This is a genomic window from Corynebacterium sp. MSK019 (genome assembly GCF_030232425.1).
Classification (GTDB): Bacteria; Actinomycetota; Actinomycetes; order Mycobacteriales; family Mycobacteriaceae; genus Corynebacterium; species Corynebacterium jeikeium_D.
Genome location: NZ_JASPJT010000002.1, coordinates 1 through 230,686 on the forward strand (window position 1 = coordinate 1; position 230,686 = coordinate 230,686).

General features: G+C 58.7%; 195 protein-coding genes and 6 tRNA genes. 147 read left to right on the plus strand and 54 right to left on the minus strand.

The window, feature by feature from the left end:
* From QP982_RS01255 to QP982_RS01270, 4 genes are all read right to left on the minus strand, one after another.
* The coding region (locus tag QP982_RS01255) for a helix-turn-helix domain-containing protein (protein ID WP_284870101.1) at positions 1–338 on the minus strand (338 nt) is incomplete at its 3' end.
* 262 nt (positions 339–600) lie between these two features.
* Positions 601–4,269, minus strand: coding sequence for a multifunctional oxoglutarate decarboxylase/oxoglutarate dehydrogenase thiamine pyrophosphate-binding subunit/dihydrolipoyllysine-residue succinyltransferase subunit (locus tag QP982_RS01260; RefSeq protein ID WP_070866720.1), 3,669 nt, complete (start codon positions 4,267–4,269; stop codon positions 601–603).
* Positions 4,270–4,372: 103 nt separating this feature from the next.
* Positions 4,373–8,227, minus strand: coding sequence for an ABC transporter ATP-binding protein (locus QP982_RS01265; protein WP_284870102.1), 3,855 nt, complete (start codon positions 8,225–8,227; stop codon positions 4,373–4,375).
* Positions 8,228–8,333: 106 nt separating this feature from the next.
* Positions 8,334–9,152 (minus strand): hypothetical protein, encoded by an 819-nt coding sequence (locus QP982_RS01270; RefSeq protein WP_224783718.1) that lies wholly within the window; start codon positions 9,150–9,152, stop codon positions 8,334–8,336.
* A 177-nt stretch (positions 9,153–9,329) separates the two neighbouring features.
* Here QP982_RS01270 and QP982_RS01275 point away from each other — a divergent pair, with 177 nt between their 5' ends.
* Both QP982_RS01275 and QP982_RS01280 read left to right on the plus strand, forming a co-directional pair.
* Positions 9,330–10,151: a (2Fe-2S)-binding protein gene (locus QP982_RS01275; RefSeq protein WP_222865052.1), complete on the plus strand. Its 822-nt coding sequence runs from the start codon at positions 9,330–9,332 to the stop codon at positions 10,149–10,151.
* Positions 10,152–10,349: 198 nt separating this feature from the next.
* Entirely contained in the window at positions 10,350–11,183 is an 834-nt protein-coding gene (locus QP982_RS01280) for a hypothetical protein (RefSeq protein WP_048732832.1), read from the plus strand.
* A 28-nt stretch (positions 11,184–11,211) separates the two neighbouring features.
* Here QP982_RS01280 and QP982_RS01285 read toward each other — a convergent pair whose 3' ends face one another.
* Positions 11,212–11,766 carry a hypothetical protein gene (locus tag QP982_RS01285; RefSeq protein ID WP_070429349.1) on the minus strand — a complete coding sequence of 185 codons (555 nt, stop codon included), beginning with the start codon at positions 11,764–11,766 and terminating at the stop codon, positions 11,212–11,214.
* 297 nt (positions 11,767–12,063) lie between these two features.
* On the opposite strand from QP982_RS01285, the gene QP982_RS01290 reads away from it, so the two are divergent.
* A complete protein-coding gene (locus tag QP982_RS01290; protein ID WP_187404011.1) occupies positions 12,064–13,125 on the plus strand; it encodes a chymotrypsin family serine protease in 1,062 nt (353 codons plus the stop codon).
* A 255-nt stretch (positions 13,126–13,380) separates the two neighbouring features.
* Positions 13,381–14,520: a trypsin-like serine protease gene (locus tag QP982_RS01295; RefSeq protein ID WP_242451381.1), complete on the plus strand. Its 1,140-nt coding sequence runs from the start codon at positions 13,381–13,383 to the stop codon at positions 14,518–14,520.
* Between the two features lie 97 nt (positions 14,521–14,617).
* Here QP982_RS01295 and QP982_RS01300 read toward each other — a convergent pair whose 3' ends face one another.
* Together QP982_RS01300 and QP982_RS01305 are read right to left on the minus strand one after the other, a co-directional pair.
* Complete coding sequence (locus QP982_RS01300) at positions 14,618–17,506, minus strand: DUF3427 domain-containing protein (RefSeq protein WP_284870103.1); 2,889 nt, start codon at positions 17,504–17,506, stop codon at positions 14,618–14,620.
* Between the two features lie 41 nt (positions 17,507–17,547).
* The gene (locus QP982_RS01305) at positions 17,548–17,940 is read right to left on the minus strand and encodes a (deoxy)nucleoside triphosphate pyrophosphohydrolase (protein WP_187400138.1); all 393 of its coding nucleotides are present in this window, start codon (positions 17,938–17,940) and stop codon (positions 17,548–17,550) included.
* 120 nt (positions 17,941–18,060) lie between these two features.
* Between QP982_RS01305 and QP982_RS01310 the strand changes: the two genes are divergently transcribed.
* Positions 18,061–19,443: an MFS transporter gene (locus QP982_RS01310; protein WP_049172006.1), complete on the plus strand. Its 1,383-nt coding sequence runs from the start codon at positions 18,061–18,063 to the stop codon at positions 19,441–19,443.
* Here QP982_RS01310 and QP982_RS01315 read toward each other — a convergent pair.
* The gene (locus tag QP982_RS01315) at positions 19,440–20,372 is read right to left on the minus strand and encodes a bile acid:sodium symporter family protein (RefSeq protein WP_070862429.1); all 933 of its coding nucleotides are present in this window, start codon (positions 20,370–20,372) and stop codon (positions 19,440–19,442) included. The two genes, QP982_RS01310 and QP982_RS01315, sit on opposite strands and share 4 nt — an antisense overlap.
* A 712-nt stretch (positions 20,373–21,084) precedes the next feature.
* On the opposite strand from QP982_RS01315, the gene QP982_RS01320 reads away from it, so the two are divergent.
* Positions 21,085–23,253, plus strand: a complete 2,169-nt coding sequence (locus QP982_RS01320; RefSeq protein WP_070546805.1) for a DEAD/DEAH box helicase — start codon at positions 21,085–21,087, stop codon at positions 23,251–23,253.
* Between the two features lie 171 nt (positions 23,254–23,424).
* Here the strand turns inward: QP982_RS01320 and QP982_RS01325 are convergent, their stop codons facing one another.
* The 3 genes from QP982_RS01325 to putP all read right to left on the minus strand — a co-directional run bounded on the left by QP982_RS01325 (position 23,425) and on the right by putP (position 26,296).
* The gene (locus QP982_RS01325) at positions 23,425–23,925 is read right to left on the minus strand and encodes a hypothetical protein (RefSeq protein ID WP_049172012.1); all 501 of its coding nucleotides are present in this window, start codon (positions 23,923–23,925) and stop codon (positions 23,425–23,427) included.
* Positions 23,926–24,033: 108 nt separating this feature from the next.
* On the minus strand, positions 24,034–24,675 hold the full coding sequence (locus QP982_RS01330; RefSeq protein ID WP_070429345.1) for an HNH endonuclease family protein: 642 nt from the start codon (positions 24,673–24,675) through the stop codon (positions 24,034–24,036).
* A gap of 97 nt (positions 24,676–24,772) precedes the next feature.
* A complete protein-coding gene (gene putP / locus QP982_RS01335) occupies positions 24,773–26,296 on the minus strand; it encodes a sodium/proline symporter PutP (protein WP_070429344.1) in 1,524 nt (507 codons plus the stop codon).
* Positions 26,297–26,874: 578 nt separating this feature from the next.
* On the opposite strand from putP, the gene QP982_RS01340 reads away from it, so the two are divergent.
* The 10 genes from QP982_RS01340 (at position 26,875) to QP982_RS01385 (ending at position 39,576) form a co-directional block, all read left to right on the plus strand.
* On the plus strand, positions 26,875–30,114 hold the full coding sequence (locus tag QP982_RS01340) for a DEAD/DEAH box helicase (protein ID WP_284870104.1): 3,240 nt from the start codon (positions 26,875–26,877) through the stop codon (positions 30,112–30,114).
* Complete coding sequence (locus QP982_RS01345; RefSeq protein WP_070429342.1) at positions 30,114–31,172, plus strand: hypothetical protein; 1,059 nt, start codon at positions 30,114–30,116, stop codon at positions 31,170–31,172. Before QP982_RS01340 ends, QP982_RS01345 begins: the two co-directional genes overlap by 1 nt.
* Positions 31,173–31,174: 2 nt before the next feature.
* Complete coding sequence (locus QP982_RS01350; RefSeq protein ID WP_070652904.1) at positions 31,175–32,350, plus strand: metallophosphoesterase family protein; 1,176 nt, start codon at positions 31,175–31,177, stop codon at positions 32,348–32,350.
* Between the two features lie 3 nt (positions 32,351–32,353).
* Positions 32,354–35,011, plus strand: a complete 2,658-nt coding sequence (locus tag QP982_RS01355; RefSeq protein ID WP_070605105.1) for an ATP-binding protein — start codon at positions 32,354–32,356, stop codon at positions 35,009–35,011.
* A 14-nt stretch (positions 35,012–35,025) separates the two neighbouring features.
* Complete coding sequence (locus QP982_RS01360; protein ID WP_070437900.1) at positions 35,026–35,517, plus strand: MarR family winged helix-turn-helix transcriptional regulator; 492 nt, start codon at positions 35,026–35,028, stop codon at positions 35,515–35,517.
* 70 nt (positions 35,518–35,587) lie between these two features.
* Positions 35,588–36,040 carry a MarR family winged helix-turn-helix transcriptional regulator gene (locus QP982_RS01365; protein ID WP_070437896.1) on the plus strand — a complete coding sequence of 151 codons (453 nt, stop codon included), beginning with the start codon at positions 35,588–35,590 and terminating at the stop codon, positions 36,038–36,040.
* A gap of 170 nt (positions 36,041–36,210) precedes the next feature.
* Positions 36,211–37,413 (plus strand): ABC transporter substrate-binding protein, encoded by a 1,203-nt coding sequence (locus QP982_RS01370; RefSeq protein ID WP_070429338.1) that lies wholly within the window; start codon positions 36,211–36,213, stop codon positions 37,411–37,413.
* A 30-nt stretch (positions 37,414–37,443) separates the two neighbouring features.
* On the plus strand, positions 37,444–38,619 hold the full coding sequence (locus QP982_RS01375; protein ID WP_049194113.1) for a FecCD family ABC transporter permease: 1,176 nt from the start codon (positions 37,444–37,446) through the stop codon (positions 38,617–38,619).
* Positions 38,619–39,410 (plus strand): ABC transporter ATP-binding protein, encoded by a 792-nt coding sequence (locus tag QP982_RS01380; protein WP_069358831.1) that lies wholly within the window; start codon positions 38,619–38,621, stop codon positions 39,408–39,410. Before QP982_RS01375 ends, QP982_RS01380 begins: the two co-directional genes overlap by 1 nt.
* 93 nt (positions 39,411–39,503) lie before the next feature.
* Positions 39,504–39,576: transfer RNA gene (locus QP982_RS01385), tRNA-Arg, on the plus strand.
* A gap of 195 nt (positions 39,577–39,771) precedes the next feature.
* On the opposite strand, the gene QP982_RS01390 is transcribed toward QP982_RS01385, so the two are convergent.
* Complete coding sequence (locus QP982_RS01390; RefSeq protein WP_049190085.1) at positions 39,772–40,794, minus strand: pirin family protein; 1,023 nt, start codon at positions 40,792–40,794, stop codon at positions 39,772–39,774.
* Positions 40,795–40,911: 117 nt separating this feature from the next.
* On the opposite strand from QP982_RS01390, the gene QP982_RS01395 reads away from it, so the two are divergent.
* The gene (locus tag QP982_RS01395; protein ID WP_284870105.1) at positions 40,912–41,316 is read left to right on the plus strand and encodes a hypothetical protein; all 405 of its coding nucleotides are present in this window, start codon (positions 40,912–40,914) and stop codon (positions 41,314–41,316) included.
* 16 nt (positions 41,317–41,332) lie between these two features.
* Here the strand turns inward: QP982_RS01395 and QP982_RS01400 are convergent, their stop codons facing one another.
* Genes QP982_RS01400 through QP982_RS01410 form a run of 3 tightly spaced genes read right to left on the minus strand, consistent with a single transcriptional unit; the run spans position 41,333 to position 44,387 of the window.
* Positions 41,333–42,049: a LutC/YkgG family protein gene (locus QP982_RS01400; RefSeq protein WP_016422443.1), complete on the minus strand. Its 717-nt coding sequence runs from the start codon at positions 42,047–42,049 to the stop codon at positions 41,333–41,335.
* 2 nt (positions 42,050–42,051) lie between these two features.
* Complete coding sequence (locus tag QP982_RS01405; RefSeq protein WP_284870106.1) at positions 42,052–43,599, minus strand: LutB/LldF family L-lactate oxidation iron-sulfur protein; 1,548 nt, start codon at positions 43,597–43,599, stop codon at positions 42,052–42,054.
* Positions 43,599–44,387 (minus strand): (Fe-S)-binding protein, encoded by a 789-nt coding sequence (locus QP982_RS01410; RefSeq protein ID WP_070595721.1) that lies wholly within the window; start codon positions 44,385–44,387, stop codon positions 43,599–43,601. Before QP982_RS01410 ends, QP982_RS01405 begins: the two co-directional genes overlap by 1 nt.
* Before the next feature lie 213 nt (positions 44,388–44,600).
* On the opposite strand from QP982_RS01410, the gene argS reads away from it, so the two are divergent.
* The 4 genes from argS to thrB all read left to right on the plus strand — a co-directional run bounded on the left by argS (position 44,601) and on the right by thrB (position 49,995).
* The gene (gene argS / locus QP982_RS01415) at positions 44,601–46,253 is read left to right on the plus strand and encodes an arginine--tRNA ligase (protein ID WP_284870107.1); all 1,653 of its coding nucleotides are present in this window, start codon (positions 44,601–44,603) and stop codon (positions 46,251–46,253) included.
* Between the two features lie 65 nt (positions 46,254–46,318).
* Positions 46,319–47,737 carry a diaminopimelate decarboxylase gene (gene lysA / locus QP982_RS01420; protein WP_069358827.1) on the plus strand — a complete coding sequence of 473 codons (1,419 nt, stop codon included), beginning with the start codon at positions 46,319–46,321 and terminating at the stop codon, positions 47,735–47,737.
* A complete protein-coding gene (locus QP982_RS01425) occupies positions 47,734–49,068 on the plus strand; it encodes a homoserine dehydrogenase (RefSeq protein WP_016422448.1) in 1,335 nt (444 codons plus the stop codon). The genes lysA and QP982_RS01425 overlap by 4 nt, the downstream gene beginning before the upstream one ends.
* The gene (gene thrB / locus QP982_RS01430) at positions 49,069–49,995 is read left to right on the plus strand and encodes a homoserine kinase (protein ID WP_005509404.1); all 927 of its coding nucleotides are present in this window, start codon (positions 49,069–49,071) and stop codon (positions 49,993–49,995) included.
* Between the two features lie 45 nt (positions 49,996–50,040).
* Here thrB and QP982_RS01435 read toward each other — a convergent pair whose 3' ends face one another.
* Entirely contained in the window at positions 50,041–51,759 is a 1,719-nt protein-coding gene (locus QP982_RS01435) for a long-chain fatty-acid--CoA ligase (protein ID WP_284870109.1), read from the minus strand.
* A 515-nt stretch (positions 51,760–52,274) separates the two neighbouring features.
* On the opposite strand from QP982_RS01435, the gene rho reads away from it, so the two are divergent.
* The 17 genes from rho (at position 52,275) to QP982_RS10675 (ending at position 68,161) form a co-directional block, all read left to right on the plus strand.
* Entirely contained in the window at positions 52,275–54,227 is a 1,953-nt protein-coding gene (rho, locus tag QP982_RS01440) for a transcription termination factor Rho (protein WP_069358826.1), read from the plus strand.
* A 66-nt stretch (positions 54,228–54,293) separates the two neighbouring features.
* Entirely contained in the window at positions 54,294–55,367 is a 1,074-nt protein-coding gene (gene prfA / locus QP982_RS01445; protein WP_005509382.1) for a peptide chain release factor 1, read from the plus strand.
* The gene (prmC, locus tag QP982_RS01450; protein WP_256881413.1) at positions 55,354–56,298 is read left to right on the plus strand and encodes a peptide chain release factor N(5)-glutamine methyltransferase; all 945 of its coding nucleotides are present in this window, start codon (positions 55,354–55,356) and stop codon (positions 56,296–56,298) included. The genes prfA and prmC overlap by 14 nt, the downstream gene beginning before the upstream one ends.
* Before the next feature lie 37 nt (positions 56,299–56,335).
* Entirely contained in the window at positions 56,336–56,992 is a 657-nt protein-coding gene (locus tag QP982_RS01455) for an L-threonylcarbamoyladenylate synthase (RefSeq protein ID WP_005509411.1), read from the plus strand.
* Positions 56,993–57,074: 82 nt separating this feature from the next.
* Positions 57,075–58,307 (plus strand): glycosyltransferase family 4 protein, encoded by a 1,233-nt coding sequence (locus tag QP982_RS01460; protein ID WP_284870166.1) that lies wholly within the window; start codon positions 57,075–57,077, stop codon positions 58,305–58,307.
* On the plus strand, positions 58,304–58,753 hold the full coding sequence (locus tag QP982_RS01465; protein ID WP_088611475.1) for a Cg1360 family ATP-synthase-associated protein: 450 nt from the start codon (positions 58,304–58,306) through the stop codon (positions 58,751–58,753). Before QP982_RS01460 ends, QP982_RS01465 begins: the two co-directional genes overlap by 4 nt.
* 390 nt (positions 58,754–59,143) lie before the next feature.
* On the plus strand, positions 59,144–59,938 hold the full coding sequence (atpB, locus tag QP982_RS01470) for a F0F1 ATP synthase subunit A (RefSeq protein ID WP_016422455.1): 795 nt from the start codon (positions 59,144–59,146) through the stop codon (positions 59,936–59,938).
* Between the two features lie 141 nt (positions 59,939–60,079).
* Positions 60,080–60,331, plus strand: coding sequence for an ATP synthase F0 subunit C (locus QP982_RS01475; protein WP_016422456.1), 252 nt, complete (start codon positions 60,080–60,082; stop codon positions 60,329–60,331).
* 32 nt (positions 60,332–60,363) lie between these two features.
* Positions 60,364–60,927: a F0F1 ATP synthase subunit B gene (locus tag QP982_RS01480; RefSeq protein ID WP_005509352.1), complete on the plus strand. Its 564-nt coding sequence runs from the start codon at positions 60,364–60,366 to the stop codon at positions 60,925–60,927.
* A gap of 5 nt (positions 60,928–60,932) precedes the next feature.
* Positions 60,933–61,751 carry a F0F1 ATP synthase subunit delta gene (locus QP982_RS01485; protein WP_016422457.1) on the plus strand — a complete coding sequence of 273 codons (819 nt, stop codon included), beginning with the start codon at positions 60,933–60,935 and terminating at the stop codon, positions 61,749–61,751.
* A gap of 54 nt (positions 61,752–61,805) precedes the next feature.
* Positions 61,806–63,449 (plus strand): F0F1 ATP synthase subunit alpha, encoded by a 1,644-nt coding sequence (atpA, locus tag QP982_RS01490; RefSeq protein ID WP_005509387.1) that lies wholly within the window; start codon positions 61,806–61,808, stop codon positions 63,447–63,449.
* A gap of 53 nt (positions 63,450–63,502) precedes the next feature.
* Entirely contained in the window at positions 63,503–64,483 is a 981-nt protein-coding gene (locus QP982_RS01495; RefSeq protein ID WP_005509705.1) for a F0F1 ATP synthase subunit gamma, read from the plus strand.
* A 2-nt stretch (positions 64,484–64,485) separates the two neighbouring features.
* Positions 64,486–65,925 (plus strand): F0F1 ATP synthase subunit beta, encoded by a 1,440-nt coding sequence (atpD, locus tag QP982_RS01500; protein ID WP_005509621.1) that lies wholly within the window; start codon positions 64,486–64,488, stop codon positions 65,923–65,925.
* A gap of 11 nt (positions 65,926–65,936) precedes the next feature.
* Positions 65,937–66,308, plus strand: coding sequence for a F0F1 ATP synthase subunit epsilon (locus tag QP982_RS01505; protein ID WP_049172054.1), 372 nt, complete (start codon positions 65,937–65,939; stop codon positions 66,306–66,308).
* 217 nt (positions 66,309–66,525) lie between these two features.
* Positions 66,526–67,029, plus strand: a complete 504-nt coding sequence (locus tag QP982_RS01510) for a DUF2550 domain-containing protein (protein ID WP_016422460.1) — start codon at positions 66,526–66,528, stop codon at positions 67,027–67,029.
* Between the two features lie 77 nt (positions 67,030–67,106).
* Positions 67,107–67,799: an endonuclease NucS gene (gene nucS / locus QP982_RS01515; RefSeq protein ID WP_005509457.1), complete on the plus strand. Its 693-nt coding sequence runs from the start codon at positions 67,107–67,109 to the stop codon at positions 67,797–67,799.
* A gap of 2 nt (positions 67,800–67,801) precedes the next feature.
* Positions 67,802–68,161 (plus strand): Rv1322 family protein, encoded by a 360-nt coding sequence (locus QP982_RS10675; protein WP_141744767.1) that lies wholly within the window; start codon positions 67,802–67,804, stop codon positions 68,159–68,161.
* Between the two features lie 2 nt (positions 68,162–68,163).
* Here QP982_RS10675 and mce read toward each other — a convergent pair whose 3' ends face one another.
* Complete coding sequence (mce, locus tag QP982_RS01525) at positions 68,164–68,616, minus strand: methylmalonyl-CoA epimerase (protein ID WP_005509354.1); 453 nt, start codon at positions 68,614–68,616, stop codon at positions 68,164–68,166.
* A 31-nt stretch (positions 68,617–68,647) separates the two neighbouring features.
* On the opposite strand from mce, the gene QP982_RS01530 reads away from it, so the two are divergent.
* Both QP982_RS01530 and QP982_RS01535 read left to right on the plus strand, forming a co-directional pair.
* On the plus strand, positions 68,648–68,953 hold the full coding sequence (locus tag QP982_RS01530) for a thiamine-binding protein (RefSeq protein ID WP_049172056.1): 306 nt from the start codon (positions 68,648–68,650) through the stop codon (positions 68,951–68,953).
* 84 nt (positions 68,954–69,037) lie between these two features.
* A complete protein-coding gene (locus tag QP982_RS01535; protein WP_284870111.1) occupies positions 69,038–70,087 on the plus strand; it encodes a co-chaperone YbbN in 1,050 nt (349 codons plus the stop codon).
* A 51-nt stretch (positions 70,088–70,138) separates the two neighbouring features.
* Here the strand turns inward: QP982_RS01535 and QP982_RS01540 are convergent, their stop codons facing one another.
* A complete protein-coding gene (locus QP982_RS01540) occupies positions 70,139–70,534 on the minus strand; it encodes a TIGR02611 family protein (protein WP_016422463.1) in 396 nt (131 codons plus the stop codon).
* Positions 70,535–70,867: 333 nt separating this feature from the next.
* Between QP982_RS01540 and QP982_RS01545 the strand changes: the two genes are divergently transcribed.
* Positions 70,868–72,040 carry a serine hydrolase gene (locus QP982_RS01545; protein WP_070549674.1) on the plus strand — a complete coding sequence of 391 codons (1,173 nt, stop codon included), beginning with the start codon at positions 70,868–70,870 and terminating at the stop codon, positions 72,038–72,040.
* A gap of 128 nt (positions 72,041–72,168) precedes the next feature.
* On the opposite strand, the gene glgB is transcribed toward QP982_RS01545, so the two are convergent.
* A complete protein-coding gene (gene glgB / locus QP982_RS01550; protein WP_151011041.1) occupies positions 72,169–74,364 on the minus strand; it encodes a 1,4-alpha-glucan branching protein GlgB in 2,196 nt (731 codons plus the stop codon).
* 180 nt (positions 74,365–74,544) lie between these two features.
* Positions 74,545–76,575 (minus strand): alpha-1,4-glucan--maltose-1-phosphate maltosyltransferase, encoded by a 2,031-nt coding sequence (locus QP982_RS01555; protein ID WP_049194095.1) that lies wholly within the window; start codon positions 76,573–76,575, stop codon positions 74,545–74,547.
* A 140-nt stretch (positions 76,576–76,715) separates the two neighbouring features.
* Between QP982_RS01555 and QP982_RS01560 the strand changes: the two genes are divergently transcribed.
* The 8 genes from QP982_RS01560 to QP982_RS01595 all read left to right on the plus strand — a co-directional run bounded on the left by QP982_RS01560 (position 76,716) and on the right by QP982_RS01595 (position 85,415).
* A complete protein-coding gene (locus tag QP982_RS01560; RefSeq protein ID WP_048735276.1) occupies positions 76,716–77,552 on the plus strand; it encodes an ABC transporter ATP-binding protein in 837 nt (278 codons plus the stop codon).
* 6 nt (positions 77,553–77,558) lie between these two features.
* Complete coding sequence (locus QP982_RS01565) at positions 77,559–78,398, plus strand: NUDIX hydrolase (protein ID WP_284870114.1); 840 nt, start codon at positions 77,559–77,561, stop codon at positions 78,396–78,398.
* Positions 78,399–78,452: 54 nt separating this feature from the next.
* Entirely contained in the window at positions 78,453–79,637 is a 1,185-nt protein-coding gene (locus QP982_RS01570; RefSeq protein ID WP_284870115.1) for a THUMP-like domain-containing protein, read from the plus strand.
* 337 nt (positions 79,638–79,974) lie between these two features.
* On the plus strand, positions 79,975–80,760 hold the full coding sequence (locus tag QP982_RS01575; RefSeq protein ID WP_048735284.1) for an electron transfer flavoprotein subunit beta/FixA family protein: 786 nt from the start codon (positions 79,975–79,977) through the stop codon (positions 80,758–80,760).
* A 54-nt stretch (positions 80,761–80,814) separates the two neighbouring features.
* Positions 80,815–81,759: an electron transfer flavoprotein subunit alpha/FixB family protein gene (locus QP982_RS01580; protein WP_016422471.1), complete on the plus strand. Its 945-nt coding sequence runs from the start codon at positions 80,815–80,817 to the stop codon at positions 81,757–81,759.
* 252 nt (positions 81,760–82,011) lie between these two features.
* On the plus strand, positions 82,012–83,163 hold the full coding sequence (locus tag QP982_RS01585; RefSeq protein ID WP_049194138.1) for a cysteine desulfurase family protein: 1,152 nt from the start codon (positions 82,012–82,014) through the stop codon (positions 83,161–83,163).
* Between the two features lie 63 nt (positions 83,164–83,226).
* Positions 83,227–84,366: a tRNA 2-thiouridine(34) synthase MnmA gene (gene mnmA / locus QP982_RS01590; protein ID WP_070437874.1), complete on the plus strand. Its 1,140-nt coding sequence runs from the start codon at positions 83,227–83,229 to the stop codon at positions 84,364–84,366.
* Positions 84,363–85,415 carry a uroporphyrinogen decarboxylase/cobalamine-independent methonine synthase family protein gene (locus tag QP982_RS01595; RefSeq protein ID WP_049194090.1) on the plus strand — a complete coding sequence of 351 codons (1,053 nt, stop codon included), beginning with the start codon at positions 84,363–84,365 and terminating at the stop codon, positions 85,413–85,415. The genes mnmA and QP982_RS01595 overlap by 4 nt, the downstream gene beginning before the upstream one ends.
* A gap of 5 nt (positions 85,416–85,420) precedes the next feature.
* Here QP982_RS01595 and QP982_RS01600 read toward each other — a convergent pair whose 3' ends face one another.
* Positions 85,421–86,581, minus strand: coding sequence for an ATP-binding protein (locus tag QP982_RS01600; RefSeq protein WP_049190099.1), 1,161 nt, complete (start codon positions 86,579–86,581; stop codon positions 85,421–85,423).
* Positions 86,582–86,720: 139 nt separating this feature from the next.
* A complete protein-coding gene (locus tag QP982_RS01605; protein WP_049194088.1) occupies positions 86,721–87,389 on the minus strand; it encodes a 3'-5' exonuclease in 669 nt (222 codons plus the stop codon).
* Positions 87,390–87,485: 96 nt separating this feature from the next.
* Between QP982_RS01605 and ligA the strand changes: the two genes are divergently transcribed.
* Entirely contained in the window at positions 87,486–89,606 is a 2,121-nt protein-coding gene (ligA, locus tag QP982_RS01610) for an NAD-dependent DNA ligase LigA (protein ID WP_141739569.1), read from the plus strand.
* A gap of 39 nt (positions 89,607–89,645) precedes the next feature.
* On the opposite strand, the gene QP982_RS01615 is transcribed toward ligA, so the two are convergent.
* On the minus strand, positions 89,646–92,012 hold the full coding sequence (locus QP982_RS01615) for a glycogen/starch/alpha-glucan phosphorylase (protein ID WP_049194086.1): 2,367 nt from the start codon (positions 92,010–92,012) through the stop codon (positions 89,646–89,648).
* A gap of 144 nt (positions 92,013–92,156) precedes the next feature.
* Complete coding sequence (locus QP982_RS01620; protein ID WP_048735304.1) at positions 92,157–92,822, minus strand: ACT domain-containing protein; 666 nt, start codon at positions 92,820–92,822, stop codon at positions 92,157–92,159.
* 227 nt (positions 92,823–93,049) lie between these two features.
* Between QP982_RS01620 and gatC the strand changes: the two genes are divergently transcribed.
* The 7 genes from gatC to QP982_RS01655 all read left to right on the plus strand — a co-directional run bounded on the left by gatC (position 93,050) and on the right by QP982_RS01655 (position 100,698).
* On the plus strand, positions 93,050–93,343 hold the full coding sequence (gene gatC / locus QP982_RS01625; RefSeq protein ID WP_049194084.1) for an Asp-tRNA(Asn)/Glu-tRNA(Gln) amidotransferase subunit GatC: 294 nt from the start codon (positions 93,050–93,052) through the stop codon (positions 93,341–93,343).
* Between the two features lie 15 nt (positions 93,344–93,358).
* Complete coding sequence (gene gatA, locus QP982_RS01630; protein WP_049181171.1) at positions 93,359–94,873, plus strand: Asp-tRNA(Asn)/Glu-tRNA(Gln) amidotransferase subunit GatA; 1,515 nt, start codon at positions 93,359–93,361, stop codon at positions 94,871–94,873.
* Positions 94,874–94,988: 115 nt separating this feature from the next.
* The gene (locus QP982_RS01635) at positions 94,989–96,056 is read left to right on the plus strand and encodes a FecCD family ABC transporter permease (protein ID WP_080985638.1); all 1,068 of its coding nucleotides are present in this window, start codon (positions 94,989–94,991) and stop codon (positions 96,054–96,056) included.
* Positions 96,057–96,857, plus strand: coding sequence for an ABC transporter ATP-binding protein (locus QP982_RS01640; protein WP_049194082.1), 801 nt, complete (start codon positions 96,057–96,059; stop codon positions 96,855–96,857).
* Positions 96,858–96,867: 10 nt separating this feature from the next.
* Positions 96,868–97,992: an ABC transporter substrate-binding protein gene (locus QP982_RS01645; RefSeq protein WP_049172092.1), complete on the plus strand. Its 1,125-nt coding sequence runs from the start codon at positions 96,868–96,870 to the stop codon at positions 97,990–97,992.
* A 53-nt stretch (positions 97,993–98,045) separates the two neighbouring features.
* Positions 98,046–99,077 (plus strand): ATP-dependent 6-phosphofructokinase, encoded by a 1,032-nt coding sequence (locus tag QP982_RS01650; protein ID WP_038628534.1) that lies wholly within the window; start codon positions 98,046–98,048, stop codon positions 99,075–99,077.
* Between the two features lie 157 nt (positions 99,078–99,234).
* A complete protein-coding gene (locus tag QP982_RS01655) occupies positions 99,235–100,698 on the plus strand; it encodes a membrane protein (protein ID WP_049172094.1) in 1,464 nt (487 codons plus the stop codon).
* 26 nt (positions 100,699–100,724) lie between these two features.
* On the opposite strand, the gene QP982_RS01660 is transcribed toward QP982_RS01655, so the two are convergent.
* The gene (locus QP982_RS01660; RefSeq protein ID WP_049194081.1) at positions 100,725–101,558 is read right to left on the minus strand and encodes a class I SAM-dependent methyltransferase; all 834 of its coding nucleotides are present in this window, start codon (positions 101,556–101,558) and stop codon (positions 100,725–100,727) included.
* 53 nt (positions 101,559–101,611) lie between these two features.
* Between QP982_RS01660 and gatB the strand changes: the two genes are divergently transcribed.
* The gene (gene gatB, locus QP982_RS01665) at positions 101,612–103,120 is read left to right on the plus strand and encodes an Asp-tRNA(Asn)/Glu-tRNA(Gln) amidotransferase subunit GatB (RefSeq protein ID WP_016422487.1); all 1,509 of its coding nucleotides are present in this window, start codon (positions 101,612–101,614) and stop codon (positions 103,118–103,120) included.
* Positions 103,121–103,132: 12 nt separating this feature from the next.
* Here gatB and QP982_RS01670 read toward each other — a convergent pair whose 3' ends face one another.
* Positions 103,133–104,209, minus strand: coding sequence for a glucose dehydrogenase (locus QP982_RS01670; protein ID WP_224783716.1), 1,077 nt, complete (start codon positions 104,207–104,209; stop codon positions 103,133–103,135).
* A 76-nt stretch (positions 104,210–104,285) separates the two neighbouring features.
* Here QP982_RS01670 and QP982_RS01675 point away from each other — a divergent pair, with 76 nt between their 5' ends.
* Together QP982_RS01675 and QP982_RS01680 are read left to right on the plus strand one after the other, a co-directional pair.
* On the plus strand, positions 104,286–105,659 hold the full coding sequence (locus QP982_RS01675) for a DoxX family membrane protein (RefSeq protein WP_284870116.1): 1,374 nt from the start codon (positions 104,286–104,288) through the stop codon (positions 105,657–105,659).
* 75 nt (positions 105,660–105,734) lie between these two features.
* Positions 105,735–106,619 (plus strand): hypothetical protein, encoded by an 885-nt coding sequence (locus QP982_RS01680; RefSeq protein WP_284870118.1) that lies wholly within the window; start codon positions 105,735–105,737, stop codon positions 106,617–106,619.
* A 15-nt stretch (positions 106,620–106,634) separates the two neighbouring features.
* On the opposite strand, the gene ilvD is transcribed toward QP982_RS01680, so the two are convergent.
* The 3 genes from ilvD to QP982_RS01695 form a co-directional block, all read right to left on the minus strand.
* Complete coding sequence (gene ilvD / locus QP982_RS01685) at positions 106,635–108,479, minus strand: dihydroxy-acid dehydratase (protein ID WP_069358811.1); 1,845 nt, start codon at positions 108,477–108,479, stop codon at positions 106,635–106,637.
* A gap of 134 nt (positions 108,480–108,613) precedes the next feature.
* Positions 108,614–109,132: a PH domain-containing protein gene (locus tag QP982_RS01690; protein ID WP_284870119.1), complete on the minus strand. Its 519-nt coding sequence runs from the start codon at positions 109,130–109,132 to the stop codon at positions 108,614–108,616.
* Between the two features lie 57 nt (positions 109,133–109,189).
* Positions 109,190–110,845, minus strand: a complete 1,656-nt coding sequence (locus tag QP982_RS01695) for a mechanosensitive ion channel family protein (protein WP_049194136.1) — start codon at positions 110,843–110,845, stop codon at positions 109,190–109,192.
* 360 nt (positions 110,846–111,205) lie between these two features.
* Between QP982_RS01695 and QP982_RS01700 the strand changes: the two genes are divergently transcribed.
* From QP982_RS01700 to serA, 5 genes are all read left to right on the plus strand, one after another.
* Positions 111,206–113,116: an acetolactate synthase large subunit gene (locus QP982_RS01700; RefSeq protein ID WP_069358810.1), complete on the plus strand. Its 1,911-nt coding sequence runs from the start codon at positions 111,206–111,208 to the stop codon at positions 113,114–113,116.
* 34 nt (positions 113,117–113,150) lie between these two features.
* Positions 113,151–113,654, plus strand: coding sequence for an acetolactate synthase small subunit (gene ilvN / locus QP982_RS01705; protein WP_048735338.1), 504 nt, complete (start codon positions 113,151–113,153; stop codon positions 113,652–113,654).
* 53 nt (positions 113,655–113,707) lie between these two features.
* The gene (ilvC, locus tag QP982_RS01710) at positions 113,708–114,724 is read left to right on the plus strand and encodes a ketol-acid reductoisomerase (RefSeq protein WP_049194075.1); all 1,017 of its coding nucleotides are present in this window, start codon (positions 113,708–113,710) and stop codon (positions 114,722–114,724) included.
* A gap of 281 nt (positions 114,725–115,005) precedes the next feature.
* Positions 115,006–116,730: a hypothetical protein gene (locus tag QP982_RS01715; RefSeq protein ID WP_049194074.1), complete on the plus strand. Its 1,725-nt coding sequence runs from the start codon at positions 115,006–115,008 to the stop codon at positions 116,728–116,730.
* Between the two features lie 238 nt (positions 116,731–116,968).
* Positions 116,969–118,564 (plus strand): phosphoglycerate dehydrogenase, encoded by a 1,596-nt coding sequence (gene serA / locus QP982_RS01720; RefSeq protein ID WP_049190146.1) that lies wholly within the window; start codon positions 116,969–116,971, stop codon positions 118,562–118,564.
* Between the two features lie 122 nt (positions 118,565–118,686).
* Here serA and scpC (QP982_RS01725) read toward each other — a convergent pair whose 3' ends face one another.
* A complete protein-coding gene (scpC, locus tag QP982_RS01725) occupies positions 118,687–120,189 on the minus strand; it encodes a succinyl-CoA:acetate CoA-transferase ScpC (RefSeq protein ID WP_070833681.1) in 1,503 nt (500 codons plus the stop codon).
* Positions 120,190–120,340: 151 nt separating this feature from the next.
* On the minus strand, positions 120,341–121,417 hold the full coding sequence (locus QP982_RS01730; RefSeq protein WP_284870121.1) for a GTP-binding protein: 1,077 nt from the start codon (positions 121,415–121,417) through the stop codon (positions 120,341–120,343).
* A gap of 289 nt (positions 121,418–121,706) precedes the next feature.
* Between QP982_RS01730 and scpC (QP982_RS01735) the strand changes: the two genes are divergently transcribed.
* From scpC (QP982_RS01735) to QP982_RS01745, 3 genes are all read left to right on the plus strand, one after another.
* Entirely contained in the window at positions 121,707–123,221 is a 1,515-nt protein-coding gene (scpC, locus tag QP982_RS01735) for a succinyl-CoA:acetate CoA-transferase ScpC (RefSeq protein WP_049172107.1), read from the plus strand.
* Positions 123,222–123,422: 201 nt separating this feature from the next.
* Positions 123,423–124,952 carry an HNH endonuclease signature motif containing protein gene (locus QP982_RS01740; RefSeq protein ID WP_284870122.1) on the plus strand — a complete coding sequence of 510 codons (1,530 nt, stop codon included), beginning with the start codon at positions 123,423–123,425 and terminating at the stop codon, positions 124,950–124,952.
* Positions 124,953–125,020: 68 nt separating this feature from the next.
* A complete protein-coding gene (locus tag QP982_RS01745; protein WP_101687711.1) occupies positions 125,021–126,037 on the plus strand; it encodes a 3-isopropylmalate dehydrogenase in 1,017 nt (338 codons plus the stop codon).
* A 28-nt stretch (positions 126,038–126,065) separates the two neighbouring features.
* Here the strand turns inward: QP982_RS01745 and QP982_RS01750 are convergent, their stop codons facing one another.
* Entirely contained in the window at positions 126,066–126,719 is a 654-nt protein-coding gene (locus QP982_RS01750; RefSeq protein ID WP_070652916.1) for a mycothiol transferase, read from the minus strand.
* A 61-nt stretch (positions 126,720–126,780) separates the two neighbouring features.
* Between QP982_RS01750 and QP982_RS01755 the strand changes: the two genes are divergently transcribed.
* The 3 genes from QP982_RS01755 to QP982_RS01765 all read left to right on the plus strand — a co-directional run bounded on the left by QP982_RS01755 (position 126,781) and on the right by QP982_RS01765 (position 130,104).
* Complete coding sequence (locus QP982_RS01755; RefSeq protein ID WP_049190131.1) at positions 126,781–128,655, plus strand: DUF294 nucleotidyltransferase-like domain-containing protein; 1,875 nt, start codon at positions 126,781–126,783, stop codon at positions 128,653–128,655.
* Positions 128,656–128,662: 7 nt separating this feature from the next.
* Positions 128,663–129,250: a 3'-5' exonuclease gene (locus QP982_RS01760; protein WP_048735364.1), complete on the plus strand. Its 588-nt coding sequence runs from the start codon at positions 128,663–128,665 to the stop codon at positions 129,248–129,250.
* Positions 129,251–129,315: 65 nt separating this feature from the next.
* A complete protein-coding gene (locus QP982_RS01765; RefSeq protein ID WP_049172137.1) occupies positions 129,316–130,104 on the plus strand; it encodes a fumarylacetoacetate hydrolase family protein in 789 nt (262 codons plus the stop codon).
* A 40-nt stretch (positions 130,105–130,144) separates the two neighbouring features.
* Here the strand turns inward: QP982_RS01765 and QP982_RS01770 are convergent, their stop codons facing one another.
* Together QP982_RS01770 and QP982_RS01775 are read right to left on the minus strand one after the other, a co-directional pair.
* A complete protein-coding gene (locus QP982_RS01770) occupies positions 130,145–131,377 on the minus strand; it encodes an isochorismate synthase (RefSeq protein WP_284870123.1) in 1,233 nt (410 codons plus the stop codon).
* A 56-nt stretch (positions 131,378–131,433) separates the two neighbouring features.
* Positions 131,434–132,156, minus strand: a complete 723-nt coding sequence (locus QP982_RS01775) for an SDR family oxidoreductase (protein ID WP_284870124.1) — start codon at positions 132,154–132,156, stop codon at positions 131,434–131,436.
* Between QP982_RS01775 and QP982_RS01780 the strand changes: the two genes are divergently transcribed.
* Both QP982_RS01780 and gltX read left to right on the plus strand, forming a co-directional pair.
* Complete coding sequence (locus tag QP982_RS01780; RefSeq protein WP_284870125.1) at positions 132,155–132,868, plus strand: TIM barrel protein; 714 nt, start codon at positions 132,155–132,157, stop codon at positions 132,866–132,868. The genes QP982_RS01775 and QP982_RS01780 overlap by 2 nt on opposite strands.
* A 56-nt stretch (positions 132,869–132,924) precedes the next feature.
* Complete coding sequence (gltX, locus tag QP982_RS01785) at positions 132,925–134,412, plus strand: glutamate--tRNA ligase (RefSeq protein ID WP_256887207.1); 1,488 nt, start codon at positions 132,925–132,927, stop codon at positions 134,410–134,412.
* Here the strand turns inward: gltX and QP982_RS01790 are convergent.
* The gene (locus QP982_RS01790) at positions 134,396–135,805 is read right to left on the minus strand and encodes a hypothetical protein (protein WP_241482129.1); all 1,410 of its coding nucleotides are present in this window, start codon (positions 135,803–135,805) and stop codon (positions 134,396–134,398) included. The two genes, gltX and QP982_RS01790, sit on opposite strands and share 17 nt — an antisense overlap.
* A gap of 272 nt (positions 135,806–136,077) precedes the next feature.
* Between QP982_RS01790 and QP982_RS01795 the strand changes: the two genes are divergently transcribed.
* The 9 genes from QP982_RS01795 (at position 136,078) to QP982_RS01835 (ending at position 140,388) form a co-directional block, all read left to right on the plus strand.
* Positions 136,078–136,149, plus strand: a tRNA-Gln gene (locus QP982_RS01795).
* Between the two features lie 49 nt (positions 136,150–136,198).
* Positions 136,199–136,271, plus strand: a tRNA-Glu gene (locus tag QP982_RS01800).
* A 30-nt stretch (positions 136,272–136,301) separates the two neighbouring features.
* Positions 136,302–136,373: transfer RNA gene (locus tag QP982_RS01805), tRNA-Gln, on the plus strand.
* A 39-nt stretch (positions 136,374–136,412) separates the two neighbouring features.
* A tRNA-Glu gene (locus tag QP982_RS01810) sits at positions 136,413–136,485 on the plus strand.
* 76 nt (positions 136,486–136,561) lie between these two features.
* Positions 136,562–137,341 (plus strand): tRNA threonylcarbamoyladenosine dehydratase, encoded by a 780-nt coding sequence (locus tag QP982_RS01815; protein WP_048735404.1) that lies wholly within the window; start codon positions 136,562–136,564, stop codon positions 137,339–137,341.
* Positions 137,338–138,123 carry a TatD family hydrolase gene (locus tag QP982_RS01820; RefSeq protein ID WP_284870126.1) on the plus strand — a complete coding sequence of 262 codons (786 nt, stop codon included), beginning with the start codon at positions 137,338–137,340 and terminating at the stop codon, positions 138,121–138,123. The genes QP982_RS01815 and QP982_RS01820 overlap by 4 nt, the downstream gene beginning before the upstream one ends.
* Positions 138,124–138,206: 83 nt before the next feature.
* Positions 138,207–138,279 (plus strand) — tRNA-Glu (locus tag QP982_RS01825).
* 110 nt (positions 138,280–138,389) lie between these two features.
* Positions 138,390–139,346 (plus strand): lactate/malate family dehydrogenase, encoded by a 957-nt coding sequence (locus QP982_RS01830; RefSeq protein ID WP_048735408.1) that lies wholly within the window; start codon positions 138,390–138,392, stop codon positions 139,344–139,346.
* Positions 139,347–139,416: 70 nt separating this feature from the next.
* Positions 139,417–140,388, plus strand: coding sequence for an acyltransferase family protein (locus QP982_RS01835; RefSeq protein WP_284870127.1), 972 nt, complete (start codon positions 139,417–139,419; stop codon positions 140,386–140,388).
* Between the two features lie 131 nt (positions 140,389–140,519).
* On the opposite strand, the gene QP982_RS01840 is transcribed toward QP982_RS01835, so the two are convergent.
* Both QP982_RS01840 and QP982_RS01845 read right to left on the minus strand, forming a co-directional pair.
* Positions 140,520–140,945, minus strand: coding sequence for a carboxymuconolactone decarboxylase family protein (locus tag QP982_RS01840; protein ID WP_070546713.1), 426 nt, complete (start codon positions 140,943–140,945; stop codon positions 140,520–140,522).
* Positions 140,929–141,831 carry a LysR family transcriptional regulator gene (locus QP982_RS01845; RefSeq protein ID WP_284870128.1) on the minus strand — a complete coding sequence of 301 codons (903 nt, stop codon included), beginning with the start codon at positions 141,829–141,831 and terminating at the stop codon, positions 140,929–140,931. Before QP982_RS01845 ends, QP982_RS01840 begins: the two co-directional genes overlap by 17 nt.
* Positions 141,832–141,900: 69 nt before the next feature.
* Between QP982_RS01845 and QP982_RS01850 the strand changes: the two genes are divergently transcribed.
* Positions 141,901–142,824 carry a TDT family transporter gene (locus QP982_RS01850; RefSeq protein ID WP_224433164.1) on the plus strand — a complete coding sequence of 308 codons (924 nt, stop codon included), beginning with the start codon at positions 141,901–141,903 and terminating at the stop codon, positions 142,822–142,824.
* Here the strand turns inward: QP982_RS01850 and QP982_RS01855 are convergent, their stop codons facing one another.
* Positions 142,825–144,015, minus strand: a complete 1,191-nt coding sequence (locus QP982_RS01855; RefSeq protein WP_049189543.1) for an MFS transporter — start codon at positions 144,013–144,015, stop codon at positions 142,825–142,827. It abuts the gene before it with no gap.
* Positions 144,015–144,740: an IclR family transcriptional regulator gene (locus QP982_RS01860; protein WP_049171587.1), complete on the minus strand. Its 726-nt coding sequence runs from the start codon at positions 144,738–144,740 to the stop codon at positions 144,015–144,017. The genes QP982_RS01855 and QP982_RS01860 overlap by 1 nt, the downstream gene beginning before the upstream one ends.
* Positions 144,741–144,805: 65 nt before the next feature.
* On the opposite strand from QP982_RS01860, the gene leuC reads away from it, so the two are divergent.
* Both leuC and leuD read left to right on the plus strand, forming a co-directional pair.
* A complete protein-coding gene (gene leuC / locus QP982_RS01865; RefSeq protein ID WP_049189542.1) occupies positions 144,806–146,233 on the plus strand; it encodes a 3-isopropylmalate dehydratase large subunit in 1,428 nt (475 codons plus the stop codon).
* Between the two features lie 62 nt (positions 146,234–146,295).
* Positions 146,296–146,886, plus strand: a complete 591-nt coding sequence (leuD, locus tag QP982_RS01870; RefSeq protein WP_049189541.1) for a 3-isopropylmalate dehydratase small subunit — start codon at positions 146,296–146,298, stop codon at positions 146,884–146,886.
* A gap of 17 nt (positions 146,887–146,903) precedes the next feature.
* Here the strand turns inward: leuD and QP982_RS01875 are convergent, their stop codons facing one another.
* Complete coding sequence (locus QP982_RS01875) at positions 146,904–147,884, minus strand: NUDIX hydrolase (RefSeq protein WP_172954645.1); 981 nt, start codon at positions 147,882–147,884, stop codon at positions 146,904–146,906.
* A 112-nt stretch (positions 147,885–147,996) separates the two neighbouring features.
* On the opposite strand from QP982_RS01875, the gene QP982_RS01880 reads away from it, so the two are divergent.
* Complete coding sequence (locus tag QP982_RS01880; protein ID WP_016422532.1) at positions 147,997–148,995, plus strand: NAD(P)H-dependent glycerol-3-phosphate dehydrogenase; 999 nt, start codon at positions 147,997–147,999, stop codon at positions 148,993–148,995.
* A 35-nt stretch (positions 148,996–149,030) separates the two neighbouring features.
* Complete coding sequence (locus QP982_RS01885; RefSeq protein WP_284870129.1) at positions 149,031–150,134, plus strand: D-alanine--D-alanine ligase family protein; 1,104 nt, start codon at positions 149,031–149,033, stop codon at positions 150,132–150,134.
* Positions 150,135–150,144: 10 nt separating this feature from the next.
* Here QP982_RS01885 and QP982_RS01890 read toward each other — a convergent pair whose 3' ends face one another.
* Entirely contained in the window at positions 150,145–151,125 is a 981-nt protein-coding gene (locus QP982_RS01890; RefSeq protein WP_284870130.1) for a DUF3515 domain-containing protein, read from the minus strand.
* Between the two features lie 111 nt (positions 151,126–151,236).
* Between QP982_RS01890 and QP982_RS01895 the strand changes: the two genes are divergently transcribed.
* From QP982_RS01895 to ftsY, 16 genes are all read left to right on the plus strand, one after another.
* Positions 151,237–152,193, plus strand: coding sequence for a thiamine-phosphate kinase (locus QP982_RS01895; RefSeq protein WP_049189538.1), 957 nt, complete (start codon positions 151,237–151,239; stop codon positions 152,191–152,193).
* A 37-nt stretch (positions 152,194–152,230) separates the two neighbouring features.
* Complete coding sequence (locus QP982_RS01900) at positions 152,231–152,896, plus strand: uracil-DNA glycosylase (protein ID WP_048735462.1); 666 nt, start codon at positions 152,231–152,233, stop codon at positions 152,894–152,896.
* A 6-nt stretch (positions 152,897–152,902) separates the two neighbouring features.
* Positions 152,903–154,429, plus strand: coding sequence for a DAK2 domain-containing protein (locus QP982_RS01905; RefSeq protein ID WP_049189537.1), 1,527 nt, complete (start codon positions 152,903–152,905; stop codon positions 154,427–154,429).
* A 4-nt stretch (positions 154,430–154,433) separates the two neighbouring features.
* Entirely contained in the window at positions 154,434–156,584 is a 2,151-nt protein-coding gene (locus QP982_RS01910) for an ATP-dependent DNA helicase RecG (RefSeq protein WP_070439655.1), read from the plus strand.
* Positions 156,585–156,608: 24 nt separating this feature from the next.
* The gene (locus QP982_RS01915) at positions 156,609–156,881 is read left to right on the plus strand and encodes an acyl-CoA carboxylase biotin carboxyl carrier protein subunit (protein ID WP_070439653.1); all 273 of its coding nucleotides are present in this window, start codon (positions 156,609–156,611) and stop codon (positions 156,879–156,881) included.
* Positions 156,882–157,448 carry a 16S rRNA (guanine(966)-N(2))-methyltransferase RsmD gene (rsmD, locus tag QP982_RS01920; protein ID WP_284870132.1) on the plus strand — a complete coding sequence of 189 codons (567 nt, stop codon included), beginning with the start codon at positions 156,882–156,884 and terminating at the stop codon, positions 157,446–157,448. It abuts the gene before it with no gap.
* A gap of 45 nt (positions 157,449–157,493) precedes the next feature.
* The gene (gene coaD, locus QP982_RS01925) at positions 157,494–157,967 is read left to right on the plus strand and encodes a pantetheine-phosphate adenylyltransferase (RefSeq protein ID WP_070546696.1); all 474 of its coding nucleotides are present in this window, start codon (positions 157,494–157,496) and stop codon (positions 157,965–157,967) included.
* Between the two features lie 10 nt (positions 157,968–157,977).
* Positions 157,978–158,739, plus strand: a complete 762-nt coding sequence (locus tag QP982_RS01930) for an SPFH domain-containing protein (RefSeq protein ID WP_049171555.1) — start codon at positions 157,978–157,980, stop codon at positions 158,737–158,739.
* Positions 158,740–158,768: 29 nt separating this feature from the next.
* Entirely contained in the window at positions 158,769–159,329 is a 561-nt protein-coding gene (locus QP982_RS01935; RefSeq protein ID WP_150960666.1) for a YceD family protein, read from the plus strand.
* A gap of 42 nt (positions 159,330–159,371) precedes the next feature.
* On the plus strand, positions 159,372–160,100 hold the full coding sequence (rnc, locus tag QP982_RS01940; protein ID WP_038628630.1) for a ribonuclease III: 729 nt from the start codon (positions 159,372–159,374) through the stop codon (positions 160,098–160,100).
* Positions 160,100–160,963 carry a bifunctional DNA-formamidopyrimidine glycosylase/DNA-(apurinic or apyrimidinic site) lyase gene (gene mutM, locus QP982_RS01945; RefSeq protein ID WP_070858197.1) on the plus strand — a complete coding sequence of 288 codons (864 nt, stop codon included), beginning with the start codon at positions 160,100–160,102 and terminating at the stop codon, positions 160,961–160,963. The genes rnc and mutM overlap by 1 nt, the downstream gene beginning before the upstream one ends.
* An 18-nt stretch (positions 160,964–160,981) precedes the next feature.
* Complete coding sequence (locus tag QP982_RS01950; RefSeq protein WP_070601596.1) at positions 160,982–162,442, plus strand: alanine/glycine:cation symporter family protein; 1,461 nt, start codon at positions 160,982–160,984, stop codon at positions 162,440–162,442.
* On the plus strand, positions 162,432–162,713 hold the full coding sequence (locus tag QP982_RS01955) for an acylphosphatase (protein WP_048735484.1): 282 nt from the start codon (positions 162,432–162,434) through the stop codon (positions 162,711–162,713). Before QP982_RS01950 ends, QP982_RS01955 begins: the two co-directional genes overlap by 11 nt.
* Before the next feature lie 261 nt (positions 162,714–162,974).
* Positions 162,975–164,291, plus strand: a complete 1,317-nt coding sequence (locus tag QP982_RS01960) for an ammonium transporter (protein ID WP_049171543.1) — start codon at positions 162,975–162,977, stop codon at positions 164,289–164,291.
* 88 nt (positions 164,292–164,379) lie between these two features.
* Complete coding sequence (gene smc, locus QP982_RS01965; RefSeq protein WP_284870134.1) at positions 164,380–167,874, plus strand: chromosome segregation protein SMC; 3,495 nt, start codon at positions 164,380–164,382, stop codon at positions 167,872–167,874.
* 47 nt (positions 167,875–167,921) lie between these two features.
* On the plus strand, positions 167,922–169,469 hold the full coding sequence (gene ftsY, locus QP982_RS01970) for a signal recognition particle-docking protein FtsY (protein WP_284870135.1): 1,548 nt from the start codon (positions 167,922–167,924) through the stop codon (positions 169,467–169,469).
* A gap of 167 nt (positions 169,470–169,636) precedes the next feature.
* On the opposite strand, the gene QP982_RS01975 is transcribed toward ftsY, so the two are convergent.
* Both QP982_RS01975 and QP982_RS01980 read right to left on the minus strand, forming a co-directional pair.
* Positions 169,637–170,386, minus strand: coding sequence for a hypothetical protein (locus QP982_RS01975; RefSeq protein ID WP_048735495.1), 750 nt, complete (start codon positions 170,384–170,386; stop codon positions 169,637–169,639).
* Positions 170,387–170,864: 478 nt separating this feature from the next.
* Complete coding sequence (locus QP982_RS01980; RefSeq protein WP_187400114.1) at positions 170,865–171,797, minus strand: hypothetical protein; 933 nt, start codon at positions 171,795–171,797, stop codon at positions 170,865–170,867.
* A 605-nt stretch (positions 171,798–172,402) separates the two neighbouring features.
* On the opposite strand from QP982_RS01980, the gene ffh reads away from it, so the two are divergent.
* Positions 172,403–174,016: a signal recognition particle protein gene (gene ffh / locus QP982_RS01985; protein WP_049189530.1), complete on the plus strand. Its 1,614-nt coding sequence runs from the start codon at positions 172,403–172,405 to the stop codon at positions 174,014–174,016.
* A gap of 16 nt (positions 174,017–174,032) precedes the next feature.
* On the opposite strand, the gene QP982_RS01990 is transcribed toward ffh, so the two are convergent.
* Positions 174,033–176,183 carry an acyltransferase family protein gene (locus QP982_RS01990; protein WP_049189529.1) on the minus strand — a complete coding sequence of 717 codons (2,151 nt, stop codon included), beginning with the start codon at positions 176,181–176,183 and terminating at the stop codon, positions 174,033–174,035.
* A 298-nt stretch (positions 176,184–176,481) separates the two neighbouring features.
* Between QP982_RS01990 and rpsP the strand changes: the two genes are divergently transcribed.
* The 4 genes from rpsP (at position 176,482) to QP982_RS02010 (ending at position 179,134) form a co-directional block, all read left to right on the plus strand.
* Entirely contained in the window at positions 176,482–176,964 is a 483-nt protein-coding gene (gene rpsP / locus QP982_RS01995; protein ID WP_284870136.1) for a 30S ribosomal protein S16, read from the plus strand.
* A gap of 144 nt (positions 176,965–177,108) precedes the next feature.
* Positions 177,109–177,603 (plus strand): ribosome maturation factor RimM, encoded by a 495-nt coding sequence (gene rimM, locus QP982_RS02000; RefSeq protein WP_284870167.1) that lies wholly within the window; start codon positions 177,109–177,111, stop codon positions 177,601–177,603.
* A complete protein-coding gene (gene trmD, locus QP982_RS02005) occupies positions 177,600–178,487 on the plus strand; it encodes a tRNA (guanosine(37)-N1)-methyltransferase TrmD (protein ID WP_049189528.1) in 888 nt (295 codons plus the stop codon). Before rimM ends, trmD begins: the two co-directional genes overlap by 4 nt.
* Positions 178,487–179,134: a phosphatase PAP2 family protein gene (locus QP982_RS02010; protein WP_284870138.1), complete on the plus strand. Its 648-nt coding sequence runs from the start codon at positions 178,487–178,489 to the stop codon at positions 179,132–179,134. Before trmD ends, QP982_RS02010 begins: the two co-directional genes overlap by 1 nt.
* Here QP982_RS02010 and QP982_RS02015 read toward each other — a convergent pair.
* Positions 179,094–179,588 carry a DUF1877 family protein gene (locus tag QP982_RS02015; RefSeq protein WP_049171521.1) on the minus strand — a complete coding sequence of 165 codons (495 nt, stop codon included), beginning with the start codon at positions 179,586–179,588 and terminating at the stop codon, positions 179,094–179,096. The two genes, QP982_RS02010 and QP982_RS02015, sit on opposite strands and share 41 nt — an antisense overlap.
* An 82-nt stretch (positions 179,589–179,670) precedes the next feature.
* Here QP982_RS02015 and QP982_RS02020 point away from each other — a divergent pair, with 82 nt between their 5' ends.
* Positions 179,671–181,986 carry a Tex family protein gene (locus QP982_RS02020; RefSeq protein WP_070429302.1) on the plus strand — a complete coding sequence of 772 codons (2,316 nt, stop codon included), beginning with the start codon at positions 179,671–179,673 and terminating at the stop codon, positions 181,984–181,986.
* Positions 181,987–182,024: 38 nt separating this feature from the next.
* Here the strand turns inward: QP982_RS02020 and QP982_RS02025 are convergent, their stop codons facing one another.
* Positions 182,025–183,008, minus strand: coding sequence for a DUF1648 domain-containing protein (locus QP982_RS02025; protein ID WP_048735516.1), 984 nt, complete (start codon positions 183,006–183,008; stop codon positions 182,025–182,027).
* A 340-nt stretch (positions 183,009–183,348) separates the two neighbouring features.
* Here QP982_RS02025 and QP982_RS02030 point away from each other — a divergent pair, with 340 nt between their 5' ends.
* The 9 genes from QP982_RS02030 (at position 183,349) to QP982_RS02070 (ending at position 191,611) form a co-directional block, all read left to right on the plus strand.
* On the plus strand, positions 183,349–184,758 hold the full coding sequence (locus QP982_RS02030) for an HNH endonuclease signature motif containing protein (protein ID WP_070603819.1): 1,410 nt from the start codon (positions 183,349–183,351) through the stop codon (positions 184,756–184,758).
* A gap of 139 nt (positions 184,759–184,897) precedes the next feature.
* Positions 184,898–185,239, plus strand: coding sequence for a 50S ribosomal protein L19 (gene rplS / locus QP982_RS02035; protein WP_005509575.1), 342 nt, complete (start codon positions 184,898–184,900; stop codon positions 185,237–185,239).
* A gap of 74 nt (positions 185,240–185,313) precedes the next feature.
* On the plus strand, positions 185,314–186,111 hold the full coding sequence (gene lepB, locus QP982_RS02040) for a signal peptidase I (protein WP_201844298.1): 798 nt from the start codon (positions 185,314–185,316) through the stop codon (positions 186,109–186,111).
* On the plus strand, positions 186,086–186,790 hold the full coding sequence (locus QP982_RS02045) for a ribonuclease HII (RefSeq protein WP_284870139.1): 705 nt from the start codon (positions 186,086–186,088) through the stop codon (positions 186,788–186,790). Before lepB ends, QP982_RS02045 begins: the two co-directional genes overlap by 26 nt.
* 54 nt (positions 186,791–186,844) lie before the next feature.
* Positions 186,845–187,147 (plus strand): DUF2469 domain-containing protein, encoded by a 303-nt coding sequence (locus QP982_RS02050; RefSeq protein WP_005509529.1) that lies wholly within the window; start codon positions 186,845–186,847, stop codon positions 187,145–187,147.
* A gap of 196 nt (positions 187,148–187,343) precedes the next feature.
* The gene (locus QP982_RS02055) at positions 187,344–187,766 is read left to right on the plus strand and encodes a YraN family protein (protein WP_284870140.1); all 423 of its coding nucleotides are present in this window, start codon (positions 187,344–187,346) and stop codon (positions 187,764–187,766) included.
* The gene (locus QP982_RS02060) at positions 187,767–189,299 is read left to right on the plus strand and encodes a YifB family Mg chelatase-like AAA ATPase (protein ID WP_049189672.1); all 1,533 of its coding nucleotides are present in this window, start codon (positions 187,767–187,769) and stop codon (positions 189,297–189,299) included.
* A gap of 29 nt (positions 189,300–189,328) precedes the next feature.
* On the plus strand, positions 189,329–190,465 hold the full coding sequence (gene dprA / locus QP982_RS02065) for a DNA-processing protein DprA (RefSeq protein WP_284870141.1): 1,137 nt from the start codon (positions 189,329–189,331) through the stop codon (positions 190,463–190,465).
* Between the two features lie 291 nt (positions 190,466–190,756).
* Positions 190,757–191,611 (plus strand): tyrosine recombinase XerC, encoded by an 855-nt coding sequence (locus QP982_RS02070; RefSeq protein ID WP_049170927.1) that lies wholly within the window; start codon positions 190,757–190,759, stop codon positions 191,609–191,611.
* A gap of 14 nt (positions 191,612–191,625) precedes the next feature.
* Here QP982_RS02070 and QP982_RS02075 read toward each other — a convergent pair whose 3' ends face one another.
* Positions 191,626–192,147, minus strand: coding sequence for a murein hydrolase activator EnvC family protein (locus QP982_RS02075; RefSeq protein WP_070429359.1), 522 nt, complete (start codon positions 192,145–192,147; stop codon positions 191,626–191,628).
* Between the two features lie 376 nt (positions 192,148–192,523).
* Between QP982_RS02075 and rpsB the strand changes: the two genes are divergently transcribed.
* The 5 genes from rpsB to QP982_RS02100 all read left to right on the plus strand — a co-directional run bounded on the left by rpsB (position 192,524) and on the right by QP982_RS02100 (position 196,722).
* Complete coding sequence (gene rpsB / locus QP982_RS02080) at positions 192,524–193,345, plus strand: 30S ribosomal protein S2 (RefSeq protein ID WP_038628671.1); 822 nt, start codon at positions 192,524–192,526, stop codon at positions 193,343–193,345.
* A 55-nt stretch (positions 193,346–193,400) separates the two neighbouring features.
* Positions 193,401–194,228, plus strand: coding sequence for a translation elongation factor Ts (gene tsf, locus QP982_RS02085; RefSeq protein WP_048735543.1), 828 nt, complete (start codon positions 193,401–193,403; stop codon positions 194,226–194,228).
* Between the two features lie 182 nt (positions 194,229–194,410).
* Positions 194,411–195,136, plus strand: a complete 726-nt coding sequence (gene pyrH, locus QP982_RS02090; RefSeq protein WP_005509726.1) for a UMP kinase — start codon at positions 194,411–194,413, stop codon at positions 195,134–195,136.
* A gap of 83 nt (positions 195,137–195,219) precedes the next feature.
* Entirely contained in the window at positions 195,220–195,777 is a 558-nt protein-coding gene (frr, locus tag QP982_RS02095) for a ribosome recycling factor (RefSeq protein WP_038628675.1), read from the plus strand.
* 39 nt (positions 195,778–195,816) lie between these two features.
* Positions 195,817–196,722 (plus strand): phosphatidate cytidylyltransferase, encoded by a 906-nt coding sequence (locus tag QP982_RS02100; protein ID WP_049170784.1) that lies wholly within the window; start codon positions 195,817–195,819, stop codon positions 196,720–196,722.
* A 21-nt stretch (positions 196,723–196,743) separates the two neighbouring features.
* Here the strand turns inward: QP982_RS02100 and QP982_RS02105 are convergent, their stop codons facing one another.
* Positions 196,744–197,172 carry a lipopolysaccharide assembly protein LapA domain-containing protein gene (locus QP982_RS02105; RefSeq protein ID WP_065421645.1) on the minus strand — a complete coding sequence of 143 codons (429 nt, stop codon included), beginning with the start codon at positions 197,170–197,172 and terminating at the stop codon, positions 196,744–196,746.
* Between the two features lie 117 nt (positions 197,173–197,289).
* On the opposite strand from QP982_RS02105, the gene rlmN reads away from it, so the two are divergent.
* Positions 197,290–198,387 carry a dual-specificity RNA methyltransferase RlmN gene (rlmN, locus tag QP982_RS02110; RefSeq protein WP_049189669.1) on the plus strand — a complete coding sequence of 366 codons (1,098 nt, stop codon included), beginning with the start codon at positions 197,290–197,292 and terminating at the stop codon, positions 198,385–198,387.
* Positions 198,388–198,504: 117 nt separating this feature from the next.
* Here rlmN and QP982_RS02115 read toward each other — a convergent pair whose 3' ends face one another.
* Complete coding sequence (locus QP982_RS02115; protein WP_016422566.1) at positions 198,505–198,906, minus strand: DUF2631 domain-containing protein; 402 nt, start codon at positions 198,904–198,906, stop codon at positions 198,505–198,507.
* 215 nt (positions 198,907–199,121) lie between these two features.
* Between QP982_RS02115 and QP982_RS02120 the strand changes: the two genes are divergently transcribed.
* The 4 genes from QP982_RS02120 (at position 199,122) to QP982_RS02135 (ending at position 204,708) form a co-directional block, all read left to right on the plus strand.
* Positions 199,122–200,354 (plus strand): M50 family metallopeptidase, encoded by a 1,233-nt coding sequence (locus tag QP982_RS02120; RefSeq protein ID WP_070767567.1) that lies wholly within the window; start codon positions 199,122–199,124, stop codon positions 200,352–200,354.
* 59 nt (positions 200,355–200,413) lie between these two features.
* The gene (locus tag QP982_RS02125) at positions 200,414–202,261 is read left to right on the plus strand and encodes a penicillin-binding transpeptidase domain-containing protein (RefSeq protein ID WP_070644015.1); all 1,848 of its coding nucleotides are present in this window, start codon (positions 200,414–200,416) and stop codon (positions 202,259–202,261) included.
* Between the two features lie 68 nt (positions 202,262–202,329).
* Positions 202,330–203,241 carry a type I methionyl aminopeptidase gene (map, locus tag QP982_RS02130; protein WP_049189666.1) on the plus strand — a complete coding sequence of 304 codons (912 nt, stop codon included), beginning with the start codon at positions 202,330–202,332 and terminating at the stop codon, positions 203,239–203,241.
* A gap of 3 nt (positions 203,242–203,244) precedes the next feature.
* Positions 203,245–204,708, plus strand: a complete 1,464-nt coding sequence (locus QP982_RS02135) for a cobyric acid synthase (RefSeq protein WP_069358763.1) — start codon at positions 203,245–203,247, stop codon at positions 204,706–204,708.
* On the opposite strand, the gene mtr is transcribed toward QP982_RS02135, so the two are convergent.
* Together mtr and QP982_RS02145 are read right to left on the minus strand one after the other, a co-directional pair.
* On the minus strand, positions 204,705–206,129 hold the full coding sequence (mtr, locus tag QP982_RS02140) for a mycothione reductase (RefSeq protein WP_126107997.1): 1,425 nt from the start codon (positions 206,127–206,129) through the stop codon (positions 204,705–204,707). The two genes, QP982_RS02135 and mtr, sit on opposite strands and share 4 nt — an antisense overlap.
* An 82-nt stretch (positions 206,130–206,211) precedes the next feature.
* Positions 206,212–207,252, minus strand: coding sequence for an alpha/beta hydrolase (locus QP982_RS02145; protein WP_016422572.1), 1,041 nt, complete (start codon positions 207,250–207,252; stop codon positions 206,212–206,214).
* Positions 207,253–207,415: 163 nt separating this feature from the next.
* On the opposite strand from QP982_RS02145, the gene mqo reads away from it, so the two are divergent.
* From mqo to QP982_RS02180, 7 genes are all read left to right on the plus strand, one after another.
* Positions 207,416–208,912 (plus strand): malate dehydrogenase (quinone), encoded by a 1,497-nt coding sequence (mqo, locus tag QP982_RS02150; protein WP_016422573.1) that lies wholly within the window; start codon positions 207,416–207,418, stop codon positions 208,910–208,912.
* Positions 208,913–209,005: 93 nt separating this feature from the next.
* On the plus strand, positions 209,006–210,163 hold the full coding sequence (locus QP982_RS02155; RefSeq protein WP_016422574.1) for a magnesium chelatase ATPase subunit I: 1,158 nt from the start codon (positions 209,006–209,008) through the stop codon (positions 210,161–210,163).
* A gap of 106 nt (positions 210,164–210,269) precedes the next feature.
* The gene (locus QP982_RS02160) at positions 210,270–210,947 is read left to right on the plus strand and encodes a vWA domain-containing protein (RefSeq protein ID WP_284870142.1); all 678 of its coding nucleotides are present in this window, start codon (positions 210,270–210,272) and stop codon (positions 210,945–210,947) included.
* Positions 210,928–211,548, plus strand: a complete 621-nt coding sequence (cobO, locus tag QP982_RS02165; protein ID WP_042389270.1) for a cob(I)yrinic acid a,c-diamide adenosyltransferase — start codon at positions 210,928–210,930, stop codon at positions 211,546–211,548. The genes QP982_RS02160 and cobO overlap by 20 nt, the downstream gene beginning before the upstream one ends.
* Positions 211,542–212,918, plus strand: a complete 1,377-nt coding sequence (locus QP982_RS02170) for a cobyrinic acid a,c-diamide synthase CobB (protein WP_284870143.1) — start codon at positions 211,542–211,544, stop codon at positions 212,916–212,918. Before cobO ends, QP982_RS02170 begins: the two co-directional genes overlap by 7 nt.
* Positions 212,919–212,928: 10 nt before the next feature.
* Positions 212,929–214,020 (plus strand): uroporphyrinogen-III C-methyltransferase, encoded by a 1,092-nt coding sequence (cobA, locus tag QP982_RS02175; RefSeq protein WP_049170808.1) that lies wholly within the window; start codon positions 212,929–212,931, stop codon positions 214,018–214,020.
* Entirely contained in the window at positions 214,013–214,294 is a 282-nt protein-coding gene (locus QP982_RS02180) for a hypothetical protein (protein WP_239271971.1), read from the plus strand. Before cobA ends, QP982_RS02180 begins: the two co-directional genes overlap by 8 nt.
* Here the strand turns inward: QP982_RS02180 and QP982_RS02185 are convergent.
* A complete protein-coding gene (locus QP982_RS02185; RefSeq protein ID WP_149420984.1) occupies positions 214,291–215,028 on the minus strand; it encodes a YaaA family protein in 738 nt (245 codons plus the stop codon). The genes QP982_RS02180 and QP982_RS02185 overlap by 4 nt on opposite strands.
* A gap of 60 nt (positions 215,029–215,088) precedes the next feature.
* On the opposite strand from QP982_RS02185, the gene QP982_RS02190 reads away from it, so the two are divergent.
* Entirely contained in the window at positions 215,089–216,861 is a 1,773-nt protein-coding gene (locus QP982_RS02190; RefSeq protein ID WP_284870144.1) for a proline--tRNA ligase, read from the plus strand.
* On the opposite strand, the gene QP982_RS02195 is transcribed toward QP982_RS02190, so the two are convergent.
* Positions 216,858–217,823 carry a DUF4439 domain-containing protein gene (locus QP982_RS02195; protein ID WP_284870145.1) on the minus strand — a complete coding sequence of 322 codons (966 nt, stop codon included), beginning with the start codon at positions 217,821–217,823 and terminating at the stop codon, positions 216,858–216,860. The genes QP982_RS02190 and QP982_RS02195 overlap by 4 nt on opposite strands.
* 101 nt (positions 217,824–217,924) lie before the next feature.
* Here QP982_RS02195 and rimP point away from each other — a divergent pair, with 101 nt between their 5' ends.
* The 9 genes from rimP to QP982_RS02240 all read left to right on the plus strand — a co-directional run bounded on the left by rimP (position 217,925) and on the right by QP982_RS02240 (position 227,793).
* Positions 217,925–218,497, plus strand: a complete 573-nt coding sequence (rimP, locus tag QP982_RS02200) for a ribosome maturation factor RimP (protein WP_284870146.1) — start codon at positions 217,925–217,927, stop codon at positions 218,495–218,497.
* Complete coding sequence (gene nusA, locus QP982_RS02205) at positions 218,494–219,480, plus strand: transcription termination factor NusA (RefSeq protein ID WP_069358754.1); 987 nt, start codon at positions 218,494–218,496, stop codon at positions 219,478–219,480. Before rimP ends, nusA begins: the two co-directional genes overlap by 4 nt.
* 171 nt (positions 219,481–219,651) lie before the next feature.
* Complete coding sequence (locus tag QP982_RS02210; RefSeq protein ID WP_016422585.1) at positions 219,652–220,044, plus strand: YlxR family protein; 393 nt, start codon at positions 219,652–219,654, stop codon at positions 220,042–220,044.
* Between the two features lie 129 nt (positions 220,045–220,173).
* Positions 220,174–223,074, plus strand: coding sequence for a translation initiation factor IF-2 (gene infB, locus QP982_RS02215; protein ID WP_069358753.1), 2,901 nt, complete (start codon positions 220,174–220,176; stop codon positions 223,072–223,074).
* A 20-nt stretch (positions 223,075–223,094) separates the two neighbouring features.
* On the plus strand, positions 223,095–223,823 hold the full coding sequence (locus QP982_RS02220; RefSeq protein WP_048733528.1) for a hypothetical protein: 729 nt from the start codon (positions 223,095–223,097) through the stop codon (positions 223,821–223,823).
* A 361-nt stretch (positions 223,824–224,184) separates the two neighbouring features.
* On the plus strand, positions 224,185–224,616 hold the full coding sequence (rbfA, locus tag QP982_RS02225) for a 30S ribosome-binding factor RbfA (RefSeq protein ID WP_016422588.1): 432 nt from the start codon (positions 224,185–224,187) through the stop codon (positions 224,614–224,616).
* Between the two features lie 42 nt (positions 224,617–224,658).
* Complete coding sequence (locus tag QP982_RS02230; protein ID WP_049170820.1) at positions 224,659–225,720, plus strand: DHH family phosphoesterase; 1,062 nt, start codon at positions 224,659–224,661, stop codon at positions 225,718–225,720.
* A gap of 4 nt (positions 225,721–225,724) precedes the next feature.
* Entirely contained in the window at positions 225,725–227,101 is a 1,377-nt protein-coding gene (locus QP982_RS02235; protein ID WP_284870147.1) for an MATE family efflux transporter, read from the plus strand.
* Positions 227,080–227,793, plus strand: a complete 714-nt coding sequence (locus QP982_RS02240) for a 4'-phosphopantetheinyl transferase family protein (RefSeq protein WP_284870148.1) — start codon at positions 227,080–227,082, stop codon at positions 227,791–227,793. Before QP982_RS02235 ends, QP982_RS02240 begins: the two co-directional genes overlap by 22 nt.
* A 16-nt stretch (positions 227,794–227,809) precedes the next feature.
* Here the strand turns inward: QP982_RS02240 and truB are convergent, their stop codons facing one another.
* Complete coding sequence (truB, locus tag QP982_RS02245; RefSeq protein WP_284870149.1) at positions 227,810–228,796, minus strand: tRNA pseudouridine(55) synthase TruB; 987 nt, start codon at positions 228,794–228,796, stop codon at positions 227,810–227,812.
* 64 nt (positions 228,797–228,860) lie between these two features.
* On the opposite strand from truB, the gene QP982_RS02250 reads away from it, so the two are divergent.
* On the plus strand, positions 228,861–229,856 hold the full coding sequence (locus QP982_RS02250) for a bifunctional riboflavin kinase/FAD synthetase (RefSeq protein WP_048733519.1): 996 nt from the start codon (positions 228,861–228,863) through the stop codon (positions 229,854–229,856).
* 141 nt (positions 229,857–229,997) lie between these two features.
* Entirely contained in the window at positions 229,998–230,267 is a 270-nt protein-coding gene (gene rpsO / locus QP982_RS02255; RefSeq protein ID WP_016422594.1) for a 30S ribosomal protein S15, read from the plus strand.
* Positions 230,268–230,686: the final 419 nt, after the last annotated feature.

Genomic DNA, 230,686 nt, shown 5'->3' on the forward strand with positions numbered 1-230,686 from the left:
CCAGGTGTTATCCGACTGCGGGTATTCATAGTGGTTAAACTAGCCCGCCGGTTATACACCGTGGTTGTGCACACCCCAGCCTGCGCGGCAATCTCGGCAACACTATATGAGCCGGCCATAAGCATCTCGTAGATCACGCGATGCTTATGCATCATCGAGACCTTCGGGTAGTGCGATTGGTGCTGGATCTCAATTCCGGCTTGTCGCGCCCACCGCCTGACAGTTGGTGAGGGTATCCCTAACTCACGTCCAACTGCGCTTGCTGATGCCCCGTTGGCGATGTGTTGAAGCGCAATCGGTTTGATGGCACTGTATTTCGTTCGGCGGGTTTGCTTCACTACTTCTCCTGGTCGAAAGTGGTGATGCATTCACCGCCTGAACCTACCGGGACATTTTTGTCATAAACGTAGTCAGTAACTCGCATTGAGGACTAAGTAGTAAATGGTGCCGACCCGGTGGCACGCCGACCGGACACGCTTTTTGACTATTCGCCCTTGATGCCTGGCAACGATCGCCCAAGCAACAAGAAAGGGGCTCCAACCGTTCGGTTGGAGCCCCTTAGCGTTTACACGCCAACTGGCGAAGACCAGTCAATGAGACCTACTTGAGAGCCTCTTCCAGCAGAGCCTTCTCCTCAATCTGGTGGACCTTAGCCACACCAGTTGCGGTGGAGGACTGTGCACGGCGGGAAACGCGGGTCAGCTTCGGCATATCCGGCAGAACCTCTGGGAGGTTCAGTGCCAGGAACGGCCACGGACCCTGGTTAGCCGGCTCATCCTGAACCCAGCGGACTTCCTCAAGATCCGGGTAGGACTCGAAGATGTCGCGGAGGCGGTTGTGCGGCAGCGGGTGCAGCATCTCCAGGCGAGCGATTGCAAGATCGTCGCGCTTGTCCTTCTTACGCTTCTTCTCCAGCTCCCAGTAGATCTTGCCGGAGCAGAGCAGCAGGGTCTTGATGCCGGACTTGTCCTTGGACTCGAAGTTCGGGTCATCGATGACCGAGCGGAACTTGTTCGGGTTGGTGAAGTCCTCGACAGCAGACGCTGCCATCTTGTTGCGCAGCATCGACTTCGGCGAGAACACAACCAGCGGACGGTGCAGGTCGGACAGGACGTGGCGACGCAGCAGGTGGAAGTAGTTAGCCGGCTCGGACGGCTGAGCAACGGTGTAGGAGCCCTCGGCTGCGAGCTGCAGGAAGCGCTCGATACGTGCCGAAGAGTGGTCCGGGCCCATGCCCTCGTAGCCGTGCGGTAGCAGCAGAATCAGCTTGGAGGTCTGACCCCACTTGGCCTCGCCGGAGGAAACGTACTGGTCAATGGTGGTCTGAGCGCCGTTGGCGAAGTCACCGAACTGTGCTTCCCAGAACACTGCTGCGTCCGGGTTACCCAGGGTGTAGCCGTACTCGAAGCCCATGCCTGCGTACTCGGTCAGAGCCGAGTTGTAAATCATGAAGCGACCACCGTTCTTGGACTTACCGTAGGCGTCGATCGGGTTGTATTCCGAACCGTCCTCGGAGTCAATCAGAACTGCGTGGCGAGAGGTAAAGGTACCGCGGCGGACATCCTCACCTGCGAAGCGGACGTCGATGCCAGCACCGGTGAAGGAGCCGATTGCCAGCAGCTCGGCCATACCCCAGTCGATGCCACCTTCCTGAGTCATCTCCGCGCGCTTCTTAGCGACCGGCGCAACACGCGGGTGAATCTTGAAGCCCTCAGGGAGGTTGACGTAAGACTGACCAATCTCGACGATTTCAGCCTTCTCGATGCCGGTCTTCAGACCATGCGGCAGCGGCTGAGAGCCTGCAATACCGGACTGTTCGCCCGGCTTTGCGTCCTGTGCTGCGCGGACCTCGTTGAAGACAGCTTCCATCTGGTCGTGGAAGTCTCGGCGAACTGCCTCGTACTCTTCCTCGGAAATGTCACCGCGACCAATCAGGTCCTCGGTGTACTGAGCGCGGACGCTTTCCTTTTCGTCGATGACCTTGTACATCAGCGGCTGAGTCATGGACGGGTCATCGGCCTCGTTGTGGCCGCGCTTGCGGTAGCAAACCAGGTCGATGAAGACGTCCTTGCCGTAGCGGTTACGGTACTCAACAGCCAGCTGGCCGACCCAGACGACAGCCTCCGGGTCGTCACCGTTGACGTGGAAGACCGGGCAGCCGTATGCCTTGGCGATGTCGGTTGCGTAGTAGGAGGAGCGACCGGAGTCCGGCGAAGTGGTGAAGCCGATCTGATTGTTCACCACGATGTGGACGGTACCGCCGACCTTGTAACCACGCAGGGACATGAGGTTCAGGGTCTCCTGGACAATGCCCAGGCCGGCGAAGGATGCGTCACCGTGCAGCAGCAGCGGCATGACGGAGTAGCCCTCTTCGCCCTTGTTGATCTTGTCCTGGCGTGCACGAGCAAGACCCTCAACGACCGGGTTGACGGCCTCGAGGTGGGACGGGTTCGCAGTCAGGGTGACGTCAATCTCGCCCTCGCCGAACATCTGGATGTGACGGCCAGTAGTACCCAGGTGGTACTTGACGTCACCAGAACCGCCGACCTGTGCCGGGTCGATGTTGCCTTCGAACTCGGTGAAGATCTGGCGCAGTGGCTTGCCGACGATGTTTGCGAGCACATTCAGTCGACCGCGGTGTGGCATACCGATGACGACCTCATCCAGGCCAGCACCAGCAGCGGTGTCAATGGCGGAGTCCATCAGCGGAATCAGCGACTCTGCGCCCTCAAGGGAGAAGCGCTTCTGGCCGACGTACTTGGTCTGCAGGAAGTTCTCGAATGCCTCAGCGGCGTTCAGCTTCTGCAGAATGTACTTCTGCTCAGCGTGGGACGGCTTTGGCTGGCCGCCCTCAATGCGCTCTTCCAGCCACTCGCGCTCTTCGCGGTCGAGGATGTGAGCGTACTCGGAACCGACCTTGAGGCAGTATGCGTTCTGCAGGCGCGAGAGAACTTCGCGCAGCGTCATCGTCTCCTTGCCGCCGAAACCACCGACGTTGAAGGTACGGTCCAGATCCCACAGGGTCAGACCGTGCTCCTCAATATCGAGGTCAGCGTGGTTCGGAGCGGAATCATTCGGCTGGTCAGAACGCAGCGGGTCGATATCAGCCAGCAAGTGACCGCGGGAGCGGTAGGCCTCAATCAGACGCATAACGCGGGTGTTCTTGTCGATACCCGTGTTCGGCAGATCCTGTGCCCAACGGATTGGGGTGTAGGGGACGCGCATGGTCTGGAAGATGTGGTCCCAGAACTTGTCGTCGACGAGCAGGTTGCTCATCGTGCGCAGGAACTCACCGGACTCTGCACCCTGGATAATGCGGTGATCGTAAGTAGAGGTGATGGTCACCAGCTTGCCGATGCCCATCTCTGCCAGACGGTCCGCGGAAGCACCGGCGAACTCAGCCGGGTAATCCATGGAGCCGACACCGATAATCGCGCCCTGCCCCTTGGTAAGGCGCGGGACGGAGTGGCGAGTACCGATACCGCCCGGGTTGGTCAGGGAAATGGTGACGCCCTGGAAGTCCTTACCGGTCAGCTTGCCGTGGCGAGCACGAACGACGATGTCCTCGTAGGCGTCGACGAACTGCTTGAAGGTCAGGGTTTCACACTCGCGGATAGCAGCAACTACGAGCGAACGAGAGCCGTCCTTAGCTGGCATATCAATGGCCAGGCCGAGGTTAATGTGCTCCGGGGTAACCAGAACTGGCTTGCCGTCAACCACCTTGTAGTTGTTGTTCATGTCCGGGTGGAGCATGACAGCCTTCACCATGGCGTAACCAATGATGTGGGTGAAGGAGATCTTGCCGCCGCGGGCGCGTGCCAGATGATTGTTAACCAGGGTGCGGTTTTCAAACATCAGACGTGCCGGCATATCGCGAACCGACGTAGCGGTCGGCATCTCCAGGGAGACATCCATGTTCTTAGCGATAGCCCGTGCGACGCCCTTCAGAGGCTCCTCGCCGGATTCAACAGCCGAAACCTTGGCTGCTGCATCCATTGGGGACTTCTTTGGCTTCGGGGAGGCCGGCTTGTTCGGGGTCTTAGTGGGTTCGACCCCCTTGGATTCACGACGTCCGGTTGCCTTAGCTTCCTCCTTCGTGGCTGCTGCTGGCTTTGCCATATTGGAAAGGTCCTCGCCCTTTTGGGACGGGGTGTGGGTTGCGAAGAATTCGCGCCATTCCTGACCCACAGATTGTGGATCCTTCTGGAATTGCTGGTACATCTCGTCGACCAGCCATTCGTTCTGGCCGAAGCTCATGTCGCTGCTCACGGCAGGTACTCGCCTCTTTTCGTCTTAGTTTTACTAACTCACGTTTATTCTAATTAGCGCAAGTGTCAAAGTGTCATTCAAGGATAACGAAAATTCTGAATTACTACACCGTCGCGCTCCCCATATGGTACTTGCTCCAAAGCTCTGCGTATTGGCCACCCGCCGCTAGGAGCTCGTCATGGGAGCCGTCCTCGACAATACGCCCGTGGTCAAGTACCAAAATCCGGTTGGCCCGAGCCGCTGTAGCCAGGCGGTGGGCCACAATAATTGCCGAGCGTTGACGCGACGCACGGTCAGTGGCTTCAAGGATTGCCGACTCTGTTGCAGGGTCGAGTGTCGCGGTGGCTTCGTCGAGAAGCAGCAGTTCAGGACGCATCATTTCGGCACGAGCGAGTGCGATGAGCTGACGCTGTCCGGAGGAGAGCCCTCGGCCATCTGGGCCGACGGGGTGGTGGAAGCCACCGGGCAGGCTGGCAATGGTGCTGAGGGCACCGACGTTTTTCGCGGCCTGCTGAATTTCAGCATGACTGCTGTCCGGTAGACCGTAGGAAATATTTGTTGCTACTGTCCCCGAAAACAGGTGTGATTCTTGGGGGACATAGCCGAGGGTGCGTCGCCAATCGTTAAGAGGGAAGTCGCGGATGTCAGTTTCGGAGGCTCGCACCACACCGTCAACTGGATCGTAGAACCGAGCAAACAACTTAATGATTGTTGATTTTCCGGCGCCCGTGGATCCGACAATTGCGACTGTTTCTCCGGCAGGAATCTGCAAATCGAGAGCATCGAGAACCTGCGGGCGTTCGTGCTCAGAGTCGGCGGCGGAGTAGGAGAAAGTTACCTTGTCTAAGCGCAGGTCGCCAGCAGCTGCGCGGGACGCGCCGTCAGTAGTGCCGTGATCTGGCATGGGGGCGGTCTGTAGGAGGTCATCAATGCGATTGAGGCCGACCTTCGCCTGCTGGTAGCCGTCGAAAACATGGGACAGCTGCTGAATCGGGCCAAAGAGCATTCCTAGGTACAGCGTGAAGGCGACGAGTACGCCGGGCGTCGTGGTTCCCGAAGCAACCTGTTGGGCACCGACAGCCAATACCGCGGCTGTTGCCAACTCAGAGACGAAGTTGATGCCGGGGAAGAATAGAGCCACGGCCAGCTGCGCTCGCTGACGGATTGCGCGGTACTTGTTGGATTCCTCGGCAAAGGAAGATTCGATATCGGCGACACGGTGGTACATCTGAATCTCGCGAAGCCCACCAATGGTCTCCTGAAAATCAGCGTTGACCAAGGAGAGCTGCTCGCGTGCAGCCTTGTATAAGCGCGAGGAGATTCGGCGGAATACCAGGGTGGCCACCACAATGATGGGAAGGGACGCCAACGCCACCGCGGCGAGTGACACCTGTGTGGCAAGCAACAGCGCCGTGACACCGAGCAGAGTAAACGCGGCGATAGCCCCTTCTGCCAGTCCCGTTTGCAGGAAAGAGGACAGCGCGTCGATGTCGGTTGTCATCCTCGTCATGATGGCACCCGAGCGATTGGCCTCGAAGTAGTTAATGCCAAGCGACTGCAGGTGACGGTAGCAGCGCACACGCAGGGCATAGAGCAGCCGCTCACCAGTGCGCGCAGTAATAACAGCATTTGTGGCTACGGCAAGCCAACTGATGAGGACCGTCGCCAAGCCACCTGCGGCGCAGGCCCACAGCACGGCCTCATTGTGCTCACTGATGCCGTGGTCAATGGCGTAGCGCACGAGCATGGGGAACGCCAGATCGGCAACGGCAATGAGGGCGAGCAGCGCGATGACACTTATAAATAGGCCGCGGACATAGGAGAGCAGCCGGCGTAGAGAAAAAAGCTCGGAGTTGTCGAGTGCCGCAGCGGGCACACGCGGTTTTTCGGTAGCGGGTGGGAGGTTTCGCACACGCTCGAGAAGCTCAGGCGTCGCAGGAGCATTGGCGAGAGCCGCCCCCATGCCACCACGACCGCCGCCGCGGCCACCGGGGCCACCGGGGCCACCGGGTCCACCTGGACCGCCTGGACCGCCTCCGGCTCGGCCGACCCCGCGGCTCATTTGAGAAGTGGCACCTCCGGGAAGCCGCGCAGCGGTGTCTGGCGTGGAGTTGTCGGAGGTTGGCGCGGTTTCGTCGGGCCAGAGTTCCTCGGGGCTGGGGTCCTCACTGCCAATGGGGTCGAGAACGAGGTTTTCGATTTCGGGGTAGGCGTTCTGGTCGATGTCCATCAGCTCGGTGAAGCGCGGATGAGAAGCAATCAGTTCGGCCTTGGTGCCAATGCCAGTGATGGCACCGTCTTCGAAAATGGCGATGTGGTCCGCCTGCTCGAGAGTGGAAGATCGATGCGCCACGATGACGATAGTCGTATCCGCCAGCTGTGAGGTCAGCGCGCTGAAGATTTCCAACTCTGTCGCGGCATCGATTGCTGAGGTCGCGTCATCGAGAACCAAAACCCGAGGACGGGCGAGGAATGCCCGTGCTAACGCGACGCGTTGAGCTTGTCCGCCGGAGAGATTATGCCCGCGCTCGCCGATGGCTGTGTCCCACCCCTGAGGCAGGTCGTCGACGAAGTTGACCTGCGCGGCTGTCGCTGCGGCGACAATCTCTTCCTGGGACGCCGCGGGATTGGCGAATGCGATGTTCTCACGCAACGTGCCCGCAAATAGATAAGGAGTGTCCGGAACGACAGTAATAGCGTCATATACGTCGCTGGAGAGAATGCGCGCGGTATCTGTGGATGTGCCGTGGCTGGGCGCATCGATAGTGATAGTTCCCGAATCCGGCAGATAGTGACGGCCGAGTAACTCCGTGGCGATAGTCTTTCCGGACCCCGGTGGGCCAATCAACGCTAAGGTCGCCCCTGGCGCGACGGAGAATGAGACATCGTCGATAAGCGTGCGTCCGCCACGGCTGTGGGTGACGTGGTTGAAGCTGATGCCAACGGGGCCGTCGGGGAGGGGGAGCGCGTCGGTGGGTTCGGGGTTGTCTGGTCGGGCGTCGATGACATCGGAAATGCGGTCGATGCTTGCCGACGTCAGCTGTATCGAGATGACCATGTTGGAGACCAGACGCGACAGGGCAGTCAGGCTGGTGAGATACGTGGCAAAAGCTACGAACGTGCCTAGGGTGATGTGTCCGTTAATCGCGAGCCAGCCACCGACCGCGATATTTCCGACGAGGGACAGTTGCGGCAACGACTGCAGCGCCGGTTGGAATCGAGCGCTGAGTTTTGCCGCTCGCAGGCGGAGGGAATAGAGCAGCGACGAGTTACGCTCCATCTTCGCAACTTCGTTGTCCCCCTGCGCAAACGCCTTGACAACGCGGATGCCGGAAACGGTTTCCTCGACTTGTCCGGCGATCTCGCCTGCTTGCTGTTGGGCAGCCCAGGTTGCAGCATGGAGTTTGTCACGCGAATTCACTGCAATGTAAATAATCGCTGGCACGACGGCGAGGCCGACCATTGTCAGGGGCAGCGAGAGGGCGAGCATGATGCCGATTGTGATGAACAGCTTGACGACGGATCCCAGCGTCAGCGGCAACATCGCCAGTAGTCCGGCCACTGCCTGGAGGTCGGAAATTGACCGCGATACAACCTGGCCTGTGTTGACTCGGTCTTGTGCTGGACCATCGAGGTTTTGTAGGGAGCGAAGGATCTTTAGTCGCAGGTCGTGCTGAACATCAATGGAGAGTTTGCCGGAGAAGAATCTGCGCCCCACCTGGGCGACGAAGCGTACTAACGCGATGGCCAGAAAGACAGAAATGACTGCCTGCAGGGGAGTTAGGGAAGGCAGTAGGCGCGCGGGGACACCGCCATCGGAAGAGCCCGTTGCCACATCAATGGCATCTCTAGTGAGAAGCGGAAGTACGGACTCCAGCCCGACAACGATTAGCGCTGCGGCTATGACGCCATAGAGCGGTAGTGGCCTGTGAAGAGACTGTTTCCACAAGAACTTCATGGGCGAGGTTCTGCGGGGTTTGCTCTGGGCCATGGTGGGTACCGCTCTTCCATTGAAAAACGTCGCTGAAGGGGAAATCGCTGAAGGGTAATCGGGGTAAGAGGAACTACTTATTCTTCTTTTTCTTCGGCCACTTCAGCGCCGAGGGAATAGAGAACCTCGATGACTTTGAGTCCTTCTTCGAGTCCTCCGAGGTGTTGGATTTAGCCGGTAGCTTTCGTTCAAAGTCCGACCAATCCTGGGGAAGCGGGCCCAGAGATGCGCGAGTGGAGCTGATAAGAATGCCACCGAGCTTGCGGTTGGCGGAGGCCCCAACCACGGCGCCAATTCCAAATGGCAAAATCTTACCGATGATGGCCAGGCGAGCGTTCTTCATCAAGCGCTTGCGTGCCTCGCGAATCAGCAGGCGGTTTGCTGCACCCAGCTGCGGAACGCCAAGCCGTGGCAGTAGAGAATTTACGGAAGTTTTGGTCTGCTTCCGCAGCGATTCCTCGCCAAGCAGAGAGGCCATAATAGCTGTCCCCTCAGAGCCGCTCATGGCCGCAAGAATCAGCGTGCGACGGCGTTGCGGATCGGTGATGTCAATATTGCGCAGGGTTGCTGAGGCCAGTGTGTACCAGGCTGATGCTTCCAGGAACAGCAGCGATTCACCGGTAACCGCAGCCAAGCCCGTAATCATGCCGACGCCGGGAAGAACCGCACTGCCGCCGGCGGCACCACCGGTGCCGGTGACCAGGTTGAGGTAGTGGGAATCAATACGTTCTTGTACCTGCGCCGGAGTTTCATCTTTTTTGCGCTTGTGCAGGGAACTGACGTACCCGGTGATGGCAGACGACTGCCAGCTCATGGTCTTATCCAGGGTTTGGATAAGAAGGGTTCCCAGTTTTCCGGCATCACGTTCGATCGCTTCGGGGGTTGAGTTCACCGCATCAGTTACTGTGCGAGTTGAATCCTTCTTCGTCTTTTGGAACAAAGTAGTAGACCTCCTAAACGGGTCCGTTGAGAGCCATATGCCCATATAAACACTACTGAGCTGTGGGGAAATTCCGTAGTCGGTGGAAAAATAGACAGGTGTACGGCGATTAACACAGTCGATAGAAGGATGAGACTGGTGAACGATGTCACGCGGGGTGCCGCATTGCCTCCCGAGTACTCCCAGCTTTTGGCGGACTTTCCTCGGTTTTCCGCAGATGTCACGCCTCACGACGGCGCTGCGGAGTGGCACCTTTCTACCGAAGCTGTAGCCGCCGGAATTGAGGCTGGGAGAAAGCTGTTTCCCATGCCCGAGGTTGAGGTGGATACCCGTTTCCAGGCCCAGTTGTGGTGGTGGTCCATGTGCGGAGCATTGGTAGGGCCATCGCTGGCATGCGTGTTGGTGTCCGATCGAGTTCCAGTGTGGCAGTGGTCTTCTTGGCTCACATTTCTTCGAGATGACTATTGGGTTGGGTTCCAAGCTCAACAGTTTGAAAGCATTTCCGCTGAGGATGCGGATGAGCTGAAGGATTCCGGCGAAGCACTGGCTCATTTCTTGGAGCCGTTGGCTCAGGTTGTTGGAGAAGTCGGGGAAATCAAGCCTGCCCCTCTTTGGGCCGTGGCTGCCGATGCCGTAGCTAACGCCGCAATATCCGCCGGTAATGAGCTGATGGAGCCCTGGCGTGGAGCGCTTATTGGCAAACATGTCGTTGAGGGAATACAGCGAGTACATCGGGTCCCTCTTCCTCGTTTCATGGATTCCTGCGGAGGCGAGGTGCGCCCCTGGGATGAAGCCGCTGCTGAATCGGGAGAAGAACCGGACTTCGATGTAGTTACTCACCTGGAGAGGGCTACTTGCTGCATGATTTATCACAGCCCAGATGCCGATCTGTGTGTCTCCTGTCCAAAACGTTCTCGTGAGGAACGCCATCAACTCTGGGCACGCTACTGAGCGCTCTGTTTTCGAGAATCGACAGCTGGCGGCCTGCTCCTCAACCGACCGTGTTGGCGGCTTTGCAGCAGCACGCACGCTGCCGGCGCGATCTTTCGCAGCAATTGCCGGGGGCATGAGCCACCCCATGATTGCGCGTTTGTCGCTACGATTGGCTGCGGGTAGAGGCCAATTATCTTTCAAGGGAGGATTCCACCCATGAGCTTTTTCGAGCAGATTGCTGCGGCACTGGACCGCGAGGGCATTGAAAGCCGTGTCAACGATGACACCCTCTTCGTTCCCATTACCTCTGACCTGGAGGTTCAGTTCGTCACCATTGATGAGGACATCCCGGCTGCCGAAGTTTACGTAGCCGCTGCCGATGTGGATGATGAGGACGACGAGTTCGAAGCTGTTCTGGTCTCCGCTGTATTCTCCGTCGAAGACGCCGTCGCGGCAGTCGCCCACCATGTAGCTACTGACCAGGTTGTTGGCCTGCTGCGCACTCTGCTCGATGGTGATGATGACCGCATTGCTGACCTGGAGTTTGAACAGGACCCCGAAGAGGCAACCTTGGTCACCTCCGAAGTTGGTACCTCCTCGTTGGTCCAGGTTTTGGTAACTGCCCACAACAACGAGCCCAGCGCACACGTCCGCTTCATCTCCCAGGACGCGAACTTGGACGACATTGTCGACCAGGCCATCGCAGAGTTCTGGGACTCGGACACCGAAACGGTTCTCACCGATGATGACCGTCGCAAGATGTTCGCTGACCTCTACTCTGACATCCAGACCTTGCGCAATGAGGTTCTGACGCTGGGCACCTTCAAGGACTTTGACAAGCTGATGGATGTCCTTGCGCTCGTGGTAGACCGCGCAGAGGAATGGGAAGATCAGCTGGCACCCGTCGATGACGGGTACGCGGAGTATATCTACTCTGATCACGTTGCCTCCTTGGACGGGGATGATGATGACGATGACGACGATGATGACCTCTATGACGATGGCGACTATGACGACGAGGACGACGAAGAAGGCGACGACAGCGAGTAGCCGTACTGTGGCAGCACTGTGACCAGTGCTAAGCCGCTGATGGGCGAGAAGAAAAGAGCTCGTTAGGACACGGCAGTGGCCGCGCGCCCCTGGTGCCAATCCAGCTATAACGGCGCCCGGGGAGTGCGAGGTCAGTGCCGTTTTCGTGTATCTTGCTGCAGTCCTGCGCACGATGGAGAGCCTCAGCCACAGCCCGAGTACGTCGGCGGTTTTCTTCCCGCGTCCGATTCGAACCGCCAATTCCGCGGAGGACTACCTCCGATGAGGATGCCACCTTGACGGAAACGGAGTACATGAACATGGGCTCATCCTTCAGGATGAAGTATTCCGCGTGCACGTCGGCAAGCTGAGAGACCAGTGCGCGAGGAAGCGCTATCCGCGACGCGCGGACGGTGACCACAGGCCCGTCGGGAAGCGAAAAGGTGTGATCTAGCGCGCCGGGCGAATGCCTACGGGCGATGGTGGGGTGGCAGAGGATTGTGCGGATGAGGTCGAGGTCTTCGAAACATTCTGCACGGTAGGTAGCGGATAGTGGGGGAAGAGCTAGGCGGCGATGAATGGGAAACTCGTCTGCTGTGTTCATGGCTCACAAGTTATCGAACACCCCGGACTCGCATTTTCGAACATATAGAACTAATGTTCGAGATATGTTTAGCATCAATTGGCTACCCAAGTGGGGGTAGTCAATTGGCTAGGTGCCTGGTGTTATTGCAGGGACATGTGGGGTTGTGGAAACGATTCGATAACGACTTTTGTAAAAGTCCAAGAGTCTGAGAAAACGCTATTTCTGGGGTGGGGTGGTGGATTAGTGTGGGGGATGGTCCTAAAGGAAAACTAAAAATTTGAAAGATTCGTCTCAATGAAGCACGCAAGAAGTCGAATGGCGGTATCGGCTTTCGCAGCACTTTTGTCCTTAGCAGCCCCGGTCGCGGCACATGCTGTCGTGGTTGGTCCGGGTGACCCGATTCGAACTCCCATGGAGGGAAGCCCGTGGGATGGGCACCGAAATGTCAACTCGCCGATGTGTTCGGCGGGTGTTCCGGGAGCGGTGACGGACCGCAATGGGGAAAAGCATCGGGTCATGTTGACCGCAGGGCACTGTGTGAATGATGCTCCGGATGTGGGTCTGCCAATCGTTACCGGTGAGGTGTATGTGCCAACCGCCGAAGGCGATAAGCGCATTGGTACGACAGGTGCTCACCGTTGGGAAGTGCCGCAGGAAGATGCCGGACTGGAGTCGTTGCCGGCGGCCTTTAATGGTGCAGACTATGGAGTAATCAACCTTGATCCAGACGTAGAAACTACCGGCGCAAGTTACTCCATCGATGAAAATGGTCAGAGCTACGGGGAGCCTGTAGCGATGACTGGCATTCAAGACAATGAAGATCTGCCGCGTGGCGAGGTCTCCTTCGATAATTTTGGCAAACCTATCTGTAAGGACGGCATGCGTACCGGACGTGCCTGTGGCTATCAGGTATTCCGGGCTCGAAACGGCATTTGGACGGTTGGTATCGGCGTTGACCACGGTGACTCGGGCGGAAATGCCTACGATCCGACCACAAATGAAGTTATTGGCGTGAATTCGATGACCTTCGGTCCGGTCTCGCGTGTGATGCCCGCGGATATTGCCATCCAGGAGGCCTACGGCATTCCCGACGGTCAAGTAAACGACCACTTCGAGGTATCGGATTCCACGGCTCAGCGCGACTCCACCTATCGCACCCTCAACGAGGATATGGCGGCGGATCAGGAGTACGCCCGGACGCAGAATTCGCAGGGTTCTCAGGAAGGTTCTGTACCGCAGTTAACTGATCTTGTGGACCAGTTGCCGCAGTCGCCGCAACTGCCTGAGCTGCCACAATCGCCCCAATTGCCACAATCGTCACAGCCGTTTGAGCTGCCTCAGTTGGCAGAAATTCAGCTTCCAAGCTTTGAGGGCTAGCACCAGTCTGAGAATCTGACAAAAATCACCCCCGAACCGTTAAGAGAGCCAGAATCATCCAAGGCGGATGGTTCTGGCTCTTGCATTGCTGTTGAACAAACTTTTTGATGCGTAATGCGCGTGCCGTGAAGGCGAATGAACGGTTCCTCGACTGAGAATTTCACCCTAGGTTCCATTTTTGGAGAGCTTTGTAAAGGTGTCCCTAATACACTGAGAGGGACAAGTTTTCTGTACAGAAATGGAGTAGCGCACACTATGGTCAGTTCGAAGAAGGTCGCCACACTTACGGCTGCACTGTCGGTAGCTGCAGGTGGCTTTGTGCCCGGAATCGCGGTAGCTGAGGCTGCACCGGCAAATTCGGATGTTGTCATCGGCCCGGGCTCGCCGTTGCGAATGCCGTTCCCGAGCAGCAAGAACATCGATGGACGTCATGTTCAGTCCCCGATGTGCTCTCTGGGAGTTCCTGGCACCGTTGTGGATCAGAATGGCGTTTCGCATCGTGTCATCATGACTGCCGGCCACTGTGTTGTGGCGAAGGATACTGAAACCGGCGAAGAGGTCACCGGCCAGTTCTTCATCCCAACCAAGGATGGCGACAAGCTGGTCAACAAGGACTACATGGGCACCGATGTCATGCCGGAAGAGGGTGACTTCGACGAAAACACCACTATGCCGGAGTTCTTCAACGACCTCTTCAATAGCGGTGACTACGGCATCATTGAGGTTCAGGACGACATCAAGACCACCTCTATGTCCCACTCTGTTGATGAGTTCGGCAACGTCCACGGCGAGCCGGTTCAGATCGTCGGTATCGAGGACAAGCGCACTCTCGAGCCGATGGAGATTTCCTTCGACAACCTCGGTGAGCCCGTGTGCACCGACGGTTCCCGTACCGGCCGTGGCTGCGGCTTCCAGGTCTTCCGAGTCCGCAATGGTGTCTGGGCTATCGCTCCGATTGACCACGGCGATTCGGGCGGAAACGCTTTCAACCCGGAGACTCGCGAGGCCATTGGCGTTAACTCCATGGGCATCGGCCCGCTGAGTCGCTTCCAGCCGATTGACGTTGCTCTTGAAGAGCAGTACGACATCCCGGACGGCCAGGTCAACGAGCGCTTCAAGGTAGAGACCTCCACTGAACCGCAGTCCGAGTTCCGCACGATTGACGAGGACTCCCAGTACACCAAGCAGCACGTCCCACAGGAAGAGCCGGAGCTGGGCCCGATTGGCGAGCTGCTCCCAGAGGGCGTCGAGGTCCCGCCGGAGATTGCCGACATCATCTCGGAGAGTCCGTCTCTCCCGGAGCTGCCGATTCCGGAGCTGTCGGGTGCGACCGCTCAGGCAACGCAGTCTGTCAGCAACATTTCCTCGCAGGCGAACCTGCCGAGCCTGTTCTAATCAGGTCACCGCAGTCTCGTAGATAGGGCGTTCGCTTTACGACGCTCCGTTCAACCCCCTATTCCGCCACAGTGGCGGGGTAGGGGTTTGGCTTTCGTTAGTCAATCGGCTTTGCGTGAAGGTACTCGAAGAATGTGTCGGGAACGGGATGTTCAAGGTGAAGCTTCATTGTGACAACATTCGAGTCTTTCCCCTTAACCCCCTTCATTTTTGCTTGCTGGGGATCACTTGGAGTGGCTTCGCCAAGGTAGGTGAATCCTTCATCTGGTAAATCATCCCTGCGTACAAACAAATGGATAGGGAATTTATGTTGGATGATGCTCTGGACTTCCTGACTCTTTAGCGTCCTATTTGAACGTGTAAACCAACGCATCGTCGAATGGTCAATGAATTCATCCTCGTATGCGATGCGAGGAGCAAGCCCCTTGTGCTTTCGGTAGTTTACAAAGATTGGAATCGTCTGCGAGTGGGAATCAATCTTATAGCCATTTAGCGTGCCTGATTGATCCGACCGAAGCCTCAAAAGACGAGAAACATCCTTTCTGGAATAGCGTTGATTGCGGCGAAGTACACCCGTGAAATAATCATTTTCGCGGGACAGGAAAAGACCAGTTTGAATGATGTCATCCACATGCTCTCGAAAGCTGTTTGGATATGACGAATCCCACTTGTTGTATAAAGTCAAAAATTCCTCAGTCAGACTGTAACGTGAGGTTTCGTCATCGTACCGGACCAATCTAATTTCTTCGTAGGCCCGCTTCGGGTAAAACTCGAGGTTGAGTACTCGTTCGACAACAGAGAGATCCAGCTCGCTGTGAGAAACAGCCCTTGTGTCGAGTAATTCTGAAAACTCTTCACGTGTGATGGAACCATGCTTAATAAGCTGGTCAAGTAGAAGTAACTCTTGGGGTTGCTTTCCGGGAAGTAGCTCGCGGGACAAAAACTTCAAGTATTCACTCTGCTTATCCGTTGGTCCTGTTGCTGCTTTGTCCACCTGGTGTAGGAGTTCCCAATAATTCTTGGTACGCCTGGTGGAGATCACTGTAGGGTCAACGAGGTTGAATCGAGCAAAATCCATTAGTCGTGGTACACGATTCAGTCGGTACTGGAGAAGTTGAATATCCTTTTTAAATTCAGCAATCGTGTCCACCGAGGCTGTATCGATGGCTTTAAGGATCTTCTCCTTGGCAATTTCATCAAAGCTCACAGTAGAGCCCGATGGGATATTGGAGGGATCAACGACTTTGCTCTTGAGCTTCGACTTATTTCTAGATGAATCTCCGAAAAGAGCCATCGGGATCATGTAATTGTTCTTGTAGTTTCCAATGAAATCAATTACTCGGAGATGGTCTTTTCCTGGGGCTTTGCGAAGGCCACGGCCCAGCTGTTGGGTAAAAATGATGTTTGATTCGGTGCCGCGCAGCATCACTACTTGATTTACTGCCGGAATGTCGATGCCCTCGTTGAAAATATCAACGGTGATGATGTAGTCGAGTTCGCCTGCAGATAACTCCGCAACGACAGCATTTCGTGTCGAGATTGAGTCTTCACCTAGAAGCACCTTCGTCCGTAGCTGCCGGCCAAAGAGCTGCTTTTGGTTAAGCTGCTCCGATAGCGCTTTCGCTTCGTCTTTCCGACTGCAAAATATGAGCCCCTTAACTCTCTCAGGAAACCCGTAGACACGGAGCTTCTCCAGGAGATAGTCGATACGATCTTCAGCGACGAGAGCATCGATGGATGCAGTCTTATCACCGATCGCTCGAACTCCATCATCAAAATCGGTGACACCGAAATAATGGAATGGTGCGAGCATGTCGGCTTCAAGAGCGGCTTGCAGTCGGATTTCGTAAGGAACGTTGAAATCAAAGAGGCGAAAGATGTCCCCTGAATCTGGACGCTCGGGAGTTGCGGTCAAGCCGAGGACAAACTCACTGTTGAAGTATGCAAAAACTGGCTTGTAGGAATTAGCAGCGCCACGATGAACCTCATCAATAATGATGAAGTCAAAGGCATCTGGAGAAAAGGTTTTGTAAGTCGATTGGGAATACAAGGATTGAACTGAGGCAAAAAGGTATCGTGCATCAGTTTCTCTTTTCCCACCAACCAAGAGTCCAAAGTCGGCGTCCGTAAGCTCAGAACCGGAGTAGGCAAGTACCTTTTGGAACTCACTCTTAGTCTTTTCCAGAATCTGTTCCCGGTGGGCAACGAACAAGACCCGCTTGGCCTGTGCTTCTTTAACTGCTAGTGCAGCAAGGATCGTCTTCCCCGTGCCGGTAGCGGAAATTATGAGGCCTTTCCGCTCGCCTGACTGCCTCAAGTCAGCGATATTCGACAGCGCTACCTGCTGCATTTGATTGGCGATAACTGGGCCCTCGGGCAGCAACTTTGTGTGCGTGTTTTTCGAAACTGGAGGTACGCGGTTTTGTTCGTACTCATCGACCCATTGATGAGTTAGTGGGATGCAACGGCTACGTTGCATATCAATGGCAGTCTCAATTTGGAATGTGATATCACCATTCTGGTGACTGGAAAAGTGCAGATTCCACTCTTCGTTTTCCTGGAGCGCCTTTTGCGTCAAATTTGCGCTGCCGACGATGGCTGAAAGCTCAACCTCCTTGTAAAAGAGGTATCCCTTTGGATGAAAACCCCGGTGATGATCTTCGGGGTAGATGTAGACGTTCAGTCCCTCAATTTCGAGTAGTTCTCTGAACATCGATGGTGAATTGAAATCAAGGTAGTTCGACGTGATGATCGTCATTGGGCCAGAAAACTGAAGGAGATCCTCCTTCAGCATGGCAAGAGCGGCCGGAGAAATAAATGCTACTGAAAATATGAAACTCGTAGCGGTGCGTAGCTCCTCGCGGAGCGCATTGTACATAGTGGCCGACTCGTCGTTGCGAATGAGTCGGGGATTGTATTTTTTGTCGGCAACGGTGTTTTTATCGATGAAGCCGTAGCGTAGGTCTCCGACCAGGGAATTCATCATTGTTTTAGCATACTAAATGCGCGCTGCGTCGCTTGTATTGATTACTGTTCGTTTACAAGAATGTCGACTGTAGGGATGTCCGCTGGCGCCCAATCAACGGAATAAAGCTCGGACGGTTCTAACCAACGATATTCAGTGTGCTCCGTTAGCTTGATTTCGGGAGAAGAAACGGAACAAAAGTATGTCGCAAGTGAGATAACGGCGAAGTCATACTCATGGTCGACAGTGAGAATGTGGTTCCCAATCTCAGCGTCAAGTTTTAGCTCTTCTCTTAGTTCACGGGCTAGAGCCTCACGAGGGGACTCGCCTTCTTCGATCTTTCCACCGGGAAATTCCCAATAGTTTTCCATCGAGCGACCTGGGCCGCGTTGGGCGGCGAAGATTTTTCCTTCGTAGGTAAGAACGGCACCTACAACTTCGATTCGTTTTTTCATCTCAACTCCGCGTTCTGTCATTGCGCCTCATTCTAGTAATCGTCACTGTTTGCAGATCGGGCTATGGTGAACTCTTGGGCTTCTTATTCTCTCTTTTGCACAGTAGAAAGGACCGTTACCTTGTCAGCTTCCCGTTCGCGCGACCTGCTTCGTCGTAAAGCAAAGTGCGAATCTCAGCCGGATATCGCATCGGAGGTGGGAAGCAAACCACAAGGTCTGGATCCTCGGCAGGGTGAATTAGACGGGACTAAACAGCCGATTCCGCGAGAGATTTGGATTCTGGTCAGCGCTGCGTTCATCATTGCGCTGGGCTTCGGTCTGATTGCACCGATCTTGCCGCAGTACGCGCGCAGCTTCGATGTGGGGGTGTTCGCGGCCAGCTTCGTGGTCAGTTCGTTCTCCATTTTCCGGCTAATCTTCGCGCCGGCATCGGGCTCACTGGTAGAGAAGCTCGGATATCGACGCACGTACCTAACCGGCATCAGTATCGTCGCGTTCTCGACTTTGCTTGTTGGTGTTGCGCAGACATATTGGCAACTGCTGGCGTTTCGTGCGCTCGGAGGCATCGGTTCGACGATGTTTACGGTCTCGGCAATGGGGCTGATTGTGCGGATTTCACCGCCGGAGATCCGCGGTAAGAGCTCGGCTGCCTACGGCACAGCCTTCCTGTTGGGCAATGTCTTTGGACCAATTATTGGTGCTGCGATGGGCGCATGGGGCATGAGGGTGCCGTTTTTCATTTACGGTGGCGCGCTGATTGTGGCAACGATTGTGGTCGGTATGTCGCTGAGTGCGGAGCATCTTCGCCACGTAGTGCCCAAGCGCACGACCCCGGTGCTGAAGTTCTCCGAGGCAATCCGTGACTCGGCATATCGAAGCGCACTAGTCGGAGCCTTCGCCAACGGTTGGTCGAACTTCGGCGTGCGTGTCGCGATTGTCCCGCTGTTCGCCGCGGCAACGTTTTCCCATGTCGGCGCCCCAGAACCAGGCAGCGATGGGGCAGTAGCCGCCACTGCCACAGCTGGTTTCGCGCTGACGGCCTTCGCGCTCGGCAATGTTACGGCACTGCAGTTTTCCGGCCGTCTCTCCGACCGCATTGGCCGTCGTCCACTGCTCATCACAGGCCTGTTTATCAACGGCGTATTCACTGGCGCTATCGGTTTTAGCAGCGGCGCCATTCCGCTACTGATTCTCTCCGTCCTCGCGGGCTTCGGCGCTGGCATGATCAATCCATCGCAGCAGGCCGTGCTTGCCGACGTCATCGGCGCCAACCGCCAAGGTGGAAAGGTGCTGGCCAATTTCCAGATGGCTCAGGACTTCGGAGCGATCTCTGGCCCGCTGATTGTCGGCGCAATTGTGGATGCCGCAGGGTTCAAGGCCGGTTTCTTTGTTTGCGGTGTCATTTCGCTGGTCGCAATGGTGGGCTGGATCTTCGGGCGAGAGACTCTACCAGCCCACTCGTCGAACAGCGGAGCCAAAGAAGCCGAAGCGAAAACAGCTTAAGCAGAAGCGGATTTGCTAGTTTCCTTGCCTTCATCGAGCTTTCGGCAAATAGCCACGTAGATAGCGCCAGTAATGTTATGCACCACAGCGGCCACCGCGCCGGGAAGCGCTGCCTCCGGGGTAAAGAACTTCGCTGCCATACCGGAGGACAGGCCAGCGGACTGTGTGCCGACCTCCACGGCCACCGTGCGCTTGCCCGCAGTCGGCATCCCCACCAGCTGGCCTGCAAAGAAGCCGAGCACGTAGCCCAGAACGTTGTGGATGATCACAGCCACAAACACAATCAGGCCAATGTTCGCCAGGCTCTCAGCGTTCTTGGCCACGGCACCGAAGACCACGCCACCGATACCGAGAATAGAAATCCACGGCAGGATTGGGAGGATCTTGTTAATAAAGGTATCGGCCACAAAGCGGATAATCAGACCGCCAATCACTGGCAGGAGGACTGTCTGACAGAGGCTCCAGGCCATCCCGAGGCCGTCGACCTCCGTGTGCGCGTCGGCAAGCACGAGCATAAGAAACGGCGTCATAATCGGCGAGACCAGTGTCGACACACTGGTCATGGCGACGGACAGCGCGACATCGCCACGCGACAGGTATGCGATGACATTCGACGAAGTGCCGCCCGGAACAGAGCCCAGCATGAGCAGACCAACAGCGAGTGCCGGGTTGAGTCCGAGGACTTTAGCCACGGCAATCGCCAGCAGCGGCATGATGACAAACTGCGCAATAACGCCGAAGAGAATCGCCAACGGGCGCTTAGCGACCTGCTTAAAGTCCGGGATGGTCAGGGTGAGGCCCATCGCGAACATGATGATCATCAGGAAGTACGTGATGTAATCCGTCAGCGGAGTAAACGGGGCGGGGAAGAAGAATGCCAGCGCCGAACCCGCCAAAATAAAGCCCGGAAACCCGAGAACTTCAATCATTGCCGAGAGCTTCGACGGTGCCTTATTTTCCTGCCTGCCATTCCCAGAAATCTCCTCGGGAGAATGTGGTTTTAGCGGGGACTGCCGGGGCGAAGACGGCTGCGTTTCTGGTGCGTTGTTATAGCTGGACATTCTCTAGCGACCTTGGGCTTATGCGTTGCGAAATTGCAAAAATCCGCCGAACGGTGGGTGTTCCACGGCGGAAAATAGCTGATATGTGTACAAACTTGTAGGGAAAATGTTAGCCAGCTCACCCTAGGAAATTACAAAGTAGGCACCCCGAAGTGGGTGCAATGCGCTCGCTTGACGACGGCCCCAGCGCCGGGCCTCGTCCAAGAAATCGTCCGTCTAGTGTCGTGACCTTGCGGACAGGAAATGGTTTTTTGACCGACGGTGGCGTAGTCTGGGCAATCGGTGTGAAATCCTGACGACAATGTCGCAGAGAATCTGGCAGCGGTATAAATTCGCTGGTGAAACGCTTGAAAGTGCATAGTGCATGATGGGCGCCCCTCCTCGGAAGTAAAAGCTGAATTGGGTTTGGGCGCAATTTTTCGAAGTATGTGCAAGAGAAGCGATGTCATCGCAATTCCGACGTGAGAGCACTGAAAAACAAGAACGTAAATTGGGCGGGTCATGTATGTGCGACCCAACTGTGAGTAATCAACTGTTGAATATTGAGTGTGCGGGCGAAAAGGCCCAGGAAGAGCCCCAAATGGCTAATAATGAAATGAATGGCAGCGTCGAGGAAAACCGCGAGGATCAGCGCGAAAACCGCGAGGACGCAATTGTGAAGGCCGAGGATGTAGTGGCCGAGGAAGCACCGGTGGTCGAAGAGAAGGCCGCTGAGGAAAAGACCGAAAAGGCTGAGGTCAAGGAAAAGGCCGAGAAGAAGGCCGAAAAGAACAAAGACGACAACGGCGACGACACCGTCGGCTTCGATGAGCTTGAGCTGCCGGATGACATTGTCAATGCAGTTCGCAAGGTTGGGTTTGAGACTCCGTCCCCAATTCAGGCTGCAACTATCCCGACTCTGATGAGCGGCCGCGACGTCGTCGGCCTGGCTCAGACTGGTACCGGTAAGACCGCGGCGTTTGCGCTGCCGATTCTGGCTCGCATTGATCGCTCCGTCCGTGCACCACAGGCTCTGGTGCTTGCTCCGACCCGTGAGCTGGCGCTGCAGGTTGCGGACTCCTTCCAGTCGTTTGCTGATCACCTGGGCAAGATTCAGGTCCTGCCAATCTACGGTGGTCAGTCCTATGGAGTGCAGCTGTCGGGTCTGCGCCGAGGTGCGCAGATTATCGTCGGCACGCCTGGTCGTGTCATCGACCACCTGGAGAAGGGCTCGCTGGACATTTCCGACCTGCGTTTCCTGGTGCTGGACGAGGCCGATGAGATGCTGCAGATGGGCTTCCAGGAGGATGTCGAGCGCATTCTTGCCGACACCCCGGATGACAAGCAGGTCGCGCTGTTCTCGGCTACCATGCCGGCTGCGATTCGTCGCCTGTCCAAGCAGTACCTGACGGAGCCGGAAGAGATTACCGTCAAGTCCCAGACTCGCACTGCGGACAACATTCGCCAGCGCTTCCTGATGGTCAGCCACCGCAACAAGCTGGACGCGCTGACCCGCATCCTCGAAGTCGAGGAATTCGAAGCGATGATCATGTTCGTGCGCACCAAGCACGAGACCGAGGAGCTCGCCGAGAAGCTGCGTGCCCGCGGATTCTCCGCTGCTGCCATCAACGGCGACATCCCGCAGACTCTCCGTGAGCGCACGATTGATCAGCTCAAGGACGGCCGCCTGGACATCCTGGTGGCAACCGATGTGGCTGCTCGTGGCCTGGACGTTGACCGCATTTCCCACGTGGTCAACTACGACATTCCGCACGACACCGAGTCCTACGTCCACCGCATCGGTCGTACCGGCCGCGCTGGCCGCTCCGGCGAGGCGCTGCTCTTTGTCACCCCGCGTGAGGGACGCCTGCTGCGCTCGATCGAGCGTGCAACCAAGTCGCAGCTGCACGAGATGAAGCTGCCGACCGTCGATGAGGTCAACGACTCTCGCAAGCAGAAGTTCGCTGATGACTTGACCGAGGCGCTTGCTGATTCGCAGGTTCCGGTCTTCCGTGAGCTCATCGAGGAGTACGCAGAAGAGCACGACACCCCACTGGTTGATATCGCCGCCGCTATCGCTGCGCAGGCACAGTCGGGCGACTTCCTAATGAAGGAGCCGCCGCGTGGCCGTCGTAACGACCGTGACCGTGATCGTTTCGACCGCGACCGCAACCGTGGCCGCGATGGTCGCTCCCGCGGTGAGCGCGGTCAGGGCAAGCGCGCTGACCTGGTCGAATTCGACCGCGAAGGCACCGCAACCTACCGCATCAGCGTCGGTCGTCGCCAGCACGTCCGCCCGGGTGCCATCGTCGGCGCCATCGCCAACGAGGGTGGCCTGTCCTCCAAGGACTTCGGACACATCGACATCCGTGGCGACCACACACTGGTCGAACTGCCGGCCAACCTGCCGCAAGAAGTCATCAACAACCTCTCCGATACTCGCATCTCCGGCCAGCTCATTGGGCTGAAGCTTGACGACGGCACCTCGGTCGACGACAGCGATGACTACCGCGGTGGCCGTGGTGGCTACCGTGGCGATCGTCGTGATGGCGGCCGCGGTCGCGGAGGATACCGTGGTGGTCGCGGTCGCGACGACCGCCGTGGTGGTGGCCGCGGCCGTGGCGGCTACCGTGGAAACTTCGATGACGGTGACGATTTCGGTGGCCGTGGTCGCGGTCGCGATGACCGTCGTGGTGGCGGTCGCGGTCGCGGTGGCTACCGTGGTGACCGTGATGACCGTCGCGGTGGTTACCGAGGCGGACGCCGCTAAACCTGCTAGGTGAGGTGAGCTGGGTGGTCGTCGTCAGGCGACAACCGACGACCGCCCTTGGCGCTGACCTAGAAAATAAAAAACTGCCGGTACGCATGTACTTTCAAACCCGATTAGTCGGGCCGAAACGTACAGACGCACCGGCAGTTTTATTGTGTCTGAGCGTGAGCTCTAGATGAAGAACATCAGGATGCCGGCGACAACCCACAGCAGGGAGAAGATGCCGGAGAACATAGCCAGCTGGCCCTTCTGCTTGTCCCAGTCGAGCTCTTCAGCCTTCTTGCGACGCTCGATGAACTCCGGATCGTCAGCATCCTCGTCTTCGTCAGCGATGCCGAGGCCGGCCATCATCAGACGCTGACGCGGAATGACCAGGAAGAACAACAGTGCCCAGGCGATGATAGCCAGCAGAATTGCGGCGTGCATTGCCCCGGACTTCATGTAGGTCGACACATCGGTGAACATGACACCGAAGCCGAGCAGCGGCACGAGCAGCGACCACATGCCGTAGGTGCGCGAAATGGCGTGCATGGTGCGCGCGGCGCCGACCGTTCCAGCCTCTCCGCCGCGGGCTGCAAGCGCGAGCTTCGGGAACATCGAAATTGCGACAGTCACCGGTCCAAGCAGCAGAATTGCCGCCAGGACGTGAACCATAAGAACTACGTTTTGCACGTATTACCTTTCCACGACTGAATGTAGGCCTCGCGTTCAAGCGAGGAGTGGCCTGGATATTTCTTTATTAAGACCAGTCCTTAACTTAACGTGCTCGCACTATTTTCTCTATTTCGTGCCTTTCCTCGCGCGGATTCCACACGCAGTGGCCATCGCCTTCCAGTCTGCCGACGATACGGGCAGGTCCCATTTAATGGCCACCGCTAAGTAACGATGCGAATAGTCACACGCCTTCGTATCCTCAGGAAGCCATTCGGCCGGGCTGGCATCTCCTTTATCCCGGTTGACCGCGCTTCGCGTGGGTACGAGGTTGGTCTCGATATCGTTGGCAAATTGCCGACGCCTCTCGGAATCCCATGCGTAGGCTCCGAAATCCCACGCCGCTGCCAACGGATAAATGTGGTCGATATCGACCTCATGCGCACCAACTGGGTCACCCGTGTAAGGGTCGGGGATTTCGCGCGGGGAGCCGTCGTCAAGCGAACACGCAGAGCCCCCGAACCACGCCGCCAACACTTTATGGCGTGTATTGCAATCGGCAGAACCTGCCCAGACGTCGAAGCGCTCGCGTTTGTATCCGGTGACGGTGGGGCGGTCGGCGACGACGCGCACGGTGCGCAGTTGCTTGACGACGGCTTCCGTCTCCGAGCCCGCGGGGGAGGAGGTGACGAGAACTCGCGTAAGCGCAAAGGATGAGACAAAGGCGGCAGTCAGGGCGGCGGCCAGGATGGCAAATAAAAAAGGGCGCATACCTAGTTGGGCGCGAAAAATACTTTTTCGGTTCCCTTGTAGGTATGCGCCGGGGCTAGCCTGCGGGGCTAGCGGAGGCCAAGCCTAGATCAAAGCGTTAGACCAGAGCCTGCTTTGCTGCGTGGTCGAACTCTTCCTTGATTTTCTCGTTCGGCTCCTTGGTAAGCAGCGTGACAATGATCATCACGACAGTTGCAGCGGCGAAGCCCGGGACGATCTCGTAGAGAGTGTCGCTGAGCGAGCTCATGCCCCATGCGAAGGAGACAACCGCACCGGTGATCATGCCGGCAGCAGCACCAGGGGTGTTCAGACGCGACCAGTAGAGGGCGGCCAGCAGCACCGGGCCGAATGCCGAGCCGAAGCCAGCCCATGCGAAGCCAACCAGATCCAGAATGGAGCTGTTCGGGTTAGCAGCGATGATTGCGGCGATGATGGCGATCAGCGCGACGGCGACGCGGGAGAGCGTCATGTAGGTCTTCGGACGCAGGGACTTGTTGACCGTTGCCTTGAACAGGTCCTCGATCAGCGCGGAGGAAGACACCAGCAGCTGCGAAGAAATGGTGGACATGATTGCTGCCAGCACTGCAGTCAGAATCAGGCCTGCAATCAGCGGGTGGAACAGGATGCGGGTCATGTCCAGGAAGATGGTCTCGTAGGAAGACGCATCAGTGACCGAAGCATCTGGGTTCGTAGCGAAGAAAACAGTTGCGGTCAGGGCCACGAGGACCGAGCCGAGCATGCACAGTGCCTGCCAGCCAACGCCCCAGCGGCGCCCCTCAGTTGCGTCCTTTGCACTGCGCAGAGCCATGAAGCGAACGATAATATGCGGCTGGCCAAAGTAGCCCAGACCCCAGCCGAGCAGACCGATAATCGTAATTAGCGGAATACCAGCGAACGGATCGAAGAAGGTCTCAACCGGCTGTCCCTCGCTGCCCGGGTACGGGTTGTTAGCAGCAAAGCTGAAGATGTCCGAGAAGGAGTTGCCGTTGTTAATCAGGTAGATAATGCCGACAGTCGGAACCGTCAGCAGCGCAATGAACATGATGATGCCCTGCACCGCGTCCGTGTAGGAGACAGCAAGAAAGCCGCCGAAAAGAGTGTAAGCGACAGTAATCCCCGCAACCAGCAGCATGCCGACGAGGTAGTTGCCACCGAACGTCGACTCCCAGTAGCGCCCACCTGCGACCATGCCCGAGGAGACGTAGAAGGTGAAGAACAGCAGAATAATCAGGCCAGCGGCAACGCGCAGTACCTTCGACGAATCGTGCAGACGGTTCTCCAGGAACGACGGCACGGTAATCGAGTTACGAGCAATCTTGGTGTAGCTACGCAGCCGCGGTGCGGTGAACTTCCAGTTCAGCCATGCGCCGGCGACCAGGCCGATTGCAATCCAGGTCTGATTCAGGCCTGAAAGGTAAATCGCGCCGGGCAGGCCCATCAGCAGCCAGCCGGACATGTCCGATGCACCCGCTGACAGTGCTGCGACGAACGGATGCAGACCGCGACCGCCAATCATGTATTCGTCATACTCTGCGGTCTTTTTCCATCCGGTCCAACCGATGTAGACCATCAACAGCAGATAAATGACTAGTGCGATGATGAACCATGTTTGTTGGTCCACAGGGCAACTCCTCATTATTTATTAGGCGTACAGTCGGACTCGCGCACTACCTAGCGCACCAAAAAGCATTTTCGGCGCACAACTCAATTTCGCTTAATCAAGTCTGCTTGACGACGTTCACAGCGCCGCGGCAGCATCGAGCCAAAAAGTGGCCGACGTCCACGGTGGAACCTGCGGTTCGCGATTCAGCACAGCTTCAGCTTCCGGACTATCTTCGACAGTCAGCGGAGCCTACTGGCACATGCGAACCATGGCAGAACTATTGCACGAGTCACACATTTTTAATTCTTGTGGCCTATACGACGTTTTCATGTGATGCGCTGCATTGCAAGATAAGAAGCGTTGAAAAAGCTTTTAAAAATCGGTTAAGTGCGACAAATTACCTGGGAAAAGGGGTATTTGGGTAGAGGAGGAGTAATTTTTGCAAGATACATAATTCGAACATGCGTGCTAATGTTGTGGTGTGGTGGAAAAGCTGATCCGGGGTGCGTGGCAGAATCTTCATTGAACAAATATCTGGTGGCGAAGTCGCCGGGTGATTAGACGGTGATGACTGAGCAAGCAGTGGGGAGGAAGTAATGGGCCAAGTTGCTAAGTCAGCGGTGCCGTTGCTGCTGCACGCGGTCTGGAAAGATGATTCGGGTCTTCACCTATGGGTGGAGCGGCCAGAGGGGCACCGGATTATTGCGGACGTGGATTTGCTGGAAGTCCCGGCGCATCAGCGTCGGCTTTTTGCAGTGCTGGACCAGGGGAGTCGAGCGCAACTGACGCTAAAACTGCGCACACCGAAGGGGCGGGCAGTAGAGAAAGCGGTACCCACATGGGTGTTCCCGCCATGGGCTGCGGTGACGGCACTGGTGCAATTGCAGGAGGAAGTTTCCTCGGCGGCGATGGCACCGGATCTTCGGTTCTTTGTGGATGTTGTACAGGGATTGGATGCTTTCGCACGCTCTGGGCGGGCATTGGTGGCGCTGACGTGGGAAGACAATGAGTGGTGGCCGACGTGGCGGATGTCGGAGGGGCTGAGTGAGATTGCTTGGCAGAGTCAGGTCATTTCCCGTACACCACCGGTATTGATTGATAACGGAGGCGCCACGGTGGCTGAGGATTTCATCAATCGGATGTTTCATTGGGTCACCAACGCGCTTCTGGCCGATCTGGATGAACCGGCAGAACAGCGGCAGAGTTTCGTGCGGTCGTTGTTGCAGTCTCAGTCCCTGGGGCGTGCGACGCCGGGGGTGGCGCAGTCACTGGCAAAGTGGAGGCTGTCGGCCGATGGTGAGAATGTTCGCCTCCAGCTAATGGTGCAGGAACCCGTTGGTTTTGAAGGCCAGCTGGAAGACTTGCCGGATGTGGATCTTCCGCAGCTGTTGGAGTTGCGGAATCGAGCGGATGAAGAAGGCGGCTCAGTAACTCGCTTCAATCCTCGTTCAGCTGCGGTGGAACATGAGACTCTATGGCCATTGCGGATGTACTACCGCATCGGCGTCGCAGCTCCGGAGCGCCTGAATCCAGAAATGTGTCGCCGGTCCGTGCTGTCGCTGCTTCGCCCGCAGCTATTGGCGGCACAGGAGGCATTCCCAACGCTCAAATATGCGAAAGCAGCGGGACACCCGGGCTTGGATCTGCTGCTGACCTCAGAGCAGCTGATAGAGCTTATGACTGATGGCATCTCGCAGCTGGCAAAGGTTGATATCGATGTGATGCTGCCGCCGAACTGGAAGTCAGTGGAGACCACCCTGCAGTTGCACACTGAAGTCGTCCAGTTAGATCCGACGGGGCCTGCTGGGCGCCGTTCGGAACCGAAACTCGGATTTGACCAACTGGTTGATTACGAGTGGAAGCTGGCCGTGGGGGATGCCGTACTGACGGAAGCGGAAATGCGTGAGCTCGCTGCATCGAGTACGGGGCTAGTGCATCTGCGAGACCATTGGGTGCACGCGAACCCAGAGGTAGCTAGGGAAGCCCTGAAGTTCTTGGTGGAGCAGACCAAGGCCGGGGAGGAAACCGGTAAGGGGCAAGCCACCCTGAAAGAGCTGGTCTTCGACGGTGGCTTAGAGTCGCAAGCTCCAGCAGCAGTGCCAGTCGCCCCCAGGGACCCCTCTTGGCTCAAGGCGTTGGTGTCGAAGTACTCAGACGGTTCCACGGCCCTCGCAGAGTCGGTCGAGGTGCCACCGAGTTTTGTCGGTGAGCTGCGGGAGTATCAACAGCGCGGTGTGGAGTGGCTGGCGGATATGTCCAACCGCGGCTTTGGTGTCATTCTCGCGGATGACATGGGGCTCGGTAAGACTGTGCAAATTCTGGCGCTGTTGGAGTATGAGCGCTGCCGTCGGAAAGCAGATGCTACGGCTCAAGGGCACAAGACTTCGCTGCTGGTGGTTCCGACAGGTGTGTTGCGCAACTGGGCAGCAGAAGCGGCAAAGTTCACTCCAGAGCTTAAGGTTGGGCTGCTGCATGGTTCAAACCGCCCTCATGGTGGGGAACTACAAGAATTTATCGGAAAACACGATGTTGTTGTGACGACCTATGGTGTTGCTACCCGCGATGTGAACGAACTCGCCCAAGTGCAGTGGGATCATGTGATTGCTGACGAAGCACAGGCAATTAAGAACCCCAACGCCCAGGTATCCAGAGCGCTGCGGAGCCTGGGCTCGCGGCACAACATCGCCATGACTGGTACTCCGGTGGAAAACGACTTGGGCGAGCTGCGCACCATCATGGATTTCTGTAATCCAGGCATGCTGGGGTCGGCGAATGCATTTCGCAACAAGTTTGCGATTCCCATCGAGCGTGATGGGAATGCGGAAATGCTACTGCAATTGCAGTCGATTACAGCACCTTTTATTCTGCGCCGACTCAAGTCGGATCCAGCTATTGCGCCGGACCTGCCCAAGAAGAATGAGCAGGTGGAGATGGTTCCTCTCACGACGGAGCAGGCTTTCTTGTATCAGGAAGCTGTGAAGGACATCGAGGACAAGCTCAAGCGCTCGAAGCGGAATCGCTCTGGCAACTTCGGGCGAAAGAGCATCATCCTCGGCGGCATCATGAAGTTGAAGCAGATTTGCAACCACCCAGCGCACTACCAGCACGACGGCTCAGGGCTGCTTAATCATGGGCAGCATCGCTCGGGCAAGGTTGCACGGCTGGAAGAGCTCGTCGATGAGATTGTCCAAAACGGTGAACGCGCGCTTGTGTTCACGCAGTTCGTGGAGTTCGGCAAGATGCTCGCCCCTCATTTCAGCAAGCGCCTGGGCGTGGACATTCCGTTTATCCAAGGGGCAATGACTCCGGCACAGCGCGAGAAAGTAGTGGCAGAGTTTAATGCCCCGGACGGCCCACCAATCATTTTGCTGTCTACTCTCGCGGCAGGTGTTGGCATCAACCTGGTTGCCGCCAACCACGTCATTCACATTGACAGGTGGTGGAATCCAGCAGTTGAAAACCAGGCCACGGACCGCTCTTACCGCATCGGTCAGCGTAAAGACGTACACGTGCACAAGCTGGTCAGTGTGGGAACGCTTGAAGAGCGTATCGACGAGCTGATTTTCGAGAAGGCAGAATTGGCGGATGCGGTTGTGCGCGCTGGTGAAACCAAGCTGACGGAGATGGACTTTCACCGTTTGCGGTCTCTGTGGCAATTGGACAAGGACAAGATTCAGTCACTGCGTGAATCGATGGACGCAGCGGAGTCAAAGTCCGGTGGGACGGTGACCGATGGGGTGAACCCGGAGGGCACGGCATCGGACTCCACAATCTCGGATGACGATTCGATTCCCAACAATGTGACCCCGTTTAGGGTCCAGAAGAGGTGGTACTGATGGCCGGTGACGGAGACGTGACATGGGGCGACAATGTCATCTTTGCCGAGTTTGGCAAGGGGCCCTCTGGAAAGCGTGGTCGTAAAAGGACTACGGCGCGAAGCGCGCCAGCAACCAGCTCGACGATTGAAAAGCTCCTGGCCACCCAGGACTGGGCTGGTGCATTTACCGGACAGCAGCGACGTGGAACCGCAGCGCGCGTGGCGGTCGAGCCACGTACTACTTTTGCCCGGTGGGTGTGGGAGTTCATCATCCGTGGCGCTGATTCGGGTCGTGTTCACAGAGGTGAGAAGTACAGGTTCGACGGCAATGTGCTGGGGCTTCGAATCGCGGATGGCTACATCATCGGTGAAGTGCAGGGCAGCCAGCCGGAACCATTTTCAGTCTTTATTCGGTTCCCACGGCGGGAGCAGAAACAAACTGACGACGTACTGCGGTGGTTGGTGAACAATCCGTCGGCCTTCACAGAGTTTGAGCACGGCGAGTTGCCGTATGAGCAGATGGAAATGCTGTTGTGCGATGGCGAAGAGCACATTTACAGCGAATGCACCTGCCCGGACCCGGCACCTGTGTGTAAGCACACCGTTGCAGTTGCCGCTCAACTTGTCGCTGATATCGACCGCGATCCGCTGTCGCTACTACAGCTGCGCGATTATCCGCAGCGCGAATTGCAACGCCGGCTTCAGGAACTAACACAGCTGCGAAACCGGACTGCGCCGAAGCGCCTCGGGCTTGGTGGCGCGGTTCGGGAGAATCCCAATAAAACCGCCCAGAAGTCGAATGACGCTGGTGGAAAAGATAGCGGTGACAACGAGCAGAAGAAGGTTGCCGAGCTTTTCGCTGTCGAAGCCGACTACTGGGGCAATGATTTGGAACGAGTCAGTGTTCCTTCGCTCGAGGTTATTGACCCACTAACAGTTACCGACCGCAGTTTGCTGCATGAAGCATTGCAGCCAACCTGCGTAATTTCGAGAGAGACCATTCGTGCAGTCGCTGATTTGGAAGATTGTTGGCAACATCTGCAGGAATCGCTGAGCCTGGGACAAAAGGAGCGCTAGTCATGAAATTCATTCACACCTCAGATTGGCAACTGGGAATGACTCGGTGGTTCCTAGAGCTCGACGGCGGTGAAGCCCAAGCTAGGTTCCACGAAAGTCGACTCAACGCCATCGATCGCATCGGCGAGTTGGCGATTAGCGAAGGCGCTGAGTTCATTGTCGTCGCTGGAGACGTGTTCGATTCCAACACATTGCCGGACAAGGTGTTTTTGCGGGCTCTTGAGCGAATCGCCAAGCTACCCGTGCCGGTGTATTTCCTACCCGGCAACCATGATGCGCTTGATGCTTCTTCCATTTATCGACGTAGTGCTTTCGAATCTTTGGAAGACCGAGGAGTTTACGTAATTCGCGACAGCGCGCCCATTGCAATCCGTGACGGGGTGGAACTCATCGGTGTGCCAGTGCGCGGCAAGTATTCGGCAGACGACATCGTGGCGGAAATAGCCACGGAGCTTGAGCCCGCCGATGGAATCCGAGTGATGGTCGCACACGGCCAAGTAGAAGGCTTTGGTGCTGATGCAGGAGCCACCATTGATCTGACCAGCTTGGAACAAGCTATTGACCGCGGGGCGTTGCACTATGTTGCGCTGGGGGATTCCCACTCCACGAGCCAACTCGATCATGCTGGCAGAGTTTATTTCTCCGGCGCACACGAAACCACAGCGTACGACGACAAAGAACGGGATTCCGGCAATGCACTCGTCGTCGACATTGTAGAGAGCGGCCCCGAAAAGGACTCAGTTACCGTGGCCTCCCACCGAGTGGGGCAGTGGGCTTTTCATGCCATCGACATGGATATCACTGGTGCGGAAGACCTCGATGAGTTCTTTGCTGAACTGGACGGTATCGAGGCGAAGACAGACACAGCGGTGAAGTATTCATTGCGAGGAACCGTGACACTGTCGGAGTCGACTACCTTTGAAAATCGACTTGAGCAGTATCAACAGCTTTTCGCTGCACTTTATCGCCGGGAAAGTGGCTCCGATTTGACGGTGGTTCCGTCCGAGGGGGATATCTCTAATCTCAATCTCACCGGTTATCCGCTCATAGCTGCAGAAAAACTAACGGTCTTGAGCAAAGGGCGAACCGAGAGCGGCAGCCCCCTATCAGAATCTGAAACCACCGCAGCAGCCGATGCGCTTCGCTTGCTGGCGCGCCTGGCCGGAGAGAAGGAATAAATCATGCGTTTTCACGACATCGAATTACACAATGTACGTGCGATTGATTCACTCTCAATCACAGGGCTCGCCGAGCGTGGCGTGGTAGTGATTTCCGGTGAAAACGAGTCAGGTAAGACGACAATTGCCAAAGCTATTCACGTTGCGCTGACGACAAAATGGAAGTCCAGGTCAAGCGAAGCGCTTAGTCTGAACAGTCACTCCAGCCAGGAAAAGCCGCAGGTTAAGCTCCGGCTGGAGCTTGACGGCTACGAATTTACGCTGGACAAGGTCTTTGGTAGCACCAAGGACACCGGCACAATCGTCACCGTCCACTCTCCGACAGCCGAGGTTCTTAAAGATGACCAGGCGGAAGAGTGGCTGGCCGCCCGAATGCACAATGCGGACACCAAGAACCTGTGGCAGGTTTTCGTTGCTGAACAGGGACAAGCGCAAAAGACACTCTCCTTGGGCGGGTATGCGCAGGTCACAAGCGCACTGCAGTCGGCATCGGGGCAGCGCGCGGAAACCGCAGAAGAGGTAGGTCTGTTTGAAGCCGTTGAAGCTGAATACGGCAACTATTTCCAAAAAAATGGCAAAGAGCGCAAGCAGCTTACCGACGTAGACAAGGAGCTGGCGGAAGCCCAGCGGGTGCGCGACGAAGCGGCGAAAAAGGTCCGGGAATTCGAAGCGCTCAATGAGGAAGCTGCTCGTAATGAAGAAAGCCAACACACGCAGCGGGCATCGTTGCCAGAAGCCAAAAACGAAGTCGAGCATTGGGCGCAGGCGCTCGAAGAACTCGAAAAGTTCAGGGTTGCCGTGTCCCAGGCACAGGAGGTCTCTGCAGCGGCGAAGCAGCAGCTCGACTTAGCTAAACAGGCTCAGCAAGAGCGCGAAACCTTCATTCAGCAGGCACAAGATGCCAGGGATCAGCATTCCGCCACAGAGAAGAAAGTTGCTGAACTTAAGGAAGCGTTCGATAAGGAGGTCGCAGCTTTAAAGAAGGCACAGGAAGATCGCGATGCGGTTGTGACCGCGTACCGCGAAGTTCGAAAAGCAGAAGAGCTGGCTGCAGCTGAAGTCGCATTGGGGGAGAAGCGCGGCTTGGTTGAAGCCTTGTCGAATCGAGTGGAGAAGCTCGATGCGCTCCGCGCGCAATTGGCAGAGCAAAAGGAGGTAATTGCTCGGAATTCCGTTACCGAGGAGGTAATGGAAAAACTGTTGACCTGCGAACGCGAAGTTGCAACAGCCACCGCTGTGCTGGAGGCGTCGAGCCCGAGTGTGCAGCTCTCGGCTAGTAGTGCGCAGGAGGTCACAGTCGACGGCGAGAAAGTGGGGCTAGCTCCGGAGGCTGAGACAGTTCAACGTGCGGTTACTAAGCCGTTGGCCATCGAAGTTGGCGACGTCACGGTTGCTATCCAGCCCGGAGACGGCTCAGATTCGCAGCAGCGCAAGCTAGAAAAAGCAGAGATATCGCTCAAGGAACAGCTTGAGGCGGCAGGCGCTGATTCTGTCGCGGAAGCACAAAAGGCATACGCACGACGTCGTGAAGCGGAAAAAGCAAAATTCCAGGTGGAGACATCCATAACTGCGGTGTCCGACGGTGTGGAGTATCACCAGTTGACCGCAGAGTTGGATGATGCGAAGGAAGAAGCACGAGTACACGGCGAGCGGTATCGGGAACTTGCGGGCGAGGAAGCGCCGACGGAGATTGACTTGGTATCGGCAAAGTCCCGGCTGGAAGAAGCTGCAGTGGGGCGTAGGGATGCCGAGTCGGAGCGCGACAGTGCTGATATGCGCTTGTCGAAGCTGGAGAAGCGTCCTGCACACGCCAACTATACGAAGGCCAGCAGCGAGCTTGAAGGGGCTTGGTCCGTCCTGAAGGTCCGCGAAGATTCGCTCACGGCGACGCGAGAAAAAGCCTCGGATGCCGAGATCTTTGCTGCGGTGGAAAACCGAGGCAAGGACTATGAGGCGGCAGAAGAGCAACTGGCTGCGGCTCAGAAGGAACTGGCGCAGCGGGATGCCGACGACGTGGAAGCATCGCTCGCGGGCGCTAAGCAGCGACGGGATGCAGTTGAGAATCGCCTGGCTGAGCTGGAAAAGCGTCGGCAAGAGATTCGGGTGCACTTGGACTATTTCGACAGTGCGAATGAGAAGCTGGCAGCTGCTGAGGGAGTAGTGGAGCGAACACAGCGAGATCGGAATTCAATGCGTCGACGTGCAGCTGCCGCCAAGACTCTCATGGAGGTAATGACACAGGCACGCGCGGCATCGCGGAATGCGTTGGCTGACCCCTTGCTCCGCAAGCTCGAAGAGTACGGTGGCGGTGTGTTCGGTGCGGGAACTCAGTTCACGATGAATGAGGACTTGCGGATTGAGTCACGGTCCAATGCCGATGGCAAGTTCGATGTCGATGAGCTATCTGGTGGAGCGCAGGAGCAGCTGGACATTCTGCTGCGCTTGGCCGTTGCCGGTGTCATGGAGGGCGGGCAAGGCGCTCCGGTGATTATTGATGATGCATTAGGTTATTCAGACGAACACCGTTTGCGGCGGATGAATAATGCTCTTGCCAAAGCGGGGCGCGATATGCAGGTATTAGTCCTGACGTGCGATGAAGCCCGGTTTGATCGTGTGACGGGAGCGGAGTTTATGAAAATTCAGGATTTGGTTTCAAGATAGTAGGCTCTGTACATATGCAAGATGTTCCGTGGTTAAGTGATGAAGAGCAGCGGTTATGGCGCTCAATTCTGAACGCTAAACGGGCCGTTGACAGGTCAATCGACCTTCAGCTGCAAGATTCTCTCGATATTTCCACTGCAGATTTTTCGGTTCTGGTTGTTCTCTCCGAGGCTGAAGACAATGTAGTGCGCATGCGCACCCTGTGCGAATCCCTGGAATGGGACCGCAGCCGAATGTCGCATCAAATTACTCGCATGGAGCGACGCGGGCTAGTAACTAAGGAACGCTGCGCCTGCGATAACCGTGGTATTGATGTCACGCTTACTGAACACGGTCGAACCGTGATTGAGAAGGCGGCGCCGAACCATGTGAAGCTTGTGCGCCATGTTTTGTTTGATGTGCTCGGTGAAAATATCGACTATCAGGGGATTTCCGCTGTGCTCGATAAGATTGCAGAGACCGCCAATGCTACGGTTACCGATTCCGTCGATGGAAAAGCAGAGTAGCCAGAAGTTTTTTGTGAGTGTTTTCTCATTTGTCTCCGCTACGAGGCTCTCACCATTAGCCTAGAGCAGTATGAACTCATTTGAATGGCTGAGTGATGATGAACAGCTCTTTTGGCAGTCGATGGTAGCTGCTTTTCGCGAGGTAGAGCGCAATATCGAGCGAAGCCTACGCACTCGAACCGGGCTGACGTTCGCGGACTTTACCCTGCTCATCGCTCTGCATGAGGTAGAGGATGGGATTCTGCATGTTGACAAGATTTGTGATCGACTGAAGTGGAACCATCCCCGCGCGCTGCTGCATACCAACAGGTTGGAAAAGCGCGGATTTATTCACACCGAAGACCACGGCGAAGACCCGGACTCGGATTATGTCGTTGTCTTAACAGGCGTTGGTCGGCACGTGTTTGCCGAGGCGGCGCCGGATTATGTAGACACTGTTCGCCAGGAAGTTATTTCACCACTTGCTAATGAAGACCGCGAAGTGATGCTGAGGTGCTTCCAGTCGGTTCTCGAAAGGAAGTAAGACTTCCACGCCCTGCTAGTAAAACAACCACTAGCAGGGCGCTTTTTTCTCTACGTTTCAAGCTGTAAGGTAAGGCGTGCCTAAAGCAAAGGGGTGACTGTTCACTTCTCTTTGTGCACCCTAAACACCAAAAAACTACGCAGAGATAAATAAGGCAGAAACAAGAACGCATGAGAGTCAATATTTTCGCCAAGGCTAAAACCGCGCCAAAGACCAAAACTCTGGCCGCAATCGGGTGTGCAGCGCTGAGCTTCGTCGCTACAGCATGCGGTGCGGACGCAGAGTCGAACGAGGCTGCCGACAACAAAGGAGAACTCACTGTCACTGATGTCGCAGGTCGCACTGTGACCTTCGACAAGCAGCCAGAACGAGTCGTGCTCGGTGAAGGCCGCGCCATGTTTGTCACCGCGATGCTTGACCAAGAAAACCCGGGTGACCACGTTGTCGCCATGGGCAGCGATTTGCATTCGGGCGCACCGTCGTTTGAAACCAAGCTTTTCGAGACGAACCCCGAGCTGAAAGACATGCCGACCATCGGCAATATCGCCAAGGGCGATGTCACAGTTGAAAACCTCATCTCCCACGACCCAGACGTGGTCGTCATGACCCTTGACCACAAGAAGGCCGCGGAGCAGTCCGGTTTCCTCACCAAGCTCGATCAGGCAGGTCTGAAGTACGTATTCACCGACTTCCGGCAAAAGCCCCTGGAGAATACCGCCAAGTCCGTCGAGCTCCTCGGCCAGATCGTCGATGAGCAGGACAATGCCAAGAAGTTCACCGACTTCTACACAAAGCGCGTCAACGAGATCACCGAACGTGCCGCCAAGCTCGAAGACAAGCCAAAGACCTTCGTCTGGCGAGCAGCCGGTCTCAAGGATTGCTGCTCGACCGTCAACAAGTCCAACCTCGGTGACCTTGTCACAGCAGCCGGCGGTGAGAACCTCGGAGACAGCCTCCTCGACACCGAATCGGGCGACGTGACCGCAGAGAAGGTCCTGTCCGTCCAGCCGGAGAAGATCATCGCCACCGGTGGTTCTTGGGCGCTCGATCCGAAGAAGCCGGAAGTGCTGCCACACGTCGAACTCGGCTACACCGCCACCCCAGAGACCGCACAGCGCACTCTGGAAGGCCTGCTGAAGACTCCGGGTTTTGACACCCTGACCGCGCCGAAGAAGGGTGATCTGTACGCCGCCTTCCACCAGTTCTACGACTCGCCGTACAACGTCTTCGCGCTCGAGCAATTCGCCAAGTGGATTCACCCAGAGGAGTTCGCTGACCTCGACCCGGTCGCTGACTTCGCCAAGTTCCACAAGGACTACCTGCCCTTCGAACTCAGCGGCACCTTCTTCACCGCGCTGGAGCCGACCAAGTAACCCATCTTCCACCATCGAAGAAGGAATCCGATGACTTACACCAATCTGCACGCTCCCGCGTCAGGGCTTGACGACGAACCCCGCGAGCCCACCTCCACCAACGACAGTGGCGGTCAAGAGTCGCAGCCCGCCACCGAACAGCACGAGTGTCCGTCGTCAAGCACGACCTACGACTCTGCGCGACAGTACCGACGACGCTCCGCCCGGAAGATTGCCGTTATTGCGGTGCTGGTGGGGCTGGCCGTGTGCGCGTTTGTAGTAGCGACGATCGTGGGGCCGATGTCACTGAGTGTGGGGGATGTCGTGCGGGGTATCGTGAGCCCGAATGACGTTGATGAAACCACTCGTACGGTGCTGTGGAAGCTGCGCCTTCCTGCATCAGTGATGGCAGTGCTGATTGGTGCAGCGCTGTCGCTTGCCGGTGCACAGATGCAGACAATCCTCGACAACCCACTGGCGGAGCCGTTTACCCTCGGTATTTCGGCTGCAGCGGCGTTCGGTGGGGCGGCATCGATTGTGCTGGGCTGGGTGATTATTCCGCATGCGCAGTTCAACCTGGCGGCCGTGGCCTGGGTATCATCCGTCATCGCGGTGGCGATTGTGGCGGCGGCGTCGGTATGGCGCGGCTCGGGTAAGGAATCGATGATTCTGCTGGGTATTGGTCTGGTGTTTCTATTCCAAGCGCTGTTGGCGCTGTTGCAATACCGCGCGACTACCGAGGCGCTCCAGCAGATTGTGTTCTGGACGATGGGCTCGCTACAGCGCGCGAACTGGGTGGCCAACGGCATTATTGCGGCGGCGCTGCTGATCGCCATTCCGTTCACCATTCGCTATGCGTGGGCGCTGACGGTGTTGCGGCTTGGCGATGCCCGCGCAAAAGCCGTGGGCATCAATGTGGATAGGCTGCGCATTGCGACGCTGATTGTAGCCTCGCTGCTGGCGGCAACCGCAGTGGCCTTTGCCGGCATCATCGGCTTCATCGGACTGGTCGGTCCACACATTGCGCGCATGCTGGTCGGTGAAGAACAGCGCTTCTTTGCCCCGGCATCGATGGCGGCAGGCGCGGCGCTGCTTGCGGCAGCTCATGCGGTATCCATCACGGTGGTGCCGGGTGTGGCAGTGCCGATTGGCATCATTACCGCAATCGTCGGTGTCCCATTCTTTGTCGGTTTGGTTTTCCTGCGTAAGAGGACGGTGTGGAACTAATGGGCGTATTTCTCGATGTCAACGAAGTAGCTGCAGGCTATGGTAAGCGGAAGGTGCTGCGCGGGGCGTCGATGCGCACGCTGAAGCCGGGTACGGTGACGGGTTTGCTCGGGCCAAACGCTGCGGGTAAGTCCACACTGATGACCACCCTGGCGGGGATTCGAAAGCCAATGGCCGGGGAGATTGCACTGACCCGTGACAATGAGCGGGTCGTCGGCTCCGAACTGCGCGATGTCGTCGGCTACGTGCCCCAGGATTTGCCAGCAAGTGCCTCGCTGACCGCATTCGAATCGGTACTGGTCTCTGGCCGGCGCGCCGGGCGTCTGCGCGTGCGCGGCTCCGAGATTGAGCATACTGCGGCGGTTCTCCGGAAGGTTGGTATTGAGCACCTTGCCGACCGCTTCGTCGGCGAGCTCTCCGGCGGTCAGCGTCAGCTCGTCGCCGTCGCGCAGATGTTTGTCCGCGATCCCGAGGTCATGCTTCTCGACGAACCCACCTCCGCCCTCGACCTGCGCCACCAGGTGGAACTCCTACAGCTCGTCCGCGCGGAAGTCGCCTCACGGAGCTCCTTGGCGCTCGTGGCAATCCACGATCTCAATCTCGCAGCCCGCTACTGCGATGAGCTTGTCATGCTTCACGACGGCCACGTGGTTGCCCAGGGGAGTCCTGCTGACGTTCTCACACCGGATCTTTTGGCCCGCGTCTATGGAATTCGAGCCCGCGTGCTTAATGATGGAGGCGTTCCTGTGGTGTGTCCTATTGAGGAAGACCAGGTTTCTGAGGCCGCATAGTGCGGATTTGGCTGGGGTGCGGGGCATTTCGCTAATCGCCCCAGCCAAGTGGTAACATCTTTTCTCGTTGCACTTGTTGTGCTTGTGCCACACGCCCCCGTAGCTCAGTGGATAGAGCGCCGGTTTCCGGTACCGAAGGTCGGAGGTTCGACTCCTCTCGGGGGCACGTCTTATCCCTTAAGCGGTTTGGTTCGATTAGATTCGCCTGGTTGCTTGAGGGATTTTTGTTTCGGGTGTACCTGGCGGAAGCGGGCCAATCCGAGTTACTGACTGCGTTTATGACAAAAATGACCCAAAAAATGGCCTGAAAGTGTCATAAACTCACACAGTTTCACATGTGCAGCCCGTCGGGGGATCCCGGTTAATTGACCGGGCGACGAACCGTACCGTCCGGATAGCGGGCAAAGCGCCCCTCTTCAAAGGGTGCAACCGGATCGTTGGAATCAAACCGCCATGCGCCGAACTCGCCACGCTGGTAGGCATCGAATGCCTCAACGAGCTCTTCGCGGCTATTCGCGACAAACGGGCCATGCTGATACACGGGAGCGCCAATTGGTCGGCCTTGGAGGATGAGCGCGAAGGCCCCCTCGTCACCTGCAGAAATGTCCAGTGCCTCGGTTGAGCGCAGCACTGCGCCCTCTTGCACCAGCGTTTCGCCCTCGATAGTGAGCCTGCCGCGTAGAGAGTAGAGAGTCCGAATTGTCTCGGCATAATTGGTTGGTGGCAACGTTAGCTGTGCGCCCGGTTGCAGGCGCAGCACCCACACGGCTACATCGGAATCTGGTGCAGCGGCCCAGGATTCCGGTGGTGGAGCAAGCGGCTGAGTATCGCCGAATGCGCCCGCGATGACCTTTACGTCGTAGCCGTGGCCATTGTCATCAGTGCCGGTGACGTGCGGAGTGTCTTCTGTCCAAAACATCTGGAAGTGCGGCTTTGCCTCCTTGCCTTCGGGCGGCAGGTTCAGCCAAATCTGAAACATGTGGTGAGGATTGGGGCCGTCGTTATGCAGAAGCGGGAACATTTCAGCATGCGCAGTGCCTGCGCCGGTGGTCAGCCACTGAGTGTCGCCGTCGCCGTAACGAGCCTGTGCACCTTCGGAGTCGGTGTGGTCGACGTAACCTTCCTCGACAATCGAGATAGTTTCAAAGCCGCGGTGTGGGTGGGAGGGGAAGCCGGGGACGGTTGTGCCGTGGTACATGGACCAGCCGTCCTTGCCGGAAAAGTCCATGCCGATATTACGGCCGAGCAGCGAGGCATCTGGTGTCATGGTTGTGCCCTTGGCCTGCGGGTATAGGTCGTAATGGTGGACCGCGAACAGGAAGGGATCCATGCCGGGGAGCTGTGGGTTGTCGGCTACTGAGAACTTTTGAATGATTGCGCTCATGGAAGGCTCCTTTAGCTAGGTTGTTTCATTTTCCATAACGCATTGTTGTCATGTCAATATTCCGAGGTTTGGTTGAAACCGCTGTGGAGCTTCGATTTGAGGTTTAGCCTGGAATCTATGACGGAAACCGAAGTTGCGCTGAAAAGACCCAAAAGCCCTAGTGCAGTATGGGGACAAGCAGTTATCTATGCTGCCATTTTCGGGTTCTTAATCGGAGTCATTGCATGGGCGGGATTGACAACTAAGTGGATTTTTCCCGGTGTGTTGCTACTAATCGCGGTTCAGTTCGTTTTTGATTACCGCAATAGGGAAGGGGTCTTTGACCCGGACTGGGAGGACAAAGCCTTCAAATGGGATAAAAGGGCGCGACAAGGTTGGGCTGCAGTCCTTGCGCTGGTTATTGTGCTGGTAGTTGCATCAAATGTGCCGCGGCACCATGTTGGCGCTACCGCTGCGGTGACAATCGTGGCGGTAGCGGTGATGCTATTCGTGTCAGTCAAAAGGTACTGGCCAGGGCGATAACAGGGAGTATTCGCCCCTACCCAGCAATAATCACAATCAAGGTGCGCGGGCCGTGGACACCTTCGACGCGGGAAAGCTCGATATCCGAGGTCGCAGAAGGCCCGGAAATCATAGTGATTGGAGCCGTGGGGTCAACCTCTCGCAGGCGGGAAATGGCCTCCGGAATGCCAGAGACAATCGTTTCTGCTGGGACGACACAAATATGCTTATCCGGCACCAAGGTCAGGGCTCGGCGCCCGGAGGTAGCGGAGCCGTCCAGGAAAATGGTGCCGGTCTCCGCGCAGGTAACCGCAGAGCTGGTGACAATGGCATCGAGTTCGTCCAGTTCGCGGGCGTTGAAACCGGTATCGACGCGGATTTCGGTCGCCCCTTCAGCAGTCTCGCCAGAGCCAAGCCCCGCAACCCAGTCGCGGTCCAAGCCCTCGGGGATACCAATCAGCGAGGCCCCAACATCCGCAATAGCCTTCTTCACTGCGTCATTGATTTCAGTTGCCGAGCTGCCACAACGGCGCACATCGGCTTTGTAATCGGCGATGCGTTCGTCGGCAAGCGAAACGATGTCCTTGTGGGGCAGCTCCGAGCTTCGTTCATAGTCGCGTGGAACGGAGAAGTGCGCGCCGGGCTCGCCGGTGATAATGCCCACGTCAGAGGCTAAATCGCGGCCCTCAAAGGCAATCTTCTGCGCGTTGCGGATGCGGCCGAGAATGTCGTTTTTGGCGCCAGAGTTGGTCATCGCTAGGACTCCTTTTCGCTTTGGCCATTAATCTTCGTCGGAACCTGATTGGTCGATTCGCGGGTCAGCTGCGCCGAGAAATCCTTCGAACCCCACAGTGAGCGGAACGGCTTCTTCGGCGGAACTGGGGTATCACGCGCATCCGACCACCCGCTGAGGAACAGCGGCAGGGCGTGAATCTCGCCGTCCTTCAAACCGAGTACGCGGGCGAGGGAGGCCATCTTTGCGCTCATGTTCCAGAGCTTCTGATTGCCCATGATGAACCCGAGCGTGGCAAACAGCTTGCCCTCCACCGGCGGGCGGTGCTCCGTGACCTTACGGTGACGCAGCTCCAGCAGTGCCGCAGGGATGTCAATTCGCACCGGGCAGACCTCAAAGCAAGCCCCGCACAGCGAAGACGCATAGGGCAGCGAAGCATTCGGATCATCGTAGGAATCCATGCCAGTGAGCTGCGGGGACAAAATCGTACCAATCGGGCCCGGGTAGACCGAACCGTAAGCGTGCCCGCCCACGTGTTCATAAACAGGGCAGATATTCAGGCATGCCGAGCAGCGAATGCACTTCAGCGCTTCACGCCCAATCGGATCTGCAAGAGTGGCCGAGCGCCCATTGTCCAGCAACACAATGTGGAAATTCTTCGGGCCGTCGCCGTCGGTCGTTCCCGTCCACAGAGAGGTGTAGGGATTCATACGCTCGCCTGTCGACGACCGTGGCAGTAGCTGCAAGAACACTTCCAGATCCTGGAAGGTGGGAAGCAGCTTCTCAATACCCATCACCGAAATCAGTGTTTCCGGCAGCGTGAGACACATCCGGCCGTTGCCCTCTGACTCGACGACGGCCACAGTACCGGTTTCGGCCACACCGAAGTTGGCGCCGGAAATCGCAACCTTGGCCTCCATAAACTGCTCGCGCAGGAACTTACGGGATGCCTCGGCCAGATCGGCCGGATTGGCTTTCAGGTCCGGGTCGACTCCGGGGATTCCATTGAGGAAGATCTCGCGGATATCTTCGCGATTGCGGTGGATAGCAGGAACCAGGATGTGGCTCGGCATGTCGTCGGCAAGCTGAACGATGAGTTCCGCCAGGTCGGTTTCGCGGGCGGTGATGCCGGCGTCGGCAAGTGCTTCGTTCAAGCCGATTTCCTGTGTGGCCATCGACTTAATCTTGACGACCTTTTCTTCGCCGGTCTCTTTCACCAAGTCCGTGATGATGCGGTTTGCCTCGGCGGCATCGCGCGCCCAGTGGACGTGACCGCCGGCATTCGTAACTGACTCTTCAAACTGCTCCAGCAGTTCCGGCAGACGCGCCATAACATCGCGCTTGATGTGGCTGCCCGCGAGCCGCAGCTGCTCCCAGTCATTCTTCTCGGCTACGACATGCGCGCGCTTCTGACGAATCGAACGCGTGGCATGACCGACATTTTCGCGCATGCGAGTGTTCTTGAGCTCCTCGTGCGCTGCGGCCGTGAACCCGCGCGTACCGCGCAGATGCCCGACGTTGTGCGGCGCGCGGGGAGGAAGGGCTGGCATGCCGACGTTAATTGCGACCATTACTGTTCACCTCGCAGGGAAGCTTCTTGGCGGTTGTGCACATCAAACGGGGTCTCCTTGGTGGAGGCCAGAATCTCGGCCATATGGATGGCGTGCACGCCAGAGTCCTGGCGACGCAGCGCGCCACCGATATTGAGCAAGCAGGAAGCATCGCCAGCGGTGACGAACTCCGCTTCCGTAGCGCGGATATTGGCTGTCTTGTCGGCAACCATTGCAGCGGAAGTCTCCGCATTTTTCACCGCGAAGGTGCCGCCGAAACCGCAGCACTCCGCTGCGCCGGGCAGCTCGCGCAGATCGATTCCATCGACTGCGCTGAGCAGCCGCCACGGACGGTCACCCACCTTGAGCACCCGCAAGCTGTGGCAGGTGGAGTGGTAGGTCACTGAGTGGGGGAAGTAAGCACCGACGTCAGTCACACCAGCGACATCGGTGATGAACTCGGAGAGATCCAGCGTCTTGTTCGCGCAGGCCTGTGCCGCGTGGACTTGGGCACGGGTACCGTAGCGGCCCGCAATCATCGGATGCTGGTGGCGAACGGCGCCGGCGCAGGAACCGGACGGGGCGACAACGTAATCAATCGAGGAATCTGCAAAAGCATCAGCGTAGGTGTCCAGCTGAGGAAGGACTTCCTTCTGGTACCCGGTGTTGACGTGCATTTGGCCGCAGCAGGTTTGTTGTGGTGGAAAGACCACATCGCATCCTAGGCGCGTGAGAACTCTGGCGGTCGCACTCACTGCATCTGGAAACATCATGTCCCCGATGCAGGTCGCGAAAAGTGCTACTTTCACGGTCGCTCCAAAATGGGTTGAGGGGTAAGGCAATAATTTCCTACCTGAATGCTACGCCTAGACCCGGATTAAATCTGTTCTCAACCTGAATTCGGCTGGATCGTGAAAGCGGTGTAGGACAGCCGGAGGCGGTGGCCTGCAGATACCCCTCAAATCAATCTTTTGGTGGCTGATGTTTCCACGACTGCGATTGACCTAATAGGATAGGCAATCGTGAATCCTGCTGATCTTGCTGTACTAGTCCGAAAAGTCACCGTCGAGGTTTTGACTGCCCACGATGCCAATGTCTCTATCGTGCCGGAAAACCCGACCGTCGAGCGTCCGCGTAACCCTGAGCACGGCGACTACGCAACCAATATCGCCATGCAGCTGGGCAAGCGCGTCGGCATGGTGCCGCGTGACTTGGCAACTGAAATTGCCACAGCGCTCGGCGCTTCTGAGGGCATCGATGAAGCAACCATCGCAGGCCCTGGCTTTATTAACATCCGCCTGGCCTCCGATGCCCAGGGCAAGATCGTCGAGGACGTCCTGGCAGCGGGGGAGAAGTGGGGTCATGCCGACTTCAACTCCAACCTCGACGTGAACCTGGAGTTTGTCTCCGCAAATCCGACCGGGCCGATTCACCTGGGTGGTACTCGCTGGGCAGCAGTCGGTGACGCTCTCGGTCGTGTCCTGTCTGCCACCGGTGCCAGGGTCACCCGCGAGTACTACTTCAATGACCACGGTCGCCAGATTGACCGCTTCTCCGACTCCTTGGTTGCAGCCGCTCGCAACGAGCCGACTCCGGAAGATGGCTACGGCGGAGAGTACATCCAGGACATCGCCGCTGCTGTGCTGGAGAAGAACCCGCAGGCACTCGAGGGCTCTGAGGAAGAGGTCCAGGAGCACTTCCGCGCCATCGGCGTGGACATGATGTTCGAGCACATCAAGAAGTCTCTGCACGAGTTCGGCACCGATTTCGACGTTTACTTCCACGAAAACTCGCTGTTCGAGTCCGGTCAGGTGGAAGCAGCTGTCAATTCCCTGAAGGAAAACGGCAAGCTCTACGAAGCTGACGGCGCATGGTGGCTGAAGTCCACCGATTACGGTGACGACAAGGACCGCGTGGTCATCAAATCCGACGGCGACGCAGCCTACATCGCAGGTGACATCGCATACGTTAAGAACAAGTTCGACCGCGGCCACAACCTGTGCATCTACATGCTGGGTGCCGATCACCACGGCTACATCGCGCGTCTGCGCGCGGCCGCTGCAGCGCTCGGCTACAACGCCGATGGCGTCGAGGTGCTCATCGGTCAGATGGTCAACTTGCTTCGCGACGGCAAGGCTGTCCGGATGTCCAAGCGTGCGGGCACAGTGGTCACCTTGGACGACCTGGTTGAGGCAATCGGCGTCGATGCTGCTCGCTACTCGCTAATCCGTTCCTCCGTGGACTCCAGCCTGGATATCGACCTGGGGCTGTGGGCTTCGCAGTCCAGCGACAACCCGGTCTACTACGTCCAGTACGGTCACGCTCGTCTGTGCTCAATCGGTCGCCGTGCCGAAGAGGCCGGTGTGACCAGCGAAGGCGCTGACTTCTCCCTGCTGGTAGAGGACCGCGAAGGTGAGCTCATCCGCACTATCGGTGAGTTCCCGGCCATCATCAAGTCTGCTGCTGACCTGCGGGAACCACACCGCATTGCCCGTTACGCTGAGCAGCTTGCCGGTGTCTTCCACCGCTTCTACGACACCTGCCAGATCCTGCCAAAGGCAGACGAAGAGGTATCCGAGCTACACCGTGCTCGTCTCGGCCTGGCTGAGGCTACCCGCCAGACGCTGGCCAATGCTCTGCAGCTGCTCGGTGTTACTGCACCTGAGCGCATGTAGTCGAACGCGCCCGTAAAACTACACCCCGTTGCTCCGCCCGGGTAACGGAGAAAGAGAGCTGTTTCGTGCCTATCGACGGCAATGGTTTCGAACTGGGTGGCTACACCCGACCCGACTCCACCCAATTTAATGAACTACCAGCGCATGTCTGGCCAACTACCGCCCGTCGTCGGAGCGCTGACGAAGAGAATCCCGGCTCGGTGGAAATTGGTGGCGTGAGCCTGGTCGACATTGCCAAGGAGTTTGGCACTCCGGTTTTTGTCGTCGATGAGCAGGACTTCCGCTCTCGCTGCCGCTCGATGGCCAAGGCCTTCCGCGGCGCGGAGAATGTCCACTACGCATCCAAGGCTTTCCTGTCGAAGACCATTGCCCGCTGGGTAATGGAGGAGGGGCTGCATCTCGATGTCGCCTCGGGCAACGAGATGGCTATCGCTCTGGCGGCGGGTTTCCCAGCCAAGGACATGACCTTCCACGGCAACAACAAGTCCACCGCTGAGCTGCGTGATGCTATCTCCGCTGGCGTGGGCAAGATTGTGCTTGACTCCCGTTCGGAGCTGCGTCGCCTGTCCCAGGTGGCGGCTGAAGCAGGCGTGGTGCAGGACGTGCTCGTTCGCGTGAAGCCCGGTGTGGAAGCGCACACCCACGAGTTCATTGCTACTGCGCATGAAGATCAGAAGTTCGGCTTTTCCCTCGCGTCCGGTTCGGCGCTGGAAGCTGCCAACCTCGTAGAAGAGGACGACAATCTGCGCCTGGTTGGTCTGCACTGCCACATCGGCTCCCAGATTGTCGATTCCGACGGTTTCATTCTCGCCGCCGAGCGCGTGTTCTCACTGGTGGAAAAGCTGGTCGAACGCCACGGCACTGAAATCTCGGAACACTTCAACACCCTCGACCTCGGTGGCGGTTTCGGAATCGCCTACACCGCAGGCGAGCAGCCCCTCGACGTTGCTCCGCTTGCCGACGAGATCCTCACTGCCGTAGACAAGCTTGCGCAGCGTATCGGCATTGCGACTCCGACAGTGGCTGTTGAACCAGGTCGTGCCATCGTTGGCCCGTCCATGGTCACGGTGTACGAAGTGGGCACTTTGAAGGATGTGACCATCGATGACGGCATGACCCGTCGTTACGTATCGGTCGATGGCGGCATGAGCGACAATATTCGTCCGGCGCTTTACGGCTCGAACTATGATGGTCGCGTTGTTAATCGCGAGGTGTCCGGTTCCAGGATTCCCACCCGCGTCGTCGGAAAGCACTGTGAATCGGGAGACATTCTGATTAACGATGCGAACTACCCGAACGACATTGTCGAGGGTGATCTGTTCGCGCTCGCTGCTACTGGGGCATACTGTTACGCAATGGCCAGCCGCTACAACATGCTGACGCGACCACCAGTAGTGTCGGTATGCGATGGTCAAGTGACCCAAATATTAAGACGAGAAACCGTACAAGATTTACTAAGCCTGGAGTGTGAAACGCCACGATGACTGCCGCAACGAATAATCCTGGAAAGGGCGAGGGCCACAAAGTTGGTGTCGCTATTTTAGGTCTTGGCACAGTCGGTACTGAGGTTTACCGCCTGCTCAACGAGAAGGCTGAGGACTTCGAGCGCCGCATCGGCGGACCGGTCGAGGTCGTTGGTATTGCTGTGAGCGACAAGACCAAGCCGCGTCCGAATGTGGATCAGGATCTTCTTACCGACGATGCTTTTTCGCTGGTTCAGCGCGATGACGTTGACCTGGTAGTCGAGGTCATCGGCGGCATTGATTACCCACGTCGCGTTGTGCTGGAGGCACTGCGTGCCGGCAAGTCGGTCGTGACCGCCAACAAGGCACTCGTCGCCGCACACGGTGAGGAGCTCTCTGAGGCTGCCGATTCCTCGGGTGTCGACCTGTTCTTTGAGGCAGCTGTGGCGGCAGCTATCCCGGTCGTCGGTCCGCTCCGTCGTTCGCTGGCCGGTGACACTGTCAATAAGGTCATGGGCATTGTCAACGGCACTACCAACTTCATCCTTGATGCGATGGACTCCACCGGTGCGGACTACGACGAGATGCTGGCAGAGGCCACCCGCCTGGGTTACGCCGAGGCCGACCCGACTGCAGACGTCGAGGGCCACGATGCCGCTTCCAAGGCAGCTATTCTGGCCAGCCTGGCATTCCACACCCGCGTGACTGCTGATGACGTTCACTGTGAGGGTATTACCGAGATCACCGCTGACGACATTGCAGCCGCCAAGAGCGCCGACTGCACCATTAAGCTGCTGGCTACCTGTGAGCGAGTCACGGACGAAAATGGCAAGGAGTCCATTTCCGCCCGCGTGTACCCAGCGCTGATTCCACGTCGTCACCCGCTGGCAACTGTGCGTGAGTCTTTCAACGCTGTCTTCATTGAGGCCGAGGCCGCTGGTCGCCTGATGTTCTACGGCAACGGCGCTGGTGGTAATCCGACCGCCTCCGCAGTGCTCGGTGACCTTGTTGCAGCTGCTCGCAACATTGTCCACGGTGGTCGCGCACCGGGAGATTCCACCTACGCTAACCTGCCGATTCTCGACTTCGGTGACGTTCGCACCCGCTACCACATCGACCTGCACGTCGACGATCGTGTCGGAGTGCTTGCCGATGTCGCTCGTACCTTCTCTGATCACAACATCTCCCTGCGCACCGTCCGCCAGGAAGAGGGCGCCAACGGCGCTCGCCTGGTCATCGTGACCCACAAGGCACTGGAGAAGGATTTGGAAGCAACGGTTGACGAATTGCGCGCCAACGACGCGGTTTTGGCCGTCAACAACGTCATTCGTATCGAAGGAATGGATATCTAAATGGCACAGGAGCTTTTCCCTGGTCAGAAGGTCACCGTCACGGTTGCAGGTTCGTCAGCGAACTTGGGCCCGGGCTTCGACACCCTGGGGTTGGCAGTTGCGCTCTACGACATCGTCGAGGTCGAGGTCATCGAGTCCGGTGTCGTCGTTGAGATTCACGGCGAGGGCGAAGTTGACCTGCCGCGCAACGAATCTAATCTGGTTGTGCGCGCGATTCGCGCGGGCCTTCGCGCCGCAGGTGTCGAGGCACCGGGGCTGAAGGTTATTTGCCACAACACCATTCCGCAGTCGCGCGGTCTGGGCTCTTCCGCAGCCGCCGCCGTCGCCGGTGTCGCTGCCGCTAACGGTCTGGCGGGCTTCCCGCTTACCGACGACCAGGTAATCCAAGAATCTTCGGTCTTCGAGGGCCACCCGGATAACGCTGGCGCATCCGTTCTCGGCGGGGCAGTGGTCAGCTGGACTGACAAGCCTGTCGATGGTCGTACCGCTCCTCAATACCGAGCAGTGAGCATTCCGGTGCATGAGTCCATTCAGGCGACCGCACTTGTACCGGCATTCCACGCCTCCACGAATGCAGTCCGTCAGGTGCTGCCGAGCGATGTTTCGCATGTCGACGCTCGTTTCAATGTCTCCCGTACTGCGGTTATGACCGCAGCGCTGCAGTCCCACCCGGAACTGCTGTGGGAGGGAACGCGAGATCGCCTGCACCAGCCGTACCGCTCCGACGTGCTGCCGGTGACCGCAGAGTGGGTCAACCGCCTGCGCAACCGCGGCTACGCGGCATTCCTCTCGGGTGCTGGCCCGACCTGTATGGTTCTGGGAACTACTGCAGTAGATGAGAAGATCTTGGACGATGCCCGCGAGGCTGGCATCAAGGTCATGGAGCTGGGAATCGGTGAGCCGGTTAAGGTCGTGGTCGACGGCTAAGCCGCAGCTGCGGCCAGGTGCCGAGCCAGTGGCTTAGCCTGCCACCTACTTTTCGCCCGGCCCCTTCAGTTTCACGATGCTGTACTGACCTGCGCTCAAGTGCGAGCGCAGGTCTTTCTTGTCGAACTTGCCCACTGAGGTCTTATCGATTGAGTCCACGAAGGCCCAGTACTCCGGCAACATCCACTTTGGCAGCTTTGGCCGCAGTTCATCGCGGAGCATTTCAGCGGTCTCCTTGCTCTGTTCAACTTCCGGCATCAGCACCGTAATGGCCAGTGGGCGCTCACCCCACTTTTTATCTGGCATGCCGATAATCGCGCACTCGAGTACCTGTGGGCTTTCCATTACGAAGTTTTCCAGCTGAGCGGAGTAGATCCACTCGCCACCGGAACGAATGACATCGCGAGCACGGTCATGAATAGTCAGGTAGCCGTCGTGAGTAATCGAGCCGACATCGCCAGTGCGGAGCCACCCGTCCTCGGTGAACTGTTCGCTAGCCTCGTCGACCTCGGCACCGCGGAAGAAGTGCGCGGCGCCTCCATCTTGAGCCTCCGGAGAGCTGTAGTAGCCTCCGGTGACCGTGTTGCCGCGCACCTGCAGCTCACCCTGGTTGCGGTCATGCAGGTCGAGCACGCGGTCGTTGTCATCAACAATGCGGAACTGCATGATGTCCGGGAAACGCCCTTGGCTGACACGGTAGCGTTCGCGGGCCTCACCGGAGGCGCCGTACGGAGGGCGTGCCACGGTACCGATAGGCGAAGTCTCGGTCATGCCCCAGAAGTGGATGACATCGACACCGTAGCGCTCTTCCCATAGCCGAATCAGTGCAGGTGGGACAGGGGAACCGCCCGAGAAAATCTCCTGCAGACTCATGCGCTTCGGAGGATTGCTGAGGTAGTGTGCCATGAGGTTAATCCACAGCGTCGGCACGCCCTGAGCTACGCGCGGCATTGAGGTTTCGATGATTTCTGCCAGACGCGGTGCGGACAGGTCCGCGCCGGGGAAGATTAGCGACGCCCCGCACATGAAGGAGGCCAGCGGCACGCCCCAGGACAGGACGTGATAAATGGGCACACAGCAAAGCCACGGGTTTCCATGCGAGATGGCAAAGGAGTCAGTGGTGCGCATATTCAGGCTGTGCAAGTACAGCGAACGGTGGCTGTAGACGACACCTTTAGGTGCGCCCTCGGTGCCCGTCGAATAGCACATGGCTGCACCGGAGTTTTCATCGAGCTCAGGCCAGTCGAAGCGGCTGGGGCGTCCGTCGATGAGTGATTCGTAGGAGTACCACGGGATACCATCCGGCAGTTGCTCAGCCACGTCGGACAGATCACCGATACCGATAATGATGACAGCGCGGACGCGCGGGCAGTGCGGAAGAACCTCGGCGAGCAGTTCGATCTCGGTCGGGTCCGCGATGATGACCTGGTCATCGGCGTGATTGATAATGTGCACAATCTGATCCGGCATGAGCTGCTTGTTCAGCGGCTGGAATACCGCGCCCATGGAGGCGACGCCGAGGAAGACCTCGAAGTGTTCGGCGCAGTTGTACATCAGGGTAGCGATGCGCTGATCCCCGTCGATGCCGAGCTCATCGCGAAGTGCATGTGCCAGCGCACTAGCGCGCGCGGCGATGGCGGCAAAAGTGGTGGTCTCGGGGCCGTCACTGTTCCAGGAGGTCACCGGAGTCCGACCGTGAATGGTGCGACCGTATTCCACAATCTGAGCGATATTGAGAGGAATATGAGGCATCGTACTGCGCATGAGCTCTACAGTACCGACTCACAGCCCCGCGACCTAGCGAAACGCAGGTGAGAACTAGTGTTGCTACCTGACTATTTGGTGACTATCCTTGGGCAATAGGTCGTTTTCAATACGCGGCTAGATACGTACTTCTTCATGTACTCCGCATGCCGTTGACCTTCGCAGTTGTTCACACAACGCGATGGCGCAACGTGACATTGAAAACACATAAATCAGTAGTGCGACTACATAGTCTTGCGGTGCTGTGGACCTAAAATTTCCTAACCATCTTCAGCCCGGACGCTCGGGTTTGAGATGCGGAAATAATGTAGGCAAGATGCCTCGGTTTAGTTTCAACGTCGAGGTCTTTTGCCTGGCTTTTTCGATAATTTCCCGTCAGCTGCGGCTACTTTTCCGCACGTGGTAAAGGTTCGACGACGGAGCACACGCGGTGGCGGGCAGTAAGAGCGAAAAAGTGTCAATGACATAGCCCCCTGTAGAGAGTGACTGCAGGGAAGGTCGATGAAAGGACATCCGTGACCGATACGGACACCACTGCCACGGCAGGCGGCCCAGAGAATCTTGCGGCCCTCCGAATGGCAGAACTGCGTGAAATCGCTTCCAGCAAGGGCATTCGCGGCATCTCCGCCATGCGCAAGCATGAGCTGATTGAGGCCATTAAGAATGGTGCCCCGGCTGCTGGTTCCGCTCCAGCTCGGAAATCTCGCGCGAAGAAGGCTGCGGCTGGGGCTGCGGATACCGGCTCCAAAGCGAAGGATGCCAAGGAATCGCCGTCGGAAAGCGCGGATAAGGGTTCCAGTAAGAGCGCCGACAAGAGCGACAAGGGCAACGACAAGCGAGACGACGCCAACGCGGATGGTCGCGAGGAGATGTCCCGTTCTCAGCAGCGTCGAAATCGTCGTAACCGTGCTCGTCAGCGCGAGCAGGAGAATCAGGACGATCGCAGCAACGATAGCCGCGATGATTCCGATAACGGCAACGACCGCAGTGAGCGTAACGACAATCGCAACGATCGTAATGATCGTAATGACCGCGGTGATCGCAACGACCGTAATAACCGCAACGATCGCAACAACCACGATCGAGACAACGACGATGAAGGCCGCGGCAACCGCAACAACCGCCGCGGTCGCAACAACAATCGCAATAACGACCGCAATAACCATGACGATGACGGTCGTGGCAACCGTAACCGCCGCAACCGTCGCAATCGCCGCGACCGTCGCGGACGCGATAACAACGGTGGGGGACACGGCGGTCAGGACGAGATCCGCGAGGATGACGTTCTCCAGCCGGTGGCTGGCATCGTCGATGTGCTAGATAACAAGACCGCATTCGTGCGCACGTCCGGATACCTGCCGGGCTCTAACGATGTGCTGGTGTCCGCGCAAATGGTTCGTAAGTACGGCCTGCGCAAGGGCGACGCCGTCACCGGTCAGGTCCGCATGCCGCGCGAGAATGGCTCGGGCCAGGTCACTCATGGCAACGGCCGTAATCGCCGCAAGTACAACCCGCTGGTCAAGGTTGAAACCGTAAACGGCATCGATCCGGAGCAGGCAAAGCAGCGCCCGAACTTCGCTAAGCTCACTCCGCTGTACCCGAACCGCCGCCTGCGCCTGGAGACCGAGCAGAAGATCCTCACCACTCGCGTCATCGACCTGATTATGCCGATTGGTAAGGGTCAGCGTGCGCTCATCGTTTCGCCGCCGAAGGCCGGTAAGACCACGATCCTGCAGAACATCGCGAACGCTATCGCGACGAACAACCCCGAGTGCTACATGATGGTTGTGCTTGTCGACGAGCGCCCGGAGGAAGTCACCGACATGCAGCGCAGTGTCCGTGGCGAGGTTATTGCTTCTACCTTCGACCGCCCGCCGTCAGATCACACGGCAGTGGCCGAGTTGGCTATTGAGCGTGCAAAGCGTCTGGTGGAACAGGGGCAGGACGTCGTCGTACTGCTGGACTCCATTACCCGCCTTGGCCGTGCGTACAACAACTCTTCGCCGGCATCGGGACGAATCCTCTCCGGTGGTGTGGACTCCAACGCTCTGTACCCACCGAAGCGCTTCTTGGGTGCTGCCCGAAACATCGAGGAAGGCGGCAGCCTCACCATCATCGCCACCGCGATGGTGGAGACCGGCTCCGCAGGCGACACCGTCATCTTCGAGGAGTTCAAGGGCACCGGTAACGCCGAGCTGAAGCTCGACCGTAAAATCTCCGAGCGCCGCGTGTTCCCGGCAGTGGATGTCAACCCGTCGGGTACTCGTAAGGATGAGCTGCTGCTCAGCACGGAGGAGGCTCGCATTATGCACAAGCTGCGCCGCATCCTCTCCGCGCTGGAGTCGCAGGCTGCTATTGACCTGTTGATTAAGCAGCTGAAGAAGACCCGGAATAACAAGGAATTCCTGATGCAGGTGGCTTCTTCTGCACCAATGGCCGCCGACGTTGATGTGGACGACATGCTTTAGCTGGGGTTAGCCGCAAACCACAGCACCAACCAGCATTTCACCCATCACAATCTGAAGGAATACTCAATGGCTAATCAGGTTTCCGCAGTTGACGACATCCTCTCCGAATACCACGGGCTCGAGGCGCAGCTGGCTGACCCCGAGCTGCACAACGACCCGAAGGCTGCCCGTAAGGTCGGCAAGCGCTTCAATGAGCTGCAGCCGGTCATTCAGACTCACAAGAAGCTGACTGAGGTCCAGGATGACCTGGAGGCAGCTCGCGAGATGGCATACGAGGACTCCGAGTTCGCAGCTGAGGCTGAGCGTCTCGCTGCCGAGGCAGAGGAACTCGAGGAGAAGCTCGCCGACCTGCTGGCTCCGCGCGATCCGCACGACAGCGATGACATCGTTATGGAGCTCAAGTCCGGTGCCGGCGGTGAGGAGGCTGCGCTCTTCGCAGGTGAGCTCGCTCGCATGTACCAGCGCTATGCAGAAAAGCACGGCTTTACCACCGAGATTCTCGGTCTGTCCGAGTCTGATCTCGGCGGCGTGAAGGACATGACTATGTCCATCCGAGCCAAGACTCCGTCCCGCGACGGTGCGTGGAGCGTGTTCAAGTTTGAAGGTGGCGTCCACCGCGTGCAGCGCGTGCCGGTTACCGAATCTCAGGGCCGTATTCAAACGTCCGCCGCTGGTGTGCTGGTCTACCCGGAGCCCGACGAGGTCGAAGACATCCAGATTGATGAAAAGGATCTGCGTGTCGACGTCTACCGCTCCTCCGGTAAGGGCGGTCAGGGTGTTAACACGACTGACTCCGCCGTTCGCCTGACGCACCTTCCGACTGGTCTCGTTGTTACCTGTCAGAAGGAACGCTCGCAGATTCAGAACAAGGCCCGCGCTATGCAGGTCCTTGCTGCTCGACTGCAGCAGATGAAGGAAGAGGAGATCGCCGAGGCTGCCTCTGACCAGCGTAAGTCTCAGGTGCGCAACATGGATCGCTCCGAGCGCATCCGCACTTACAACTTCCCGGAGAACCGCGTTTCCGATCACCGCATCGGTTACAAGGCTCACAACCTGGACTCGGTGCTGGGCGGCGACATGGATGACCTGCTCAAGGCCCTCCACGACGCGGAGCGCGCTGAGCGTCTTGAAGCCGAGTAGCCCCACGCCCGCAGAAAATAGCTCGCCGACGTTACCGGATTCCGTCCGTACTCTCGGCGAGCTGTTTCGCTATGCGCGTCGCACGCTTGACGACGCGGCGCTGGCTTCTCCGGATGCCGACGCACGGGCGCTATTTGCAGCCGCAGTCGATGCGGGATCGGCAGACATCATCTTCCGCGGAGACGAACCGTACACCGATGAGGACGGTCGCAAGTATCTGGCCGAGGTACTGGCCCGCAGAGTGGCTCGTGAGCCACTGCAGCACATCCTCGGTACGGCGCCGATGATGAGCCTGGAACTACAGGTTGGGCCCGGTGTTTTTGTGCCCCGGCCGGAGACGGAACTGCTTGCGCAGTGGGCAATCGATCGAGCCCGTGAACTGGTCGCAAGTGGCGTCGTCAAGCCGAAAATCGTTGACTTGTGTACTGGATCTGGTGCGTTGGCGTTGGCGATCGCCGATGCCGTACCCGAAGCGGACGTGGTGGCTGTGGAGCTCTCTGAGCGGGCACGGGCGTGGGCTGCGAAGAATATCGAGACGTACGGCGATGGGCGTGTGCGTCTGATTGCTGGCGATGTCACGGATGTTCAGCTGATTGATGATGGCGCTGAGCTCGCAGAATGGGTAGGCGAGACCGACATTGTTGTGTCCAACCCTCCATATGTGCCCGAAGACACCGAAGTTGACCCCGAAGTGAGAGCTGATCCGCACTCTGCGGTCTTCGGCGGCGACGATGGGCTAGATGTCATTCGACCTATGATGAACCTAGTGGATGCGCTGGTGCGGCCGGGTGGAGTCATCGGCATCGAGCACGATGACTCTTCAGGAGACGATGTCAGTTCACTGCTAAAGGACACCTGGGATTACGCTGATGTAGAGGTCCACCGTGACTTTGCGGGCCGTGACCGTTTTACGGTGGGACGCAAAAATTGATCTTAAAAGCAAACTTTGAAGCAGGAGCACAAATCTGATGAGCAGGATTATGGACTGCAGCACAGATGAAAACCGCGAACGCGCAATTGCAGCAGCAGTAGATGCAGTGAAGGCAGGACGGCTGGTCGTTATGCCTACCGATACCGTCTACGGCCTTGGCTGCGATGCCTTTGATAACCAGGCCGTTGCCTCCTTGCTGCGTGCCAAGCACCGCGGCCCGGATATGCCGGTACCGGTGCTCGTGGGTTCCTGGAACACGATTGAGGGGCTCGTCCGCGAATACTCGCCAGCTGCTCGCACGCTGGTGGAGGCTTTCTGGCCGGGCGGACTGTCGCTGGTTGTGAACCAGGCGCCGAGCTTGCCGTGGAACCTTGGTGATACCGCGGGTACGGTCATGCTGCGCATGCCGCTGCACCCAATTGCTATCGAGATTCTGCGCCGCACCGGTCCGATGGCCGTGTCCAGTGCGAACATCTCCGGCCAGGCACCGGCCACCAATGCCGTGCGTGCCAAGCAGATGTTGGGTGGGGAAGCGGCTGTCTACGTCGACGGCGGCGAAGCCACGATTGGCACCCCATCGACGATTGTCGATATCTCGACTCCAGTGCCGCGGATTCTGCGCGAAGGCGCTGTGTCAGCAGCGGCGGTTGCCGAGGTTTTGAGTACTACGCCCGAGCGACTGCTGGGGCAGTAGTCTTGTCTACCTAAGGCTTTTCCTGTTTAGTATCTGCAGCGATTGTGTGGGTGAGTAGTACCTAGTGGCGGACATGAGCTTATTGGCAGCCCAGTCGGGTGGGGCAGGTGTGCCCATCCGCGAGCTCGCCATGCTCGTTTTAGTTTCCGCTGCTGTCAGTTATTTGCTCACTGGAGTGGTGCGTTATGTGCTGGTCCGCTCGGGCTGGTTGGATGCGCCCCGCACGCGCGATGTCCACGATATTCCGAAGCCCAGGCTCGGAGGCGTGGCGATGTACTCCGGGGTGGTCGCAGCTATCGCCCTTGCCTCGGTGATGCCGGCTCTCAACCGTGGTTTTCCGCCCATGACTCCAGATATGAGGGCAGTTGTGGCGGCCGCGTCGCTCTTGCTAATCGTCGGTATTTGGGATGACCTCTTTGACTTAGATGCCCTCACGAAGTTGGTGGGGCAGGTCGCGGCGGCACTTTTGATGTCATTTATGGGCGTCAATTGGTATCTGCTCTATATCCCGTTCAGTGGCGGCGCCACGCTCATTCTCGATCCAATCATGTCCACAGTCTTGACTGTCCTATTTACTGTGGCATTGATTAACGCCTTCAACTTTGTTGACGGCATCGATGGTCTCGCAGCTGGACTCGGCATGATTGCCGCAGCTGCAATCCTTGTCTATTCGATGGTCATGCTTCACGACCAAGGCGGAACCGTGTCTGCCTATCCTCCCGCGATGATCTCCGCGTGCCTCCTCGGCGCTTGCCTGGGGTTCTTGCCGCACAACTTCGAGCCCGCACGCATTTTCATGGGCGATTCCGGTGCCATGATGATCGGCTTGCTGCTCGCAGCGGCATCGGTATCGGCGTCGGGACGCATCGCGCCCTCCATGTACGGCACCGCTGACGTCATCGCTTTGATCTCGCCGGTTGTGGTCGTCATCGCAGCAATTAGCGTGCCAATGCTCGACTTGTTGCTTGCTGTTGTTCGCCGCGTCAGTCAGGGCAAGTCACCTTTCTCACCCGACAAAATGCATATTCACCACCGCCTCTTGTCGATGGGGCACAGTCATCGCCGCGTGGTGCTAGTGCTTTACCTATGGGTGTCGGTCGTCGCGTACGCCGCCGTTGCCACCACCATTTTCCCCTTTGAATTCGTCGCTCTCACCTTCGGGGTCCTGCTTATCATCGCGGTTGTCTTCACCCTCCGTCGTCGCAATGCGCTTGCCGACGACCGTTCAACGGGAGCGCGTCCCAGAAGTGGAAGTGGGGTCCGGCAGGTTATAAGACGTCGACGTGGACGCAGAAGGTACAATCTTCGACCGTGACTGAAAAAACAACTCCGGAGCCCGAGTCTAAATACGATGATTCGCGGCGACCGCTGCTGGCTGCTGCTCGCTCGGGCGCAATCGCGCTCGCTGTGATTACCGTGCTTTCGCTGCTGGTCTGGGGTGGCAAAAACGGTATGCCCGGTGTCTGGGGCGTACTCCTTGGCGCGGGCATTAGCGGAAGCTTCGTATTGCTTACCGTTCTAGGCATCCTCTTTACTGCTCGAACTTCGCCGTCCGTCACGCTTGCCGTTGTATTGGGTGGCTGGTTGTTGAAGATTGTCGTACTAATCGGCGTCCTGGTTGTTATTAGAAATCTTGAGTTTTATGACAACATGACTTTCTTCGTCACTGTTGTACTCACGCTGATGGTGACGCTGGGTGCAGAAGTGTGGGGAATGTCGCAATCTAACCTCACTTATGTGCAACCAATGAAGGACAAATAACTCGTTAATAACTTGTTGACCTGCTGAGAGGCTGTAACTCGCTTCTAAAACCGCAGGTAATAAGCATATTGTCCAGTTTGTGCAGAAGATGCCACAAATAGAGGCCGAAACCCACAGAGGGGGTCGGCCTCTTTGTTGGATTCGGGGTCGGAAACGCGGGGGTGTACCGGGTGGGGAAAATGAGTCAGAACTGTTATCCTGAGTTTCGGGTAAGACGGCCTGTAGCGAAATAACTATCATTTCCACAGGTACGGTCCCCGTGAGCGCCGTGCTGATGAGCGAATGGAATCCGCGGCGCGACACGTTAAATGACGTCCTTCGCACCGCTTGACAATAGTTCTAGCGGCCCAATCACGGGAGAGAACGCTGAGCGTTACAACACTTGCCGAGATGCGGGGTGAGTTTCACTCACCCAACTTGCAGGAGGAGTATTTCCCGGGTGAACAATTTGGCGACTTCATTTTAGGTGGTAGTGGCGACTGGTACGCCATGGACCGCCTGATGATTGTTCGTCTTTTGATGGCCGTGATCGTCGCCGTGTTCTTCGTCGTCGCAATGCGTCGTCCGAAGCTCGTGCCGACTGGTCTGCAGAACGTTGCGGAGTTGATGCTGGACTTCGTCCGCATCCACATCGCGGAGGAGATTCTGGGTAAGAAGGAGGGGCGTCGTTTCCTTCCGGTTCTGGCCACCATCTTCTTCCTTGTTATCTCGATGAATATTGCGGCTATTATTCCTGGCCTCAATATTTCGCCGAACGCCCGAATCGGTATGCCACTGGTTCTGGCCCTGTTCGCATACGTTGCCTTCATTTACGCGGGCTCGAAGAAGATGGGCTTCTTCAAGTTTGTGAAGTCGGCAGTCGTTATTCCGAACTTGCCACCGGTACTCCACCTCATCGTGGTGCCGATCGAGATTTTCTCCAACTTCGTTCTCCGCCCAGTTACGCTGACCATCCGTCTGATGGCCAACATGCTGGCGGGCCACATGGTTCTAGTCCTGCTTTTCGGTGCCACGAACTTCTTCTTCTGGCAGCTGAATGGTTGGACCGCCCTGTCCGGGTTGACCCTTGTCGCTGCGGTAGCATTCACGCTGTTCGAGATGCTGGTGATTTTCCTGCAGGCATACATCTTTGCCCTGCTGAGCGCCGTCTACATCGAACTGTCGCTGCACGCAGACGAGCACTAACCCATAACTAATGAGGCCGCAACTTCGGCAACAAGGCCTCGCAAATTTAATAGCAAGACCCACTTGACCCACAAAAGCCCCGGGCCTACTTAGAACAATCTTTAATCCGGGGCCATCCTTTAAGAAAGGGAACGGTTCATAATGAACGACGTCATCCTCTCCGCCCAGGACGCTGTCCAGGCTGTCGACACCAACGCTGGCCTGAAGACCATCGGTTACGGTCTGTCCACCCTGGGCCCGGGCCTCGGTATCGGTATCGTCGCCGGCAAGACCGTTGAGGGTATGGCACGCCAGCCTGAGATGGCCGGCCAGCTGCGTACCACCATGTTCCTGGGTATCGCCTTCACTGAGGCTCTCGCCCTGATTGGCCTGGTCGCAGGCTTCGTTTTCTAAGTCCGGACCTTCAAGCGGAGAACACGTAAACCATGACAGATTTCACCTTTTTGCTAGCGGCGGGTGACCTCCCGATGGGAGAGTCCATTAACCCGCTGCTGCCAAAGACCTATGACATCGTCTGGTCCGTTGTCCCGCTGGTAGTTATCCTGGTTCTCTTCTGGAAGCTCGTTCTTCCGAAGTTCCAGGAGGTCCTGACCGAGCGGGAGGACCGGATTGAGGGCGGCATTGAACGCGCTGAAGCTGCACAGGCTGAAGCCAAGGCCGCTCTGGAAAAGTACAACAGTCAGCTCGCAGAGGCCCGTACTGAAGCAGCAAAGATTCGCGACGAAGCCCGTGCACAGGGTCAGCGCATCATTGCAGACGCTACGACCAAGGCTAATGACGAGAGCGCACGAATCATCGAGTCCGGTGAGAAGCAGCTCGCTGCCCAGCGTGAGCAGGTAGTCGCAGAGCTGCGCAAGGAAATGGGCCAGAACTCCATCAATCTCGCTGAGCGCCTTCTGGGCGAGCAGCTTTCCGACGACGTTCGTAACTCGTCGACGATTGACAACTTCTTGTCCAACCTTGACACCGTGGCCCCGGCCGGAAAGTAGGCGACATGCACGCAGCAAGCCGCGAATCCCTGGCAGCCCTTAGCCAGCGACTGGACGCCGCTATCGGTGGCGACAATGTCGCTGTTGCTCAGGCTGCTCAGACTGGTTCCGAGCTTTTCGACATCGTCGAGGTCCTGGACTCCGACCGCGGCCTGCGTGTCGCTGTCGCCGACACCTCGGCGACTGCGGAACAGCGTTCCGGCCTTGTCCGGAGCCTGTTCGCGGGCAAGGTATCTGAGACGACTCTTAACCTCGTCGTGGATGCTGCCGCGCAGGTATGGTCCACCCCGCGTGAAATGCGTAAGGGTTTGGTAGAGCTGGGCCGTCGAGCCCTCCTTCGCTCTGCCGAAGGCCAGGGACAGCTTGAGACTGTTGAGTCTGAGCTGTTCCAACTGGGACACATCCTGGCTGAGCAGTCGCAGCTTGAACAGCTGCTGGCCGACAAGGCCGCAACCCCCGAAGCCAAGCGTGGGCTCCTCGCCTCTGTGCTGTACGGCAAGGTCACTTCCGTGACCGAAACCCTCGCACTGCAGGCTGTTGGCCGCCCATCCAAGCGCCCCGCGGACGACATTGACTCCCTGTCCCGGCTAGCCGCCGGCCTGCGGAACCACGTCGTCGCTCGCGTGACCAGTGCCACGGCCGTCTCTGACGAGCAAGAGCGAGCACTGGCGGACAAGCTCGGCCGAGTCTACGGCAAGGCGATGTCCATCCACACCGTGATCGATAAGTCGATTCTCGGTGGACTGGTCATCCGGGTTGGCGACGAGGTCATCGACGGTAGCCTTTCAACAAAGCTTGAGAAGCTGCGCGTCGGCCTCGGCTGACGGATGGTTTAGACGATTAATCACTGGAAGAATATTACCGAGAGCAGGAAGAACATGGCGGAGCTGACGATCTCCTCCGACGAGATCCGTAGCGCGATTGCGAACTACACCTCGAGCTACTCCCCGGAGGCCTCCCGCGAGGAGGTTGGCGTTGTTATCAGTGCAGCTGATGGTATCGCCCAGGTTTCGGGAATGCCGTCGGTCATGACGAATGAGCTTCTGGAGTTCCCGGGCGGCGTTATTGGCGTCGCTCAGAACCTCGACACCGACAAGGTCGGCGTTGTGGTGCTGGGTAACTTCGAGTCGCTTAAAGAGGGTGACGAGGTAAAGCGGACGGGTGACGTCCTTTCGATTCCGGTCGGGGACAAGTTCCTCGGTCGCGTAATTAACCCCCTGGGCCAGCCGATTGACGGCCTGGGCGACATTGAGGCTGAAGAGGACCGCGTCCTCGAGCTGCAGGCACCGACCGTGCTGCAGCGTCAGCCGGTTGAAGAGCCGATGGCTACTGGTATTAAGGCCATCGACGCAATGACCCCAATTGGTCGTGGTCAGCGTCAGCTGATCATTGGTGACCGTAAGACCGGTAAGACCGCGGTCTGCCTGGACACCATTTTGAACCAGAAGGCTAACTGGGAGTCCGGTGACCCGAGCAAGCAGGTGCGATGCATCTACGTTGCTATCGGTCAGAAGGGCTCCACCATTGCTGGTGTGCGCCAGACTCTCGAGGAGCAGGGCGCACTCGAGTACACCACCATCGTTGCTGCCCCGGCGTCGGATGCCGCAGGCTTCAAGTGGCTTGCACCATTCGCAGGCGCCGCACTGGGTCAGCACTGGATGTACCAGGGCAAGCACGTCCTGGTCATTTACGATGATCTGACTAAGCAGGCAGAGGCATACCGTGCCATCTCGCTGCTGCTGCGTCGCCCGCCGGGACGCGAAGCTTACCCGGGTGACGTCTTCTACCTCCACTCCCGTCTGCTGGAGCGTGCTGCGAAGCTCTCCGACGACATGGGTGCAGGCTCGCTGACCGCACTGCCGATCATCGAGACCAAGGCAAACGACGTGTCGGCCTTCATTCCGACCAACGTCATTTCCATTACCGACGGCCAGGTCTTCCTCGAGTCCGACCTGTTCAACCAGGGTGTCCGCCCGGCTATTAACGTCGGTGTGTCGGTTTCCCGTGTTGGTGGTGCCGCACAGACCAAGGGCATGAAGAAGGTTTCCGGTAACCTGCGTCTGGACCTCGCGTCCTACCGCGACCTGGAAGCATTCGCAATGTTCGCATCCGACCTGGACGATGCCTCCAAGCGTCAGCTGGAGCGCGGTCAGCGTCTGGTTGAGCTGCTGAAGCAGAAGGAAAACCACCCGCAGCCGGTCGAGTACCAGATGACCTCCATCTACCTCGCTGGCGAGGGCGAATTTGACGATGTCCCGGTTGAGGACGTCCGTCGCTTCGAGGCCGAGCTGCTTGAGCACCTGCAGGACACTCAGCCTGCAGTCTTCGAGCAGATTGACGGCGGCGTCGCCTTCTCTGACGAGTCCAAGGCTGCTCTGAAGTCCGCTACCGCTAACTTCAAGAAGTCCTTCCAGACTTCTGAGGGCGCACCGCTGGCTTCCGAGGCTCCGGTCGAGGCACTCGACGAGGGCGAGCTCAAGAAGCAGCAGATTACGGTCTCCCGCAAGACTGCCCAGAACTAGGCAGGTTGAGCTACTCAATGACCGTTTTCGCAATTGAAGGGAGGGAATAGGACATGGCGAATCTTCGTGAACTTCGAGCCCGAATCAAGTCGGTGAACTCGACCAAGAAGATCACCAAGGCCCAGGAGCTTATCGCAACCTCGCGCATTACTAAGGCGCAGCGTCGCGTAGCAGACTCCCAGCCGTACGCCGACGAAATCGAGAAGGTCATCGGACGTCTCGCATCGGCTTCGTCGTTGGATCACCCGATGCTCGTAAAGCGTGAGGGTAACCAGCGTGTTGCAGTCCTGGTTGTCACCAGTGACCGCGGCATGTGTGGCGGCTACAACCACAACGTCCTGAAGAAGGCTGCAGAACTGCGTACCGCTCTGGAAGAGCAGGGGCATGAGGTCGTTCTCTACGTGACTGGCCGTAAGGGCACCGACTACTACGACTTCCGTGGTGTCGAGCTCGCCGGTACGTGGGAGGGCTTCTCCCAGGATCCGGACTACGCCGCAACCCACGACGTGCGTCGTCACCTCATTGATGGTTTCAACGCTACGGCCGAGGGCACTGCCAAGTACCGCGAAGGCCTGCGTGGCACCAACGGCGAGGCCGTTCAGGGCTTCGACCAGGTCCACGTTGTCTACACGGAATTCGTGTCCATGCTTTCTCAGATTCCGCGTGCACACCAGATGCTCCCGATTGAGCCTGTGTACGAGGATGTCGAGATTGCTCAGGGCGAGGACATGCTGTCCGATGGATCAGATGACCTCAAGCCGGACTATGAATTCGAGCCTGATGCAGACACCCTGTTGGCAGAGCTTCTGCCGCAGTACGTGTCCCGCACTCTGTTCGCAGTGATGCTCGAGGCCGCTGCCTCTGAGTCCGCTGCCCGTCGTAACGCTATGAAGTCCGCGACGGACAACGCTACCGAGCTGGTCAAGGACCTCTCGCGTGTTGCTAACCAGGCACGTCAGGCACAGATTACCCAGGAAATCACAGAAATCGTCGGTGGCGCCGGTGCGCTCGACGACAGCGGAGAAAGTGACTAGATATGAGCACAGCTCTAAGTGAGCAGAACACCACCACGGCTGTGGGCCGTGTTGTGCGTGTCATCGGTGCCGTCGTCGACGTGGAGTTCCCGCGTAACGAACTGCCGGCACTTTACAACGCGCTGACCGTGGAAGTTACCCTTCCTTCGGTCGCCAAGACCATTGTCCTCGAGACTGCACAGCACCTCGGTGACAACATGGTTCGTACCATTGCTATGGCTCCGACCGACGGCCTGGTCCGCGGTGCAGAGGTCAAGGACACCGGTAAGCCGATTTCGGTTCCGGTTGGTGACGTCGTCAAGGGTCACGTCTTTAACGCAATGGGCGACTGCCTGGATGAGCCGGGCCTGGGTCGCGATGGTGAGCAGTGGGGCATCCACCGTGAGCCGCCGGCCTTCGACCAGCTCGAGGGCAAGACCGAGATTCTGGAAACCGGTATTAAGGTCATCGACCTGCTGACCCCGTACGTTAAGGGCGGCAAGATTGGTCTGTTCGGTGGTGCCGGTGTCGGTAAGACCGTTCTGATCCAGGAGATGATTACTCGTATTGCACGCGAGTTCTCCGGTACTTCGGTCTTCGCCGGTGTTGGTGAGCGTACCCGTGAGGGCACCGACCTCTTCCTGGAAATGGAAGAGATGGGCGTTCTCCAGGACACCGCCCTCGTCTTCGGCCAGATGGACGAGCCTCCGGGAGTCCGTATGCGCGTCGCGCTGTCGGGTCTGACCATGGCAGAGTACTTCCGCGATGTTCAGCACCAGGACGTGCTGCTCTTCATTGACAACATCTTCCGTTTCACCCAGGCCGGTTCTGAGGTTTCGACCCTGCTGGGTCGTATGCCTTCCGCCGTGGGTTACCAGCCGACCCTGGCTGACGAGATGGGTGTTCTGCAGGAGCGCATTACGTCCACCAAGGGCCGTTCGATTACCTCTCTGCAGGCCGTCTACGTGCCTGCCGATGACTACACCGACCCGGCTCCGGCAACGACCTTCGCCCACCTCGATGCAACCACCGAGCTCGACCGCTCGATTGCATCGAAGGGTATTTACCCGGCAGTGAACCCGCTGACTTCGACTTCTCGTATCCTCGAGCCGTCGATCGTCGGTGAGGAGCACTACCGCGTTGCTCAGCAGGTTATTAACATCCTGCAGAAGAACAAGGAACTCCAGGACATCATCGCCATCCTCGGTATGGACGAGCTGTCTGAGGAGGACAAGGTGACCGTGCAGCGTGCACGTCGTATCCAGCGATTCTTGGGTCAGAACTTCTTCGTTGCTGAGAAGTTCACGGGTCTGCCTGGTTCGTACGTCCCGCTGAAGGACACCATCGTTGCCTTCGACCGCATCTGCAAGGGCGACTTCGACAACTACCCGGAGATGGCCTTCGACGGCCTGGGTGGCCTCGACGATGTCGAGAAGAAGTACGCTGAAATGCAGAAGAAGTAAGGGGCATCCTCATGGCTGAAATCACCGCTGAACTGGTTGCCGTTGAGCGACCGCTCTGGAAGGGCAAGGCCACTTTGGTCTCTGCTCAGACCACCGAGGGTGAGATCGGCGTGCTGCCCGGACACCAGCCGTTGCTTGGCCAGCTGGTCAACAACGGTACGGTGACCATCAAGACCGCAGACGGCAAGGTTCTTGTCGCTTCGGTACAGGGTGGGTTCATTTCCGTGTCTACCTCGAAGGTTTCGATCCTCGCGGATAAGGCAGTCTGGGCTGACGAGGTTAACCTCTCCGAGGCCGAGTCCAACCTGACTTCGGATGACCCTGCAGTAAAGGCACAGGCTGAGTCGGAGGTCCGCGCGGCTCGTCGCGCTTCCACCAACTAGTCTTTTCGCCTGAACATCCGGTCGCACGACCGTATTCTTCCTGCTTCTTTAAACGGGGCGGGGAGCTCGCAAGAGAAATCTTGCCAGCTTCCCGCCCCGTTTTTCTTAGTTATTTTTCATGTCAGTGCAACAATCGGGTAGGGTTTGTAAAAAGCCTCTAAAGCGCTTTTGAACCAAGGTTCGTCGTCTATTCACCCGGATGCGAGGCTGGCAGATAGTGTTTTCAAGCGTAACCATGATGTCAATCATGTTCATGATTATCGGTGCGATGTTGATCGTCGGCGGGGTCCTTGCCCTGTGGCGTTTCGCCAGCCTGCATGCAAAAGGTACTCCTGTTATTGCTCGTCGCCTTCCTGCAGGTGATGGCAGTCATTGGCGCCATGGTGTCATTGTTTATTCCGAGTCGACGTTGAAGATGTACAAGCTACGTTCGCTGCGTCCTGGCTGTGATGCCGAATTTGCCCGTCACGATGTCACTATTGTGGATCGCCGAGATCCGACTGACATCGAGGCGGGTTTTTTCGCGCCCGGGCTTCGGGTAGTCAGGATTAAAACGGGGAAAAATACCGAATGGGAGTTTGCCGTGGACTCGTCCTCGGACACTGCGCTGGTGGCGTGGGTGGAGTCGAAGCCGTCGTCACGCCAGACTCGTGAGTTTCCTACAGACATTGAGCGCCGTTTCCGTTCGGCTTATAACCGTGGCCGAGGAAGTCAGTACTAGTCTCTTACGACAGGCTATTGCTAAGGCTCTAGTGGGTATTGTTTTCTCCCGCGCGGCAGTCACGTTAGGGTAGGGGAATGCGCCTTGTGATTGCTGAATGCACTGTTGACTATGTCGGTCGCTTGAATGCCCATCTGCCTCATGCCCCGCGCTTGCTGTTGGTGAAAGCAGATGGGTCAGTTTCTGTGCATGCCGACGACCGTGCATATAAGCCTCTGAACTGGATGACACCGCCGTGCACGCTGACGGAGAAGGATATTCTCGACGAGTCGGGGGAAGACACTGGTGAAAAGCTCTGGGTCGTTGAGAATAAGAAGGGCGAGCAACTTCGTATCACTATCGGCAAGGTGCTGGCTGATAGCACGTACGAACTGGGAGAGGACCCTGGCCTGGAGAAGGACGGGGTAGAAGCGCATCTACAGGAACTGCTTGCAGATCAGTTCACAACGTTTGGCGAGGGCTACACCCTGATTAGGCGCGAATACCCAACCCCGATCGGACCGGTGGACCTGCTTGGCCGCGATGAAAACGGCGCCACCGTTGCAGTCGAGGTTAAGCGTCGGGGCGGTATCGATGGCGTTGAGCAGCTAACCCGTTACTTGGAGATGCTGAACCGCGATGAGCTGCTGGCACCGGTGGAAGGGATTTTTGCTGCCCAGGAGATTAAGCCACAGGCCAAGACTCTGGCAGAGGATCGTGGGATTCGCTGTGTGACCGTGGATTACGACGCCCTGCGTGGCCTGGAGTCCAATGAATTGCGGTTGTTCTAGCCATGCCTAGGCGAAACCACAAGCGGCGCGGTAATCAACGAGGCAACCAACGCGGCGGGCGTAATAACCACGGCCAGAATCGCGGCAGCCTGCCCACATTTGGCAGTTCTTTCCAAAACACCCGCACTGAATCTGGGCCTGCCGGTTGGCAGGACGTGGACTTTGCGGTGCGTAACATCAGCGCTGGACAGTCGAACAAGGTTTATCGCTGTCCAGGGTGCGACCAGGAAATCATGCCCGGGACCTCGCACATCGTAGCTTGGCCGCAGGATTATGGTGCAGGCGCCGATGACCGGCGCCATTGGCACACTAACTGCTGGCGCAACAGAGCTCACCGCACTATCACGCGCCGCTGGGGATAGATTTACTTAGCCGGCTCAACGAGCTCCAGCAGGACGCCACCGGCATCCTTCGGGTGGATGAAGTTGATGCGCGAACCTGCGGTACCGATCTTCGGCTCCGGATACAGCACCCGGGTGCCCTGCTCCTTCAGGTGCGCCATCAGCGCCTCCAGATCAGTGACACGAACTGCGTACTGCTGGATTCCTGGACCCTTCTTGTCCAGGTACTTTGCAATCGTGGACTGGTCATTCAGTGGCGCGAGAATCTGAACCAGAGTGCCACCTTCAACCTTGTCGGCCGGGCCGACCATGGCCTCGTGGACACCCTGCTCTTCATTGACTTCATCGTGGTAGTTGATGAAACCAAGGTTTGCGCGGTACCACTCGATAGCGGCATCAAAATCCGGGACTGCGACGCCGACGTGATCAACAGCGACTACGTACTTATGGGGAACGGGAATCTGTGTCTCACTCATAGTTCCCAGGGTACTCGCTATTATCGGCGCCATGATTGTCGCATTTTCTGTTGCCCCCACTTTCTCCGATCCTGAGCAGGGAATGGCTGAGGCTGTTGCTGAAGCCGTGCGTGTTGTGCGCGAATCTGGCCTGCCCAACGAGACGAATGCCATGTTCACCCTTGTTGAAGGCGAATGGGATGAGGTGATGGATGTCATTAAGCGAGCCACGGAAGCAGTCAGCCGTGTCAGTCCGCGTACTTCTCTGGTCATCAAAGCGGACATTCGCAACGGATATACCGGGCAGCTGCGTGCGAAAGTGGATGCGGTCGAGGATGCGCTGAAAGCCACCGACTAGTCTCTTGTTCGGATTGGACACGTAGGCTCTACATAGGTCTTTACATAGGCTTTACGACGACACTGGAGAGGAACCCCTTTGACGATGCCAGCTGGACATGGTCACGCACATGGCCATTCTCATGGTCACTCGCATGGAGCACACGGTCACCGCGAGTGCTCGACTCCGCCGCCACCACCCGGCACGGTTGATTTGGAGCAGCTCCACCAGCGCGCCGAAGTCGAACGTAAGCGCCGAGAGGAGATCGAGCGGGCAACCAGTGATCAGGGAAATGGGCTTCCTCCTGTAGTTGAGATTGTCCCGCAGACCCTTGAGGCAGAAGTCGTTCTGCGCTCGGAGCAGGTCCCGGTTATTGTCTTGATCGGCATGGCTGGAGCAGCTGATTCGTTGCGTCTTCGGGCTGAGCTAGAAGGCATGGCCCGTGAGGCTAATTTGAACTGGATCCTGGCGTGGGCAGATGCTGAGGAGCATCCGCAGCTGGCCCAGGCATTCGGTGTGCAGGCAGTGCCGACAGTCACGGCTGTGGCTATGGGCAGTCCCGTTGGCATGTTTGTCGGCGAGAAAACCAGGGATTGGCTGGAGCAGTGGCTGGCGCAGGTTATGGAGGCCACTCGGGGTCGTCTCAAGGGGTTGCCGGCGGGAACTCGTATGGCTGGGGAGGGCAGCGGGCCGGAGGCTCCGGAGCCGACTGACTTCTTCGGCAATCCCGTACCCACCGATGACCCGCGTTTGGAGCAGGCTGAAGAGTTGCTCGAGGAGGGCGATTTCGACGGAGCGTTGGAGCTGTATGACGCTATGCTGCAGTCCGAGCCCGCAAATCAGGGGCTGAAGCGCGCTCACGCGAATGTGTCCTTCTTCGCCCGCGCTGCCAAAATCGATCGCAGCGCAGATCCAATTGCAAAGGCCGACGCTGCGCCGAAGGACGTCGCGCTCGCCCTCGATGCCGCGGATGTCACGATGCTTGTCGACGATCCAGCGAAGGCGCTCGATTGTTTGTTGAAGTTGCTCCCGCAGGTGTTTGGCGATGACCGTGAGGCCATCAAGTCGCGTCTACTAGAGCTGCTTGTGCTATTCGATACCGCAGATCCAGTGGCATTGGATGCACGCCGGAGGATGGCTAGCGCACTGTACTAGGAGTACTGGACTAGGGGCACTGTACTAGGAGCCTGGAAAGCGCTCAGGCTCCTAGCTTGAAGCGTCGGTGTATGGCCAGTCATCCGGAGCCATGAAGTAGTAGACGCTGCCCATTACAGCGGCCATAAACGCCATTAGCAACAGGAAAAGTGTTGCTTTCATTGCCACATGACGCTCCGCATACCAGGCGTAAAAGGCGTCCAATTTTGCTGCCAACCAGATGTTCAGGCGACGTGTCGGCGGATGCACCAACGAGAGAATTCCCAGTGCAACAAAGATGCAGAGCCATCCGGGAGCAGGAGTTGGCAAAATGATAATGCCAACAATGAGCAATACGAAGCCTGCGACGAGAAGAACCGGGGAGAGTACCGGCCCATACCAGGTGTTGCGCATATGGGCATGGCGAATCTGCATGCGGTCCATCAAGCGATGTACCTTTTCCTTCATTGCGATTCACTTCCTCCGATTTTCGGTGCCGTGCGCTATTTCTAGCAGCGGTCTCGGACGAGGCATCGTTGAAGCATTAAGCATCAAATGTGCAGCTCAACTGCCTGGGTGCACCGTTGGACATTGATTCTTTTAATCATGTCTATATTTAATCCATTGTTGCACAAAAGCTGCGCCCCAGTGCAACGAGATTTTTCGGAAGGTGGTAATCTTCCAACAGTTCTCAGTGGTTTACAGCAGTTACCACTGCATCTCATCCACCTGTTCACCTCAGACAGTTCATACTGCGCTAGGTGCCTTTGGTCTTCAGTTTTCTGCAGCCAGGAGTTTTGCATGCGACTTCGCCCCAAAGCCCTTCGCGCTACTTCCGCCTCGGTCATTGTTGCGCTTTCGGCCTCGACTCTGTTGGCGGGGTGCACCATCGATGTCCCAAGCACCACCGGGTCCAAGGCCACCACTGCTACCACAAAACCTAATGCTCCAGATAACGGTTGGGATGCTTCCGAGGAAGTCACCTGGTCTGATGCACAGGACGTCCTCGATACTGCGGCTAAGAGTTTCTCCGACAACTATGGCATTGATTTAGGTGTCTATTTGCGTGTCATTGACGGTCCATACAAAGGGCTCACGGCGTCGGTAGGCGAGGATACGAAGGAGTACTCCGCATCGACCATCAAGGCTCCGTTAGTGGTTACTGCGCTGAAGAAATTCGGCGATGACCTAGACAAGACGGTGACGGTCGATTGGGACAATGGTGTTGGCGGAAGCGTGATTGGCCCTGGCCAATACACGCTCGACGGGCTGTTGCAGTACGTGATGCGGTATTCGGACAACACCGCGGCGAATGGGTTGATTGACGCTGTCGCTGGTTTCGACGAGGTCAACAAAACCATCAAGGAAGCCGGTGTTGATGACAAGCGCTACCACCTGGGCAACAAGTTCAACATCCCCAATCCCAGCGGTGATCGGTCCTGGTTTACTCCCTCTCAAGCTGCGCTGTTCATGGCACGTCTCCAGGAAGTGGCCGATGGCACCTCAAAGCACAACTTCATTACCAAGGACACGGCACAAACTGCATTGACCTACCTCACTTACGGTGGTTCGCAGAAGTTTGTGATGTACGTCGGCTCCGCAGTCCAGAAGACCGGTGACACTGCCGAGGGCGTTAATGACCACGGTATTTTGTACACCGCAGCCGGACCCATCGCTTACGCCATTACGACGCGCTTTGATGAGGTGCCGCTCAATGAGCTTACCGACGGCCTGCTCGGCCAGCTGGGTTCCCAAATAGCCCAGCTTCTGCCGGATTACAATCGCCTTGGTAAGGATGGCAAGCCACTGACTGCTAAGCAGGCTGCGACGTGGAGCGCGGATGAGGATGGCGACGGCATTCCGGATCGTATCGGAACCGACAGCATGGATGGATCCGGGTACATCGATGATTCAGATTCTGCGAATTACAACGAATCTTTGGAACCTGACTGGTTCAATCCGTTCCGAGGATAGGACCTGGATACGCTCCCCAAAACAAAATTGCCCGTGTGTCAGGTTTTCAGGCCGAAACTCAGGCCACTGAAAACCGTGCAACACGGGCAATTCCTATGTGATTGTCTTTTGTTTGGCTGGATTCGGGACTAGCCCTGCCACTTCAGCCAAACGGCGGTGTTGGCCGGCAGCACCAAATCAATCGAGTGAGCCTGGCCGTTCCAACCGTGCTCGACCGCGGTCACAGTACCGTTTTCACCGTAGCCGGAGCCCTCGTAACGCGATGCGTTTGTGTTCAGAATCTCCGTCCATTGGCCACCGCGCGGTACGCCAATCTTGTAGATTTCCTGCGTGGTTCCCGACAGGTTATAGACGCAGGCGACGACCGAGCCATCGGTGCCGTAACGGACAAAGGACACAACATTGTTTGTGGAATCATCCGCGTTAATCCACTGGAAGCCCTCTGGGCGGTCATCCTGGGTGTAGAACGCTGGGTTTTCCTTGTAGATGGCGTTGATGTCCTTAACCAGCAGCTGAATGCCGCGGTGGAATTCGCCGCTCCAACCTTCGAGGTTGTCCCAAGCCACGGACTCATCGTGGTTCCACTCGTGGTTCTGGCCAAGATCCTGACCCTGGAATAGAAGCTGCTTGCCCGGGTGCGCCCACATGAAGGTCAGGAAAGTACGTAGGCCTGCGGCCTTATCCCAATCGCCGCCCGGCATGCGCTCCCACAGCGAGCCCTTGCCGTGCACGACCTCGTCGTGGCTAATCGGCAGAATGAACTCTTCCGAGTAGGCGTAGACCATAGCGAAAGTGAGCTCATGGTGGTGGTAGGAGCGGTAAATCGGCTCCTTGCTGAAGTACTCCAGCGTGTCATTCATCCAGCCCATGTTCCACTTCATAGAGAAGCCCAAGCCACCGTGTTCGGTAGGTGCGGTCACCCCCGGCCAAGAAGTGGATTCTTCGGCCACGGTGAGGAAGCCCGGGTTGTGCTTGTGTACAGTGGCGTTGAATTCCTGCAGGAACTGAACAGCATCGAGGTTTTCACGGCCACCGTACTGGTTCGGCAGCCACTCGCCTTCATTGCGGGAGTAGTCCAGGTACAGCATGGAAGCCACTGCGTCGACGCGCAGACCGTCGATGTGGAACTCTTCTGCCCAGTACAGTGCGTTGGCGTAGAGGAAGTTGCGTACCTCGTTGCGGCCGAAGTCGAAAACGTAGGTGCCCCAGTCGCGCTGCTCGCCGCGGCGCCAGTCCGGGTGCTCGTAGCAAGCCGTGCCATCGAAGCGGGCAAGTGCGAACTCGTCCTTCGGGAAGTGCCCCGGAACCCAGTCCATGATGACACCGATGCCAGCGGCGTGGAAGGCATCAACTAGGCCGCGGAACTGATCTGGGGTGCCGAAGCGGCTGGTCGGAGCGTAGTAGCCGGAAACCTGATAACCCCAGGAACCGGTGAACGGGTGCTCACATACTGGCATGAACTCCACATGGGTGTAGCCCATGTCGACCACGTAACGCACCAGCTTCTCCGCCATAACCTCGTAGCTCAGGCCCTGCTTCCAGGAACCCAAGTGGACCTCGTAGATAGAGATGGGCTCTTCGGTCCAGTCTGTGTTGGCGCGCTTTTCCATCCACGCTTGGTCGCCCCAGGCGTAGTTGGAGGTCGCAACAATCGACCCGGTAGCCGGTGGGAGCTCAGCAGCACGCGCCATCGGGTCGGCCTTATCGCGACGCTGTCCCTCCGGCGTCGTGATGGCGAACTTATAGACATCGCCCTCACCCACACCCGGGATGAACAGCTCCCAGATACCTGCGCCACCCATAGAGCGCATTGGGTACTGCGCGCCGTTCCACATACAGAAGTCACCGACCACGGCGACGCCGCGTGCGTTCGGAGCCCAGACCGTAAACGAGGTGCCTTCGACCGTACCCAGCTCTGTGTCGTAACTGCGAAGGTGAGCACCGAGAACCTTCCACAGTTCCTCATGACGTCCCTCGCCGATTAGGTGTAGGTCACCAGCGCCGATAGTGGGGAGGAAACGGTAGCCGTCGGCACGCTCTACGGTCTCGCCGGAGTCCCACGTAATGCGCAGACGGTAGTCGAAGTCATCGCCGCCGGGGACGAGGGCGGTGAAGAAACCGTCGCCCAGGTTCTCCGCTTCAAACTCGCCGCGCGTGCTGACGACAGTAACTGCCTGAGCGCCGAAGACCCTCGTGCGAATAACCGTGTCACCGTCCACGACGTGTGCGCCGTAGATGCTGTGCGGATCGTGATGGGTGCAGTAGCGCAGGCGATCCATATCGCCGGAATCAATTGCGAGGCGGGGATCTGTGTGGGCTCCCATGGAAGGTCCTTCCGAAGCGTTTCTAGGTAGGTGAATGTGAAGTTGTTGAGTTAAGTTTTAAAGAAATAGAGGGAGGTAGGGGACAGTGGGCTGCTAACTCACCCGCCAGCCTAACGACGAATCGTTGCGACAGTGGTCAGGTCAGCGGCCCACTAACCCCGAAAGTTCCCAGCAAGCGTTCTAGCCCTCGTAGTCGGGGACGTCGCGCCAAGCCAACTTGTGGCGGAGCTTGACATCGATTTCCGGCAGCTTGATGATGTGCGCAACGTTTTCCCACGGTGCCAGGCGGACGTAGTTGTCCTTGCCCCAGTTGAACTGGTTGCCGGTAATCAGGTCAGTGACATCCATGCGGTCGTGGTTGCGGAGCCCGATGCAATCCATGTCGAGGTGCACGGTAGCTTCCTGGGCATTCCACGGATCGAGGTTGAGAACAACGAGGATGGCATCGCCGGTGACCGGATCGAGCTTCGAGTAAGCCAGCAGGTTGTCATTGTCGATGTCGTGGAAGTGCAAGTTGCGCAGCTGCTGCAGAGCAGGGTGCTCCCGACGAATCTTGTTCAGCGTGGCAATGAACGGCTCCAGCGAGTTGCCGGTGGCCAGTGCCTGGTCGTAATCGCGGCTGCGGAGCTGGTACTTCTCGCTGTCGAGGTACTCCTCGGAGCCCTCCTTGACCGGAACGTTTTCAAACAGCTCGAAGCCGGAGTACATGCCCCACAGCGGAGACAGGGTTGAAGCCAGCGCGGCGCGGATGGCGAAGGCGCCACGGCCGCCCTTGACCAGGAAGTCATGCAGAATATCGGGGGTATTGACCCATAGGGATGGGCGAGCGATGTCCGCATGGCGGGTAATCTCCTCGCCGAATTCGGTCAGCTCTTCCTTCGTAGTCTTCCACGGGAAGTAGATGTAGGACTGAGTGAAGCCAGCCTTGGCCAGGCCGTAGAGGCGGGCCGGGGCGGTGAAGGCCTCGGCGAGGAAGATGACCTCCGGGTTGGTTTCGTGAACGGTTTCAATCAGCCATTCCCAGAAGTTGCCCGGCTTGGTGTGGGGGTTATCCACGCGGAAGACCTTGACTCCACGCTTGACCCAAAACTTCACTACACGCAGAACCTCTGCGTACAGGCCCTTGGCATCGTTGTCGAAATTCAGCGGGTAGATGTCCTGGTACTTCTTCGGCGGATTCTCGGCGTAGGCAATGGTGCCGTCCGGCAGCACGGTGAACCACTCCGGGTGAGCCTTAGCCCAGGGGTGGTCCGGTGCACACTGGAGCGCTAGGTCGATAGCGACCTCGAGGTCGCGCTCCTTAGCAGCCTTGATGAATTCCTTGAAGTCCTTTTCGTCACCGAGGCTCGGGTGGATGGCGTCGTGGCCACCTTCTGCGGAGCCGATAGCCCACGGAGATCCGACATCGCCCGGTTCCGGGGTCAGGGTGTTGTTGCGACCCTTGCGATTGATTTCACCGATTGGGTGAATCGGGGGCAGATAGACCGTGTCGAAGCCCATGCGCTGAGCGCGATCAAGCTGTGCAACCGCAGTCTTGAATGTGCCGTGCAGCAGCTCGCCATTTTCGCCGTAACCACCGTTGGAACGGGGGAAGAACTCATACCAAGAGGAGTACAGGGCTTCGCGGCGGTCAACCTTGATCTTGCGGGTCTTTCCGCGGGTCAAAAGGTCGCGCACCGGGTGCGCCTGCAAAATGGCGCGGGTCTCGTCGGAAAGCGCGGCTGCAATGCGGGCGCGAAGATCGCCGTCGCCGCGCAGACCTGCGGCGATGGAGCGTAGGTGGTTGCGGTGGATAGCAGCGGCACCAGCGGCGGCGCGGTCGAAGAGAGCGGCGCCAATTTCTAGATCATTAGCGAGTTCAGCTTCGCTCTGACCGGCCTCGAACTTCTTGGTGATAGCGTTGCGCCACGTTGCCATCGGGTCGGACCAGGCATCAATGCGAATGGTCCACAGCCCCGGAACGTCTGGGACGAAGGTGGCATTGACCTGATTTGGATCATGGTCAGAAAAGTGCATTGGAATGCGCTGTGAGCGGGAAGCAAAAGCTGATTCCTTCGGCCCCTTGACGTTGAGCGTGGCGTTCATCGCGTCATGGCCTTCTCGCCAAATGACGGCAAAGGTTGGGACGACTTCACCCACTACGGCCTTCGATGGAGTTGCACCACCGTTGATTTGAGGACGGATGTCATCAATACCGATTCGACCAGTCATAAAAGACGTTCTCCTAATTGTCGGCGAGCTAGGTGAAAATCGAAGCAAAACCATCTCGAGTGAACTCGATTTGCTCTCTACCGAGGATAGATGAGAATGTCCAAGCGCACATTTGGGCAAAGTTAGGGCACCATGGATGTGTGGCTGAATTGGAAGAAGACTTTAACGAAGATTTGCTACTCGACTTTCGCGACGTAAACCTCATCCGTGGTGGCCGTACGCTGGTCGGGCCGGTCGATTGGCAAGTAGAACTTGACGAACGCTGGGTCATCATGGGGCCGAACGGTGCAGGCAAAACTTCTTTGATGCGCATTGCTGCAGCGGAGGAGTTCCCGTCTTCAGGGGTGGCCCATGTGATGGGCGAGCAGATTGGGCGCACCGACATGCGTGATCTGCGCACCATGATTGGTTTGACATCATCGTCGATTGCTCACCGCATTCCCAATGACGAAAAGGTCGCGGACCTTGTTATTTCCGCCAGTTACTCCGTCCTGGGGCGCTGGCGTGAGACCTATGAAGAGATGGATTTCGAACAGCTCTCCGAGATTCTCGAGCGCATGGGTGCTGAGCATCTTGCAGACCGCACCTGGGGCACTCTCAGTGAGGGAGAGCGCAAGCGCGTACTCATCGCACGAGCCATGATGGTCAACCCCGAATTGCTGCTTCTCGACGAGCCGGGAGCCGGACTCGACCTCGGCGGTCGCGAGGACCTCGTCGGTTACTTAGGCGAACTCGCACTCGACCCGGATGCGCCGGCGATGGTGATGATTACGCACCACCCGGAAGAAATTCCGTACGGCTTCACCCATGCGATGCTCCTCGACGAAGGCAATGTCATCGCACAGGGGCTTATTGACGACGTCCTGACCAGTGAGAACCTGACCAAGGCTTTCCACCAGGAAATCGTCGTCGATCGCATCGATGATCGCTACTTTGCGCGCCGGGCACGGCCTGCTGGAAAGCACCGGAAGAAGTAGACGCTCATGGCGGTTCCGACACCTGAAACCCCGAATACACCCGCGTCGCCGAAACTGGCTGCGACTGTGTTGCTGCTCCGCGACACCCACTGCGGGCTCGAGGTCTACGTTCAAGAACGCGTATCCTCAATGCGTTTTGCGGCCAACATGACCGTGTTCCCCGGCGGTGGAGTAGACCGGCGTGATTTCCCCGCTGTCGCGAATGAGGGCATGGCCGTGACCGAGCCGTCGGAAGCCGACCCCGAGTCGCGGATCGCGCAGGCTTTTAACGTCGACCGCGTGCGGGCGCACGCGCTCACCTGCGCGGCCGTGCGTGAGACCTTTGAGGAAACAGGCACTCTGTTGGTTCGCGATGCTGGCGGTGAGATTGTCGCAGATGCCCACCGCTTCCACCGTCAGCGACGACAGTTGGAAGCCCACGAGTTGTCATTGACGGATTTTCTTAGCAATGAAAATCTGGCGCTCGATGCCGAACTCGTCAGTCCTTGGGCTAACTGGGTGACACCCGAATCCAACCCCATTCGTTACGACACCTATTTCTTCCTCGCCGCGCTTCCCGACGGTCAAAGAGCCGACGGTGACACCTCTGAGGCATCATCTTCAGGTTGGTTCCGACCGACTACGATTTTGGATGGATGGCGCCGTGGGCTACTTGGCCTCATGCCTCCGACCTGGGCGCAACTGACTCGCTTGGACGGTGTCAATACTGTGGCGGAGGCTCTCGAGGCGGCCAGAAACACTCCGGTGCGACGCACCAGTAGTGACTTCCTCGGGGAACCTTTTATGGATGAGTACTTTGCCGTTGCCACCCACATGGGGCATTTGCGCAAAGGTATGAACCGTTAGCCGACTACTCAACCCCCGTTAACCGGCTGATCCCTAGTTGGAAGGAGATAACGAGTGTCCCTGTCCGCTGCAGAGGTGGCCGCTGTTGCTGCTCACCCGGAGTGGCTAGATGAGGCCGACCAGCTCGCGCTCACTAAAAAGTCTCTGATTGCAGACTCCGCGCATCTACGCCAACACTGTGGCGAGTTTGGTCGCGCGGTCATTGAAGTCGCGGCAGCTCGGCGTTCTGCGGTCAGCAAACTGCCAGGGGACTGGATCTTCTCTTCCGAAGCAGCGCAACAGGCCACGCCCTTTGTCGTCGCGCTGGCTCGCGCTCGTAGGCTTGCGCATCTCGGTGTCGAATCAGTGGCCGATGTGACCTGCTCCATTGGTACTGAGGTGGCAGCAATTGACCACGAGGGCCTGACCGTTGTCGGGTCTGATCTCGACCTTGCGCGGCTGGCCATGGCGCGGCATAACGTCGGCAAGAACATTTTCGCGCAGGCCGATGCTTTGCAACCGACCTTTGACGCACCCGTCATTGTCGCTGACCCTGCACGCCGCTCCGGTGGTCGCAGGATCACCAACCCGGAGGACTTGCTCCCATCGCTGCCGGCGCTCATAGCCGCCTGGCCCGACAAAGAACTAGCTATCAAATGTGCGCCGGGCCTCGACTTCAGCGAGTGGAGCGGGGAAGTGGCTGTCACTTCGGTGGACGGTGCGGTCAAGGAGGCATGTCTATATACGCCGGGGTTGGCCGGAGTTACCGATGGGCAATCCGTAACGCGATTGGCGATGGTTATCCGGACCGTCGATAAGCACAGGCCGTTAGAGTTGTCGGCGGTGGACGTGCAGACCTACGACGACACCATGCCTGACGACGTCGATGTGCGCGCTGCCGGTCGGTACATCATTGATCCGGATGGGGCGATTGTGCGCGCCGGGCTGGTGCGGCATTTTGCGGCGGCGCATGGGCTGTGGCAGCTCGATGAGCGGATTGCGCACGTCAGTGGCGATGTTTTGCCGCAGGGGATTGCCGGGTTCGAAGTTATTGAGCAAGTGGGGTTGAAGCAGGTTCGCAAGGCACTGGCAGCGTTGGATTGCGGATCGGTGGAAATTCTCGTGCGCGGCGTAGACGTCAACCCCGACGCGTTGCGCAAGCAGTGGAAACTTAAGGGCTCCAGGGCATTGGCGGTGGTGGTCACGCGCATCGGAAGGAGCGCGACGGCGTTTATCTGTCAGCCCCGGGAGATCGGTTAAGGACCGCTTTACGACGGAAAACTGGTGGGGGTAGCCCGTTGGGGATCGGTGTTTGCTGTTGGCGAATACTGCGGAGACAGCTGCAGTTGATTGCGTACTATTAACGTCTGACATGCGGAAATAGCATGTTGGCGGGCGGGCTGTGCTCGTGGTGTAGAAAAAAATTTAAAAAAATAACGACATTGTTATCTGGATCACCTTCGCATTGGCGACAGGTTCTGTTATCTTCAACACAGACGACCTAGAGCGTGGCCTGGTTCACTTTATTGTGAGGCGGCTTGCGAAGTAAGGTCAGATAAACGTTCACCAGTAATCAACCAGTAAGGACGACAGAAAAATGCCGAACATCGTGGTTCTGGTCAAGCAGGTTCCGGACACCTGGTCCGAGCGTAAGCTCACCGATGACAAGTTTGTCCTCGATCGTGAGTCTGCAGACGCAGTTCTCGACGAAATTAATGAGAACGCTGTTGAGGCTGCCCTGCAGCTGAAGGAAGAGCACGGCGGAAACGTTACCGTCGCAACTGTTGGCCCGGATCGTGCCATCGAGGCACTGCGCAAGGCTCTGTCCATGGGTGCAGACGACGCCGTCATTCTTTCGGACGACGCACTTGAAGGTTCCGACGCTGTTCAGACCGCATGGGCTCTGTCCAACGTCATCGACACTCTCGAGGATGTTGACCTCATCGTCACCGGCAATGCCTCCACTGACGGTGGCACCGGCTCCGTCCCGGCTATCCTCGGTGTCTACCGCGACCTGCCGGTTCTGACTCACCTGCGCTCTGTCGCTATCGAAGGTGACTCCATCACCGGTGAGCGTGAGGTCGAAGACGGTATCTACCAGCTCAAGGCATCCCTGCCGGCAGTCGTCTCCGTCACTGAGAAGGCTAATAGCCCGCGCTTCGCATCCTTCAAGGGCATCATGGCCGCTAAGAAGAAGCCGGTCACCGAGCTGACTCTGGACGATGTTGCTGCTGAGGCAGAGCAGGTTGGTCTCGAAAACGCTGCTACCGGTGTCACTGGCTCCACTCCGAAGCCGGCTAAGACCGCTGGTGAGCGCATTAACGATGAGGGAGACGGCGGCGCCAAGCTGGCCGAGTACCTCAAGGCCCAGAAGTTCATCTAAGGCGCTTGACGCGAATAGAAGACAAATAGAGATACAAGTAGGAGAAAGATCACTATGACCGACGTCCTCGTTCTCGTCGAGCACGCAAATGGCGAGCTGAAGAACACCACCGCTGAACTGCTGACCGCTGCTTCCGCATTCGGCACCCCGGCCGCAGTTGTCGTGGGTACCCCGGGTACCGCTGCTGGCTTCGCAGACACCCTGGCCTCCTACGGCGCTGGCGAGATTCTCGCTGCTGAGTCCGACGATGCCGACAAGTACCTGATCACCCCTGAGGTTGACGTTCTCGTCGGCCTGGCCTCCGAGCGTGAGGTTCCGGTGCTGGTTTCCGCTTCCGCAACCGGCAAGGAAATCGCTGGCCGCGTCGCTGCGCTGACCGGTTCCGGTCTGCTGTCCGACGTTGTTGCTATCAACGATGACGCTTCCGTTAAGTACTCCATCTTCGGTGGCGAGTACATCGTCGACGGTGTCGGCTACGGCGCATCCCCGGTCTACGCTCTGCGTCCGGGCTCCGTTGACCCGGAGGAGAAGTCCGGTTCCGCTGACGTTACCGAGATTGCATTCCCAGAGATCGGCAACAACGCTGTCGAGATCGTTTCCTTCGCACCGGCTGAGGGCGGCGACCGTCCGGAGCTGACCGAGGCTAAGCTGGTTGTTTCCGGTGGCCGCGGTGTCGCATCCGAGGATGGCTTCAAGAACGTTGTTGAGCCGCTGGCAGACGTTCTCGGCGCAGCTGTTGGTGCTTCCCGTGCTGCTGTTGACGCTGGCTACTACCCGGGTCAGTTCCAGGTTGGCCAGACCGGTAAGACCGTTTCCCCGGACCTCTACGTTGCTCTGGGTATTTCCGGTGCTATCCAGCACAAGGCAGGTATGCAGACCTCCAAGACCATCGTTGTGGTCAACAAGGACGAAGAGGCTCCGCTGTTCGAGATTGCTGACTTCGGTGTCGTCGGTGACCTGTTCGACGTTGTCCCGCAGGCTATCGAGAACCTGAAGTAATACGCACTTGCCTTAAGGCTGCTAGTTGCGTAAGGCTGCTGGCCGAGAGTCAACTCGGCTAGCAACTACCCGCTCGGGGTGGGCACAGATTTCCTGTCTGTTCCCGCCCCGAGCATTTTTTGGTCCTACTCATCTGTTCGTGCAGACAGTGAGGTTTAACTATGGCGGATAGTGAGCATAAGGCGCACGCAGCGTTATACTGCCTGCATGCTTAATGACCACATCGTTGCCGCTCCGGACGAGAAGAGTGAAATGAAGTCTGCTGCGAAGACCCGTTACTTTGTGGATCATGCCGCGACTACACCATTGCGCCCAGAAGCGCGCACGGCAATGGTCGAGAACCTAGGTCTGGCCAACCCCTCGGGGCAGTACGCCACCGCACGCATTGCGAAAAAGGTTCTGGAAGAGTCCCGAGAAGAAATTGCAGAGCTGCTCAGTGCCGATCCCATCGAGGTAGTTTTTACTTCCGGTGGAACTGAGGCCGACAATCTAGCGATTTCAGGCCTGTACTTCAAGGCCTCTGGCTCGGACATTGTGGTTCCACCAATCGAGCACGATGCAGTGTTGAAGACATGCCACCATCTGGAAAAGGAACACTGGGCCAAGATTGTTGAGGCTCCTGTAGGTGCTGATGGTCGCGTTGACATGGTGCAGTTCCCGGAGATGAGTCGGCAGAACACCGCGCTGGTGACGTGCATGTGGGCGAACAATGAGACCGGCACCATCCAGCCGGTGGAGGAGATTGCCAAGCGGGCGAAGGATGCTCGCGTGCCTTTCCATATCGATGCTGTGCAGGCAGCCGGACATCTGCCCATTGATTTCCACGCAAGTGGCGCCACTACAATGGCCATCTCCGCGCACAAGTTCGGCGGTCCCCGTGGGATTGGGGCGCTGCTTGTTCGTCGTGAAGCGAAACTTACCCCGCATAACAACGGCGGCGGGCAGGAACGCGGACTGCGTTCGGGCACGCAGGACGTGGCGTCGGCGGCGGGCATGGCGGCAGGACTGCGCGCGGCGGTGGACACGATGGCGGCGGACGATGAGCGAATCCGCGGTCTGACGCAGCAGCTCATCAGGGCAATCATGCACATCGACGGTGCGATTATCCACACCAGCGAGCTCGCTTTGCCGGGGCATGTCTACGCCAGCTTCCCGGGCGCGGAGGCCGATAGTTTGATCATGCTGTTCGATGCGGCGGGAATTGACTGTTCTACGGGATCGGCATGTAGCGCGGGCGTTAATCGTCCCTCGCACGTGCTGATGGCGATGGGCGTTTCGGAGCCGGAAGCGCGGTCGTCGATTCGTTTTACGCTGGGGTACACCTCGACGCAGGCGGATGTCGACGCCGTCATTTCGGCGCTGCCGGAAACGGTCGAGCGGGCGCGGCGTGCTGGCATGGCTTAGTTTTTGCCCCGTGGTGGTACGGTGACACGTGCACAAAATCTAGAGGGGAAAGGTTGCAACGCAATGCGAGTTCTTGCAGCAATGAGCGGTGGTGTGGATTCGTCCGTGGCTGCGGCGCGTGCATTGGCCGCAGGTCACGAGGTCGTCGGCGTGCACTTGGCGCTGTCGAAAGATCCGCAGTCCGTTCGCGCCGGATCCCGCGGCTGCTGTTCGCTAGAGGACTCCGGCGATGCCCGCCGCGTCTGCGATGAGCTGGGCATTCCTTTCTACGTCTGGGATTTCTCCGAGCGCTTCAAGGAAGAGGTCATGGATGACTTCTACGACTCCTACGAGCGCGGCGAGACGCCGAACCCATGCCTGCGCTGCAATGAACGCATCAAGTTCGCCGCTCTACTAGAGCGCGGCATCGCGCTCGGCTTCGACGCTGTGGTCACGGGGCACTACGCTTTGCTTGGCGACGACGGCCTGTTGCGCCGCGGCCGCGATGCGAAGAAGGACCAGTCCTATGTCCTGGGCGTGCTGGATCGCGAGCAGCTGCAGCGCTCGATGTTCCCGGTAGGAAACACCGAGAAGCCAGAGATTCGTGAAGAAGCCCGCGGGATGGGACTAGGCACTGCCAACAAGCCGGACTCTTACGACATCTGCTTCATCCCGGATGGCAATACCAAGGCGTTCCTGGGCGCGAAGATTGGCCGTCGCCCGGGCACCATTGTGGATAAGGAAACTGGCGACACCGTCGCTGAGCACGACGGTGTCTACGGTTTCACCATTGGTCAGCGCAAGGGGATTGGCCTGGCGGGGCCGATGCCGGATGGCAAGCCGCGCTATGTCACCGGCATTGATGCAGAGACCGGCACGGTGACAATCGGCACGGCTGCGGACTTGAATGTCAACGTGCTCGAGGCCGACCGTGCCATCTGGCTGGCCAACCCGGATGAAGTACTCGCTGCCTCGGAGGCCGGCAAGCTGCAGGTGCAGGTGCGTGCGCACGGTCGCCCCATCGACTGCCGTATTGAAGTGCTGGCAGGACCTGACGATGACATCACCGGACGCGGTGGCGCCTTCCGGCTGCGCCTGAGCGATCCGCTCCGTGGTGTCGCTCCTGGCCAGGCCGCTGTTTTGTACCACACTGACACTGCGGGCGACTACGTGCTGGGCTCCGGCACGATTGTCTCGACCGCCCGTGAAGAGGACTTGTCGTGACCTCCTTTGTCGGCCTTGGCCCGATGCCGGGCCGCAATCCACACGAGGCGGCAGAGATTGTCATTGGCGAATGCCTGGAAGGTCACCTCACGCTACCGACGTTGCCCGCCCGTGGGTTCGGCGCCGATGCCGTCGGTCGCACGGCCGCCCTCATGGCTGACCTCGTCGTCGACAGGGGAGCGCGCTCCTGGAAAGTCGCCGACCGTCGTGGTCGCGCGAGTGCCTTGGCCACTGATTATCTCCACCGAGACATCGACGCGTGCGAGGAAGCGTGGGGACGCACCCCGCAGAAGATTCGCCTGACCGCTCTCGGCCCATGGACGATGGCAACTTCGGTGGAAAATGCCGCAGGCCATCTCATCGCCGTTGACCGCGGCGCCGTGAAGTACTTCGCGCAGTCGCTGGCCGCGGGATTGGCTTCCCACATCGCCGATGTCCGTCGGCGTTTCGACAGCGACATCGAGGTACTTCTGGCAGAACCCGCACTCGACGCAGTCGCACAGGGCAAAATCAAGGCCCCGTCCATGCTGATGGGCAACGCGGGCTATCTCCCCGCCCAGGGGCACCGCGAGATTGCGGAGATCTTCCTCGAGGTCACGGGGCCGCTGCGTGACGACGACATCGAAGTGACCATCGCGCTGTCGAGCCCCGATGGCCTGGCTGTTCAGGCCTTGGCGGATTCCGGTGCGGCCGGAGTGTGGCTACCTCGCAAAGAACTGACAACCACGCAGCAACTGGATTTTGCGGCTGCCGTGGTCGGTGCCGATATGTCCCTGGAGCTGGGTATTGTGCCAGTGACGGTCACGGAGCGAGAAGAGCACACGGGCGTCCCGGTGGCGACACCGGCTCGAGCACTCGCTGAGCAAGCAGCGCTGTTCTGGGATGAGCTGGGCTATTCGCGCCTACAGATTGCTGAGAGCCTGAATCTGGCGCCGATGGGCGGCTTTGCTGCCAGCTCCAATGGAGAAGCACAGGCGCAACTCGGCGCAGGCCGTAATGCCACGGAGCTTCTTCGTCGGGCAGCCGGTGACTTGGCTCGCGACGAATAGCGACCTTATTCCACCAGCGTATTGAGGTAATCGGCGAAGTAGGGAAGTGTGAATTCCACGTATCCCGTCGACGCTGACACAATCAGCTCGCGGTAAATCAGGTCATGGCGAAGCTGTGAGATGCCAGAGAGTTTGCGTCCCATGGTCTCTGCGATGGCGCTCGTGGCCACGGGCTTTCCATTGGGGGAGAGGCTCGCCATCGCTTTGAGAAAATCAATCTGGCGAGGTGGTACTTTTCGCAGGCTGGGCGCATGAACTTGCAGCCCGATGCGGCGGATTGATTCCGCTGCCGCATCCGAGACATGCTGAGCGGTAATGGTGTCCGAGTGGGCCAACCTGGCCTTAGCCCAAGCGACTGAGCCAATGGTCTGTATGAGATACGGGTAGCCGTGGCTGAGTTCAGCGGCCAGCTCGACGGCATCCTCAGTCATCGCACGTTCGCCGAGTTCTGCAGTTCTGCGAATGATGTCCTTGGTGGTCTCCACGTCCAATCGGCCCAGAGACACGCGCTCGGCACGGCGTAAGAATGTTGCGCCCTCTAGCTGGAGCAAGTCTTCGATACCGCTGGGCAGCCCGGCTGCGACAAAGGCAATCTCCGCATCGTCGCGATTTAGGTCCTGGATTGCATGGGCAATTTCGTTGAGCTGTGCGGGGTCTGCACTTTGAACCTCGTCGAGAGTGAGCAAGATGCCGGATCCCTGTGGCATGAGGAGAGCCGAGAGATCCTGAAGTTGGCTGAGCAGATTCCTGCCGGGCTCGGGCTGAGAAGTGCTGACTTCCGTCTTAAACCCGCCAATGCCGGCGATGGACAGGCCGGTGAGGTGACGGCCCTTGCCCGTCGGTGCACTGTCAATGGCACTGAAAGTGCGCGGAATGGTGACATCGGTGAGTTCAGAAATCATTTCAGAGCCGATGTGAGCACGCAGCACAATCCATCCCAGTTGCTTTGCTGCGGCTTCAAACTCGTTGAGAAGTACCGTCTTACCGATTCCGCGGGTACCGGAAATTAGCGCGGTTCGCCAGGGATTACCGGGGCCTTCCGCCAGAGCCAGCTCAAACGAGTCCAGCTCGACATCGCGCCCACCGATGATGGCCGGGGATCGGCCGAATGTGGGGTGGAAAGGATTGCGTGGGATGGAGATGGCCTTGTCGCCGCGAGTGGTCACGCATCAATCATAGCAATGGATAATCCACATCGGCTTGGATAACTTGGATATTCCGCCGAATTTTGGATATTCGATTTCCATTGGATAATCACAAAACTCTGGATATTGGGAGAGCCGGGGAGGGTGAGGGGGCCGCTGCTCAGTCCATCGGCCACCCGAAGGTGAAGTCCGACGTATCCTTACCTTTTTCGGTCAGGTACTGCTGCAGGTTCTTCTTGTACTGGTAGTACGCGACGGCCTGCAGCTCCATCAGCTCTTCTCCCGATTTTTCGGTTAGCTCCCGGTAGTGGCGCGCCATCACCCATGCGATGCGCGCAGCCGCCAGAGCATCTTCGGTGGCATCATGTGCCCCGTCCAGGCGCACCTGATAATGGCGGGAGACATCAGTCAATGTGCGTTTTTCACGACGTTCCGGATCAAAATAGTGGTCCAGCACAAAGGGGTCGACGACGAGGCCGTCAACGGTAAAACTGGGATCCTGCGAGCGCAGTACCGTCAGATCATAAGCCGCGTTATAGGCCACTACGGTCAGACCATCGCGCCAGGCAGCTCGAAGGCCGGCAATGGTATCCGCTAGCACTTCATCGTGCGGGCGCCCCTCCGCGCGAGCTTTTTCAGTGGTGATGCCATGCACATCAGACGCAGCTTGCGGAATTTCGACACCGGGATTAGCGAGCATGATGGTGGAATCTTTGCCCTGCTCAGTCAGTCGGACCAGTGCGGAAGTGACAATCTTGCAGGTGCGAGGATCCGTGCCGGTAGTCTCCAGATCAAACGCGAGCATGCGTCGCGGATCGAAATTATGCATGTCTCAACTGTAGCGGAGAGTGCGGATTCGCTGAGGGGCAGGAACAAGGTCAAGAGAATTTCCGTGTCCCCCGGCGCATCCGGGCAATGACATAGAATGAGCGACGTGACTTCCTCGACCGATGAGAACTCCGACCTGTCAACCTCCGATTTGTCTTCGTTTTCCAGCGCCCCCGCCTCCGAGCCGGCGCCGGCGGACGTCCGGGAGAAGTGGCAAGATCTAGCAACTCGCATTCGTGAAAACGCTGCGCTGTACTACACCGCGCAGCCGGTTATCTCCGATGCTGAGTACGACGAGATGTTCCGTCAACTGCAGCGGTTAGAGGAGCAGTGGCCCGATCTGGTGGTGCCGGACAGCCCCACCCAGCAGGTCGGCGCACAGGTCGAAGCGCCTGCCGACGGGGAAGTATTCGAGCCTGTTGAGCACCTCGAACGCCTCTACAGCTTGGACAATGTTTTCGATGAGCAGGAGTTGCGCGGCTGGCTGGCCCGCACCCCGGCCAGCACGTATCTGACCGAGCTGAAAATCGATGGCCTGTCTATCGACCTGGTCTATGAGAAGGGCCGCCTTGTCCGGGCGGCCACCCGCGGAGACGGCCGCGTGGGGGAGAACGTCACCGCCAATGCGCGCACTATCGAAGATATTCCGCATGAAATCAGTGGCGAGAACATTCCCGACGTGCTCGAGGTGCGTGGTGAGGTCTTTATCTCGTTGGAAGAGTTCGAACGCATCAATGCTGATCGCGTCGACGCAGGCCAGAAGCCGTTTGCCAACCCCCGTAACGCCGCCGCCGGTTCCCTGCGACAGAAGGATGTTGCAGAAGTGGCGAAGCGTCGCTTGTCCATGATTTGCCATGGAATTGGTCATATCGAGGGCTGGCGTCCACAGTCTCAGCACGAGGCCTATCGTGCCTTGGACGAGTGGGGTTTCCACGTGTCGCCGTATACAAAGCAGGTTCATTCCGCGGATGACGTCGTCAAGCAGATGCAGTACTGGGGCGAGCACCGTCACGATGCCATCCACGAGATGGACGGGCTTGTGGTCAAGGTTGACTCCCTTTCCGAGCAGCGCGCGCTGGGCGCGACCTCGCGGGCGCCGCGCTGGGCGATTGCCTACAAGTATCCGCCGGAAGAGGTCACGACTGATCTGCTGGACATTAGAGTCTCCATTGGACGAACTGGTCGTGCGACGCCATATGCCGTGATGAAGCCGGTTTTCGTGGCCGGGTCAACTGTCGAGATGGCGACGCTACACAACCCTTCTGAAGTGCACCGAAAGGGTGTGCTTATCGGGGACCGTGTGACTATCCGCAAGGCCGGTGACGTGATTCCAGAGGTGCTCGGTCCCGTGGCCGATCTCCGAGATGGTAGCGAGCGAAAGTATATTTATCCGACTCTCTGCCCGGAGTGCGGTACTCGTTTGGCTCCGGCAAAGGACAGCGATGCCGATTGGCGTTGCCCCAATACCCGCTACTGCCCAGGTCAGCTGCGTCGTCGAATTGAATTCCTCGCCTCCCGCTCCGGGTTTGATATCGAAAACCTGGGGGAGAGGGGCGCTGCCGATTTGATTCATCGCGGCGTGCTTGACGACGAGTCCCGCCTCTTCGACCTCACCGAGGAAGATTTGCTCGGCACTGAGGTCTACACTACGGCTTCGCGGAAAACCCTGAACGCCAATGGTAAGAAACTGTTGGCCAACATCGAGGCAGCTAAGGATAAAGAGCTGTGGCGCGTATTGGTCAGCCTGTCCATTCGTCATGTGGGCCCAACAGTGGCGCGGACCTTGGCACAGAAGTTCGGCTCGATGGAGGCGCTGCGCGCTGCGAGCCGCGAGGAGATTTCGGCCATCGATGGCATTGGCGAGATCATCGGCGATTCCGTGGCTGACTGGTTCGAGGTGGACTGGCACCGCGAGGTTGTCGAGCGCTGGGAAGCTGCCGGTGTGCGTATGGCCGATGAGGTCGCCGATCGTCCAGATCAGGTGCTAGAGGGATTGACCGTGGTAGTCACCGGCTCTTTGGAGGACTTCACTCGCGACAGCGCGAAGGAAGCCATTATCTCCCGTGGCGGTAAGGCCGCAGGGTCGGTGTCGAAGAAGACCGACTACGTGGTGGTTGGCGAAAACGCCGGTTCCAAGGCCACAAAGGCCGAGGAGCTGGGCTTGCCCATCCTCGACGAGGATGGGTTCAAGCGGTTGCTGGAAACCGGGCAGGCCTAGCTGGGGCTTGGCCCAGCCAGGATTTGGTCCAGCCGGGGCCTAAATCTTGGTCTCTTCCAGCTTCCAGACCTCATTGGCGTAATCGCGGATGGTGCGGTCGGAGGAGAAGCGGCCCGAACGGATGATGTTCAGGAAGCACTTCTTGGCCCATGCCAGCTCGTCGCGGTAGTCTTCCGCCATGCGGTCGCGGGTCTCGCGGTAGTCAGCGAAGTCGCCGAGGACGTAGTAAACATCGGCCGGCTCGTACCCGTTGGACTCCAGCAGCGAGAAGTGCAGGTCGTGGAACATTCCGCTGCCACCGTCAGAAAAAGTTCCGTCGACAAGCGAATCGACAGCGCGCTTGAGCCCCGGCACCGTTTCGTAAGTGCCACGCGGGCTGTAGGTGCGGCGCAGCTCCGGCAGTTCCTCTTCCAGCGCACCGAAGATGTAGGCGTTCTCTTCGCCGGCGGCGTCGACGATTTCGACGTTTGCGCCGTCCATGGTGCCCAACGTCAGTGCGCCGTTCATCATGAATTTCATGTTCGAGGTACCCGAAGCCTCCTTACCGGCAGTGGAAATCTGCTCGGAGACGTCGGTGGCCGGGATGATGTGCTCTGCCGGGGTGACGTTGTAATTCTCAACGAAAGCGACCTGCAGGCGACCGTCCATGTCCGGATCGTTATTGACCTTGTCCGCGATAGCGTTGATGAACTTAATGATGGCCTTCGCGCGAACGTAGCCTGGGGCGGCCTTGGCACCGAAGATGAACACGCGCGGTGGCACGTCCAGCGCTGGGTCTTCCTTGATGCGGTAGTAGAGATCGAGGATGTAGAGCGCGTTGAGAAGCTGGCGCTTGTACTCGTGCAGACGCTTAATCTGGGTATCGAAGATGGCGTCCGGGTTCACCGAAATACCCTGGCGGTGCTCCAGCCAGGTGGCGAAGTCCTTCTTGTTCTCGTGCTTGATGTCGAGAATCTCACGCAACACGGCCTCGTCGTCAGCAAACTTTTCGAGCTCAGCGAGCTTGTCCAAGTCAGTGACCCAGGCGTCCGAACCCGACAGGCGAGTCAGCAGTGCCGACAGGCGCGGGTTGCACTGGTTGAGCCAGCGGCGCGGGGTGACGCCATTGGTCTTGTTGTTGAAGCGCTCCGGCCAGATATCGTGCCAGTCCTTCAACGTTTCGCGCTTAATGATCTCCGTGTGCAGGGCAGCAACACCGTTGATGGAGTACGCGGCGTAGCAGGCGATCCACGCCATGTGGATGCGACCGTGAGAAATCGGCGCCATGTAGTCAATCTTGCCCTGGTCGAAGCCGCGCTCCGCCAGGTCTTCGCGGAAGCGGCGGTCAATCTCGCGGGTGATCTCCAGAACGCGGCCGAAGAGACGGTCAAAAATGGAGTATTCCCAGGTCTCCAACGCTTCTGCCAGAACGGTGTGGTTGGTGTAGGCGAAGGTGTTGGACACGACGTTCCAGGCGTCGTCCCAGCTCATATCGTGCTCATCCAGGAGCAGACGCATCAGCTCTGGGATAGCGAGCACCGGGTGGGTGTCATTGAGCTGAATGGAGTTGTACTTGTGGAAATCGCGCAGGTCCTCGCCGTGATTCTCGATGTAAGAATCGATCATCGTCTGCAGCGAAGCGGAGACGAAGAAGTACTGCTGGCGGACACGCAGGACCTTGCCGTCATAGGTCGAGTCATTCGGGTAGAGCACGCGGCACAGGTCATGGACGCGCTCCCGTTCGACAATGGCGTCGGTGAAGCGCTGCGAGTTGAAGGCGTCATAGTCGAACTCACGCATCGGCTCCGAGTGCCACAGGCGCAGCGTGCCGACGTTATCGGTGCCGTAGCCGGTAATTGGCATGTCATATGGAACAGCGCGCACCACCAAGTCATCAAAGGTGACAATCTTGGACAGTTCCTCGCGACGAATGACGAAGGGGTAGCCCTCTTCCATCCACGGGTCCGGGTGCTCATCCTGGAAGCCATCTTCGAAGGTCTGCTTGAACAGACCGTAGCGGTAGAGGATGCCATAACCGGTCACCGGCAGATTCTGCGTGGCACAGGAATCCAGGAAGCAGGCGGCCAGACGACCCAGGCCACCGTTACCGAGAGCGGCGTCATGTTCGGCCTCGAGCACGTCTGTCAGATTCTTGCCGTACTTTTTCACGGCAGCAGAGGCCTCATCCACCAGACCTGCATTGAGCAGGTTATTCAGCAGGGCGCGACCCATGAGGAACTCGGCGGAGAAGTAGTGCTGCTGGCGGGTAGCAGCGTATGCCTCTGTGGTGCGCTGCCAGTTGTCCGCTAGGTTATCGACAACAACCCGTGACAGACCGGACCAGAATTCCATCTCAGTGGACGACTGGGGGACACGGCCGGACTCGGCACGAATGTGGGATCCGACGAGGTCACTCAAGTTCGACATCAAAGAAGCTCCTTATTGACTGGTATCATTTCCAGACTTTACCGCTAAGCGTGAATCACTGCGCTCCATAGGGGAGGAGCCTTAGGGTAAGAGCTTCGAGCGGAAGGGAGCTGCCCTCAGAAGAGGGCAGCCCATTAGCCGCTGCTAGTCGATAATCGCGCCGACAATCGTGCCAATCCGTCCCAAGTGCTCAACCTCACTTGGTAGGAAGTCCGGCCCGCCGGGCCGGCCAATAACGAGAACGAGGCCCTTGCCCATCGGAGTGGCGGCAATGGAGGAGTCCATAACTGTCCAGTCCTCCGGCAGCCACGTTTCTTCGTCCGGATCGAGGTTTCGCGGCGAGTCAATTGGGGCTTCCGGCAGAGTCCGGCCGTTATCCTCTGGAGCAGCGGTAGAGGAAGCGCGACGTACCCAGCGGCCATCGCTCTGTTCGCCGAGGACGATAGCCCAGCCGGCAGTCATAGTCTGAGGCAGGCCGTCGACGACATCTCCGAGGGCACGATCTAAGTTTTTCGTGTGCTGCGAGAACTTGGCCAGCAGTGCAATCTGTCCGCGGCGGTCGACCGAGCCGGAGAAAGGCCTAATTGAATCGACTTCCACTCCGCTAATGGACTGAGCCGCTGTAATCAGTGTGTCTGGGAGCAGGCCCATGGGCAGGTCAACCACGATGTCGTCAACAACAACGCCATTAGCGCCGTAATCTACGACATCGACACTGCGAATATCACCTTCTACTTCGCCCAGGGCAGCCGCGACGTAGCCAAGTGCGCCTGGTTCGTCGGGAAGCTGGATGCGAAGGAGGTAACTCATGGCTGTGTGCACAACCTTTCGAATAATTGATAGTGATTGTTGCGGTGTAACTATAGAAGTAGTGATTTAGGCTACAGGGTAAACCTTTGAAATGTAAGACCCTGCGGACAACTGCTTGGCGACAACGACTACTGTTGGCAAGTACAGCCCGCTCGCGCGGTTCAAAATCAGTTTCAACTAAACTTCTGTGCACTAGCTTCGTACGAAGAAATGAAAGGGGTACTAGCGTGCCAGCTATCTCACGCGATGAGGTCGCCCGCCTAGCGCGATTGTCCCGTCTGGCTCTGACTGACGCGGAACTCGACGAGTTCGCCGGTCAGATCGACGGCATTATTAACCACGTCCAGGCCGTTCAAAAGGTGGCTGCGGATGACGTTGAACCGATGAGTCACCCCTCTTCGCTGTCCGGTGTGATGCGCGAGGACGTCGTCAAGCCGACGCTGACTGCGGAGCAGGCGCTGGACCAGGCGCCGTCGCAGGACCGCCAGCGCTTTGAAGTTCCCCAGATTCTTGGCGAGTAGGAGTACGTGGAAGAAATGACTGCAGCTAACCCGAATCTGCATGCCGCTGTTGCTGAGGACCCGATTCTGGGGCTGAGCGCTTTCGAGCTCGCACAGAAGATTCACGCTCGTGAGCTGACCTCGGTAGAGGTCACCCAGGCGTTCCTCGACCGTATCGCGGCAATTGATGAGGACATTCACGCATTCCTGCACGTCGGTGCCGAAGAGGCCCTGGCTGCAGCTCGCAAGGTCGATGAGTCGCTGGATGCTGGCGAGGAGCCGGCCTCCGCGCTGGCCGGTGTTCCGCTGGCGCTGAAGGATGTCTTCACTACCACCGATGCGCCGACCACCTGCGCTTCCAAGATGCTCGAGGGCTACATGAGCCCTTACGACGCAACGGTTACTGCCAAGCTGCGTGCAGCTGGCATCCCAATCCTGGGTAAGACCAACATGGATGAGTTCGCCATGGGCTCGTCGACTGAAAACTCCGCTTACGGCCCGACTCACAACCCGTGGGATGTTGAGCGCACCGCAGGCGGTTCCGGTGGTGGCTCTTCTGCAGCCCTGGCCTCCGGTATGGCTCCGCTGGCTATCGGTACTGACACCGGTGGCTCGATTCGTCAGCCAGCAGCTCTGACCGCAACGGTCGGTGTGAAGCCGACCTATGGCACGGTATCCCGCTACGGCCTGGTCGCTTGTGCCTCCTCGTTGGACCAGGGTGGCCCGACCGCGCGTACCGTTTTGGACACCGCGCTGCTGCACGAAATCATTGCTGGTCACGACGAGAATGACTCGACTTCCACGGAGCAGCCGATTGCCGATGTGGTTGCTGCTGCCAAGGAAGGTGCTACCGGTGACCTCACGGGGGTTAAGGTCGGCATCGTCAAGCAGTTCGACCGCACCGAGGGTTACCAGGCCGGCGTACTGGACAGCTTCCACGAGGCCGTCGACAAGCTTAAGGAAGCTGGCGCAGAGGTGGTCGAGGTCGATTGCCCGAACTTCGACCACGCACTGAGCGCGTACTACCTGATTCTGCCGTGTGAGGTCAGCTCCAACCTGGCTCGTTTCGACGGCATGCGTTACGGCCAGCGTGTTGGTGATGACGGTTCGCACTCGGCCGATGAGGTCATGGCTATGACCCGTGCCGCTGGTTTCGGCGATGAGGTTAAGCGACGCATCATCATTGGTACCTACGCGCTATCGGTCGGTTACTACGATGCCTACTACATCCAGGCACAGCGCGTCCGTACCCTGATTCAGCAGGACTTCGAGCGGGCCTTCGAACAGGTGGATGTCCTGATCTCGCCGACCACTCCGACCACTGCGTTTAAGTTGGGCGAGAAGGTTGACGACCCGCTGAGCATGTACATGTTCGACCTGTGTACTCTGCCGCTCAACCTGGCCGGCATGTGTGGCATGTCCGTGCCGTCGGGCCTGGCTGAAGACACGGGTCTGCCGGTAGGCCTGCAGATTATGGCTCCGCGCCACGGTGACGATCGTCTGTACAAGGTCGGCGCTGCCTACGAAAAGGTTCGCGGCTCGATTGCATAAAAGCGCTCAATAAGCGTTAGTCGGTTTTCTGCAACCGTCGTTTTCTCACTGAAGTGGGAGAGCGGCGGTTGTTGTCGTGTCACGGGAAGTTTCATACATGCGCAGGAACGCAAACATGGAGAGAGTCAGAATTAAAAACCCACCACGATTTATGCCTTGGATCTATGGGCTGGTCATTGTCATAGCCATTGCCGTCAGTCTGGTCGCTGCGGTGGTCTTCGGCTCGGCGGATATCACCTGGTCCACCACGACACAGGTCATTTCGCATCACATCTTCGGCACTGAGCTCGATGAATCTGTGCCCGCCAGTTCGGACACCATCGTCTGGAATCTCCGCGCTCCCCGGGGAATTCTCGCAGCGATTGTAGGGGCGGGGCTAGCTGTCTCCGGTGTGGCTATGCAGACATTGGTCCGTAACCCGTTGGCAGACCCATATCTGCTAGGTATTTCCGCCGGCGCCGGTGCCGGTGCGACCGCGGTGATTATCTTTGGTGCTTTCTCCGGTAGCCCCATCGCGCCGCTGACATTCGGTGCACTCCTCGGTGCAGTAATGGCCACCCTCGCGGTCGGTGCTTTCGCCACTGCAGGCGGTGGGCTGACTCCGCTGCGTTTGGTGCTCTCCGGCGTTGTGCTCTCCGCTGCGTTTTCCGCGCTGAGTAGCTTCATGGTCTTCGCTGGGCCAGACCCGAGGGCCGCGCAGTCCGTGATGTTTTGGATGCTGGGCTCTGTTGCCGGTGCGACATGGCTGAAGACGCTCTTCCCGCTCATTGTCCTCATCGCAGTACTGTTGTTTTTCCTGGTCAAAGCCCGTCATCTGGATGCGCTGGCAACTGGTGAGAGCACCGCAGCGGCCGTAGGTATTGATGTTTCTCGGCTACGCACACAGGTATTTGTGCTCCAGGCTGTCCTCGTTGGCACGCTCGTTGCGGTCTCTGGCGGCATCGGGTTTGTCGGCCTGGTGATTCCACACTTGACCCGCATCTTGGTAGGGGCCACGCACCGCGTTGTCCTACCGGTTGCTGCCCTCATGGGTGGACTGTTTCTCATCTGGGTGGACATCATCGCGCGCGTAGTGGGCGGAAGCCAGGAAATGCCGCTGGGAGTAGTCACGGGATTGGTTGGCGCACCACTTTTCCTCTACCTCATGAGCCGCTCGCACTACAGCTACGGAGGTGCTGAGTAAATGAGCGCTCTACAAAAATCTGTACTCGCCGCTAAAGATGTGCGCTGTGATATCGCTGGGCGCACGATTGTCAGCGGAGTCAACCTCAACTTCGGTGCAGAACCCATGACCGCCATCATTGGTGTTAACGGCGCGGGTAAATCCACGTTGCTGCGTGCGCTCGGTGGAATCACGAAACCGGCCACGGGCGAGGTCGAGATTAACGGCAAATCGATGAGCTCAATCAGCTCGAAGCACCGCGCCCGCGATTTGGCTTTCGTCGCGCAAAACGAGGTTCCACCCGCCGAAATGCGCGTGCGCGACTTTGTCTCCCTGGGGCGCTTGCCCTACCAGCGCCTTTTTGGTGGCAACACTGCCGAGGACAATTCCCACGTCGACCGTGCGCTGGAGCTCGTAGGTCTGGAAACGGTCGCGCAACGCCTGTGTGGGCAACTCTCGGGTGGGCAACGTCGTCGCGTGTGTCTGGCGCGTGCCATCGCCCAGGACTCGCCAATCATGCTTCTCGACGAGCCCACTAACCACCTCGACGTGCGCCATCAACAATCCGTCCTCCGCCTGGCCCGCTCCAGCGGAGCGTGTGTCATTGCCGCGATCCACGACTTGGATCTGGTGATGAACCACTTCGACCGCGTCATCGTGGTCGCGGACGGCGGTATCGCGGCCGACGGCATTCCCGCAGAAGTGCTTACCCGCGACTTTGTCGCCCAAATCTTTCAGGTTGAATCCTGTCAGCTCAATTCCCCCGCTGGCCGCCGCCACCTCGCAATCGATAGCGAGCTGGATGCTGCCACCATCAACTAGGAGTACTCCCTTGAATAACGCACATGCTTTCCGACGTCCCCTTCGTGCCTCAGCAGCTGGTATCGCTGTGGCTGCTCTGGCATTCGGAGCCGCCGCCTGTGGCTCTGATGAGGGAACGCAGGCCTCGTCGTCAGGCCTTACCCTCACCAACTGCGGTGAAGAAGTCAGCTACCCGGGTGTAGCTAAAAAGCTGCTGATTAATGACGGCAATATTGCTTCGCTGGCGCTGGCTGTCGGTGCTGCGGATGAGATCACAGCGGTGAGCTCTATGGCCTCGCATCTGCCGGTGTTGACCGCAGCTTATGGCGATGCAATTGCGCAGAAGCCAGAAGTTGCGAAGGAATACCCGAATCTGGAGCAGGTCATTGCGGCCGAACCGGATGTGATGCTGGCGGGCTGGGGCTATGGCTTTAGTGAAGACAAGGGCATTACCCCGGAATCGCTTTCCGAGCACGGTATCGGTGCCTACACCCTGACGGAATCTTGCCGTACTGGTGACGCAGCCTCGGCGGGCAAGGAAGGCAGTGGCGACCCGGGGCATACTCGTGGTCTGGTGGATCCGTGGGAAGCTGTCAAAATTGATTTGAAGAATATCGCTACCTTGACCGGACACGACGGTGAGGGCGACAAGGTTATTGCAGATATTGATAACCGACTGCAAGCCCTGGATGCCGCGCCAAAGGGAGATAAGAAGCCAGTGGGCTTCCTCTTTGATTCTGTCGGTGAAGCACCAATTACCTCGGGTTCCTTTGGCGCACCGCAGGGCATCCTGGAAAAGGCCGGTGCAATCAATGCGACCGAGTCGATTAAGGACACTTGGACTACGACCTCCTGGGAGCATGTCGCGGAGATGAATCCTGACTTCATCGCGCTTGTGGACTACCCAGGTCAGACCTTCGAAGAGAAAATCAAGGTTTTGCGCACGAATCCGGCAACGAAGGATCTCGAGGCGGTCAAGGAGAACCGCTTTATTAACCTGCCGATTGCATTGTGGACGGAGTCTCCGCTGAACGTCGATGCCGCAGAGTACGTGCGCAAGGCGCTCGAGGAATATGGTCTTGTGCCGGCGTCGGAGGTGACGACGAAGATGGAGCTACCGTCTGAGCTACCAGGGCAGGAGTACCTGCAGAAGTAGTTTCGACCAAGGCCGTCAAGCACGAACTGACTAACGCGACTAAGGTGGGCATCATGCGAATTGCGACCCTTACCTCCGGTGGAGATTGTCCCGGTCTGAATGCCGTTATCCGTGCAATTGTCCGTACCAGCTCGAGCGAGTACGGCTCAACCGTCGTCGGTTTTGAGGACGGTTGGATTGGTCTTATGGAAGACCGTAGGGTCCAGCTTTACGACGATGAGCGGATTGACCGTATGCTGCTGCGTGGCGGCACGATGCTGGGCACCGGCCGCGTGCATCCGGACATTCTCATGTCTAACCTCGACCGCATCAAGGAAAATCTCTCTGATGCGGGCATCGATGCCCTGATCCCAATCGGTGGCGAAGGTACGCTGAAGGCCGGCAAGTGGCTTTCGGACAATGGGGTGCCGGTCGTCGGTGTTCCGAAGACTATTGATAATGACGTCAACGGTACGGACTACACCTTCGGTTTCGACACGGCTGTGGCTGTTGCCACCGACGCGGTTGACCGTCTGCACACCACTGCGGAATCCCACCAGCGCGTCATGATTGTTGAGGTCATGGGTCGACACGTGGGCTGGATCGCTTTGCATGCGGGTATGGCCGGCGGTGCTCACCACATTGTCATTCCGGAAAAGCCATTCGACATCAACGAGATTGTGAAGTCGATGGAGCGCCGTTTCCAGATGGGTGAGAAGTACGGCATTATCGTCGTCGCTGAGGGCGCCACCCCGAAGCCGGGCACCATGGAGTACGAAGAGGGCGGTGTCGACCAGTTCGGCCACCAAACCTTCAACGGCATTGGTCAGGTTATTGGTGCGGAGATTAAGAAGCGCACCGGGTACGACGTTCGCACCACGGTGCTGGGTCACATTCAGCGTGGCGGTACGCCGACTGCGTACGACCGCGTGCTTGCTACCCGCTACGGTGTCCACGCCACCCGAGCAGTACACGAGGGGGACTTCGGCAAGATCGTCGCTCTGCACGGTGAGAACATCGAGCGTATCGACATCGACGATGCGGTTGCTGAGTTGAAGGTTGTGCCGGATGGCCGTTACCGCGCAGCTGCTGCGCTGTTTGGTTAAACGCGTCGGTTAAGCACGCGTTGCTAAACATTTAGGCACATCTTCGTAACAAAATAGGCATACTGCCCGAGCTGGTGTATCAATCACCAGCTCGGGCAGTATGCTTTGTAAGGTTCCGGTTTTTGAAAAATAGACTTATATTTAGGATTTTCTCGTTATGTGGAAAAGAGCCACAACAATCGCGATGGCCTTTGTCGGCCTAACTGTCGGTGCCGGATTCGCATCCGGCCAGGAAATGATGCAGTACTTCGTGGCATTTGGCACTAACGGCTTGTGGGGCGTGGTACTTGCCTCCGTCGTGATGATTGCCAGTGGCCTGGCAGTGCTGTCAATTGCCAGCTACTTGCAGGCTGATGAGCACTCCGAGGTCTTCGACGTAATCACCCGCAGTTGGGTTTCGAAGATTTTGGATATCGCCGTGATGATCACGCTGTTCTGTACCGGCTTCGTCATGTTCGCCGGTGCCGGTGCGAACTTGAACCAGCAGTTCGGACTTGAGGTGTGGATTGGCGCCGTCATCATGGTTGCCCTGACTTTGGGTGTAGGCATGCTGGATGCCGACAAGGTCAGCCGCGTGATTGGCATGATCACTCCATTCATTATCGTGTTCCTGCTTGGAGCCGGTATCTACACTTTGTTCACCACCGACACGTCGATGTCGGAGGCCGCGCAGTACACCAATGAACTGTCGACATCGCTGCCACACTGGTCTATTTCTGCCCTGAACTATGTCGGTTTCTGTGTGATGGTGGCCGTATCGATGTCGATTGTCATCGGCGGTAGCTACCTGAACCCGCGTGAAGCTGGCATTGGTGGTCTCATGGGCGGGAGCATCTATGCAGGTCTGCTGACGCTGGTGACCTTTGCCCTCTTCTTCAAGGTCAAGGATGTTGGCCACGAAGATATGCCGACCCTGGCAATCGTCAATGACATCCACCCGGTCCTGGGTACCGTGATGGCAATCATCATCTACGCCATGATTTTCAACACGGCCATTGGCATGTTCTACGCGCTGGGCCGCCGCCTAACACGCAATACCCCGCAGCGTTTCCGCCTGGTATTCATCGTGACGGTGCTGATTGGTTTTGGCCTAAGTTTCTTTGGGTTCAAGGCCCTGGTTGGCTCCATCTACCCGGCCCTTGGCTACGTCGGTATCGCTCTTATCGTGATTCTGTGTGGTGCGTACCTGGCTGGACGTAACAAGCTGATGGAGGAGTCGAAGCGTCGCGGCCGTATCCGTAAGCTCGCACGCCGGAAGATGCACCCGAACAAGAAGTTCACCACCGCCGATCAGAAGAAGCTCGACCGCGCTTTGGCCAACTCCAACATTTCCAACGTCGATCTTCAGGAGAGCGTCCGCGACGACATCGTCGAGGAACTGGTCAGCGACGATAATGTTGAATTCACCGAGGATGACGCCGAGCGCATCGTAGAAAAGGATAATGAGCGCCTGGAGAAACTTTCCGAAATCGAGGAAGCCTCCGATGATGACAATCCTCGCGAGACCGCGAGGGACTCCTTCCCAGGCGAGGCCACAGCCACTGCGCCGAAGAAGCTTGCCGGACAGACTAAGAATGCATTCAAGCGCGTGGCTCACCCTAAGCCGAAGAAAGAAAAGTAACTAGCGCGACTAGGCAGCTCGAAAATTTAGGCAGCTCGAAAATAGAAGGCATCGCACCGGTAGGGAAGGGCGATGCCTTCTTCGTATGTGTGCCCCAAGTGTTCGTGGAGATACCAATGCAAGTTCGCCTCCACCTTGGCGCGAGTGGCGGGCTTGGAACGAAGCCAATAGGAACGGGTTCGTGCCAGCAGCACGATGTCCTCGATGGTCAGTGTCTGCTCCCAGGCCAGACGCACCTCATCGACTAGCTCCAGCTCCGGGCCAACCTCGGGGTAGAAGCCGGGACGCAACACGTCGCCGGCGTGCATTATGCGGCTGAGCCGATGCACCCACGGTACGGAAACATCCAAGGTGTTCCACACCAACATAGCCACGCTATCCGCGCGTAGCACCCGAGTGAGTTCTTTACTTGCAGCTGTCGGGTCCACCCAGTGCCATGTCTGCGCACATGTTGCTACATCGACGCTGTTGGACTCCAGTCCCGTGCGCTCCGCAGTGCCTTCCAGGCATTCCGCCGCTGGCACATTGTGCATCAGTGCTTGCCGCATCGCGGTGGAGGGATCGAGTGCCAGCAGGGTGGCATCGCGGTAGACGTCGGCAAGCGAGGCGGTGAGCTTCCCAGTGCCGGCGCCGATATCGGCGACTACCTGTGGGTGCGGTGCGAGACGGGTAAGCGCTTCGATGACGGTTGGAGGATATCCGGGGCGCACGCGGTGGTAGCCCGTGGCTCCGTCGGCGCTTTCCTGCAGGTCGTTGTCGAAAGTAGCGCCTGCGCGGTGGCGGTCAGCGGCGTCGCGGAACGTTGGCGTATCGCGTGCTGACGTCGGTGGAATCGGTGGGTGTTCGTTAACTCCGGGCACGACTTATACCCTAGGGCACGCCTGCGGGGCCATCGCTAGTAGACTCTACAAACATGACCGCTGCATACGCTGATGACTTGATGGACTTTGATGAGGTCCTCGAACGTTTTGACCCGGTAATGGGCATGGAGGTTCACGTCGAGCTCTCGACGAATACCAAGATGTTCTCCTCCTCCTCGGCGCACTTTGGTGCCGAGCCGAATAGCAACGTCGATCCCTGCAGCCTCGGCCTACCTGGCGCGCTGCCTGTGGTTAACCGTCAGGGCGTTGAGTGGGCCATCAAGATTGGCCTGGCGCTGAACTGCGAGATTGCTGAGTCCTCCCGCTTCGCGCGCAAGAACTACTTCTACCCGGACCAGCCGAAGAACTACCAGATTTCGCAGTACGACGAACCAATCGCCTACGACGGATATCTTGACGTTCAGCTTGACGACGGCACGGAGTTCCGTGTCGAAATCGAGCGCGCTCACATGGAAGAAGACACCGGCAAGCTGACGCACTTGGGCGGTGCCGATGGTCGTATTCACGGCGCCACGCGTTCGCTGGTGGACTGCAACCGCGCAGGTATTCCGCTGATTGAGATCGTTACTAAGCCAATTCTCGGTGCAGGGGAGCGTGCCCCAGAGGTTGCTCGTGCGTACGTTTCTGCGCTGCGTGACCTGGTGAAGTCCCTCGGTGTCTCCGATGCCCGCATGGACCAGGGCTCGATGCGTGTGGACTCCAACGTTTCCCTGCGCCCAATCGGCCAGGAGGAGTTCGGCACTCGTACCGAGACTAAGAACATCAACTCCCTGAAGTCGGTTGAACAGGCTGTTCGCTACGAGATGCAGCGCCAGGCTGCTGCGATTACTAATGGCGAGGAGATCGTTCAGGAAACCCGCCACTACCAGGAGACCGACGGCACGACCTCCAAGGGCCGCCCGAAGGAATCGCAGTCGGATTACCGCTACTTCAACGACCCGGATCTGCCACCTGTGATTGCGCCGCGTGAGTGGGTGGAGGAAATCCGCGCAACTCTGCCGGAGCTGCCGTGGGTGCGTCGTGCCCGTATTCAGGAAGAGTGGGGTCTGAAGGACGAGGAAATGCGCGACCTGGTTAACGCCGGCGCTCTCGACCTGATTGTCGACACCGTTGAGGCTGGTGCCGGCCCGGCTGAGGCTCGTTCCTGGTGGGTCGCTTACCTGGCGCAGAAGGCCAACGAGGCAGGCGTGGAGCTGGCTGAGCTCGCGATTACCCCGGCACAGGTTGCACGTGTGATTGCACTGATTGAAGAGGGCAAGCTGACCAACAAGCTGGCCCGTAAGGCCGTTGACGGCGTGCTCGCAGGCGAGGGCGATGTTGATGAGGTCGTTGCTGCCCGTGGCCTGGAGGTCGTTCGCGACGACGGTGCTATTGAGAAGGCCGTCGACGATGCACTGGCTGCTAACCCGGACATCGTCGAGAAGTACCGAGCTGGCAACAAGAAGGTCGTCGGTGCCATCGTGGGGCAGGTCATGAAGGCCACCCGCGGCAAGGCAGACCCGGCTCAGGTCAACCAGCTGATTGCGAAGAAGCTGAGCTAGCCTCCCTGAAAGCTAATCCGGGGAACCGCCGGCGGCACCATCGCTCGGCAGTCTGACGACGCGCTCGTCGGACTCCGACGGTTGTGCCCCGGCGGTTTTGTTGGTCGTGGCACCCCAAACTTCAATACCCTGATTTGCTGCGACAGCCGCTACATACGAGATGTGGCCGAAGTCGCCGTCGACAAGCACTTCAGGGGAACCCTTGACCTCCCACGCCGCGTCGGGCCCACTTGACTTCGGACCCACCGGCATGGAGATGACCTTCTGCGCGTCTGGGATGGCAATGACCACGCGGTCACCCATCACTGCGCATCCACCGATGGAATCGTTCAGGTCCACACCGCCGAGGGGATTAATCACAGGGCCGGTGAGCTGAACCAGCTGTGGGGTGCCGTCGAGAATGGCGGTTGCCAACGGCGGCATTCCGTCCGGACCATGGCAGAACTGCTGAAACTCAATGCCTGGATCTCCCACGAGCAATTTGCGCGGGGACAGGGTGTCCGAAGTTCGGTCAAAATAGATTCCGAGAATGCCGGGCTCGCTGAGGTCCGGAAGTTCGCGCACATCAGCGGTGCTGCCCTCCACGAGGGTGACGCGCGCAATGGTGTCGTCGTTACGCAAAACAAAGACCTGACGGTCCTCTTCAACCGAGGGACTGGGCAGCAGTTGTTTTGCAGGGGCGCCGAGCCGTGCGACCTCACGCGGTGTCTTACCCGGTGCGACAACGGTGAGTGCACCGTCGTCGGTGGCGACGAGAGCCTCCCCAGGGCCGGTTGAGGCTAGCGCGGTGGTAAGCGGTAGGCAGGCCGCGAGAGTGACATCGTCGAGGTCGCAGGGACCTTTGTCTTTGGCTTTGCTTTCCGTGGTTGGGACCGGGGTAGAGGGCAAATCAGGGGAGGAAAACTTCGGCATGGCAATGCCTGTCGGTTCCGACTTGTCTTCAGTAAACGGTGACTCAAGCGCGCTCGAGGCACTCATGCAGCCGGAAAGAGAGACCATCCCGACGACACCAGCGGCGAGCGCAGCACGACGACGCCGCCCGCGAGCGCGAGCCTGTGCACTGCTGGTGTGGACGAGGTGGAATCCCATAGGCATACACAATACAGCCTCGTTTCCCGGCCACGCCTGCGACCAAAAGTGAGGCAGTAGTTTTAATGTGGACGATGTGAGCGACTCAGAGAAGTACCCGAACGACCGCGCCCTCGAGAATGTGGAGGACGGATTCGATGACGATCTCGACGTCCCGACCTACCGCAAGCTCGCTGAGCCAATGAACGAAGAAACAAACCGTGACGACAGCGACAACACCGCAACGCAGATTTTTCCGGGTGTGCCGGAAAAGCGCGTAGCGGAGGAGTCGGAGGCAGACCAAGAAAACCTGACTCCGGAACCTACCGCTGCATCAGAGACAGTGGCAGAGACAGAGGTTGAGCCGAGCTCGGAACCGGAGCCTGAAGTTCAGGATGAGCCGAAGAAGCGCTACGACGCCTACGCCGCTGCAGGCCGCACGGCACCTCAGGTGATTAGCCCTGCCGGTAAGCCTTCGCCGCGGGATGAACAGGCTGAAACTGAGTCAGCGCCCGCGACTGATAAAGAGTCGGAGGTAGCCCCGGAGTCGGAGGCAACCGAAATCTTTGAGCAGCCGGCTCGTAGTGAGCGCGTTGATTCAGACGAGGATTTCAGCCAGCCGACGCAAGCCTTCTCGGCTTCTGAAGCGGCAGGAGCGTCCGCAGCGGGAGCTACTGCAAATAAGTCGGAAGCACAGCCAGCATTCGACGATGAGGCGGAGCCGACCTATGACTCTTCACGCAATTCCGCAGCTGAGACTCAGTATTTCGATGAATCGGATTTCGCTGAACCGGCTGCGTCCCGCGATACCGCTGGTGCAGCTGGCGCCGCTGGTGTTGCAGGAGCAGGCGTAGGAGCCGCCGGGGCAACTGCTGCTACGACTACCGCCGCTGCTGACGACGATGAAGACACGGACTTCTACGACGACAACGAACCGGAGTTCCGTCGCGGTACCACTGACTTCGGCCTCCTGCTGCTGCGTCTTGGATTGGGTGCGCTACTGCTGGTCCATGGTCTGACAACGCTGCTCGGCTGGGGCAACTCCGGTGGCACCACTGCGCTGGAGACACAGTTTAGCCAGAACAACTTCGCCCTCGGCCCTGTGATGGCCACTGCCATCCCAACGGTTCAGCTCATCGCGGGTGCCCTGCTCATCTTAGGGCTTGCGACACCGCTGGCCGCAGCATTGGCGCTGGCATTGTCCGCCTACCTCAGCATGTTTGATGTGGCTACCTCTGCCAATGGCGTGAATATCGTCGGCCAGGATTCCAGCAACCTTCAGCTACAACTGTTGATGACCGCCATGGCACTTGGCTTGCAGTTCACCGGTCCGGGCCGCATCGGTATCGACTTCGGACGCGGCTGGGCTCGTCGCCCACTGGCATCGTCTTGGATCTTCGGAATTCTGTCCATCGCTGCAGCAATTGGCCTGTGGTGGCTGACGACCAGCACGCTGCCGTTTGTTGGCTAAGGCAGTTCGCAGCTACACAAACAGTCGAGCGGCCTAAACTAGGTTCTCGGTTAGGGGCGGGGTACAATGCCCCCTATGCCAAAGTCGAGACACGCACTAAAGACCACCCTCGCGGTGGTCTTTTTCATGTCTTCGATAGGCGCGACAACGTCGATCCACTCACCGTCGACAGCTGCTGCCGACGAGCACAATGAGGTTGCAGCCTCCGTCTCGTCGGCAAGCGCCTGGCCGACTCATGAGGTGAGTCTGCCGCGCATGAACCTCAACGCCGAAGGGTTGATTGAGACTGACCCGCGCACGCAAATGGCGGTGAGCTACGAGCCGGTGGGCGTGGGGTACAGCAGCCAGGCATCGCAACGCCCGCTGCCGGCGCTATCCCTGATTAAGTTGTATATCGGTCAGTATGTGCTCGAACACGGCACTGCCGACGATGCCGAGCGCGTCGAAAAGATGATTTCGCGTTCCGACGACGATTTGGCCGCCGACTTTTACCGGAAGTACCCGGAATCGGTCGATTCCATTGCGACCGAGTACGGCCTGTTCAACACTTCCGGCGGAGAAAAGTGGGGAGTATCGAGGACCACCGCGGAAGATGTGGTGTCTTTTATTTCCCAGCTTCGTCTGAAGCATCCTAATTCTGAGGTGCTCGAGGCGATGCGACACTGGTCGCCGATTGCTGCCGATGGCTATCGACAGAATTTTGGTCTTGCCGGGCTGCCCGGCTCTGAAGGCGCGAAAATGGGCTGGTCCAACCGGCGTTCGTGGCACTCTTCCGTTGTTTTTGGCCCCGGATATGTAATGGCGGCCATTACCGAGGGCGGCAAATATGCACACACCGAGGACGTCGCTGAGGGGATTGCCGACGTCGAGTACCGGGATTTGGTGAAGCCCACGCAGAAGACTGGGCGCAAAGCCACTCTAGAAACGCCAAAGGCCCGTGCGGTAAGCACAGGCCTTTAAACGGGTTTGATCTAGCTAGTCGACAATGCGGACCGCGCCCTTATCCGCACTGGACGCCATCTTGGCGTATGCGCGCAGCGCCTTGGAGACCTTGCGCGGACGCGGCTTGTGCGGAGTAAATGGCTTATCGCGCTTGAGCTCCTCATCGCGACGAGCGGCCAGCTCCTCGTCGGACACCTGAATCTCAAGGCGTCGTTCAGCGACATCGATGTACACCGGGTCGCCGTTGCGGACGAGACCGATTGCGCCGCCGGCAGCGGCCTCCGGGGAAACGTGGCCGATAGACAGTCCGGAGGAACCCCCGGAGAAGCGACCATCGGTGACCAGTGCACAGACCTTACCCAGGCCAGCGCCCTTGATGAATGCGGTCGGGTGCAGCATCTCCTGCATGCCCGGGCCGCCGGAAGGACCCTCGTAGATGACAAAGAGAACTTCGCCCGGCTGCAAGGTGCGGTTCAAGATGACCGAGACAGCCTCTTCCTGGCTTTCTACGACGCGAGCGGTGCCCTCGAAGTGGAACTGATCCTCGCCGATACCGGCGGTCTTCAGGATAGCGCCGTCCTCGGCGATGTTGCCGCGCAGGACACACAGACCGCCTTCCTTCGTGTAGGCGTGGTCGAAGTCGCGGATGCAGCCATTTTCGGAGTCCGTATCCAGGCTCTCCCAGCGGTTGGATGTGGAGAACGGCTCGGTGGTGCGCACGCCGCCAGGGGCTGCGTGGAACAGTTCAATCGCTTCGTCAGTGGCCTTGCCGCCGCGGATATCCCAGTTGTCCAGGTGCTCCTCCAGAGATGGGGAGTGAACGGAGCGGACATTCATTTGCAGCAGGCCCGCGCGGCGCAGTTCGCCGAGGATGGCTGGAATACCACCGGCGCGGTGGACGTCCTCCATGTAGTAGTCCGAGTTCGGTGCCACCTTGGACAGACAAGGCACGCGGCGGGAAATCGCGTCGATGTCGGAGAGGTCGAAGTCGATCTCGCCCTCCTGGGCGGCAGCGAGAATATGCAGCACCGTGTTGGTGGAACCGCCCATGGCAACGTCGAGCGTCATTGCGTTGACAAACGCGTCGCGGTTGGCGATGTTGCGCGGCAGCACGGACTCGTCACCATCGTGGTAGTAGCTCTTCGCCAGGTCCACAATCAGTTCACCGGCGCGCGTGAACAAATCGCGACGCGCCTGCTGAGTTGCCAGGGTAGAACCGTTACCCGGCAGGGACAGGCCGAGGGCCTCGGTCAGGCAGTTCATCGAGTTTGCAGTGAACATGCCCGAGCACGATCCGCAGGTCGGGCATGCCGAGCGCTCGATGTCGAGCAGGTTCTTGTCATCGACCTTGTCGTTCGCGGATGCAGAAATAGCCGAGACGAGGTCAGAGCCGGGCTTGACGACGCCATCGATAACAATCGACGATCCCGATTCCATCGGCCCGCCGGAAACGAAGACCACCGGGATATTCAGACGCAGAGCCGCATTGAGCATGCCCGGCGTGATCTTGTCACAGTTGGAAATACAGACCAATGCGTCAGCGGTGTGAGCGTTGACCATGTACTCGACAGAGTCAGCAATAATCTCACGGGACGGCAGCGAGTAGAGCATGCCGTCGTGGCCCATCGCAATTCCGTCGTCGACAGCAATGGTGTTGAACTCACGGGGGACGCCACCGGCTGCGGTTACAGCTTCTGCGACGATGTCGCCAACGTCCTTCAGGTGCACGTGACCGGGAACGAACTGAGTGTAAGAGTTGGCAATTGCGATAATCGGCTTGCCGAAGTCGTTATCGGTCATGCCAGTTGCGCGCCATAGCGAACGCGCACCTGCAGCATTACGGCCGGCAGTGGTGACTTTAGAGCGAAGGGGAATCATGGGGGCTGCCCTTCCTAGATAGGGTGCAAGGTAATTAATTATCCATATTAATCACAAAAAGCCCCTAATGTCTCATTTCGTGGTCACTGGTGTCCGCATAATGAGATTTAGGGGCTTTGTGGACTGCTTATATGTTACTCGGCAGAGGCGTCACCTTTAGCCTTGGCATCAGCCTCAACCTCACTGACCTTCTTCATTACGGAGTGGCCATCGCGGTCGAAAACCTCGACCTTGTCATTTTCCGCCATACGAGCCGAAGCGATCGGATCTGGAATCAGACCGCCAGTGGCTTCCTTCAACTCCGGCAGCGAATTAAAAGAGATGGCCGGCAGGGCGATGCGCTCATCTGACTTGGTTACCGCAAAGGCGCGGCCGCCCTTGTTGAAGAAGATGCCCGCAAAATCGCTCCAGGGCACCGAACGGCGCTTGGACAATAGGTACACCGCAGTGATGCCGCGTGGCCCTACGGTGGTGCGTACTCGGAAAATCCAAAGCGTATAAATCAACGGTGCCAGGAAGGTAATGGCCAGCCACGGGGCAAAACCGGTGGCAATTACACACAGCACGAGCATGAACGCAACGATGAACAGATGCGTCTTCTGTGGGCGAAATCGCTGCGTCGCAATTTTTGGCTGTGGAGTCGAGTCAGTCATGGCCTTTGATTGTAGCGGGTAGTTCGGATTCGCCAATGCACGGTGGGCGGTTGCGCGTTATTGCGTATCAGCGGAGTTCGGTTCCGCGTTGTTAGTGGAGTCTGTCGACTGTGATCCGCCAGAGCTCTCGTTGTCGGTGTTGCTCTGGTCAGAGTCCGGCTCGGTGGAGGTGGCGGTCGAAGGTGCGCGGTTCTGCGTGCTCTGAGGCTGCTGTGAAGTCTCGGACGGCTGATTCTGTGATGTCTGAGTCTGCTGTGAAGTCTCGGTGGGCTGCACACTCTGTGTGGTACTAGTCGGCTGGTTCGATGACTGCGGAGCTGACGACTCTTCCGAGTCCTCTTCCTGTGTCGTTACCCGATCGCTCCACCTGCTCGGTGCCAGCCATCCGGACGGACCATCCTCGGTCTCGACCGTCAGCAGATTCAAAACGCCGAGGACAATTAGGGTTGCCAAGAGCATGATTGTCGAAACGCGAGCACGTCCACCTGCAGAGAGGATTCGCTGGATCTTCTGGCGCGTCGTGAGCGTCTTCCAGTCAGGGTGGCTAACCAGCTTGCGGATGGCGTTGTTGCTTCCGCTGTCCTCCTGCTCGCGTCGAGCATCATCGAGGTCAGCACCCGCATGCGGCAGGTCGGATCGCTCGTTCCCGTCTTGCTTATCGACGGTCTGAGTTTCCATCAGTTTGGTTTCTGCGGTATCCGGCTGGGCAGTAGCGTCCGCTACCGCTTCGACAACTTCGGTTGGAGCGCTGTCGCCGTCGTCAAGCTGTTGTTTTTGCCCCTGCTTGGCATCGGCCTGCCTGAGCTGTTCGATCATCGTGTCATCGCGGACATGACCGGTGATTTCTTCGGCGGGAGCAAACGGGGTCTGTTGGGCGCGCTCGCCGTAGTCATTCCACCAAGTGTCGATGACGGCGGCGCGGATGGCGCGTTCGATGAGCCATTGGTCGCCCGGTTTGCAATCGACAATCAGGCGCATAGTGACGGTCCACGGCAGGCCCATAACCGTTGGCGGATTGAGTTCTGTGGAGGACTGCAATTTGATCTCAGAGAGAACTGCGTCCTTGACGGAGTTCAGTGCGATGGCACGCTTGGCGGCGGCGACAGTGCGCTCTTCCAAATCCTTAATGGAGCCACCGGCGGTCATCGGTACGGGAACTTCAACAACAGCACGGGACCACTGTGAGGAGTAGTTGATACACATGCGTGCCTCGGAGTTCGGCACGATGATTTCCTCGCCGTTTAGGGTTCGGATGGTGGTGGCGCGCAATGTCATATTGACCACGTCACCCTGCACGGTGCCCGAAGGGGCATGGAACTCAACCCAGTCGCCAATGCCGTACTGCTTCTCGGCGATGATGAACAGTCCGCCAAGGAAGTCGGCGATGACTCCCTGTGCGCCAAAACCAACAGCGGCGGAAACAACCGTCGCGGGGATAGCGGCGGCGGTCAGTGAGATTCCGAATTTCGACAGAATCGCGATGATTAAGACGAAGTATGCAATGACTTCGACGATGTAAACCACAGCGCCAATCAGTGCGCGCCGTCCCTTGGACTGCTCCTCTGAAGAGGAGATGTTTCCGTCCGCAATTGCCAGAACGAAACGTCGGATACGGGGAACAAGAATTAGCAGAATGGCCAGACATGCGATGGCAAGGCCGTTATTGGCCACCCATTGCCATGTCCGTAACAACATGTATTGCAAGAATTCCATGCCATCCACCGTAGGTCGTTCGCCTTAATATGCGCTGAGTTTAAAGGTAAAGAATTATGCATAAAGACGAGCTTTGGACTTGGGGCTTGCGGGGCTCGGGCGTGTAGGGCTCGGGTGTGCAGGCTTGGGTGTCCCCGGGGTCGTGGTCGGGGAGTTTCTGGGTAGAGTGATTCCCAAAGTTGGGGCGGGGTTCTCGTTGGAATCGGGTGGGTGCTCGGGGTGTGATACGGATGGCGTGTCCAATTGACGGGATTGACTTCTCACTATGTGGACGTTAGGGTTGTAGCCAACGCCACATTCGTAGCTTCTTTGCGTGAATGTGTGTTGAGTAGTTGCCCACCATGATCCAGGAGCGAAATCGTGAACGCGCACGAGCAGCACACCCCATCGCCCGCCCAATTCGCGGCTAAGGCGCGCACCAGCGCCCCCGAGCGAATTTCTGGTGCACAAGCCATTGTCCGATCCCTTGAAGAGCTTGGTGTCGAGGTAGCCTTCGGTATTCCCGGTGGTGCAGTGCTTCCGCTCTACGATCCGATTTATGACTCGGAAAAGCTCCGTCACGTCCTCGTGCGTCACGAGCAGGGAGCTGGCCACGCTGCCACTGGTTACGCGCAGGTTTCCGGCAAGGTTGGTGTCTGTATCGCGACTTCCGGCCCGGGTGCTACTAACCTGGTTACCCCGCTCGCGGATGCTCAGATGGACTCCGTTCCGGTTGTCGCTATCACTGGTCAGGTCGGTCGCCCGCTGCTGGGTACTGACGCTTTCCAGGAGGCTGACATCCGCGGTGTGACCATGCCGATTACGAAGCACAACTTCATGGTCACCGAAGCTGAGGACATCCCGCGCGCGCTCGCTGAGGCATTCCACCTGGCTTCTTCTGGTCGTCCAGGTCCGGTTCTGGTCGATGTCCCGAAGGACCTCCAGAACACGATGATCGACTTCACCTGGCCACCGGAGATCAACCTGCCGGGTTACCGTCCGGTGACAACCCCGCACCAGCGACAGATCGACGAAGCCGCTGAGATGATTGCTGCGGCAAAGCGTCCGGTGCTCTACATCGGTGGTGGCGTCATTAAGGCCGATGCTTCCAAGGAGCTGGTCGAGTTCGCCGAGCAGACTGGGGTTCCGGTCGTGACCACGCTGATGGCTCGCGGCGCATTCCCGGACTCGCACCCGCTGCACATGGGTATGCCGGGCATGCACGGCAAGGTGTCAGCCGTCGCTGCTCTGCAGAAGTCCGACCTGCTCATCACTATTGGCGCGCGTTTCGACGACCGTGTTACCGGTGATCTGAATTCCTTCGCGCCGAACGCGAAGGTAATCCACGCCGACATTGACCCGGCAGAGATTGGCAAGCTCCGCGAAGTTGATGTTCCCATCGTCGGCGATGCCCGCGAGGTCCTTGCCGCACTTAGCGAGTCCTACACCAAGCTCGGTCTTAGTCGCCCGCAGATTGCCGACTGGCTGAAGCTTCTCGACGGTCTCCGCGACGAGTTCCCCCTCGGGTGGGAAGAGCCCGCTGATGGTGCAATCGCTCCGCAGTTTGTAATTCAGACTCTGTCCGACATCGTTGGTCCAGAGGCCATCTATGCCGCTGGCGTCGGCCAGCACCAGATGTGGGCAGCGCAGTTCGTCCAGTACGAGAACCCGCGCACCTGGCTTAACTCCGGTGGTGCCGGCACGATGGGCTACTCAATCCCGGCTGCGATGGGTGCCAAGGCGGCTGCTCCAGAAAAGGAAGTCTGGGCCATCGACGGTGATGGTTGCTTCCAGATGACCAATCAAGAGCTGACCACCTGTGCAATGGAAGGTTTTCCCATCAAGGTTGCCTTGATTAACAACGGTAATCTGGGCATGGTTCGTCAGTGGCAGACGCTGTTCTACGATCAGCGCTACTCCAACACCAAGCTGCGCCCGGAGGATAACTCCTACCTGCCGGACTTCGTCCAGCTCTCCGAGGGGCTTGGCTGCGTGGCGATCCGCGTGACCAAGAAGGAAGATGTCGCGGCGGCGATTAAGAAGGCACGCGAGATTAATGACCGACCGGTGGTTATTGACTTCATTGTCGGTGAGGATGCTCAGGTGTGGCCGATGGTGGCAGCTGGCAAGTCCAATGATGAGGTCGAATACGCCCGCGGTCTGCGCCCGCTGTTCAACGATGAGAATTCAGCAGCTGAGGCCCCGGCTGACATCCACGGCACTGTTGTGGACAACGCCGAGGACGCCGCGAAGCAGCCCGACGCTAACCACCCGTCCATGAAGACCCGCTAATCGGGATCCGAAGCAACAGGAAGTGAGTCCCAAAATGGCTGAACTGCACACTCTATCCGTGTTGACCCTCGATGAGCCGGGTATTCTGGTCCGCATTGCGGGCATGTTCACCCGTCGAGGTTTCAGCATCCAGTCGATTACCTCGGGTGAAACTGAGACCGAGGGAGTCAACCGCATCACCGTCGTGGTTGAGACGGAGACGCTGCCGATCGAACAGATCACTAAGCAGCTGAACAAGCTGGTGCCCGTGCTGAAAGTGGTCCGCCAGCCCCCAGAGACCATGGTGTCGCGCGGACTGCTGATGGTGAAGGTTTCCTGCGACAACACCAATCGTCCGCAGGTAGTCGATGCCGCCAATCTCTTCCGTGCCCGTGTGGTGGACGTTTCTCAAGAGTCTGTCATCATTGAGGCGACGGGTGAGCGCTCGAAGCTTGTAGCCCTGCTGGAGGTCCTCGAGCCGTTTGGTATCCGTGAGCTCATTCAGTCCGGTACCGTCGCAATGGCACGTGGGCCGAAGCCGATGCTCCAGGCCCGCTAACAACTAAACGCTAAGATTTTTAACGAATCCGATTCGAAAAGAGGCTAACTTTAATGGCTATTGAACTGCTGTACGACGACGATGCTGATCTGTCCATCATCCAGGGACGTAAGGTTGCCATCCTGGGCTACGGTTCCCAGGGCCACGCTCACGCTCAGAACCTGCGCGAGTCCGGTGTCGAGGTTGTTATCGGTCTGCGTGAAGGCTCCAAGTCCGCTGTGAAGGCTCGGGAAGCTGGCTTCGAGGTTAAGTCCAACGCAGATGCCGCTGCATGGGCAGACGTCATTATGGTGCTGGTTCCGGACACCACCCAGGCAAGGGTTTACAGCGAGGACATCGAGCCGAACTTGAAGGACGGCGACGCGCTGTTCTTCGGCCACGGTCTGAACATCCACTTCGACCTCATCAAGCCGGCTGACAACATCACCGTCGGTATGGTTGCTCCGAAGGGCCCGGGTCACCTGGTTCGTCGTCAGTTCGTCGATGGCAAGGGCGTTCCGTGCCTGATTGCCGTTGACCAGGACCCGAAGGGCGAGGGCCGCGACCTGGCTCTGTCCTACGCTGCAGCTATCGGTGGCGCCCGCGCTGGCGTTATCCCGACCACCTTCGAGGCAGAGACTGTGACCGACCTCTTCGGTGAGCAGGCTGTTCTCTGTGGTGGCACCGAGGAACTGGTCAAGGTCGGTTTCGAGGTTCTGGTTGAAGCTGGCTACGAGCCGGAGATGGCATACTTCGAGTGCCTGCACGAGCTGAAGCTGATTGTTGACCTGATGTTCGAGGGCGGTATTGCCAACATGAACTACTCGGTCTCCGACACCGCTGAGTTCGGTGGCTACCTGTCTGGCCCGCGCGTTATTACCGCTGATACCAAGCAGCACATGCGCGAGATTCTGTCTGACATTCAGGACGGCACCTTCACCAAGCGCCTGATTGCCAACGTCGAGGGCGGCAACAAGGAGCTCGAGGACCTGCGCGCTTCCTACAACAACCACCAGATTGAAGAGGTCGGCTCCAAGCTGCGCGACCTGATGAGCTGGGTTAAGGTCGACGCTCGCGCTGAGACTGCCTAAGTTTGTTGCTTAAGCGAATCCCTCGCTTGTTCGCGAAGTAGGGCTTCATCACTGAGCTTCACCGCCGTGATGAGGCCCTTTTCGTATCTCTCTCACTAGTATTCTTTCACTGAACCGTGTGGGGTAGACGTGTGGAATAAACGTCTGAGCCAAAAGCAACTACTGCCAAACGGGTGTAGCCCCAGTCCTATCCGGGGTTCTAATCTGGGTTGAAAGGTCTCCCTCAACAAAGACGTTCGATAGTCTAATCGTTGAAATCAAATCATTTCACGGAGGTAAATGTGCGAGTATCCGCAATGACGCGGCGCGTGACGGCAACCGTTGCCCTGACGGTCAGCCTGGCGTTGGGGTCAAGCGCCTTGGTCGCGTGTGGAAATTCCGACAGCGCTGTTTCCACGAAGAAGGTGGACGCTGAATCGACGGTGCTTAGCGACGACATCGCAGCGTCGGAAAGCCTGATCGACAGTTCGGAAGCGGTTGTCGTTTCCTCGGCAGGCTCTGCTGAGCAGCGTAGGGCGGCAGGCATCGCGGTTGCTGCTGGTCTGCCGATGCTAGTGGCTGGTTCTGCCGAAGATGCGGAAGATGACAGTACCGCCAAGAGCCCGAAGAAGGATGCTCGTGGCCGTGATACCGGCGCCGATATCGCCGATGTGGAAAAAGAGATTGACCGCCTGGGCGCAAAGACAGTCCTTACTGTGGGGGCAGTTGACCTGACTGGGGAAGAGGGCCGTCAGATCATTGCGGATCCGGGTACGACCGATGGCCTTAAGGAGCTCGTCGGTACCGAGTTTAAGGTTCTCAAGGAGACGGAGTCGAAGCCGACTCGCGCTGTCGTTGAGATGGATCCGGAGAAGCCAACTGTCGTCGAGGGCGATGCAACGAAGGATGGGGCAGCCAACCAGGAGGCTCAGGATCGCGCCAGCGATGGGCAGGACGACAAGGGACAGGAGAGCGTCACCCTGCCGAAGGGATCTCCGAAGGAGGTCAAGGACACATTGGCACTGGCCGCACCGGGTACCGGTTTGGCCTCCATTGCTACGGCCCGTGCCGCTGGCCTGAAGGTCAGTTGGTTGCCGGTGGGCGACGCGCGTGCTACCTCTGAGTCGATTTCCGCTGCTCGCGACGGCGAGTCCCTGATTGCTCTGGGTAAGGTTTTCGGCGATAAGGACAAGTTTGATCAGTCCATCGAGCTTGCCAAAGATGACAAGGTTAAGGAGCTGCCAGGTGGAGGCACACTGCTGTTCCCCGGTCGTCATCTGATTGCAACGTATGGTCACCCAGGTGTCGCTCCATTGGGCGTGATGGGCGAGGATGATCCGGAGGATGCCGTCGCACGTGCGAAGGACTACGTCAAGCAGTACGAGAAGTTCGCTGATGACCCGGTACTGCCGGCCTTCGAGATTATCGCTTCGGTCGCGCAGGCTGACCCGGGTCCACGCGGTGACTACTCCGAGCCAGCTCCGGTTGAGACTCTGAAGCCGTACGTCGAGGCCATGACCAAGGCCGGCGGCTACGTCATCATCGACCTGCAGCCGGGTAGTGCAGACTTCCTGGACCAGGCCAAGTTCTACGAAGAACTGCTGAAGATGCCAAACGTCGGTCTGGCGCTGGACCCGGAGTGGAAGATGGAACCGGGGCAGGTTCCGGCGACCCAGGTTGGTCACGTTAAGGCTGAAGAAGTCAACCGCGTTGCTGATTGGCTGGCTGAGCTGACTCGTAAGAACAACCTTCCGCAGAAGATGCTGATGCTGCACCAGTTCCAGCTACAGATGATTCGCGACCGTGAGACGCTGGATCTGTCGCACCCGGAGCTCGCATTCGTTCTGCATGCCGACGGCCATGGCACCGCGCAGGAGAAGTTTGAGACCTGGAACGTCATGCTGCAGGATTTGCAGCCGGAGATTTTCGAGGCGTGGAAGAACTTCATCGACGAGGATCAGCCGATGTTTACTCCTGAGGAGACCATGAACATCGAGCCGCGTCCGTGGTTGGTTACGTACCAGTAGGTTATAGACCAGCAGAAATAAAAATATAACGCGAAATATTTGCCGACTTGAATGTCGGGGGCAACGGCGCTTACTCCCTAAACAAAGGGTAGTAAGCGCCGTTTTGCTTAGGTAAGTCCCCCCGTGTCTCACCCCCAGAGTTTATGATGAGACGTAATGCGCGTGCACGCTTTAGTAGTTTTCTTAAGTGACACCGCACATACTGCATAAACTTTTCGAGACAAACCAGGAGATGCTTGTGAGCCAGAACGCTCGCCCCGTTGTCCTCATCGCCGACAAGCTGGCACAGTCCACTGTGGACGCATTGGGGGATTCCGTTGAGGTCCGTTGGGTAGATGGCCCGAACCGCGCTGAGCTCCTGGCTGCGGTTGGTGATGCTGACGCACTTCTCGTCCGCTCCGCTACCACCGTGGATCAGGAAGTCCTCGAGGCTGCTCCGAATCTGAAGATCGTCGGTCGCGCCGGCGTTGGCCTGGATAACGTCGACATCGATACCGCTACCAAGCGCGGCGTCATGGTTGTCAACGCTCCGACCTCTAATATTCACTCTGCATGTGAGCACGCAATCGCACTGCTGCTGGCCACCGCTCGCCAGCTGCCGGCTGCGGACGCGTCCCTGCGTGAGGGGGAGTGGAAGCGCTCTTCCTTCAAGGGTGTCGAAATCTTCGGCAAGACCGTCGGTATCGTCGGTTTCGGTCACATCGGCCAGCTGTTTGCGCAGCGTCTCGCTGCTTTCGAGACCAACATCATTGCGTACGATCCGTACGCGAACCCGGCTCGTGCTGCTCAGCTCGGTGTCGAGCTGGTTGAGCTGGAAGACCTGATGGCTCGTGCTGATTTCGTGACCATCCACCTGCCGAAGACCAAGGAAACCGCTGGCATGTTCGATGCTGAGCTCCTGGGCAAGGCCAAGAAGGGCCAGATCATCATCAACGCTGCCCGCGGCGGTCTCGTCGACGAGCAGGCGCTTGCCGACGCAATCAAGGCTGGCAACATCCGCGGTGCTGGCTTCGACGTGTACGCGACCGAGCCGTGCACGGATTCCCCGCTGTTTGGCCTGCCGGAAACTGTTTGTGCTCCGCACCTGGGTGCCTCCACCGTCGAGGCGCAGGACCGTGCAGGTACCGATGTCGCTAAGTCCGTGCTGCTGGCCCTGGCTGGCGAGTTCGTCCCGGATGCAGTCAACGTTTCCGGTGGCGCTGTCGGCGAAGAGGTGGCCCTGTGGCTCGAGCTGGCTCGTGAGCTGGGTCTGGTTGCTGGCGGTCTGCTCGAGGGCGCTCCGGCTGCTGTTGAGGTCACCGCTCGCGGTGAGCTGCACACTGAGGACGTTAACGTTCTGGGTATGGCAGCAATCCGTGGACTGTTCTCTCTCATGGTGGAAGAACCGGTCACTTTCGTCAACGCTCCGCGTATCGCAGAAGAGCGTGGTGTGACCTTCACTGTCGAGACCGAGCCGGAGTCCGTCTCTCACCGCTCCGTACTCGAGGTCAAGGTCATCGGTGCTGATGGCTCCACCGCTACCGTCGTTGGTGCTCTCACTGGCCTGAACCGCGTCGAGAAGATTGTCCGTATCAATGGCCGCGGCATCGACATGCGCGCTCAGGGCCGTAACCTCTTCCTGCTGTACAACGACGTTCCGGGCGCTCTGGGTCGCGTTGCTACCACCCTGGGTGAGTCCGGCATCAACATCGAGGCTGCTGCTCTGTCTCCGCAGGAAGCAGATCAGACTGCCATCCTGGTGCTGCGCGTTTCCAAGGAGGTTCCGGAGGAGCTCGTCGGAAAGATTACCGAGGAGATCTCCGCTACCCACGCTCTGCAGCTCGAGCTGGACTAGTTCTGAGCGCCTAGGCGTTTTAGAGCTAGTCTCTAGCGCAGCTTCTACTGCATGAAAAAATCCCCTCCGCATGGAGGGGTTTTTTGTTTCCCAGCTGATCTATGCAGCCGTAGCCCTACTGCCTAGCCCTTCATCGAGCCCTTCTCAATCATGTTGACGTGGAAGTCGAAGGCAGTGCGCAGATCGTGCGGGGTCGACATACCCGGAGCGGTCTTCAGCGCGCGCTCGTAGTACTCCTCCAGCAGTGGCTGGTACTCCGGGTGTGCAACGGAAATCATCTTAGCCACGCGGTCACGCGGTGCCAGGCCACGCAGGTCAGCGAAACCGCGCTCGGTGATGATGACCATGGCGTCGTGCTCGGTGTGGTCAATGTGCGAAGCGAACGGAACGATAGTCGAAATCGCACCGTCCTTCGCCAGCGACGGCGAGATGAACGAGGAAACGAAGGCGTTACGGGTGAAGTCACCGGATCCACCGATGCCGTTCATCATGCGGCTGCCGTTGATGTGGGTAGAGTTGACGTTGCCGTAGATGTCGGCCTCAATCATGCCGTTGGTGGCAATCAGACCAACACGGCGGACAACCTCCGGGTGGTTGGAGATCTGCTGCGGGCGCAGGATGATGTTCTTGCGGTAGCGAGCAGCCTCGTTGTTCATGCGCTCGGCTGCTTCCGGAGACAGGGAGAACGAGGTAGCCGAAGCGACGGTCATCTTACCTGCGTCAATCAGGTCAATCATGCCGTCCTGAATAACCTCGGTGTAGGCCTTGATGTTCTCGAACTTGGAGTCCAACAGACCCGCCATCACAGCGTTCGGCACGTTACCGACGCCCGACTGCATGATGTACTGGTCGTAAGCCAGGCGACCCGCGCGAACTTCGCCCTCGAGGAAATCGAGGAAGTGGCCAGCAATGGCCTTCGAGGTCTCATCCAACGGCTTGAACGGGGAGTTGCGGTCCGGCGCGTTGGTCTCGACAACTGCGACAACCTTGTCCAGGTTGATGTCGATGTAAGGGGTACCAATGCGATCACCCGGGGCATTAATCGGCACCGGCGTGCGGTTAGGCAGGTGCTGAATGCGGTAGATGTCGTGCATGCCCTCGAGTTCCTCGGACTGCCACGAGTTGACCTCAATGATGATCTTGTCAGCGTTGTCCATCCACTCGACGTTGTTGCCAACGCTTGACGACGGAATGAGGTGTCCATCTTCCGTAATACGAGTGACCTCTACAATTGCGGCGTCAATCGGCAGGAAGCCCTGCTCGATGTACAGCGCGGAGTGGGAGAGATGGATGTCCTGGTACTTTGCCTTGCCGGAGTTGATGGACTTACGCAGTGCCGGATCTCCCTGGTACGGCATGCGGTAGCGGATGATGTCAGCTTCTGCCATCACGCCGTCACAGTCCGGGGCGGTGGAAGCGCCGGTGTAGATGTCGACAGCGAATTCTTCACCCTTGGCGTGGAGTTCCTTGCCGCGGTTTGCCAGCGCAGTCGGCAGAGCCTTCGGGTAGCCAGCACCGGTGAAGCCAGAGATGCCGAGGGCATCACCATGATTGATAAACTGTGCAGCCTCGTCGGCGGTCATTACCTTGCCGCGCAAACCGGCATGTGCGATGCGATCAGACATGTCATCTCCTAGATAGACTGTTCGACTTTAGTTTTGTCGCCTAACCTAGCATGCGCTAACAGTGTGTTGCCACACCCGCAGGTTGAGAAGTGATTTATGACACTCTGATCGCTTCAGCGGGTCGTTTATCGGCGCTCTTCCAGGGGCTTTGTTACAGCAATTCCCGCACTTCTTCGTCGGTCAGCATGGCATCCTCGAACGCTTGCAGTGTGGCCTCTGGGTTAAATTTCACACCGATGAGTACGACCTCATTGGATGGTGGGACATCGGTCTGCGCCCACATGACGGCAGGGGTGATTTTCAGGTTCGGCCCCGCCTGACTCCACACGTGGGCGACTTCGAGGCGGTCGGAAATCCAGCAGTGCCCCTTGGATCGTACGAGCCCCTTTGTGCCGCGGAGAGCCTTGATTAGTCGTTCGCGGTCGAAGGGTCGATTGCCTCGGAAAACAACCGAAGAAATGCCGTATTCTTCAGTCTCCGGCGTGTGGGGATTCGCAAGCTCTTCTGCATATCCGTGGAAAGTGGCCGCGGTACCTTCGTCGTAAAGCGATGCGTCGAGAATGGCAGAGGTGGCGATTTCGCCGTTAGTCACGCGGACGATGCGTGCGCGGGGGTTCATTGCGCGGATCGTTTCCTCGGTACCGCCGGTGAGCTTTTCGCCGGCGAGGTCGGATTTGGTGATGAGGATGAGATCGGCGAATTCCACCTGGTCGACGAGGAGGTCGGCGACCGTGCGTTCGTCGTCAGGCAGTGCGCGTCCCTGGCGGAGACTGTCGAGGAATGTAGAGGCGTCGACGAGCGTGACCATCGTGTCGATGGGGGCGATGTCGGCGAGGCGACGGCCGTCGTCGAATTCCCACTCGAAGGTAGCGGCGACTGGCATGGGCTCGGAGATGCCGGTGGATTCGATGACGATGTGCTCGAACTTGCCGCTGCGCGCGAGCTTGCCGACGTTTTCAACGAGGTCATCTCGCAGCGTGCAGCAGATGCAGCCGTTGGACATTTCGATGAAACGGTCCTCGCCGCGCTCGAGATATGTGCCTTGCTCGATGAGGGCGGCGTCGACGTTGACTTCCGAGAAGTCGTTGACGATGACCGCGGTTTTGCGCCCCTGTGAGTTTGCCAGGAGGTTGTTGAGGAGGGTGGTCTTGCCGGCGCCCAGGAATCCGGACAGGACGGTGACGGGAGTGGTCTCGGTGGTGCTATCAGAAAATTCGGTAGAAGTCACCCGACAAGATTAACGTACTGAAAATGATTATCAATAACTACTGTGTGAATTGGGCTAGGCAAGGGGTTGTAAATGTGTCGTATGGCTGATTGTTGGCCAGTTGTGACGTAGGGCATAAAACGGTGTTGTAGTCGGTTTTAGTGTCGCGTGAAGTGTGCCTAAAATGGGGGCGCTTTCGGGCATCTGAATGAATGTCGCTAACCGCTTCGTTGATAGGGTTGGGGGTGTGCTTTGGTGTTCGAAGCACTACCCCCGATAGTCGCGTTGGGGGATATAGAAAGGTGAATTCATGTCAGATCGTATTGCCCATGCTGGTCTCAAATCCAAGGTGATGACCGCGCAGGAGGCGGCGCAGTTCATCAACCACGGAGACATGGTGGGCTTTGCCGGATTTACCGGTGCTGGCTACCCGAAGGTTGTCCCGCCGGCTCTCGCTGAGCGCATCGAGGCCGCTCACGAGCGTGGCGACGAGTTTAAGATTAAGGTCTTGACCGGCGCGTCTACCGCTCCGGAACTTGATGGTGCGCTGGCGAAGGCCAATGGTGTTGAGTGGCGTATGCCGTACCAGTCCGACCCGGGAATGCGTAACCGTATCAATGCAGGCGATGCCTTCTATAGTGATATTCACCTGTCGCACTCTGGCCCGATGACTGAGCAGGGCTTCTTTGGTCCGGTCAATGTTGCCGTGGTCGAAGCTGTTCGCATTAAGGCCGATGGCTCCCTGATTCTTTCCTCTTCGGTTGGTAACAGCATTTCTTACCTCAATGCTGCAGAGAAGATCATTATTGAGGTCAACTCCTGGCAGTCCGAGGATCTCGAGGGTATGCACGACATCTACAGTGTCGGCCTGCCTCCGAACCGTAAGGAGATTCCGATTGTGAACCCGGGGGACCGCATCGGTACTCCGGATGTTCAGATCGATGTCGATAAGGTTGTCGCTGTCGTCGAGACGAACGCCGAGGACCGTAACTCGCCGTTCAAGCCGCTGGACGATGACTCTAAGGCCATTGCCGGCTACCTGCTCGACTTCCTCGATGGGGAGGTCAAGGCTGGTCGTCTGCCGGAGAACCTGCTGCCGATGCAGTCGGGTGTCGGTAACATTCCGAACGCCGTTCTCGCAGGTCTGCTCGACTCCAAGTATGAGAACCTGACCTCTTTTACTGAGGTTATCCAGGACGGCATGGTTGATCTGATGGATGCTGGCAAGCTGACCGTGGCTTCCGGTACTGCATTCTCGCTGTCTCCTGAATATGCAGCTCGTATGAACGAGAATGCCGCTGACTACCGTGAGAAGATCGTTCTGCGTCCGCAGGACATCTCCAATAACCCGGGTCTGGTCCGCCGCATGGGGCTGATTACCACCAACGGCATGATTGAGGCTGACATCTACGGCAACGTCAACTCCACGCACGTAGCTGGTTCGCGCATGATGAACGGCATTGGTGGTTCCGGTGACTTCACCCGTAACGCCTATATCTCCACCTTCGTGTCGCCGTCGCTGGCGAAGAATGGCGATATTTCCGCAATCGTGCCGATGGTCTCTCATGTTGACCACACTGAGCATGACGTGATGGTCATCATCACTGAGCAGGGTCTGGCTGACCTCCGTGGACTGGCGCCGCGTCAGCGTTCCCGTGTTGTCATTGAGAAGTGTGCGCACCCGATGTACAAGGAGGCGCTGCTCGAATACGTTGAGCGTGCTGAGAAGGCCACCCCGTACCTGCATACTCCGCATGACCTGGGTACTTCTTACGACTTCCACCGTCGTTTCCTCGAGAACGGTTCGATGAAGCCGGTCGACTAGGTTTCTAGTGCGGTTCCCGCTTTACGACGAAGTTTGCGTCGTAGGGCGGGATTTTCTTTCAGCCTCGGTTCGAAATAGGGTTCGAATAATGTGGAGATTTTTGGGGTGCGCAGCGGTTTGAATCCGGGGTGGGGGATATGGTGTGGGCGAATTGATAAAGAACTGTTCGTTAGGGGACCTCGTTAGGGAGGGGACAGTGCAATGTCAGAGTTGGAATCGTGTGGGGAATTTCGGTTCAGCCATGAGGTGAGGGCTCATTCGCTCGCTGAAGTGATGCGCGAGATTAATCGTCTGCAGATGGTTATCGCTCAGCGGGTCGCACCACCAGATGATGGCGATGTCGAAGCTCATTTGGCTTATTGGTCGGTGGTGCTTGGAATCTCACGCGCCGAAGTGAACAAATATATGGAAATTGGCTACATGCTTGGACGTATGCCGCAACTAGCGGAAATGTGTCAGGAGCGCGGGCATTTGTCGATGAGGCATTTAGCAATGCTTGGTAAACATACCCGGCCTGTGGCTGATGACAAGGTTGACGCGGTGGAGTCGGGTCTCGTGGACGTCGTTAAGCCTAGGCGCGACGGGGAGGCGCTCCGTGGCGTGCGTGCGATGGCAACGCGGGTGCAGCGAGTGATTGGTGAGTGTGCTCCGGAAGTGCGGCCACGTGATGTGGATGTCGCTGGGTTGCAGGCTGATAGGGTCCTGGCCCGGAATGTGGAGGCGACCGTAGATGCTGCAATTGATGCGGCGGCATACCAGGTCGAGGCGGATGGAGAGTCGGCGGATAATCCCGCGGAGTCGGAGGAGGTACGGGAGGTTCAAGCTGCGGCTCTCGACTACTTTGGCGATCGTATGACGGCTAAGGAGTTTGTCGCAGTTGATGAACATGGTGACGCTGGAGTTACGACACTGACTACTGTCCTCGAGCGGCATCATGCAGTGGAAGCCCTTGCAATTATCGACGCAGTGGCTAAGAAGATGAAAGTGAGTCGCGCGGCAGCTTTCATGCATGCGTTACGCGGTACTTGTGAGGTGGAGGTGAATCTGGAACTCTTCCGAGTGCTCTCTCCCGGGGAGGATGGCGAACCGGAAAACACTCCAGTGTGGCTCGCTGGGGCTGGTTGGCTTTCTTCGCTGGTGGCCGAGTCTTGGCTGAAGCGGGTATCGACATTGCGGGTGCTGGGGGATAGTGCGGTTGAGGGGTATCGGCCCTCCGAGTCTCAGCGTGCATTCGTGCGCGCCCGTGATGGTGTGTGCAGCTTTCCTGGGTGCGATGTCCCCGCGGAAAAGTGCGATATCGACCATATTGTGGGATTTGATCACAGCCTTTCCGGTGGTGAGCGGCAAAAGGAAGGGGCCACGCATACAGATAATCTCCATTGTCTCTGTCGACGGCACCACAACCTCAAAACTGCCGGTATGTGGCGAGTTGTTCGAGGTGATGATGGGACCGAAGCCTGGACGTTCCTCTCTTGTGATGAAGGGCCGTTTGCGCAGTCGGAAAAAGAGCACACCGGGCATGGTCGGTATACCTTTGCCTCGCAGACAGAAAAGAAGACTGCTGCGCTATCTGAACACAATGAAAAGCGTCGCAAATTGCATGACAGTCTCCGCGGCCTAGTGGATAAGGTGCGGCGGGATATGGAAAAGGAGAGAGCAGTAGGCGGGGTGGATTGTGAAAACGATGGAGATGGTAAAAATCGCGCAGACAGTGACGGGGGTGAGCGCTAGGTTCTGCTACACTCATTTGTGTCCATATAGTGAGAAGGGTATCTCAAAAAATGACTGAGGCGGGAAAGCTGAAGATCGCCGTCATCCCGGGTGATGGCATCGGCACGGAAGTTACGGCAGAGGCACTGAAGGTGCTCAAGGCTGCTATCGGCGAGTTCGACACCACCGAGTACGACCTCGGCTCGCGTCGCTACTTGCGCAATGGCGAACTGCTTACCGACGCCGATCTCGACTCCCTGCGTGAGCACGACGCTATTCTGCTCGGTGCTATCGGTGACCCGGCGAACGTTCCTCCGGGTGTTCTCGAGCGCGGCCTGCTGCTGAAGATGCGCTTCGCGCTGGATCACCACGTCAACCTGCGTCCTTCCAAGCTCTTCCCGGGTGTCGAGTCACCGCTGAAGAACCCGGGCGAAATTGATTTCGTGGTCGTCCGCGAGGGAACCGAAGGTGCCTACACAGGTAACGGCGGCGCAATTCGCGTCGGCACGCCACACGAGGTTGCCAACGAGACCTCCGTCAATACCCGCTTCGGTGCTGAGCGCGTCGTCCGCTATGCCTTCGAGCTGGCTATGACCCGTCGTAAGAAGCTGACCCTTGTCCACAAGACCAATGTGCTGGTGCACGGCGGCGGTATGTGGCAGCGCACGGTCGATGAGGTCGCTAAGGAATACCCAGAGGTAGATGTCGATTACTCGCACATCGACGCTGCGACGATTTACCTCGTCACTAATCCTTCGCGTTTCGACGTCATCGTCACCGACAACCTCTTTGGCGACATCATTACTGATGAGGCTGGTGCAGTGTCGGGCGGTATCGGCCTGGCGGCGTCCGGTAACATTGACGCCTCCAATACCAACCCGTCCATGTTCGAGCCCGTTCACGGCTCCGCGCCAGACATTGCTGGCAAGGGGATCGCGGACCCGACGGCAGCCATTCTGTCGGGTGCCATGATGCTGCGCCACCTGGGTCGTGAGGAAGACGCCCAGCGCATCGAGGCTGCTGTGGAAGCTGACATGGCTACTCGCGGTAGTGGCCCGATCAAGACCGCTGAGGTTGGCGACCGCATTGCTGCTGCTTTGAAGTAGCGCAGTAAAAAATAGGGGGGGGAGAGGGCTAGGCAATCACAGTTTTGCCATCGACGGTAGTGATGTGAGTCTTACCGTCGGCGGTGTGCTCGATGAAGTCCGACGCATGTCCGACCTGGCGAAGTACATCGATGATGGTGTCAAGGGGGTATGGGGATGAGCTTCCTGCGCCGTTATCGGAATCATCCCCTCCCAGTCCTGCCACTAGCGCATCCCTCGTAATCTCCGCATGTCCCAGGTGCTGAGCCGCCTCGTGGAAGACATGCACGATCACGCCTTCGATGCTGCCGCACCACCAACGGTCCTTATCGGTAGGAATAACAGCAGGAGCACCAGCGCGGTCCGCGCCTTGCAACTCCACCAGCGCGGATTCAATGGCCGCGCGGTCACGGTGGTAAATCTCCAGCCCTTCCGAAACACTGCAATGAGCAGAAAACTCCCCATCGCGATCACGGACATAATCACGCCCAAGGCAGACGCGCTCGAGCCAGAACCTCGCGGATCCGGTCACATGTCGTAACAGCACGGCCAGGGAGTTAATGGCTGGGATGGGGAGGGTTGCGTTGAAGGTGTCGTCGTCAAGCGTCGCGACGAGTGCCGCGAGCTTGTCCATCCTGCCGAGGATGTGGGCGTCGAGCGGCCATTCGGGATTTATTGAAGCGCTGTGTGTGGAATTGGTCATAAGGTCGAGTATTCCCGCAAATCAGTCCTATTGGGAGCAAAAATAGGGGATAATTGACCCCATGACCGTCGAGCTTGCGGAAATCGCAGACTTCCTCAGCCATACTCGCCCCTTTTCGGACCTCAACGATGAAGAGCGCGCGACTATCCCACCGCTTTTGACCATGCGCTATGCCCGTCGTGGAACGGAGATTATCCGGGCGGGTGCGGATAACAACAGCTGTTTCATTATTCGCTCCGGCATGGTGGATCTCTTTGACCCAGCTGGCACGCTGTTGGACAGGCGAGATGTGGGAGATCATTTCGGCTATTCGACGCTGCTGAGCAGTGACCCTTCGCTATACACGATGACGGCAGTGGAGGACTGCGTATTCCTAGTGATCTCCAAGGAGGTTTTTGACCAGCTCAATGAGCAGTTCGTAGAGGTCCGGCGCTATTACGGCGGTGAGAACGCGCGCATTCGCGCAGTGGCATCGAAGCTGCGGAGTACTGCGGCATCGGAGTCATTGCGCACACGGGTTGCGGATCTGATGGAAACATCGCTGGTGACCTGCAGTGCTGATGCGACAGTACAAGAGGCGGCGCAGATTATGACGGAGCGGAATGTCTCCAGTTTGCTCGTAATGGAGTCTGCAGGCGCCAACCAGAGCCCGCTCGTCGGCATCATCACTGACCGTGACCTCCGTCGTCGAGTGCTGGCAGAGGCGAAGCCCGCGGCGACGCTTGTAAGCGAAGTGATGACCGGGAACCCGGAAACCATCAGTCCCGACCTGCTGGTTTTTGAGGCCATGCTGCTGATGGCTGAGCGCGGTTACCATCATCTGCCGGTGCACGACGGGACGAGAGTGGTCGGCATGATTGTCATTGGTGACCTGCTGCGCAGTCTGCACACCGATCCCGTGTACGCGACGGCGACGCTGGCGCGGAAGAGCGATATCTCGGAGATTGCGGAGATTGCTCAGAACGCGCGGCGGATTGTCGGCCGGTTTATTGACCGAGGTGATTCGGGGGAGGAGGTCGCCAAGCTGCTGACTGCCGTGGCCGATGCTGTCACCCGACGCCTGGTTGCGCTGGCGGAGGAAAAGCTTGGGCCGCCACCAGTCAGCTACGCCTTTGCGGTACTGGGTTCGCATGGGCGCGGGGAGATGGGGCTCGCGTCCGATCAGGACAATGCGCTTGTTCTCGCCGACGACTACGACGCCGACGCTCATGCTGACTATTTCGCCGCGCTTAGCGACGAGATTTGCACCAACCTCGACCGAGTCGGTTATCCGCTCTGTCCAGGGGACATGATGGCCAGCAATCCTGCGTGGAGGATGACCAAGTCGCAGTGGCTGCGCACGTTCCACGGGTGGATTACCGCACCGGAGGCGGAGGCGCTGTTACATGCACAGACCTTCTTCGACATGCGAGCGGTAGCGGGCGATGTGCAACTGGTAGAGGAATTGCGCGCGGCCTACCTACCGCTGGCCCAGGGGTCGCAGCGCCTGCACGCGCACTTGGCCAAGCTCTCGGCCTGGCGGGAGCCGCCGCTCGGCTTCTTCCGTGGCCTGGTGCTGGAGAAGGGCGGCGAGCACGCAGAGACCCTGGACATCAAGAAGGGGGGAACTGCTGCTGTGGTGCAGATGGCGCGCCTATTTACTGTGGCGGCCGGGCTGCCGCAGCTGTCCACGCGTGAACGCTTGGCGGCGAGTGCGGGTGCCGGAAGCGTGAGCCGTCAGGGTGCGCAGGATCTGGCGGATGCGTTCGAGTTCCTGTGCACGGTGCAGCTTCATCACCAGCAGGCCCAGTTCAACGCTGGCGAGCAGCCGAATAACCACATCTACCCGAAGCGTCTCTCCAGCCTGGAACGCGAGCACCTGCGCGATGCGTTTGGTGTTATCCGCAAGTTGCAGCAGAGCCTCGGGGCGAAGTATCCCATCCGGGCGATGTCGTGAGCGCGCAATGTTGAAGTTTTTCAAACCCCGCAAGAAACTCTTGGACGCACCTATCCGCGACAATGCTTGGCTCGCGGTCGATGTGGAAACCACCGGTCTGGATCCCTCCAAAGATCAGTTGCTTTCCATCGGTTGGGTTGCCGTCGAAGGCCGCGACATCGTGCTGGAAGAGTCGGGTCACCTTCTCATTCGCCCAGAGCGCGAGGAGGTGAGCGTCGGCGAGTCGGCGACGGTGCATGGGCTTACCGACGACATGGTCGCAACCGGGGTAGAGGCAGAGGTGGCCGTCGGCAAGCTGTTAGAAGCTCTACGGGGACGGAAGCTGCTGGCGCACTACGCGCGGATGGAAGTTGGTTTCCTAGATCCGTTGTGCCGGAAGTACTTCGATGCGCGTTTTGATGTGCCGGTGGCGGACACTATGACACGTGAGTACGACGCGATTCTGCGGGCCAACCGTGAGCCGGTCCGTGATGAGCTGCGGTTGTGGTCACTGTGCGACAAGTACGGCATTCCCCGTTTTAAGGCCCATCACGCGTTCAACGATGCGCTGGCCTGTGCGCTGGTGTGGCTTGCGCAGGAATCCCGCGGAGTTTAGAGCGCAGAGTATAGAGAGTGGGGGTCGTTGCATAATTATCGCAATGTGACGTGTACCCTATTTTTATGCGTATTGCTCGAATCGCCCACCCAGAGGGCATGTGCTTCGCGCTCGTTGAGGGCGAAGGCAGTGAAGTTACTTTGCACGAAATCGAAGGGCACCCTTTCGGTCAGCTGAATAAGACTGGCCGTTCCTGGCCGCTTGCCGACGTACGTCTGCTCGCCCCAATGCTGCCGTCGAAGGTCATCGCTATTGGTCGTAACTACGCTGACCACGTCGCCGAGGTGTTCAAGAAGTCGGCAGAATCGCTGCCGCCGACGATGTTCATTAAGCCGCCGACGGCCGTCATTGGCCCGGAAGCGCCGATTCGCATTCCGGATTTCGCCACCAACGTCGAGTTTGAGGGCGAGCTGGCACTGGTTATTGGTAAGCCGTGCAAGAACGTCAAGAAGGAAAACGCTCACGATGTGATCTTCGGATACACCATCGTCAATGATGTTTCTTCCCGTGACCTGCAGTTTGCCGATGGTCAGTGGGCGCGCGCAAAGGGCATCGATACCTTCTGCCCGCTTGGTCCGTGGATCCAGACGGAGCTGGACTACAACGAGCTGCCGATCAAGGCGCACCTGACTCACGAGGGTGTTACCGAGACCAAGCAGGATTCCAACTCCAACCAGATGATTATGTCCATCCCGGAGATTATCGAGTTCATCACTGCCTCGATTACGCTGCTGCCGGGTGATGTCATCTGCACCGGCTCCCCGGCCGGTACCGCTGCGATGTTCCCGGGTGACCGCATCGAGATTGAGATCCCGGGTATCGGCAAGCTGGCCAACCCTGTGGAGCGGGCTTAAGCTGCCAGGGCTTAAGCTGCTAGGGCCTATGCGCCCTGGCTTAAGCGCCCTTAACTCCAAAAGCGCGGAGTACAGTGCCCATCTTGGCGCTGGTCTCCGTGACTTCTTCTTCTGGGGCGGAGTGCGACACAATGCCGCCTCCGGCCCATAGTCGTGCCACGGACCCCTCAGTGTCGATTTCGGCACAGCGAATGGAGACCACGAACTCACCGTCGCCATTCTCATCGCACCAGCCGACAGCGCCCGAGTAGAAGCCGCGGTTGGTCTCTACGGCCTGAATAACGCCGAAGGCGGATTCCGTCGGCGTGCCACAAATGGCTGGTGTCGGGTGCACCACCAGCGCCAAATCCAGCGCGGACAGCGACGGATCCTTCAACCGACCGCGGATATGCGTGGCCAAGTGCCACATCTCGGCGGTGCTCATCAGCTCGGGGCTGTCCGGAACATCCAGCGAACTGCACAGTGGCGCCAAGTTGTCGGCGATGTCGTCGACGACGAAGGCATGCTCGTCTAGGTTCTTGCGCGAGTCCGCTAAACGACGGGCCGACGCCCGGTCCACCTCTTCATTCCGGGACCTCGGCAGCGACCCGGCCAAGGGAAACGCCTCAACGATGTCACCCGTACGGCGGACCAGCATCTCCGGGGAGGAACCGATGAGCAACTTGCCCTCATAATCGGAACCGGCGGGAGAGAGATCCACGACAAAGCCATCGCGGTTGGGGGATCCGTCGATAAGCCGCGATGCGAGTAGGAGCGGGTCAATCGGGGGATCGATTTCGAGTTCCACAGCGCGCGCGAGCACGACCTTTTCCAGCGCCGAGTACTCGATGGTGCGGATTGCTGCGGCGATGCGCTCAGCGTGCTCATCGAGCGGGGGATCGTAAGCGACGATGCTGGCGTGAGGCTTGGGTGCGTTCCAGCGGTAGTGCGCGGGTGGCTCCAGCGGCTGCGAGGAGCGGATGACTTCCCGGGGAACGGTCAGGGCGGCGGGCTTGTCCAAGTCGAAGGGCAGGGCGCCGACCACCATTTTGTGAATGCCCGAGTGCAGTCCCTCGGCTGCGAGCCAGGGGTCGGAAATCTGCTCTTCAATACCTTGCGTGCGGATGGAGCCGTGCGCACGGGAGAGCAAAAAATCAGGAGCGGTGGTTGGGCGGGACGTGTCCCAGCGCGTCGAACGTTTCGGAGTCGCTGCAGGCTCGTTCGACGGGTGAGACTTTTCCTGCTGCTCTTCTTCGTTTCCGCCGCCCAGAGAGGGGTGGTTTTCCATGGACATAGCCCTAACCCGCCTCCTCAATCTAAACCCAGTTGTGCTCCAGTTTAAGGGGCAGGCTAACCCCTGCCCAAAAAGGGCATACCCGCAGCGGTAATCGTCAGCTGATCGATGACTGCACTCGCCGGCAGATTCGCGGCGTAGAGGAAGGTCTCCGCAGCCTGCGTGGCATCGAACATTGGCTCGCTGCCTGTGAACGTCCCCAATAGGTCAGTCTGCGCATTGCCAATGTCAATGCGCGTTGCCGTAATGCCATACTCGCGTCCGTCCAGGGCAAGCACATGGGTCATTCCGGCAAGCGCGCTTTTCGACGTCGCGTACGCCGCCGTATGGGCTCTCGGTACCTGCGCCGCGATAGAACAATTGACCAGGATTCGGCCGCCCGCTTGCTCTGTCTTCCCCTCGCACCCCGCCTTCATCCGCGAAAAAGCCTCGCGTGCACACAGGTACGAGCCGACCACATTCGTATCGATGACCGCCCGGAAGTCTTCAATGCCGGTCTCTCCGAACTCCGCGGGCGTGCCGGGCAGCCCCGCATTGAGCACTGCAACATCGATGGTTCCCGTAGCCACCTGCGCGTTCTCAAACATCGCACGGACCTGTTCGGGGTCGGTGATGTCACACCTGGAGTAGGTGATGTTGTCCGCTTCGGCGGCAACAGTCTCGAGCGCGTCGATACGCCTGCCGCAGATATGCACGTGCCAGCCATCGGCGGCGAAAGCCAGAGCAATTTCGCGACCAATGCCCGCGCCGCCACCAGTTACTACTACCGTTTTGGTCATGAGCACCATTATTAACTGTTCTACGGTCTACGCACACATGTCCCCGCACGATGCTGTCAACGCCGCGCGTGACGACGGCTACGCGGCCGTGGAATTCTGGTGGCCATTTGACCTCGCAGTGCCCGCACCCGATGAGGTTTCCGCCTTTTGTGACCTCTTTGACGACAGCCTTGGTCTTTATGCCATGAACCTGTGGGGAGGGGACATGACAGCGGGGCAGCGAGGAGTGCTCGATACAGACGGGCTGCCCACGGGGCACCTGGAAGCAGTGAGCCAGATCGCGCGAGCCACGGGGCTGAAATGCTCTAACGTGCTGCTGGGGCGGTCTGGGGAACTGGCGGACCTGCAAGTGCACCGACTGACTGAGATCACTGCCCAGCTGGAGCTCAGCGGTGTCCGCGCGTTGATTGAGCCGCTGTCCGGGATGGACGATTATCCCATTACAGATCCGTGGCAAGCCGAGGAGTTAGCTCAACAGACTGGTGCTGGTGTGCTCGCGGACTTTTACCATTTTGCAGCTAATGGCGTCGACGTGGATGCTTGGCTCACTGAGGTGGAGACTGGAAGAGTGAGCCTGCCGGCGCACGTCCAGATTGCCGATTTCCCAGGCCGCGGCGCGCCGGGCACCGGTGAGGCACCACTGCGCAGCTGGGTTGAGCGGCTGCGCGCCGCCGGATACGCCGGCGAAGTGGCCGGGGAGTGGGCTCTGTAACCCTATGCAAACCCTATGCATGCCTGCAGGTGGGAGGGCGGGTATCGTGGGAAAGCATGTCAGATGTTCGCGTACGCTTTTGCCCGTCGCCAACCGGTACCCCGCACGTTGGCCTCATCCGCACCGCCCTGTTCAACTGGGCATATGCCCGTCACACTGGTGGCAAGCTGGTCTTCCGCATCGAAGATACCGATGCCGCTCGCGACTCCGAAGAGTCCTATCAGGCAATCATCGAGGCCCTGAATTGGCTCGGTATTGACTGGGACGAGGGCATCGATGTCGGCGGTCCGCACGGCCCGTACCGCCAGTCGCAGCGCAAGGACATCTACGCCGATGTGTTGCAGCGCCTCATTGACGCTGGTGAAGCTTACGAGGCCTTTTCCACCGCTGAAGAGGTTGAGGAGCGCCACAAGGCCGCCGGCCGTGACCCGAAGCTGGGCTACGACAACTACGACCGCAACCTGACCGAGGAGCAGAAGGAAGCCTTCCGTGCAGAGGGTCGCAAGCCGGTGATCCGCCTGCGCATGCCGGACGAGGACATTGTCTTCGATGACCTCGTTCGCGGTCGTATCGAGTTCAAGGCCGGCCTGGTTCCGGACTTCGTTATTGCCCGCTCCAACGGTGAACCGCTCTACACCCTGGTTAACCCGGTTGATGACGCTCTGATGGAGATCACTCACGTCCTGCGTGGTGAGGATCTGCTGCCATCGACCCCGCGCCAGATCGCTCTCTACGAGTCGCTGAAGCGCATCGGTGTCGCCAAGTTCACCCCGGAGTTCGGTCACCTGCCGTTCGTTATGGGCGAGGGTAATAAGAAGCTGTCCAAGCGTGACCCGCAGTCCAATCTCTTCATCCACCGCGATAACGGTTTCATCCGCGAGGGTCTGCTGAACTACCTGGCACTGCTGGGGTGGTCTATGGACGGCGACCAGGACATCTTCACGATGGACGAGATGGTTAAGGCCTTCGATATCCACGATGTGCTGTCCAACCCGGCTCGCTTCGATCAGAAGAAGGCCGACGCTATCAACGCGGACCACATCCGCATGCTCGATCCGAAGGACTTCGAGCAGCGTCTGCGCACGTACCTGGAAAGCCACTTTGACTTCCCGGCCGACTACCCGGCGGATAAGTTCGCTTTCCTGGCAACGCTGCTGCAGACCCGTGTGAAGACGCTTTCCGACGCCTGGGACCTCTCGAAGTTCCTGGTTGTGGAAGAGGACGAGTTCACCTTCGATGAGCGCTCGGCACGCCGTAACTTCAAGGAAGACGCCGTCGCTGTCCTGGAGGCCTCCATTGCAGCTGTGGAGCCGCTCAGCGAAGAGGACTTCGTCACCGAGAAGCTTGAAACTGCACTTCAGAAGGCCCTCATCGAGGACCTGGAGCTGAAGCCACGCAAGGCTTTTGGCCCGGTGCGCGTGGCCGTGACTGGTGCGCAGGTATCGCCGCCGCTGTTCGAGTCCATGGAGCTGCTTGGTCGCAGCCGCAGCCTGGGCCGACTGCGCAAGGCGCTCGAGGTCACTCCTTTTACTGCTGCTCAGTAAAGAGCGCGAGCTGGGCTGAGCGAAGCAGGTTCGTGTAAGAGCCCGCTTCCTTGCCCACCTTCTGCGGGTCGCGGTTCAGCATATTCATGGAGGTTTCGCGGTAATCCTTGACCAGCGACCCCATGTGGTTGTTGAAGAAATCGTGCCAGTCGGTTCCCCAGTGGACCGTGCCGTCCTCGTTTCGCTTGAGCAGTGCGGCAAAGGCGTACACGAGCGGGTAGATGAACCCGTCCGGAATCGCGTAGCCGATGGGCTGGCGGTAGAACTTCGAGTACTTCTGTGGAGTCTTGCCGGTCCGCGGATTCTTCTTATTGGCCTTGTCAACAGCATCAATGCCGCCGAATTTACCGCCGCTCTTGTTGTAGAGATCGGGTAGCTCTGCGTTGATGCGCTCGAAAATATCGATGAAGTCACGCGTGAGGTTCAATGCGCTGCGGACCTTCTCGTTGTAGAGAACGACCTCTTCGGTGCGCTCATTGATGCTTTCAGTGCTGGGCTTAGTGACCTCCGGTGAGCTCATGACATCCTCGAAGCGGTCAAGCAGCTTGGCCTTGCCGGAGTAGAGGCTGGTGGGGGTCGGTGCTTCAATCTGCTTCCCGTCGGCATCCTTCGGCAGGTCAATACAAGACAGCGGAATCCACGCCATAGCGATGACATCGCCCACCTTTAGTCGACCAGTATCGTTGGTGCGCCACTGCACGTTGTCGCTAATTCCCTGAGGCAGGGCATGCTTCAGATCGTCAAAGTAGCCGGCGCGATTGAGCTTTGCTTCCGCCTTGAGCTCCGCATTGTTGTTGCGGGCGGCACAGATATCGAGCAGTGCATCGGAGAAGTCCTGCACAGTGTCCTCGTCCCGAGCGCCGGGCACGAGTACCTCTACCGGAACACGGGCATCGAGCTCGGTGAGGCTTTCGTCGGCAAGCAATTCCTCAATTTCTTCCGTACGCTCCGACCAGACCTCCTTCATTTCGGACCACGTCTTGATTTTGCGGCTAGGTGGTGGAGTGAGCTTGCCCAGAACGAACAGTGCGATAGCCAGCGAGTTGTGACCGCCGTCGAGGATGCCTTCGATGCGACGGTTGCTGAAGGTGAAGCGGTAGAGATTGTCTTCACTGGTGAACTGAGTGGAGGCCAGGAGCACACCCTTGGATTTGTAGGCGAAGAGCTCCGGTGTGGTGTCGATGGTTTCCATGATGGCATCGGTGATGCGGCCGGTGCGGGACACGCGTGGGTTGGCGTCGAGGTTAAGGGCCGAGATGATTTTCGCGAACTGACGGATAGTGACAGTGCCGATGACACGACCGATGGTGCCGTTCATTTGCTCCGTGATGTCGGAGAACTCCAGCTCGAGCGTGATGGGGGCGGTTGTTGCCGTCGTTGTTGGGGAAGTCATGGTGCCTGCCTTTCAGGTCTGGTTTTTTGGTGTGTGTCGGCTGTTTGCCAGCCGCTTCACCACGAAGTGTCTCCTGAAGGGCGGATCAGCTTTGAGCTGCGATCGAATGGGCTTTCGATCTGGGACTGCGTTAGTTATATGCACTGCATTAGTTATGCGCACTGCTGAGGTGGGCTGTGGGGAACTCGCGAATTTAAACGAGCCTTTGACCAGGTGATTTGCTCTTGTTAGCGCGAATTGGCTATATTATTCCTCGTTGCGTTCAGCAGCGATGGCCTATGGTGTAATTGGCAACACTACGGTTTCTGGTACCGTCATTCTAGGTTCGAGTCCTGGTAGGCCAGCAGTGAAGAAGTTCATTGTTGAATGTATTCACTAACTGCAAAGTTCTAAGCCCCGTTCGTCTAGCGGCCTAGGACGCCGCCCTCTCACGGCGGTAACACGGGTTCAAATCCCGTACGGGGTACAAAGACAGCGTGAAAGCGCCAGTCTTTATTGGCCTATGGTGTAATTGGCAACACTACGGTTTCTGGTACCGTCATTCTAGGTTCGAGTCCTGGTAGGCCAGCGGAATTCGCTCACTCAGTTGGGTTGGATTCAGTTCTAAGCCCCGTTCGTCTAGCGGCCTAGGACGCCGCCCTCTCACGGCGGTAACACGGGTTCAAATCCCGTACGGGGTACAAAGTTACTCCCCAGTCAGTCGGCTGGGGAGTTTTTGTTTTTTAAGAATCGAGGCGACTATGACCAGGGGCGACTATGACCAGTGAACGTTTCGCACGACTGAAGCTTCTCCTAGGGGAGGAGGGGCTAGAAACGTTAGCTGAATCTACCGTCATGGTTGTCGGACTCGGAGGCGTGGGGTCGAGTTGTGCCGAAGCTCTTGCCCGAGGCGGCGTGGGCAACCTCATCTTGATCGACGGTGATGTCGTGGAGCCGAGCAATCTCAACCGTCAGGCGCTGGCTTTTGTCTCCACGATTGGCCGGGTCAAAGCCGAGGTCATGGAGGCGATGGTTGCCGATATCAACCCGGATTGTACGACCTATGCCCGCCAGATTTTTCTCACACGCGAAAACCTGGCGGAGACCTTCGAGCAGTTCCCGCGTCCGGATTACATCATCGACGCTATCGACGATGTCACCGGCAAGATTGAGATCGCGCAGTGGTGCGCGGAAAATCGTGTCCACCTCATTTCCGCTATGGGCGGCGGAAATAAGCTCGACCCAGCTCGGCTGACCTTCTCGAAAATCAATAAGACAAAGGTCTGTCCGCTGGCGAAGGTCGTCCGTCAGGTGTGTATCCGCCGACGCATTCGCGGTCTTGAGGTGCTGTACTCATCCGAAGAGCCAGTGAGAATTGCGGACAAGGGCAGCGGTACCAAGGCGGAAACCCTCGGTACCATGAGCTACATACCGCCAATCATGGGGCAGATGCTGGCCGGAAAGGTCATTCGCCGTCTGCTCGGGTTCGAGGAAACCCCGCTGGCCCCGCGCATCGGCGGTCCGGCCGACGAAAACCAGCCACCAACGGAAAAATGATGCGGCTCATCGATACCCACTTTCACTACGATTTCCTGCCACCGGCTTCGCGCGAGTGCTTCAAAGCCGATATTGCGCAGGAAGGCGTGGAGATCATCGCGCAGACAGTCCGCCCCTCCGGATTTGTCGAGCTAGAGCGCGAAAATCTCCCCATGGCCGCAGTCGGCTATCACCCGTGGTATACCGACGGCAACTACGAGCGCGAGCTTGAGATATTTCGCGAGGCCCTTCCACACACCCGTTTCGTCGGTGAGATTGGCTTGGACTTCGCGCCCCGCAGGCTTGACGACGTTCCCGCCGAGACTCAAATCCATGTCCTCACCGGCATCCTCGATGCTGTCCAAGCTTCGAGCCAGCCGCATATCCTGTCCATTCACACAGTCCGCAGCGCCGATACGGTGCTTGATCTGCTGGAACCACGCTTGGACTCCGGCAAAGGGGTAGGGCTCGGTCAGAATCTCGTGCCCATCTTTCACCGTTTCGGTGGCACCAACGATGAGCTGACCAGGCTTATCCGAGCCGGTGGCTACATCTCCGTCAATCCGCTCATGTTGCGGACCAAACGCGGACGGGCCTATGTGTCGCAGGTGCCCGTCGATAGGCTTTTGCTGGAAACTGACCTTCCGCGCGAGCCCGGAAGCGGTGATGCGGCGGAGGCGGTCTCTGCCGAGGTCATCGCCGCGTTGCGGGACACTGTCGCCGAAGTTGCGACTTTGCGAAGAATGGATGAAGCGGAGCTTAAAAACGCATTGGCAGAAAATGCGGAAACACTTGGAATTTAGTGCTTTGACCTGGTGATTTGCAGTTACTATCCACGTCTAGTGTATTGTTTAACAAGTCCGCAGCGCGCGGATGAAAGTTCTAAGCCCCGTTCGTCTAGCGGCCTAGGACGCCGCCCTCTCACGGCGGTAACACGGGTTCAAATCCCGTACGGGGTACAAAGATATATAGAGACAAGAGCCTTCACTCGTAATCGAGTGGAGGCTCTTGTCTTGCTGCTCACCCCTCCACCGCGGCACTGGATTTCCACAGTCCTAGTATCGAAACTATGAAACACTCAAAACTCGTTTGTATTGGTCTCGGTCACGTCGGTTCGTATGTTCTGACATATGCCATGGAATCCGGGCTGTTCGCTGAGATTGCCACTATTGACGCAGCACCAGGCGTCGCGCATGGCGAGGCTCTGGACCAATCCCAGTCCACTGGTGTTCCCGGCACGGACTATGTCAATGTGCATGCTGGCGACTACAGCGATTGTGCTGACGCAGATATGATTATCGTCGCTGCTGGTGCGTCCATTCTCCCGGACCCGGACGACCCGGATTCCCGTCCGGACCGTGCCGGATTGGCCAAGCTCAGCGGGGAGGTGGTTCGCGATGTCATGCCGGGAATCGTGAAGCATACGCGCGATGCGATCGTCCTCTTTATTACTAATCCACTCGATGCGGTGGTGCACTTGGCACATACCGAGTTCGACTACCCCGCGGAAAAGCTCTTTGGTACCGGCACCATGCTGGACTCGGCTCGACTGCGCTGGGTGGTGGCCAAGCAGCTCGGCATCGACCCGAAGTCAGTCACTGGCTACATGATGGGTGAGCACGGGCTTACGGCTGTCCCAATTTTGTCCACACTCAATGTTCAAGGTGTGAGGTGGGCAGAACTGGAAAAATGGCATGGCACGCCGCTGCCTTCACCGCAAGAAATTCAAGATGCCGTGGTCGGGGCAGCTTACGATGTTCTCAATGCCAAGGGCTGGACTAATGCCGGTGTTGCACGCTCCGCTTTGGAAATTGCCCGTGCGGTGATGCTGGATCAAAACAGCGTCCACCCGGTGTGTACACGCTTGGATGGTGAATACGGGTTGCCGGATGTCTCGCTGTCGATGCCTGCGGTGATTGGCCGAGGTGGAATCATTCGCCGTATGCCGCCACAGCTAAACAGCTGGGAGCTGGAGCGGTTGCGTGAATCTGCTCAGTACATTTTGAGCACCGTCGAGAATATGTAGAAGAAATTATGTAGATTCCACTTTTGCCGAAATAACACGGGGAAGTACTTTGCGCTCCTAAAATATTGGCATGAATTCGGCCAAGTCCACCTACGTTCCGGAGCTGACCAGCATCCGAGCCATCGGCGCGTTCGGCGTCCTGCTCACGCATGCCGCGTTTTGGACGGGCAATTACACCGGCGATTGGTGGGGGCGCCTCAACGGTCGATTCGAAATTGGCGTCACCATCTTCTTCGTGCTCAGTGCGGTTCTGCTCACAGGGCGCTGGCTCGGTTCGCCTGACGACGTCCCCGCGAACCGACCGGACTTGCGGAAGTATTTCACCAGCCGTGCGAAGAGAGTCCTGCCGGCCTACTGGATTGTGGTTACTGCGGCATTCCTCATTCATGCCGCAGATGACCCGCCACCATCGGGTGGGGGTTTGCAGGGCTGGTTGCGCACGATGTCGTTTACCCAGACGCTCCAATTCGGCTGGATTCACCCGGGCTTGCCGCAGATGTGGTCGATGGTGGTGGAAGTCGGCTTCTACTTGGTATTGCCGCTGGTGGGGCTTGGCATCTGGACGATCACAAAGGGGCGGCTGCGGCCTGGTCCAACGTTGGCCATCATTATTGGTTTTGGCCTTATTGGACCGGTCTGGACTGTGCTGTCGCATCAGGAAGGGCTGCTGCCGGTAGTGGCACGGCTGTGGCCGATGGCGTATTTCGACTGGTTCGCCATCGGAATGCTGCTGGCTTACGGGCGAAAAGTTGGCTGGCGCGTCAATTTGGCGGCCAGCTGGCTGATAGCGCTAGTCCTGTTTTTCCTATCCACAACCACCCACGTGGGGCCAGCAACCTTGGTGCCGGATGATGTCGACCAGGCGTTGTGGAAGACCACGCTGTATGGCCTGTCCGCTGGTGCATTCGTGGCCCCGATTGCGCTGGGTACGGAGGTCAGGTGGCTTCGTCATCCAGCCATGATTTGGTTGGGAGAGGTCTCATACGAGTTCTTCCTCGTCCACGTGCTGGTCATGGACTGGGTGATGACGTTGATGGGCTAGCAGACCTTCCAAGGCTCGATGTTGGCAGTGGCAATCGTCACCGCTGCCTTTGCCCTGCCGCTGTCGTGGCTGCTGCGCCGCATCACTGATGTGCTTACGCGGCGACCGGGGCCTGCGAGCCCGTGGGCTACCTACCGATCGTCGTCGTCAAGCGGTCCGAGCTCAGCAACGAGCACTTCCTGCGCGACCTTCATCGCGGACAGTGCGGCCGGTGCGCCGCAGTAGCCGGAAGCGTGGACGATGGCTTCGGTGATCTCGGTGCGGGTCAGGCCGTTGGCGAGGGCACCCTTGATGTGGCCGCGCAATTCTTCGGTGGCGCGCAGAGCGACGAGCATTCCAATGTTGAGCAGGGAGCGATCACGCTTGGCCAGTCCTTCACGGCTCCAGACGGAGCCCCAGACGGTGGCGGTGATGTGCTTCTGCAGGGTCTCTCCGTCGGAGCCGGCGTTGCGAGAGAGGGCGGCATCGACGAATTCGTCGCCCATCACCTCGCGGCGAATTTGGATGCCGGCATCATAGCGGTCAGAGGAAAAGAGTTCATCATTGGGATTGCTCATGCTTGCTAAGTATAGGACTTGCAATGCGGATAAATTCCGAAATGTCCCCACTAGCTTCACTGCCGCGACGCATAACTACGCTGAGATTGCGAGTAAAACGGGTGCGGGTGGGGACGATGACGATGCGCCCGAGCGTTACCTGATCGCGAATTGCGCCGCGGGCGATGATTGTTGGCGCTGCCAGCGCAATCATGCCAGCACGCTGTGCCGAAAGGGAACCAAATTCTCCCGCGGGTTCGGCGAGATTCCCCAGTGTATCTTCCACGACCTTTCTACTGCCGGAACCGGGTTCGCGAATAACCAGCGGGGTAGTGCGCAGTTCCGCGATGAATATCTCGGCCCGCTCAGTCCACGGATGCCCCGTCGGCACAGCGAGGACCAGCTCATCGGTGCCGATGATCCGCTCTTCGAGGTCGTGTCGACCAGCCTCGCCCTCTACCAGGCCGAAGTCCACCGCACTGTTGGCCACTAGTTGCCGCACCTCACGGGAGTTTGCCTGCACCATTGACAGTTTGACTGCGGGATGTTGCCGGTGGAACTCGGCGGCCCAGCCGGGGTAGTAGAGCTCAGCGACAGTATTGGACACCGCAAGGGTGAGGTGGCGGGGAACATCGTCGGAACGCAAGCTGGCGGCAATGCCCGAAAACCTGTGGCAGGCGGCGAGGAGGTCTGGGAGTGCGTCGATAAGCACTTGCCCGTTTTCCGTGGGAGATACGCCGTAGGGGGAGCGTTCGAAGACGGTGATTCCCAGCGCTTTTTCCGCCCGCGCGATGCGTGCGGACATGGTCTGCTGATTGATGCCTAGCTCACGCGCGGCCTTGGAGATCGAGCCTGCACGGGCGGCGGTGAGAAGTGCTTCGAGTTCGGCCACAGCGGAGGGGTACATGCATTTATGGTACCCCTCACAGAGTTTGGTGATAGCTGTAGCTGTGGCAAGAACAAATACGGTATGAGCATGACCAACTCTTCTCGCCGTGATGTGCTGGCACCCGCCGGGCCCGCGTGGGCAGGATCTCTGATGGGTACGTCCATCTTCGCCACACTTGCGCACATCCATGAGGTGCCGGTGATTCCGGAGCTTCTTCTAGTCATGGCGGTGGGCATTCTCGGCTTTATGGTGGTCGGCTGGCTGCGCCTTCGAAACCCGCCTTTCCACTCGAAGCTGATGGCGCCGTGGGGCATGCTCTCGATGGGCATCATGGCTCTCGGTAGTGCTGCGACTGCGCTAGCTAGTAACTCATCGTGGCAGCTGATGTCCTGGTGGATCGGTGCGCCGCTGGCAATCTACGTCAGCCTTCGCCAACTGCGAGGATTCGAAGGCGAACCAACTTTTCAGTGGGGCCTCGCGCTAGTCGCCCCGATGGTGGCGGCGACAAGTGGCGCACAGCTGAGCGTTGACTACGGCACGTTCTATCACGTCTGCGCACAAATACTCTTTTGGATGGCGCTGATTACGGTTCTGCCGGTTTTCGTACGCTGCTACGTCGCGCTGTTCTCTGGCGCCATGCGCATCCCCGATTCCATCGCCGGTACTGCCTGGATTCCGCTCGGGCTGGTCGGTCAGTCCACGGCCGCTGCGCAGCTGCTTTTCAACCGAACCTCCGCTGTCGCTTACGGCACCGCTGTGCTCATTGTCGGTGTCTTCCTCGCCGCCATCGCTTTACGACGATTCACCCGCGCCGTAATCAGTTGGGCCGGATACAGCCCTGGTTGGTGGGGTGCAACCTTCCCCGTGGGCACTCTGAGTCTTGGTACGCACAGCCTGGGTGACATTACCGGCGTGCAGTGGCTATACGTGGCCAGCGCTGGGCTGCTGTGTTTGCTGGCTGTGCACTGGTGCGCGTGCGTGGCTCGATTTGTTTGGTGGGCGCGGAGCTAGCTAGTCAAGCTCGACCCGCACCCGCCCGTTGCGGTTCTGGTCTTCTCGTGGCGCAATACCCAGCGCGGCGGCGGGGAACAGAGCCGTGACGGCAAACAGCGCGGGGAAGCCCGCAGCGGCCACAATCGCACCCGAAACCGGAGGCGTTGCAGCGTAGATAATGTTCTGGAACGTGTTCTGCGTACCCATAGCGCGTCCGGACCAGAAGGGGCCTGCGTATTCAGCAACTGCGGTGAAGGCGAGTCCATTCGGGCTGACCACAGCAACGGCCAGTGCGCAGACCAGCAAAGTTCCAAGCGTGCGCCAATCAGCCCAGCTGGCAATCATCATTGCGACAGCCAAAACAAAGGTCGCACCCGAGACCCAGCGGTAGGGACGGATGCGAGATCGCACTCGGTCAGAGACCACACCCATCAGTGCTCGCGATCCGGCACCGAGCAGCTGCGAGACCATCACAATTGTGCCCGCCGTGCCATCGGAGTACCCCACAGACAGCAACCACACCAGAATGTAGGCACCCATCATCGACTGCGGCCAGGACAGCAGCGCCGAGGCGATGTGGATGCGCACGAGGTACTTGCCGTCCCGGTAGGGGCTGGCCGTGACGGTGGGGTTCGAGGCATCAGGGCGAGGGGGATTCTTCACGCCTATCAGTACAAGCAACGCCAGCACGGCGCACAGGATTGCGGGCATCGCGAGTGCGACTCCGATGCTGTAATTCTGCGCGAGAGGGTGCAGGGTTACCGCTGATAGTGCAGCGCCGAGGGGCTGAGCCATTTGGCGAATGCCCATCGCAGTGCCGCGCTGATGCGGTGGGTACCAGCCCGACACCACGCGGCCGGATGCCGAATTCACGCTCGCCGCCGCACACCCGGCGAGAAAGAGCGTGGCCCCGAGCAGAGCCGGGCTTGACGACGAAGCTAGCGCCGCAAGCCCCGTCGTTAAGGCAGTAGAGGTCAGGCCGGCGAACAGAGCTGCGCGTTCGCCATAGCGGTCGACAAACCAGCCCCAGGCGATGAGCGTGAAGACAATACCGGCCGCCGGCATTGCTGCGACGAGGCCGGCGGCGGAGAGGCTTAAGCCGTTTTCCTGTAGGGATGGGATGAGAAAAGGCACACCCATGTGAACGACGGACGAACCGACCGCCGCGAACATGGACAGAAGAAGGACAAGGTGACGGTAAGCGGGCATTACAGTCGGGAGCTCATCTCTTCAGCGGCGCCGAGAACCTTTGCGCCCCAGCATTCGTAGGGCGACGGAGTCATGCGCTCCACGGGGCCGGAGACGGATAGGACTGCAATCATGCGCTGGTTGCTGTCGAAAACCGGGGCGGAGACGGAGGCAAGTGCGGGGTCGCGCTCACCCATGGACTCGGACCAGCCGAGACGTCGGCAGTCGTCGAGGTCCTGTTGGTTGAAGTCGGCGTCGGGAAGCATTCGCTCAGCGAGGTTGGCCGGGCCAAAGGCCAGGAGAACACGTGCGGCGGAGCCGGCGGTTAGCGGCATGCGAGAGCCAACTGGCACGGTGTTGCGCAGTCCGGTGGCGGGCTCCATGGAGGCAATACAGGTGCGGGTATCGCCGGTGAGACGGTAGAGCTGCACGGACTCTCCGGTTACCTCTACTAGCTTCGGCAGGATGTGCGCTGCGGCGTCGGCAAGCAGGTCGGTTGTGACAGGCGTGATCTCGGTGAGGCCGGGGCCCGTCGTCCAGCGGCCGTCCGGAGTGCGGGTGACAAGGCGGTGTACTTCCAACGCCGTGGCCAGCCGATGGGCGGTGGCGCGGGGCAGGCCGGTGTCGTCACAGAGCTCGGCGAGGGTGCGTGGAGTTTCTGCAACAGACTTGAGAATGAGTACCGAACGGTCGAGAACCTTAATGCCACTTAGAGCTGGCGTCTCGGATGTGCTAATCTGTCCCATGCCATGATATTAACATCTCATTCCTTGAGATAAAAGAGATATATCCGGAAGGCGGCTCACCCACTATGCGCACCACGGACACCAGCCCGAAGACTCTGGCCGAGAAAGTCTGGCATGACCACGTAGTCAAGCAAGGCGACAACGGCGAACCAGATCTGATTTATATCGATCTGCACCTCGTCCACGAGGTTACCTCGCCGCAGGCTTTTGATGGCCTCCGTCTGGCAGGGCGCAAGGTACGCCGCCCGGATTTGACCATCGCAACCGAGGACCACAACGTTCCGACCACTGTCGCCGGCGGCAAAATCAATCTGATTGAGGAGCCGACCTCTCGTACCCAGATTGCCACACTGCGCAAGAACGCCGAGGAGTTCGGTATCCGCCTGCATCCGATGGGCGACCGCGAACAGGGTATCGTGCACGTCGTCGGCCCACAGCTGGGCCTGACTCAGCCGGGCACCACCGTCGTCTGTGGTGACTCGCATACCGCAACCCACGGTGCTTTCGGTGCTATGGCCTTCGGTATCGGTACCTCGGAGGTTGAGCACGTTCTGGCTACCCAGACCCTGCCGCTGAAGCCTTTCAAGACCATGGCGGTCAACGTCACCGGCGAACTGCAGGATGGTGTTACCGCCAAGGATTTGATTCTGGCGATTATCGCCAAGATTGGCACCGGCGGTGGTCAGGGCCACGTTATTGAGTACCGCGGCGAGGCCATCGAGAAGCTGTCGATGGAAGCCCGCATGACCATTTGCAACATGTCCATCGAAGCCGGTGCCCGTGCCGGCATGATTGCTCCGGACGAGACCACCTTCGAATACCTGAAGGACCGCCCGCACGCGCCGCAGGGCGAGCAGTGGGACGAGGCAGTCGAATACTGGAAGTCCCTGGTTACTGACGAGGACGCGAAGTTCGACAAGGTCGTTGAAATCGACGGTTCCGCGCTGACTCCATTCGTTACCTGGGGTACTAACCCTGGCCAGGGCGTGCCGCTGGGGGAGACCGTGCCAGATCCGGAGTTCATCGCTGAGGACTCCGACCGCATCGCGGCCGAACGCGCACTGGAGTACATGGATCTGAAGCCGGGCACCCCGATGCGCGACGTCAAGGTCGACGTGGTCTTCGTAGGTTCCTGCACCAACGGCCGCATCGAGGACATGCGCGCCGTCGCCGACGTGCTGAAGGACCGCAAGGTTGCCGACGGCGTCCAGATGCTCATCGTGCCGGGCTCCGCAAAGGTCCGTGCGCAGGCTGAGGAAGAGGGACTGGGCAAGATCTTCGAAGAGGCAGGCGCCGAATGGCGTATGCCGGGCTGCTCCATGTGCCTGGGCATGAACCCGGATCAGCTGACCCCGGGCCAGCGTTGCGCTTCGACCTCCAACCGCAACTTCGAGGGCCGTCAGGGCAAGGGTGGTCGTACCCACCTGGTCAGCCCGGCTGTCGCCGCAGCCACTGCCGTCGCCGGTCACTTCGCAGCACCGGCTGATCTCTAACTGACTCTCACTGCCGATCTTTGTACAACAGACCCAAGCAGAACTTCTAAGGACCTTTCACTATGGAAAAGTTTGATACTCACACCGGCGTCGGCGTTCCCCTGCAGCGATCCAACGTCGACACTGACCAGATCATCCCGGCTGTCTACCTAAAGCGCGTCACCCGCACCGGATTCGAGGATGGCCTGTTCAGCAACTGGCGCAACAACGAGTCCGACTTCGTGCTCAACCGTCCGGAATACGCAAAGGGCTCCGTCCTCGTAGCAGGGCCGGACTTCGGTACCGGTTCTTCCCGCGAGCACGCCGTGTGGGCCCTGATGGACTACGGTTTCCGCGTCGTCATCTCCTCCCGCTTCGCCGATATCTTCCGTGGCAATGCCGGCAAGGCGGGGCTGCTCGCCGCACAGATGCAGCAGTCCGATGTCGAGCTGCTGTGGAAGCTGCTGGAGGCTAACCCTGGCATGGAGCTCACCGTCAACCTGGAGACCCGCACCGTCGAGGCCGGTGAGCAGGTCTTCCCGTTCGAGGTCGACGACTACACCCGCTGGCGTCTGATGGAAGGGCTTGACGACGTCTCCCTGACCCTGCGCAACGAAGCGGACATTGTGGCCTACGAGGAGAGTCGTCCGGCCCACAAGCCTAAGACGCTGTAGGTCAAAATCCTCACAAACTACTTCACCGGCAGCGCCGAGGCGTAGTAATCAGCCGTGGTCATCACACCGTCGTTGAAGCCCAGCACCCAGGCAGAGCCCTTCTTGCACAGGATTTCCTCGTCGAAGGGCAAGGTGCCCTCAGCGGACCAGGCGGCAAGCAGGTCTGGGATGGTGATGCCCTGAGAGCAGATGACGCTGACTCCGCCTAGCGCGACAATGTCTTCGAATGCCTTCTTGGACTCAACCTGGTTGGCAATCCAGTGCTCGTCGCCAAGCCGTTCGTCGACTGTGACCTGCATTCCCAGCTCTGCGGCGAGTGGCGCGACGGTGTCCTGGCAACGCACGGGCTCGGCGGAGTAGATCCGCTCGGGGCGGAAGCCTTCCAGGGCAGAGACGAGCAGTTCCGCTTGACGACGTCCCTTCTTATCCAGTGGCCGCAGTGCATCATTGCCGTTCCAGTTGGTGCGACGGTGCGCACGCCCATGGCGAACCAGAATGAGACGGGTGTCCGGTTCCTTGTTCATGCGCTTGCGGGCCTTGACCAGCACGTCGCGGTCGAGGTCGTAGGACAGCAGCTCCTCGGCTTCGTCCCAGGAGACCCAACGAAGCTCGTTGACCTCGGAGTTCTGTTCGAATTCGCCGTCTAGAACCTCAGCGGTCCAGTACCAGACCAGCTTCGTTCGTCCGGCGACAGGGTAAGAGACGTTGCCGACGAGCTTGCCCAGACGGACGCGGTAGCCGGTCTCTTCCCAGATTTCGCGGACGGCGGTGGCAATGAGGTTCTCGCCGGCGTCGAGCTTGCCTTTCGGCAGCGACCAGTCGTCGTAGGAGGGACGGTGAATCACGCAGATTTCAGGGTTGTGGACATCGCCGCGCCATAGAACCGCGCCGGCCGCGAAGGTCGGCTTGGTGACATCCTGACCTGGCTTCGTTGGAATCTGGCGCAGGCGACCGGTCACGGAGGTATCGCCCTTGAGGTCCTTGTCCTCTTCGTGCATCATCGTGAATTCCCTTTCAATCCTTTGTCGCCGACCTAGTTTAGTATCGCAGTGTGAGAACGTCTCGCTAGACTTGTTGGAGATTAGAGACTAACGGAGGAAGGTCGCGGCGATGGTGCAGGTTTCAGTGATGGGTGCGGGCTCGTGGGGCACGACGCTCGCCAAGGTTTTTGCTGATGCGGGCAATCCTGTACGGCTGTGGTCGCGACGTGCGGAGCAGGCACAGCGTATTCAGATCAGCCGCGAAAACCACGACTACCTGCCTGGTCTGGGGCTGCCGCGCAACATCGAAGCCACCTCGGATGCAGAGGCCGCGCTGAAGGGCGCGGATGTGGTGGTGCTGGGCGTGCCCTCGCAGACTTTGCGTGACAACCTCAAGGTCTGGAAGGACTTCATCGGGCCGGAGACGATTCTGCTCAGCCTTGCTAAGGGTGTGGAGCGCGAGACACATCTGCGCATGAGTGAGGTCATTGCGGAGGTCACAGACCTGCCAGCAGAGCGTATTGCGGTGCTGTCCGGCCCGAACCTCGCCCGCGAGGTTGCGATGGAGCAGCCAGCGGCAACGGTGATTGCTTGCGCCGATGAGAACAACGCCAAGATGATTCAGGCGGCAGTTGCCACTAATTACTTCCGCCCGTACACCAACACCGATGTGATCGGCTGCGAAATCGGCGGTGCCTGCAAGAACGTCATTGCGTTGGCCTGCGGTATGGCCGCTGGTCAAGGATTGGGTGAGAACACGCTGGCAACCATTATCACCCGTGGCTTGGCGGAAATCACGCGTCTGGGCGACGCGGTTGGTGCAGAAGATAAGACTTTCGCGGGATTGGCGGGCCTCGGTGACCTGGTGGCCACTTGTTCCTCGCCGCTGTCGCGTAACCGCACCTTCGGTGACCGTCTCGGTCGCGGTGACACGATGGAGCAGGCGCAGCACGCTACGCGCGGTCAGGTGGCTGAGGGTGTGATTTCTTCAATCTCGGTCCGTGACCTCGCTCGTCGCAATGGCGTGGAAATGCCAATTACTGAGGCCGTTTACGCCGTCTGCCACGAAGGCGCGAAGGTCGATGAGACAATTCGCAAGCTGATGGGGCGAAGCCGCAAGTCGGAGTAACCACTTCAACGAGGTCGGGGCTAAACTAAGTCACCATGACTTCGTCGAATAGCTCGTCTGCAGATCGCATTTCCGTCGCCGTCATCTACGGTGGCGCAAGCCCTGAGCACAGCGTCTCCTGTGTCTCGGCCGGCGCAATTATGGATCACCTGGATGAGGACCGCTTCCGAGTGGTTCCCATTGGTATTACCAAGGATGGTGTCTGGACCGTCGGGACGCGTGAGACGGATACGCTGCGCACGCAGGGGCGTACGATGCCTGAGGTCATCCCGGGCGAGGAGGTTGCGCTGAGCACCTCGCCGTCACGCCGCGGTGAATTCCGCTTCGTCACCGGTGATCGCGCCGGCGAGGTTTTCGACACCGTCGACGTTATCTTCCCGGTCCTCCACGGTCCGCACGGCGAGGACGGCACGATTCAGGGGCTCTTTGAGCTTTCCGGCATTGCTTATGTCGGCCCGGGCGTGCTCGCTTCCGCGGCGGGTATGGATAAGGAACGCACGAAGAATCTCCTGCAGGCAGCGGGGCTTCCTATCGGCAAGCAGGTCGTTTTGCACGCTGGCGAGTCGCTTTCCGACGAGGACAAGGAGACCCTTGGCCTGCCGGTGTTCGTCAAACCTGCCCGTGGCGGATCGTCGATTGGTATCTCCCGCGTCGATGATTGGGCGAATCTGGATGCGGCGGTAGAGCTGGCCCGCGAGCATGACTGGAAGGTCATCGTAGAGGCCGGCGTAGACGGTGCCGAGGTGGAGATTGGCGTGTTGCAGCGCGCTGACGGCAGCCTGCAGGTATCAGTTCCGTCCTTGCTTCGCGGCACGGAGGACTCCGACGAGGGCTTCTACGGTTTTGAAACCAAGTACTTGGATGACATCGTTTCGGCGCAGATTCCGGCAGAGCTGCCAGAGGATGTTTTGAAGGCGCTGGACACGGATGCCCGTCGGGCGTTCCGGGCACTGGGCTCTGATGGGCTGACTCGCGTGGACTTCTTTGTCACGGATAATGGCCCGATTATCAATGAGGTCAACACCATGCCGGGCTTTACCCCGATTTCGATGTACCCGCAGATGTTTGCGGCTTCAGGTGTTGCCTACGAGGAGCTGCTCAGCGCCCTGGTTGAGCGGGCGCTGGTAGCTCGTCGATAGAATCTGGTTCTTACTTTTCTTCGCTCGGCGAGATGTTCTCCAGATTGTCAGCGATGACCGAGGAGAGCACCGGCATCAGTGAGCTGGCCTCCGACATCGGCATTTCAACGGCGACGAAGCGCTCCCGGCCCATGGCGTACCAGGTGGCCGAGGTACCGGAGGAAAGCGATGGCTCGTTGAACCAGACAATGTCGCCAACCTGCGTCAGCTGCTGCGTGGTAGTGCTGTAGCCAGCCGGCTCGTCGACTCCGCAGCGCAGCACCACTGGATCGGCTGGGGTTCCGCCCCAAATGACCATGTCCTTCGGCATGTCAGCCGGCATTTCCTCTGCGCTCAGACGGTGACGGTTGCCAAGCTCGCGGGGGAGGGCAGCCTCCAAGCCGCTGCAGCGCTTATCAGCTTCCGGAGCTGCCAGTTCTACCAGTGGGACGCCGCCGCGCTCCGGCTTGTTCTTGTACTCGGAGTCCGGGCGCAGCGCCTCGGCGAGGTCACTCAGGGCATCCTCCGCCTCTGCATTTCCTTCGGCGGTAATCGCAACAACCGGTTCGCGCCCGACGGTGAACCAAGTCGCCAAAGACTCGTCGGTACTGTCGACCACGCGCAGCCACGAAATGCCCTTGACCTCTTCGGTCTTAGCCAGTTCGTTGTACTGGCTAGGTACGTTCGCGCCACAGCGCAGCGTGATGCGGTCTTGTTCCAAGTTTCGGTACACAGCGGCGCCTTCTGGAGCCGGCTCTGCAATGTCGGCGCGAACCAGACCTGCGGCGCGATCTGGCAGTCGGTCGAGCAGTTCCGCACACTCGGGCGAGTCATTGGCGGGAAGCTCCGGATTGGAAATCGCGACTGGCTTTGTCGCCTGATTATCCTGGTAAATCTTTGCGGCAAAAATAATGCCGAGGATAGCGATAATGGCGATAGCGAGTGCGATGCCCGCGCGTGTCCGGCTACCCTTGGACTGAACTGTTTCTCCCGATGGGGGTGCGTCTACCATGGGCCTGATTCTACGTTGTCCGGTACCAACTCCAATTGGTTGGGGGCAATACCGAGACGGGTTCCGCTATTAACGGTTAACCATCGACTATTAGGAATGTGACTCGACACTGTGACTGAATTGACCATTGGCGATATTGGCGAGTTTGGGGTCATTGAGGCCATCCGGGCTATCGCCCCGTCGGCACGCAATGGCGACGATGCCGCCGTCTTGACGCAGACAACCCCCAACGCCCGTTTTGTCACTTCCACCGACATGCTGGTGGAAGGGCGCCACTTCCGCCTGGACTGGTCGACACCTCAGCAAGTTGGAGCTAAGGCCGCAGTACAGAATTTCGCCGATATCGAATCGATGGGTGCGCGTCCAACGGCCATGCTTTTCGCCATCTCAGCACCGTTGCATACTCCGGTGAGTGTGGTCACCGGTATCGCCGAGGGATTGTGGCAGGAAGGCAAGCAATGTCCGGCGGAACTCGTCGGTGGTGACATGGTCAGCGGAGATTCTCTGGTGATTTCCATCAGTGCGATGGGCGAACTCGGTGGGCTTGGGCGGCCGCTGCTGCGCTCAGCAGCACGCGCGGGGGATACGGTGATTGCGTCGGGACGCATCGGCTACTCTGCTGCGGGCCTTGCGCTGCTGCAGCACTGCGGAAGCCCGGCAAAAATTCCAAGCGAGTTTGCGCAGCTGGTGGCCGCACACTGTACGCCCGAATTTGAATATCGCAGGGGTGCTACGGCGCGAGCCACAGGTGTGCGTTCACTGACGGACAATTCCGATGGACTGGTCGTGGATCTCCGCGCTATTGCGCAGGCCTCCAGGGTTACTTTGGAAGTTGACAGCAGTGCCATTGCGCCCGATGAGTTGCAGATTGCCGCTGGTGAATACCTGGGCATCGACCCGTGGGAGTGGGTGCTCACCGGCGGGGAGGACCACACACTGATCGGTTCGACGCCGGGGGAGCCTCCGACGGGGTTCCGCGCTATCGGCACGGTGTCGAAGGAAAAGTTCGATTCGGTGCTTATCGACGGCCAACCTCCTGCCCGCGATGCCGGTTGGGTTTCCTTTTAAGAGTTCGAAGAGGTTTTGAGAAGAAAGGCTGCATGACATGGATCCGTTGCCGGTCGAAGAAGGGTGGCAGAAGGCGCTGGAGCCAGTGGCCGATGACATCCACCGGATGGGGCAGTTCCTGCGCGAGGAGAACGCGGCCGGCTACGGTTACCTGCCCGCGGGCACCGATGTGCTGCGCGCCTTTACTTATCCATTCGATGAGGTCAAGGTGCTCATTATCGGTCAGGACCCGTACCCGACCCCGGGGCATGCGATGGGGCTTAGCTTCTCGGTCCAGCCGGATGTGAAGCCGGTACCGCGGTCGTTGGCGAATATTTTTAAGGAGTATTCCTCCGACCTGGGGCTCCCGACTCCCTCCAACGGTGACCTCACTCCGTGGAGTAGGCAGGGCGTAGCTCTGTTCAACCGTGTGTTGACCGTACGTCCGGGTGCTGCTGCCTCGCACCGCGGTAAGGGCTGGGAGGCAATCACGGAGCATGCCATCAAAGCATTGGTCGCCCGTGATCAGCCTCTCGTGGCCATTCTGTGGGGACGCGACGCGCAGAGTTTGCAGCGTTGGCTCCCCGGCGTGGACTGCATCTGTTCGCCGCACCCGTCACCGCTGTCGGCATCCCGTGGGTTCTTTGGGTCGCGTCCGTTCAGCCGGGCCAATGAGTCGCTGATTCGTCAGGGAGCTACCCCTATCGACTGGACGCTAGAATAGGAATTCATGTCTTTGCAGATTGGTTCTGCCGCCATCGTCGGCTGGGTTGCCCGGGGGATTGACGCGCTTCAATCCCGCCGCGATGAGATCAACAGTCTCAATGTCTTCCCAGTACCGGATTCCGATACCGGGTCGAATATGCTCGCGACGTTGAGTTCGGCCTATGAGGAAGCGCAAAAGGCTGACGCTTCCGATGTTCGCGCAGTCACCGCGGCCCTAGCTGCCGGTGCAGTGCGCGGTGCCCGCGGTAATTCGGGCACTGTGCTCTCGCAGGTTTTTCGCGCGGTGGCTGAGGCTGCCTCCGGTAGTGGCATTGGCGTTGAGTCGGTACAACACTCGCTAAAGCTAGCTGTGCAACATGTTTCCCAAGCGATTGCCAATCCGGTGGAGGGCACGATTCTGACAGTCCTGCGGCACGCCGCGATTGCCGCGGAGGAATTTGAGGGCGACTCGATTGAGGAGCTCGCCGACACGATCGCGGATGCCGCTCGCGATGCGCTGGCGAAAACCCCCAGCCAGCTCCCGGCACTGCAGCAGGCGGGCGTGGTCGACGCCGGCGGCGCGGGGTTGGTCATTCTGCTCGACGCGCTTGCCGACGAAGTCAGCGGCCGCGCAGCCGCACCGGTCGATTTGCATGTCGACGCGCCACACGTAGCCACCGTTGAGATGGAGGTCATGTACCTGATTTCCTTGGCGGATACCCAGGCGGTGGAAGCGCTGCGAGAGCGGTTGAACCCGCTGGGCAATTCGCTCATCATCGCAGGTGATGCTGGTAATGCGGAGACCGCGCAGTACATGGTGCACATCCACACAGTGGAGCCGGGCGCGGTTATCGAGGCAGCACTTGACTTCGGTCGTCCGGAACGCATCCGTATCGAGGTGCTCGATGAGCCGGAGACAACACCTGAGTCCACTCGCATCCTCATTGCGGTAGTGCCGGACGGTCCGCTGAATGATCTCATCACCTCCTCTGGGGCGATTGCTATCAGCCCGACCCCCGCTCCGACTCCCACATCCACTCCCACAGATCGAGCAGCCATCGCCGACCAGGAGTTCGCTGACAATGTGGTCACCAAGGCACTGACTGCCATGAGGGGCGCGGACGAGGTTATCCTGCTGCCAAATGGGCTGGTCAGCGACCAGGAATTGGCGGATATCGAATTCGCTGCTGCCGCGGCTAATCCGACGCTCGCGGTAGTGTCCACAGTCTCCATTCCGGCTGGCCTTGCTGCCTTGGCCGTGCATTCGGCTGAGCTGCCGCTGGCGGTTGCTGCGTATGCGATGGGAGAGGCTGCCAATGGCACGCGAACGGCTGTAGTCGCTGCGGACGTCGATAAGCCCCTGACTGACGCGCTCACAGAGACCATCTCAGACCTGTTGGCTGGCGGCGGGGAACTAGTGACTCTGCTGCTCGGGCGCGGAGCTGAGGGCGTGGACATAGCGCAAGTGCGGGCGCGGCTGGACAAGCCTGTGGAGGTCGTAGCCTATGATGCGACCGGCATCGATGAGCTGGTGCAGGTAGGAATCGAGTAGCGCGATGCTCGGATGGCTCGGCTCGGATTATGCGCGCACGCCCCTGAATATCGTGGTGGGGCCAAAGATTGCAAAGAAGCTGCATACGGCTTTTGGTATGGAGACCGTCTCGGATGCGCTGACGAATTTCCCGAAGCGCTACGTGGCGCAGGGTAAGAGCTTAGATGTGTCATTTTCCGACATTGGCGACACCATCACCACAGTCGTGGAGGTGCACAGCATTTCGCCAGCGCCCGCCTTCGCCGACCGACGCAAGCCACTGAAAATCTATGTCAGCGACGGCGTGCGCATTCTTCCGGCCGCGATTTTCGGTGCCGAATGGCTGCGCAATATGCTGCACCCCGGTGTGCGTCTACTCATTGTTGGCACGCTCAGCGAGTTCCGCAATGAGCTACAGCTGAAAAATGTTGATTGCATGGTGCTCAAAGCCGACGGTTCGGTAGGCGCAGCCACTGGCAAGCTGGCCACGCTGACGAAGACAGCCAAGGGGATTGCGGAGATGCAGCGGTTGCTCACGCGTCCTTACTTGCCCATTTACCGTGGCCGCAAAGGAGTAGCGGGTATTCACCTGGCTCTGTACATGCAGCGCATCCTCGAATGGTTGCCGCTGCAGCCAGACCCGTTGCCCGCCGCACCGGAGGGACTTACCGATTTCGATTCCGCGCTGCGTGGCGCACACTTTCCCTCCATCGCGGGCCCCGACATCGCGCTTGCCCGACTGAAGTACGACGAAGCGCTTGAGCTCCAGCTCGCCGTTGGTGCACGCAAGCGTACTCAAGCGAGCCTCACCGCGCCGGCCTGCATGGAAGTCGCCGGGGGACTTCGCGACGAGCTACGCCGGGGGTTGCCGTTTTCGCTTACCGACGGTCAGGTCGCGGTCGCAGCCGATATTGCGCACGATATGGCGAGGCCTAACCCAATGAACCGCCTGCTAGCAGGTGAAGTTGGCTCGGGTAAAACCGTGGTGGCCCTGCTGGGAATGCTGCAAGCAGTCGATGCCAGCAGGCAGTGCGCGATGCTGGCGCCGACGGAAGTCCTGGCCCAACAGCACTACCGATCGCTGACAGCGATGCTGGAGCAAGCCGGAGTAGCAGTGACTGTACGACTGTTGACGGGATCGATGTCGACGAAGGAGCGCCGGGCAACCCTGTTGGAGGCAGTCAACGGGGAGGCTGACATTGTCGTCGGCACGCATGCCCTGCTCAGTGAGGGCGTGGAGTTCTTCGATCTCGGGCTGGTGGTCGTCGATGAGCAGCACCGCTTTGGTGTGCGCCAGCGCGATCAGCTGCGAAGTAGGGGACGGGGTGGAATGACACCGCATCTGTTGGTGATGTCGGCAACCCCGATTCCGCGCACGGTAGCGATGACCATTTTTGGCGACCTCGCAGTTTCGCAGTTGACGGAATTGCCACGGGGACGTCAGGAAATCCAATCCTTTGTCGTACCGACGCTGGAAAAGCCGCGCTGGGAGGCACGAACCTGGGAGCGGATTGGGGAAGAAGTGGCCAAGGGCAACCGCGCCTTCATTGTCTGTCCCCGCATTACCCGCGACGAGGAACAGTTCCTCGACGAGTCCGTGGAGGCGGTGTTCGACCGAGCGAGGAAGAAACTGCCCGGTGTACGTATCAGTCAGTTGCACGGCAATATGGCACCGGAGGACAAAGACCGCGTGATGCAGGCCTTTGCCACAGGACAGCTGGATGTGCTGGTGGCCACCACAGTTATCGAAGTCGGCGTGGATGTACCAGAGGCCACGATCATGATGATTCGCCGCGCCGAGAGCTACGGCATCTCGCAGATCCACCAGCTGCGCGGTCGTGTCGGCCGTGGTGACCGTGGTGGACTGTGCTTCCTGTGTACACACACGCATTCACAGACACCAGAGCGCACCCGGCTAGATCGCATTGCCGCCACCACCGACGGCATTCAACTGGCGGAGTTGGACCTGGCCACGCGTAGTTTCGGCGATCTGCTCGGCGATGACCAATCGGGACTGGCAACAGGCCTCGGCCTGGTGGACCTCACCACCGACGGCGAGATCATCGAGCGCACCCGACACGATGCCACGGCTCTCCTCGACAGTGATGAAAGGCTTGTGGGAGAGCTTATCTCCGATATCGATGAAGAGCAGTCGAACTACTTGGACCGCTCCTAGTAAGACCAAAGTAGACTGTTGGGCATGGTAAATGTCTGTGCACCTTTTGCAGGAGTAGTCCGCTGGGAGGTCGCCGAGAAAGACTCGGTGACGACCGGTCAGGTTATTGCGGTCGTGGAGGCCGTCAAGCTAGAAGCGCCGGTTTTAGCGCCCTGCCCGGGCACGGTCGCGGAGGTGGCGGCAGATCAATTTGTGGATGTCGAAGGCGGTCAGCTGCTGGCACGAATCACGCCAGCAACTCACAGCGCCACGGCACAGCACAACGGCAACGAGAACACATCGCACGAAGGGAAGTAGATGACCCGCATTATTGCAGGTGAGGCACGCGGTCGTAGGATAGTCGCGCCTAAGGGAGAGACCACTCGGCCAACTAGTGACCGCGCGAAGGAAGCCATCTTTTCTTCCTGGTCCACACGCTTTGGGCTAGAGGGAACTCGCGTTCTCGACCTGTTTGCTGGCTCGGGTGCGCTCGGTTTGGAAGCGGCTTCTCGCGGCGCGCGTTCCGTCGTGTTGGTGGAAAACAATCCGAACGCCATTGCCGCTATTGAAAAGAACATCCGCACCGTGGGGCATCCTGATGTGGCCGTGTCTCCGATGAAAGTGTCGTCGTACCTTGCGGGCGCGCCGGGCGAGCCTTTTGACCGCGTTATTGCGGATCCGCCCTATGAGCTGGCGGGGGAGGCCGTTACAGAGATGCTGGAGGCGCTGCGCAGTTTCCTCGCGCCGGGCGCGGTCGTGACTGTGGAGCGTCACCGCGATGACGAGGAGACGCAGTGGCCCGAGGGCTACGAACAGCTCCAGCAGAAGCTGAAGCGTCGCATTCACGGTTTGGCGCGCTTCGACACCGCTATCTACAACGCTTAACGTTCTTCTTTACGCTTTACGACGGCCAAAGGTGGTTTGACCTCTATGACTCACGCATGCTGCCCCGGTTCCTACGATCCCATGACCTCTGGTCACCTCGATGTGATTGAGCGTGCCGCGCGCCAATTCGATCAATTGACCGTGTTGGTTACCCACAACCCGAATAAGCAGGGCATGTTCAACGTCGAAGAGCGCATGGACCTCATTCGGCAGTGCACGCAGCACTTGGACAATGTGCAGGTGGACTCCTGGTCGAAGCTGTTGGTTGACTACACGTCCGCGCAGGGTATTACCTGCCTGGTCAAGGGGCTGCGCTCGGCGGCGGACTACGAGTACGAGGCTCCCATGGCGCAGATGAATCGGCGCATGACGGGCATTGAGACTCTCTTTGTGGAGGCTGATCCGAAGTACGGTCATGTGTCGTCGACACTGATGAAGGAAGTTGTTCGCTACGGCGGTTCGGTGGAAGGGCTAGTTCCCGAGCCTGTCTTGCACGCCCTGCAGCGCCGACTGAAGTAGCATGTAAGTCATGTTTCGCGTCTTCGAATCTCTTGATGAACTGGTCCAGATCCTAGAAGAGGCACACGGCGTGCCACTGTCGGCCAATTGTATGGTTCCGCGTCAGCGTGTTCTCGAGTTGCTCGATGAGCTGAGGGATGCTTTCCCGGCTGAGCTCGATGACGCGCAGGACGTCTTGGATCAGCGGGATGAGATTATCAACGATGCTGAAGCCCGGGCGAACAACACCATTTCGACTGCGGATGAAGAAGCCCATCGCATTGTCGACGAGGCCGAGGCCCGCGCTAACCACACCGTCGAGGATGCCAATGCCCACGCAGCTGGCACCGTCGCGGCCGCTGAGGACGACGCCCGTCGCCTCCGCGAGGATGCTCAGCACGAGTATGACAGCATTGTGGATCGTGCTTCTGCCGAGTCCGATCGCCTGATTCACGCTGGTAACGAATCCTACGAGCGTTCCGTTGCGGAAGGCCGTGAAGAGCAGGCTCGCCTGGTCGCTGAGTCGACGGTCGTCCGCGAAGCCAATGACGAGGCGAATCGTCTGCTTTCCGACGCACACGCGGATTCCTCTCGCCTCCGTGAAGAGTGTGACCGCTACGTTGATTCCAAGCTCGCTGAGTTTGAACAGACTCTCCAGGAGACCCTGCGTAATGTCGGTCGCAATCGCTCGGTACTGCGTTCGGGAGCCGGTGCCGTCGGCGGTGGTGCAGGGGCACAGAGCGCGCCGTCTTCCTTCTCCGAGGGGCAGGAACGCCGCCGGTACGAGCGTTAGCGCATCTTCGGGGTAGACTGAGGTCTATCATGACTGACTCATCCCCATTTGTTCTGGACGTTTCGACATGTCTGCAGGGTGGCATGCCCGAGCAGTTCCGCAAGGTAGGCGATAGCCCTGTCCGCGTTGGTGTCGAGATGATTGGCATCGCCGCTGGCGAGGAGGTTGTCGTTGACGGCATTGTCACGAACCTCGGCAGCGGTGTCATGGTTGACGCGACTGTGACTGCCAAGGCCACCGGCGAGTGTGTCCGCTGCCTAGCCCCGCTGAATCCGGAGCTCAGCTTGCACATTTCGGCTGTCTTTTCCAACAACGAGGACTTCATCACCGGCGACGATGCCGAGGAAGAAGACCTCGAGGACGAAGTTGGCCAGATCGTCGACAATACGGTGGATATCACTCAAGCCGTCATCGATGAGGCGGGCTTGAATCTGCCCTTCAATCCGACCTGTCTGGTTTTCGATTCCAGCTGTGCTGAATCGGATTCGGAAGTGCCGGAGCCAGACGGCATCTCGGGTGAAGAGGAACGTATTGATCCGCGTTGGGCTGGCCTGGCGGAAAAGTTTGGCTCGCTCGGCGACGAGAAGTAGTCGACGACGACTTAGACGAAGACTTTAAAGGAGATATAACGGATGAGCCGCAAGCGTCGGCTAACCGGTGAGGCGGCTAGAAAGGCGGCCTTCGAGGCCGTCGATCACGCCCCGCTGCTGGAAAAACTCGGTGTTGAGCTACCAGAGGAGTCCCTGAAGCTCGCTTTGACCCACCGCAGTTTCGCGAATGAAAATGGCATGCTTACCAATAACGAGCGGCTAGAGTTCCTGGGCGACGCCGTGCTGGGCATGTGCGTTGCTGAAGAACTCTACCGTCGCTTCCCGGACCGCGCTGAGCAGGATATTTCCAAGATGCGCGCAGGTGTCGTGAACATGTACGCGCTGGCTGACCTGGCCCGCAGTATCGGGCTGGGAGAGCACATTCTCCTCGGCCGCGGTGAGAAGGCCACCGGTGGCGCGGATAAGCACTCGATTCTCGCTGACACCACCGAGGCGCTGCTGGGTGCTATTTACCTGCAGCATGGCTTCGAGGTTGCCCGCGAGACCGTGCTTCGCCTGTTCAACCAGATGATTGACGATGCCCCGACTGAGTCCCGCGGCCGTGACTGGAAGACGCTGCTGCAGGAACGCCTGGCGGCCAAGCAACTACCGGCTGCCGAGTACACCGTGCGCACCACCGGCCCCGACCATGACCTAACTTTCTACGTCGACGTGCTGGTTGACGGCGTGGTTAAGGGCAGCGGTACCGGCGCCACGAAGAAGGAAGCCGAAATGCACGCCGCGCATCAGGCGCATACCGCACTGGCCTAATGCCCGAGCTTCCTGAAGTCGAGTCCGTACGCCGCGGTCTCGACACTTACGTGGTCGGTGGCCGCATCGACGATTCCTTCGTCTACAACGCTCGTGCCGTGCGGCGCCAACCCGGTGGCGCCGCGGAGTTTATCGGTCGTACGCGCGGGCGGACGGTTGTCGCTACGGATCGTCGTGGCAAGTTCATGTGGCTCACGCTTGACGACGACTCCGCAATCGCCATCCACCTGGGCATGAGCGGCCAATTGCGCGTGGAAGCTCCGTACACTCCCGATACGCTGCCTGGCCGTCACACCCGAGCCGCTTTCGACATCGCCCTGCCGGACGGCGCTCGGCACCTAATCAACTTCAACGATCAGCGCACCTTTGGTTGGGTCTGGGCCTGTGAAATGGTCGAATCCCATGGACGCGTGGTTCCGGAACCCGCAGCCAAGATCGCGCCCGATCTATTGGAGCCCACCGTCGATGTGGTTGCACTTGCACACCGCATGATGAAGTCGCGTTCACCGATCAAGGCCGTATTGCTCAACCAGAACATTGTGTCGGGTATCGGCAACATCTATGCCGACGAAATGCTTTGGGCGGCGAAGGTCGATGGTCGCGTGCCGGCGTGTGACCTTTCGGTCCGTCGTTTAGCGAAACTTTTGCGCGAGGGGCAATCGGTACTCGAACGGGCGCTAGCGGCCGGCGGCACGAGCTTCGATGCGTTATATGTGCATGTCAACGGCGAAAGCGGCTATTTTGAGCGGAGCTTGAACGCCTATGGACAAGCGGGGGAGCCGTGCCCGAGGTGTGGGCGCGAAATTGTCCGTCTGCCATTTGGGAATAGATCGAGTTATCTGTGTCCCACTTGTCAACGCTAGAATTTCCTTATGAGTTTCATGGAGCAAGCAACCGACTGGGTAAATGCTTGGAATGACAAGTACTGGCTGTTCATGATTGTTCTGCTAGTTGGTACAGGTTTGTACTTCTGTTGGCGGACCATCATGGTGCAGATCCGGTACATCCCGGAGATGTTCAGGGCCATCACTGAAAAGCCCTCTGATATCTCTGAAGGTGTCAAGGGCATCTCGGCCTTTAAGGCCTTCACAATTTCGGCGGCCTCACGCGTGGGTACCGGAAACGTCGCAGGTGTGGCGGTGGCGATCACCACCGGTGGCCCTGGCGCCGTGTTTTGGATGTGGCTGCTCGCCGCGATTGGTGGCGCAACCAGCTTCGTGGAGTCTACGCTGGCACAGCTGTACAAGGTGCGGGATAAGGACTCTTACCGAGGCGGCCCGGCCTACTACATCACCAAGGGGCTCGGGGAGAACTGGCGCTGGATGGCCTCGCTGTTCGTCATCGCTATCACGGTGACCTACGGTTTCGTGTTCAACGCGGTGCAGTCCAACTCGATTACGGCGGCTGTGGCGGAGTCGACCGGTCAAGACGCGCCGATCTTTAAGTTCGGTGTCGGCATTGTGCTGGCAATCTTGGCCGGCGTCATCATCTTCGGTGGTGTGCAGCGTATTTCGGCGGTGACGCAGATCGTCGTGCCGATTATGGCCGTCGCCTACATTATCCTCGGCCTGATTGTTTTGGCTCTCAACATCACCGAGGTGCCGAGCATGATCAAGCTGATTTTTGAGCACGCCTTCGGTATCCGCGAGATTGCCGGTGCCGCTGTCGGTACTGCCATGATGCAGGGTATTCGCCGCGGCCTGTTCTCCAACGAGGCTGGTATGGGTTCCACTCCGAATGCGGCGGCGACGGCGTCGGTGTCACACCCGGTCAAGCAGGGTCTCATCCAGACGATGGGTGTCTACTTCGACACCTGGGTCGTCTGTACCATCACCGCAGTGATCATCCTGCTGTCCGACCCTACTTTCGGCGGCGATGCAGAGGGCACCGCGCTGACTCAGGCCGCGCTGTCGGCGCAGGTGGGCACGTGGGCAATCCACGCGGTTACGGTCATCATCTTCTTCCTGGCGTTCTCCTCCCTGGTGGGTAACTACTACTACGCCGAAGCAAATATCCCATTCCTGTCTAAGAGCAAGGCTGTCCTGAATACCGTGCGCGTGCTGGTCATCCTGTGCGTTATTGGCGGAGCTGTCGGTTCCGTGCCGCTGGTCTGGTCGCTTGCGGACACCTTCTCCGCACTCATGGCCACCATCAATATCATCGCCATTCTGCCGCTGGGCGGCGTAGCTGTCGCCCTACTAAAGAATTACTCCGAGCAGAAGTCCAAGGGGCTTAATCCGGTATTCCACCGCGATGATCTGCCTAACGTCCGCGGCCACGACAAGATTGAGTGCTGGGACGGTTCCGACCCGATGACAGTGCGTGAGTCCGATGTCGCTTAACGACGTCCGCCTCACCGCGTGGGTACACGGTCGTGTTCAAGGTGTCGGTTTTCGCTGGTACACCCGCGCGACGGCTCTGGAGTTAGGCCTGGTTGGTTATGCCCAGAACTACCCGGATGGTCGGGTGTTAGTTGTTGCTGAAGGGCCACGGGCAGACTGTGAGAGTTTGCTCGCTTGGCTTGAGGGGCCGAATACTCCGGGCGATGTGACGGCAGTGGTGCCGTTATGGCAGGAACCGAAGGGTGCATTGAGCGCATTTGACCGTCGTTAAGCGGGTGCCAACTGCCTTCTCTCCCCCCCCCCCATGTCGGTGTAGGAATCCGAAAAATTCGAATACGTTCTATCCCTCGCTCTGCGTCGTTGTTTTTACGCAGTTGGCGGGGGATTTTTTCGTGTCTCCAGGTAGTCAATTGGGGCGCTGAAGAGGTCTTAGAGCGCTGAACAACTACGCAAGTGAGAAAAAGAATACGTAAATACGGAAGTCGGGTGGTTTAAGTTAATAACTACCTACTGACAGACAGGGGAGGCACATATGACGCCTGAAGAAGTAATTGCACAGTCGGGAAACTCAGCGTGGATGCTGATTTCGGCTTCGTTGGTTTTGCTGATGACACCGGCGCTCGCGCTGTTCTATGGCGGCATGTCGCGACAGAAGTCGGTGCTCAACATGATGATGATGAGTTTTGGTGCGGTCGGCGTTGTCGGTGCCATTTACGTGCTGTGGGGCTGGTCGATGTCCTACGGATCGCAGTCGATCGGTGGTGTTTTTGCCAACCCATTCGAGTTCTTCGGTCTGCGTAACTCGATTACGGATGGCGACGGCAACTACATCGCAGGTGCGAACGGGTACCCGAACATCATCGACATCGGGTTCCAGCTCACGTTCTGCTCTATCTCGGTGGCGCTGATTTCCGGTGCGCTGGCTGAACGTGTGAAGTTCTCCACCTGGTTGATCTTCGTCGGCTTCTGGACGACGCTGGTGTACTTCCCAATGGCCTTCATGGTCTGGGGCGGTGGCCTGCTGAGCCACTCGGCAGAGGGGCTGTCGGCAAAGCTGTTCGGTACCGCTGACGGTGAAGCATTGATCGCTCCAATTGACTTCGCTGGCGGTACGGTTGTGCACATTGCTGCTGGTACTGCCGCTTTGGTGCTGGCGATTATCGTCGGTAAGCGCAAGTCCATCGATGGCAGCCAGCATCGCCCGCACAATCTGCCACTCGTCATGCTGGGTGCTGCACTGCTGTGGTTCGGCTGGTTCGGCTTCAACGGCGGTTCGGCATTTGCGGCCGACGGTGTCGCTGGTCTGGCATGGCTGAATACGACGGTGGCAGCGTGCGTGGGTATGCTCGGCTGGATTTCACTCGAGCGTATTCGTGATGGACATCCCACCTCGCTGGGCGCCGCTTCGGGTGTCATCGCAGGGCTTGTGACTATTACTCCGGCCGCAGGAGATATGAACCCAGTGACCTCGATCATTCTGGGCTATATCGGCGGTGCGCTGGCTTGCTGGGGCGTTGGCTTAAAGTACAAGTTCAACTTCGATGACACCCTGGATGTGGTTGGTCTACATCTGGTTGCAGCTATGTGGGGAACGATTGGTGTTGGCCTGCTGGCCAACGATCGCGGATTGCTTACCGGCGGTGGCATCGACGGGCTGAAGTTGTTTGCCATCCAGATCATTATTGCTGTCATCGCAGCTGTGTTCTCGGGCGTGCTGACGTACATCATTGCCCGAGTCCTGAAGGCAACCGTCGGTTGGCGTATCCACGGCGAGCAGGAACATTCTGGTATCGACGTCGCTCAGCACGGTGAGTCGGCCTACACGTCGGCCAAGCAGGCAGTGGTGTAAACAACGCTGTGTAAACAATCTTGTGTAACAGGGTGCGTGCTTGGGGTAATTCAGCTCCAAACCGTAACTACGGGTAAGATATTGCCCCATGTATTTGAAATCGCTGACTCTGAAGGGCTTTAAATCCTTCGCTTCGGCGACGACGATGAAATTCGAGCCCGGCATCTGCGCAGTTGTCGGCCCGAATGGATCTGGTAAGTCGAATGTCGTCGATGCCCTCGCGTGGGTTATGGGTGAGCATTCCGCCAAGACCCTCCGTGGCGGCAAAATGGAAGATGTCATCTTCGCGGGAACCTCCGGGCGAAAGCCTTTGGGGCGCGCGGAGGTCACTCTTACCATCGACAATTCCGATGGGGCACTTCCCATTCAATATAAGGAAGTCTCTGTCACGCGTCGCATGTACCGCGACGGCGCAAGTGAGTACGAAATCAACGGTTCTCGCGTCCGCCTCATGGATGTCCAAGAGCTCCTCAGCGACACCGGTATTGGCCGCGAGATGCACATCATCGTCGGCCAGGGCCGGCTTTCGCAGATTCTGGAGTCGCGGCCAGAGGAGCGTCGTGCGTTTATCGAAGAAGCAGCGGGTGTGCTCAAGCACCGCCGCCGCAAGGAGAAAGCGCAGCGCAAACTCCAGTCGATGCAGGCTAACCTCGACCGTCTGCAGGATCTGACAGGTGAGCTTTCCCGTCAGCTCAAACCGCTGAAGCGTCAGGCTGAGGCCGCCTCTCGCGCCCAGACTGTGCAGGCGGACCTGCGCGACGCCAAGTTGCGCCTGGCCGCTGCGGATTTTGTGGATTTGCAGGACAGCCTCAATGACATTGCTGGTCAAGCCAAGCTCATTGAGGAAAAGGTGGAGGCCGCCACTGAGCGAGCCGAGATTGCCGCTGAGCGCACTGCAGAGCTTGAAGCGGAACTGGAAGACATCACTCCAGCAGCTGATGCTGCCCGAGATTTGTGGTTCCGTCTCTCCGCACTCGGTGAGCGTATTCAAGCGACGGCCCGCATCGCCGCCGATCGTGCGGCCGACCACTCCGTCGCGCCGTGGGTAGGCCCAGACCCGGACTTCCTGGAGCAGCGGGCCGACGACGCCGCGACCGAAGAAGCCACGCTTGCTGAGGCTGAGGCAGAGGCCCGCGAGAAACTGGAGGAAATTCGCGAAACGCTCTTCGACGCCGAGGAGACTTTCCGTGAAGCCGAAGCGGAGCACCTCGCGGCCGTTCGCGCAATCGCCGACCGTCGCGAAGGCGTGGTTCGTCTCATTTCCGCAGAAGAATCTCTGCGCACCCGCTTGGAAGCCGCCGAAGCCGAAGCTGCACGCCTTGCCGAGCAAACCAATGAGGCCGACGAACGCCGTGCCGATGCCACCGAAGCCGTGGAAAACGCCGCGCAGGAGCTAACCGAGGCAGAATTCGAAGGTCCCGAGCTGCAGAGTGCTTATGAACAGGCCAACCGAGAAGCAGAGCTGGCCTCTACACGGTTGAAAGAACTCCGCGCTGACGAGCGCGACCTTGAACGCAGCGTCTCAGGTCTGTCCGCCCGCATCGAAGCTCTGGAGACCGCCCGCACCGCCGCTGCCAACGACGGCACCGCGTGGCTACGTGAAAAACACGAACTCGGCGTTCTCTCTGAAGTCATCGATGTCGACGCTGGCTGGGAAAAAGCGCTCACTGCCGCCCTCGGCGCGGCCGCCGAAGCACTGGTCAGCGAGGGCAGTGGAGATTCGCTTATCGACGAGCTGGTGGCCACGGGCAAGGGCAGTGCCGTTGTTATCAATTCTGCGGATGCATCCGACTCCTGGCGCTTGGACATCACTCTGCCCGCACAGGCATCCTGGCTGCTCGATCATGTGACAGTGCCGGCGGAGCTTTCGGGTTCGTTGACCTCTCTGCTCGTTGATGTCGTGGCCTGCGACGACGAGCACGTTGCCCGTGAGTTAGTGTCGCAGGATACTCGACTGCGCGTTGTTGACCGCGATGGTGTGCTGCGTGGCTCTGGTTGGGTAGCTGGCGGTGCTGGTGGCACTGCATCAGGTGTGGAAATCGCCGCCGACATTGCTAAGACTCGCGAAGAACTAGCAGAAGCACAGGTGCGTTTGAGTGACCTCGGTGGTGTGCTCTCCGGTGCACAGGCCGAAGAAGAGGACCGCCGCACGGACGCGGCGGCCGCCCGTGCTGCGTTGCGTGAACATCAGAGTCGTATGAAGGTCCTCACGGATGCCCGAACTCGGGCCACAGCGCAGCTGTCCGGCGTGGTGCATGATGCCGAACGTGCTGAGCAGCGCGGAGCCGAAGCCGCGGACCGAGTAACGAAGCTCCAGAAGGAGTTGGCGGAGGTCGCAGACCGCTTGGCACGCGTTGACCGTGACCCCGAGGAGGGGGAACCGTCGACAAGCGAACGTGATCGGGCCTCGGAGGCGCTGACGGCTGTGCGCGCCATGGAAACAGAGGCGCGTCTGTCGCTGCGTACGGCAGAGGAGCGACTGTCGAGTGTACGAGGCAAGGCCGAGCGGCTCCGTCGCCAGGCTGCATCGGAGCGCGTAGCGAAGGCCCGCCATGAGCAGGCGCAGATGGCGAAGGTTGCCCAGCGCGAATTGGCAGAAGTTGTCGCGGAGCTGGCTGAGGATTTGCATGCGAAGGTCAACGTGTCGTTGGCGCGGGCAGAGGCCGATCGCGACGATGCCGAGGCGCAGAAGAAGACAGTGTCGCAGGCACTATCAGCGGCCCGGACGGAGGCAAATACGGCGCAACGTGAGCTGGCACAGCTAACGGATTCCGCGCACCAGGGCGACATCGCCCGTGCGCAGGCGCAGGTCCGCGTGACCGAGGCTGCAGAGCGCATCGTCGACCAGTTGGGGCTGTCTGTCGATGACCTGCTCGCGGACTTTGCTCCTGATGAGAACTTCGACCGCGCAGCCGTGACGAAGCAGCTCAAACAGGCGGAGAAGGATCTGCGTGTGCTCGGCCGCGTCAACCCGTTGGCGCTGGAGGAGTATAAGGCGATGGAGGAGCGCTACTCTTTCCTATCCACGCAGCTCGATGATGTCCTCAAGGCCCGCCAGGACCTCACCGATGTTGTCGAGGAAGTCGATGCCACGATCCTGCAGCTCTTCACAGACGCGTGGAACGATGTCGAGGCAGAATTCCCCGCGGTCTTTCAAACGCTTTTCCCGGGCGGCGACGGACGACTGGTTCTCACTGAGCCGGACAACCTTCTCACGACAGGTATCGAGGTTGAAGCCCGCCCGCCGGGCAAAAAGGTTAAGCGGCTGTCGTTGCTCTCCGGCGGCGAGAAGTCGCTGACGGCGCTGGCAATGCTCGTCGCTATTTTCCGCGCGCGCCCGAGTCCCTTTTACGTACTCGACGAGGTTGAAGCCGCGCTTGACGACGTTAACCTGCGTCGCCTTATTGCGCTGCTCGAGGAACTCCGCGCGACCAGTCAGCTGATTGTCATTACGCACCAGAAGCCAACAATGGACGTTGCGAATGTGCTCTACGGCGTGACCATGCGGGGCGATGGTGTGACTCGAGTAATCTCGCAGCGAATGTCACCGGCATCCGCAACTCCGTCGACAGGAGCGGAGTAAGCGCGGAGTAAGTGAGGAAGAGTCGTTGATACTGCATAATGAGAGTTATGACTCCAACTCAGTGGATACTCCTTGTCGTCGCGATTGTCGTTATTATCGCGCTGCTCTTTGTTGTGGGCTATGTCCGCAGGAAGAACCAGCGCATTTCCTTTGCGAAGGAAGATACTAAGGAACTCACCCAGCAGGAGAAGTCTGGAAATTACCAGGCCACTAGTGGTTTTAACTTCGCTCCGGCCGGTGGTGGGACTGATACCCGCGAGAAGCAGCCGGTTGAAAAACCGATGCCGAAACCGGCGGAAAAGCCGATTGAAAAGCAGGCCCCGGAGCCAGAGGAAAAGCAGGCTGATATACCTGCCGATCAGCCGGACGGTTCACTGCTGAAACCAGAAGGTCGACTGGTTATTCCGGATAACCCCACCGAAATGGAGGGGGATTATGACCGCGTAATGCGGGAAATCCCAATCGATTTGCCAACGGCCGGGGAAGAGGAATCAGAGCCCGAGCCGGAACCACAACCAGAGCCCGAAGCAGAGCCTGAGGTAGAGGTAGTTCCTGCTCCTGAACCGGAGCTGGAGCCGGAGCCGACTCCCGAACCAGAACCGACGCCAGAGCCGGAGCCGGAAGCTGCGCCGGAGCCAGAAGCAGAACAGCAGATTGACTCCATCGACCCGGCTGAGGGACGTCTGGGCCGCCTGCGCGGTCGTCTGTCACGGTCGCAGAATGCAATTGGCCAGTCTGTGCTCGGCATCTTGGGCGCGGGTGACCTTGATGAGGACGCGTGGGAAGAGGTTGAAGACATCCTGGTTATGGCTGACCTCGGTGCGGCTGCGACGCAGCGTGTCGTCGATAAGCTGCGCGAGCGTATTGCCAGCCAGAAGGTGAGCACGGAAGAGCAAGTGCGCGCCCTGCTGCGTGAGGTGTTGATTGAGGAGTGCAAGCCTGAGATGGACCGCTCCATCCGCGCACTTCCGCACGAGGGCAAGCCCGCAGTGATTCTGGTAGTCGGTGTCAACGGCACAGGTAAGACCACGACGACGGGCAAGCTGGCTCGTGTACTGGTCGCCGGTGGCCACCGTGTTGTTCTCGGCGCAGCGGATACCTTCCGTGCTGCTGCAGCCGACCAGCTGGAGACCTGGGGGCGACGCGTTGGCGCGGAGACCGTTCGCGGCGCTGAAGGCGCCGATCCTGCTTCTATTGCATTTGAGGCAGTTGCTCACGGTATCGAGTCCGGCGCTGATGTGGTGCTCATCGACACCGCCGGCCGCCTGCACACCAAGGTCGGTCTGATGGACCAACTGGACAAGATTAAGCGCGTGGTGGAGAAGAAGGCTCAGGTTGACGAAGTCATCCTGGTTTTGGACGCGACGGTTGGCCAAAATGGTCTACTGCAAGCTCGTACGTTCCGGGATGTAGTAGACATCACCGGCGTTGCCCTGACCAAGCTGGACGGTACCGCGAAGGGCGGCATTGTATTCCAGGTGCAAAACGAGCTCGGTGTGCCGGTGAAGTTGGTTGGCCTTGGTGAAGGTGCTGACCACCTGGCGCCGTTTGAGCCGGAGAGCTTCGTAGACGCACTGCTCGGCGGCCGCAAATAGTAACTAACATCGATGAGTGATTTTTCCATCGATTGGTGAGTACAGCGTCGCCCGTTGCCCCCGGCAAAAATAAAGGCCTCGGAGCCACCGCGTAGATTTCTGTAGAGGATACGCGGGGCTCCGGGGCCTTTAATGTTGAGGTGCTAGGAATCTAGCGGAGAGTTGTGCTAGGAATCCTTAGAATTCTTGCGTGCGAGGCGGGTAGCTGCCACGCCACCGACCAAGAGTGCAAGAGCGGCACCGCCGAGGGCAGTCGCCTGAACACCAGTGACTGCTAGCCCAGTGTTCTTGGTCCCGGTTTGCTTACCGTCATTCTTAGGGGTGTCGGGCTTGTCGCCTGGATTTTCCTCCCCAGGATTCTCGTCCTCCCCGGGCTGTTCGTCACCTGGGTTTTCATCGTCGCCCGGAGCGTCATCGCCTGGGTTCTCATCGTCGCCCGGAGTTTCGTCATCGGAGGTCGGACAGTAGCCGTAGACTCCGGTTGCCGGGTCGATCTTGCTCATATCACGCGGGGAACCGTCGGGGCACGTTGCGGTGTCATCAACTCCCGGCGGAATTCCGTCATTTTCTGGGGCATCTTCATCAGGCTCCGGAGTTGGGCCGGAATCATCTGAAGTGCCACAAGCACCGTAAGCCCCGGTTGCCGGGTCAATCTTACTCATGTCACGCGGGGAACCGTCGGGACAGGTCTGGGTGTCCTCAACGCCCGGTGGAATGCCATCGTTCGATGAACCTCCTGGATCCGGATTTGCAGCGTCATCTACACACTGGAAAGTACCGCCAACATTTTCAAAATGTTGACCGGCGGGGCATTCCGACGGGGCGGGGTCAGGAATCTGTGCGGTGGCGGCGCCAACGCCGATGAGCATGCCGGCTGAAGCGGCAGCGGCCACCATGGTCGAAGAGAGCTTCTTCATTTGGAAACCTCACAATGTCTATAGGAAAGCCCTGCAATCAAAGGACTTAAGGGGGAACACTGTTCACACTTTTGATTCTAATAACTAATTACAGTCTTTGGTGGTATGGGTTTGGGAAGGGGGGGGTAAAGAGAAATTGTTGACTTGTCCAAACCCCAGTAAGGGGAAGTGGGAACTTATATTTACAACGCTGAGTGTGTACACCCGTTGTGGGTAGGGCGTTTATAGAACCAGTCACTGTCGACTCGGTAGGGGGCTTTTCTGTCTTCGCTAGCGAAGCGTGGTACCTGATTGTGTCGGGTGGTGAAAGGTGGATGGGGCGTAGAGGTTCGGTAAAAAATCGGTGCCTGTGAGGTTTTATGCTTCGGGCTATAGGAGCTATGACTTTTCGGAGGTATGGCGCACAAAAATGCTCCCGATGCTAAATAGGCATCAGGAGCATTTTATGTTTCGTTACCGGGGTAGAACCCCAAGCTTCTTAGCGGTTCTTGCGGGCGATGCGGGTAGCGGCGACACCGCCGACAAGGAGAACCAGAGCGGCTCCGCCCAGGGTGGTGGCGTCAACGCCGGTGGCTGCCAGGCCAGTGCTCTGAGTCGAAGAAGCCTTCTTGGACTCCGAGGTATTCTGCTCAGACTTCTTGGAGTCCGAAACCTTCTTTACATTCTCGGAAGAGGTCGTCTTCTTGGACTCGGAAGCCTTCTTCTCGGCCTTTTCCTTGGCCTTCTTCTCTTCCTTCGTGCACTTGTTTTCGTTCTTGCACTCAGCAGAGATCTTGATGTCAACGTTTACCTTGACATCCTTGCCGTCCTTGCCCGGCTTACCGTCCTTGCCTGGCTTACCGTCCTTGCTATCCTTGCCCGGCTTACCGTCCTTACCGTCCTTGCCGTCCTTGCCCGGCTTACCGTCCTTGCCGTCCTTGCCTGGCTTCTCGGTGTCCGGCTTGTCCGTGCCTGGCTTGTCAGTGTCCGGCTTCGCCTCGTCCTTGACGCAGACACCGAAGACATTCGGGTTGCCTGGAACTGGCTTGCTCATGTCGAAGTGCTCGCCCTCCGGGCACTGCTTATCAGAAATGCCTGGGTTTCCGGGGTCGCCCGGCTGGGACTCATTGTCGCCCGGTGTTTCGGGCTTAGGAGCTTCCTGGTCCGCGACGCACTGGAAGGTTCCGCCGACGTTCTCAAAGTGCTGGCCGTCTGGGCACTTGTCCGGCATTGGGGCCGGAATTCCGTCAGTGGAATCCTGCTCAGGCTGGTCTGCGACGCACTGGAAAGTGCCTCCGACGTTCTCAAAGTGCTGGCCGGCGGGGCACTCGGTCGGCATTGAGTCCGGAATCTGTGCAGTAGCGGTGCCTGCGCTTGCAATCATGCTGGCGGAGAAGGCAGCGGCGGCGATAGCCGTGGTGAACTTCTTCATGAAAACCTCTCAAGGAGTCAAACGGTCAGAGACCAATGAATATGATTTCGCCGTTCATCCCTCATCGTGCACGGCGGAAAATAAAACCAGGCCAACTGCGGTTAACTAGGTTCATGATTAACCATAAACTGGTTGATATATGAACGGTATTGGAGGTAGTTATAGGAATAACATCAGGTGCGCAGTGGCGTGCTTTGACCTGCTGCAATGCCGCCGGTTTGCTATTTGGCTTACACCATTCCGGGGGAGGTTCTTACTAAGGGTGGCCTTAGTAAAAGCTAGCCACTGGCGTTATCTTTCTGTTACCTAGCTGGTGGTAACTGGGTTGGATAAACGTTCTTTATGCAGTAGGGCATTCATATCTGGAGGCTCGTTTAATTGTCACGTTAAAATAACGAACAGTAATCTAACGTCCTTGAGTACAAAAGAGCTTCATCCTATTGCTATTTCTTACTTCCTATTGGTTACACCCGAATCGGGGCATTTAGGGTGGGTGGGCTGCAATCGTTGTCGATAGGCGAAGCTGTAGATATGTGCCAAATGGAGTATCCAGCGGGTACGGTAGAACAGTTAAGAAAAAACAAGGCAAAAGGGGAGCTGGAAACTTGTTTGAGTCTCTTTCCGATCGTTTGACGGGTGCCCTGCGGGGGCTGGGCGGGAAGGGCCGCCTGACTGAGGCGGATATTAACGCCACCGCCCGCGAGATTCGGCTGGCTCTTCTGGAAGCCGATGTCTCCCTCGAGGTTGTCCGTACCTTCATCAAGCGCATCAAGGAACGCGCTAACGAAATTATTGGCAGCCAGACTGTCAACCCGGCAAACCAGATTATTGAGGTCGTCAATGAGGAACTGATTAACATCCTCGGTGGCGAGACTCGACGGCTGAATATGTCGAAGCAGCCACCAACGGTTATCATGCTGGCCGGTCTGCAGGGCGCTGGTAAGACCACCTTGGCCGGTAAATTGGCCAGGTACCTCACGGATCAGGGGCACACCCCGGTCCTCGTCGCCTGTGACCTGCAGCGTCCGGGCGCGGTGCAGCAGCTGGAAATTGTCGCTGAGCGTGCAGGCGTGCCGTGCTTCGCACCGTTCCCGGGCACCAGCCTCGATTCCACCCATGAAATGGGCACCAGCGAGGACAATCCAGTTGACGCCGCGTTCCGTGGCCTCGCTTATGCTCGCCAGCATCGCCACGATGTGGTGATTATCGATACCGCAGGTCGCCTGGGTATCGATGAGGTTCTGATGAAGCAGGCCCGCGACATTCGCGATGCCATCAACCCGCATGAAGTTCTGTTTGTCATCGACTCCATGATTGGTCAGGACGCGGTAGAGACCGCCAAGGCCTTCCGAGACGGCGTTGACTTCACCGGCGTTGTACTGACCAAGCTCGATGGCGACGCGCGCGGTGGCGCTGCACTGTCTATCCGTGAGGTCACCGGTAAGCCGATTCTGTTCGCCTCCACGGGCGAGAAGTTGGAGGACTTTGACGTCTTCCACCCAGACCGTATGGCCAGCCGCATCCTGGGGATGGGTGACCTAAAGACGTTGGTTGAGGTCGCTTCCAAGGAAATCGATCATGAGCAGGCTGCCAAGTCCGCCCAGAAGATTGGTTCCGGCGAACTGACTCTTGAGGACTTCCTCGAGCAGATGATGATGGTCCGCAAGATGGGCCCAATCGGCAACATCCTCAAGATGCTCCCCGGCGGCGCGGAAATGTCCAAGGCCGCCGAGATGGTCGACGAAAAGCAGCTTGACCGCATCGAGGCGATTATCCGCGGTATGACTCCGGAAGAGCGCGAGAATCCGAAGATTCTGAATGCTTCACGACGTCGTCGTATCGCCAACGGTTCCGGTGTGTCCGTTTCAGAGGTTAACCAGCTCATCGAGCGTTTCAATGAGGCGCGGAAGATGATGGCGCAGATGGCCGGCCGATTTGGTATGGGCGGTGGTCGCCCATCGAACCGCAAGGCCAAGCGTGGTCGAAAGGGCAAGGGCAAGAATAAGCGCAAGGGCGCTAACCGTGGTCCAACGCCGCCGAAGGCAATGCGCGGTGGCGGAATGCCCGGTATGCCTGGAATGCCAGGTATGCAGGGCATACCGGGTATGCCTAGCATGGCTGAACTGCAGAAGCTGCAGAAGCAGATGGGTAATCAGCTGCCAGAAGGTATGGAGGACTTTGACCTCAACAATCTCGACTTCGGACAGGGCAAGAAGTAGCGGGGACTAGAAGTAGCTAGTCCCGCAGAGCCTTCTGAATCTGGCGGTCCATTTCAGGACTGAAAGTGGCCGCTAGTTCATCGGTGATGTGATTGCTGTCGCGGTAGACGTAGATATTGCCAATAACTTTACGGCAGGTGGTCGGACCGCAGAAGATGTCGGAGAAATCTAGACTGTGCCCGTTGGGGAAGTTCGCAAGAATCTCCTCAGCGGGATTTTCTGCATTTAGGGCAGTTTTGCGGTGGATAGTGCAGTCTTCTTCCGCTTCTTCGCATACGCTGGGGGAGAATTGGTCCAAGTCCTCCCGTAGCGCCCATGGGTTATCGCGGATGGCGAAGAAATCAATTCCGCGTTCTTGTAGAGCAGCGAAAAACGAAACGTAACCATCCGGTGTGTAGTCGCCGGGCTGCGGTGGGTCCGCCTGGAACAGGGGTCTGGTTGAAGTGGTGAAAACCATCTCTGGCTGAATCTCGTCAATTTTCTGCAGAGCCTCGAAAGTCCAGGCCACGCAGATATCGCCGACTCCGTGGATCGGTTCTAAGGTCGCTGGACAGCCTTGTCGGAGAAGAACCACCACTCGGTACCCGTTGTTTTTGCCGTAGGCATCAATCGGGGCAAACCAATGTTCCATGTGCGAGCCGCCGACGATGACAATCGAGTCACTAGCATCTGGATCACCGTAGACACACGGCTGGGTCTCATCGCGCCAACGGCGATTCGGCGGGAAGTATCCGACGTCCTCACCGCCTGTCGCAAGGCAGCCATCGAGGGCAGGTTCCGGCCAAAGGTCCGTGATGAAATCGGTATTCGGCTTTGTGGCTGCCTTGGGGACCTCGTACCCGTCGGTAAGCGCGAGTGCACCTGGATAGACCTCTGGATCTAGGCTGGTGGCGGAGGCGCGATCGACGCGCACCTGTTGCACGTTGACAAGGCTGGACATGCCGACCAACGCAATGACGACAACAGTGCCGACTGCCGCTAGACGACGAGCCGGGCGACGATGCTTCATTGCGTGGATTGCATCGCCGACGACGGGCTGAGTCCGGGTCGGTCGGCGAGTCGATTGAGCCAGCGGCAGCTCGACATACTTGTTGGTGAGTTTGGCCAAAATAAAGGAAACGACGATCACTGCGGTGCCAAGCTTCAGCCCCGGAGTATCGCGGTTGAGGTAGTTTATGGCCAGGATGAGAAGAGGCCAGTGCCACAGGTAGAGCGCGTAGGCGCTCTGGCCTACTTCGCGCATTGGGCGGCTGGCCAGGAACTTGGAGATCCAGCCCGCCTCAGGGCCGGCGATAATAATCAGCGCAGCACCACCGAGGGGCCATAGGGTCCAAGGGCCTGGGAACTGTGCGGCGCCGTCGAAGATGAAACCGGTGGAGACTACCAGTGCGAGGCCGATGCTGGCTAACAGCACTCGAAGTGGCTTGGGCATGGGGATGGATCCCCGGACAAGAATCAGTCCGAGTAGTGCGCCGAGGCAGAGTTCCCAGAGGCGGCTGACAGTGGAGTAGTAGTTCCACCCCTGGTTCTCGGAGTGCATATAGAAGGCATAGGCAATCGAGCCGAGAGTGATAACTGCCAGCAACGGAGTGAGGATTCGGCGGAGTTTACCGCCGGTAGCGTCGGTGCGCTTCGCCTCCACCGGTGAGGTAACCGCGCCGACAATCTGGGGTGAGCGCGTCATCCAGGCGAGTAGGGAGATGAGCAAAATGGAGCCGAGATAAAACTGGCCCTGTACCGACATTGACCACAGGTGCTGCAGTGGGGAGGTTTCGCTCTCTGCGGCTGCGTAGTCCGAGCCCTGGAGTGCCAGTTCATAATTTTGGTAGTAGAGCAGGCTGGCGCGGAGTTGCTGGGCAATGTCGATCGTGCGAAGCGATGGAATGAAGTAAATGACAAACAGGGTTGTCGCAAAGAGGACCAGCACTAGTGTCGGGATTAGGCGACGCAGCGTGCGCCAGATGCTCCACCATGGATTGATGGACTGCCGGGGATTGATGGCATTGCGGTACTGCGCGCCGAAGAAGAAAAACCCGGAGAGCAAGAGGAATACGTCCACACCACCGGAAACGCGGCCGACGTAAACATGGAAAAGGACTACGAGGGCAATCGAAATGCCCCGTAGTCCGTCCAAGTCATACCTATATTGGGTGCCGGTGGTTTTCATAGAATGTTACGTTACCGCACTGTCAACGACGTTCAGCTTTAGTGGGTATGCAGCGTTTCGAGTGCGCAGTTTTGTTAATTTCCAAAAACTGCTGGTAACATACCTCGAGTTGTCTCAATGAGAATCCTCAACTGAGGCACGACTGCGAATTCATCGGATCCGGCCACGGCCGCCCGGTGGTCACGCGCAGTGTAAATATCCCAAGGGCAAAACCGGTCCGAGGTACTTCGTTAGTAATTACTCGTGAGCTCGGATGCATAAGTATTGTCCAGTGACATAGAAGAAAGAGGAACTCCTCATGGCAGTCAAGATTAAGCTGCAGCGCCTGGGTAAGATTCGTACTGCTCAGTACCGCGTCGTCGTTGCTGATGCTCGTACCCGTCGCAACGGTGCGGTCATTGAGAACCTGGGCATCTACCAGCCGAAGGAAGAGCCGTCGATCATCAAGATTGACTCCGAGCGCGTTCAGTACTGGCTGGGCGTCGGTGCACAGCCGACCGAGCCGGTTCTGGCTCTGCTGAAGGTCACCGGCGACTGGCAGAAGTTCAAGGGTCTCGAGGGTGCAGAGGGCACTCTGAAGGTTGCTGAGCCGAAGCCGACCAAGCTCGAGCTGTTCAACAAGGCTCTGGAAGAGGCCAACAATGGCCCGTCCGCTGAGGCCATCACCGCTAAGCGCCGCGAGGCCAAGGAAGCAGCTAAGGTTGCTAAGGAAGCTGAGGAGGCCGCAAAGGCTGCCGAGGCTGAGGCTGCTGAGTCCGAGGCTTCCGAGGACGCCGAGTAATAAGGACGCTGAGTACGCCGCTTAGCTAATCCGGGCGCTACCTTATACTTCAAGACGAAGTGTTGGGTGGCGCCTTTTTGCTTTACGCGGGGTGTTTTACAGAGCCTTTATAAGAGAGGGAGTGTGCGCGTGTCGGTAGCTGACATGGTGCTTATTGGCCGAGTGATCAAGCCCCACGGTGTGCGCGGGGAAGTCGTCGTCGATGCGACAACGGATGACCCGGAAGGGCGTTTCGCAGTCGGGGCCACGCTGTTGGGTGTACAGGCCGGCCGTGAGGAACAGCTGACTGTGAAAACGGCACGCCCGCACCAGGGGCGTTTGCTGATTCGCTTCGAGGAGATTCCGGGCCGCAATGAGGCCGAGCGTCATCGGGGTATGAAGTTTTATGCCGAGCCCGTCTTCGAAGACGAGGACTTTTATGACTTTGAACTTGAAGGCCTGCGCGTAGTCCATAACGGCACGGATATAGGCGAGGTCACTTCTATCGTCCGCGCGCCCGCTCATCGTCTCCTTGAAGTCACGCTTGACGACGGGGCCCGGGAGGTACTTATCCCTCTGGTAGAGGACATCGTTCCGGGAGTTGACCTTGAGAATACTACCGTCACCATCACGCCGCCGGAAGGACTGTTGGAGCTGTGAGCTTACGTCTCGATGTAGTCACAATCTTCCCGGAGTACCTCGAGCCACTGCGTCATGCGCTGCTGGGCAAGGCAATTGAGCAGGGCATTTTGAGTGTCGGCGTACACAACCTGCGCGACTGGGCGCCAGGTGTACATCAAGCCGTGGATGACTCGCCCTACGGCGGTGGCCCCGGCATGGTTATGAAGCCGGATGTCTGGGGCCCCGCCCTCGACGAGGTAGCGACGCTGAAAGCGGAGCAGTCGCTCACGTCCGCGGTGCCACATTTGGACAATGTCCGCCATGATCAGAAACTGGGTTTGGCCGAGGAATCTTCCTATGCTGCAGCGGAAGTGCCGTCGTTAAGCGAAGAAGATTCAGCGAAGCCCCTGCTGATCGTCCCGACCCCGGCGGGCGAGCCGTTTACGCAGCAGATGGCGCAGGAGTTCTCACACGAGGAGCACATTGTGTTCGCGTGCGGGCGCTACGAGGGCATTGACCAGCGCGTTATTGATGACGCTGCTAATCGTTACCGCGTGCGTGAGGTCTCTATTGGGGACTATGTGCTGATCGGCGGGGAAGTGGCGGTGCTCGTGATTGCGGAGTCCGTCGTGCGGTTGATTCCGGGTGTGTTGGGCAATCGCAAGAGCCACGAGGAGGACTCGTTCTCTGACGGTCTGCTCGAAGGGCCGTCCTACACCAAGCCGCGCGAGTGGCGTGGACTGGCAGTGCCGGACGTTCTCCTCAGCGGCAATCACGCGCTGGTGGACAGTTGGCGGCGCGATCAGTCACTCATTCGCACGGCCGAACGTCGTCCGGATTTGCTTGCCGACGTCGACCTCAGCGCCCGTGACCGGGAAATAATCCAAGGAGTCATTGGGGAAGTAACCGAGGAGAACTGCTAGTGGCACGTGTTCGAATTGCGCGACCTCGGCACGTCATTGGTTGGTTAGCTGTCCTAGGGGCACTGGCGTGGTTCACTCAGACGCAGCTGGCGGGGAGCATGGATCAGTCGTTTGCGGGCTGGGTCAGTGACCTGCATGGGGCGCGGGATGGCCGCGTCGATAGTGTGATGCTGGCTTTGAGCGAGATTATCCGGCCGATTTACATCGCGCCGGTCACGCTTGTTGCTGCGGCACTCCTGTGGTTCCGCTTCCGTGCGTGGGCGTTGCTACTGCCGGCGTCATTCGGTTCGTCGATTGCGGTGACTTATGCCATGAAGTGGTTTTTGGGCCGCGACCGACCGGGTGAGGAGTTCTCACTGGTCAACCTGCACGATGCGGCGTTTCCTTCTGCACATGTGGCAGCGGTTACTTCCAGCGGTATGGCCGCGATGCAGCTTGCCATCCCCGTATTGCGCCGTACAGCCCGCAAGTTGCTCGACTTGGCCATCATCGCGCTTATCGGCGCTGTGGCACTGTCGCGCGTGTGGGTCGGGGCACACTGGCTCACCGATGTTATCGGCGGCCTCATCGCCGGAGTTATCGGCTTAGCAGTTGCGCTGCTAGTTCTTAGGAGATGGCCACGAGCACGGCGCTACGCGCTGCCTTAGTCTCCTCGTAGAAGGCCACGAGTTCGCGGTACCGCTGTGTCGCAGTGGCTTCGTCGATAAGCGAACCATTGTCCGTGATGCGGGCGGCAAGATCGATGCTTGCCAGCGTCTGGTGCACGTCGCCGACGCGATCGGCGCGGATGACTGCAGACAGCGGCTTGCGGCAGACGCGGTCGGCGCCGAGGATGGCCTCCGCCAGCGGGTCGCCGAGTGCCTGGCCGTCGATGGGATTGCCGGTCAACGTGCGCAGCAGGGACTCCCAGTCCGTGTCGATGTCCAGGGCATCTTCGTCCGGAACGTCGACGAAGTGCTGCAGGATAATCTTCTCCGCGCCGTCGGTAACAAGCCCCGCCGTGCCGCCGTCGCTGGTCGCCGCAGGTGCTGCGACCTCAACTAACCGCGCTGCCTCCTCATCGGAAATGCGCAGGTATTCGGCACAGAGTTTCTGCTTCATGGGGCTCCTTTTCCGGTGTTTACTGCGAGCCTTCTGTGGGGCGTTCGCCAATTGGTACTTCCACGATAGTAAAGTTGCCCGGGTGATTTCATCAGTAATTGCCCGAGAACTCGCCGCCACTGGTGCGGACGTTGCCGAAAGTGCCGTCGCCGCCGCTATCAAGCTTCTCGACGAAGGCAACACCGTGCCTTTCATCGCCCGCTATCGCAAGGAAGTAACCGGCGGGCTCGATGACACACAGCTGCGTTTCATCGAGGAACGCGTCGTTTACCTGCGCGAACTAGAAGAGCGCAAGCAAACGATTCTCGCCGCCATTGAAGAGCAGGGAAAGCTTAACGACGATCTCAAGGCCGCCATCCTCGCCTGCGACACTAAGGCGCGGTTGGAGGATCTCTACCTGCCGTACAAGAAGAAGCGCAAGACCAAGGCCGATATTGCACGTGAGGCCGGGTACGAACCGCTGGTGGAGGAGCTGCTGGCCGACCCAGCCGCGGACCCCGAGACTCTGGCCACTAAGTACGGCGAGGCAGCTGGTAAGGATGCGAAGGACGCTCTGACCGGTGCCCGTGCCATCTTGGTCGATCGCTTCGCTACCGATGCTGATTTGGTTGGCTCTGTCCGTGAGCAGGTGTGGTCCTCCGGTTCCGCCGCCGCTGCCGTGGTGGAGGGCAAGGAGACTGCGGGTGCGAAGTACCGTGACTACTTCGAGCACAACGAACCTCTGGACACCATGCCTAGCCACCGCGTGTTGGCCGTGCTGCGCGGTGAGGCCGAGGGCATCCTGACGCTCAACATCGATGCGGGTGAGGATGAGACCTACGAGCACATGATCCGTGAGGCCTTTGAGCTTCCCGACGGCGGTACCTCCAAGTGGATTGACCAGGCCGTTCGTTTCGGTTGGCGCACCAAGTTGGAGGTGTCCGCTGCCCTCGATGCCCGCACTCGACTGAAGGAGCGCGCCGAGGCCGAAGCCGTGGATGTCTTCGCCCGTAACCTGCGTGACCTGCTGCTGGCCGCACCGGCTGGCCAGCGCGCCACTCTCGGCCTGGACCCGGGATACCGCAATGGTGTTAAGTGCGCCGTTGTCGACTCCACTGGCAAGGTGCTCGACACTGCCATCGTCTACCCGCACCAGCCGCGCAATGACTGGTCCGGCGCCAAGGAGCAACTGGCCACTCTCTGCGCCACGCACCGCGTGGAGCTCATGGCCATCGGCAACGGCACCGCTTCCCGCGAGACCGAAACCCTGGCCCGCGAAATCGCTGACCTGATAGCTCAGGCCGGTGGCAAGAAGCCGACCCCTGTGGTGGTTTCTGAGGCCGGTGCTTCCGTCTACTCCGCATCGTCCCTGGCAGCAGCTGAGTTCCCGGACATGGATGTATCTCTCCGCGGTGCCGTATCGATTGCCCGCCGCCTGCAGGACCCGCTTGCTGAGCTCGTCAAAATCGATCCGAAGTCCATCGGTGTCGGCCAGTACCAGCACGACGTTTCCCAGACCAAGCTCGAGCACTCTCTCGATGCCGTGGTCGAGGATGCCGTCAACGCTGTCGGCGTGGAGGTCAACACCGCCTCTGCGCCGCTGCTCGGTCGCGTTGCTGGCGTGTCCTCGACTGTTGCGGACAACATCGTCGCTTACCGAGACGAAAACGGCGCTTTCACCTCCCGCAAGGAGCTGCTGAAGGTTCCGCGTCTTGGCCCGAAGGCCTTCGAGCAGTGCGCCGGCTTCCTTCGCATCCACGGCGCTAACAACCCGCTGGATGCCTCCGCCGTGCACCCGGAGTCCTACCGCGTCGTCGATGCCATCGCCGCTTCGACCGGCGTTAGTGTCCAGGAGCTCATCGGCAACTCCCGTGTCCTGTCCAAGGTGCGTGCTGCAGACTTCGTCGACGAGTCCGCAGGTATCGGCCTGCCCACCGTCCAGGACATCTTGACCGAGCTGGACAAGCCCGGCCGCGATCCGCGTCCCGAGTTCGTCACCGCCACCTTCAAGGAAGGCGTGGAGAAGGTCTCCGATCTTCAGCCCGGCATGATTCTCGAGGGCACCGTCACCAACGTCGCGGCCTTCGGCGCCTTCGTCGACGTCGGAGTCCACCAGGACGGCCTCGTCCACGTCTCCAACATGGCCCGCGGTTTCGTCTCCGACCCGCACGAGGTCGTCCGCTCGGGCGAGGTGGTCAAGGTGAAGGTTCTCGACGTTGACGTCGAACGCAACCGCATCGGTCTATCGCTCAGGCTTGACGACGACGCCTCGGATGCCAAGCCAAAGCGTGACGGCGGTCGCGGAGAAGGCCGTGGAGGCGGCCGAAAGCGTGGTTCCCAGAATAAGAAGCGCGGTGGAGCCAACCGCGGTGGAGGCGGCGGTTCCATGGCTGACGCGCTGCGCAGGGCAGGCTTTTAGCTCCTGATCTGTTAGCGCTTGATTTATTAGCGCATAGCCTATTGGCGCATAGCGTCGATGCGGCTGTTGATCTCACCCGCGACAGCCGCAGCCATTCCATCCGGTACGACGATGGTGTAATCGGACCCCGAGGTCTCAATCTTGACTGCCTCGCCTGACCGTGCCGCCACGGTGATGCGGCCATCATTGCCAAGTCGAAGCCCAATACCGCCACCGTCGGCCCAGTTATAAGTGGCCGGCTTCGCATATTTGATGGTTCGAAGCTCAATGGGGTGTTTCATCTTCAGCGGTCCACAGCCGTTAAAAACGGTAATGGAATCTGTCTTCGGGTCCGTGTCTAGTGTCATGCCGGTTTCATATGCGATGAGGAATAGCGGCGTGCACAGCAGAAAAACAATGCCGAGGCTTGGCAGGAACACTGCGAGCGCTACAGACACCACGCACCAGACTGCGAGGGTGACCTTGACCCCCTTAGAGATGGTCACACTGACATCGATGGGAGTCGGGGCTCCTTCTCGATGGGGCAACTGTGGCGATGTCGGCTCGGTGACCGTGGCGTCGGTAAGCGAGGAGTAGTCCTTGAGGCGGCGCGTCACGAGCAGGGCCGCTACTAGGCCGATGATGACGCCGGCTATTGCATAGATCCAGCCGATTCGGGCGGTCGTAGGGTCCGTCGTGCCGATCTGCGGGATGATAATCGCGAATTCAATGCCGATTAAGAAGCCGCAGAGGGCGAGGTTGGTTATTGCAATTGGCTTGCGCACGACAAGCGGCGTGCTGGTCTTTGCACCGAGCCAACCGATCTGCGCACATGCGATGACGATGATGGCCATAATCAATGTGCTTTGAATTGGCGGCATGAAACCGTTGGGAGTGCCGCTACCGCTCCAATGCGTTGCTAACTGCTCCGGTAGTCGGTCGGAAATGGCAATTACCCACAGAAGCTGTGCAATCGCCAGAACGCACGGGGCGATGATTGTTCCTCGAACAATCCAGGGGTCAAAGCGTGGAATCTGCTGCATGGAGACAATCTAGCAGTTGGGGGGGGCTTTGTAGCAACGGTCGGCAGCGGTCGTTATTGGAGTGCTGTATCAGCGTGACGTTGTAGCGAGCGGTTGTAGCGTGCCGTCTTAGTGTGCGCGGAGTTTCGCCAGAAGATGCACCTCGTGACATTTGATAACACGCTCAACAATTCACTCGAATGTACAAGCGAAAAAGTTTTATTAAAGGGGTTGCGCAATCGAATGGGTGTGCTAAAATGGAGGCATCAAGAACAAAGTGCTTGAGCTTCTCTTCTTGGCGTTGGGCTAGTGGTATTCACTGGTTATCGACACTGAGCGGGGTTGGGGCTTTGGGGGAACAATGTCTGAAAAAGATAGTCCGGCCAAACAACCGTCCGATGTTTACCAAGCGGCTCTGCTGCCTGAAGCGCCGCAGTTTTTCCACGAGTCATCCACGAACCAGTTGGCGGTGGCGGGTATCCAACGCAATCGCCTGGAACTGGGTATAGCTTGCGGTTGCACGCCGAAGTCGCTTGAGATTGATGTGGATGCATACATTGCTGAAATCGCACCCGAGTTGGGTATTTCCCGCGGTAAGGCGCTCGAGTATGTAGAGGTCGGCATTCAGTTAGCGCGTATGCCCCGGCTGGGTGCCTTTATTAAAGCTCGAGCTCATTTGCCCTTTGCGCATCTGATCACCATTGCTCGCGCGACAGCGCCGCTCCACGATCCAGAGGTGCGTGCAGCTGTTGAAGAAGAAATTGCCCGCTTTGTCATTCCCCGAAAGCATGGCGAGGCACTCCGGGGAGTTCGCAGCCTACATAAATTCCTGCAACGGGTTATCGAAGAAATTGAACCTCAGCTTCGCCCCAAAAACCTTCCGGGTGATGTCGATCCGCTGCTTCCTGCAGGAGAACGCGAAATAGTAGGAGAGAGTATCGGTTTTGAAGAGAGCGACAACTTCGCGGAAGTTTTTATGGAGCTGGAAAAGACCCGCGCTCTCGAATTCAAAACCACCCTCGAGTCCATCTCCAGCTCAGCTGGCTGCACTCGAGTCGAAGCTTTGACACACCTCATCCGCGGCACCGCCGAGGCAAAAATCGTACTCAACCTATACTGTCCTGCCACAGAGGAGCGTCCCCGCACCGCCTGGCTTGGCGGCGTTGGCTGGATCTCGCAGTTAGCTACGCAGGCGTGGATTGATAAGGTCACGCATATTCGTATGCTTGCCGACGAAACCGCGGAGGGCTACGCCCCAACCGAAAGTCAGAGAGCCTTCGTTAAAGGTCGGGACGGAACGTGTCGCTTTCCGGGGTGTGATGTACCCGCGGAGCTCTGCGACATTGACCATATTGAGCCGTACGACAAAGAGCACCCAGAGGAGGGCGGGGCAACAGAAACGCCGAACCTCCACTGCCTCTGCCGCCGGCACCACAACATGAAAACAGCTGGTCTGTGGAATGTTGCACGTGATCGGGATGGGGTGGAACTGTGGACGTCGTCAAGCACGGGCAAAAAGGCGGTGAGCCTGGAAGACGGGCCGCTTGCCGGGCACGGGCGCTACACTTTCGACAAACGGGGACTGCGGATGACGCAGGCGCTGGCAGAATATAACGAGTATCGCCAGGAGCTGATAGAGCAATCACGGAAGCTGGTCGAGGAAGCGCGCAGGGGAGAAGACACCGATACTCCCAACCCGCAAGACCCCCAAGACTCGGAAGCTCCCCAAGACCCACAAGACCCGCCGAACATGGATGAGTTTGGTTTCTGACCAGGGGGTGTGTAATAATTTCCAGGTTGTCTTTATAGGCAGCTTTACCTGTTTCGGGCATGAACCGGCCGAGCGTCCCTCTGTGGGAAAGCGCCGCCAGGGTCCTCTGTCTATGCAAAAAGTAAAGGAATAAGTTTCCATGAACATTCTTGACAAGGTTGATGCAGCATACCTGCGCGACGACGTTCCGGAGTTCCGCGCTGGTGACACCGTCGAGGTCGACGTAAAGATCGTTGAAGGTAAGACCGAGCGTATTCAGGTCTTCAAGGGCGTCGTTATCCGCCGTCAGGGCGGTGGCGTCCGCGAGACTTTCACCGTCCGCAAGATGTCCTTCGGTATCGGCGTTGAGCGTACCTTCCCGGTGCACTCCCCGAACATCGACGAGATTCGCGTTGTCTTCAAGGGCGACGTTCGCCGTGCGAAGCTGTACTACCTGCGCAACCTGCGCGGTAAGGCTGCACGCATCAAGGAGCGCCGCTAGTCTTTTGGCGCAAAATAATCCCCATCGAGTGTTGAGCTCGGTGGGGATTTTTCTATCGCGTATAGTCTTTTCCCATGACCGACGACGATTCGCGCGAACAGACTGACGGCCAAAAAGAAGACCGTACTGAAGGCTTGAAAGGCTTCCGGAAACTTGACGCGGAGCCTGAAAAGCACACTCCGTGGTACATCGAGATTCCAATCATTATCGTGATTGCCCTGCTCATCAGTGCTGGTGTGCAGTCCTTTATCGGCCGTGTCTACGTGATCCCATCCGAGTCGATGCAGCCGACGCTCAACGGATGTGTCGGGTGCACCGGTGACCGCATTTGGGTGGATAAGGTTTCCTACCAGTTCTCAGATCCCAAGCCCGGCGATGTTGTCGTCTTTAATGGCCCGGAGTCCTGGAATAGTAACTACGTGTCACAGCGTTCTACTAACCCGGTGGCGAACTCGCTGCAGACGGTTGGTTCCTGGATTGGCCTTGTCGCCCCGGATGAAAATGCGTTGGTCAAGCGTGTGATTGCCACGGGTGGGCAGACTGTGCAGTGTCGCCCAGGAGATCCCGGCATCATGGTTGACGGCAAGATGACAGACCAGGATTTCATTAAAACTCCGGCAGACAAGCCGGTGGTGGATAATCTTGGCTCAGAGCAGTGTGGTGGCCCGTACTTCGGGCCGGTAACAGTGCCGGAGGGGCATCTGTGGGTCATGGGTGATAACCGCACCAACTCTGCGGACTCTCGCTATCACATGGGCGACGAGCTGCAGGGTACTGTGCCGCTGGATAACGTCGTCGGCAAGGTGCAGGCAATCATCCTGCCGTTTAACCGCATCGGTGGCGTCGATGATCCGGACATCCAGCACAACTAGTCAGCACAGTCTGCTCACGCCGCCGGCGCCGAAACTGCGGAGGCTGAAGCAGTCGCGCACGATAGAGGTCGCGCTGGCAAAGCGTGGCTTTGGGCCTGTAGCTGGGGTCGACGAGGCTGGCCGTGGCGCCTGTGCAGGCCCGATAGTCATCGCCGCCTGCTGCCTTCCCGAACGCCCTATCGCAGAGCTGGATAAGCTCACCGATTCTAAAAAGCTCACGCCGGCCGCACGTGAACGGCTCTTTCCGCTCATCCAACGCTTCGCCACCTCTTTTTGCGTGACGACGATTCCCGCGTCCTACATCGACCAATTCGGCATTCAGGACGCGAATGTCACTGGAATGCGCCGCGCGGTAGCCGGGTTGGGACAGCGTCCTGGCTATGTGCTTACCGACGCACTCAAAGTGTCTGGCTTCACGGCACCCTATTTGCCCGTGATTGGTGGTGATTCCGCTTGCCGATGTATTGCTGCTGCGAGTGTCTTAGCCAAAGTCACCCGCGACCGCATTATGGTTGACCTATCGGAGAAGTATCCGGACTATGGTCTGGCGGGGCATAAGGGCTACGGCACGTCATCGCATATGGAAGCGATTTCACGCCATGGCGCAACCCCGGTGCATCGGTGGTCATACCGCAATGTGCGCTTGGCACACGCGGAGTATCTTGAGCACCCCGAATAGACCAACATGTACAAAAAGAGCAACATGTAAACACTCGAAGGAGCCGTCGCGGTCGTGAGCGCAGAAGATCTAGAAAACTACGAGGCCGACGTTGAACTATCCCTGTACAAGGAGTTCCGCGATGTCGTTAGTCAGTTTTCGTACGTTGTTGAGACGGAGCGCAGGTTCTACCTTGCTAATGCTGTGGAGCTGATTCCGCACAACAGCGAAAACGAGGTCTATTTCGAGCTGCGGATGTCGGATGCGTGGGTGTGGGATGTCCATCGCCCGGCTCGGTTTGTCCGCTACGTGCGCGTTATCACTTTCAAGGATGTCAATATCGAGGAACTGGATAAGCCGGACTTGCGACTGCCGTAGGTTATCGTCGCCTGTCATCGCATGTTATGGCTAGCTGCTAACAGTTATCCACAGTCGAAAAATTATCCACAGTTAGGGCCCTCTGAGCATTTATCGGAGGGCCTTTGTCATGCCCGCTGTGCAAGAGTGTTTCCGAACCGCCAAGGCAGTAAACCGCCAAGGCACAATTCAACGGGGAACCAGGGGGACCGGGGCTATGACACAGAGCTTTGAAGAACTAACCACGAGACAGCTCGGCGCGTTTGGGGAGGATTTCGTCGCCGAGATGTTGGAGGATCAGGGGTGGGAAGTTATTGCTCGGAATGAGCGGGTGGGGCGCTATGAGCTCGATCTTATTGCTGAAGATGTTGACGGCAGGCTGCATTTTGTGGAGGTAAAAACGCGGCGCAGCTCGCGAAGTAGTCAGTTTGGGGACGGCAGAGAGTCCATCACAGCAGCCAAGCTTCGTCATTTGCGCAAGGCGGCGGCACAGTGGCTGTCAGAGAGTTCTACCAACTGGTTAGAGTCCATAGTTATCGACTGCGCAGAAGTCACAGTGTCCAGCCCTTCGTCCGGCCCTCCAGTCGTTGCAGTTACGTACATTCCCGCAATCAGCGACGCGATCATGTGGGACTGCTAGATGACTGTCGGTACAGCTCTTGCAGTCAGCCTCAGCGGCATTGAAGGAACTATTGTGCAGGTGGAAGCCGATGTTGGGCGTGGCTTGCCAGGAATGTATATCGGTGGGCTCGGCGATGCCGCCGTCGGAGAAGCCAAACATCGCGTGCGCACGGCGGTTGCTAACTCGCAGTTGCCCTGGCCGAAGACAAAGGTCGTGGTGAGTCTGTCTCCGGCGCATATCCGCAAGCACGGCACTAGCTTTGACCTCGCCATCGTCTGCGCCATCCTTATCGCAACCAGCGATGACATGGAGGCCCGAGGTCGTCTCCGCCACACGGTTCTCATTGGCGAACTTGGGCTCGACGGTTCCATTCGCCCGGTGCGTGGAGTGCTGCCGCAAGTCCTTGCCGCCCGCGAGGCAGGTGCCCGTTGGGTTGTCGTCCCCGCCGCCAACGCCGCCGAGGCCGCGCTCGTCGACGGCATCGCAGTCTGCACCGCAGCCGACCTCGCACAGCTATGGGGCTGGGTACTCACCGGCTCAGGTTTGACGACCGCGCTTAACGACGACCCCAGCGAACAAGCCTTCTCGGTAGACCTGGCCGATGTCGATGGCCAACCTGAGGCCCGCTTCGCCCTCGAGGTAGCCGCAGCAGGTGGGCACAATCTGTTCATGCAGGGTTCTCCGGGAACTGGGAAGTCCATGCTCGCTGAGCGCTTGCCCACAATTCTGCCGCCATTGCAGAAGTGGCAGCAGCTGGAGGTCACCGCGCTGCATTCGGTGGCCGGAGCGCTCGATACTGCGGACACTCTTATTCAACATCCGCCGTTTGTGGCTCCACATCACAGCGCGACTGTGGCAGCGTTAGTCGGCGGCGGTGCTGTGCCCAAGCCCGGCGCGATTAGCCTTGCCCACCATGGGGTGCTGTTCTTGGACGAAATCACCCTCATGCGCCCGGCGGTATTGGATGCGTTGCGGATGCCGATGGAAAACGGGGTGGTCGTCCACCTGCGTACGCACCATCGAGTGACCTTTCCGGCGAGAACACAACTAGTCATGGCGACCAATCCCTGTCGGTGTGGGGCGGCGTATGCCAGCGAATGCACCTGTTCTAGTACCGAGCGAGCCAAGCATGGTCGCGCATTATCGGGCCCGCTACGCGATCGCATGGATCTCAACGTCACGCTCAGTCCTGCCGGGGCCAAGCTGGGAATTAAAAACAAAGCACACAATGAGCCCTCCGCGGCCGTTCGCGATCGGGTACAGGCCGCACGTGACCGTGCCCGACATAGGTGGCAGGCCCTGGGGCTTGCCGACGAAGCAGCCGTCACCAACGCGAGTGTGCCACGCTCGCTTCTCCGTCGTCACGCGGGCTTAGACGAAGAAGCGATGGCGTTATTGGACTTCCAGTTGAGGAACGGAGAGATTACCCAGCGGGGAGTGGACAAAGTAATCGCAGTGGCGTGGACGCTCGCAGATCTCGGGGGAGTAGACGCGTTTACCTTCGAGCACGTGCAACGTGCCTGCCAGCTGCATGACCGCGAGAGCGGCTAATACAACCGAACCACTATCAAGGGGGAGAAATGGACGAAATTCACGCGTGGGCTTACCTGAATCGTGTGATAGAGGCGACGCATCCGCAGATTGTGCGGCTCGTGACGGAGTTTGGGCCGGTAGAGGTAGCAGAGAGGATCAAGGCTCGCGCCGGGCTGCCGGAAGGTCTGCTCAATACGACGCAGGCACGGGCCGACGTTGACCAGAGCGGCCACGATTTGGAGCTGGCGGCAGCGATGGGGTGGCGTCTTATTTATCCGGGGCACCCAGAGTGGCCGGGGGAGCTGCTGTCCTGCTTTACGACGCTCGAAGTCCGTGACCGCGCCGATGCACCACCACTTGCGCTGTGGGTGCGTGGCCGTGACTTGCGGGACGTGGTCAGTGAAGCGGTGGCGATTGTCGGAACGCGGATGGCCAGCAGCTACGGGACACAGGTGGCGGCCCAATTCGCGGGGCAGTTCGCGAATGCGGGGGTTAGTGTCATCAGTGGTGGTGCGTTGGGTATTGATGCCGCGGCGCATCGAGCTGCGCTCGACGCTGGCGGCACTACGGTTGTGGTCGGAGCCGGTGGTGTAGGGGTTGACTATCCGCGGGCGCATGCAGAACTCTTCGACGGGATTGCAGAGCGGGGTGCGCTGATTACGGAGTATCCACTGGGGGTGCGACCTGCGCGGCATCGGTTTTTGACTAGGAATCGTCTGGTAGCGGCCCTATCGCGAGCAACCACAATCGTCGAGGCGGGCTGGCGTTCAGGGGCGCGCAACACAGCGCACTGGGCAGTGAGGCTAAACAAGCCCTTGGGAGCAGTGCCGGGACCGGTGACGCTGCAAACTACCTCTGGCTGTCATGACCTAATCCGCAGTGGCGAGGCTGTCCTGGTGTGTAGTGCCGATAATGTGCGGTCGCTGTATCGGTCAGTTGGCACAGTGAATGAGGATGCTCAGCTTGAATTGTTGTGGGAAAAGTCGGCGGTGCAGAAGCTTTCTCGAAACGAGCTCGCTGTCTACGACTCTCTGAATTCTGCGGAGCCAACGCCGGTGGGAGAAGTCGCAGCGCAGGCGGGATTGGCCGTGGCGCTTACGACACATTTGTTGCTGGAGCTGCAGGGACGGGGGCTGACCAGTCGGGTGGAGGGTGGGTGGTTGCGCCAGGAACAGAAGCGTTAGTGAGGCGCTAATAAAGCCTTCTGCAGAGAATCTCGAAAAAATCTTGAATTAGGTATTGCAATTCTCTGTACGCTCAGTAATATAGGCAAGGCAAGCCTAAGTAACTGTTACGGAAACGGGCTTGTGACATGGGTGAGGCAATAGGGCAGTGGCTCTGGCGAAAGTCGGAGTCACTGCCTTTTTCCGCTGTCTGGTGAGGTCTCGCGGTGTGCATCTACTAAGGTCAGAACCGTGAAGCGCGCAACCAATAACGACGACAGGACTGAGCTGGATCTCGGGTTATCCGCCAATATTGAGGCCGTGCTCATGGATTTTCTCGATGAGCTGACTTATTCCCGCAGACTCTCTGACGCAACCGTCCGTGCCTATCGAGCCGATCTCATCCCCCTCCTCGCCGGCCTGGACCACATCAGTGAACTCTCCACCCCTGTCATCCGTGCGCACCTCGGCGCGAAGCATGCGGAGGGTGCTGCGCGGTCATCGCTGGCTCGCTTAACGACGTCCATTCGCCAGTTCTGTAGTTGGCTCGTAGCTCGGCAAATTCTCGATGCTGATCCGTCGCTGCGGCTGTCAACGCCGAAGAAACATCAGCATCTTCCGGAAGTGCTCTCGCCGGAGAGGGTTGAGGAGGCAATCGAGAAAGTCTCATCCGAGGACAGCGCAGTTGCGGCTCGCGACTTGGCCATTGTGGAACTGTTGTATGCCACCGGGATGCGTGTAGAAGAGCTGTGCAAGGCCGACGTCTCAGATGTGGACTTTTCCCGCCACATCATCTCGGTAGTGGGTAAGGGGAACAAGCAGCGCATCGTGCCCTTCGGTGCACCAGCGGAGGCGGCACTCAAAGGCTGGCTCCAGGTGCGTGGAAGCTTTCATGCTTCCGCACAGGCCGAACATGCGCTTTTTCTCGGTGTGCGTGGAGGTAGATTGAATCCTCGTCAGGCGCGCCGAGTTATTCATAAATGGGCTGATGTTTCACCGCATGCTCTCCGACATTCTGCGGCCACGGCCATGGTGGAAGGTGGCGCTGACTTGCGTGTGGTGCAGGAGATGCTCGGTCATTCGAGTCTGGCGACCACGCAGATTTATACCCACGTCTCAGCGGATCGTCTCCGTGAAGTACATAAGCGGGCACATCCGCGCGCTTAATTGCGCAGGGTTGTTTAATTGCGTACAGGCTTGAGCACGATTGGTCTCCGCTGTATCAAATCCAGTGGGTTGAGATAGTCTTTGCCGCGCAGTGCGCCCCAATGCAGGCCCGGTTCGGGATGTTTGGCGTTGACCACAAGATGACCAATCACCTGGCCAGCGGCCACGTGGTCTCCCTTTTCTAACGCGGTATCTATGGGCTGATAGGTTGTGCGGATGCCATCGGCGTGCATGATTGACACGGAAGTCATTCCGGCGATCGAACCGGCGAAATGCACCACACCGGGAGCTGAGGCGCGGATTGGCTGGCCCGGGGAGGCGTTCAGGTCTACTCCGCGATGTCCAGGCTGCCAGCGTTTTTCCGGTGGGGTGTAGAAGCGTAGAACTTTGCCGTGCACAGGGAAAGTATGCGTAATAGCGGATATTGGCTCGCCGGTAGCTGCAGGTGGGCTTGGGGGTGTTGTTAGCGCGACAGCGAGCACGAATAGCGCTAATGTGCGCATTAGCGAGCGCCTGAAACTCTGCTTGGTTGTCATGCGCGATAGTGTGGCGGACGCTACACCCGTCGACAAGCGGCAGTGCATTGCAAACGGTTCTAGCTGTGGATGACTTTTTGTCCTGTGGATAGCAGGGCGTGTCAGATATTGCGACCTGCGCGATGTATCAGATAAGATTACGCTCGCGGTGTCTGCCTTAATGGGCGGTCATTAGCACAAAGACTACGCGCGCGACCCATTCCGGCTGGTTCACGGGTGCTCGGCAGGATATCTGTCGGGTGTGAGGCAGCGGGGGAGCGCTAGGGCACAGGGAAAGCCTGTGCGTGAACTGTAACCACCTATATCGGATAAGAAAGGAAGGGAAGCAGCCGCAGCCCTAGTCAGGCTGGACGTGAGGATCTTCCCTGAATATGACATGGCTGTTGTATCCATGCGAGAACTGCTCGATGCAGGTGTCCACTTCGGTCACCAGACCCGTCGTTGGAACCCGAAGATGAAGCGTTTCATCTTCACCGAGCGCAATGGCATCTACATCATCGACCTGCAGCAGACCCTGACCTACATCGACGAGGCTTTCGAGTTCGTCAAGGAGACTGTCGCTCACGGTGGCAACATCCTGTTCGTCGGTACCAAGAAGCAGGCTCAGGAAGCCGTTCAGAACGAGGCAGAGCGCGTTGACATGCCGTACGTCAACCACCGCTGGCTCGGCGGTATGCTGACCAACTTCGCCACCGTTTCCAAGCGCCTGGCTCGCCTGAAGGAGCTTCAGGCAATGGACGCTGCTGAGAACGGCTACGAGGGTCGCGGCAAGAAGGAAATCCTGATGCTGACCCGTGAGCGCACCAAGCTGGAGCGCACCCTGGGCGGTATTCGCGACATGTCCAAGGTTCCGTCCGCACTGTGGATTGTTGACACCAACAAGGAGCACATCGCTGTCTCCGAGGCTAAGAAGCTGGGCATTCCGGTTGTTGCCATCCTGGACACCAACTGCGACCCGGATGACGTTGATTTCCCGATCCCGGGCAACGACGACGCAATCCGCGCTGCTTCCGTGCTGACCCGCATCATCTCCACCGCTGTTGAAGAGGGCCGCAAGGCTCGCGCTGAGCGCGAGGCCAACGCTGCTCGCGAAGCAGCAGGCGACGCTCCGATCGAGTCCGCCGCTGAGAACACCGACCAGGCTGCAGAGATGGACGCCGAGGGCTCCGCTGCAACTGAGACGGCATCCGCTGAGTAAAGCTGAACTTTCTAACCACCACAAGTTCTAACCACCACAAGGAGGAACGCCCAGCATGGCGAATTTCACTGCTGCTGACGTCAAGAAGCTCCGTGAGCTGACCGGCTCCGGCATGAAGGCTTGTAAGGACGCACTCGTCGAGACCGACGGCGATTTCGACAAGGCTGTCGAGATCCTGCGCATTAAGGGCGCAAAGGACGTCGGCAAGCGTGCAGAGCGCACCGCTGCCGAGGGCCTGATTGCTGTTTCTGGTAACACCATGGTCGAGGTCAACTCCGAGACCGACTTCGTTGCCAAGAACCAGGAGTTCATCGACTTCGCCAACAAGGTCGCCGACGCTGCCGCAGCAGTCAAGGCAAACTCCCCGGAAGAGCTCGCAGCAGCTGACCTCGACGGTCAGACCGCAGCTGAGGCTACCCAGGAGCTCTCCGCAAAGATCGGTGAGAAGCTGGAGCTGCGTCGCGCTGCTACTCTCGAGGGCGACAACATCGCTGTCTACCTGCACCGCCGTGCAGCAGACCTGCCGGCAGCTGTCGGTGTTCTGGTTGCTTACACCGGTGAGGGAGAGGGCGCTGCAGAGACTGCTCACGCAGCAGCTATGCAGGTTGCCGCTCTGAAGGCTCAGTACCTGTCCCGCGAGGATGTCCCGGCTGACCGCGTCGAGGCAGAGCGCGCTGTCTACGAGAAGATTACTCGCGAAGAGGGCAAGCCGGAGCAGGCTATCGCCAAGATCGTCGAGGGCCGTCTGAACGGCTTCTACAAGGACGTTGTTCTGCTGGAGCAGCCGTCCGTCGCTGACAGCAAGAAGACCGTTAAGCAGCTCATGGAAGAGGCTGGCGTTACCCTGACCGGTTTCGTCCGCTTCGAGGTTGGTCAGCACTAATTCGCTGTAATTTGTGCTCTAACCTCTAGCTGCTAGCTAGTGTGAATGCCCCATCCGATTGCTTCGGGTGGGGCATTTTGCTGCCATGTTGCAGACAATGCGGAGCGTCAAGTGTGCCTTGCTGTCGTGACCGGGTAGACTCGTCTGCGACTTTTTAAACGGTGTGAGAAAGGTGCATGGTCATGGCAGAATCTGTCGAGCGCAATGGCTTCAAACGTGTGATGCTCAAGCTCGGTGGTGAGATGTTCGGTGGCGGCAAGGTTGGCGTTGACCCGGACGTGGTGCAAAACGTTGCCCGACAGATTGCGGAAGTTTCCCGAAAGGGCGTCGAGGTCTGTGTCGTCATTGGCGGAGGTAACTTCTTCCGTGGCGCACAGCTTCAGCAGCGCGGCATGGACCGCGCACGCTCTGACTACATGGGCATGCTGGGCACGGTCATGAACTGCCTGGCTCTGCAGGACTTCCTCGAGCAGGAGGGCGTGGACTGCCGCGTTCAAACTGCAATCAACATGGCACAGGTCTCGGAGCCGTACCTGCCGTTGCGTGCTAAGCGCCACCTGGAGAAGGGCCGCGTGGTCATCTTTGGTGCAGGTATGGGTATGCCGTACTTCTCCACCGACACCACCGCCGCCCAGCGCGCCCTGGAGATCGGCTGCGAGGTACTGCTGATGGCCAAGGCCGTTGACGGTGTCTACTCGGCCGACCCACGTGAGGTGCCGGACGCAGAGCTGTTCGATGACATCACCCACCGTGAGGTTCTGGAACGGGACCTGCGCGTTGCTGATGCCACCGCCTTCTCCCTGTGCATGGACAACAACATGCCGATTCTCGTGTTTAATCTGCTTACCGACGGAAACATTGCGCGCGCGGTAGCCGGTGAGCAAATCGGTACTCTCGTCCACAGCTGATAAATTTGTTCGTAATACGTTCTTTCCACAGAGCGCTCTAGAACTATCTAGAACCCGCGTAGAAACCCGAGGTTAAAAACACAATGATTGATGAAGTCCTGCTTGACTGTGAAGAAAAGTACGGTAGCTCCGTAGAACACTGCCGCGAGGAGCTGACCCACATTCGCACTGGCCGTGCGAACCCGGCGATGTTCAACGGCGTTATTGCGGAGTACTACGGTGTTCCGACTCCGATTACCCAGATGGCTACCATTTCGGTTCCAGAGCCGCGCATGCTGCTGATTAAGCCGTATGAGCTGAGCGTCATGGGCGACATCGAAAACGCGATTCGCAACTCCGACCTGGGTGTGAACCCGACTAATGATGGCCAGGTCCTGCGCGTAACTATCCCGCAGCTGACCGAGGAGCGTCGTCGTGAGATGGTTAAGGTCGCACGTTCGAAGGGCGAAGACGCCAAGATCGCGATTCGCAATGTCCGTCGTAAGGGCATGGAAACTCTGAAGAAGATTCAGAAGGACGGCGATGCTGGCGAGGACGAGGTGCAGGCAGGCGAAAAGGAGCTGGACCAGGTCACCAAGAACTACGTCGAGCAGGTGGACTCCTTGGTTGAACGCAAGGAAGCGGAATTGATGGAGGTTTAGGCCTTCATATTCAACCGGGAGAGGGGATTTGAGGCGCCAATGCCAACGTCGAAGCCAGCGTCCAATAAGGAACGTGTTCTAGACGAGCTACGGCTTATTAAGCCGCGTAACTCGGCAGGTCGGAACCTGCCGGTTGCAATTACGGTGGGCGTAGCACTTGGTGCAGTCGTCATCATCGGCTTGCTGCTGGGGGCGCTCGCCTGGACCGTTCTGGTCGCCGCGGCGGTTGGCCTTGCAACCTGGGAGGTCTGCGAGCGGCTCCGCGAGTCCGATTGGCAGGTCCCTCGCCCGGTTCTGATTTTCGGCGGACAGCTGATGGTGTGGCTGTCCGCCTACTGGGGGATTGACGGTCTGGTCATGGGCCTGACTGTTACCCTGATGCTTTTACTAGTCACCCGTCTGTTTTTGCACGGGATGGCTGAAGCACCACGGAACTGGCTGCGGGATGTCGCAGTCGGAGTTTTCGTGGTGATGTGGATTCCGTTCTTTGCGGCGCTAGCTGTGCAGCTGGTGCACATGGACAATCCCTGGGAAGTCGATCCCCGTCTGGTCATTGTGACCTTCATGATCGGGGTGATTTCCAATGACGTCGGAGGCTATGCCGCCGGTGTCATGTTCGGAAAGCATCCGATGGCTCCGAAGGTAAGCCCTAAAAAATCCTGGGAAGGGTTCGGCGGCTCTCTCGTACTCGCCACTATTACTGGAGCGCTCTGTGCAATCTTTATGTTGCACGCGCCGTGGTGGCAGGGCATCGTGCTGGGCATTGCCTTGGTTATCTCCGCCACGCTTGGTGACCTGATGGAGTCCCAGTTCAAACGCGATCTGGGGATTAAGGATATGTCCTCGATATTGCCGGGCCACGGCGGTCTGATGGACCGCCTGGATGGCATGCTGCCATCAGCCGCGATGACGTGGCTGATATTGCAGCTTTTCAGCCTGGTTTAATTTGGCTGGTTCAGTCGGGCTTTAGTTGTCGCCCTTACGAATCTGGCGGCGCAGATCAAACATTCGCCAGCCACCGATTAGCGCAGTGATGAGGGCGCCGAGGATAGCAGCGAACAGCATTCCGACACCGACCGGGAAGTTCCAGGCCCAGCCGAACAGGTTTAGTGTGGTCTCCTGCTGATTCTGCAGAATGAATACAAGCAATACGATCAGCAAAACTGCACTGATGACCAGGCCAACCCACATCGAGCCCGCGGTAGTCTTTTTCACCTTGCGCCGGCCAGGAGCGGGCGCTGGCTCCGGTGTGGAGTCCTTCTCTGCGGGCGCGTCAACGACTGGCTCTGGAAGGTTGTCCTGCTCTGGTGCAGGAGCCACGGAATCATTTGGAGAGTACGACGGAGTATCGTCGAAAAGCGGACTGTCGTTATTCGGCTGATTAGCGTTAGTCATACCTATCATTCAACACGTTTTGGCAGGTATGTACCACTTGTAAAGGTCCACTTAGTTGCGGCTGCCTAGTCGCTCATTAGGCCAAAACCGTTATTACATGCGAAAATGGGTGCCATCATGGCATCTTCACTTCCAATCGTTCTTAAAGCTCCACGTCGCGGCATGCCCGCGACCCATTTTGCGGACCTCGATGTTGAGGAACGGAAGGCTGCGGTCAAGGAACTGGGCCTGCCGGCCTTCCGCGCCGATCAGATTGCCCGGCACTATTACGGTCGGCTTGAGGCTGACCCTATGACGATGACTGATCTGCCGGAAGCAGACCGTCAAAAGGTCAAAGACAGTCTGTTCCCACCTTTGTTGACTCCCGTTCGCCACATCACCTGTGACGACGGCGAAACCCGTAAGACGCTGTGGCGTGCAGGTGACGGTACGCTGCTGGAATCCGTGCTGATGAAGTACCCGGGGCGTGCGACCCTCTGTATTTCCTCACAGGCCGGTTGCGGTATGGCATGCCCATTCTGTGCGACGGGTCAGGGCGGTCTGCAGCGTAATCTCTCCACCGCGGAGATTGTCGACCAAGTTCGTGAGGCCGCTGCCACTATGGCAGCCGAGGGCGGTCGCCTGACCAACATCGTATTCATGGGCATGGGTGAGCCGCTCGCGAACTACAATCGCGTTCTCGCCGCCGTCCATCGCATCACGCGGCCGTCGCCGGAGGGATTCGGCATCTCGATGCGCAATGTCACCGTCTCTACGGTCGGTTTCGCGCCGAACATCCGACGGCTTGCCGACGAGGACTTGTCAGTCACCCTCGCGGTGTCTCTGCACACTCCGGATGACGAGCTTCGCGATGAGCTGGTACCGATCAACAATCGCTTTACAGTAGCTGAGGTGCTTGATGCAGCTCGCTACTACGCAGACAAGACAGGCCGTCGCGTATCTATTGAGTACGCTTTGATTCGCGATATTAACGACCAGGATTGGCGTGCAGACTTGTTGGGTAAGAAGCTCCACAATGCTCTGGGCTCACGTGTCCACGTCAACCTGATTCCGCTCAACCCGACTCCGGGGTCGAAGTGGGACGCCTCTCCGAAGAAGCAGCAGGAGGAGTTCGTCCGCCGCGTACAGGCGCAGGGGGTACCGTGCACGGTCCGCGATACCCGTGGCAACGAGATTGCGGCAGCGTGTGGTCAGCTGGCGGCCGAAGAGGTTTAGCCGACAAATAGCAAAAAATCCGCACCGAATTCGGTGCGGATTTTTTTGTGCGCTGTAGCGCTATAGAGCTGTTGCTATAGAGCTGTTAGGCCAGACTTTCTGCAAAAGTGGCTAACTCTACTGGTTCTGGCCTTCCGGCAGGCGGTTCCAGGAGCGCAGCTGAGAGTCGGTCAGGTTAGCGTAGACGCCAGTGCCGTTTACCTGGTCGCGTGCCCACTCCGGCTCAATGTGGCCTTCCGGCTTGTTGTGACCGGTAACGGTGCGAACCTGAGAACCCTGCGGGGCGAACAATTGCAACAGCAGGCCAATAGCAATCAGGGCGGCGATGACGACCAGCCACCAGTTCTCGACGTTGCCCTTGTGGTTACCAATGGTCATGCCCAGCAGGAAGATTACGGAAATCCAGCCGGCCTTCTGCATAGCGCTCTTGCTAATGCCGTGCCAGCCCCACTTCGCCGACGGCTCGTCGAGGGTGCTGACGCCGCGGTAAATTTCTTCCTTTGGCTCGTGGTTGCTCACTTGAAAGTCCTCCTGTTAACACTTTCGGCGAATTGCACTCTATATGCACTTCAGTCTATCTGCGGTTTTGCTGAAAGCGACTGAGCGCATTTTCAGACAATCTTGAGTATCGGGTGTAAGGATACCTTAGAACTTGCTGAAATTGGGACTTAGCCCGGCCGGAAACTGTTCGCCGGTGTGCTCGTTTGCCCAAAGTGGGGGTAGGGTGAGCACTCGTGACATTTCTTCTTGGAGTTTTACTCTTCGCAATCGGCATCGCGGTGACAATCGCCCTTCACGAATGGGGCCATCTCACCGCAGCTCGCCTGTGTGGAATGCGAGTGCGTCGATACTTCATTGGCTTCGGCCCAACGCTGTTTTCCTTCAAGCGGCATCACGCTGCGGCAGGTGGGCATGACACCGAGTATGGAATAAAGGCAATTCCCTTTGGCGGATTCTGCGACATCGCAGGCATGACAGCAATGGATCCCATCGCTCCTGCCGAAGAACCCTACGCCATGTACAAGAAGCCGTGGTGGCAGCGCATTATCGTGATGCTCGGTGGGGTGGCAATGAACCTCATCGTTGGATTCATCATTCTTTACTTCATTGCCGTGACGTGGGGTTTGCCCAACATGGGTAAGGAAATGGCGCCACGCATTCAGGCGGTGCAGTGCGTCTCGCCGGCACAGCGTGCCGACGGCACGCTGGAGCCCTGCACTGGTTCCGGTCCTGCAGAGCGCGCAGGGCTACGTGCCGGAGATGTGATTGAGAAGATCAATGGCACCAAGATCACGTCCTACCCCGAGGCTGTGTCTCTCATCGGTAGCTCTGCAGGTGGCGACATCAAAATGACCATCGACCGCAATGGCAGCACCCAGACGGTCACGGTCACCCCGGAAGTCGTCAAGCGCAAGACTAACGACGGGCAGGACATCGACCAGCCAGCAATTGGTATCGCCTTCCAGCGCCCAGAGACCATCCTTCACGAGTACAACGCAGTGACTGCCATCGGTGGTGCGGCCAGCTTCACAGGCAGCCTTTTCGGGGCGGTTTGGAACGGGCTGCTCTCCATCCCGGAGAAGGTTCCCGGCGTGGTCGCCTCTATCTTTGGTGCTCAGCGTGACCCGGCCAGCCCAATGAGTGTCGTCGGCGCGTCGCGTGCCGGTGGTGAATTGGCGGAGATGAACCAGTGGCCTTCATTCTTCCTGTTGCTAGCTAACCTCAATTATTTCCTGGCCGTGTTCAACCTCGTGCCGTTGCCGCCACTCGACGGTGGCCACATCGCCGTTGTTATTTATGAGCGCATCCGCGACCTGATTCGCAAGGCGTTCGGTAAGCCTGCGCTTGGGCCTGCCGATTACACCAAACTCATGCCAATTACTATGGCCTTTACCGCAGTTTTGCTGGTCTTCGGCGTTCTGGTTATGGCTGCTGACGTGGTCAATCCAATTGTGCTGAACCGCTGATAGCAGGTTGCGGCGCGCCAGCGTCGTCGTAAAGCAAAGCGGTGCTAACGTCAGCCCACATGGAACAAACTTCGCGCCGCAAGCCCCTGCTTCGCAGTATCTCGGCTGTGGCAATCACGGGTCTGGTGTTGTCATCCGCCGCGTGTACGCCGCGGCCTGACACCGGGCGCGAGGTGCTTGAGGAATTCCTTGGGGCGCTGGCGGGAGGGGATGTCGCTAAGGCGGCGGCGCTGACCGATCATCCGGATTCCGCTGAGGGGGATCTGAATGCGGCCACCGACGGCCTTCAGCCGGAGGGGCTTGACTATGAAATCGAGGGTATCGATACCAGCTCGAATCAGTCCTCGGCCGAAGTCACCATGAATTGGCAGCTGCCGCATCAGCGACGCTGGGGATATGACACCACTTTCACGCTGACCAAGACTGAGGCTGGGCAACGGGATTGGGCGTTGCGCTGGTCGCCAGCATCCCTGCATCCACAGCTGGGGCGTAATCAGCACCCAGAATTGCGCACTATCGCAGCTCCACGTCCGTCTGTGGTTGGTTCGGACGGTGCGGCCTTGCTTGAGCCGGGGACTGTGCACCGGGTAATTCTCAACCGCGATGGGGCGGAGAATGTGCAGTCGTCGATTAACCGGGCGGCGACGGTCATCAATAATGAAATGCCGGAAGATGGTCCGAAGCTCGACGCCCGAGCAGTGGGGGAGCAGGCAGCTGGTGGGAAGGGTAACTTTTCGCTGATTGTGCTGCCGGCATCCACGCCACAGCGAGTCAAGGATGAGCTCGCGGACATTGACGGAATTTCTGTTAACGATGAAGCAGCGATGGTGCGACCCGACCCGGGGTTTGCGCCTGATTTGATGAGCCGTGTGGAAAGGCTAGTGGACACTGGTGATCACGGTGCCGATGGCTGGAAGATCGTGGCGGCCAACGAGGGCGGAGCAGTCGTCGGCACGCTCTATGAGGTGTCTCCGGATGTAGCCCCGGCGGTGCAGGCATCGATTAGTAAAAAGGTGCAGGACGCAGCGCAGAAGGCAGTCGATACGCGGCAAGATGCGAAGGCAATGCTGGTGGCTGTGCAGCCGTCTACGGGCAAGATTCTGGCGGTAGCCCAGACGGCGGAAGCAGACAAGGACGGTGACCTTGCGCTGATGGGACAGTTCCCGCCGGGATCGACGTACAAGATTGTCACTGCCGCTGCAGGTGTGCAGCACGAGGGACTAAATGCGGGATCGACTGTGCCGTGCCCAGGTTCGATGGAAATCGGTCCGCGAATTGTCACCAACTACAACGGAAGTGGTGTCGGGGATACCTCGCTGAGCGATGCCTTCGCGCGGTCTTGCAACACCACGTTCGGCAACATCTCCCACAAGTTGGAACCAGGGCAGTTCAAGGAGGAGTCCAAGAACTTCGGCATCGGCATCAACTATCACATCGCGGGCCTCGACACTATTACCGGCAGCGTGTCTGACGGTAGTGATGAAGTCGAGCGTATCGATGCGGGCTATGGACAGGGCAATGACTTGGCCAGCCCGTTTGGCATGGCGCTGGTTTCCGCGACGGTGGCGGCCGGGCGCACTCCGACGCCGTCACTCGTGCCAAGCGCGGGAACGTGGCAGTCGCAGACGTCGAAGCCACTTCCACCTGAGGTTTTGAACGAGGTTCGCTCACTCATGCGGGCGGTGGTGACCTCCGGTACCGGTTCGGCCATTGCCGGACGCGGTGAGGTCTACGCCAAGACCGGTGAGGCCGAGTATGGAGGTGGCTCGCACGCTTGGTTCACTGGCTATCGAGATGACTTGGCCTTCGCCACGCTCATCGTCGGCGGTGGTGGATCCGAACATGCGGTGGCGATTACCGATGCCTTCTTCGCCAATATGGATGAAGGTTCAGGAGACGAGGGCTAGAGCATTTCTGGCTTCGAAACCGGCACAGGCCGAAAGGCTAATCCGGGGGTAGGGGTAGAGTATGTTCCATGACTCAGCGTTCTCCACTTACTCAGCAAAAGTCCACGCCAATTCGCACTGTTCCGGCACATATTGAACGGCCGGAGTACGCCTGGAAGGACGAGGTTCAGGAAGGCGTCGGCGAGCCGCTGGTACAGACTCCGGAAGATATTGAAAATATGCGAGAGGTCTCTCGCATTGCTGCCAACGCGTTGGTGGAGGCCGGCAAGGCCGTAACTCCGGGCGTGACCACGGATGAGATTGACCGGGTGGTGCACGAGTACCTGTTGGATCACGACACCTACCCGTCCACGCTGGGGTACCGCGGTTTTGAGAAGTCGTGCTGTGTGTCTCTCAATGAGATTGTCTGCCACGGTATTCCGGACACTCAGGTTATTGAAGACGGCGATATCGTCAATGTCGACGTCACCGGATACAAGAACGGCGTCCACGGTGACACCAACGCGACTTTCCTCGCGGGCAATGTCTCGGAGGAGCACCTCCAGCTAGTGGAGCGCACTTACAACGCCACCATGCGCGGCATTAAGGTCATCAAGCCGGGCCGTGAGATTAATGTCATCGGCCGCGTAATCGAGTCTTACGCTAAGCGTTTTGGATACAACACCGTTCGGGACTTCACCGGTCACGGTGTCGGTACCACGTTCCACAATGGTTTAATCGTTCTCCACTACGATGAGCCGAGCCAGGACACCATTTTCGAGCCGGGCATGACCTTGACTGTTGAGCCGATGATTAACCTTGGTGAGCTGCCGTACCACATCTGGGATAATGGCTGGACTGTGCAGAATGATGACTTCAAGTTCACCGCCCAGTTCGAGCACACGGTGCTGGTGACCTCCGACGGCTATGAAATCCTCACTCTGCCGGATGAGCAGAACGTGCCAGGTCAGTTCCAAACTGGTTGGAAGCCCGAGGCCTAACCCGTGCAGGCCCCTGCAGCTCTGATTGCCGGCTGCACCTCAGATGCCGGTAAGTCGGTTCTGGTCGCCGGCATGTGTCGGCTGCTCGCGCGCCGCGGCGTGAAGGTCGCACCCTTCAAAGCACAGAACATGTCCAACAACTGCGCTGTCACGCTTGACGGCGGCGAGATTGGGCGCGCGCAGGCTCTGCAGGCGCTCGCCTGTGGGCTGGAGCCGGATGTCTCCTTTAACCCGGTGCTTCTCAAGCCGGGCTCGGACCACACTAGTCAGGTGGTGGTGAAGGGCAAAGCCGATGGGCATGTGAGCGCTCTGACGTACCGGTCGCGTCGAAAAGCGTTGCGCGGGGTAGTCGCGGAGACATTGGAAGAGCTGCGGGGGCAGTTCGATGTCGTCTTGTGCGAAGGCGCTGGTAGTCCTGCCGAGGTCAATCTGCGAGAGTCAGACATCGCCAACATGGGCTTGGCAGAGCTCGCTGATTTGCCGGTTGTGGTCGCCGGCGACATCGACCGCGGTGGGGTGCTTGCACATTTCGTCGGCACGCATGCAATTTTGAGCCCCGAAGACCGCGCGCGAATTACCGGTTTTATCGTCAACAAGTTCCGGGGCGATGTTTCGCTGTTGACACCGGGATTGGACGTGGTGCGCGAGCACACCGGCGTGCCCGTACTCGGCGTAGTGTCTTTTATTCCGGGGCTGTGGATCGATGCGGAGGATTCGCTCGGCACAGTCGCTGGTGCGTCGGTAGGGCCGGCGAACGCACCGCTGGGTACGGAAACGTTGTCCGTGGCCGCCATTCGCTTGCCGCGCGTGTCCAACGCCACCGATATCGAAGCGCTTGCCTGTGAACCAGGGGTACACGTGCAGTGGACGGTCGATCCGTCGGTCGTTGCTCGCGCCGACCTGGTCGTGTTGCCCGGGACGAAGTCGACGGTCGCCGATCTCAAGTGGTTGCGCGAGCGTGGGCTTGACGACGTACTGGAGAACCGAGCCGCCCGAGGGCTGCCGCTGATTGGCATCTGCGGTGGGTTCCAAATGCTCTGCACCACCATCACTGACTCGGTGGAGTCGGTAGCCGGGACAGTGAACGGGCTTGGCGTGTTCGATACCGACATTGAATTCGCGGGGACGAAGACGCTGGTGAGCCACCCGGATGGCTCTTACGAAGTCCACAATGGACAGGTTGTGCGAAGCAGCGAGGCGCCTTTTATCACTGAGCCTGAAGAAGGGGCGCGGCGTGGCATGGTGATGGGCACGCACCGCCACGGCTACCTGGAAAATGATCAGGCGCGCCGTGAGTTGCTGATGGAAGTTGCAGTTGCCGTCGGTCGGGACGGCTTTGAGGTCAGTCCTAATACTTCGTTTGCCGGAGAACGGCTGCTGCAGGTCGACCTGTTGGCCAATGCAGTCGAGAAGTACCTGGCTGGGCCCGCATTGGCCCAGGCCACAGGTATTGAACAGCTGGGCTAGTTATCGAACTCCAGGCCCAGGATTGCGTTTTCAATCAGCTCTGGCAGTGCTGGGTGGATCCAGTGCTGGCCCTTGACAACTTCGCGCACATCCATTTCGAAGCTCATCATCTGGATGCACTGCTGCACTAGGGTGGCAGCCTGCTCGCCGATGAAATGCGCACCCAGCAGGCGGCCGGTGGAGCGGTCCGCAATCAGTTTAGCGAAGCCGTCGCGATCCTCCAGCGCCCAGCCGTAGGCGACATCGCCGTAGTTCTGTACCTTCACGGTAATCTCCGTGCCATTTTCCGCAGCCCAGGCGCGAGCTTCATCCTCGGTCATACCGACCTGACCAATCTGCGGATGTGAGAAGACTGCCGACGGAATGTAGCGGTGGTCAAATTCGCGCAGGTCCGACGGGTTCAGCACGTTGTGGAAGACAACCTTGGCCTCATGGTTGGCAATATGCTTCAGCTGGTACGGGCTAGAGACATCGCCCAGCGCCCACACACCTTCGGCAGAGGTGCGGCCGTTCTGGTCAACCTTGATGCGACCATCGTCGTGCATCTCCACACCACCGGCTGCAAGGTCCATACGGTCACCGTTGGGAATGCGTCCGGTTGCCACGAGCAGGGCATCGGCTGCGATCTCCGTGCCGTCGTCAAGCGTGGCCGTGACGATCTCGCCCTCCTGGGAGAGTTCAGTGATGGAGGTGTTCATGCGGATGTCAATGTCGCGGGCGGCAACCTCGTGGAAGCGCTCGGAGATAGCGGCGTCTGAGCCACGCAGCATGACATCGGAGCGCACCAGCATGTGCACCTTCGTACCGAAGGAGGCGAAGACGTGCGCGAACTCGCTAGCGATGTAGCCGCCGCCGACGACGATCATTTCGCGCGGGAGCTTGTCGACGCGCATGATGTTCTCGTTGGTGTAGTAATCGACCCCGGAGTCTGCGATGAGGCCCGGAACGTGAGGGCGGGAGCCTGCAGCGATGATGATGTTGTCGGCTGTGATGTCGACGGTTTCCTCGCCGATGCCAGTGCGAATAGTGCGGCGGCCGACGAACGTTGCGTGCCGGTCGTAGACATCGATATTGGGAGTCTCGTCCCCGCGGCGGTATGCCTCGCCGCCGTCGGCAATCTGGTCGACGCGCTGGGCAAAAACGCGATCCTGGATTTGCTTGAGATCAACGGAGTCGAAGGTGCCGTGCACACCCAGGCGGCTGGCCTCGCGGATGTTGCGGGCGGCATCAGCGGCCAGAACGAACATCTTGGTGGGAATACACCCAACGTTGAGGCAAGTACCGCCGAAGCGTCCTTCCTCCACCAGAGCGATACGGACATTGTCGTAGGCTGGGGCTGGAATGGAATTGCCGGACCCGGTTCCGATAATGATGACGTCGTAGTGGCGTGGGGTAGTCTCAGGCGAATTCTCAGTGGTCACAAGCACTCCTAGCATTCTGGTCAAACTAGTTTGGTTCAACCGTACTGAATGCTGATTTATTCCGAGTTCCTATTCTGTGCTCCTATTTTGAGCTGTCTCCTGGATTGACTGTGGCAAGGAACTGAAAGGTCTCATTAAAAGCGCGGTCAAGTGCTTCGGGTGCGGAAAGGTAGACGTCATGGAGAGCACCCGGAATCGCGACGTTGCGAGCCTGCGGTCCCAAGTGGGCAGTGGCATCGGCAATTTGCTCAGTGTTGAGGACAGAGTCAACGCGACTGTGCTCCGGTGTGTAGTCGGAGCCGAGAAGGTAGTTGTCCGAGTGGAGGACGAGCGTCGGCACGCCGGTATCGATACCGCGGCTGACACGTTGCTGGCCGACGATGATGGCATTGAGCCAACGCCAGTTCTTGTCATGGCCAGCCAGCGGCTTGAAAGTGCGGTTGTACTCCCAACGCCCCTGGTGGTCGGCGCTAATGGATTTTCCATAGCCGCCCGCAGACTGCACTGGAATAAGACTGTTGGGGCGAATCCGCGACATAACACGAGTCACCAGCGAGTACACGGGAGCCTTTGCCCGGGAAACGTGCAGAGCCAGCCACGGTGAGTTCAAGACGGCAGCCGTGACGGAAATATTGGGTGCTTGCGGGCAATGGCCGCCTGTGCTTCGTAACCAATCGAGCCAGAGCACGGCAATGAGACCACCAGTGGAGTGCGCATTAACAGTGACAGTTGTATGACCGGCGTGGTCTAACACTGCGAGTGCCCTGTTGAGATCCTCGAAGTAATTCGTCAGATCGCTGCAGCCATGCCAAGTCTGCCCAGGTTGGTGCGCGCGCCCGCACTTACGCAGGTCAATAGCGTAAAAGGCGTAGCCTTCGGCGTGGTACCGTTCCGCTACGTGCTTCTGGAAGAAATAGTCCGACATCCCGTGAATCCATAGAACCGCCGGACGTTTTTGGAAGTCGCTTGCCGACGAGTCGGGGCAGTAGCGGACCAATACCGCGTGTACGGATCCCTCACCGTCGGGGTCCTGGCCGAGTTCGATGACATGTTGGCTGTAGTCTTCGCCTAGGTTATCGGGGTTAAAGGTGGGGGTAACGAAATCGGGAATATCGGTAGTCACAGGGTCAAGCCTAGCGCCGATTACCGGGGGTAGTGGGAATGTGTGCCACAATAGATTATGGACTGAGACGGTAGCTCTCTTTTGCGTCTTTAGTTGTGTGCGCGCATGTGAGCGAGCGCTAGTTTGAATCACTAATCAAGTTAGTAAGGATGTTGACAGCAAAATGGCTGATAACAAGCTTCCTGCTTCCAGTGGCGACGAGGTAGACGTCGTCCTCATTGGTGCAGGTGTAATGAGTGCGACGCTGGGTGTGCTGCTCAAGGAGCTCGAGCCATCCTGGTCACAGGTTCTGTTCGAGCGTCTCGATCAGCCCGCCAAGGAGTCTTCCTCCCCGTGGAACAACGCTGGCACCGGCCACTCTGCTCTGTGTGAGCTGAACTACACGCCGGAGAAGAACGGCAAGGTCGATGTCACCAAGGCTAAGCTCATTAATGAGCAGTTCCAGGTTTCCCGCCAGCTGTGGACCTCGCTGATTGAAAACGGCACCCTGACTGACCCGAAGGAATTCATCAACCCAGTTGATCACACCACCTTCGCTCAGGGTCCGGAGCAGATGGCGTTCATGCGTCGTCGCTATGAGGCACTTGAGAAGGAGCCACTGTTCCACGGTCAGGAGCTCATTGAGGATCCGGACCGTTTCGCTGAGTACCTTCCGCTGATGTCCGAGGGTCGTGACTTCTCCAAGCCGGTCTCCGCTATTCGTAACCCGAATGGTACGGACGTTAACTTCGGTGCACTGACCAAGCAGTACCTGGCCGCACTGTCCGATATGGGTACTGAGATTCGCTACGGACACGAGGTCACCGGTCTGAAGCGCGACGGTTCCAAGTGGATCGTCACCGTGAAGAACCTGCACACCAAGGACGTTCGCACCCTGGTTGCCAACTTCGTATTCGTCGGTGCCGGCGGTGACGCACTGCCGCTGCTGCAGAAGGCTCGTATTAACGAGATTCGCGGTTTCGGTGGCTTCCCGGTCTCCGGTCAGTGGCTGCGCTGCACCAACGAGGAAGTCATTGCTAAGCATGACGCCAAGGTCTACGGTAAGGCTTCCGTCGGCACGCCGCCGATGTCCGTTCCGCACCTGGACACCCGTGTTATCGACGGCAAGCGCGGCCTGCTCTTTGGCCCGTACGCCGGTTGGAACATGAAGTTCCTCAAGAACGGTAACAACCTGGACCTGATTAAGTCCCTGCGTCCGGCCAACCTGCCGTCCATGATGGGTGTTGGTGTCCAGGAGATGGGGCTGACCAAGTACCTGATTACTGAGGTTCTGAAGGACTTCGACGCACGTATTGAGTCCCTGCGTGAGTACGTCCCGAACGCTCGCCCAGAGGACTGGGAGCTGATCGTCGCTGGTCAGCGCGTCCAGGTCATTAAGCCGATGAAGGCTCCGGTCTTCGGTACCCTCGAGTTCGGTACCGCGGTCATCAACTCGTGGGACGGCACCATTGCCGGCCTGATGGGTGCATCCCCGGGCGCTTCCATCGCTCCGGCCGTGATGATCAGCCTGATTGAGCGCTGCTTCGGTCGCCACATGGGCAAGTGGGCTCCGAAGCTGAAGGAGCTCGTCCCGTCCTACGGTACGCACCTGGCTGATGACCCGGCTCTGTTCAAGGAGGTCTGGGAGGCTTCCCAGAAGGCCCTGAAGTTGGAGCGCTAGTAACTCGCTGAAGAGCTTCAAAGAGTTCAATTAAGCCAACATTGTTCTACCCCGCTGTGAGCCATCCGTTCGCAGTGGGGTAGAACTGTGCTTATGGAAAAAATCACGTCAGCGACCACTGCACAAACAGAGCCCACTTTTCCTTTTACTGCGATCGTCGGGCAGCAGCGACTACAGCTTGCGTTGATTCTGACCGCGCTATCCCCGGAGATTGGTGGTGTCGTCATCCGCGGTGAGAAGGGCACAGCGAAGACCACTACGGTCCGCGCGTTGGCGCCATTTCTCAGCGGATCGTTGGTAAACCTGCCACTCGGCGCTACGGAAGATCGAGTCGTAGGCTCCATCGATGTGGAGACCGTCCTGACTACCGGACACGCACAGTTCAACCCGGGACTACTCAGCGCGGCTGACGGTGGCATTCTCTATGTCGACGAGATCAACCTGCTGCCGGATCATCTCGTTGACTCCGTTCTCGATGCCGCAGCCACCGGTCGCGTGGTTGTTGAACGCGATGGCATCTCGCACTCCGCAACCTCCAGGTTCGTGTTGGTCGGCACGATGAACCCGGAAGAGGGCGAATTGCGTCCCCAGCTTCTCGACCGCTTTGGTCTCGCCATCGACGTCACCGCATCCAAGGATCCGGCTGTCCGCGCGGAAATCGTCGCCCGCCGCCTCGACTTTGACGCCGACCCGGAGAGCTTTGTCACGCGGTTCGCCGCCGACGACGAGGCACTGCACGCCCGCATCGATCGCGCGCGCGCACTGCTTGACGACGTCGAATTGACCCCCAACATTCTTGGTCAAATTGCCACAGTGTGCGCTGCTTTTGATGTGGACGGGATGCGTGCCGACATCGTCATTGCACGTACCGCCCGCGCTCACGCTGCCTGGCGAGTAGCCGGGGACGAGTCGGCGCAGCCGGCACCCGGCAATCCAATTGAGATCACTGCTGAAGACATTAAGGTAGCTGCGGAAATGGCACTGCCGCACCGTCGTCGCCGTGACCCCTTTGATGAACCAGGACTGGACCAGGAACAGCTCGACGATGCTCTGCAGGATGCAGAGGAGCAGTTCCGAGATGACCAGAATCAGCCAGAGTCGGATTCGGAGACCTCAGACCAGCCCGAAGTCAAACCTGAGAAGCCCTCCCAGTTCGACTCCAACTCCGAGCCTCAGGAGCCGCAACAGTCGAATTCCGCGGGATCGAAGGGAGGTCGCGCCGCTGAAGGCGCCCCCTTTCGCCGTTCGTAAAATCAGCGTTGACGGTGTCGGCCAAGGGGATTCCGGCCGGCGTTCCAAGGCCATTGGCCCGCGGGGCAGCACCATTGGTGCCGAGCGGGGAGGCCATGGTCTCCACGTGCCGGCGACAGTGTTGGCGGCGGCCAATCGTGGCGCCCGGATGGGCGACTCCATGATCCCTCTGGAACCGGCGGACGTTCACGGCGCTATCCGACAGGGAACGGAGTCCAATCTGGTCGTCTTTGTCGTGGACACCTCGGGTTCCATGGCAGCACGCGACCGTCTGGCAGCCGTCACCGGCGCAGTCACATCGCTGCTGCGTGATGCCTACCAAAGCCGCGATAAAGTCGCTGTCATTACTTTCCGCGGAAATAACGCCGAATTAGTTTTACCGCCGACGAAGTCTATCGACACCGCAGTACGTCGCCTCGCAGATGTCCGCACTGGTGGCCGAACTCCATTGGCCGAAGGACTGCTGAAGGCACACGAAGTGGTAGTTCGGGAAGCCCATAGGGAGCCCACACGGCGCGCAATCATGGTCTTGCTCTCCGACGGCCGAGCAACGGGTAAAAATGGCCTGCAGCAGGCGAGGGCTGTGGCCGCAAAGATCCGTCGTCAAGCGTTGGCGGCGACGGTGGTTATCGACTGTGAGCGCTCTCGCGTGCGGCTGGGGCTGGCACAGGAACTCAGCGTGGAATTGGGTGCGACCTGCATAAATCTCTCCGAACTCAATGCCGAAGCCGTGGCGGGCGTGGTCCATGCCTATCATCGAGACCATGGCACAAGGAAAGCTTGACCCCAAATCAATTCCCAACGATGGACTGACCACCAGGCAGCGTCGCATGATTCCGATTACTGCGGTGCATACGGGCCCAGGTAAGGGCAAGTCCACCGCGGCATTCGGTATGGCGATGCGCGCGTGGAATCAGGGGATGAATATCGGTGTCTTCCAGTTTGTAAAGTCGGCAAAGTGGAAGGTTGGCGAGGAAGCTGTCATGCGCCGGTTGGGCGAGCTTCACGACGACACGGGGGAAGGCGGCCCGGTCGAATGGCACAAGATGGGAGAAGGTTGGTCTTGGTCGCGTAAGCAGGGCACTGAGGAGGACCATGCGGCAGCTGCTGCCGAGGGATGGCAGGAGATTAAACGCCGCCTGGAAAATGAGGTGCACGACTTCTACGTGCTCGACGAGTTCACCTACCCAATCAAGTGGGGTTGGATTGATGTCGACGATGTGGTGGAGACATTGAGGAACCGTCCCGGCCGCCAGCATGTGGTGATGACTGGCCGCGATGCGGATCCGAAGCTCGTGGAGGTCGCGGATCTGGTGACGGAGATGACCAAGATTAAGCACCCGATGGATGTCGGACGTAAGGGACAAAAGGGCATCGAGTGGTAGCGCCTGGAATTGTCATCGCGGCGACAGCATCAGGCACGGGAAAGACGACAATCTCCACGGGCCTGATGCGTGCACTGTCGCGCCGTCACGCGGTGGCACCTTTCAAAGTCGGACCCGACTATATTGATCCTGGCTATCACGGGGTAGCCGCTGGTCGTCCCGGCCGCAATCTGGATTCCTTTATGTGCGCGCCTGAGATGATTGGGCCGCTCTACGCACATGGAGCTGCCGACAGCGATATTGCGGTGGTCGAAGGGGTTATGGGGCTTTTCGACGGCCGCATTGGTGACGACCCGCTATCGGTGGAGGGCTCGACGGCTGAGATTGCCTCACTGTTGGGACTTCCGGTGGTGTTGGTGATTGATGCCCGGCATATGTCGCAGTCGGCTGCGGCTGTTGTCCACGGTTTCTCCACGCTTCGCACTGACGTCCGTGTCAGTGGCGTGATTATTAATCAGGTGGGCAGCCCGCGGCATGCGGACATCATTACCCGTTCTGTGGAGACCATGGGGGTCGAGGTGCTCGGCGCTATTCCGCGAGTGACTGATATTGAGGTGCCCAGCAGGCATTTGGGGCTGGTCACTGCAGTCGAGCAGGGTGAGCAGCTAGAAGCGGTCATTGAATCGATGGCCAACTTGGTGGAGACCTACATCGACATAGACCGGATTATCCAGCTTGCCCGGCAGCCCTATCCAGCTGAACCATGGAACCCCGCACAGTTCGTTGTACCGCTGGCTCTTAATCGCCGCGTGCGTGTAGCGGTCGCGGCGGGTCCTGCGTTCTCGTTTACCTATGCAGAGCACCGTGAGCTATTGCAGGCCGCTGGAGCCGAGGTCGTGGATTTTGACCCATTGGTTGACGAACTGCCGGAAGCCGAAGGCTACATCGTGCCCGGTGGATTCCCAGAAGAGCATGCCGACGCGCTATCTATTCGTGATGACATTCGCCGCGATCTACGTCAGGCTGCCGACGATGGTGCGCTGATCCACGGCGAATGCGCGGGGCTGCTCTGGCTGCTTGAAGATCTCGGTGGGCGCCGTATGTGTGGCATCATCCCGGGGCGAGCGCACATGGCACGGTTGAAGCTGGGGTACCGGGAGGCTGTGGCGCTGACTGATTCTGTGCTGTGCCCGGTAGGAACGCGCGTGCGCGGTCACGAGTTCCACAAGACAGCCCTAACCGATGACACCGCAAGTGTCGCTGCTGCGGCCGGGTGGCAACCAGCCTGGGGTTGGCGTGGATATCAAGGCGAAACAGTTCGCGACGGCTTCGTTTCCGAGTCTGGGCGGATTCATGCCGGTTACCTGCATGTTCATCCGGCGGGTGCGCCGGGGAACGTCAGTCGCTTTGTCGCTTCGTGCGCCGGGTAAAGTATTAGCTATGAGTTTGCTTCTCAAAGACTACGGTGTGTTGGTGATTGGCGGTTCCACGGCTGCAGAGCGCGTGATTCCTCGGCTGTTGGACTCTGGCGCTGATGTCACTGTGTGTGAAGGTGGGGAAGTAACAACTGCGATTGAGGCCTGGGCTGCAGACGGCCGTATTACTTTGACCCGCACCGGCTTTACCGAGGCGATGAGCTGGGGCAAGGCTCTCATGGTCTGCTGTGACGAGGCGTTGCTGCGTGAGGTGACTCTAGAGGGACACCGCCGAGGTATTCTCGTCGACGATGAAACCGGGGCTTCCAGCCCGCTTACTCCTGTGGCGCTGACCGGCCGTCGCGCGTCGCGCGCTGGGGACCTCGCTGGTCAGGTCGCACTCGTAGGCGGTGGCCCGGGCGACCCCGGTCTGATTACCGTTGAGGGGCGTCGCTTGCTCCGGCTTGCCGACGTTGTCGTTGCAGACCACCTCGGTCCACTGTCGCTGCTCGGTGACTTGGAGCCGGATGTCGAGATTATTGATGCCGGCAAGCTTCCTTACGGCCGCGCCATGGCTCAGGAGCGCATCAATGAACTGCTAGTTCATCGTGCCCGTGAGGGCTACTTTGTGGTCCGGCTCAAGGGCGGCGATCCGTACATCTTCGGCCGCGGTTTTGAAGAGCTTCAGGAGCTACAGAAGGCTGGGGTACCGGTTCGCGTTGTGCCGGGTATTACTTCAGCACTGGCGGTACCGGGGACGATTGGCATCCCAGTTACTATGCGTGGCGTCAACCATGAATTCACTGTTGTGTCCGGTCACGTCCCACCGGGGCACAGGAAATCGCTGGTCAATTGGGATGCGCTGGGCCGGATGCACGGCACTATTGCCATCATTATGGGAGTTAAGAACGGGCCAAAGATTGCCGAGGCTCTGATGAAGGCCGGCCGCAGCCCGAAGACTCCGGCTGCGGTCATCCAGGACGGCACGCTGCCGAATCAGAGGTCGCTACGCTGCACACTCGGCGAGCTTGGCGAGAAAATGGTCGAAGAGGCAATCAAGCCGCCCGCAGTTATCGTCATCGGTGAAGTCGCGGGCCTGGATGAGGGCGATGAGTAAGAACAACAAGTCGAGCAACAACAAGTCGAAGAAACCAGAGCCAGAGCAGCAAAAGGCAGGGCTTGTTACTCGACTGCTTGCCGACGATCAGCTGCGTAGCGCTATCTGGATGGGCGCTGCGACCTTCCTGGTGTTTTACCTCGGAGCCATGATTATTTTCCGCCTCCTTCTCCTCGGCGGAGAAGGCTCGCGATACGACAGCATTTTCATCGCTGTCATTGCGCTCATTGCCGCCATTGTGGCAGGCCGGAAGCGCTACAACGACGACATTTAGTTTTCCGGGACGCGGAAGATGAGGGTGTCGTCGTCAAGCGAGACATCGTATCCTGCGGCGCGCGCGATATCGACGGCCTCTGTGGGGGAGGTCGGTGCCGTGTCGGAAAGGGCAATGGCGCGGGCAAATAGGCCCTTGTAGTGCTTGTTGAAGTGGCTGACGATTTTGCCCTCGGCGGTGAGCACGGTCATCGTTGTCGCGCTCTTGACTTTGCCCAAATTGGCGTAGGTGCCGGAACGAAGGTCGATGAGGAAGTCGACATCATTGAGAGCCTCGGTGATGGCGGTGCCCCAACGGCGCTTCATCGTGGGAGCCGCGTCGGCAGGCTGATCCGCGAAGGGGAGCTTGACCGTACCAGAGAGACGGTAGTGGGGGATGAGGTCGTCCCCGCCAATGACACCGAAGAGCGCTGACCCGATGGCGAGTCGAGCACGGCCGGTTTCCGGCAAATCGCTGGGGGAGAGTGCGTCGTAGAGCACTCCGGTATAACGCTCGAGAGCCGGCATGGTCGGCGACTCTAGGAGCGCGGCATTAGCTGTGACTTCGTCAGCAAGCCGTGGTCCCAGCTTCAGTGTTTCCATCGCAGCTTCCCTGTTCGCACTTAACTCCACGAGATCGGCTGCAATGCGCTCGCGGATGGGATTGAGGGAGCCGAAGCTCAGCGAGGAAAAGTCCACTGCGGGATGGCTGCCACCAGTGGCTTTGGTTTCAGATGGGGGTAGGACTACGAGCATGGGCACCATAGTAATGCCCCGCATGTTGCGAAGAATGATCGACGGGTAAAATCAGCATTCATGATTACGCGAATGTCCCAGCTGTTCCTGCGCACACTGCGCGAGGATCCAGCTGATGCCGAGGTCCCTAGCCACAAGCTGCTCGTCCGTGCCGGCTACATCCGGCGAACTGCCCCTGGTGTGTACTCCTGGCTGCCACTGGGCTTGAAGGTTCTGCGCAACGTAGAGAAGGTTGTGCGCGAGGAGATGGAACGCATTGGCGCACAGGAGCTGGCATTCCCTGCACTGCTCCCGCGTGAACCGTACGAGGCGACGAATCGGTGGACCGAATACGGCCCCGAGCTGTTCCGTCTGAAGGATCGCAAGGGCGCGGACTACCTGCTGGGGCCGACGCACGAAGAGATGTTCGCGCTGGCTGTCAAGGATCTTTTCAGCTCCTACAAGGATTTCCCGACGACGCTGTTTCAGATTCAGACCAAGTACCGCGACGAGGCTCGCCCGCGCGCTGGTATTCTGCGTGGCCGCGAGTTCGTGATGAAGGACTCTTACTCCTTTGACATGGACGACGAGGGGCTGGAGAATTCTTATCAGCTGCACCGCGGTGCCTACCAGCGACTTTTTGACCGGCTGGGCATTAAGTACGAAATCTGCCACGCCACCTCCGGCGCTATGGGCGGTTCGGCCTCCGAGGAGTTCCTGGCTGTTAGCGAAAGTGGCGAAGACTCCTTCGTAGTCTCCACCGACGGTGAGTACGCCGCCAATGTGGAAGCCGTGAAGATTCCGGCAGTCGAACCGCAGCCGATTGAGGGACAACCGGAGGCGAAGGTTTACGAGTCTCCGAACTGCACCACAATCGCAGCACTTGTTGATTGGGCCAATGGTGCGGACCTCGGACGCGAGGTCACTGCTGCCGATACTTTGAAGTGCGTTCTCGTCGCCGTCGACCCGAAGAAGGTCGATAAGGAGGGCAACGCCCTGCCGGAACAGCTCACCGCAATCCTGGTTCCCGGTGACCGTGAGGTCGATGAAAAGCGTCTTGAAGTCGCATTTGAACCGGGTGAGGCGCGCTTGCTGGAGGACAAGGACTTCGCAGCCAATGACTTCCTGATCAAGGGCTACGTCGGCCCGCAGGGGCTCGCCGATCGCGGTGTGAAGGTCCTTGCTGACCCCCGCGTGGCGGAGGGCACAAATTGGATTACAGGAGCCAACGAGGAAGGCAAGCACATCGTCGATGTGGTCGCTGGTCGCGACTTCCAGATTGACGGTATTTGCGATGTCGCAGAGGTGCGTGACGGCGACCCGGCTCCGGAGGGGCATGGCACGCTAAAGATCGAGCGCGGAATCGAGATCGGTCACATTTTCCAGTTGGGCCGCAAGTACACCAACGCCTTTGAAATCGACATCCTCGATGTCAACGGTAAGCGTGCTCGTCCGACGATGGGGTCCTACGGCATAGGCGTATCCCGCCTGGTCGCTGTCCTCGCAGAACAGCAGTTGGATGAAAAAGGCCTCAAGTGGCCAGTTGCCGCAGCACCGTACAAGGTTCACATCGCTGTGGCCGGCAAGAACGCCGAAGCAGCTGAGGCCGCTGAACAGCTGGCGGAAGACCTCAGCCAGCAGGGCATTGAGGTGCTTTTCGACGACCGTCCGAAGGTCAGCCCCGGTGTGAAGTTCAAGGACGCCGAGCTGCTGGGTATGCCGTTTGTGGTCATCTTTGGCCGTGGCTACGCGGACGGCAAGGTGGAGCTGCGTAACCGCCTGACCAACGAGACCGACGAGGTCGCCGCTGACGGCATTGCAGCTCACGTCGCGGAGCTGGTTCGCAAGGCTTAGAGCCCGGGCAACGGCTCCAAGTTGTTGCCACCTAGCGCTGCCGCTCCGGCGGCAGCCACGCCAGCTGCCTGCAGTGCGAACATACGCATCCGAGGGTTATTAGCAGCGAGCAATACGTCTTCCCACGCCTGGGCACAATAGCGCTCCAATGCAATCATGTAATCGACGGGTGCCGTATCTGGCGAAGGAGCGCCTTCCGGCATATAGCCAGGTGCGCTCTCCGGCACCTCAACGTCGGAATCCTCCAAAATTAGTCGGGCACGATCGCGCAAAATTCGGTGGCGCTCGCCACGGGCCAAAAGTGCAGTAGTGGTATCGCCTCCGACACGTGGTGCGGCTACGCCGACACCGTAAATCATCATGTATTCGGCTTGCAGTGCCTTAGTCATCTGTTCTTCGGCACCCGAGATTTCATCCCTGTCACTGGGAATCAATGGGACAAGCTCCTCCCACGCAGCGCCCGCAACACGCAGAGCGAGGACGATACCACCATCGACAGCCGTAGCAAGGCGTGCAGCATGCTTCTCCCGCAGCGCCGTGCGTGAATCCAGAGCCTTCGTCAGTACTGGATTATTTCGCGAGTCCGTGAGCAGTAATTTCGCATCGGAACCGGTAACCAGGGATCCTGGGACTGCTACGTCCGAGCCACATTCATCGACAGGTTTACCGTCCTTGTGGGTACCGCAGGCGCGTGTGATTTCCGTATCCAGTTCGGTTACCTGCGCGGAGCGCACAGCTGCGAGGTCAGGATTGGCGTCGCTAAGCGACTGTGCATCGCGCGCCGCCAGCGCATGGAGAACCTCAATGGCGTAATCGGGGCGCGGTGCCACCAGATGCGAGCACGCGGAAAGCGCAGGAAGTGATCCCACGGCGAGGGCAGCAGCGAGGAAGCCACGGCGCGAGAGAGTACGAGTGCGATGCGATGCGGAAGCAAAACTGGGGGCGGGAGGTTCAACAATCACCTCACTATGGTGCCACGGCGGGCGGCACTTTGTGTCAACGCGGTGTGTGGAAACCGCCCAGGTGCGCAATTCCTAGTACTTGACCTGTAGACTCTACGACTATGGCGATACCCGCACCCGAGAAAATTGAACAGTTTGTGAGCCCGGCGCTCGCACAAATCGGCCTGGATGTGGAAGATGTCAAGGTCGTTCGCGCCGGCGCAAAGTCACAGGTCATTGTGTTGGTTGACGCAGATGAGCGTCCTGACCTCGATGTTCTGGAACAAGCCACGCATGAAGTATCTTCGGCTCTGGATGCCGCGGAGGCACGTGGTGAAGCCGACTTCGGCGCTCAGGGCTACACCTTGGAAGTTTCCACTCCTGGTATTGACGCACCGCTGACTCAGCCTCGGCACTGGCGTCGTAACCGTGGTCGTATTGCGGAGATTTCGCTTGCCGACGGTTCCGCGATTGCAGCCCGCATTGGTGCGCTGTCGCCGGATGAAGAATCCATCATTCTCGTTACCTCTAAAGGGCCAAAGGGGCGTTTGAAGGCTGTTGGTCAGCGTGTCCAATTAACCAATGTGACCCGTGCAGTGGTACAAGTTGAATTCTCTAATCCGCCCGCAGCCGAGAAAGATTTTGCGGGACTAGACTATGACGATGCCTTGACCAGGCTGGAGGATAACAAGTGAAGATTGAACTAGCTGCCCTGCGAACCTTGGAAAAGGAAAAGGGTATTCCTGTCGACGAAATGCTGGGACTGGTCGCCCGAGCATTGCGTGAAAGCTACCGTAATACCACCGCACCGGCACAGTATGCGCGCGTCGAAATCGACCGTGAGACCGGTGACGTCATAGTCTTTGCCCAGGAGCGAGACGACGAGGGCAATCTCATCTCCGAATGGGACGACACTCCGGAGGACTTCGAGCGTACCGCTGCATTCGCTGTTCGTCAGACCATCCTTTCGCGTCTGCGGGATGCGGAGAGCGATAAGGTTCTCGACGAATACGCAGACCTGTCTAATCAGGTCATTTCCGGCGTGGTCCAGCGCGATGTCTATGCCAATGAAAAGGGCATTGTCGTCGTCCACATCGGTTCGGAGGCCAACGGCCGCGACGGTATTCTGATGCCGGCTGAGCAGCTGCCAGGTGAGGAACTCAAGCACGGTGACCGCATCAAGTGCTACGTCGTCGGTGTGAACAAGACTCCGCGGGGTGTTGCGATTCACCTGTCACGCACGCACCCGGAGCTCACTCGTAAGCTCTTCGAACTTGAAGTTCCGGAAGTTGCCGATGGGGCAGTGGAATTGATTTCCATTGCGCGCGAGGCCGGTCACCGCACCAAGGTTGCTGTACGCCCCACGGTCAAGGGCCTCAACGCTAAGGGCGCCTGCATTGGGCCCCGCGGTCAGCGTGTGAGCTCGATTATGAATGAGCTCAAGGGCGAGAAGATCGACATCATCGACTACGACGAGGATCCGGCGAAGTTCGTTGGTAACTCGCTGGCGCCCGCCAAGGTAGTTAGTGTCAAGATTCTGGACATGGACGAGCGCCGTGCACACGTTGTGGTGCCCGACTACCAGCTCTCTCTTGCTATCGGCAAGGAGGGACAGAATGCCCGTCTGGCGGCTCGTCTGACCGGCTGGCGAATCGATATCCACTCCGACGCGGAGTAGACACAACGTCAGCGTCCCAGCGGTTGCGAAAGTGGCGGGAAAGTGCCTAGGGGGTTGGCACTTTCCCGCCTTTTCGGGTTATGCTGGGAGGTGGCCAAACGACAAGACGTGATTTTCCTATGCGAATTTTCACGCTGAATTTCTTAGCAGGAAGGTGGGTGCGTCAGGAGTATGACGACTTCGCGGGTGCTAAACCCGAATTCGACAACTCATACACCTGCACCCACACGTACCTGTATTGCAACTAAGCAGCGCCACAATTGCTCGGAGCTGCTGCGCATTGTCGCCACCACCCGTTCAGATGGCTCAGTAGCCGTCGTTGCTGATCCGCATCGTCGGATGCAGGGGCGAGGTGCCTGGATCACCCCAACACTAAAGGCTTGGGAGATCGCCGACAAGCGCCGTGCATTTGGCCGCGCACTGAAGGTATCTACGCAGGTAGATGCGTTTCCGGTTAAACAGTTTATCGCCACGCACTACGAAGCGGCGGAGGGTTTCGCTCCCGCTGACGATGTGCGTGTCGCTAAGCAGGGAGGCAGGAAAAATGACAACAGAAAGACCTGAACACTGATGAGCACACGATGAAGCATCAGCGATGAACGGCAATAGATAAGAGGGAGCCCTGCAGGCGCTCTCGGTGCGCGGACAAATCCGCCATCGGGCGCTGCTCGGCCCCCACTAGTGAGGAGAGCAGTGTCCGGAAAGCTACGTGTCCATGAGCTCGCTAAGCAGCTCGGGGTCACCAGCAAAGAACTACTCGCCGAGCTGAAGGCTCAGGGCGAGTTTGTTAAGACCGCTTCTTCGACGGTGGAACCACCCGTCGTCAGGAAGATGAAGAAGGTCTACGAAGAGAAGAATGCTGGCGCAGGTGCTGACGCGTCTGCCCAGGCCCCAGCGACCAAGGCTGCAGCTAAGTCTGCTGCTAAGTCGGGTGCCAAGCCAGCAGCTAAGCCAGGCGCTAAGCCTGCTGCACCAGCTGCAGCAAAGCCGGGTGCCAAGCCAGCAGCTGAGCCAGGCGCTAAGCCTGCTGCACCAGCTGCAGCAAAGCCGGGTGCCAAGCCAGCAGCTAAGCCAGGCGCTAAGCCTGCTGCACCAGCTGCAGCAAAGCCGGGTGCCAAGCCAGCTGCAAAACCAGGTGCCAAGCCTGCTGCACCAGCGGCGGCAAAACCGGGTGCCAAGCCAGCTGCACCGTCCCGTTCGCCGAAGCCGGGACAGGAAATGCCACGCCCGCCGAAGCCTGCTGGCCCGAAGCCAGGGCCGAAGCCAGGCGCACGCGCACCGCGTGTGGCGAACAACCCATTCTCGACCGGCGGATCCTCCCGTCCGGCACCGCGGCCGTCCAACATGCCGCGTCCGCAGGGCGGTCCTGGCCGTCCGGGCCCGAAGCCGGGTGGACGCCAGGGTGGCCCTCGCCCGCAGGGTGGAAACGGCCGTCCGGGCCCGAAGCCGGGAGCACGCCAGGGCGGCCCTCGCCCGCAGGGTGGACAGGGCCGCGGTAATAAGCCGAGCGGCAATCGTCCAACTCCTGCAATGATGCCTTCGCACCCGAACCCGGGGCAGATGCCTGCAAAGGCAAGCCGCGGTGGCGGTGGCGGTGGCTTCGGCGGCCGTGGTCGCGGCCCGGGTGGCCCGGGTGGCGGACCGCGCGGTGGTCGCGGCGGACGTCGCGGTGGAACTGCAGGTGCATTCGGGCGACCAGGAGGCGCCCCGCGTCGCGGACGTAAGTCGAAGCGTCAGAAGCGCAACGAGTACGAGGCAATGCAGGCACCATCCGTGGTAGGCGGCGTTAAGCTGCCCAACGGTAAGGGCACGACCATTCGCCTCGCACGTGGTGCATCCCTGTCTGACTTCGCTGAGAAGATTAACGCCGATGCAGCATCGCTGGTCCAGGCGTTGTTCAACCTCGGCGAAATGGTGACGGCAACTGCATCGGTCTCCGACGAGACCCTGCAGCTGCTCGGCGACGAGATGGATTACAAGGTCCAGGTCGTCTCGCCTGAGGATGAGGACCGCGAGCTCCTCGAGTCCTTCGACCTCCAGTTCGGTGAGGACGAGGGCGACGATGAGGACCTGGAGCAGCGCCCGCCAGTGGTAACTGTGATGGGTCACGTCGACCACGGTAAGACGCGCCTGTTGGACACGATTCGTAAGGCCAACGTCGGTGGACACGAGTCCGGTGGTATTACCCAGCACATCGGTGCCTACCAGGTGCCGGTGGAGCTCGACGGTGAGAAGCGCAAGGTTACCTTCCTGGATACCCCGGGTCACGAGGCGTTTACCGCCATGCGTGCTCGTGGTGCCAAGTCGACCGATATCGCGATTCTGGTTGTTGCAGCTGATGACGGCGTCATGCCGCAGACGGTTGAGGCTATTAACCACGCCAAGGCCGCTGATGTGCCGATTGTCGTTGCAGTCAACAAGATTGATAAAGAAACTGCAGATCCGCAGAAGATTCGTGGTCAGCTGACTGAATACGGTCTCACTGACGAAGAGTGGGGCGGCGACACTATGTTCGTCGATATCTCCGCTAAGCAAGGTCTCAACATCGATCAGCTTCTCGAAGCAGTGCTGTTGACTGCCGATGCTTCGCTGGATCTGCGCGCCAATCCGGATATGGACGCTCAGGGTGTCGCCATTGAGGCTCACCTTGACCGTGGCCGTGGTCCGGTGGCAACCGTTATCGTTCAGCGCGGTACGTTGCGCGTCGGTGATTCCATCGTTGTCGGTGACGCATATGGTCGTGTTCGCCGCATGGTCGATGAGTACGGCAACGACGTCGATGAGGCCGGTCCTTCCCGTCCGGTTCAGGTGCTCGGCCTGACCTCCGTACCGGGTGCTGGTGACAACCTCCTGGTTGTTGACGAGGATCGTACGGCCCGCCAGATTGCAGACCGCCGCGACGCACGTCGTCGTAATGCGCTGCAAGCACGTCGTCGCAAGCGCGTTTCCCTGGAGAACCTGGACGAGATTCTGAAGGAGACCAACACCCTCAACCTGATCCTGAAGGGCGACAACGCCGGTACCGTCGAGGCACTGGAAGAAGCCCTGCTCAAGATCGAGGTCGACGACGAGGTCGCTCTGAACATCATCGACCGTGGTGTCGGTGCTGTCACGCAGACCAACGTCACGCTGGCTGCTGCGTCTGACGCCGTCATCATCGGCTTCAACGTTCGCTCCGAGGGCAAGGCCACCGAGGTTGCCAATGCTGAGGGCGTTGACATCCGCTACTACACGGTGATCTACCGTGCTATCGAGGATGTCGAGGCTGCTCTGAAGGGCATGCTCAAGCCGGTCTACGAGGAGAAGGAGATTGGTCGTGCAGAGATTCGCGCCATCTTCAAGTCCTCCGCAGTTGGCCTCATCGCCGGCTGTATGGTCGAGTCCGGCAAGGTCCGCCGCAACGCGAAGGCTCGCCTGGTTCGTGACGGCAACGTCATTACGGATTCGGCGACTATCGAGTCGCTGAAGCGAGAGAAGGACGATGCTACCGAGGTCGCAGCCGGTTACGAGTGCGGTATGGTGCTGTCTTACCCGGACATCCAGGTGGACGACGTTATCGAGGTCTACGAGATGGTCGAGGTTCCGCGCACGTAGCAACGTAAGCTAAACACTGCGTGAACTTTGATAAGGCGCTCCCTTCGGGGAGCGCCTTTTTGCGTATCGTGTTCGTTATGGGCTTCAAAACTAATCTCTTTGCACTCTCAGATGAACTGCCGCGAACGAATATTTTGAATTATCCTCCTGCGAGCGCAGAGGAGACTCTTGCGCAATTGGACAAGATTTGGCCAGGGAAATTCGCCTTTGATTCCGAAGAAACCATTGAGGATGGTCATAATTGGTACTTCCACGCGGTAGCGTTTGGGCCAACGCTGCTTTTCGGGACCGACGACGTATACGACCTTATTGAGGACCCAGCGTTGGCGAACGATCCTCGCGAAAGTTGGTCACTGTGCATCAATAGTGTTGTCGATTTCTGCCACTATAAGACTCCTACCAGGGAATTAGAAGCAAGCTGCGAAGACTATGATTTTGACATGCAGCGGTTTTTCAGCTCTGGACGACTGTTGGATTTTGAGGTACCGTTCGCTAACGGTGAACACGTCGAGGTACTACATCCGACGGATGTGGCTGAATGGGAACAAACCCATGGCAGTGTGGCGCCCAAGGATAAAAATGGTGAGGTAAGTTACCTTTTCCATCCGCTGGAGCTAGGTAATGCTGCGGTTAAATGGATTTTCGGCATCGAGGGAGAAACACCATTGCAGGATAGTGTGATGGATTCACTGCCTGACTGCTCCCATGTTAATGGGTTACCGATGTACAACTTCGTGGAGCGCCGTTAAGAGCGTACGGGTAGGCTGCGTTTCAGCTGCGCAATTCCGTAGTAGCGACTCCCCATGCCGTCGATGACATCGATGGTGGTGGCAGTGTTGTCGTGATGATTAATGGGTTAATAACAAAGGGCGAGCGTGCGGCGAAGCAATTGACTGCACTCGGTAAACGGGTGCGGGCGAAGTCGCGAAACATGCGGTTCGAAGTTGAGTAGTGTTTTGCGTGTTAGTATTAGCAGTCCTTTGTATTGAACCGTTTTGCCGGATCCCAAATGGGTCTTTGTCAGCGAAGGGGCACTTCAGGCCCCACGCTAAATGGGGTCTAGCTACGAATCGTTACGCACAGGTAGAGATAGATAGGGAGTAGCCAAAAATGGCAGATCCAGCACGCGCGCGCAGGCTGTCCAAGCGTATTCAGGAGATTGTCGCCAGCGCAATTGAGCGTGAGATTAAGGACCGGCGGCTGGAGTTTGTGACTATCACCGACTGCCGCGTCACCGGCGATTTGCACGACGCCACAGTTTTCTACACTGTGCGCGGACGTACGCTCGACGAGGAACCGGACTACGAGTCGGCAGCAGCAGCGCTGGAAAAGGCGAAGGGGCAGCTACGTTCCCTGGTCGGTCGTGGCACCGGTGTGCGCTACACACCGACGCTGGCTTTTGAGGTTGACACGGTGCCGGAGATTTCCGCGCACCTTGAGGAGCTGCTCGATAAGACTCGCGCGCGCGACGCGGAATTGGCTGAGCAGGCTAGAAACGCAAAGCCCGCAGGCGATGCCAACCCATACCGCGACGAGGAGTAAAACTCTCCACCGGCCACATCTATCGATGAAAGGGGCACCCACGTGACCACTTCTCCGCAGGCTCAGGAGCAGGCAGCTCACCAGCTTTCCCAGGCGATTAATCGCCGCATGTCCAAGCCGATTCAGCAGATGCAGGATATGCTTGCCGACGCCAAGAAGGTCGGCGTCATTGCCCATGTTCACCCCGATGCGGATGCGATTGGTGCTGCATCTGCGATGGTCATGGCACTTGTACAGCGTGGCATTTCGGCTGTAGCCAGCTACGGTGAGAGCGATTTGCCAGCCAAGTCGCTGTTGACCATCCCCGGATGGGAGCGATTTGTCGAGTACACGGACTTGGATGAAGACATTGACACGTGGGTGACTGTCGACTGCGCAAGCCCGGGGCGCCTCGGTGCGCTGGAAGATCGCGTGATGGCCTCCGACCGCGTTATCAATGTTGACCATCACGCGACCAACACTCGCTTTGGGTCCGTCAACATGGTTGACGAACGCGCAGAGTCCTCGACCATGGTGCTCCTGGACTTCTTTGGTGTCTGGGGTATCAAGCTGACCACGCCGATGGCTCATGCTCTCTATGCAGGGCTGTTGACGGACACCGCATCGTTCCAGTTCGGCCATTCCCGCATGCACACTGCAGCGGCGCGCCTGCTGGATAAGGGGCTCAATCCGCGCACGATTGGTGCACAGCTGCTGGAAGAACATCCGTTTGCCTACCTTCCATTCCTGGGCAAGGTGCTTTCCACCGCGACATTGGTGCCCGAGTGGGGCGACGGCGCTGGCCTAATCCACGTCGTCATTGAGCACGACCAGACCGCCGAAGTTGGCCACGATGAGATTGAATCGGTCGTGGACATTGTGCGTACGACTAATGCGGCCGACGTCTGTGCCGTGCTTAAGGAGTATGAGCCAAACCAGTGGGCCGTCTCGCTGCGTTCTCGCGAGCTTGTCGATGTCTCCCAGGTCGCCCTGGAAATTGGCGGCGGTGGCCACGAGCGTGCCGCCGGTCTGACTCGGGAGTGCAGCAAGGATGAGCTGCTGCAGGCCATCCTGGACACCAGCGATGTCGCAGCCCAGGCACGCCGAGGCACGAGCGAGGCCTAGGGGATTGTCGGACTCGCGAGAAACTCAGGAGCGCACTGAGATTGAGCAAACTGGCATAGAGCGAACCGGGCACAGTGCGAAGTCAGATGTCAGCCTTCGCGCAATCGTTTCGCTGGCGCTGCCAGCGTTGGGTGTTCTTGCCGCGCCCGCACTCTATGTGCTGCTGGATACGGCTGTCATTGGTCGGCTTGGAGCTGTCCAGCTTGCGGCGCTTGCCGCTGGTTCGACGGTATTTTCCGTGGTAACTACGCAGCTCACTTTCTTGGCTTACGGCACGACCGCCCGATCAGCGCGAGCCTTTGGCAGGGGCAACGTGGACGAGGCGGTTGAAGAGGGATTGCAAGCGACGTGGGTCGCCATCTTTGTGGGCCTTAGCCTCTTTGCCATCATCGTGGGGTTGGCACCAGTATTTACCGGTTGGTTAGCTCCTCATCCGGAGGTCGCTCATGATGCCGGGCAGTGGTTGCGAGTTGCTGCCTTCGCCATTCCGCTGACGTTGATTGCGCAGGCTGGAAATGGTTGGTTGCGCGGTATCCAAAACACCCGCGCGCCGCTGCTATTTGTGCTCTCAGGCCTTGTTCCGGCCGCCATTGTGATTGTGCCGCTGGTCCGCGCCTTCGGCCTCGAGGGCTCTGCGCTGGCCGTTCTCTTCGGCGAATTGATTACCGGCGGGCTGTTCCTCCGCCGTCTTTTCAAAGAGTGCTCTAGCCGCAAGCTCTCCATGCGCCCGAATGGCGCCATTATCAAAAGCCAGCTGGTCCTCGGCCGCGATCTCATCGTTCGCTCCTTGTCCTTCCAGGTAGCGTTCCTCTCTGCCGCAGCGGTTGCTGGCCGCGTTGGGCCGACCACGCTCGGTGGACACCAGGTCATGCTGCAACTGTGGAACCTGATTTCGTTGGTGCTCGACTCGCTAGCGATTGCTGCACAGACGCTCGTCGGTGCAGCGTTGGGCGGTAGCTCCACGGCCGTTGCCCGCTGGACTGGCAAGCGCGTGACGGTCTGGTCAAGCGTCATTGCCCTCGGCCTAGCGGCTGTTTTCGCAGTAGGTAATGCCAGCATCGTCCGCATTTTTACCGACGCAACAGGCGTGATTGACGCAGTCACCGCCGGACCATGGTGGATTCTTGTCGCAATGATTCCTATCGGCGGTGTCGTCTTCGCGCTCGATGGCGTGTTGCTCGGCGCCGGCGACGCAGCCTTCCTCCGTAACGCCACCGTTAGCGCGGTCCTGTGCGGATTCCTCCCACCGGTCTGGCTGGCTCAGGCATTTGACTGGGGGCTGACCGGCGTATGGTGCGGTCTCCTGGCATTCATGATTCTGCGACTCATCTTTGTCGCTACCCGTTTCCGTGGAGAGAAATGGTACGGCATCAGCGCATGAGTGTGCTTGCCGACGTCGAGGAGTACCTGGCCGGGCATTTACCCGCCGGTAGCCGGCTGGTCATTGACTCCAATGCCGAGCGTCCTTTTAGTGATGCGGAATTGCAGCAGCTCCGTAGTGCTGAATTGAGCCTGCCGGATAGTGCAGCACCTGCTCGAATCCGTGATTTCACCCGAGGGCGCCTCGCTGCGCATGAGACGTTGCGACGGCTAGGAGAGCCTGCCCCAGGTGGGATTGGAATGTCGACCACCGGAGCGCCGCTGTGGCCGCGAGGAGTCGTGGGGTCAATTAGCCACTGCGACGGGGCCGTGGCAGCTGTGTCCGCTAGCGCTGAGCAGCTGCAGGGGATTGGCATCGATGTCGAGGTCGAGCAGACTCTAGAGTTAGGAATCATCGATGCAGTCTTGCGCACTGACGAAGCTCGCCTGGATCCGCTGGTGCAATTTAGCGCCAAGGAATCAGTGTACAAACTCTGGGAGCCGATACTCGGGCAGTGGCTAGACTTCGACGAAGTTTCCGTGCAAACGAGGAAGAGACGGATAGCAGCGCGAGGTTTTTCCCGAGGACTCGCAGGCGGACCTCTACAGCTAACATTTCACCGTGAGATTCCCGACGCCTTCCGCGGAGTAAAGGGCTTCTGGGCCCGCGGCGCAGGCGTCGTTGCCACCGCGGTGTGGCTCGAGCAGTGTTAAAAACCTTGAGAAGTAGTCACAGCGTCGCCGGGCGCACCACGAAGACCGTCTTGGCCCGTTTGCCGGATTCTGTGAGCAGCGCCGGAACCTTTCCCGTTGGTGACACCGCCGCATAGACTCCAGGTTTTCCGATTGGCTCCAGCCACTTGCCCTGAGCCAAATCAGCCGCCTGCTGTTCAGTAATTTCGCGGGTATCAAAGCAACGCAGGCAGGCCGCGTCCAGACTCATCGGCAGCAAGGAAGCGGCGCGCTCCGGAAGGGGGCGTCGCATCTTCGCAATTTCTGGATTGGCGGTGTCGAATTGCTCGGCTTTCGCTGTGAGCTCGTCGATAGTCAATGCTTCTTCAATAGTGAAAACTCCGGCGGCAGTACGTCGCAGAGCGGTGAGATGACCACCAACTCCCAGTGCATCCCCCAAGTCACGAGCTAATGCTCGGATGAAAGTGCCGGCAGAGCAGTCGACCTCCACATCGATATCGATGCACTCCCCGGGACGGGAAGGATCGGAGTCGTGGCGGATGTCCAGAACCTCATAGCGGGTGATTGTCACCGGGCGCGCTGGGATATCGACCTTCTCGCCACGGCGGATGCGCTCGTAGGCGCGGACACCGTCAATCTTCACTGCGGATACCGCCGCAGGTTTTTGCATGATCGTGCCGGTGAACTTCGCAATTTCCTCTCGAACCATTTCATCGGTCACCGATGCCGCTGACGATTCGGAGAGCAACTCGCCTTCGGCGTCGTCGGTAAGCGTGGCAGCGCCGAGCCGAATGGTGGCTTGGTAGGACTTCGTGTCCGCGTGGACATGCGGTAGGAAACGCGTGCCGCGGCCGATGCCGAGGACGAGCACACCGGTGGCCATTGGGTCGAGGGTGCCGGAGTGGCCGACCTTCTTGGTGCGGAAGATTCGACGGAGTTTGCCCACTACATCGTGGCTTGTCCAGCCTTGGGGCTTGTCGACGATGACAATGCCGGAGTCTGCAATCGGATCGAAGTCGGTCATAGACGCAATCCTATGTTGCGCTATATGCGGTGTGTTAAACGGTGACCAGTTACACTAGCTCTTTGTGGAGATTTGGTATGGCTTGGACAATGCACCCGAAGACCTGGGGGACACGGTCGTAACCATCGGAGTGTTCGATGGTATTCATCTAGGACATAAGCGCCTGATAGCTGCTGCGGTCAGTGACGCTCGCGCTCGTGGCGTGAAGTCGCTGTTGATGACTTTCGACCCCAACCCCGTAGCGCTGTTTGCCCCGGATAAGGTGCCGCCGGCGCTGTCCACCGTTTCCCGTCGTGCCGAGCTGGCAGAGGCGGAGGGAATCGATGCCATGCTCGTCGTGCCTTTCGACAAGAACTTCTCCAGTATCCCCGCTGAAGATTTTGTACGCACCGTTGTCCGCGACAAACTGAATGCACAGGCCGTCTTCGTTGGCCAGAACTTCACCTATGGGCAGAAGGCCGCAGGTACCGCCGAGACTATGCCGGAGCACGGCCGTAAGTGTGGGGTCGACGTCACCATCGTCGACCTCCTCGACGTCACTGCCGCGGACTCGACCGAACGTGTTTCGTCGACACGTATTCGCGGTTTGCTTGCCGACGGTGCGGTGTCCGCAGCCGCCTCGTGTCTCGGGTACTTCTACCGTGTCGATGGTGATGTTATTCCAGGTCAGGGGCGTGGAGGAGCGCAGCTGGGCTTTCCGACCGCCAATATTGACTTCGCTGAGGGCCTAGCAATCCCGGCTGATGGTGTCTACGCGGCATGGTTCACGGTTCAGCCGACGGCAGCCCGCCCGGAGCCGGACCCGAAGGGCGATATCGAGTTTGGGGTGCGCTACCCAGCGGCCGTGTCGGTGGGCACTAATGTGACCTTTGGAGACACTGATCGAACGGTCGAGGCCTACGTGATTGACCGTCATGCGGACCTCTACGGCACCGCCGGGCAGGTTGAGTTTGTCGACCGGATTCGCGGAATGGAGAAGTTCGACTCGGTCGAGGAGCTCATTGACCGGATGAACCAGGACGTGGCAGACACCGAAGCCATTTTGGCTAAGACCGATTAGCTGTTAAAGTAAAACGTCGGCTGTGACTGCGGTCCACAAGCAGTTGCGAGGAACCAGTTGCCAGACGCTGTTTGGTTCCGGGAAAGCCGAGAATGTGGACTGAAAAAACGACCATAATTTGATTCAAGGAGTTAGATTTACATGGCTTTGAACACTGCAGAAAAGGCTGAGATTCTCAAGGAGTTCGGCCTGCACGAGACCGACACCGGTTCCCCGGAGGCTCAGGTTGCACTGCTGACCGCACGTATTCGTCAGCTGACCGAGCACCTGAAGTTCCACAAGCACGATCACCACTCCCGTCGTGGTCTGCTGCTGCTGGTCGGTCGCCGCAAGGGCCTGCTGCAGTACCTGCAGGACAACGACGTTGAGCGCTACCGTAAGCTGATCGAGCGCCTGGGTCTGCGTCGCTAAGGTTCTCCTTAAGGTCCTGTTTGTCAGAGCTTCATTGGTGTAAGTTGCTCTGTTAATTCAAGGCTTTTAAGCTTTTTAGACTCGCCGTTTGGGTTTCCATTGGATGGAAGCTCACGGCGGGTCTTTTTTTTGATCACTTGTCGTTGTGGTATTCACTCATCGATGCGCTGTAGCGTGGCCACAAGTGAATACCTCATCGACAGGTGGAGGGGCTGATCGAAAGCGTGCGCATAAGTGCCGGGGCACCATCGATAAGACACGGTAAACCATCGATGAGTCAAGAAAAGTCATCGATAAGTTCCCCCGCCCCGCAAACTCCTAGAACCCCGCGTAGGTGCAAGAACCCAGATGCAGTGAGAGATCTCCGATCCGTCCAATACGAGAACTTTCCGCGTTAGCTGGTAGAATGCGTGACGCAA

Excerpts from the sequence above, each read along its gene's own strand:
- QP982_RS01265 (WP_284870102.1), bottom strand. The coding sequence starts at position 8,227 with ATGAAGTTCTTGTGGAAACAGTCTCTTCACAGGCCACTACCGCTCTAT.
- QP982_RS01275 (WP_222865052.1), top strand. The coding sequence starts at position 9,330 with ATGAGACTGGTGAACGATGTCACGCGGGGTGCCGCATTGCCTCCCGAG.
- QP982_RS01280 (WP_048732832.1), top strand. The coding sequence starts at position 10,350 with ATGAGCTTTTTCGAGCAGATTGCTGCGGCACTGGACCGCGAGGGCATT.
- QP982_RS01285 (WP_070429349.1), bottom strand. The coding sequence starts at position 11,766 with ATGAACACAGCAGACGAGTTTCCCATTCATCGCCGCCTAGCTCTTCCC.
- QP982_RS01290 (WP_187404011.1), top strand. The coding sequence starts at position 12,064 with ATGGCGGTATCGGCTTTCGCAGCACTTTTGTCCTTAGCAGCCCCGGTC.
- QP982_RS01295 (WP_242451381.1), top strand. The coding sequence starts at position 13,381 with ATGGTCAGTTCGAAGAAGGTCGCCACACTTACGGCTGCACTGTCGGTA.
- QP982_RS01300 (WP_284870103.1), bottom strand. The coding sequence starts at position 17,506 with ATGATGAATTCCCTGGTCGGAGACCTACGCTACGGCTTCATCGATAAA.
- QP982_RS01305 (WP_187400138.1), bottom strand. The coding sequence starts at position 17,940 with ATGAAAAAACGAATCGAAGTTGTAGGTGCCGTTCTTACCTACGAAGGA.
- QP982_RS01315 (WP_070862429.1), bottom strand. The coding sequence starts at position 20,372 with ATGATTGAAGTTCTCGGGTTTCCGGGCTTTATTTTGGCGGGTTCGGCG.
- QP982_RS01320 (WP_070546805.1), top strand. The coding sequence starts at position 21,085 with ATGGCTAATAATGAAATGAATGGCAGCGTCGAGGAAAACCGCGAGGAT.
- QP982_RS01330 (WP_070429345.1), bottom strand. The coding sequence starts at position 24,675 with ATGCGCCCTTTTTTATTTGCCATCCTGGCCGCCGCCCTGACTGCCGCC.
- QP982_RS01340 (WP_284870104.1), top strand. The coding sequence starts at position 26,875 with ATGGGCCAAGTTGCTAAGTCAGCGGTGCCGTTGCTGCTGCACGCGGTC.
- QP982_RS01345 (WP_070429342.1), top strand. The coding sequence starts at position 30,114 with ATGGCCGGTGACGGAGACGTGACATGGGGCGACAATGTCATCTTTGCC.
- QP982_RS01350 (WP_070652904.1), top strand. The coding sequence starts at position 31,175 with ATGAAATTCATTCACACCTCAGATTGGCAACTGGGAATGACTCGGTGG.
- QP982_RS01355 (WP_070605105.1), top strand. The coding sequence starts at position 32,354 with ATGCGTTTTCACGACATCGAATTACACAATGTACGTGCGATTGATTCA.
- QP982_RS01360 (WP_070437900.1), top strand. The coding sequence starts at position 35,026 with ATGCAAGATGTTCCGTGGTTAAGTGATGAAGAGCAGCGGTTATGGCGC.
- QP982_RS01365 (WP_070437896.1), top strand. The coding sequence starts at position 35,588 with ATGAACTCATTTGAATGGCTGAGTGATGATGAACAGCTCTTTTGGCAG.
- QP982_RS01370 (WP_070429338.1), top strand. The coding sequence starts at position 36,211 with ATGAGAGTCAATATTTTCGCCAAGGCTAAAACCGCGCCAAAGACCAAA.
- QP982_RS01375 (WP_049194113.1), top strand. The coding sequence starts at position 37,444 with ATGACTTACACCAATCTGCACGCTCCCGCGTCAGGGCTTGACGACGAA.
- QP982_RS01380 (WP_069358831.1), top strand. The coding sequence starts at position 38,619 with ATGGGCGTATTTCTCGATGTCAACGAAGTAGCTGCAGGCTATGGTAAG.
- QP982_RS01390 (WP_049190085.1), bottom strand. The coding sequence starts at position 40,794 with ATGAGCGCAATCATTCAAAAGTTCTCAGTAGCCGACAACCCACAGCTC.
- QP982_RS01395 (WP_284870105.1), top strand. The coding sequence starts at position 40,912 with ATGACGGAAACCGAAGTTGCGCTGAAAAGACCCAAAAGCCCTAGTGCA.
- QP982_RS01400 (WP_016422443.1), bottom strand. The coding sequence starts at position 42,049 with ATGACCAACTCTGGCGCCAAAAACGACATTCTCGGCCGCATCCGCAAC.
- QP982_RS01405 (WP_284870106.1), bottom strand. The coding sequence starts at position 43,599 with ATGGTCGCAATTAACGTCGGCATGCCAGCCCTTCCTCCCCGCGCGCCG.
- QP982_RS01425 (WP_016422448.1), top strand. The coding sequence starts at position 47,734 with ATGACTGCCGCAACGAATAATCCTGGAAAGGGCGAGGGCCACAAAGTT.
- thrB (WP_005509404.1), top strand. The coding sequence starts at position 49,069 with ATGGCACAGGAGCTTTTCCCTGGTCAGAAGGTCACCGTCACGGTTGCA.
- QP982_RS01435 (WP_284870109.1), bottom strand. The coding sequence starts at position 51,759 with ATGCGCAGTACGATGCCTCATATTCCTCTCAATATCGCTCAGATTGTG.
- prfA (WP_005509382.1), top strand. The coding sequence starts at position 54,294 with ATGGCTAATCAGGTTTCCGCAGTTGACGACATCCTCTCCGAATACCAC.
- QP982_RS01455 (WP_005509411.1), top strand. The coding sequence starts at position 56,336 with ATGAGCAGGATTATGGACTGCAGCACAGATGAAAACCGCGAACGCGCA.
- atpB (WP_016422455.1), top strand. The coding sequence starts at position 59,144 with ATGCGGGGTGAGTTTCACTCACCCAACTTGCAGGAGGAGTATTTCCCG.
- QP982_RS01475 (WP_016422456.1), top strand. The coding sequence starts at position 60,080 with ATGAACGACGTCATCCTCTCCGCCCAGGACGCTGTCCAGGCTGTCGAC.
- QP982_RS01480 (WP_005509352.1), top strand. The coding sequence starts at position 60,364 with ATGACAGATTTCACCTTTTTGCTAGCGGCGGGTGACCTCCCGATGGGA.
- QP982_RS01485 (WP_016422457.1), top strand. The coding sequence starts at position 60,933 with ATGCACGCAGCAAGCCGCGAATCCCTGGCAGCCCTTAGCCAGCGACTG.
- atpA (WP_005509387.1), top strand. The coding sequence starts at position 61,806 with ATGGCGGAGCTGACGATCTCCTCCGACGAGATCCGTAGCGCGATTGCG.
- QP982_RS01495 (WP_005509705.1), top strand. The coding sequence starts at position 63,503 with ATGGCGAATCTTCGTGAACTTCGAGCCCGAATCAAGTCGGTGAACTCG.
- atpD (WP_005509621.1), top strand. The coding sequence starts at position 64,486 with ATGAGCACAGCTCTAAGTGAGCAGAACACCACCACGGCTGTGGGCCGT.
- QP982_RS01505 (WP_049172054.1), top strand. The coding sequence starts at position 65,937 with ATGGCTGAAATCACCGCTGAACTGGTTGCCGTTGAGCGACCGCTCTGG.
- nucS (WP_005509457.1), top strand. The coding sequence starts at position 67,107 with ATGCGCCTTGTGATTGCTGAATGCACTGTTGACTATGTCGGTCGCTTG.
- QP982_RS10675 (WP_141744767.1), top strand. The coding sequence starts at position 67,802 with ATGCCTAGGCGAAACCACAAGCGGCGCGGTAATCAACGAGGCAACCAA.
- mce (WP_005509354.1), bottom strand. The coding sequence starts at position 68,616 with ATGAGTGAGACACAGATTCCCGTTCCCCATAAGTACGTAGTCGCTGTT.
- QP982_RS01530 (WP_049172056.1), top strand. The coding sequence starts at position 68,648 with ATGATTGTCGCATTTTCTGTTGCCCCCACTTTCTCCGATCCTGAGCAG.
- QP982_RS01535 (WP_284870111.1), top strand. The coding sequence starts at position 69,038 with ATGCCAGCTGGACATGGTCACGCACATGGCCATTCTCATGGTCACTCG.
- QP982_RS01540 (WP_016422463.1), bottom strand. The coding sequence starts at position 70,534 with ATGAAGGAAAAGGTACATCGCTTGATGGACCGCATGCAGATTCGCCAT.
- QP982_RS01545 (WP_070549674.1), top strand. The coding sequence starts at position 70,868 with ATGCGACTTCGCCCCAAAGCCCTTCGCGCTACTTCCGCCTCGGTCATT.
- glgB (WP_151011041.1), bottom strand. The coding sequence starts at position 74,364 with ATGGGAGCCCACACAGATCCCCGCCTCGCAATTGATTCCGGCGATATG.
- QP982_RS01555 (WP_049194095.1), bottom strand. The coding sequence starts at position 76,575 with ATGACTGGTCGAATCGGTATTGATGACATCCGTCCTCAAATCAACGGT.
- QP982_RS01565 (WP_284870114.1), top strand. The coding sequence starts at position 77,559 with ATGGCGGTTCCGACACCTGAAACCCCGAATACACCCGCGTCGCCGAAA.
- QP982_RS01575 (WP_048735284.1), top strand. The coding sequence starts at position 79,975 with ATGCCGAACATCGTGGTTCTGGTCAAGCAGGTTCCGGACACCTGGTCC.
- QP982_RS01580 (WP_016422471.1), top strand. The coding sequence starts at position 80,815 with ATGACCGACGTCCTCGTTCTCGTCGAGCACGCAAATGGCGAGCTGAAG.
- QP982_RS01585 (WP_049194138.1), top strand. The coding sequence starts at position 82,012 with ATGAAGTCTGCTGCGAAGACCCGTTACTTTGTGGATCATGCCGCGACT.
- mnmA (WP_070437874.1), top strand. The coding sequence starts at position 83,227 with ATGCGAGTTCTTGCAGCAATGAGCGGTGGTGTGGATTCGTCCGTGGCT.
- QP982_RS01605 (WP_049194088.1), bottom strand. The coding sequence starts at position 87,389 with ATGCATAATTTCGATCCGCGACGCATGCTCGCGTTTGATCTGGAGACT.
- ligA (WP_141739569.1), top strand. The coding sequence starts at position 87,486 with ATGAGCGACGTGACTTCCTCGACCGATGAGAACTCCGACCTGTCAACC.
- QP982_RS01615 (WP_049194086.1), bottom strand. The coding sequence starts at position 92,012 with ATGTCGAACTTGAGTGACCTCGTCGGATCCCACATTCGTGCCGAGTCC.
- QP982_RS01620 (WP_048735304.1), bottom strand. The coding sequence starts at position 92,822 with ATGAGTTACCTCCTTCGCATCCAGCTTCCCGACGAACCAGGCGCACTT.
- gatA (WP_049181171.1), top strand. The coding sequence starts at position 93,359 with ATGACTGCAGCTAACCCGAATCTGCATGCCGCTGTTGCTGAGGACCCG.
- QP982_RS01635 (WP_080985638.1), top strand. The coding sequence starts at position 94,989 with ATGGAGAGAGTCAGAATTAAAAACCCACCACGATTTATGCCTTGGATC.
- QP982_RS01640 (WP_049194082.1), top strand. The coding sequence starts at position 96,057 with ATGAGCGCTCTACAAAAATCTGTACTCGCCGCTAAAGATGTGCGCTGT.
- QP982_RS01650 (WP_038628534.1), top strand. The coding sequence starts at position 98,046 with ATGCGAATTGCGACCCTTACCTCCGGTGGAGATTGTCCCGGTCTGAAT.
- QP982_RS01655 (WP_049172094.1), top strand. The coding sequence starts at position 99,235 with ATGTGGAAAAGAGCCACAACAATCGCGATGGCCTTTGTCGGCCTAACT.
- gatB (WP_016422487.1), top strand. The coding sequence starts at position 101,612 with ATGACCGCTGCATACGCTGATGACTTGATGGACTTTGATGAGGTCCTC.
- QP982_RS01670 (WP_224783716.1), bottom strand. The coding sequence starts at position 104,209 with ATGGGATTCCACCTCGTCCACACCAGCAGTGCACAGGCTCGCGCTCGC.
- QP982_RS01680 (WP_284870118.1), top strand. The coding sequence starts at position 105,735 with ATGCCAAAGTCGAGACACGCACTAAAGACCACCCTCGCGGTGGTCTTT.
- ilvD (WP_069358811.1), bottom strand. The coding sequence starts at position 108,479 with ATGATTCCCCTTCGCTCTAAAGTCACCACTGCCGGCCGTAATGCTGCA.
- QP982_RS01690 (WP_284870119.1), bottom strand. The coding sequence starts at position 109,132 with ATGACTGACTCGACTCCACAGCCAAAAATTGCGACGCAGCGATTTCGC.
- QP982_RS01695 (WP_049194136.1), bottom strand. The coding sequence starts at position 110,845 with ATGGAATTCTTGCAATACATGTTGTTACGGACATGGCAATGGGTGGCC.
- ilvN (WP_048735338.1), top strand. The coding sequence starts at position 113,151 with ATGGCTGAACTGCACACTCTATCCGTGTTGACCCTCGATGAGCCGGGT.
- ilvC (WP_049194075.1), top strand. The coding sequence starts at position 113,708 with ATGGCTATTGAACTGCTGTACGACGACGATGCTGATCTGTCCATCATC.
- scpC (WP_070833681.1), bottom strand. The coding sequence starts at position 120,189 with ATGTCTGATCGCATCGCACATGCCGGTTTGCGCGGCAAGGTAATGACC.
- scpC (WP_049172107.1), top strand. The coding sequence starts at position 121,707 with ATGTCAGATCGTATTGCCCATGCTGGTCTCAAATCCAAGGTGATGACC.
- QP982_RS01740 (WP_284870122.1), top strand. The coding sequence starts at position 123,423 with ATGTCAGAGTTGGAATCGTGTGGGGAATTTCGGTTCAGCCATGAGGTG.
- QP982_RS01750 (WP_070652916.1), bottom strand. The coding sequence starts at position 126,719 with ATGACCAATTCCACACACAGCGCTTCAATAAATCCCGAATGGCCGCTC.
- QP982_RS01755 (WP_049190131.1), top strand. The coding sequence starts at position 126,781 with ATGACCGTCGAGCTTGCGGAAATCGCAGACTTCCTCAGCCATACTCGC.
- QP982_RS01760 (WP_048735364.1), top strand. The coding sequence starts at position 128,663 with ATGTTGAAGTTTTTCAAACCCCGCAAGAAACTCTTGGACGCACCTATC.
- QP982_RS01765 (WP_049172137.1), top strand. The coding sequence starts at position 129,316 with ATGCGTATTGCTCGAATCGCCCACCCAGAGGGCATGTGCTTCGCGCTC.
- QP982_RS01770 (WP_284870123.1), bottom strand. The coding sequence starts at position 131,377 with ATGTCCATGGAAAACCACCCCTCTCTGGGCGGCGGAAACGAAGAAGAG.
- QP982_RS01780 (WP_284870125.1), top strand. The coding sequence starts at position 132,155 with ATGAGCACCATTATTAACTGTTCTACGGTCTACGCACACATGTCCCCG.
- QP982_RS01775 (WP_284870124.1), bottom strand. The coding sequence starts at position 132,156 with ATGACCAAAACGGTAGTAGTAACTGGTGGCGGCGCGGGCATTGGTCGC.
- gltX (WP_256887207.1), top strand. The coding sequence starts at position 132,925 with ATGTCAGATGTTCGCGTACGCTTTTGCCCGTCGCCAACCGGTACCCCG.
- QP982_RS01790 (WP_241482129.1), bottom strand. The coding sequence starts at position 135,805 with ATGACTTCCCCAACAACGACGGCAACAACCGCCCCCATCACGCTCGAG.
- QP982_RS01815 (WP_048735404.1), top strand. The coding sequence starts at position 136,562 with ATGACCAGTGAACGTTTCGCACGACTGAAGCTTCTCCTAGGGGAGGAG.
- QP982_RS01820 (WP_284870126.1), top strand. The coding sequence starts at position 137,338 with ATGATGCGGCTCATCGATACCCACTTTCACTACGATTTCCTGCCACCG.
- QP982_RS01830 (WP_048735408.1), top strand. The coding sequence starts at position 138,390 with ATGAAACACTCAAAACTCGTTTGTATTGGTCTCGGTCACGTCGGTTCG.
- QP982_RS01835 (WP_284870127.1), top strand. The coding sequence starts at position 139,417 with ATGAATTCGGCCAAGTCCACCTACGTTCCGGAGCTGACCAGCATCCGA.
- QP982_RS01840 (WP_070546713.1), bottom strand. The coding sequence starts at position 140,945 with ATGAGCAATCCCAATGATGAACTCTTTTCCTCTGACCGCTATGATGCC.
- QP982_RS01845 (WP_284870128.1), bottom strand. The coding sequence starts at position 141,831 with ATGTACCCCTCCGCTGTGGCCGAACTCGAAGCACTTCTCACCGCCGCC.
- QP982_RS01850 (WP_224433164.1), top strand. The coding sequence starts at position 141,901 with ATGACCAACTCTTCTCGCCGTGATGTGCTGGCACCCGCCGGGCCCGCG.
- QP982_RS01855 (WP_049189543.1), bottom strand. The coding sequence starts at position 144,015 with ATGCCCGCTTACCGTCACCTTGTCCTTCTTCTGTCCATGTTCGCGGCG.
- QP982_RS01860 (WP_049171587.1), bottom strand. The coding sequence starts at position 144,740 with ATGGGACAGATTAGCACATCCGAGACGCCAGCTCTAAGTGGCATTAAG.
- leuC (WP_049189542.1), top strand. The coding sequence starts at position 144,806 with ATGCGCACCACGGACACCAGCCCGAAGACTCTGGCCGAGAAAGTCTGG.
- leuD (WP_049189541.1), top strand. The coding sequence starts at position 146,296 with ATGGAAAAGTTTGATACTCACACCGGCGTCGGCGTTCCCCTGCAGCGA.
- QP982_RS01875 (WP_172954645.1), bottom strand. The coding sequence starts at position 147,884 with ATGCACGAAGAGGACAAGGACCTCAAGGGCGATACCTCCGTGACCGGT.
- QP982_RS01880 (WP_016422532.1), top strand. The coding sequence starts at position 147,997 with ATGGTGCAGGTTTCAGTGATGGGTGCGGGCTCGTGGGGCACGACGCTC.
- QP982_RS01885 (WP_284870129.1), top strand. The coding sequence starts at position 149,031 with ATGACTTCGTCGAATAGCTCGTCTGCAGATCGCATTTCCGTCGCCGTC.
- QP982_RS01890 (WP_284870130.1), bottom strand. The coding sequence starts at position 151,125 with ATGGTAGACGCACCCCCATCGGGAGAAACAGTTCAGTCCAAGGGTAGC.
- QP982_RS01900 (WP_048735462.1), top strand. The coding sequence starts at position 152,231 with ATGGATCCGTTGCCGGTCGAAGAAGGGTGGCAGAAGGCGCTGGAGCCA.
- QP982_RS01905 (WP_049189537.1), top strand. The coding sequence starts at position 152,903 with ATGTCTTTGCAGATTGGTTCTGCCGCCATCGTCGGCTGGGTTGCCCGG.
- QP982_RS01910 (WP_070439655.1), top strand. The coding sequence starts at position 154,434 with ATGCTCGGATGGCTCGGCTCGGATTATGCGCGCACGCCCCTGAATATC.
- QP982_RS01915 (WP_070439653.1), top strand. The coding sequence starts at position 156,609 with ATGGTAAATGTCTGTGCACCTTTTGCAGGAGTAGTCCGCTGGGAGGTC.
- rsmD (WP_284870132.1), top strand. The coding sequence starts at position 156,882 with ATGACCCGCATTATTGCAGGTGAGGCACGCGGTCGTAGGATAGTCGCG.
- coaD (WP_070546696.1), top strand. The coding sequence starts at position 157,494 with ATGACTCACGCATGCTGCCCCGGTTCCTACGATCCCATGACCTCTGGT.
- QP982_RS01930 (WP_049171555.1), top strand. The coding sequence starts at position 157,978 with ATGTTTCGCGTCTTCGAATCTCTTGATGAACTGGTCCAGATCCTAGAA.
- QP982_RS01935 (WP_150960666.1), top strand. The coding sequence starts at position 158,769 with ATGACTGACTCATCCCCATTTGTTCTGGACGTTTCGACATGTCTGCAG.
- rnc (WP_038628630.1), top strand. The coding sequence starts at position 159,372 with ATGAGCCGCAAGCGTCGGCTAACCGGTGAGGCGGCTAGAAAGGCGGCC.
- mutM (WP_070858197.1), top strand. The coding sequence starts at position 160,100 with ATGCCCGAGCTTCCTGAAGTCGAGTCCGTACGCCGCGGTCTCGACACT.
- QP982_RS01950 (WP_070601596.1), top strand. The coding sequence starts at position 160,982 with ATGGAGCAAGCAACCGACTGGGTAAATGCTTGGAATGACAAGTACTGG.
- QP982_RS01955 (WP_048735484.1), top strand. The coding sequence starts at position 162,432 with ATGTCGCTTAACGACGTCCGCCTCACCGCGTGGGTACACGGTCGTGTT.
- QP982_RS01960 (WP_049171543.1), top strand. The coding sequence starts at position 162,975 with ATGACGCCTGAAGAAGTAATTGCACAGTCGGGAAACTCAGCGTGGATG.
- smc (WP_284870134.1), top strand. The coding sequence starts at position 164,380 with ATGTATTTGAAATCGCTGACTCTGAAGGGCTTTAAATCCTTCGCTTCG.
- ftsY (WP_284870135.1), top strand. The coding sequence starts at position 167,922 with ATGACTCCAACTCAGTGGATACTCCTTGTCGTCGCGATTGTCGTTATT.
- QP982_RS01975 (WP_048735495.1), bottom strand. The coding sequence starts at position 170,386 with ATGAAGAAGCTCTCTTCGACCATGGTGGCCGCTGCCGCTTCAGCCGGC.
- QP982_RS01980 (WP_187400114.1), bottom strand. The coding sequence starts at position 171,797 with ATGAAGAAGTTCACCACGGCTATCGCCGCCGCTGCCTTCTCCGCCAGC.
- QP982_RS01990 (WP_049189529.1), bottom strand. The coding sequence starts at position 176,183 with ATGAAAACCACCGGCACCCAATATAGGTATGACTTGGACGGACTACGG.
- rpsP (WP_284870136.1), top strand. The coding sequence starts at position 176,482 with ATGGCAGTCAAGATTAAGCTGCAGCGCCTGGGTAAGATTCGTACTGCT.
- rimM (WP_284870167.1), top strand. The coding sequence starts at position 177,109 with ATGGTGCTTATTGGCCGAGTGATCAAGCCCCACGGTGTGCGCGGGGAA.
- QP982_RS02015 (WP_049171521.1), bottom strand. The coding sequence starts at position 179,588 with ATGAAGCAGAAACTCTGTGCCGAATACCTGCGCATTTCCGATGAGGAG.
- QP982_RS02025 (WP_048735516.1), bottom strand. The coding sequence starts at position 183,008 with ATGCAGCAGATTCCACGCTTTGACCCCTGGATTGTTCGAGGAACAATC.
- QP982_RS02030 (WP_070603819.1), top strand. The coding sequence starts at position 183,349 with ATGTCTGAAAAAGATAGTCCGGCCAAACAACCGTCCGATGTTTACCAA.
- rplS (WP_005509575.1), top strand. The coding sequence starts at position 184,898 with ATGAACATTCTTGACAAGGTTGATGCAGCATACCTGCGCGACGACGTT.
- lepB (WP_201844298.1), top strand. The coding sequence starts at position 185,314 with ATGACCGACGACGATTCGCGCGAACAGACTGACGGCCAAAAAGAAGAC.
- QP982_RS02045 (WP_284870139.1), top strand. The coding sequence starts at position 186,086 with ATGATCCGGACATCCAGCACAACTAGTCAGCACAGTCTGCTCACGCCG.
- QP982_RS02055 (WP_284870140.1), top strand. The coding sequence starts at position 187,344 with ATGACACAGAGCTTTGAAGAACTAACCACGAGACAGCTCGGCGCGTTT.
- QP982_RS02060 (WP_049189672.1), top strand. The coding sequence starts at position 187,767 with ATGACTGTCGGTACAGCTCTTGCAGTCAGCCTCAGCGGCATTGAAGGA.
- dprA (WP_284870141.1), top strand. The coding sequence starts at position 189,329 with ATGGACGAAATTCACGCGTGGGCTTACCTGAATCGTGTGATAGAGGCG.
- QP982_RS02075 (WP_070429359.1), bottom strand. The coding sequence starts at position 192,147 with ATGACAACCAAGCAGAGTTTCAGGCGCTCGCTAATGCGCACATTAGCG.
- rpsB (WP_038628671.1), top strand. The coding sequence starts at position 192,524 with ATGGCTGTTGTATCCATGCGAGAACTGCTCGATGCAGGTGTCCACTTC.
- tsf (WP_048735543.1), top strand. The coding sequence starts at position 193,401 with ATGGCGAATTTCACTGCTGCTGACGTCAAGAAGCTCCGTGAGCTGACC.
- pyrH (WP_005509726.1), top strand. The coding sequence starts at position 194,411 with ATGGCAGAATCTGTCGAGCGCAATGGCTTCAAACGTGTGATGCTCAAG.
- frr (WP_038628675.1), top strand. The coding sequence starts at position 195,220 with ATGATTGATGAAGTCCTGCTTGACTGTGAAGAAAAGTACGGTAGCTCC.
- QP982_RS02100 (WP_049170784.1), top strand. The coding sequence starts at position 195,817 with ATGCCAACGTCGAAGCCAGCGTCCAATAAGGAACGTGTTCTAGACGAG.
- QP982_RS02105 (WP_065421645.1), bottom strand. The coding sequence starts at position 197,172 with ATGACTAACGCTAATCAGCCGAATAACGACAGTCCGCTTTTCGACGAT.
- rlmN (WP_049189669.1), top strand. The coding sequence starts at position 197,290 with ATGGCATCTTCACTTCCAATCGTTCTTAAAGCTCCACGTCGCGGCATG.
- QP982_RS02125 (WP_070644015.1), top strand. The coding sequence starts at position 200,414 with ATGGAACAAACTTCGCGCCGCAAGCCCCTGCTTCGCAGTATCTCGGCT.
- map (WP_049189666.1), top strand. The coding sequence starts at position 202,330 with ATGACTCAGCGTTCTCCACTTACTCAGCAAAAGTCCACGCCAATTCGC.
- mqo (WP_016422573.1), top strand. The coding sequence starts at position 207,416 with ATGGCTGATAACAAGCTTCCTGCTTCCAGTGGCGACGAGGTAGACGTC.
- QP982_RS02155 (WP_016422574.1), top strand. The coding sequence starts at position 209,006 with ATGGAAAAAATCACGTCAGCGACCACTGCACAAACAGAGCCCACTTTT.
- cobO (WP_042389270.1), top strand. The coding sequence starts at position 210,928 with ATGGCACAAGGAAAGCTTGACCCCAAATCAATTCCCAACGATGGACTG.
- cobA (WP_049170808.1), top strand. The coding sequence starts at position 212,929 with ATGAGTTTGCTTCTCAAAGACTACGGTGTGTTGGTGATTGGCGGTTCC.
- QP982_RS02180 (WP_239271971.1), top strand. The coding sequence starts at position 214,013 with ATGAGTAAGAACAACAAGTCGAGCAACAACAAGTCGAAGAAACCAGAG.
- QP982_RS02185 (WP_149420984.1), bottom strand. The coding sequence starts at position 215,028 with ATGCTCGTAGTCCTACCCCCATCTGAAACCAAAGCCACTGGTGGCAGC.
- QP982_RS02190 (WP_284870144.1), top strand. The coding sequence starts at position 215,089 with ATGATTACGCGAATGTCCCAGCTGTTCCTGCGCACACTGCGCGAGGAT.
- rimP (WP_284870146.1), top strand. The coding sequence starts at position 217,925 with ATGGCGATACCCGCACCCGAGAAAATTGAACAGTTTGTGAGCCCGGCG.
- QP982_RS02210 (WP_016422585.1), top strand. The coding sequence starts at position 219,652 with ATGACGACTTCGCGGGTGCTAAACCCGAATTCGACAACTCATACACCT.
- rbfA (WP_016422588.1), top strand. The coding sequence starts at position 224,185 with ATGGCAGATCCAGCACGCGCGCGCAGGCTGTCCAAGCGTATTCAGGAG.
- QP982_RS02240 (WP_284870148.1), top strand. The coding sequence starts at position 227,080 with ATGGTACGGCATCAGCGCATGAGTGTGCTTGCCGACGTCGAGGAGTAC.
- truB (WP_284870149.1), bottom strand. The coding sequence starts at position 228,796 with ATGACCGACTTCGATCCGATTGCAGACTCCGGCATTGTCATCGTCGAC.
- rpsO (WP_016422594.1), top strand. The coding sequence starts at position 229,998 with ATGGCTTTGAACACTGCAGAAAAGGCTGAGATTCTCAAGGAGTTCGGC.